The 230,686-nt window shown below is 34.0% G+C and carries 202 protein-coding genes, 8 pseudogenes and 4 other annotated features (2 of these 214 cut by a window edge); of the genes and pseudogenes, 165 read left to right on the top strand and 45 right to left on the bottom strand.

The annotated features are described in order from the left end of the window. Both ACUXVC_RS10395 and ACUXVC_RS10400 read right to left on the bottom strand, forming a co-directional pair. On the bottom strand, positions 1-66 hold the start of the coding sequence (locus tag ACUXVC_RS10395; RefSeq protein WP_144465438.1) for a DUF58 domain-containing protein. The gene continues 1,149 nt to the left of window position 1, outside the view; only the first 66 of its 1,215 coding nucleotides appear in the window; it begins with the start codon at positions 64-66; the stop codon falls past the left edge of the window. Beyond that, a complete protein-coding gene (locus ACUXVC_RS10400) occupies positions 66-1,028 on the bottom strand; it encodes an AAA family ATPase (RefSeq protein WP_144465439.1) in 963 nt (320 codons plus the stop codon). The genes ACUXVC_RS10395 and ACUXVC_RS10400 overlap by 1 nt, the downstream gene beginning before the upstream one ends. 226 nt (positions 1,029-1,254) lie before the next feature. Between ACUXVC_RS10400 and ACUXVC_RS10405 the strand changes: the two genes are divergently transcribed. Then, a complete protein-coding gene (locus tag ACUXVC_RS10405; RefSeq protein WP_144465440.1) occupies positions 1,255-1,677 on the top strand; it encodes an STAS/SEC14 domain-containing protein in 423 nt (140 codons plus the stop codon). Between the two features lie 218 nt (positions 1,678-1,895). Here the strand turns inward: ACUXVC_RS10405 and ACUXVC_RS10410 are convergent, their stop codons facing one another. Then, entirely contained in the window at positions 1,896-2,801 is a 906-nt protein-coding gene (locus tag ACUXVC_RS10410) for an excalibur calcium-binding domain-containing protein (protein WP_144465441.1), read from the bottom strand. A gap of 208 nt (positions 2,802-3,009) precedes the next feature. Here ACUXVC_RS10410 and exsG point away from each other — a divergent pair, with 208 nt between their 5' ends. Both exsG and ACUXVC_RS10420 read left to right on the top strand, forming a co-directional pair. Then, positions 3,010-3,162 carry an exosporium protein ExsG gene (gene exsG / locus ACUXVC_RS10415; protein ID WP_000395679.1) on the top strand — a complete coding sequence of 51 codons (153 nt, stop codon included), beginning with the start codon at positions 3,010-3,012 and terminating at the stop codon, positions 3,160-3,162. A 218-nt stretch (positions 3,163-3,380) separates the two neighbouring features. Continuing rightward, the gene (locus ACUXVC_RS10420; RefSeq protein WP_000824206.1) at positions 3,381-3,590 is read left to right on the top strand and encodes a hypothetical protein; all 210 of its coding nucleotides are present in this window, start codon (positions 3,381-3,383) and stop codon (positions 3,588-3,590) included. A gap of 96 nt (positions 3,591-3,686) precedes the next feature. On the opposite strand, the gene ACUXVC_RS10425 is transcribed toward ACUXVC_RS10420, so the two are convergent. Then, on the bottom strand, positions 3,687-4,526 hold the full coding sequence (locus ACUXVC_RS10425) for an arylamine N-acetyltransferase family protein (protein WP_053564650.1): 840 nt from the start codon (positions 4,524-4,526) through the stop codon (positions 3,687-3,689). 553 nt (positions 4,527-5,079) lie between these two features. Between ACUXVC_RS10425 and ACUXVC_RS10430 the strand changes: the two genes are divergently transcribed. Next, positions 5,080-6,681, top strand: coding sequence for an esterase/lipase family protein (locus tag ACUXVC_RS10430; RefSeq protein WP_144465442.1), 1,602 nt, complete (start codon positions 5,080-5,082; stop codon positions 6,679-6,681). A 155-nt stretch (positions 6,682-6,836) separates the two neighbouring features. Here ACUXVC_RS10430 and ACUXVC_RS10435 read toward each other — a convergent pair whose 3' ends face one another. Further along, positions 6,837-7,385, bottom strand: coding sequence for a hypothetical protein (locus ACUXVC_RS10435; RefSeq protein ID WP_053564648.1), 549 nt, complete (start codon positions 7,383-7,385; stop codon positions 6,837-6,839). Positions 7,386-8,000: 615 nt separating this feature from the next. Between ACUXVC_RS10435 and ACUXVC_RS10440 the strand changes: the two genes are divergently transcribed. Then, positions 8,001-8,276, top strand: a complete 276-nt coding sequence (locus ACUXVC_RS10440; RefSeq protein ID WP_000427801.1) for a stage V sporulation protein S — start codon at positions 8,001-8,003, stop codon at positions 8,274-8,276. 266 nt (positions 8,277-8,542) lie between these two features. On the opposite strand, the gene ACUXVC_RS10445 is transcribed toward ACUXVC_RS10440, so the two are convergent. The 3 genes from ACUXVC_RS10445 to ACUXVC_RS10455 form a co-directional block, all read right to left on the bottom strand. Then, positions 8,543-8,827, bottom strand: a complete 285-nt coding sequence (locus ACUXVC_RS10445; RefSeq protein ID WP_023521790.1) for a hypothetical protein — start codon at positions 8,825-8,827, stop codon at positions 8,543-8,545. A 15-nt stretch (positions 8,828-8,842) separates the two neighbouring features. Next, a complete protein-coding gene (locus ACUXVC_RS10450; RefSeq protein WP_095691020.1) occupies positions 8,843-9,847 on the bottom strand; it encodes a WXG100 family type VII secretion target in 1,005 nt (334 codons plus the stop codon). Positions 9,848-10,450: 603 nt separating this feature from the next. Continuing rightward, on the bottom strand, positions 10,451-11,233 hold the full coding sequence (locus ACUXVC_RS10455; protein WP_065228748.1) for a hypothetical protein: 783 nt from the start codon (positions 11,231-11,233) through the stop codon (positions 10,451-10,453). 109 nt (positions 11,234-11,342) lie between these two features. On the opposite strand from ACUXVC_RS10455, the gene ACUXVC_RS10460 reads away from it, so the two are divergent. The 14 genes from ACUXVC_RS10460 to ileS all read left to right on the top strand — a co-directional run bounded on the left by ACUXVC_RS10460 (position 11,343) and on the right by ileS (position 30,545). After that, positions 11,343-11,990 carry an HD domain-containing protein gene (locus ACUXVC_RS10460; RefSeq protein WP_069355499.1) on the top strand — a complete coding sequence of 216 codons (648 nt, stop codon included), beginning with the start codon at positions 11,343-11,345 and terminating at the stop codon, positions 11,988-11,990. Next, positions 11,987-13,882 (top strand): ABC-F family ATP-binding cassette domain-containing protein, encoded by a 1,896-nt coding sequence (locus tag ACUXVC_RS10465; RefSeq protein WP_000783191.1) that lies wholly within the window; start codon positions 11,987-11,989, stop codon positions 13,880-13,882. The genes ACUXVC_RS10460 and ACUXVC_RS10465 overlap by 4 nt, the downstream gene beginning before the upstream one ends. A 75-nt stretch (positions 13,883-13,957) precedes the next feature. Next, positions 13,958-14,689 carry a Bax inhibitor-1/YccA family protein gene (locus ACUXVC_RS10470; protein ID WP_001260655.1) on the top strand — a complete coding sequence of 244 codons (732 nt, stop codon included), beginning with the start codon at positions 13,958-13,960 and terminating at the stop codon, positions 14,687-14,689. A 105-nt stretch (positions 14,690-14,794) separates the two neighbouring features. After that, positions 14,795-15,049: a DUF4318 domain-containing protein gene (locus tag ACUXVC_RS10475; protein WP_053564643.1), complete on the top strand. Its 255-nt coding sequence runs from the start codon at positions 14,795-14,797 to the stop codon at positions 15,047-15,049. 161 nt (positions 15,050-15,210) lie between these two features. Beyond that, complete coding sequence (locus tag ACUXVC_RS10480) at positions 15,211-15,546, top strand: single-stranded DNA-binding protein (protein ID WP_000982013.1); 336 nt, start codon at positions 15,211-15,213, stop codon at positions 15,544-15,546. 331 nt (positions 15,547-15,877) lie between these two features. After that, the gene (locus tag ACUXVC_RS10485) at positions 15,878-16,351 is read left to right on the top strand and encodes an Imm26 family immunity protein (protein ID WP_000026686.1); all 474 of its coding nucleotides are present in this window, start codon (positions 15,878-15,880) and stop codon (positions 16,349-16,351) included. 294 nt (positions 16,352-16,645) lie between these two features. Beyond that, positions 16,646-17,773: a conserved virulence factor C family protein gene (locus tag ACUXVC_RS10490; RefSeq protein ID WP_069355503.1), complete on the top strand. Its 1,128-nt coding sequence runs from the start codon at positions 16,646-16,648 to the stop codon at positions 17,771-17,773. A 3-nt stretch (positions 17,774-17,776) separates the two neighbouring features. Continuing rightward, complete coding sequence (locus tag ACUXVC_RS10495) at positions 17,777-18,160, top strand: thiol-disulfide oxidoreductase DCC family protein (protein ID WP_000634891.1); 384 nt, start codon at positions 17,777-17,779, stop codon at positions 18,158-18,160. Between the two features lie 83 nt (positions 18,161-18,243). Beyond that, positions 18,244-18,678, top strand: a complete 435-nt coding sequence (locus ACUXVC_RS10500) for a BrxA/BrxB family bacilliredoxin (protein ID WP_000063706.1) — start codon at positions 18,244-18,246, stop codon at positions 18,676-18,678. A 49-nt stretch (positions 18,679-18,727) separates the two neighbouring features. Beyond that, complete coding sequence (locus ACUXVC_RS10505) at positions 18,728-19,504, top strand: class I SAM-dependent methyltransferase (protein WP_053564641.1); 777 nt, start codon at positions 18,728-18,730, stop codon at positions 19,502-19,504. 40 nt (positions 19,505-19,544) lie between these two features. Further along, positions 19,545-19,759 (top strand) — a binding site (T-box leader). Positions 19,760-19,804: 45 nt separating this feature from the next. After that, positions 19,805-21,493, top strand: a complete 1,689-nt coding sequence (gene argS / locus ACUXVC_RS10510; RefSeq protein ID WP_095691019.1) for an arginine--tRNA ligase — start codon at positions 19,805-19,807, stop codon at positions 21,491-21,493. 175 nt (positions 21,494-21,668) lie between these two features. Beyond that, complete coding sequence (locus ACUXVC_RS10515) at positions 21,669-22,547, top strand: class I SAM-dependent methyltransferase (RefSeq protein WP_095691018.1); 879 nt, start codon at positions 21,669-21,671, stop codon at positions 22,545-22,547. A gap of 307 nt (positions 22,548-22,854) precedes the next feature. Further along, a complete protein-coding gene (locus tag ACUXVC_RS10520) occupies positions 22,855-27,057 on the top strand; it encodes a bacteriocin-processing peptidase family protein (protein ID WP_095691017.1) in 4,203 nt (1,400 codons plus the stop codon). Between the two features lie 91 nt (positions 27,058-27,148). Continuing rightward, positions 27,149-27,389, top strand: a binding site (T-box leader). A gap of 54 nt (positions 27,390-27,443) precedes the next feature. Next, on the top strand, positions 27,444-30,545 hold the full coding sequence (ileS, locus tag ACUXVC_RS10525; RefSeq protein ID WP_095691016.1) for an isoleucine--tRNA ligase: 3,102 nt from the start codon (positions 27,444-27,446) through the stop codon (positions 30,543-30,545). Positions 30,546-30,597: 52 nt separating this feature from the next. On the opposite strand, the gene ACUXVC_RS10530 is transcribed toward ileS, so the two are convergent. Then, positions 30,598-31,683, bottom strand: a complete 1,086-nt coding sequence (locus ACUXVC_RS10530; protein WP_141241078.1) for a DUF418 domain-containing protein — start codon at positions 31,681-31,683, stop codon at positions 30,598-30,600. Position 31,684: 1 nt separating this feature from the next. Continuing rightward, a complete protein-coding gene (locus ACUXVC_RS10535) occupies positions 31,685-32,269 on the bottom strand; it encodes a TetR/AcrR family transcriptional regulator (RefSeq protein ID WP_095691014.1) in 585 nt (194 codons plus the stop codon). Between the two features lie 330 nt (positions 32,270-32,599). On the opposite strand from ACUXVC_RS10535, the gene ACUXVC_RS10540 reads away from it, so the two are divergent. Further along, positions 32,600-34,111 carry a M36 family metallopeptidase gene (locus ACUXVC_RS10540; RefSeq protein WP_000482274.1) on the top strand — a complete coding sequence of 504 codons (1,512 nt, stop codon included), beginning with the start codon at positions 32,600-32,602 and terminating at the stop codon, positions 34,109-34,111. A 107-nt stretch (positions 34,112-34,218) separates the two neighbouring features. On the opposite strand, the gene ACUXVC_RS10545 is transcribed toward ACUXVC_RS10540, so the two are convergent. Next, complete coding sequence (locus ACUXVC_RS10545; RefSeq protein WP_088023232.1) at positions 34,219-34,698, bottom strand: hypothetical protein; 480 nt, start codon at positions 34,696-34,698, stop codon at positions 34,219-34,221. Positions 34,699-34,761: 63 nt separating this feature from the next. On the opposite strand from ACUXVC_RS10545, the gene ACUXVC_RS10550 reads away from it, so the two are divergent. The 17 genes and pseudogenes from ACUXVC_RS10550 to ACUXVC_RS10630 all read left to right on the top strand — a co-directional run bounded on the left by ACUXVC_RS10550 (position 34,762) and on the right by ACUXVC_RS10630 (position 57,965). Beyond that, positions 34,762-36,144: a UDP-N-acetylmuramoyl-tripeptide--D-alanyl-D-alanine ligase gene (locus tag ACUXVC_RS10550; RefSeq protein WP_141241077.1), complete on the top strand. Its 1,383-nt coding sequence runs from the start codon at positions 34,762-34,764 to the stop codon at positions 36,142-36,144. A 66-nt stretch (positions 36,145-36,210) separates the two neighbouring features. Next, positions 36,211-36,424 (top strand) — a binding site (T-box leader). A gap of 117 nt (positions 36,425-36,541) precedes the next feature. Continuing rightward, positions 36,542-37,828 (top strand): aspartate--tRNA(Asn) ligase, encoded by a 1,287-nt coding sequence (gene aspS / locus ACUXVC_RS10555; protein ID WP_446026028.1) that lies wholly within the window; start codon positions 36,542-36,544, stop codon positions 37,826-37,828. Positions 37,829-38,030: 202 nt separating this feature from the next. After that, positions 38,031-38,795 (top strand): vWA domain-containing protein, encoded by a 765-nt coding sequence (locus ACUXVC_RS10560; RefSeq protein ID WP_000966848.1) that lies wholly within the window; start codon positions 38,031-38,033, stop codon positions 38,793-38,795. A gap of 11 nt (positions 38,796-38,806) precedes the next feature. Then, complete coding sequence (locus ACUXVC_RS10565) at positions 38,807-39,580, top strand: hypothetical protein (protein ID WP_095691011.1); 774 nt, start codon at positions 38,807-38,809, stop codon at positions 39,578-39,580. A gap of 30 nt (positions 39,581-39,610) precedes the next feature. Continuing rightward, positions 39,611-39,973 carry an EsaB/YukD family protein gene (locus tag ACUXVC_RS10570; protein WP_000391139.1) on the top strand — a complete coding sequence of 121 codons (363 nt, stop codon included), beginning with the start codon at positions 39,611-39,613 and terminating at the stop codon, positions 39,971-39,973. Positions 39,974-40,004: 31 nt separating this feature from the next. Further along, on the top strand, positions 40,005-44,012 hold the full coding sequence (essC, locus tag ACUXVC_RS10575; RefSeq protein WP_141241076.1) for a type VII secretion protein EssC: 4,008 nt from the start codon (positions 40,005-40,007) through the stop codon (positions 44,010-44,012). A 127-nt stretch (positions 44,013-44,139) separates the two neighbouring features. Further along, positions 44,140-44,412, top strand: a complete 273-nt coding sequence (locus ACUXVC_RS10580) for a WXG100 family type VII secretion target (protein WP_053564631.1) — start codon at positions 44,140-44,142, stop codon at positions 44,410-44,412. 82 nt (positions 44,413-44,494) lie between these two features. Further along, on the top strand, positions 44,495-47,167 hold the full coding sequence (locus ACUXVC_RS10585; RefSeq protein ID WP_098976051.1) for a tetratricopeptide repeat protein: 2,673 nt from the start codon (positions 44,495-44,497) through the stop codon (positions 47,165-47,167). Between the two features lie 22 nt (positions 47,168-47,189). Next, positions 47,190-50,144, top strand: coding sequence for a hypothetical protein (locus ACUXVC_RS10590; protein ID WP_446026029.1), 2,955 nt, complete (start codon positions 47,190-47,192; stop codon positions 50,142-50,144). Between the two features lie 69 nt (positions 50,145-50,213). Then, positions 50,214-50,651, top strand: a complete 438-nt coding sequence (locus ACUXVC_RS10595; protein WP_053564628.1) for an SseB family protein — start codon at positions 50,214-50,216, stop codon at positions 50,649-50,651. A 56-nt stretch (positions 50,652-50,707) separates the two neighbouring features. Further along, the gene (locus ACUXVC_RS10600; RefSeq protein ID WP_446026030.1) at positions 50,708-52,102 is read left to right on the top strand and encodes a WXG100 family type VII secretion target; all 1,395 of its coding nucleotides are present in this window, start codon (positions 50,708-50,710) and stop codon (positions 52,100-52,102) included. A gap of 3 nt (positions 52,103-52,105) precedes the next feature. Beyond that, positions 52,106-52,489 carry an immunity 22 family protein gene (locus ACUXVC_RS10605; protein WP_012094444.1) on the top strand — a complete coding sequence of 128 codons (384 nt, stop codon included), beginning with the start codon at positions 52,106-52,108 and terminating at the stop codon, positions 52,487-52,489. A gap of 404 nt (positions 52,490-52,893) precedes the next feature. Further along, positions 52,894-54,012, top strand: a pseudogene (locus tag ACUXVC_RS10610) (pre-toxin TG domain-containing protein); the annotation flags it as partial. A gap of 18 nt (positions 54,013-54,030) precedes the next feature. Beyond that, a complete protein-coding gene (locus tag ACUXVC_RS10615) occupies positions 54,031-54,387 on the top strand; it encodes a hypothetical protein (protein WP_088023256.1) in 357 nt (118 codons plus the stop codon). A 649-nt stretch (positions 54,388-55,036) separates the two neighbouring features. Continuing rightward, a pseudogene (locus ACUXVC_RS10620) lies at positions 55,037-55,213 on the top strand (recombinase family protein); the annotation flags it as partial. A gap of 97 nt (positions 55,214-55,310) precedes the next feature. Beyond that, positions 55,311-55,559 (top strand) — a binding site (T-box leader). 116 nt (positions 55,560-55,675) lie between these two features. Continuing rightward, entirely contained in the window at positions 55,676-57,016 is a 1,341-nt protein-coding gene (locus ACUXVC_RS10625) for a sodium-dependent transporter (RefSeq protein ID WP_098976049.1), read from the top strand. Between the two features lie 76 nt (positions 57,017-57,092). Continuing rightward, positions 57,093-57,965, top strand: a complete 873-nt coding sequence (locus ACUXVC_RS10630; protein ID WP_446026031.1) for an alpha/beta fold hydrolase — start codon at positions 57,093-57,095, stop codon at positions 57,963-57,965. 36 nt (positions 57,966-58,001) lie between these two features. On the opposite strand, the gene ACUXVC_RS10635 is transcribed toward ACUXVC_RS10630, so the two are convergent. Together ACUXVC_RS10635 and ACUXVC_RS10640 are read right to left on the bottom strand one after the other, a co-directional pair. Continuing rightward, positions 58,002-58,577 (bottom strand): nucleotidyltransferase family protein, encoded by a 576-nt coding sequence (locus ACUXVC_RS10635; RefSeq protein WP_087980963.1) that lies wholly within the window; start codon positions 58,575-58,577, stop codon positions 58,002-58,004. Positions 58,578-58,612: 35 nt separating this feature from the next. Further along, entirely contained in the window at positions 58,613-59,410 is a 798-nt protein-coding gene (locus ACUXVC_RS10640) for a lipid II flippase Amj family protein (protein WP_000028911.1), read from the bottom strand. Between the two features lie 190 nt (positions 59,411-59,600). On the opposite strand from ACUXVC_RS10640, the pseudogene ACUXVC_RS10645 reads away from it, so the two are divergent. From ACUXVC_RS10645 to ACUXVC_RS10680, 8 genes and pseudogenes are all read left to right on the top strand, one after another. Further along, positions 59,601-60,263: pseudogene (locus ACUXVC_RS10645) on the top strand (HAD family hydrolase). Positions 60,264-60,471: 208 nt separating this feature from the next. After that, entirely contained in the window at positions 60,472-61,911 is a 1,440-nt protein-coding gene (locus ACUXVC_RS10650; RefSeq protein WP_000424326.1) for a GntP family permease, read from the top strand. A 78-nt stretch (positions 61,912-61,989) separates the two neighbouring features. Further along, entirely contained in the window at positions 61,990-63,192 is a 1,203-nt protein-coding gene (locus ACUXVC_RS10655; protein ID WP_095691001.1) for an iron-containing alcohol dehydrogenase, read from the top strand. A 181-nt stretch (positions 63,193-63,373) separates the two neighbouring features. Next, entirely contained in the window at positions 63,374-64,066 is a 693-nt protein-coding gene (locus tag ACUXVC_RS10660) for an aspartate/glutamate racemase family protein (RefSeq protein WP_088023266.1), read from the top strand. A gap of 95 nt (positions 64,067-64,161) precedes the next feature. Continuing rightward, positions 64,162-64,635 carry an SAM-dependent methyltransferase gene (locus ACUXVC_RS10665; protein ID WP_000493251.1) on the top strand — a complete coding sequence of 158 codons (474 nt, stop codon included), beginning with the start codon at positions 64,162-64,164 and terminating at the stop codon, positions 64,633-64,635. Beyond that, a complete protein-coding gene (locus tag ACUXVC_RS10670; protein WP_095691000.1) occupies positions 64,632-65,072 on the top strand; it encodes a GNAT family N-acetyltransferase in 441 nt (146 codons plus the stop codon). Before ACUXVC_RS10665 ends, ACUXVC_RS10670 begins: the two co-directional genes overlap by 4 nt. Before the next feature lie 168 nt (positions 65,073-65,240). After that, positions 65,241-65,726: a DUF2975 domain-containing protein gene (locus tag ACUXVC_RS10675; protein ID WP_001050152.1), complete on the top strand. Its 486-nt coding sequence runs from the start codon at positions 65,241-65,243 to the stop codon at positions 65,724-65,726. Positions 65,727-65,736: 10 nt separating this feature from the next. Continuing rightward, on the top strand, positions 65,737-65,955 hold the full coding sequence (locus ACUXVC_RS10680; RefSeq protein WP_000152534.1) for a helix-turn-helix domain-containing protein: 219 nt from the start codon (positions 65,737-65,739) through the stop codon (positions 65,953-65,955). A 241-nt stretch (positions 65,956-66,196) separates the two neighbouring features. Here the strand turns inward: ACUXVC_RS10680 and ACUXVC_RS10685 are convergent, their stop codons facing one another. Then, entirely contained in the window at positions 66,197-66,724 is a 528-nt protein-coding gene (locus ACUXVC_RS10685) for an HAD-IIIA family hydrolase (protein WP_095690999.1), read from the bottom strand. 28 nt (positions 66,725-66,752) lie between these two features. Further along, entirely contained in the window at positions 66,753-67,184 is a 432-nt protein-coding gene (locus ACUXVC_RS10690) for a GNAT family N-acetyltransferase (RefSeq protein ID WP_000009776.1), read from the bottom strand. A 153-nt stretch (positions 67,185-67,337) separates the two neighbouring features. On the opposite strand from ACUXVC_RS10690, the gene ACUXVC_RS10695 reads away from it, so the two are divergent. The 6 genes and pseudogenes from ACUXVC_RS10695 to ACUXVC_RS10720 all read left to right on the top strand — a co-directional run bounded on the left by ACUXVC_RS10695 (position 67,338) and on the right by ACUXVC_RS10720 (position 72,156). Next, the gene (locus ACUXVC_RS10695; RefSeq protein WP_095690998.1) at positions 67,338-68,048 is read left to right on the top strand and encodes an ABC transporter ATP-binding protein; all 711 of its coding nucleotides are present in this window, start codon (positions 67,338-67,340) and stop codon (positions 68,046-68,048) included. Beyond that, entirely contained in the window at positions 68,041-69,255 is a 1,215-nt protein-coding gene (locus tag ACUXVC_RS10700) for an ABC transporter permease (RefSeq protein WP_095690997.1), read from the top strand. Before ACUXVC_RS10695 ends, ACUXVC_RS10700 begins: the two co-directional genes overlap by 8 nt. Positions 69,256-69,522: 267 nt before the next feature. Beyond that, entirely contained in the window at positions 69,523-70,110 is a 588-nt protein-coding gene (locus ACUXVC_RS10705) for a YpjP family protein (protein ID WP_095690996.1), read from the top strand. A gap of 108 nt (positions 70,111-70,218) precedes the next feature. Then, positions 70,219-70,860 carry an HAD family hydrolase gene (locus ACUXVC_RS10710; RefSeq protein ID WP_141241074.1) on the top strand — a complete coding sequence of 214 codons (642 nt, stop codon included), beginning with the start codon at positions 70,219-70,221 and terminating at the stop codon, positions 70,858-70,860. Next, a pseudogene (locus ACUXVC_RS10715) lies at positions 70,847-71,212 on the top strand (VOC family protein). Before ACUXVC_RS10710 ends, ACUXVC_RS10715 begins: the two are co-directional and overlap by 14 nt. A gap of 11 nt (positions 71,213-71,223) precedes the next feature. Then, a complete protein-coding gene (locus tag ACUXVC_RS10720) occupies positions 71,224-72,156 on the top strand; it encodes an aminoglycoside phosphotransferase family protein (protein WP_098976045.1) in 933 nt (310 codons plus the stop codon). Positions 72,157-72,191: 35 nt separating this feature from the next. On the opposite strand, the gene ACUXVC_RS10725 is transcribed toward ACUXVC_RS10720, so the two are convergent. Together ACUXVC_RS10725 and ACUXVC_RS10730 are read right to left on the bottom strand one after the other, a co-directional pair. After that, complete coding sequence (locus tag ACUXVC_RS10725) at positions 72,192-73,475, bottom strand: S41 family peptidase (protein WP_095690993.1); 1,284 nt, start codon at positions 73,473-73,475, stop codon at positions 72,192-72,194. A gap of 128 nt (positions 73,476-73,603) precedes the next feature. Next, the gene (locus ACUXVC_RS10730) at positions 73,604-75,061 is read right to left on the bottom strand and encodes a serine hydrolase (protein ID WP_095690992.1); all 1,458 of its coding nucleotides are present in this window, start codon (positions 75,059-75,061) and stop codon (positions 73,604-73,606) included. 180 nt (positions 75,062-75,241) lie between these two features. Between ACUXVC_RS10730 and ACUXVC_RS10735 the strand changes: the two genes are divergently transcribed. The 6 genes from ACUXVC_RS10735 to ACUXVC_RS10760 all read left to right on the top strand — a co-directional run bounded on the left by ACUXVC_RS10735 (position 75,242) and on the right by ACUXVC_RS10760 (position 83,240). Beyond that, positions 75,242-77,818: an alpha-L-rhamnosidase gene (locus tag ACUXVC_RS10735; RefSeq protein ID WP_095690991.1), complete on the top strand. Its 2,577-nt coding sequence runs from the start codon at positions 75,242-75,244 to the stop codon at positions 77,816-77,818. A gap of 111 nt (positions 77,819-77,929) precedes the next feature. Further along, complete coding sequence (locus tag ACUXVC_RS10740; RefSeq protein ID WP_000679600.1) at positions 77,930-78,886, top strand: thymidylate synthase; 957 nt, start codon at positions 77,930-77,932, stop codon at positions 78,884-78,886. Between the two features lie 19 nt (positions 78,887-78,905). Next, complete coding sequence (locus tag ACUXVC_RS10745; protein WP_000637207.1) at positions 78,906-79,394, top strand: dihydrofolate reductase; 489 nt, start codon at positions 78,906-78,908, stop codon at positions 79,392-79,394. A 155-nt stretch (positions 79,395-79,549) separates the two neighbouring features. Continuing rightward, on the top strand, positions 79,550-81,535 hold the full coding sequence (pbpC, locus tag ACUXVC_RS10750; RefSeq protein ID WP_016098466.1) for a penicillin-binding protein 3: 1,986 nt from the start codon (positions 79,550-79,552) through the stop codon (positions 81,533-81,535). A 239-nt stretch (positions 81,536-81,774) separates the two neighbouring features. Next, positions 81,775-82,410 (top strand): FMN-dependent NADH-azoreductase, encoded by a 636-nt coding sequence (locus tag ACUXVC_RS10755; protein WP_000170028.1) that lies wholly within the window; start codon positions 81,775-81,777, stop codon positions 82,408-82,410. A 110-nt stretch (positions 82,411-82,520) separates the two neighbouring features. Next, positions 82,521-83,240 carry a lysophospholipid acyltransferase family protein gene (locus ACUXVC_RS10760; RefSeq protein ID WP_000616582.1) on the top strand — a complete coding sequence of 240 codons (720 nt, stop codon included), beginning with the start codon at positions 82,521-82,523 and terminating at the stop codon, positions 83,238-83,240. Positions 83,241-83,281: 41 nt separating this feature from the next. Here the strand turns inward: ACUXVC_RS10760 and trhA are convergent, their stop codons facing one another. Beyond that, positions 83,282-83,938 carry a PAQR family membrane homeostasis protein TrhA gene (gene trhA / locus ACUXVC_RS10765; protein ID WP_000136889.1) on the bottom strand — a complete coding sequence of 219 codons (657 nt, stop codon included), beginning with the start codon at positions 83,936-83,938 and terminating at the stop codon, positions 83,282-83,284. A gap of 213 nt (positions 83,939-84,151) precedes the next feature. Here trhA and ACUXVC_RS10770 point away from each other — a divergent pair, with 213 nt between their 5' ends. The 4 genes from ACUXVC_RS10770 to ACUXVC_RS10785 all read left to right on the top strand — a co-directional run bounded on the left by ACUXVC_RS10770 (position 84,152) and on the right by ACUXVC_RS10785 (position 86,696). Beyond that, on the top strand, positions 84,152-84,337 hold the full coding sequence (locus ACUXVC_RS10770; RefSeq protein WP_000492442.1) for a twin-arginine translocase TatA/TatE family subunit: 186 nt from the start codon (positions 84,152-84,154) through the stop codon (positions 84,335-84,337). 42 nt (positions 84,338-84,379) lie between these two features. Beyond that, the gene (gene tatC / locus ACUXVC_RS10775; RefSeq protein WP_000390119.1) at positions 84,380-85,120 is read left to right on the top strand and encodes a twin-arginine translocase subunit TatC; all 741 of its coding nucleotides are present in this window, start codon (positions 84,380-84,382) and stop codon (positions 85,118-85,120) included. A gap of 329 nt (positions 85,121-85,449) precedes the next feature. Next, positions 85,450-85,701 carry a DUF2535 family protein gene (locus tag ACUXVC_RS10780; RefSeq protein ID WP_000629012.1) on the top strand — a complete coding sequence of 84 codons (252 nt, stop codon included), beginning with the start codon at positions 85,450-85,452 and terminating at the stop codon, positions 85,699-85,701. 152 nt (positions 85,702-85,853) lie between these two features. Then, the gene (locus tag ACUXVC_RS10785) at positions 85,854-86,696 is read left to right on the top strand and encodes a DegV family protein (RefSeq protein ID WP_069356630.1); all 843 of its coding nucleotides are present in this window, start codon (positions 85,854-85,856) and stop codon (positions 86,694-86,696) included. A gap of 330 nt (positions 86,697-87,026) precedes the next feature. Here the strand turns inward: ACUXVC_RS10785 and ACUXVC_RS10790 are convergent, their stop codons facing one another. Next, positions 87,027-88,001 carry an MBL fold metallo-hydrolase gene (locus ACUXVC_RS10790; protein ID WP_098976042.1) on the bottom strand — a complete coding sequence of 325 codons (975 nt, stop codon included), beginning with the start codon at positions 87,999-88,001 and terminating at the stop codon, positions 87,027-87,029. 335 nt (positions 88,002-88,336) lie between these two features. Between ACUXVC_RS10790 and ACUXVC_RS10795 the strand changes: the two genes are divergently transcribed. Next, positions 88,337-88,924, top strand: a complete 588-nt coding sequence (locus ACUXVC_RS10795; RefSeq protein ID WP_000833332.1) for an SCO family protein — start codon at positions 88,337-88,339, stop codon at positions 88,922-88,924. 34 nt (positions 88,925-88,958) lie between these two features. On the opposite strand, the gene ACUXVC_RS10800 is transcribed toward ACUXVC_RS10795, so the two are convergent. Further along, a complete protein-coding gene (locus ACUXVC_RS10800; RefSeq protein ID WP_001288086.1) occupies positions 88,959-89,420 on the bottom strand; it encodes an Hsp20/alpha crystallin family protein in 462 nt (153 codons plus the stop codon). Between the two features lie 217 nt (positions 89,421-89,637). Between ACUXVC_RS10800 and asnB the strand changes: the two genes are divergently transcribed. The 13 genes and pseudogenes from asnB to ACUXVC_RS10865 all read left to right on the top strand — a co-directional run bounded on the left by asnB (position 89,638) and on the right by ACUXVC_RS10865 (position 101,901). Beyond that, entirely contained in the window at positions 89,638-91,539 is a 1,902-nt protein-coding gene (gene asnB / locus ACUXVC_RS10805) for an asparagine synthase (glutamine-hydrolyzing) (protein ID WP_000333826.1), read from the top strand. A gap of 93 nt (positions 91,540-91,632) precedes the next feature. Beyond that, the gene (locus ACUXVC_RS10810; protein WP_089170912.1) at positions 91,633-91,992 is read left to right on the top strand and encodes a GNAT family N-acetyltransferase; all 360 of its coding nucleotides are present in this window, start codon (positions 91,633-91,635) and stop codon (positions 91,990-91,992) included. A 51-nt stretch (positions 91,993-92,043) separates the two neighbouring features. Beyond that, complete coding sequence (locus tag ACUXVC_RS10815) at positions 92,044-92,373, top strand: hypothetical protein (RefSeq protein WP_000200465.1); 330 nt, start codon at positions 92,044-92,046, stop codon at positions 92,371-92,373. Between the two features lie 102 nt (positions 92,374-92,475). Beyond that, entirely contained in the window at positions 92,476-93,462 is a 987-nt protein-coding gene (locus ACUXVC_RS10820) for an N-acetylmuramoyl-L-alanine amidase (protein ID WP_095690989.1), read from the top strand. Positions 93,463-93,701: 239 nt separating this feature from the next. Then, entirely contained in the window at positions 93,702-94,664 is a 963-nt protein-coding gene (locus ACUXVC_RS10825; RefSeq protein WP_053564604.1) for an ABC transporter substrate-binding protein, read from the top strand. A gap of 126 nt (positions 94,665-94,790) precedes the next feature. Continuing rightward, a complete protein-coding gene (gene dat, locus ACUXVC_RS10830; RefSeq protein ID WP_144465454.1) occupies positions 94,791-95,666 on the top strand; it encodes a D-amino-acid transaminase in 876 nt (291 codons plus the stop codon). A 98-nt stretch (positions 95,667-95,764) separates the two neighbouring features. Beyond that, positions 95,765-96,412 (top strand): nitroreductase family protein, encoded by a 648-nt coding sequence (locus ACUXVC_RS10835; RefSeq protein ID WP_053564602.1) that lies wholly within the window; start codon positions 95,765-95,767, stop codon positions 96,410-96,412. A 261-nt stretch (positions 96,413-96,673) separates the two neighbouring features. Beyond that, on the top strand, positions 96,674-97,162 hold the full coding sequence (locus ACUXVC_RS10840; protein ID WP_000713495.1) for a hypothetical protein: 489 nt from the start codon (positions 96,674-96,676) through the stop codon (positions 97,160-97,162). A 66-nt stretch (positions 97,163-97,228) separates the two neighbouring features. Further along, the gene (locus ACUXVC_RS10845; RefSeq protein ID WP_095690985.1) at positions 97,229-97,483 is read left to right on the top strand and encodes a hypothetical protein; all 255 of its coding nucleotides are present in this window, start codon (positions 97,229-97,231) and stop codon (positions 97,481-97,483) included. A 114-nt stretch (positions 97,484-97,597) separates the two neighbouring features. Beyond that, a pseudogene (locus ACUXVC_RS10850) lies at positions 97,598-98,008 on the top strand (cysteine hydrolase family protein); the annotation flags it as partial. 401 nt (positions 98,009-98,409) lie between these two features. After that, positions 98,410-99,315 carry a hypothetical protein gene (locus ACUXVC_RS10855; protein ID WP_446026032.1) on the top strand — a complete coding sequence of 302 codons (906 nt, stop codon included), beginning with the start codon at positions 98,410-98,412 and terminating at the stop codon, positions 99,313-99,315. Between the two features lie 772 nt (positions 99,316-100,087). Continuing rightward, entirely contained in the window at positions 100,088-101,599 is a 1,512-nt protein-coding gene (locus ACUXVC_RS10860) for a protein kinase domain-containing protein (protein ID WP_446026033.1), read from the top strand. A 107-nt stretch (positions 101,600-101,706) separates the two neighbouring features. Next, positions 101,707-101,901, top strand: coding sequence for a hypothetical protein (locus ACUXVC_RS10865; RefSeq protein ID WP_446026034.1), 195 nt, complete (start codon positions 101,707-101,709; stop codon positions 101,899-101,901). A gap of 28 nt (positions 101,902-101,929) precedes the next feature. On the opposite strand, the gene ACUXVC_RS10870 is transcribed toward ACUXVC_RS10865, so the two are convergent. After that, positions 101,930-103,287, bottom strand: a protein-coding gene (locus tag ACUXVC_RS10870; protein ID WP_097856517.1) for an IS3-like element ISBce18 family transposase whose coding sequence is annotated in 2 segments (ribosomal slippage) — positions 101,930-102,831 and positions 102,831-103,287 — 1,359 coding nt in all. Because the reading frame shifts where the segments join, the coding sequence is not laid out codon by codon here. Positions 103,288-103,485: 198 nt separating this feature from the next. Next, positions 103,486-106,395, bottom strand: a complete 2,910-nt coding sequence (locus tag ACUXVC_RS10875; protein WP_446026035.1) for a protein NO VEIN domain-containing protein — start codon at positions 106,393-106,395, stop codon at positions 103,486-103,488. A 799-nt stretch (positions 106,396-107,194) separates the two neighbouring features. Between ACUXVC_RS10875 and ACUXVC_RS10880 the strand changes: the two genes are divergently transcribed. Together ACUXVC_RS10880 and ACUXVC_RS10885 are read left to right on the top strand one after the other, a co-directional pair. Beyond that, positions 107,195-108,898 carry a DUF4209 domain-containing protein gene (locus ACUXVC_RS10880; protein WP_446026036.1) on the top strand — a complete coding sequence of 568 codons (1,704 nt, stop codon included), beginning with the start codon at positions 107,195-107,197 and terminating at the stop codon, positions 108,896-108,898. Between the two features lie 358 nt (positions 108,899-109,256). Further along, positions 109,257-113,162, top strand: coding sequence for a KAP family P-loop NTPase fold protein (locus ACUXVC_RS10885; protein ID WP_446026037.1), 3,906 nt, complete (start codon positions 109,257-109,259; stop codon positions 113,160-113,162). Positions 113,163-113,384: 222 nt separating this feature from the next. On the opposite strand, the gene ACUXVC_RS10890 is transcribed toward ACUXVC_RS10885, so the two are convergent. Next, positions 113,385-113,945, bottom strand: coding sequence for a helix-turn-helix domain-containing protein (locus ACUXVC_RS10890; protein WP_446026038.1), 561 nt, complete (start codon positions 113,943-113,945; stop codon positions 113,385-113,387). A 465-nt stretch (positions 113,946-114,410) separates the two neighbouring features. Here ACUXVC_RS10890 and ACUXVC_RS10895 point away from each other — a divergent pair, with 465 nt between their 5' ends. The 6 genes from ACUXVC_RS10895 to ACUXVC_RS10920 all read left to right on the top strand — a co-directional run bounded on the left by ACUXVC_RS10895 (position 114,411) and on the right by ACUXVC_RS10920 (position 122,476). Continuing rightward, the gene (locus ACUXVC_RS10895; protein WP_446026039.1) at positions 114,411-115,928 is read left to right on the top strand and encodes a tyrosine-type recombinase/integrase; all 1,518 of its coding nucleotides are present in this window, start codon (positions 114,411-114,413) and stop codon (positions 115,926-115,928) included. After that, a complete protein-coding gene (locus ACUXVC_RS10900; protein ID WP_446026040.1) occupies positions 115,925-118,030 on the top strand; it encodes a hypothetical protein in 2,106 nt (701 codons plus the stop codon). Before ACUXVC_RS10895 ends, ACUXVC_RS10900 begins: the two co-directional genes overlap by 4 nt. Next, on the top strand, positions 118,002-120,416 hold the full coding sequence (locus ACUXVC_RS10905; RefSeq protein ID WP_446026041.1) for a site-specific integrase: 2,415 nt from the start codon (positions 118,002-118,004) through the stop codon (positions 120,414-120,416). The genes ACUXVC_RS10900 and ACUXVC_RS10905 overlap by 29 nt, the downstream gene beginning before the upstream one ends. Continuing rightward, positions 120,409-120,846, top strand: a complete 438-nt coding sequence (locus ACUXVC_RS10910) for a hypothetical protein (protein ID WP_446026042.1) — start codon at positions 120,409-120,411, stop codon at positions 120,844-120,846. Before ACUXVC_RS10905 ends, ACUXVC_RS10910 begins: the two co-directional genes overlap by 8 nt. Positions 120,847-121,113: 267 nt before the next feature. Continuing rightward, on the top strand, positions 121,114-121,512 hold the full coding sequence (locus tag ACUXVC_RS10915; protein ID WP_446026043.1) for a hypothetical protein: 399 nt from the start codon (positions 121,114-121,116) through the stop codon (positions 121,510-121,512). A gap of 331 nt (positions 121,513-121,843) precedes the next feature. Continuing rightward, the gene (locus tag ACUXVC_RS10920; RefSeq protein WP_446026044.1) at positions 121,844-122,476 is read left to right on the top strand and encodes a helix-turn-helix domain-containing protein; all 633 of its coding nucleotides are present in this window, start codon (positions 121,844-121,846) and stop codon (positions 122,474-122,476) included. A 623-nt stretch (positions 122,477-123,099) separates the two neighbouring features. Here the strand turns inward: ACUXVC_RS10920 and ACUXVC_RS10925 are convergent. Further along, positions 123,100-123,993 carry a hypothetical protein gene (locus ACUXVC_RS10925; RefSeq protein ID WP_446026045.1) on the bottom strand — a complete coding sequence of 298 codons (894 nt, stop codon included), beginning with the start codon at positions 123,991-123,993 and terminating at the stop codon, positions 123,100-123,102. A gap of 869 nt (positions 123,994-124,862) precedes the next feature. Between ACUXVC_RS10925 and ACUXVC_RS10930 the strand changes: the two genes are divergently transcribed. Continuing rightward, a complete protein-coding gene (locus tag ACUXVC_RS10930; RefSeq protein ID WP_446026046.1) occupies positions 124,863-126,011 on the top strand; it encodes a DUF3800 domain-containing protein in 1,149 nt (382 codons plus the stop codon). Between the two features lie 224 nt (positions 126,012-126,235). Then, positions 126,236-126,382, top strand: a pseudogene (locus tag ACUXVC_RS10935) (isochorismatase family protein); the annotation flags it as partial. A 34-nt stretch (positions 126,383-126,416) separates the two neighbouring features. Here ACUXVC_RS10935 and ACUXVC_RS10940 read toward each other — a convergent pair. After that, positions 126,417-126,865 (bottom strand): annotated as a pseudogene (locus ACUXVC_RS10940) (NUDIX hydrolase). 231 nt (positions 126,866-127,096) lie between these two features. Between ACUXVC_RS10940 and ACUXVC_RS10945 the strand changes: the two are divergent. From ACUXVC_RS10945 to adhP, 6 genes are all read left to right on the top strand, one after another. Beyond that, positions 127,097-127,990 carry a mechanosensitive ion channel family protein gene (locus tag ACUXVC_RS10945; protein WP_095690984.1) on the top strand — a complete coding sequence of 298 codons (894 nt, stop codon included), beginning with the start codon at positions 127,097-127,099 and terminating at the stop codon, positions 127,988-127,990. 179 nt (positions 127,991-128,169) lie between these two features. Then, positions 128,170-129,267, top strand: coding sequence for a two-component system sensor histidine kinase CasK (gene casK, locus ACUXVC_RS10950; protein WP_170925745.1), 1,098 nt, complete (start codon positions 128,170-128,172; stop codon positions 129,265-129,267). A 14-nt stretch (positions 129,268-129,281) separates the two neighbouring features. Then, complete coding sequence (casR, locus tag ACUXVC_RS10955) at positions 129,282-129,923, top strand: two-component system response regulator CasR (RefSeq protein ID WP_088362949.1); 642 nt, start codon at positions 129,282-129,284, stop codon at positions 129,921-129,923. A 162-nt stretch (positions 129,924-130,085) separates the two neighbouring features. Continuing rightward, a complete protein-coding gene (locus ACUXVC_RS10960; protein ID WP_095690983.1) occupies positions 130,086-130,940 on the top strand; it encodes a MurR/RpiR family transcriptional regulator in 855 nt (284 codons plus the stop codon). Between the two features lie 162 nt (positions 130,941-131,102). Next, a complete protein-coding gene (locus tag ACUXVC_RS10965; RefSeq protein ID WP_095690982.1) occupies positions 131,103-131,966 on the top strand; it encodes a PhzF family phenazine biosynthesis protein in 864 nt (287 codons plus the stop codon). Positions 131,967-132,259: 293 nt separating this feature from the next. After that, a complete protein-coding gene (gene adhP, locus ACUXVC_RS10970) occupies positions 132,260-133,297 on the top strand; it encodes an alcohol dehydrogenase AdhP (protein ID WP_098976041.1) in 1,038 nt (345 codons plus the stop codon). 147 nt (positions 133,298-133,444) lie between these two features. Here adhP and ACUXVC_RS10975 read toward each other — a convergent pair whose 3' ends face one another. After that, entirely contained in the window at positions 133,445-134,464 is a 1,020-nt protein-coding gene (locus tag ACUXVC_RS10975) for an ABC transporter permease (protein ID WP_000836567.1), read from the bottom strand. Next, on the bottom strand, positions 134,461-135,363 hold the full coding sequence (locus ACUXVC_RS10980; RefSeq protein ID WP_095690980.1) for an ABC transporter permease subunit: 903 nt from the start codon (positions 135,361-135,363) through the stop codon (positions 134,461-134,463). Before ACUXVC_RS10980 ends, ACUXVC_RS10975 begins: the two co-directional genes overlap by 4 nt. A gap of 561 nt (positions 135,364-135,924) precedes the next feature. Here ACUXVC_RS10980 and gntK point away from each other — a divergent pair. From gntK to gnd, 3 genes are read left to right on the top strand one after another with little or no spacing between them, the layout of a single operon-like run. Beyond that, positions 135,925-137,463 carry a gluconokinase gene (gntK, locus tag ACUXVC_RS10985; RefSeq protein WP_144465456.1) on the top strand — a complete coding sequence of 513 codons (1,539 nt, stop codon included), beginning with the start codon at positions 135,925-135,927 and terminating at the stop codon, positions 137,461-137,463. A gap of 14 nt (positions 137,464-137,477) precedes the next feature. Next, entirely contained in the window at positions 137,478-138,827 is a 1,350-nt protein-coding gene (locus ACUXVC_RS10990) for a GntP family permease (RefSeq protein ID WP_000260205.1), read from the top strand. An 18-nt stretch (positions 138,828-138,845) separates the two neighbouring features. Then, positions 138,846-139,742, top strand: a complete 897-nt coding sequence (gene gnd / locus ACUXVC_RS10995; RefSeq protein ID WP_144465457.1) for a phosphogluconate dehydrogenase (NAD(+)-dependent, decarboxylating) — start codon at positions 138,846-138,848, stop codon at positions 139,740-139,742. Between the two features lie 68 nt (positions 139,743-139,810). On the opposite strand, the gene ACUXVC_RS11000 is transcribed toward gnd, so the two are convergent. Further along, positions 139,811-140,575 (bottom strand): DUF2711 domain-containing protein, encoded by a 765-nt coding sequence (locus ACUXVC_RS11000; protein WP_144465458.1) that lies wholly within the window; start codon positions 140,573-140,575, stop codon positions 139,811-139,813. Positions 140,576-140,714: 139 nt separating this feature from the next. On the opposite strand from ACUXVC_RS11000, the gene ACUXVC_RS11005 reads away from it, so the two are divergent. The 12 genes from ACUXVC_RS11005 (at position 140,715) to ACUXVC_RS11060 (ending at position 154,837) form a co-directional block, all read left to right on the top strand. Then, positions 140,715-141,935 (top strand): tetratricopeptide repeat-containing glycosyltransferase, encoded by a 1,221-nt coding sequence (locus ACUXVC_RS11005; protein WP_144465459.1) that lies wholly within the window; start codon positions 140,715-140,717, stop codon positions 141,933-141,935. Positions 141,936-141,969: 34 nt separating this feature from the next. Beyond that, positions 141,970-143,124 (top strand): hypothetical protein, encoded by a 1,155-nt coding sequence (locus tag ACUXVC_RS11010; protein ID WP_000422334.1) that lies wholly within the window; start codon positions 141,970-141,972, stop codon positions 143,122-143,124. Between the two features lie 144 nt (positions 143,125-143,268). After that, a complete protein-coding gene (locus ACUXVC_RS11015) occupies positions 143,269-143,805 on the top strand; it encodes an NADPH-dependent FMN reductase (protein ID WP_144465460.1) in 537 nt (178 codons plus the stop codon). A 1-nt stretch (position 143,806) separates the two neighbouring features. Beyond that, positions 143,807-145,036 carry an MFS transporter gene (locus tag ACUXVC_RS11020; protein WP_053564593.1) on the top strand — a complete coding sequence of 410 codons (1,230 nt, stop codon included), beginning with the start codon at positions 143,807-143,809 and terminating at the stop codon, positions 145,034-145,036. Positions 145,037-145,100: 64 nt separating this feature from the next. Then, positions 145,101-145,658, top strand: a complete 558-nt coding sequence (locus ACUXVC_RS11025) for a YdcF family protein (protein ID WP_001045718.1) — start codon at positions 145,101-145,103, stop codon at positions 145,656-145,658. A gap of 100 nt (positions 145,659-145,758) precedes the next feature. Next, the gene (locus ACUXVC_RS11030) at positions 145,759-146,706 is read left to right on the top strand and encodes an ABC transporter ATP-binding protein (RefSeq protein ID WP_095690976.1); all 948 of its coding nucleotides are present in this window, start codon (positions 145,759-145,761) and stop codon (positions 146,704-146,706) included. Positions 146,707-146,709: 3 nt separating this feature from the next. Beyond that, complete coding sequence (locus ACUXVC_RS11035) at positions 146,710-148,221, top strand: ABC transporter permease/substrate-binding protein (protein ID WP_095690975.1); 1,512 nt, start codon at positions 146,710-146,712, stop codon at positions 148,219-148,221. A gap of 213 nt (positions 148,222-148,434) precedes the next feature. After that, positions 148,435-149,862 carry a basic amino acid/polyamine antiporter gene (locus ACUXVC_RS11040; protein WP_144465461.1) on the top strand — a complete coding sequence of 476 codons (1,428 nt, stop codon included), beginning with the start codon at positions 148,435-148,437 and terminating at the stop codon, positions 149,860-149,862. A 77-nt stretch (positions 149,863-149,939) separates the two neighbouring features. Next, positions 149,940-150,200, top strand: a complete 261-nt coding sequence (locus tag ACUXVC_RS11045; protein ID WP_000391447.1) for a hypothetical protein — start codon at positions 149,940-149,942, stop codon at positions 150,198-150,200. Positions 150,201-150,305: 105 nt separating this feature from the next. After that, complete coding sequence (locus ACUXVC_RS11050; RefSeq protein ID WP_000766193.1) at positions 150,306-152,123, top strand: AAA family ATPase; 1,818 nt, start codon at positions 150,306-150,308, stop codon at positions 152,121-152,123. Then, the gene (locus ACUXVC_RS11055) at positions 152,113-153,963 is read left to right on the top strand and encodes a hypothetical protein (protein ID WP_001178725.1); all 1,851 of its coding nucleotides are present in this window, start codon (positions 152,113-152,115) and stop codon (positions 153,961-153,963) included. The genes ACUXVC_RS11050 and ACUXVC_RS11055 overlap by 11 nt, the downstream gene beginning before the upstream one ends. Before the next feature lie 277 nt (positions 153,964-154,240). After that, a complete protein-coding gene (locus ACUXVC_RS11060; protein ID WP_000487795.1) occupies positions 154,241-154,837 on the top strand; it encodes a hypothetical protein in 597 nt (198 codons plus the stop codon). A 96-nt stretch (positions 154,838-154,933) separates the two neighbouring features. Here ACUXVC_RS11060 and racA read toward each other — a convergent pair whose 3' ends face one another. After that, entirely contained in the window at positions 154,934-155,476 is a 543-nt protein-coding gene (gene racA / locus ACUXVC_RS11065) for a chromosome-anchoring protein RacA (protein WP_000456013.1), read from the bottom strand. 354 nt (positions 155,477-155,830) lie between these two features. Between racA and ACUXVC_RS11070 the strand changes: the two genes are divergently transcribed. After that, positions 155,831-157,186, top strand: a complete 1,356-nt coding sequence (locus tag ACUXVC_RS11070) for a hemolysin family protein (protein WP_095690973.1) — start codon at positions 155,831-155,833, stop codon at positions 157,184-157,186. A gap of 132 nt (positions 157,187-157,318) precedes the next feature. Continuing rightward, complete coding sequence (locus ACUXVC_RS11075; protein WP_095690972.1) at positions 157,319-158,743, top strand: aldehyde dehydrogenase family protein; 1,425 nt, start codon at positions 157,319-157,321, stop codon at positions 158,741-158,743. 102 nt (positions 158,744-158,845) lie between these two features. Here the strand turns inward: ACUXVC_RS11075 and ACUXVC_RS11080 are convergent, their stop codons facing one another. Then, on the bottom strand, positions 158,846-159,238 hold the full coding sequence (locus tag ACUXVC_RS11080) for a YueI family protein (RefSeq protein WP_000247562.1): 393 nt from the start codon (positions 159,236-159,238) through the stop codon (positions 158,846-158,848). 236 nt (positions 159,239-159,474) lie between these two features. On the opposite strand from ACUXVC_RS11080, the gene ACUXVC_RS11085 reads away from it, so the two are divergent. After that, positions 159,475-160,608 carry a BA2291 family sporulation histidine kinase gene (locus ACUXVC_RS11085; protein ID WP_089170929.1) on the top strand — a complete coding sequence of 378 codons (1,134 nt, stop codon included), beginning with the start codon at positions 159,475-159,477 and terminating at the stop codon, positions 160,606-160,608. Between the two features lie 33 nt (positions 160,609-160,641). Here ACUXVC_RS11085 and ACUXVC_RS11090 read toward each other — a convergent pair whose 3' ends face one another. Further along, positions 160,642-161,391, bottom strand: coding sequence for a DUF4397 domain-containing protein (locus ACUXVC_RS11090; RefSeq protein WP_095690971.1), 750 nt, complete (start codon positions 161,389-161,391; stop codon positions 160,642-160,644). Positions 161,392-162,339: 948 nt separating this feature from the next. Between ACUXVC_RS11090 and ACUXVC_RS11095 the strand changes: the two genes are divergently transcribed. The 10 genes from ACUXVC_RS11095 to ACUXVC_RS11140 all read left to right on the top strand — a co-directional run bounded on the left by ACUXVC_RS11095 (position 162,340) and on the right by ACUXVC_RS11140 (position 171,822). After that, positions 162,340-163,650 carry an aspartate aminotransferase family protein gene (locus ACUXVC_RS11095; protein ID WP_001205877.1) on the top strand — a complete coding sequence of 437 codons (1,311 nt, stop codon included), beginning with the start codon at positions 162,340-162,342 and terminating at the stop codon, positions 163,648-163,650. Continuing rightward, positions 163,647-164,345 carry an acetate CoA-transferase subunit alpha gene (atoD, locus tag ACUXVC_RS11100; RefSeq protein ID WP_144465462.1) on the top strand — a complete coding sequence of 233 codons (699 nt, stop codon included), beginning with the start codon at positions 163,647-163,649 and terminating at the stop codon, positions 164,343-164,345. The genes ACUXVC_RS11095 and atoD overlap by 4 nt, the downstream gene beginning before the upstream one ends. Further along, the gene (locus ACUXVC_RS11105; protein WP_053564592.1) at positions 164,330-164,992 is read left to right on the top strand and encodes a CoA transferase subunit B; all 663 of its coding nucleotides are present in this window, start codon (positions 164,330-164,332) and stop codon (positions 164,990-164,992) included. Before atoD ends, ACUXVC_RS11105 begins: the two co-directional genes overlap by 16 nt. Positions 164,993-165,007: 15 nt before the next feature. Beyond that, a complete protein-coding gene (locus ACUXVC_RS11110; RefSeq protein ID WP_000436691.1) occupies positions 165,008-166,276 on the top strand; it encodes a peptidase in 1,269 nt (422 codons plus the stop codon). After that, positions 166,273-167,172 (top strand): putative beta-lysine N-acetyltransferase, encoded by a 900-nt coding sequence (gene ablB / locus ACUXVC_RS11115; RefSeq protein WP_446026047.1) that lies wholly within the window; start codon positions 166,273-166,275, stop codon positions 167,170-167,172. Before ACUXVC_RS11110 ends, ablB begins: the two co-directional genes overlap by 4 nt. A 163-nt stretch (positions 167,173-167,335) precedes the next feature. Beyond that, complete coding sequence (rocR, locus tag ACUXVC_RS11120) at positions 167,336-168,721, top strand: arginine utilization transcriptional regulator RocR (RefSeq protein ID WP_023521852.1); 1,386 nt, start codon at positions 167,336-167,338, stop codon at positions 168,719-168,721. Between the two features lie 210 nt (positions 168,722-168,931). Beyond that, positions 168,932-170,353: a lysine 2,3-aminomutase gene (kamA, locus tag ACUXVC_RS11125; protein WP_000902145.1), complete on the top strand. Its 1,422-nt coding sequence runs from the start codon at positions 168,932-168,934 to the stop codon at positions 170,351-170,353. Continuing rightward, the gene (locus ACUXVC_RS11130; protein ID WP_000995766.1) at positions 170,350-170,622 is read left to right on the top strand and encodes a YokU family protein; all 273 of its coding nucleotides are present in this window, start codon (positions 170,350-170,352) and stop codon (positions 170,620-170,622) included. Before kamA ends, ACUXVC_RS11130 begins: the two co-directional genes overlap by 4 nt. Before the next feature lie 72 nt (positions 170,623-170,694). After that, positions 170,695-170,910, top strand: a complete 216-nt coding sequence (locus ACUXVC_RS11135) for a YozE family protein (RefSeq protein ID WP_000750717.1) — start codon at positions 170,695-170,697, stop codon at positions 170,908-170,910. A gap of 249 nt (positions 170,911-171,159) precedes the next feature. Further along, complete coding sequence (locus tag ACUXVC_RS11140; RefSeq protein WP_000101498.1) at positions 171,160-171,822, top strand: hypothetical protein; 663 nt, start codon at positions 171,160-171,162, stop codon at positions 171,820-171,822. 4 nt (positions 171,823-171,826) lie between these two features. Here ACUXVC_RS11140 and ACUXVC_RS11145 read toward each other — a convergent pair whose 3' ends face one another. Beyond that, complete coding sequence (locus ACUXVC_RS11145) at positions 171,827-171,982, bottom strand: DUF3930 family protein (RefSeq protein ID WP_000431486.1); 156 nt, start codon at positions 171,980-171,982, stop codon at positions 171,827-171,829. A 149-nt stretch (positions 171,983-172,131) separates the two neighbouring features. Here ACUXVC_RS11145 and ACUXVC_RS11150 point away from each other — a divergent pair, with 149 nt between their 5' ends. The 5 genes from ACUXVC_RS11150 (at position 172,132) to ACUXVC_RS11170 (ending at position 174,875) form a co-directional block, all read left to right on the top strand. Further along, a complete protein-coding gene (locus tag ACUXVC_RS11150) occupies positions 172,132-172,311 on the top strand; it encodes a YozD family protein (protein WP_000658451.1) in 180 nt (59 codons plus the stop codon). Positions 172,312-172,421: 110 nt separating this feature from the next. Next, positions 172,422-172,604 carry a hypothetical protein gene (locus ACUXVC_RS11155; RefSeq protein ID WP_000473371.1) on the top strand — a complete coding sequence of 61 codons (183 nt, stop codon included), beginning with the start codon at positions 172,422-172,424 and terminating at the stop codon, positions 172,602-172,604. Continuing rightward, positions 172,604-173,425, top strand: a complete 822-nt coding sequence (locus tag ACUXVC_RS11160; RefSeq protein ID WP_098976035.1) for a serine/threonine protein kinase — start codon at positions 172,604-172,606, stop codon at positions 173,423-173,425. Before ACUXVC_RS11155 ends, ACUXVC_RS11160 begins: the two co-directional genes overlap by 1 nt. Beyond that, positions 173,407-174,162 carry a sporulation protein gene (locus tag ACUXVC_RS11165; RefSeq protein ID WP_000486630.1) on the top strand — a complete coding sequence of 252 codons (756 nt, stop codon included), beginning with the start codon at positions 173,407-173,409 and terminating at the stop codon, positions 174,160-174,162. The genes ACUXVC_RS11160 and ACUXVC_RS11165 overlap by 19 nt, the downstream gene beginning before the upstream one ends. Before the next feature lie 77 nt (positions 174,163-174,239). Beyond that, positions 174,240-174,875, top strand: a complete 636-nt coding sequence (locus ACUXVC_RS11170) for a phosphatase PAP2 family protein (RefSeq protein WP_000833369.1) — start codon at positions 174,240-174,242, stop codon at positions 174,873-174,875. On the opposite strand, the gene ACUXVC_RS11175 is transcribed toward ACUXVC_RS11170, so the two are convergent. The 3 genes and pseudogenes from ACUXVC_RS11175 to ACUXVC_RS11185 all read right to left on the bottom strand — a co-directional run. Beyond that, positions 174,865-175,746: a cation diffusion facilitator family transporter gene (locus ACUXVC_RS11175; RefSeq protein ID WP_000380385.1), complete on the bottom strand. Its 882-nt coding sequence runs from the start codon at positions 175,744-175,746 to the stop codon at positions 174,865-174,867. The genes ACUXVC_RS11170 and ACUXVC_RS11175 overlap by 11 nt on opposite strands. A gap of 352 nt (positions 175,747-176,098) precedes the next feature. Continuing rightward, the gene (locus ACUXVC_RS11180; RefSeq protein WP_000658787.1) at positions 176,099-176,413 is read right to left on the bottom strand and encodes a thioredoxin family protein; all 315 of its coding nucleotides are present in this window, start codon (positions 176,411-176,413) and stop codon (positions 176,099-176,101) included. Between the two features lie 265 nt (positions 176,414-176,678). Continuing rightward, positions 176,679-176,891, bottom strand: a pseudogene (locus tag ACUXVC_RS11185) (GNAT family N-acetyltransferase); the annotation flags it as partial. A gap of 367 nt (positions 176,892-177,258) precedes the next feature. Between ACUXVC_RS11185 and ACUXVC_RS11190 the strand changes: the two are divergent. The 4 genes from ACUXVC_RS11190 to ACUXVC_RS11205 all read left to right on the top strand — a co-directional run bounded on the left by ACUXVC_RS11190 (position 177,259) and on the right by ACUXVC_RS11205 (position 179,332). Next, positions 177,259-177,534, top strand: a complete 276-nt coding sequence (locus ACUXVC_RS11190; RefSeq protein ID WP_141558529.1) for a hypothetical protein — start codon at positions 177,259-177,261, stop codon at positions 177,532-177,534. A gap of 143 nt (positions 177,535-177,677) precedes the next feature. Beyond that, a complete protein-coding gene (locus ACUXVC_RS11195; protein WP_000500098.1) occupies positions 177,678-177,929 on the top strand; it encodes a DUF3947 family protein in 252 nt (83 codons plus the stop codon). 137 nt (positions 177,930-178,066) lie between these two features. Continuing rightward, a complete protein-coding gene (locus tag ACUXVC_RS11200) occupies positions 178,067-178,603 on the top strand; it encodes a C1q-like domain-containing protein (RefSeq protein ID WP_095690969.1) in 537 nt (178 codons plus the stop codon). A gap of 153 nt (positions 178,604-178,756) precedes the next feature. Beyond that, a complete protein-coding gene (locus ACUXVC_RS11205; RefSeq protein WP_053564576.1) occupies positions 178,757-179,332 on the top strand; it encodes a hypothetical protein in 576 nt (191 codons plus the stop codon). 693 nt (positions 179,333-180,025) lie between these two features. Here the strand turns inward: ACUXVC_RS11205 and ACUXVC_RS11210 are convergent. After that, entirely contained in the window at positions 180,026-180,220 is a 195-nt protein-coding gene (locus ACUXVC_RS11210) for a hypothetical protein (RefSeq protein WP_089170935.1), read from the bottom strand. Between the two features lie 265 nt (positions 180,221-180,485). Here ACUXVC_RS11210 and ACUXVC_RS11215 point away from each other — a divergent pair, with 265 nt between their 5' ends. From ACUXVC_RS11215 to ACUXVC_RS11240, 6 genes are all read left to right on the top strand, one after another. Then, positions 180,486-181,076: a hypothetical protein gene (locus ACUXVC_RS11215; RefSeq protein ID WP_000392281.1), complete on the top strand. Its 591-nt coding sequence runs from the start codon at positions 180,486-180,488 to the stop codon at positions 181,074-181,076. Between the two features lie 500 nt (positions 181,077-181,576). Further along, positions 181,577-182,575 carry a glycoside hydrolase family 25 protein gene (locus ACUXVC_RS11220; RefSeq protein ID WP_095690968.1) on the top strand — a complete coding sequence of 333 codons (999 nt, stop codon included), beginning with the start codon at positions 181,577-181,579 and terminating at the stop codon, positions 182,573-182,575. Positions 182,576-182,777: 202 nt separating this feature from the next. Next, on the top strand, positions 182,778-183,629 hold the full coding sequence (locus tag ACUXVC_RS11225; RefSeq protein WP_000727352.1) for a peptidylprolyl isomerase PrsA: 852 nt from the start codon (positions 182,778-182,780) through the stop codon (positions 183,627-183,629). 417 nt (positions 183,630-184,046) lie between these two features. Beyond that, positions 184,047-184,265, top strand: a complete 219-nt coding sequence (locus ACUXVC_RS11230) for a hypothetical protein (protein WP_000864277.1) — start codon at positions 184,047-184,049, stop codon at positions 184,263-184,265. Between the two features lie 248 nt (positions 184,266-184,513). Further along, positions 184,514-184,921, top strand: a complete 408-nt coding sequence (locus ACUXVC_RS11235) for a hypothetical protein (RefSeq protein WP_069355546.1) — start codon at positions 184,514-184,516, stop codon at positions 184,919-184,921. Between the two features lie 321 nt (positions 184,922-185,242). After that, the gene (locus tag ACUXVC_RS11240; RefSeq protein WP_069355547.1) at positions 185,243-185,578 is read left to right on the top strand and encodes a YolD-like family protein; all 336 of its coding nucleotides are present in this window, start codon (positions 185,243-185,245) and stop codon (positions 185,576-185,578) included. 208 nt (positions 185,579-185,786) lie between these two features. On the opposite strand, the gene gerPF is transcribed toward ACUXVC_RS11240, so the two are convergent. After that, on the bottom strand, positions 185,787-186,002 hold the full coding sequence (gene gerPF, locus ACUXVC_RS11245; protein WP_001141569.1) for a spore germination protein GerPF: 216 nt from the start codon (positions 186,000-186,002) through the stop codon (positions 185,787-185,789). Positions 186,003-186,209: 207 nt separating this feature from the next. On the opposite strand from gerPF, the gene ACUXVC_RS11250 reads away from it, so the two are divergent. The 5 genes from ACUXVC_RS11250 (at position 186,210) to ACUXVC_RS11270 (ending at position 188,968) form a co-directional block, all read left to right on the top strand. Beyond that, positions 186,210-186,545, top strand: coding sequence for a hypothetical protein (locus tag ACUXVC_RS11250; RefSeq protein WP_000651909.1), 336 nt, complete (start codon positions 186,210-186,212; stop codon positions 186,543-186,545). A 44-nt stretch (positions 186,546-186,589) separates the two neighbouring features. Then, complete coding sequence (locus ACUXVC_RS11255; protein ID WP_095690965.1) at positions 186,590-186,790, top strand: hypothetical protein; 201 nt, start codon at positions 186,590-186,592, stop codon at positions 186,788-186,790. Positions 186,791-186,931: 141 nt separating this feature from the next. After that, a complete protein-coding gene (locus ACUXVC_RS11260) occupies positions 186,932-187,639 on the top strand; it encodes an SDR family oxidoreductase (RefSeq protein ID WP_095690964.1) in 708 nt (235 codons plus the stop codon). Positions 187,640-187,882: 243 nt separating this feature from the next. Beyond that, positions 187,883-188,557: a DUF6944 family repetitive protein gene (locus tag ACUXVC_RS11265; RefSeq protein ID WP_069355549.1), complete on the top strand. Its 675-nt coding sequence runs from the start codon at positions 187,883-187,885 to the stop codon at positions 188,555-188,557. A gap of 198 nt (positions 188,558-188,755) precedes the next feature. Next, entirely contained in the window at positions 188,756-188,968 is a 213-nt protein-coding gene (locus ACUXVC_RS11270) for a YqaE/Pmp3 family membrane protein (protein ID WP_000990219.1), read from the top strand. Positions 188,969-189,032: 64 nt separating this feature from the next. Here the strand turns inward: ACUXVC_RS11270 and ACUXVC_RS11275 are convergent, their stop codons facing one another. Beyond that, positions 189,033-189,242: a KTSC domain-containing protein gene (locus tag ACUXVC_RS11275; protein ID WP_000977079.1), complete on the bottom strand. Its 210-nt coding sequence runs from the start codon at positions 189,240-189,242 to the stop codon at positions 189,033-189,035. Between the two features lie 466 nt (positions 189,243-189,708). Between ACUXVC_RS11275 and ACUXVC_RS11280 the strand changes: the two genes are divergently transcribed. Next, complete coding sequence (locus ACUXVC_RS11280) at positions 189,709-192,189, top strand: PBP1A family penicillin-binding protein (RefSeq protein WP_446026048.1); 2,481 nt, start codon at positions 189,709-189,711, stop codon at positions 192,187-192,189. A gap of 380 nt (positions 192,190-192,569) precedes the next feature. Here ACUXVC_RS11280 and ACUXVC_RS11285 read toward each other — a convergent pair whose 3' ends face one another. Next, positions 192,570-192,854, bottom strand: coding sequence for a hypothetical protein (locus ACUXVC_RS11285; protein WP_063547175.1), 285 nt, complete (start codon positions 192,852-192,854; stop codon positions 192,570-192,572). A 235-nt stretch (positions 192,855-193,089) separates the two neighbouring features. Between ACUXVC_RS11285 and ACUXVC_RS11290 the strand changes: the two genes are divergently transcribed. The 8 genes from ACUXVC_RS11290 (at position 193,090) to ACUXVC_RS11325 (ending at position 202,772) form a co-directional block, all read left to right on the top strand. Further along, positions 193,090-194,235, top strand: a complete 1,146-nt coding sequence (locus tag ACUXVC_RS11290; RefSeq protein WP_095691566.1) for an MFS transporter — start codon at positions 193,090-193,092, stop codon at positions 194,233-194,235. A gap of 15 nt (positions 194,236-194,250) precedes the next feature. Next, entirely contained in the window at positions 194,251-194,541 is a 291-nt protein-coding gene (locus tag ACUXVC_RS11295; protein ID WP_001222842.1) for a HesB/YadR/YfhF family protein, read from the top strand. 395 nt (positions 194,542-194,936) lie between these two features. Next, positions 194,937-196,058, top strand: coding sequence for a citrate synthase (gene mmgD / locus ACUXVC_RS11300; RefSeq protein ID WP_141241071.1), 1,122 nt, complete (start codon positions 194,937-194,939; stop codon positions 196,056-196,058). 98 nt (positions 196,059-196,156) lie between these two features. Beyond that, positions 196,157-197,593 (top strand): 2-methylcitrate dehydratase, encoded by a 1,437-nt coding sequence (gene prpD, locus ACUXVC_RS11305; protein ID WP_000598139.1) that lies wholly within the window; start codon positions 196,157-196,159, stop codon positions 197,591-197,593. A gap of 18 nt (positions 197,594-197,611) precedes the next feature. Continuing rightward, entirely contained in the window at positions 197,612-198,520 is a 909-nt protein-coding gene (gene prpB, locus ACUXVC_RS11310; RefSeq protein ID WP_000312640.1) for a methylisocitrate lyase, read from the top strand. A 152-nt stretch (positions 198,521-198,672) separates the two neighbouring features. Then, the gene (locus ACUXVC_RS11315) at positions 198,673-200,382 is read left to right on the top strand and encodes an acyl-CoA dehydrogenase family protein (protein ID WP_095690961.1); all 1,710 of its coding nucleotides are present in this window, start codon (positions 198,673-198,675) and stop codon (positions 200,380-200,382) included. A 16-nt stretch (positions 200,383-200,398) separates the two neighbouring features. After that, a complete protein-coding gene (locus ACUXVC_RS11320) occupies positions 200,399-201,289 on the top strand; it encodes an NAD(P)-dependent oxidoreductase (RefSeq protein WP_016081726.1) in 891 nt (296 codons plus the stop codon). A 22-nt stretch (positions 201,290-201,311) separates the two neighbouring features. Next, the gene (locus ACUXVC_RS11325; protein WP_000633339.1) at positions 201,312-202,772 is read left to right on the top strand and encodes a CoA-acylating methylmalonate-semialdehyde dehydrogenase; all 1,461 of its coding nucleotides are present in this window, start codon (positions 201,312-201,314) and stop codon (positions 202,770-202,772) included. 76 nt (positions 202,773-202,848) lie between these two features. Here the strand turns inward: ACUXVC_RS11325 and ACUXVC_RS11330 are convergent, their stop codons facing one another. Continuing rightward, positions 202,849-203,481, bottom strand: a complete 633-nt coding sequence (locus ACUXVC_RS11330) for a LysE family translocator (protein ID WP_000572360.1) — start codon at positions 203,479-203,481, stop codon at positions 202,849-202,851. A 253-nt stretch (positions 203,482-203,734) separates the two neighbouring features. Further along, entirely contained in the window at positions 203,735-204,790 is a 1,056-nt protein-coding gene (locus ACUXVC_RS11335; RefSeq protein ID WP_074047299.1) for an enoyl-CoA hydratase/isomerase family protein, read from the bottom strand. A 330-nt stretch (positions 204,791-205,120) separates the two neighbouring features. Between ACUXVC_RS11335 and ACUXVC_RS11340 the strand changes: the two genes are divergently transcribed. The 4 genes from ACUXVC_RS11340 to ACUXVC_RS11355 all read left to right on the top strand — a co-directional run bounded on the left by ACUXVC_RS11340 (position 205,121) and on the right by ACUXVC_RS11355 (position 210,061). Beyond that, positions 205,121-205,378 (top strand): hypothetical protein, encoded by a 258-nt coding sequence (locus ACUXVC_RS11340; protein WP_001119409.1) that lies wholly within the window; start codon positions 205,121-205,123, stop codon positions 205,376-205,378. Positions 205,379-205,562: 184 nt separating this feature from the next. Beyond that, positions 205,563-205,802: a DUF2584 family protein gene (locus ACUXVC_RS11345; RefSeq protein ID WP_000667344.1), complete on the top strand. Its 240-nt coding sequence runs from the start codon at positions 205,563-205,565 to the stop codon at positions 205,800-205,802. Positions 205,803-205,817: 15 nt separating this feature from the next. Next, positions 205,818-206,975 carry an exonuclease SbcCD subunit D gene (locus tag ACUXVC_RS11350; RefSeq protein ID WP_089170944.1) on the top strand — a complete coding sequence of 386 codons (1,158 nt, stop codon included), beginning with the start codon at positions 205,818-205,820 and terminating at the stop codon, positions 206,973-206,975. Then, entirely contained in the window at positions 206,972-210,061 is a 3,090-nt protein-coding gene (locus tag ACUXVC_RS11355) for an AAA family ATPase (RefSeq protein ID WP_098126131.1), read from the top strand. The genes ACUXVC_RS11350 and ACUXVC_RS11355 overlap by 4 nt, the downstream gene beginning before the upstream one ends. A gap of 107 nt (positions 210,062-210,168) precedes the next feature. Here the strand turns inward: ACUXVC_RS11355 and ACUXVC_RS11360 are convergent, their stop codons facing one another. After that, on the bottom strand, positions 210,169-210,342 hold the full coding sequence (locus ACUXVC_RS11360; protein ID WP_016081721.1) for a hypothetical protein: 174 nt from the start codon (positions 210,340-210,342) through the stop codon (positions 210,169-210,171). 331 nt (positions 210,343-210,673) lie between these two features. Here ACUXVC_RS11360 and ACUXVC_RS11365 point away from each other — a divergent pair, with 331 nt between their 5' ends. Beyond that, positions 210,674-210,973, top strand: a complete 300-nt coding sequence (locus ACUXVC_RS11365; protein ID WP_000214794.1) for an ArsR/SmtB family transcription factor — start codon at positions 210,674-210,676, stop codon at positions 210,971-210,973. Positions 210,974-211,031: 58 nt separating this feature from the next. Here the strand turns inward: ACUXVC_RS11365 and ACUXVC_RS11370 are convergent, their stop codons facing one another. After that, a complete protein-coding gene (locus ACUXVC_RS11370) occupies positions 211,032-211,217 on the bottom strand; it encodes a YkvS family protein (protein ID WP_000646793.1) in 186 nt (61 codons plus the stop codon). A 355-nt stretch (positions 211,218-211,572) separates the two neighbouring features. Between ACUXVC_RS11370 and ACUXVC_RS11375 the strand changes: the two genes are divergently transcribed. The 10 genes from ACUXVC_RS11375 to ACUXVC_RS11420 all read left to right on the top strand — a co-directional run bounded on the left by ACUXVC_RS11375 (position 211,573) and on the right by ACUXVC_RS11420 (position 228,187). Next, positions 211,573-212,775: an L-lactate MFS transporter gene (locus ACUXVC_RS11375; protein WP_157418121.1), complete on the top strand. Its 1,203-nt coding sequence runs from the start codon at positions 211,573-211,575 to the stop codon at positions 212,773-212,775. 638 nt (positions 212,776-213,413) lie between these two features. Further along, positions 213,414-214,199 (top strand): 2,3-dihydro-2,3-dihydroxybenzoate dehydrogenase, encoded by a 786-nt coding sequence (dhbA, locus tag ACUXVC_RS11380; protein ID WP_098127559.1) that lies wholly within the window; start codon positions 213,414-213,416, stop codon positions 214,197-214,199. Positions 214,200-214,224: 25 nt separating this feature from the next. Continuing rightward, complete coding sequence (gene dhbC, locus ACUXVC_RS11385) at positions 214,225-215,442, top strand: isochorismate synthase DhbC (RefSeq protein ID WP_446026049.1); 1,218 nt, start codon at positions 214,225-214,227, stop codon at positions 215,440-215,442. Further along, entirely contained in the window at positions 215,436-217,052 is a 1,617-nt protein-coding gene (locus ACUXVC_RS11390; protein ID WP_098127557.1) for a (2,3-dihydroxybenzoyl)adenylate synthase, read from the top strand. Before dhbC ends, ACUXVC_RS11390 begins: the two co-directional genes overlap by 7 nt. 24 nt (positions 217,053-217,076) lie before the next feature. Beyond that, the gene (locus ACUXVC_RS11395; protein ID WP_016512869.1) at positions 217,077-217,970 is read left to right on the top strand and encodes an isochorismatase family protein; all 894 of its coding nucleotides are present in this window, start codon (positions 217,077-217,079) and stop codon (positions 217,968-217,970) included. Between the two features lie 33 nt (positions 217,971-218,003). Continuing rightward, complete coding sequence (locus ACUXVC_RS11400) at positions 218,004-225,161, top strand: amino acid adenylation domain-containing protein (RefSeq protein WP_144465468.1); 7,158 nt, start codon at positions 218,004-218,006, stop codon at positions 225,159-225,161. Then, the gene (locus tag ACUXVC_RS11405; protein ID WP_000184057.1) at positions 225,158-225,382 is read left to right on the top strand and encodes an MbtH family protein; all 225 of its coding nucleotides are present in this window, start codon (positions 225,158-225,160) and stop codon (positions 225,380-225,382) included. The genes ACUXVC_RS11400 and ACUXVC_RS11405 overlap by 4 nt, the downstream gene beginning before the upstream one ends. Next, positions 225,382-226,812 carry an MDR family MFS transporter gene (locus ACUXVC_RS11410; protein ID WP_144465469.1) on the top strand — a complete coding sequence of 477 codons (1,431 nt, stop codon included), beginning with the start codon at positions 225,382-225,384 and terminating at the stop codon, positions 226,810-226,812. The genes ACUXVC_RS11405 and ACUXVC_RS11410 overlap by 1 nt, the downstream gene beginning before the upstream one ends. A gap of 57 nt (positions 226,813-226,869) precedes the next feature. Beyond that, entirely contained in the window at positions 226,870-227,619 is a 750-nt protein-coding gene (sfp, locus tag ACUXVC_RS11415) for a 4'-phosphopantetheinyl transferase Sfp (RefSeq protein WP_144465470.1), read from the top strand. 25 nt (positions 227,620-227,644) lie between these two features. Next, on the top strand, positions 227,645-228,187 hold the full coding sequence (locus tag ACUXVC_RS11420; protein ID WP_053564558.1) for a hypothetical protein: 543 nt from the start codon (positions 227,645-227,647) through the stop codon (positions 228,185-228,187). Positions 228,188-228,225: 38 nt separating this feature from the next. Here the strand turns inward: ACUXVC_RS11420 and ACUXVC_RS11425 are convergent, their stop codons facing one another. Further along, positions 228,226-228,498 carry an HU family DNA-binding protein gene (locus ACUXVC_RS11425; RefSeq protein ID WP_001043905.1) on the bottom strand — a complete coding sequence of 91 codons (273 nt, stop codon included), beginning with the start codon at positions 228,496-228,498 and terminating at the stop codon, positions 228,226-228,228. A gap of 204 nt (positions 228,499-228,702) precedes the next feature. Here ACUXVC_RS11425 and ACUXVC_RS11430 point away from each other — a divergent pair, with 204 nt between their 5' ends. Both ACUXVC_RS11430 and ACUXVC_RS11435 read left to right on the top strand, forming a co-directional pair. Further along, on the top strand, positions 228,703-229,470 hold the full coding sequence (locus ACUXVC_RS11430; protein WP_078400259.1) for a DUF3891 family protein: 768 nt from the start codon (positions 228,703-228,705) through the stop codon (positions 229,468-229,470). A 14-nt stretch (positions 229,471-229,484) separates the two neighbouring features. Beyond that, the gene (locus ACUXVC_RS11435; protein ID WP_078400260.1) at positions 229,485-230,009 is read left to right on the top strand and encodes a DinB family protein; all 525 of its coding nucleotides are present in this window, start codon (positions 229,485-229,487) and stop codon (positions 230,007-230,009) included. 91 nt (positions 230,010-230,100) lie between these two features. On the opposite strand, the gene ACUXVC_RS11440 is transcribed toward ACUXVC_RS11435, so the two are convergent. Further along, a protein-coding gene (locus tag ACUXVC_RS11440; protein ID WP_065223657.1) for a S8 family peptidase crosses the window boundary here: on the bottom strand, positions 230,101-230,686 show its end. Its footprint extends 608 nt past the window's final position; the window shows 586 of its 1,194 coding nt (coding positions 609-1,194); its start codon lies off the right edge, out of view; its stop codon occupies positions 230,101-230,103.

Genomic DNA, 230,686 nt, shown 5'->3' on the forward strand with positions numbered 1-230,686 from the left:
GACTAGACATAAAGGGAGTAGCAATAACTTCATAACGTGATATAGCGCTCGCAGCATTCGTTTCATCAAGGGTTCATCGTCCTTTGAGTAGGCACGGTAGTTCGTGCAACGATTTTTCCGATAACTTGTTCTCCTGTTATTCCTTCAAATTTTGCTTCCATTTTTAAAATGAGTCTATGTGCTAAAACGTAAGGAGCTAAAAATTTAACATCGTCTGGAATAACATAATTCCTGCCATGGATAAATGCATAAGCTTGTGAAGCTTTCATTAAAGCAATCGAGCCACGTGGACTTGCACCTAACTGTATAGAACTGTACGTACGAGTCTGATTAACAAGCTTTACAATGTAATGCTTAATTGCTTTGTCCATACTTACTACCCGTACGCTTTGTTGTAAATAAATTAATTCTTCTATTGTAGTAATGGTCTGTAATTGAGAGAGTGGATTTGTTTTTTCCATCCGGTTTAAAATTTCAAATTCTTCCTCTGGTGTAGGATATCCCATTTTTAGTTTCAATAAGAAACGATCGAGCTGAGCTTCTGGTAGAGAATATGTTCCTTCATATTCGACCGGATTTTGTGTAGCCATGACAAAGAACGGTTTTGGTAAAGGTCTTGTAATGCCATCTATTGTAATATTGCCTTCTTCCATACATTCAAGTAAAGCAGATTGTGTCTTTGGAGATGTACGATTAATTTCATCAGCAAGTACAAAATTCCCCATAATTGGTCCAGGCTTGAACTCAAATTGGAGCTCTTTCGGATTATAAATAGAAACTCCTGTTACATCTGACGGCAATAAATCAGGTGTAAATTGAATTCGCTTATAATCAGCATCAATGGATTTAGAAAGAGCACGTACTAGCATTGTTTTCCCGACACCAGGAACATCTTCTAATAGCACATGACCGTCAGCTAAGAGAGCTGTCAAAGCTAAGATCGTTTCTTTTCGTTTTCCGACCATTATTTTTTCAATATTATTGATTATTTTTTCTACAGTGGGATGTAATGAATCAAGCTGGGGCATCGTAATCCTCCTAATGTTATTATCGTTTTCTAATCTATTTAGTGGACATATTTCTAATTCTATTTGTAGATAGTAAAACTTCTACCTTAAATTCTGAGAATATTCAGATTATTTATTTCGATTACATCTAGTATAATTGTTTCCGTAACTAAGGGCAATACAGTAAATAATGATTTGTAGTTTTATTCCTAGCTAGTAAAACCCCCACTGATTAAAGTTTTACTTTATGAGATTTTTACGCATAATTGTAACTAAGGGAGATGATTCCAAATTGAATAAACAGAATATCAGCACAACAGTTTCAGGAGATTTAATTATTACCCATTTAATTGGAAAGATAAGAACAGATGATGTGTATGAATGGTTTAATGGTTTTGAGCAAGTTTGTCAGCAATTCATTTCCGAGGGACGGAAATACAAATTGTTGGTGGATAGAAAAGGATACGCGCCAAATCATTTTTCTGTTCAAAAAGCATGGAAAGATAAGTTCTTCAATGAAACTATTTTGAATCACAGTAAGGCAATTGCGTTTCTCCTTGAAGAGGGGGAGATAATGAATTATTTACAGCAAGCCAATATAAAAGAATCTGTGAAGTTTTTTGATGATTATGAACAAGCGCTAAGTTGGTTGAATGAATATCCCATATAGAAACTTTATTAAACTAGTTTCTCTCAATCAACTTGTTTTTATATGTCCATAATGTTGCGGTTATCGTAAAATTCATTAGCTTATCAGTTTCCAACACAATTGTTTTCTTCGCAGCTTCTTGTCTAATTGCTTGTACGATTCTAAAAAGTGAAGAATAATTAGTCGAAATACTTTAAGATAATAAAAAAGAAGCTTAGTAGAAGCTTCTTTTTTTATTGCTATTTTTCACATGCAATTCCATCACCATCACGATCAAGATGAGAGCTATAACCTGGTTGCCCTTTATGTAAAGGGGCTTTCCCAGCTGCTCTAACTGCAGCACAATTTTTGTAGTATGCACTACTAGTATTTCCTGAAGCGGGTTGTGTTTGAGTTTGTTGTGCTTTTTGCTCTTCTTGTTGTTTACGAGCCTGTTCGTCAGCCTGACGTTTTTGTTCTTCTTGTTGTTTACGAGCTTGTTCATCAGCTTGTCGTTTTTGTTCTTCTTGTTGCTTACGAGCCTGTTCCTCAGCTAGACGTTTCTGTTCTTCTTGTTGTTTACGAGCTTGTTCCTCAGCCTGACGTTTTTCATCTTCTTGCTTACGAGCTTGTTCCTCGGCTTGACGTTTTTCATCTTCTTGTTTACGAGCTTGTTCCTCGGCTTGACGCTTCTCATCTTCTTGCTTTTGAGTTTTTTCGTCCGCCTCTTTCTTTTCTAGCTCTTTTTTCTGTTCACTATCTTTTTGTTCTTCATTGTTTGATGCCACTTTTGTACTAGTTGCTGTCGTTTTTTCAGAAGAAGGAGCTGAAATACCTGATAGCGCAACAAAAATGACAAATAATACGGCTGTAATAATAAATTGTTTTTTCGCTACACCTGTCTTCTTAATAACAGATAATATTGCAAGTACAAGGAAGAATATAAATAGAATGAAACTTAAAATAGCAAAAAATTCGATGACCGGGTGTTCAGATGTTGTTGTACCGGTCACTATTAATATAATTGAAATCATAAAAAGAATAACGGTAGGACGACCATATTGTTTTGCTTTTCCATTTTTCTTAAAGAATGAAATGATACATAAGATTAAAAGAATAAAAGCAATAAAAAATAAAGCTGCACCAATATTACTCAAAACCTCCATTTTCATACCTCCATTTGTAAGATTTTCTTTATTGATTATATAGGAACTTATTGGATATTACACGTATTATATAAATTTAGAAAATTAATATTTTTACTAGACCTACAAACATTTATTTTGTATATAAGGAAAAATAGATATATTTCCTATTACTTTTTGAAAGAGATTTCATAAATTATAGTATATCGATTGAAAGGAGGAGATTTGAATGGAATTTCAATTGTTGGTAACTTGTATATTACAAGAAGGTAATGCTTACTTTTTAGTAACGAAGGTAGACGATGTTATTACGTTAAAAGTACCGATTACTGCGGGAGTAGCAGGTTTATTTTTAGCTTTAGGTGTACCAAGATGTTCTTAATTTAAATCTCTATAGTAGAAGAGGAAGGGACATGCCTTTCTTTTCTACTATTACATAATGTAATTATGTAAACTTAAATATCATATTTGTGATAGCACGTTTGAAATGGACATGCATATACTATAATGTTTCATTGGATGTTAGCGGTGAAAGGTAGTCTTAATAAGTGCATCCAGTGATGTTTTTAAGTTATGAAAATAAAAGAGGTGCTATTATATATGAAAAGAAAAACATTGGATATTCCAGTTACATTGCGAAGAGAGTGGTTTTTAATAGAGTTAGCTCATTTAACGAAAAAATATGGAATTGAAATTGCAACTAGCAAAATGGATGCTGCACCGTTTTTAAGAGATCAAGTTACGGAGTCAAAGATAGGGGAAGGGCTACAATACGATAAATATGATGATGAGTATATAATTGAAAATTAAAGGGTAACAACAAAATTAAATTAATTTATAACAAAATATAAAATAAAGCAGATTCTAAATATAGAATCTGCTTTATTATGAAATACTTGTAGTCAACTAGCCTCTTTCTAGTGTTTTTCCTACATATTTCTCTTGCGTTATTCCAAAAGAGTCACGAAGAATGCGAGCATAATCTTTAGATTCTATTGGTTGTTTATTTTTGGTGCCTTTAAAGGTTTCTGTATAATTTTTATTTGTTAATGATATGTGACCATAAGTAGTTAATTTACAAGTGATAGCTCCTTTATTAAAAGGAGATTCTTTATGCTCTACAATCACTTTTTGAATATTATTCACTTTTTTCTCATCTATTGGATCTACAGTGAAAGCATAGCCTATTTTCCATTCGTTTGAAGGTTCAGATTGTAAGAAACTTGTAGATTCTCCGTTAGCTCCTTTTCTCATTTCTAAAATATGCGTACCTTTTCGAGTATTTCGCTTACGAATTCGATATTCTCCTGTTTGAGAGGAGATGGCTTCTCCGTTAAAAGGTACTGGATGTAAAGGGAGATGAGATGCAAAACCTGCATCCACAACATAATCTTTATCCTCATGACTTAATATGATAATGACATGACCATCATCGGGTTTCCATTTATTATCGTACAGATCATAAACAGTACCGGCTACTTTGTATACTTGAAACCCACAATCAATTAAGAAATAATACAATAAGGAGTTTAATTCATAACAAAGTCCACCTCGTTTTTGAATAAGTAACTTTTCTATTAAGTTATCTTTTGAGATATTTTTAATAGTACCAGCCATAATATCAAGATTTTCATAGGGGAGAATCATTCCCATTTTTAAGAGAATTTCATCTAAATCATCAAATGTTATTTCTTTTGCAGGAATTTTTAAGCGTTTAAAAAACTCTTTTTGTAATTTGGTCATCATAAAGTATTCTCCTTTCTTTTTACAGAATTTTCTTCTGCTCACCGATAGGTTAGTACTTCTAAAAAGTTAATTCAAGTGCACGAAAATTATCATAATATATGTTTCTGGAAATATAACTATCTATTCGGAAATTTCAGTTTAAATTTTAATCGTAGGAAAGTCTTATAATATAAGCTCCTTTGAAATTAGTTTGTATTTAATGAAAAGAAAGTACATATCTTTATTATATTTTTAAATAACTAACTAGTAATAAAATGTTTTTTCACTAAAATTTTTTCAAGATTTGTATGCTTTATATAAACAATAATAATTTAAAAAATATCTGGATGTAGCGAAGTTAACAATTATTGAGAAACTTTTTTGTCGTATTCTATCAAAAGGAAGAGGTAGAAACAAAGAGAATAACGAGAGTTAAGGAAGAGGGTATACAACTAGTAACCTTCTAAAAATAGGGCTAACATCTTTTTAAAATAAAAGATTAGCTATTATTAAGGAAGGGAAAATATAAAATATTATAAAGAACACCTTCTTTCAAAAAAATAGGGGGAGTAATATGCGACTGATGAGAAGATTTGTGGTCTTACTAATTGTATTTTTTATCATGGCTCCAACGATTAGCACAAATGTACAGGCAGAAGTTGTAAAAGAGCTTGGAAAGGGGTTTCCTGATACAGAAGTATTCACACCTGGAGAATGGTTTTTAGGCCAAAAACCTGCTAATTATGATGAGAATAAACCACCAATTCTCTTTGTACAAGGAAGAAATGGTAATGCAGATAGTTGGTATGGAAAGACAGTATATCATGATATAAATGATATGTATGATTATGCTTTGAAAGCAGGCTATCAAACAGTGTTTATACAATTATATGATGCTGCTGGGAAAGGTTCGGCTAGTCAGTGGGATAACGGAAAATTGTTAGCACAAAAACTTGAAGAAATATATAATCATTTCGGTAAAAAAGTTAATATTGTAGCACATAGTAAAGGTGGTATTGATACACAAGCTGCATTAGTTGAATATGGTGCGAATCGATTTGTTGGAAATGTTATTACACTTGCTACACCGCATCACGGCTCAAATTTGGCAGATTTATCATATAGTTGGTGGGCAGGGTGGCTTGCTTCTATATTAGGTCAAAAAGATGATGGTACGTATTCGTTACAAATAGGTGAAATGGCAAAGTTTCGTTCAACAATAGATAACAACCCAGCAGCTAAATTAAACCGTTACTATACGGCTACTGGGACTAGCTGGGGGCCAACATTTTCTGCATTATCTATGGGCGGGTTATATTTATCGTCGTACGGTTCAAATGATGGACTAGTAAATGAATGGAGTGCGAAGCTATCGTACGGTACACATTTATTTACAGATTCAAGATTTGATCATGACAATATAAGAAAAGGATCAGCTGTTTTTGCACGAATTGAACCATATTTACGTACGACAAATGTGGGGTTACCAGCTTTAGTAGCATCCAGCACTAGTTCAAATGAAAATCTAGAACAATTAAATACAACTTCAAATCAAAATATTTTAGGAGGCGAATTACCACAAAATCAGTGGATACAGCAAAGTATTTCTGTTGATAAAAAGGCTGAAGGAATAGTTTCTGTACTAACTGCTTCTTCTGATGTAGAAGTACAAATGGTATCTCCAAAAGGAAAAATCTATGCAAACAAAGATAGTGCTATAACTACTGGTGAAGGCGAATCTTTCTTTAATGGGGCGACAATTAGAACATTCAAGTTTGATAAATTGGAAGTAGGCGAATGGAAAATCAAAATGATGGCGAAGCAGTCGAAAGATGCATATTTAGTTGTAAGCGATTACAAGAATGACGCGCCATTTGTTCTTCAAATGCCTACAAAGGTTAAAGTAAATAAACCTGAGTATAAACTGAAAAAATCACCAGTGGCACCTGAAATGAAAGGGGATCTTTCCATAACAGTAAGAGTCGTTAATAAAGAAGGTAAGTTAGTCTCTGAATTTAATGAATTACAAAATGTTAATACGAATACATTTACAGGTGCTTTGAAAGATATAAAACAACCGGGAGTATATAACGTTACGATGGATATAAAAGGGATGAATAAAGAAGGAAAACCATATAATCGTACGATTGTTAAGTCGGTTTATGTAGAGAAATAAGAAAGAATAAATAAGCATAATATAAAAGTGCAGAAATCTTGTGTTAGAAAGAATTCTGCACTTTTTTTGCGTGATGAGAGATAATAAAAGTCGAAGAAAACTGTTATTCAATAAAAAAAGATGCTGAAATAGCATCTGAATGTGAAGAAATAATATTAACTTAGTTTTGTAACTGTTAATTCAACTGAATTTATACCATTGTCACAAGTTACAATACTTTGACGATTAAAGCCACTATTATTTCTAAGTTGAAGAGTTGAATTAGCTGGCACTGTAACAATCGTTTCGCCAACGAGTTGAAGACATTCGTTATTTGATGAAGTATTCATTTGAATAGCGAAGTCACCTTGACTATTAGCAAGTGGATTGTTATTTAAAAATATAGTTATGACTGGGATATGTGGAAATACAGGATTTAAAGTAGTATTAATACTGGAAATGAACGAAACTCTATAATCACCAGCTTGTCTAAATTGTATAGTAGTAGAGTTTAGTAAGGAAACGCCTCCTGCTAAAGGTCCAACGTGATTAAATGGAAAAGGGTTTCCAAAAGGAACAGTTATAAATTCAGTTTGCCAAAAAGTTCCGTATGCAGGACAGCTTCGTTTATGTGAATGGTCACATGAACATTTTTTATTTGAACTGGAAGAAGATTTACATGAGCATTTTTTATACGAGTTTGAAGAATGATAGTATGAACCCAATATATTACCTCCTATTCTTAATAAATGTAAAACACATAATAGTTTATGAAAATGAATCACAATTGGCGTGTATGCTTGTACTATAAAAGGAGATAGATTTGGAATATAAAGTGCTCAAATGATGAAATATAGTATTGGGGTATTACCTGTAACACTTTTTGAAGATGATAAGGTTCATAATTTGATAGAAAAATGAATGGGATTTCTAAATGGATTAAAGTAACGAGGAAACGTTTATCCCGCTATTTTCCGAGCGGTAAGACCCCACCTCAAAATTCAGTGAAAGCAAAGAAGTTAGTTGGGGGATGAACAAAACCCCCACTGAGTAAAGTTTCATTTTACTATATTAATTTCGTCTGACAAACAGCAATATTATCTTTTGCTGTATGGATGTTATCGTTTGGTGAAGTTATGATATTTAATCGTATGTATATTAGATTATTTAGTTTATTTTTTTATTTTATTTGTGTAGCTGGGCAGGAAGAAGTCAGAAAATATAGAATAAATGTACATATGAAGCATCGTTTGTTTTTGGTGTGAATAGTAATTAAAGATACGCTAAAATATTTAAAATTGTAACGAAAGAGAGATTAAATAATAGAAGGAGCAACTTACATGGAAAATATATTAAAGGTATCTTCAAAATCAAGCCCAAATTCAGTCGCGGGTGCAATAGCGGGTGTACTAAGAACAAGTGGTAATGTGGAAATTCAAGCGATTGGGGCTGGAGCTATAAATCAAGCGATTAAAGCAATTGCGATTGCGAGAGGGTTCGTCGCTCCAAGTGGTATTGACTTAGCTTTTGTTCCAGCGTTTCAAGAGATTTCTATCAATAATGAAGAAAGAACAGCGATTAAATTAATTGTAGGCCCTAGAAAGAAAAGGTCTTAGTAGAAGAGAGTGTTACTATAAGGGGAAAAGACCAATAGACTTCCGATGTTAGATACGTTATTTTATGTAACCGATCCTTGGGTGTGGACATGGCATTATGCCGGACGCATGTCTGTTAAGTTCTCCTTAAACTTAGCGAGTGTTCTAGATACTTAAAAATAAACACCCTTAAAACTGCTCATTCTTTTCCCAAGATTCTAATAGACCACCTGTAATAGGTGGTCTATTTTTATTTATTTACAATTAATATACTTTGAAAGGAATTGTTAATTTTCATTTAGCATAGTCTCTAATTTATCTAATTCAATAAGTAGAGGGTCGTCAAAGCTTTTTACGAGACCGGTATCAGTATAGGCTCTCACTGCGCCTTTAATTCGACGAGATTCTAATCCGTCATTAGTATAATCGTTACTTTGCAGATAATTAGCTAAACGATTTAATCGTTTTAGTAAATCTTCATAGAATGGATCTTCTTTTTCTTTTTGTTTATTTTTTGTAATTTCAATTACTATCTTGATTTGACTTAATAGTACATTTGCATTTTTAGACATATATATATTTTCCTCCTATTTACCTGGAATTTCTCTAACTTCTTTGATCCATTCTGATGGATATCCGAATGGTAATAATACTTGGTCTTCATCACCTTTAAATATTGTTCCAGACCTAGTTGTTTGTTTTTCAGCTCGTCCTATTTGTAATATTGTACCTTCCGGGGCTTGTATTACCGCTTCATATTGTCGAGTGTTTTTCCATTCAGGTAATAACGCTAAATCTATTTTTGCTTGAATTTTGTTCGGCGCAGGAACTGTAGTAACAAATGTTCCGTTTGGTTTAGCTTGTCCACCATATGCTCGGTAAAAATTGATATCTTCTGTTGTTTTTACTGTTCTATAATTACCATCTTTAAATGTTGCACCAAGAGTTCCAGGTAGGTTTTGTTTTTCAACCGCTATTACTTTATCTTCAATACGAGTGGAGTATTGTGTAGCATTTCTTAGCTTTTCAGCTTTTTTAACAGTATTAGCAGCTTCAACTGCATTTGCAGTCATTTTTACCCCTTTTCCAACTTTGGCAATTTTTCCAACTGGTGTAAGACCAGCTACAGCCATTCCTCCAGCGAAAATTCTTTCCCAAGTGGAAAGTTCTTCTCCAGTTGATGGATCAACACCATCCCAAGCACGACGCACATCATATTCGCCACTTATTTCACCAGCTAAATCTCTGGCTAATTTTTTACCATCAAATCCTTTTTCCTCTGAAGAAGGTCTGCCACACATTGCACCTTCTTCCATTGTAACATCTTGATCATCCGCATTACGGAATTTTTCAGCAATTCTTTTCAAATCCTCTTCCACTTGTATAATTGAATTGATAGATGTAAAAGCTTTTGGTCTCGCATCATTGAACATTTGAATGAACTGTTGATTAGAGGCACCAATCCATTGAAAACACAAATGATCAATTTCATTACATAAATTATTATGTATAGATTCTAATGCGATTCGGGTATTACTTGCACGATGTGCAACTTCTTCTAGCATTTCAGGTGTCACTTTGATTTGAACCATTTTTTTCCTCCCTCTCCCAATTAAGATTATAAGATAAATAGAAGAAAAGTAAATATATAAAATTTAGATTATATTAAGGGGCATTTATTTATAGAAGAAATATAAAAAAGTGCTAACAAGTTTGCAAACGAACTTGCTAACACCTATAAGAAATAGACATAAAGTATCGCCGATATGTCGTCTTTGAAAATAGCTTTAATCAGTTACATCATACTTATACGAAATGCTCATAAAAACAGTCTTAATATCAAGAATAAAAACAGCCACGAATTAATAATAAGTAGTGATATCGTAGAAAAACCTTATCAAATAAAGACGTATTTAATAAGACCTATGAAACGAAATGAAACTATATAATATGAAAGTATATTTTTAGAACATAAGTTCAACAAATGGAAGGGGAATGTTTATTTATCAAGGGGATCTAATACAGTTTAATTAAAAGGTTATTATTTGCTCACAAATAATATAAAAACATGTGAAAAAATATGAAATACCCTTTTGAAGTAGAATATAATATAACAAATAAAAAGCGTCGCAAATGCTTGTATAACAGGCATTTGCGACGCTTTTATAGTTTTTCTGAACATAAAATAAACAACCCTAAAACTGTTCATTCTTCTCCCAAGATTCTACGATATAATGAGCAATCGTCGGATTGAAGCCTTTACCAACTAAAAACATAATCGCAGCAACTTCTGTTAATGCGTGTTCGTGTGATGTATGTTTTGCTTCATTTAAACCGTAATCTACCCATGGTTTTACGAAATCTAGTACGGGTTTCTTGAAAGGTAAAAACTGTGTACCGACAACTTGTTGAATTTGTTGTTGTGTTGGTTCAGTAATTGGTCCAGGTGGTAAGATTTGTGGTTGTGTAATGTCTAATGTTGGTCCTGGCGGTAAAATTTGTGGCTGCGTTGGATCTATTGTTGGTGGTTTAGGTGGTGAGACACGTGCGTCGTAGTTTGGTTGATACATTTGTTGTTGGTATTGCGGTTGTTGTGGTTGAGTTGTGTATGGGTTTTGTGGTGCTGCATATGGATTTTGTTGATATGGTTGTTCTTGGTTTTGTGGTGCTGCATATGGATTTTGTTGATATGGTTGTTCTTGGTTTTGTGGTGCTGCATATGGATTTTGCTGATATGGTTGTTCTTGGTTTTGTGGTACCGCATATGGATTTTGAGGATATTCATAATTTGGACGTGTTTCATATGGATTTTGTTGAAATTCAGTTTCTTGATTTTGCGTTGTTGCATATGGGTTTTCGTCATATTGTTGTTCTTGCTGTTGTAACTCTTGTTCTTCGTATTGTTCTGTGTATCTTTGTTCTTGTTGTTGAGGGTAAAATGGTTGCCTTGGATAAGGCGGTTGATTATTATAGAACATATTTATTCCTCCTTCATGATGATGCTTACCACTCAGTGTATGGGCGGACAAGAAAATATGTGATGAAAAAATGCGGGCGTGTTACAATAAGTAACTGGGTGAAGATAAAATGACAAAACAAGAAAAGATTCAAAAAACAATTACTTTTGTAAAACATATTTTAGAAAAAGATGCGAGTGGGCATGATTGGTATCATATTGAACGCGTACATAAACTGGCGATTTCTTTATCCGAGCAAGAAGGGGGAAATCGTTTTATAATTGAAATGGCAGCATTACTTCACGATGTGGCAGATGAGAAGTTAAATGAAAGTGAAGAAGAAGGAATGAAAAAAGTTTCTGATTGGTTAGAAGAGTTACATGTGGAAGAAGAGGAAAGTAAACATGTTCTTCATATCATCGCCAATATGTCTTATAAAGGTGGTCATGGCGGCACACTTGAGTCGCTTGAAGGGGAAATTGTTCAAGATGCGGATCGTTTAGATGCTCTTGGTGCAATTGGAATTGCACGTACATTTGCATATGGCGGGGCAAAAGGGAGATTAATGTATGACCCAACTATTCCGCCGCGTGAAGAAATGACGAAAGAAGAGTATAGAAAAAATAATGATCCATCTTTAAATCATTTTTATGAAAAACTTTTGAAATTAAAAGATTTAATGAACACGAACGCAGCAAAACAAGAGGCGGAAGTTCGTCATCGTTATATGGAACAGTTTATTGAACAATTTATGAAAGAGTGGAATGCACAAATATGAAAATGTTAACTGTGGAAAACTTATCAAAATCATATGGAGAAAAACCGTTATTTGATGGATTATCATTTAGTATTGCAGAAGGACACCGTGCCGGAATTATCGGTGTAAACGGAACTGGTAAATCGACGTTATTAAAAATTATTGCAGGGGCAGAAATTCCTGATACAGGTGATATGACTCATTCTCGTGGGTATACAATTAGTTATTTATCACAGCAACCAGAGTTTGATGAACAACTAACAGTGCTAGAGCAAGTCTTCCATGGTGATACTCCTTTAATTCGTCTTCTTCGTGAGTATGAAAAGGCGCTATTACATATCGAAAAAGATCCAAGTAATGAAAAAGTACAGGAACAATTATTTGCAGTGCAGCAACGTATGGATGCAATGAGTGCATGGGAAGCAAATGCAAATGCGAAATCTCTTTTAACGAAATTAGGAATTACGGACTTCACTGCAACTGTTGGAAATTTATCTGGTGGACAGAAAAAACGTATTGCGATGGCGCAATGTTTTATTGAAACACCGGATCTATTAATTTTAGATGAGCCTACGAACCATCTTGATCATGAGACAGTGGAATGGTTAGAGGAATATTTAGCTCGATATAATGGCGCAGTATTACTTGTAACCCATGATCGTTATTTCTTAGATCGTGTGACGAATCGTATTTTCGAATTAGATAATGGAAAACTGTATAGTTATGAAGGGAATTACAGTACGTTTTTAGAAGCGAAAGCACTTCGTGAAGAACAAGAAATTGCGCAAGAATCAAAACGTCAAAACTTATATCGCCGCGAACTAGCATGGATCCGCCGCGGTGCAAAAGCCCGTTCAACAAAGCAAAAGGCACGTATTCAACGATTTGATGAGCTAAAGGGCCAAGAAGGGCCAGCTGCAAAACAGTCAGTTGATATTGCACTTAGCGGTAGCCGTCTTGGGAAAAAAGTACTTGAGTTAAAAGATGTGACGAAAAAATTTGGTGATAAAACGGTATTAAACAACTTTAATCATATCGTGAAACCAGGCGATCGCATCGGAATTATTGGAGCGAATGGAAGCGGGAAATCTTCGCTATTAAATATGCTTGCAGGTAAGTTATCTCCTGATAGTGGTGAAATTGAAGTTGGGCAAACTGTAAAAGTTGCTTATTATACGCAAGAAAATGAAGAAATGAATTTAAATCAGCGTATGATTGAATACATTAAAGAGATTGCAGAAGTTATTCATACAACAGATGGAAAAGTAATTGGTGCATCTCAAATGTTAGAACGTTTCTTATTCCCGACTCATTCACATGGTACACCGCTTGGTAAACTATCTGGTGGTGAAAGAAGACGTTTATATTTATTACGTATTTTAATGGGAGAACCAAACGTACTTTTACTTGATGAACCTACGAATGATCTAGATACACAAACATTAACAGTACTAGAAGATTATTTAGAAGATTTCCCAGGTGTCGTTTTAACTGTATCGCATGACCGTTACTTCTTAGATAAAGTAGTAGATGAACTGTTCATCTTTACTGGCGGAGGCGAAGTGCGTGAGTTCCTAGGTAGTTATACAGATTATTTAGAAATGGAAAAAACGAGAGAACTTATGGAGAAAGCGGAAGTTCAAAAAGAGAAAAAAGTAGTAGAAGAAGCTCCAAAACAACAACGTAAACGTAAACTTTCATACAATGAGCAGCGTGAATGGGAAACGATTGAAGATACAATTGCCGAACTTGAAGAAAAAATTGAGTCAATTGGAGAAGAACTTGCGAAAGTTGGATCTGACTTCACAAAGGCACAAGAATTATCTGAAGCACAGCAGAAAACAGAAGAAGAGCTAGAAAAAAAGATGGAAAGATGGAGTGAACTATCAGACATCGTTGAAGGATTAAAATAAAAACAAGCTGCATATATTGAAAAGTAAAGAGAAAAACTTTACACTATTGGTAGAACCTATTTTAGGAGGGAAAAAATGAGAACATCTAATCCAATGTTGAAAAAAGAGGCATTCCGTAAAGAGGGAGCAAGCGCTTCTGCGATGACGATTGGCGGAACAGTAGGCAAAACGTTCATTATGCTTATCTTGCTACTTGCAACGTCTGTCTATTCATACATACAGATGATGCAGGGGACGATGAAGATGCCAGTATTAATTGGTGCTTTAATCGTTGCGGCAATCATCGCATTTGCGTCTATGTTCTTCCCGCGTATTTCACCTTTTGGTGCACCAATCTATGCGGCGGTAGAAGGGGTTGTGTTAGGAAGTATTTCAGCAGTTTATACAATGAAATTTGGCGATTCTATCGTTTTAAATGCTGTATTACTAACAATCTCAATTCTATTTGCAATGTTAGTGTTATATGCAACACGCGTAGTAAAAGTAACGGATAAATTCCGTACAGGCGTTATGGCAGCAACACTTGGAATTATGGTTATGTATTTAGTCGTATTCCTACTAAATATGTTTGGTGTAACTGTTCCATACATTCACCAAGGTGGTACAATCGGTATTATTATTAGTGCAGTTGTTATTGTAGTTGCTGCATTAAACTTATTACTAGATTTCGATTTAATCGAAAATGGTGTACGTAGTCAAGCTCCGAAATATATGGAGTGGTACACTGCAATGGGACTAATGCTTACATTAGTTTGGTTATACTTAGAAATTCTTCGTTTCGTTTCTTACTTTACGAAAAATGACTAATAAAAAAAACCTGCATGAAAAATGCAGGTTTTTTTTATTTTCAAAGATATATTGAACGTATGGTATAATATGGATGTTATCAACTTGAATTGAAGGAGATGGAATATGATGAAAGGGAAGAAGGGGATTATGAAAAAACTATTTTCTAAAAGTTTTTTCATAGAACTAGATGAAGCTTTAACGTATCCATCATCTGAAGTTATTACTTCAGCGATTGAAGGATATGCAACTGAATGCAATGAAAGACTAAAATTTGAGAGTAAAGTTAAACCGATTACTTTTTACTTAGAAAATGTAATGTACCGTGCTGAAATAAAGATGGCTCGCGGAGGATATTACATATCTTGTACTGAAGTGTAATAAATTTTGAAACCATACATGTTTGAACTATGTATGGTTTCTTTTTTTGTTTTGTAAGGTCTAAATTAATACTTTTTACTTACGGATACATCATTTTGTGCTTTTTACCATTCATCCATTTCTCCTTACAATGGAGAAAAATATGTGAGGTGGTATAACTTATGATGAATAGAGTTGTATTAATCGGTAGATTGACAAAGGAGCCAGAATTATACTACACAAAACAAGGCGTTGCTTATGCAAGAATATGTATTGCGGTGAATAGAGGATTTCGAAATAGTTTAGGTGAACAACAAGTCGATTTTATTAATTGTGTCGTTTGGCGAAAATCGGCTGAGAATGTAACTGAATATTGTAAGAAGGGATCACTTGTTGGGATTACAGGGCGTATTCAGACGAGTAATTACGATGATGAACAAGGCAAGAGAATATATAGAACTGAAGTTGTGATTGAGAGTATTACCTTTTTGGAGAGAAGGCGGGAGGGGGCATCGTAATAAAAGGTGATTTTAAGTAATAGCTACGGAAAAAATTGTGGAAAGTATTTTAATAAACTTAAAGAAGGAGTACCGCCAGATTTTTTTGGAAAACAAGTAAAGAGTATACAAAATTTTATTACGTTTTTCGGCTAATCCAGTAACAATCGAGAACCGTAAAACCCATGCCAGGATAGGAATGTATAAAAAGAAGAATCGAGTGATAGAAAATAAAAAAGGGGATCCTTCTGAGAGTAAGGAATCCTCCTTTTTGTTGCTACCGATAATAGGACGTTATGTTAACTTTACATGAATATGTTATACAATAGATAAAAAAGAGATGGGGAGAACAATGAGTATAAACTATCCATTTAAACCAAAATCAAATCGTTATTTAGTACCAGGGCAATTTTGGACTATTCCTTTAGATAACAGTAAATTTGCATGTGGTAGAGTAATTGAAACAGATCCAAATAGTAGAAGGGGATTTTTAGCAGGTTTGATGGATTGGATCGGAGATAGCCCACCTATGGCTGAAAATTTAAAAGGTTGTAAAACGTTAATACAAATAGATGTTCATATTAAAACCATTCATGAAACAGCATTGGATGGTTTTATAAGTGGCTATCGTTCATTAGAATTAGATGGAATTGAAACAGAGTATTTCACTTCACAAATGGTTCATGATGAGAATTGTATGTTAATGAAAGGATATTCAGTACTTAGACAGGCGACCAAAGAAGAAGCAGATACGTATGATCAGTTCGGTTACGCAGGCTACATGATGATTAAATGTTACGCAGAAGATTTATTAGCAAATAAATAACTTCCAATAACGAAAAATATGTAAATAAGCTATCCATATGGATAGCTTATTTACATATTTTTTTGTTTAGCGTGTTTTTTTCAAAAATAATGGCGATGCCTCAAGAAATGGATAAAAAATAAAAATCATCGGAAACGAAAGCTTTTAAAATCCCATCCCTAATTTGAAATGTAAAAAGAATGAAATAGTATGGTAGCGGGAAGAAAGTAGTAAAATTAAGCACCTGAGTAGGAGTATCGAGTGATAACATGTTACAATACAGCTAAGAACACGCAATAAAGGAGAGTTTTTTACGTGAAGATTAAAGCAATTGAACCGACGCCAAGTCCAAATACAATGAAAGTTATTTTGAATGAAGTATTACCATCAGGAGCGCGTAATAATTATACAAATGAAAATAAAGAACAAGCACCAATGCAAGTGCAAGAAATTTTGAAAATTGAAGGCATTAAAGGTGTGTATCATGTAGCTGACTTTTTAGCAGTCGAGCGAAATGCAAAGTATGACTGGAAAGTATTATTACAACAAGTTCGTGCTGTTTTTGGCGAAGAAGTAGTGGAAGAAAGTGAAGAACAACAACTGTCTCATTTTGGAGAAGTGAAAGTGTTTGTTCAAATGTTCTTTACAATTCCAATGCAAGTAAAGTTAACAGATGGAACATCGGAAGAACGCGTTGGCTTACCAGATCGTTTCAAAGAATCAATTATGAAAGTACAAATGTCTGCACCAAACGTTGTAAAAGAGCGTAAATGGGTAGAACAAAGTACACGTTACGGTAATTTTGAAGAAATCGGGAAAGAAGTAGTAGAAGAGATTGTTGCTGCTTATTCAGAAGAACGTGTAAATGAAACGGTTAAAGAATTATTAAATCAAGCAGGTGCTGTTGAAGTAACGATTCAAAAGCGTGAGCCATATAAAGTAACAGAAGAGATGATGAAAGATTCTGACTGGAAAAACCGTTTTGCAGCATTAGAACAAATGGATCCTACTGAAGAAGATATTCCAGTGTTGAAGATGGCGTTAGATGATGAAAAAGTTTCAATACGCCGTTTAGCAACAGCGTATTTAGGTATGGTAAAAGGTGATGAAGTATTACCGTTATTATATAAAGCGTTGTTAGATCGCTCTGTAAGTGTTCGTCGTACTGCAGGAGATTGTTTATCAGATGTAGGTGATCCGGCAGCGATGTTCGTTATGATTAAATCTCTGAAAGATCCAAGTAAATTAGTACGCTGGCGTGCAGCGATGTTCTTATTTGAACTTGGAGATGAAAGTGCGATTCCAGCATTAAAAGCAGCGCAAGATGATCCAGAGTTTGAAGTAGCGATGCAAGCACGTCTAGCATTAGAGCGTATTGAAGGCGGAGAAGAAGCAAAAGGTTCTGTATGGAAACAAATGACGGAGTCTCGTAAAGGGGAATAATGTATGATTGTTTTCTATGATAGTTGGTGTCCGATGTGTACGGCCGTTGCAGAACGTACGAAAAAATTAGATAAAAAGGGTAAGATGAAATTTGTTTCATTTCGAAATGAAGATGTAGTTGAGAAATATAAGCTTTCTCAAGAACTACAAAGTAAGATGGAACAAAGACTGTATATTTTTAAAAATAATAAGTGGTATGACGGCATTCAGAGCATAGATGTATTAGCAAAGGCCGTTCCATCTTATTGGTTTGCCGTTCCTTTTATAAAGCTATCCATCGTACTTGGTTTTGGAAGTAAAGTATACGATTATATCGCTAATAATAGAAAACTTGTTCCAGTGGGACATTGCCGCGGTGGGGTTTGTGAAATCCCTACAAAAAAATGAAATCATCGTTATCTTTCTTTTGCACCTATTAATAGAGCGTGATATGATGAATTTGGAATGAAAGTTGAAGGAGAGATTACAAGATGTCAAATGCTTATGAAGAATACATGCGCCAAATGGTAATCCCAATGCGCCAAGAGTTAGTGCGTTCTGGGTTTGAAGAGTTAACTACAGAAGAAGCTGTAACAGAATTTATGGAAAATACATCAGGTACAACTTTAGTAGTTGTAAACTCTGTTTGTGGTTGTGCAGCTGGTTTAGCACGTCCATCAGCAGGTCAAGCGGTTGTTCGTGCTGAAAAACAACCTGATCATCTTGTAACTGTATTCGCAGGTCAAGATAAAGATGCTACTGCAAAAATGCGTGAATACTTCGGAGAAATTCCTCCATCTTCACCATCTATGGCATTATTAAAAGGAAAAGAAGTTGTTCACTTCATTCACCGTCATGAAATTGAAGGTGCAACTATGGACGAAATTATTACGAACTTAGAGCAAGCTTTCGAAAAGAATTGTTAAAGAAGGGGGAGAGTAAATCTCCCTCTTTTCTTTATATAGAGGTGAAACAATGATCGTAACAACAGCAGGAAGAACAAACAAAGAAATGACAGCATATGCAAAAAAGGTAGCAGAAGAATTAAATCGTTCTTTCATTTTACGTAATGATATACCAGTGCATAAATTACATGAGCAGTATGAACAAGATATACTTGTCGTAGGAAAGAACCGATTAGCTATTTATCCGAAAGGTACGGAAGAATCATTTTTCTTTCATCCGAACTCAGCGATGTTTCGTGTGAAAAGGTTAATGCGTGGAGAACACGATCCGTTTGTACAAGCTGCTAAATTAGAGAGCGGAATGACAGTGTTAGATTGTACGCTCGGTATGGCATCAGATAGTATTGTAGCTAGTTATGTTGTTGGTGAAAGTGGAACAGTAACAGGACTTGAAGGCAATGAATATATGGCTTATATCATGAGAAATGGTTTGAAAACATGGTCTTCATCTGTTTCTGAAATCGATGAAGCAATGCAAAGAATCCAAGTAACGCAAACGGAGCATTTTTCATTTTTAGCGCAATGTGAAGACAATAGTTATGATGTCGTTTACCTTGATCCGATGTTTGAAGAAACTGTCATAGAATCTGACGGAATTAAAGGATTAAAACACTTCGCTTTGTATCATGATATTACTGATGAAACAATTGCGGAGGCGAAGCGAGTGGCGAGAAAGCGTGTTGTATTAAAAGATCATTTCCGTAGTTCTAGATTTGAAAAACACAATTTTCACGTATACAAAAGAAAAAGTGCTAAGTTTCACTTTGGTGTAATTGACCCTTGCTAATTGTTTGAAAAGATGTATAATAAGCAATAATTAATTAAATATACTGTCTGTGATGAAGAGAGTAGTCTTTTTTAGAAGGAAAGCGAGCTAGGGATGGTGTGAGCCTAGTACGGAAGAAAAAGATGAAGCGCACTTCGGAGATGCTTCTTGAACGAATAGTAGAGAAAGCCGAGGCCCCCTGTCCTCGTTATAAACGGGAAAGTGGTTCGTAACGAACAACAAGGGTGGTACCACGGGTTAAAACTCGTCTCTTTTTTAGAGACGAGTTTTTTGTGTTTTAAAAAATAAGGAGGTTGTATCATGGATTATAAAATGCAGTTTGCGGAAAGTTTATCTAATATTTTCACGAATGAATTAACGCAAAAACAAATTTTAGATTTAATTGAAACACCGAAACAAGATGAATTTGGAGATGCAGCGTTCCCATGTTTTTCATTAGCGAAGCAATATAAAAAAGCACCAGCTCTTATCGCAAAGGAAGTTGCTGAGAAATTAAATGATCCGTTTTTTACGAAAGTAGAAGCCGTTGGTCCGTATGTAAATGTATTTTTCAATCGTGAAACTGTAAGTGATGCAGTATTAAAAACAGTTTTAGCGGAGAAAGAAGAGTTCGGTCAAAACCACTTTGGCTGTGAAAAAACAGTAGTAATTGATTATTCCTCTCCTAATATCGCGAAACCTTTTTCGATGGGGCATTTACGTTCTACAATGATAGGAAATTCGCTGAAACATATCGCTGAAAAATGTGGCTATGAAGTTGTAGGGATTAATTATATAGGAGATTGGGGAACACAGTTTGGAAAGTTAATTACGGCTTATAAAAAATGGGGAAATGAAGAAGTAGTTAAAGAAGATCCAATACGTGAGCTATTTAAGTTATATGTCCAATTCCATGAAGAGGTAAAAGACGACGAAGAACTAGAAGAAGAAGGACGTGCTTGGTTTAAGAAATTAGAAGAAGGTGATGAAGAAGCGGTAGAGCTTTGGAATTGGTTCCGTCATGAGTCCCTTAAAGAATTTTCGCGCATTTATGAACTTCTCGGTGTAGAATTTACTAATTTTCAGGGAGAAGCATTTTATAATAATTTAATGGAAGATTTTATTGGGATTTTAGAAGAACATGAGTTGCTTGAAGAATCAGAAGGTGCATTAGTCGTTAATTTAGAAGAAGAAGGAATGCCGCCTTGCTTAATTAGAAAATCAGATGGTGCGACGATTTATGCAACGCGTGACTTAACGGCAGCTTTATATCGTCAAAACACTTATGGGTTTGATAAAGCGCTATATGTTGTTGGTCCAGAACAAAGCTTACATTTCAATCAATTTTTCACTGTATTAAAAAAACTTGGCTATACTTGGGTTGATGGTATGGAACACGTACCGTTTGGCTTCATTTTAAAAGATGGTAAGAAAATGTCGACACGTAAAGGAAGAGTTATTTTACTTGAAGAAGTACTTGAGGAAGCAATCGACCTTGCAAAACAAAATATTGAAGAGAAAAATCCAAACTTAAAACAAAAAGAAGTAGTAGCAAAGCAAGTCGGTGTAGGTGCAGTTATTTTCCACGATTTAAAAAATGAGCGTATGCACAATATTGAATTCTCATTAGAAAACATGCTGAAATTTGAAGGAGAAACAGGCCCGTACGTACAGTACACACATGCACGTGCTTGCTCTATTTTAAGAAAAGAAAGTGTAGAATTTGAAACATGTACGTTTGCTTTAAAAGACGATCATAGCTGGAGTGTCGTAAAATTACTAAACAAATTCCCACAAGTAATTGAAGCAGCTTTCAATAAAAATGAGCCATCGATTATTTCGAAATATGTATTAGATGTAGCACAATCGTTCAATAAATATTACGGTAATGTTCGTATATTAGAAGAGAGTGAAGAAAAAGACAACAGACTCGCATTGGTTTATGCTGTGACGGTTGTATTAAAAGAAGGATTACGTTTACTTGGGGTGGAGGCTCCTGAGGAGATGTAGCATAAAAGGTGTATGTATCATTACAGATATGTATGCCTTTTTATTTGGTATAGGAGTCATGTAAGCAGTAATCTCACCTTATTAAAACCAATTTCTTGGGTAATTGTTAAAAATGTAGGAATGTTTTGTTAAATGGAGAATTGTAAGGGGTGTATATAAAAGGAGGCGTTAGAGGTTGGAAACATACGATTGGAACAGTAAACTAGCGTATTTAAAAAATACGAGAGATTTATATTACAATAGCGATTATGTAAGTTTTCTAGTGAATTCAGTTTGGAAGATTTCTGAGCCAGTCCATGTTGTTGATTATGGTTGTGGATATGGTTATTTAGGCTTATTATTAATGCCTTTACTTCCAGAAGGATCAAAGTATACAGGCATTGATAGTGGAGAAACATTATTAGCTGAAGCGAGAGAGTTGTTTCGTTCACTTCCGTACGAGTCAGAATTTCTGGAGGGAGATGCTATAGAAATTGAATTGAACGATACATACGATATAGCAATTTGTCATGCCTTCTTATTACATATGAGTTCACCAAAAACGATGCTACAAAAAATGATTCATTCAGTTAAAAGTGGCGGGAAAATAATCTGTTTTGAACCACATTGGATATCAAATATGTCTTCATACACTTTGGATGGAGAGAACCAATCGGAAATTATCCAGCTAGGCATTTTGCAGAATTTATTTGAAAGTGACACGCAGAGGAGTGGAAAAGATGGAAATATTGGTATGAAAATACCGATATATTTAAGTGAATTAGGTGTGAAAAATATTGAATGTAGAGTAAGCGATAAAGTGAACTTTTTAGATTCAAATATGCATCACAATGATAAAAACGATTTGTATCAATCATTAAAAGAAGAGGGGATTGCAGGTGATCCGGGTGATAAGCAACAATTTGTAGAACGTTTAATGGCTAAAGGATTAACATATGATGATGCGCTAGCTCAATATGAAGCTGAACTACGATTTTTTAAAATATTTCATGTGCATTCTTCTTTAGTATACGCTCCGAATATGAAAATTACATTTGGTGACATAGTATGTTAAAAGTCATGATATATAAGGATTGTCGTTTAATGTCGATATAATTTGAAAATCGCCGATATATTTGAATTATCGCTGATATAATTTTATGTACTAATTTCAGCTTCTACAAGATTAAAACCGCATGTTACGTTATTCCATATAATTAAACAAAATACGGAGAAAAACAATCATTTTCACTATATTTTGTTATAAATTTGAATAATATTAATTAATACCATCCATTATAAGAGATTTTAGTTGAATACATACTATATGGTGTGTAAAATCTAAGCAAGTGGCAGTATAAATATAAATTCGAGGTGAATGCATGCTAGATTTTAAGCAGTTAGAAACTTGTTTAAAAGACAAGAGATTTGTAGATGGATTACAGGAAATAAATAATGAAATTGCATATATAAAAGAAACGAATACTTTATCCTATGTGAAGAATTGGCTTGCCAATATTACTTCGCATAAGGAGTTCGATATATTAATTCGCCTTACTGATGAAGGGCTTATGCACCAATACAGTTCATTCCTCATTCGTTACGCTTATAAAAAATTCCCAAATATGAGAACGCTCTCTTTATATTGTGATGAGTTAATTGATGAGCGGAAAATTCTTGAAGCAGAGCAGTTGTTAAAATCTTCTTTAGAAGAGTTAAGTAAAGAAGAAATAGATGCAGATTTTTTAGCGAAAACATATTTTACATTAGTACGATGTCTTTTAGAAATGAAAAGAAATGAAGAAGCGCTAATGTATATGCAAAAAGCAGAGGAGTACAGTACGCGCGTAGTGTTTGATAAATGGGGCTACGTTTATATGCATACAGGCGAATGGGAGAAAGCGGAAGAACAATTTATTGCTGGCATACAGCATGAAGATTGTGAAGAGTTATCTACCTATTTATTATCACAATTGTATGCAAATAAAGGAGAACAAAAACGTGCGATACAGTTAATTAATGATGCGATTGTAAAGTTCCCACAAGTACCATATTTTCATTTTGAGAAGGTAAAGTATTTATTAGATTTAGAGCAATATGAAGAGATGTTAGCGGTAATAGATAACATAAATACTCAGCTGCCATATCATGCTTATAACACTTACTTTGTACATTTACGTGCAGAAGCGCTGTACAAAATGAATAAATTTGCAGATTTACAAAAGCTATTAAAAGAAGAAAAGAGTTTAAAAGAATCGTTATATCATAATTTAGAAAAAAATCCGGATGGAAAAAAGGTTCACTTGCCGATAGTTCCTATTGTACAAAAGGATAATTATTGTGTTCCGACAAGTTTAGAGATGATGTTGCGTATATGGGGAGAGACACGTACACAAGATGAAATAGCAGAGTTTATTTTTGATATGACAGGATCGAAGTTTTCAGATACTGTTTCTTATTTAGAAGAATTAGGTTATGAATATCGTTATTTTAAAGGGAATGAAGAGAATTATAAGAGACTGATTGATGAAGGAATTCCTGTTTTATTAAGTATAGATATTGAGCATGCTTCACACGTACAAGTTCTATCTGGATATGATGATACATTGCAAGCTTTCTATGTTCAAGATCCAAACTTTATAGAACCAGTTCTTGTAGAATATAGTAAATTACAAGAAAAATATCGTTATACAGGCTGTTTAGCAATCACGTTTGTTCCGAAAGAAAAGAAGGCGCAACTAGCGTTTCTAAGTGAGGAAGAAAATCGTTATTTTAAATCTATTTTTTCTCTTACGGATCATTTAGATGAACATGACAAAGAGGGAATTAGTAACTTAGTACAATTTTTAAAAGAAACGAGCGATAATCCAAATACGTGGCTATATACGATAAAGCACTTAGATGTTGAAGTAGATAAAGAATTTATTTTATATTGTATCGATAAGTTAATGGAAAAGTTTCCGAACTCGGACTTTGTTAAATTGCATGGTGCACAGTGTTTTATTCGTCTTCAGGAAGTAGAGAAAGCGGAGCAAATGCTGACAAGCGTTGAGAAGAAAAATAATCGTGCATTATATCATTTGATAAATGGAAGATATGCTTTTGAGCAGGAAAGTTATATAGAAGCGATTTCAAGCTTTCGTTCATCGTTACAATTAGACGCAGATCAGCCTATTGCTTGGAGTTTTCTCGCTTTATCCTATATGTATATTGATCAATCTGAAAAAGCATTGCAATACTCTCAAGTTGCGTTAGAGCGCAGTCCTGAAAGGTTCACTTTAACGAATCACGGTTTAATATTAATAGATTTAGAAAGATATGAAGAAGCATATGAAATCTTTAATGACTTGTTAAAAGAGTATAAATATGAAGCACATGTATGGTATGAACGAGCGAGATGTGCACATCAACTAGGAAAATTATATTTAGCAATAAAAGGGCTTAAAGTAGCGATTCATTTGGATAGTAATGCATCTTACATTTATACGAAACTTTCAGAAATATACGAATCTGATTTGAAGGATGAGGAAAGTACGAAAGAAATTTTATTAAACGGTATTGAGAATTGTGATGATAAAGCACCTCTTTACGTAAAATTAGGGGACTATCATTTTCAAAATGATAGCTTGGAAGAAGCAGAAGTATTGTATAAGCGTGCTTTAGAAGAAAACGATGAGGATGTTTATTCTCACTTCGGACTTACACAAGTGTATATGGCAAGAGAACAATACAAGGAAGCAAAAGAATACATTCTTGGTCTTGAGAAGCAAATTGAAAAGAGCCAAGATTTCCTCATGAATGCAGGAATGGTTTTATGGGATGCTGAACTTGAACTTGGTGGAAATGAAGAAGGGTTTAAAGTAGCGCTATCTAAGTTAGAAAATGGTATAAAGAAAAGCGATTATAATGTAGCAAGTGCGTTAGATGAATATGTGAATCGAATTAAAGGAACGGAATTTGTACAACGAGGTATAGCGTTTTTAAGAACGTTACACAAAGAAAGTAATGAAGTAAGTGAGTACGGTTGTTATGCAGGTATTTTATATGAATCTATTGGACAGTACGGCCAAGCGATGAAAAGATATAATAAGGCGATAGAACAAAAGGAAACGGCATTACCGTATTACCGAATTGGTGAAACACTTATGGCATTAGGGCAATTGACGGAAGCAAAACAAGCGTATGAAACATGTTTAGAGCTTGATGGGAATTTCGTAGGTGTACATTTACAGCTTGCGGAAATATACGAAAAAGAAGAAAACCGTTCTAAAGAACAAAGTCATATGGTTCAGGCGATGAAGGAAGAGCCGTTGCATATTAATATGGAATATTTGGCACAGCTTTCAGTAGATATGAATCTTCAGGAAGAATTGCTGACTGAACTAGAACAATTAGAGGAAGAAGTACCTGAAATATGGCGTTTAGATGCGATTGCATATGTGTACGGAGCGATGAATGAAATAGATAAAGAACAAGCACAGATTGAATACGCGCTACAATTAGATGGTGAGCATATAGAAGTTCTATATCATTATGCAAAAGTATTAGTGAAAAAAAGAAATGTAAAAGCAATTGAAATTGCAATGAAAGTAATACAAAAAGATTTTGATAATGAACGTATATTTGATGTTTATGTAAAAGCAGTAGAGCAGCATAAAAAATTGTCTAACATACGAGATTTTCTTCATACGTTAAAGGTGAAAAAAGCAGAAAGAAGTGCAGCATTCATGTATGCTGCAGCTGCGGTTACGGAAATATGGATTGAACGCCAGCTGCATGAACAACCAAAACGATCTATCATTACGAGAGCTTTTTATCGTATGAAAAATCGTGCCAAAGAAATTTCAATGGTTACTATGATAATTGATTTATATGAAATCTCTTTAAAGTTAAATCCGAAAAATAGTATGGCAGCACAGCGATTTGCGCTATTTTATGAGAATGTAGAGATGAATAAAGAAGCAATAGAGATTCTGCACACGTCACTAGAAAATAGATGGGATTATGAAGTAGCGAAGCAACTTGTAAATCTTTTCGTTGAGTGCGGGGAAGAAGATATGTTAAGAGATGCTTTGGAATTAACGAAGCAAATGGTTCGAGAACTACCAGATGATTATGATACTCTTCTTCTGCAAGCACAAGTATTCTTTAAAGCAGGAGAAGAAAGAAAAGCAGAAAAGATTACCTTACAATTAACGGAGCAAACACCGTTCGTAAGTAGAGCATTTCTTGCTTTAGGAGAAATGTATCAAAGTCAAGAAAGGTTTGAAGAGGCAATTCATGTATTAGAAAATGCTTCTATACATCATCCAAATGAAACAGCAATTCTCCTTTCTTTAGCGTCTTCATATCATGGTGCCGGCCAAACACTAAAGGCAGAAAAAATAGCAAATGAAGTATTAACAATGGATGCAAATGATTTGTTAGCAAGATATGATCGTGCTTGTTATTTAGCACAGTTAAATAGAAATGAAGAGGCGAAGGAAGAGCTTGAAATTGTCCTTCGTGAGGATGAATCGGGATTCTTTGCTGAACTTATTGAGGATGATGAAAATTTAGCAGCATTGCGAGAATTTGAAAAGTAATTGTATAAGAATAGGGGAAAAGATAAGGATATATTTTGAATTAGTTGACAATTAGTTGTCAAATGGCATAAAATAACTTTTAACAAAGTATACAAATCTGAAGACGAGAAAGAGTAAAATAGTGAACTGTTCTCCAGAGAGCCGGTATATTGCTGAAAGCCGGTGGGCAGACGTTATTTGAAAATCATCTCCGAGGAGCCGAGGCTGAAAGTGAGTAAGCCCGGACGGATGTCTACCGTTACAAAGAACACGTATGATAGTACGTTGCTAAGCGCTATTAGTGAAAAAGCTAATAGAATTAGGGTGGTAACGCGGGTAAACCCGTCCCTACTTCATAGGGACGGGTTTTTTGTGTGCTTTTAAAACATTCAAAGGAGTGATTGTAGATGAAGAAAGTAGATGTAAAAGAGTCAGCTGTAGGGAGAGAAATACGTATTCGTAAGCAGTGGAACGAACAAAGCATTTTTGAACAATCAATTCAGAATCGAGAAGGCGCGCAATCGTTTGTGTTTTATGAAGGACCACCAACGGCGAACGGTTTACCACACGTCGGCCATGCACTTGGTCGGGCAATTAAAGATTTAGTAGCAAGATATAAAACGATGGCTGGTTATAAAGTAGTAAGAAAAGCAGGATGGGATACACATGGTTTACCTGTAGAACTAGGTGTTGAGAAGCAACTTGGTATTTCTGGTAAACATGAGATCGAAGAATATGGCATTGAACCATTTATTCAAAAGTGTAAAGAGAGTGTTTTCACATATGAAAAGCAGTGGCGTGAATTCACTGAAAGTATTGGTTATTGGGTAGATATGGATGATCCATATGTAACTTTAAAGAATTCATATATCGAAAGTGTATGGCATATTTTGGGGACAATCCATGAAAAAGGATTGTTATATAAAGGACATAGAGTTTCACCATACTGTCCAAGCTGCCAAACCTCATTGAGCTCACATGAGGTTGCACAAGGGTATAAAACAGTAAAAGATTTAAGTGCAACTGTGAAGTTTAAAGTGAAAGATAGTGAAAATGAGTATTTCTTAGGTTGGACAACAACGCCTTGGACACTTCCAGCAAACGTAGCGCTTGCTGTACATCCAAATATGGAATATGTTAAAGCAAAACAAGAAGGTCATGTATACATTGTTGCGAAAGAACGTGTACAAGAAGTATTAAAAGAAAACTATGAAGTATTATCTGTTCATAAAGGCGAAGAATTATTAAACACATCTTATACAGCGCCATTTCCGATGAAAGAAGTCACAAATGGTTACCGCGTTATCGCAGCAGAGTTTGTAACGGCAGATAGTGGTACAGGACTTGTTCATATTGCTCCAGCATATGGAGAGGACGATTATAGAGTTGTTCAAAGTGAAGGATTGTCATTCTTGCACGTTGTAGATGAAAAAGGTGAGTATACAGAAGCGGTACCATTTTTGAAAGGTAAATTTGTAAAAGATTGTGATGTGGATATCGTTCGTTATTTAGCGAAGGAAGGTTTACTGTATCATAAAGAAAAATATGAACATAGCTATCCGCATTGCTGGCGTTGTGATTCACCACTACTTTATTATGCAGGAGAAAGTTGGTTAATCCGAACAACTGCAATTAAAGATACATTTTTACAAAATAATGATTCAGTTACTTGGTATCCGGATCATATGAAACATGGACGATTTGGTAAGTTTTTAGAAAATATGGTGGACTGGAATATTAGCCGAAATAGATATTGGGGAACGCCATTAAACGTATGGGAATGTGAAAGTTGTGATCATCAGTTTGCGCCGAAAAGCATTGCCGAATTAAGAAAGCATAGTACGAAAGAAACACCGGAAGATTTAGAATTGCATAAGCCTTATGTAGATGAAGTGCAAGTCCGCTGCGAAAAATGCGAAGGCACAATGAATCGTACACCAGAAGTGATTGATGTTTGGTTTGATAGTGGTTCTATGCCATTTGCACAATATCATTACCCATTTGAAAATAAAGAGTTATTTGAAGAGCAGTTTCCAGCGGATGTTATTGCAGAAGGAATTGATCAAACACGCGGCTGGTTTTATAGTTTATTAGCAGTATCAGCACTATATACAGGAAAAGTACCGTATAAACGAGTGTTATCACTAGGGCATGTTTTAGATGAAGAAGGGCAGAAAATGTCTAAAAGCAAAGGAAATGCACTAGATCCAGTTGATTTAGTAGATAAGTTTGGTGCAGATGCGCTAAGATGGGCTTTACTTGTTGATAGTGCCCCGTGGAATGCGAAGCGTTTTTCTGAAAGAACAGTACTGGAAGCGAAATCTAAATTTGTAGATACATTAGTCAATGTGTATAGCTTCTACGTTTTATATGCAAATTTAGATGAGTATAACCCGAAAGAAACGTATGATGTAAAGCGTACGAAATTAGACGAATGGGTATTATCAAGATTGCATAGTACAACGAAAAAAGTGAGAACAGCACTTGATGATTATCAATTTACGAATGCAGCTCGTGAAATTGCAGTACTTGTAGATGAAGTGAGTAACTGGTATGTAAGACGCTCACGTAATCGTTTCTGGGAATCTGGTATGAGCGCTGAAAAAGCTGCTGCGTATGAGACACTTCATGAAGTACTTGTAACAATTAGTAAATTAATTGCACCATTCACACCGTTTGTCGCGGAAGACATTCATCTTAATTTAGAAGGAAGTAGCGTTCATTTAGCTGATTATCCAGTTGTAAATGAATCACTACTTCAGCCGAAATTAGAAACGGAAATGGATGCTGTTTTACAAGTTGTTGAACTTGGAAGAAGTAACCGTAATCAGCATTCTTTAAAAGTAAAACAGCCGCTAGCAGAACTTGTATTACTTGAGCATAACGAGAATGATATGGATTGGGAATCTTATCGTGATATCGTTATGGATGAGTTAAATGTAAAAGCGTTCCATGTTGAACTCGATGAAACAAAATACACATCATATCAATTGAAGCTCAATTTTAAAACAGCGGGGCCGAAATTCGGTAAAAATGTGAATGCAGTGAATGGTTGGCTAAAACAATTATCACAAGAAGAAGTACAAAACTTTGTATCAACAGAAAGAGCAGTTTACGAAGCAACACCAGGAGAAAAAGTAGTTGTAACTGCTGAAGATGTGTTAGTTGAGAAAGTTGCAAAATCAGGATTCTCTAATACGACTAACGGACAATATACGGTTATGTTAGATACGAATGTAACGGAAGAATTGTTACAAGAAGGAGTAGCGCGTGAATTCATTCGTGCGGTTCAAGAATATCGTAAACAGTTGAATTTACCAGTTAATTTACGAGTCGATGTTATTCTCGATACAGAAGAAGAACTACAACGAACGTTAACGAACCATAAAGATTTATTGGAAGAAAACTTACTCGTAAAACAATTTACATTTGGTCACTTAACGAACGAAGACGATGAACTTTCTTTAGGTGAAACAAAACTTAGAATTAAATTAAGTGCAGCTAATTAAAGAAAAAAGGAAGTTGGAATGATTCCAACTTCCTTTTTCGTATGGAGGTAAATTAACTAGCTAATTTCCTCATAATCCATTCGATAGGTCCTCTAGAAAATTTCTTTCTCCATAATACGCTAAACAAAATACTGAAAATGAAAAATACAGTAGCAAATAATAAAACGAAAAGTAGTGTTTGATGTTCCATTCTATTGAATAGAATTAATGCTCCAATACCGATAAATACATGACTTACATAATGAGTTAATGTTAATTGACCTGTTTGTATAATGGAAGTAACAAACCAATTATTTTCATATTTTTCAGTGATATAGAGGCAAAGTATTAATATAGCAATAGCGGATCCTGTAGCAGATAAAATATATAATATATTTGGTAAAATGGGTCCTGTATTAAACAAAAATGTAGCAGCTTCTTTGCCAATGTGTGGAATGAAGTAATGCGTGAGCCCCTTTGATAAAAGTTCTATCAGTATGGTGAATGTAATACCGAGCAAGAGCAACCTATCTCTAATCTTTTTATTATGAAGATCTAATCTGCCAATTATCATACCGATTAAGAAGAACGAAAACCAAGGGAAAAAAGGGTGATAACCATTAAAGAATAAATTGCGAAGAAAACCGTTAACTGTCCAGAAGTCTACATAGTTTATAAATGGAGTAGGGCCTCCCCAACCTTCGAAAGCATTGAAAATAAGCTGAAGAGATTGTGCCAAGAGTAGGATAATAATAGATAAGAAGAGTAATGCTTTTTTTCGGACTGTAATGAGTAAGGCAGCAACGAAAAGGTAAACACCATAGTAGTGTAATATATCCCCAGTCCACTCCATTACGTATAAAAGTAATCCTAAAATAAATAAGAATAGTGCACGTTTCCATATGATCTTTCGGCTATTAGAAATTTTTATTTTTTCATTTCTAGCAACAGAGGATCTAGTCATTAAAGATATGCCAATTCCAGCAAGTATAACAAACAAGGCAGAAGCTCTACCTTCAAAAAGTGACATGAAGGTTATTAAAAATGGGGGACCATTTCCTTCTGCACCTGTTATCACCATAAAATTAACAAGCAGCATACCAAACATCGCCAAGGCCCTAGCAAAGTCTAAGCCGATAATTCGTTTTTTAGTATTCAATTCAATCCCTTCTTTCAAAAATACTGTTTACAGCTTCCATCCATATTTGTCTATAATCTATATCCACATGTAACATCATAAAATTCCCGACATTATCAAGCACTAATGCTAACATATGAGCTTTTGAAACTAGATTTTTATTTTCAATCAATTGCAGCTCATTTGCTTTTGTAAGGAGTGATTCAAACCCTTGTAAATATTCTGTTTGCACAGTTAGTAATCGATCTTTGTACATATCATTTCTTGAAGATAGTAATACATATTCTTGCAACACACGATTAAAATAAGGATCGTTCTGCTGTTCATCAATTATTTTGAATCCAATTTCAATGCATTTCTCAATAAAATTTCCTTTCGTAAACTCTTCTGTATGGAAGAAGGAAGAAAACTGCATCGCAGCACATAATTCTGTGAAAATACATTCGATTAATGCATCTTTAGATTTAAAGTAATAATAAATGGACGGTTTAGCTATTCCGACTTCTTCAGCAATCATTGAATAAGTCGTTTTGGTAATACCATGTCCGGCAAACAGTCGATAGCTTGCTTCCATAATTGAAGAGAGTGTTTCTTCACTTTTGCTCATAATAAAGCCTCCTAAAAAAAGGTTATATAAATCGTATCATTCATTAATATTTTTTTCAACCTATCGTTAGGTAAAAAGTAGCCTATTTTTTACAAAGTCATTTAAAAAGTTTAAGAGTTAAGGAATTGCTTTAGAAATATATTTCTAAAGTATTGTGTTCACTTTACACATAAATATTGAGAAAATTTCACTTACCCTAAATGAAAAGGTAATAGAAGTGTTTATAGAGAATTACTCGTAGATTCAATTTTTATCCCCCCATTTTGTGGGGAATGATTGCCTAGTGGTAATGGGATAAGGTTGAGCTACTTTATTAGGGGGAGTGGTTCTATGTTTAATAAAAAAATGGTGGCAATGGCAATGACTGTACCGTTAGTAATGGGGACGATTTCTACGGTTTCGGCATTGGAAAAACAACAGCAAGTAAAGTTAGAAGCTTATTCGCCACAGAAAAAAGCAACTGAATATTTAAAAGAAAATGCTGCGCAGTATGGATTGAAAACAGACCTTTCAGACTTGCAATATATTTCTACAACAGAAACGTCAGTAGCTTCATATGTTAGGTTCCAACAAGTTGTTAATGGTGCACCTGTATTTTCAAAACAAATTACAGTTACGCTTAACGGAGAGGGAAAGGGAGTACTCGCTGTTTCTGATTATCAGCCTGTTACAGGTGTGAAGGAAGTAACGACAAAAATTAGTGAAAAAGATGCAATACAAAAATCAATGGCGTATGTTGGAGAAGCAAGTGAGCAAAATTTATGGGCTCCTACAGATAAAGAGTTTGGATATATTGTTGAAGAAGGAATTGCTCGTCCAGTATATAAAGTTGTAGTCCATTCTAATAATCCATTTGGTGCATGGGAAACATTTATTGATGCAGAAAATGGAAAGTTAATTAAAAAGGTTGATATAAACCGAAAAGCTGAAGGGTCAGGAAAAGTATTTTTACCTAACCCAGTCGTATCTAGCGGTAGTAAAGTAGGCTTAAAAGATAATAACGATGCAGATTCAACAGCTCTAACGAATCAACTGAAAACTGTTACGTTAAAAGGTTTAGATGGAACAGGATTTTTAATTGGAGAATATGTAACGATTTCTTCAAAAGCGAAAACAAAATCTACGAATTTACAATTTAACTATACACGCGCAAATGATAGCTTTGAAGATGTTATGTCGTACTATCATATCGACACATTGCAACGGTACATTCAAAGTCTAGGTTTTAAAAATATTAATAACCGTTCGATAAAAGTGAATGTTAATGGTACGACTGATGATAACTCATTCTATTCTCCATCAACAAAAGCTTTAACTTTCGGTACTGGTGGTGTTGATGATGCAGAAGATGCTGGAATTATCGCACATGAATATGGGCATTCGATTCAAGATAACCAAGTTCCTGGCTTTGGTAGTTCAGCAGAAGGTGGAGCGATGGGAGAAGGATTTGGCGACTTCTTAGGTGCTACATATGAAGATGCAGTATCGACTACTGGATATGGTAAAGCATGTGTTGGAGAATGGGATGCGACAGCTTATTCTAGTTCAGATCCAACATGCTTACGCCGATTAGATACGAATAAAGTATATCCGAAAGATATAACGAATGAAGTGCATGATGATGGTGAAATTTGGGCTCAAGGTCAATACGAAATGGCACAAGCTTTTGGCCGTGATGTAGCAACAAAAATCATTTTACAATCACACTGGTCATTAACACCAAACTCTAAATTCAGTGATGGAGCGAAAGCGATTAAGCAAGCGGATGCTCTTTTATATGGCGGACAACATGCTGCTGATATCGATCGCATTTGGGCAGCGAGAGGCATTAGTACGAATTAATATAAAAAGTCGTGGCATTTATAAGCCACGACTTTTTAATTTGCTTACGAACTGGTACTAGTAAATAAAGCTATATCAATGATAGTGTGAATATATCCGTATCCCATTTACTTTTTAGCTTCTTTAAAAACAAAATGCTCTTTAAATTTTCTAGATTCAACTTTTTGACCATTTCGCATCGATCGGAATGGGTGCTCTTGCCATGTAATAATAACATCAACTTCATCTGCTTTTGTAGCAACAGGTAAATTAGCGTGTTCAAATCCAGTTTTTCCACTTGCTAAACGACTTTCCTTTAGGGAAAAGAGTTCATATTTCGTTTTCTTATTTGGTTCGTTGCGGAATACTTCGACGTTTACGTTATATACCTCACTATTCCCAACATTCTTTACTGAAAAATGATATGTTTGAAATTCAGCTTTTTTAGCTTGAAGCATATTCTTGTTTGTTTTTTTCGGTTTATCAATATTCACTTGCCATTGATCAGAGTTTTGGGAGATTGGTAAAGATTTTGGTGAATAGGCGTATGTTTCGTTTACTACAATTAGGCAAAACAATAGGAGAAAGAAACTAATTGCTTTTTGCATATACACACCTCGCTATAAAATTTTTTATTAATATGCGTAAATGAATTGGGTTTTATGTAAAAAATGGAAAAGGGTGACGATTTGATTCAACTACAATTAAATAAATTGGAAGAGATAGTAAATGGTGAAGGATTACAAGAATCATTTCATTATATAGAGATGCAAGGCGTCTGTATTGACTCTAAAAAAATTACGAAAGGGAATTTGTTTGTTCCGATTATTAGGGTGAAAGATGGACACGATTATGTAAAAGAAGCGATGGAAAAAGGTGCGGCTGCTTCTTTATGGAAAAAGTCTTACGGTGATCCTCCAAAAGGAATCGCGATTATTTTTGTAGATGACACATTACTTGCACTGCAAAAAATAGCGCGATATTACCGAAAGACAAGTAATGTGAAAGTTATCGGAATTACTGGTAGTAATGGAAAGACAATGGTAAAAGATATAATAAGCACGATATTAAGTACAACTTATCGTGTGCATAAAACGAAGGGAAATTTAAATAGTCAAATTGGTTTACCACTAACGATTTTAGAAATGAAACAGGATACAGAGTTGTTAATACTTGAAATGGGAATGAGCGAAACGGGACAAATTCGAAACTTAGCACAAATAGCACAGCCAGATGTAGCGATCATTACAATGATTGGACAGTCACACTTAGAAACGCTTGGATCAAGAGAAGAGATTGCGAAGGCTAAATTTGAAATTGTAGACGGATTAAATGACGGTGGACTGTTCTTATATAATGGTGATGAGCCATTACTTTCTCAAAATATTAATATGCTAGGTATAGAAAGTAAGTCGTTTGGTGGAAAGTATACAAATGATTTGTTTCCAACGAACGTACAATTAGATGAATATGGTGTTCATTTTAAATTAAATCATTCAAAAATACAGTACGATGTTCCCTTACATGGAAAACATAATATTTTTAATACGATTGTCGGAATCGCTGTAGGTCAATTTTACAAAGTCCCTATAGAAAAAATACAAGAAGCATTGCAGCAAATAAACATTACACAAATGCGCTTTCAGTTTTTAACCGCTAAAACAGGTTTTACAATTATTAACGATGCATGGAATGCCAGTCCTTCCTCCATGAAGGCTGCAATTGAAACGTTGCAGAAATTAAATGCCTATAAGAAAAAATTTATAGTGATTGGGGATATGTTGGAGTTAGGCAAGAAAGCTGAAACATATCATAGAGAAATTGGTAAAATGTTAAATGAGGAGAGCATTCAATATGTATTTACGTATGGAGAGTTAGCCAAAATTGTAGCGGAAGAAGCAAGAAAGAACTATCATACAGGAAAAATAAAGTCATTTGATAATAAAGCCAAAATAGCAGAGGAAGTATTGAAAGTTATAACGAAAAAAGATGTTGTTTTACTGAAAGGTTCACGTGGAATGGCTTTAGAGGAGATTGTACAAAACTGGATGTGAAAAATCAAAATATATTTAAAAGTGCTTGCATTTTATAGGATAAAGAGTTAGAATACTCTGTAAATATAAAAAGTGATGATTAGGAAAAGTACATGGTGCAAAGGTCTACAGAGAGCAGCCGGTTGCTGGGAAGGTTGCGATACCGCATGATGGAAAGACACCTGTGAGCGTTGCTTTGAACGTGATTGTTAGTAAAAGCAAACGGTACCTACCGTTATCAGGGCTAAGATGGTCAGTATGACAATTTGGGTGGTACCGCGGAAAAAAATCCGTCCCTATTTATAGGGGCGGATTTTTGTATTCTTTGAAAGGGGGTGAGTGACCGTGGATGATGACGATGACAACAATAACGTAAATAAATATAAAATTACTGGAGGGAAAAATAATGGATTGAATAATGAAGCGTTCACTCACAAAAGAATGTACAAAGCAAAGTGGAAAGGTTGTATTACTTCAAGGATGGGTAAAAAAAATTCGGCACCTTGGAAATGTTAGTTTTTTATTATTACGGGACAGAACAGGAGTAATTCAATGTGTATTAGAAAATGAATTGGCCGGATATAAAGTTGATGTAGAAAGTGTTGTCCATGTAATCGGTGAGATAGTCGAGACGTCGAAAACGGAATTGGGTGTTGAAGTACTTGCTCATGAAGTGAAAGTAATAAACGGTGCAGAGCCACTTCCATTTGAAATAAATAAAAAGAAGTTACAAGTTGGCTTAGATCAACTACTTAATGAGCGGGTAATATCATTAAGGCATGAGCGAACTGCAGCGATTTTTAAAGTGAAATCTACACTCGTTCAGAGCTTTAGTGAATTTCTAATAGAGAACGATTTCACACGTATATTTACTCCGAAAATTGTTTCACAAGGGGCAGAAGGAGGAGCAAATGTTTTTAAGCTTCCATACTTCCAAAAAGAAGCTTATTTAGCACAATCACCACAGTTCTACAAACAAATGATGGTAGCGGGTGGACTAGAACGAGTTTTTGAAATTGCACCTGTATATAGAGCGGAACATCATAACTCTTCCCGTCATTTGAATGAATATATCTCGTTAGACGTAGAACTTGGATTTATTCATGATTTTTATGAAGTGATGCAACTAGAAACGGATGTTTTACGATATATATTTCAACAAGTAGCGAAAAAATGTGAAATAGAACTACAACTATTACAAATAGAAGTACCTGTTATTACTGAAATACCTAAAATTACATTGTTAGAAGCACAAGAAATTTTGAAAAGTAAGTATCGTAAAGAATCTCCTGTAGGGGATTTAGATACAGAAGGTGAAAAGTTACTAGGGAAATATGTAAAGGAAACATATAATAGTGAATTTGTTTTCATTACACATTATCCGAAAGAAGCGAGACCGATGTATACGATGCAAAATAAAGAGAATCCAGCTATTACTGATTCATTCGACTTATTATATAAAGGGTTAGAAATAACGTCAGGGGCACAGCGAATTCATAATTATGAAATGTTACTCGCTTCGTTTAAAGAAAAAGGATTGCACCCAGAGAAATTTCAATCTTATTTAAATACATTCCGATACGGTTGTCCCCCGCATGGAGGTTTCGGAATTGGGTTAGAAAGGATTGTATATAAACTATTAGAATTAACAAATGTACGAGAGGCGAGTGCTTTTCCGAGAGATTGTACTCGTCTTATACCATAATATCAAAACCCTTCTATGAATATAGAAGGGTTTTGTATATTTAAACATAAGTTAAAGAGAAGAAAAATGTCTTTTTGTGTGAAAATATGTAAATTATATCGAGAACATTTTATAATAAATTGAGAAAAAGAAAATTCATAAGTTATAATGAAATGTGAATATAAAAAAAGTTCATATAATAATGTATGGAAGGGTATGAAACATGTTATATCAAACTCAAGCAACACAACAAACACCAGCTTATATAATCTATCTTCTTGATGTAAGCGCATCAATGAATCAAATGATGGATGTAGAGGGAGAAGAAAAAAGGAGAATTGACATTGTAACAGATGCTCTTTCTTTAGCGATTCGCCAAATGGTATTTCGTTCGACAAAAGGTAGTCGATTGCTTCCAAGATATAAGTTATCTATTTTAGCTTATAGCGATCAAGTTTTTGATCTTTTGGGTGGGGTGAAAACAATAGATGAAGTAGCAAGACTACGTCCACTAGAAAAAATTCAAACGCATCGCTTAACTGATACAGCAAAGGCTTTCTCTGTAGTGGAGAAGTTATTGCAAAAGGAATTACCGAATTTACAAGATGGGCCAGCTCCTGTTGTTTGTCATATGACAGATGGTGCTTCAACTGGCGAAGATCCAGAATTAATTGTGCGAAGAATTATGAATATGTCTGTACCTGATGGAAATGTACTAATTGAAAATATCTTTATTTCGGATGAAATTATGCAAGAACAAATTACTAGTATAAAGAAGTGGGAAGGGATTATGCCACATACAGAAATTACGGATGAATATGGTGCAAAGTTGCAACGACTTTCCTCTCCTATCCCTCAAAGTTATCGTGAGATGATGACTGAGTATGGTTTTCATATTGGGGATGGTGCAGTGATGATGTTTCCAGGTACAAATGCAGATTTAGTATCACTTGGATTTCAAATGTCTGCTGCAACGCCGGTTCGATAGGAGGGAGAAAAATAGTGAAGTATATCCTGTCGCAAGAAAAAGAAACAGTATTACAAGAGAAGAAAGGTGAAAATTTTACATATCGATATAGTTACGTAAGAGCTAAAGAAACGCAAGACTTAAATGAGAGTGGACAAGATTTTCTTATATTTCAAGATAATGGGACTAGTATTACCTTTGCATTATGTGATGGTGTAGGAATGTCTTTTCATGGTGAAATCGCTGCGAAATTTCTTGGTATGAAGTTAGTAAACTTGTTTGATACATGTCAAGAAAGTGGACTGGATATTGCTACATTATTAAATGAACAGTTAAATAATTTGATAGAAGAAGCTTCAGAGGAAGTGAGTGCATTTCGCTTGCCAGAAGAAACACCGTGGTTACTACTTGATGTTTTGGAAGAAAAGCGAACAAAAGGTAGTGAAACGATGTTTATTGGCGGGAAAATAGAACTCATTCCAAATCAAGATAAAGTACAAATAACGATAGTTACACATGGTGATTCATTTGTACAATTGTTTCAAGATAAGGAGAATTGTTCGAATATAATGAAGTTTAATAGAAATATAGAGAAAAGATGGTCTACACAGCGAGGCATTATTGGTGGGGAATTGGCGGTTTTTTCAAAGGCATTATCTAGGCAAGAAGCTAATCGGATAGTTATTCACTCAGACGGACTTGTGCCGCTTATGCAGTATAATTTTGAGGAAGTGTTAAAAGAAATTGAGAGGGCACAGAACTCTCCGACAAGCGATGATATTTCATTTTTAGATGTTTCTTGGTAACAAACATGATGGAGAAAAAGGTGAATAAATGTGGAAGAGATTATTGTGACATACATAAAACAGTCAAATGAAGAAATTGATATTGCAATTCCAAATGACGTAAAAGTGGTGCAAATTATTGAAGCGATTTTACATCATGAAAAAATAGATGAAGCATTAAGCGAGATCTATGAAATTAGAGTGGCAAAAGATAAAGAAGAGTGGCATTCTATTCGAAATGATGAAACGTTACGCGATAATGATGTGTGGGACGGACAATATGTAATGCTACATAAAAAAGGAGCAATTATCCCTTCTTTTGAAATGATGCCAGCAGAAGAAGTTTATAATGAACCTGTTAAACAAGATATGTCTTCTAGTGAAGAAGATTATGTATGGAAAATCATTGAGTAATAGTTTTTGGATGGGGAAGGAGAAATGTTTTGTGCAAAAATCACCGTATTTTCAACGCTCTCCGCGTGTGAAAGTAGATATACCAACAGGGGATGTTATTATTCATGATCCGCCAAATATACCAGAAGAACCTAAATTTTCTATTGAAACAATGTTATTACCAGCGATGATGACAATTTTAACATTGATATTGTATTTTGTGATGATGAAATTTATGAAGATGAATGCAAGTTATATGCCACTTATGATGGTTTCGAGTATCCCAATGTTAGGATCGTATGCAATTACAACGATGGGGCATTTCCGTAAAAAGAAAGAACATAGGCAAATGGTGGAGCAGTTACAACAAAGATATTTGGAGCAAATTCAAAAGCATCGAGTGGAGTTAGATACGTTAAAGGTTGAACAAGCGAAATATTTAATAACACAAAATCCAAGTCCACTAAAGAGTGTACAAAGAATTGAAAATCGAGAAAGTAATTTATGGGAGCGAACACCTGAAAGCCCAGACTTTTTAGATATCCGTATTGGAACAGGTGAGAGACCATTTTATGTTGAATTGAAAGTGCCTGAACAGCAAGGTTATGAGGAAAATCCATTAATCACAGAAGCACAAAATGTGAAAAGAGATTTTAATACAATCCCTAATGGGCATATTTCAATATCATTGAAAAAAAATGATGTAATTGGTGTGGTTGGCAATAAAGAAGATCGATTGAACTTCACTCGAATTGTAACGACGCAAATTATGACACATCACGCTCCAAATGAAGTGAAAATAGCAGCCTTCTATCATGAGAAGGAGAAGAAAGAATGGGATTGGATGAGGTGGATTCCTCATGTGTGGGATGAGCAGAGAAGCATGCGTTTTTTATCTGAGAATCAACAAGAAGCGCAGAAATTAGCTGAAGCGTTGTTCACACCACTTAATATGCGTAGAATTTATAATTCCTCTGCACAGGTAGATGCGAAAATACCTTTAATCCCAATGTATGTTTTTTTCTTATCCGCGAGAGAATTTTTAGAAGATGATCCTATACTTCCAATGTTACTTAGAGAAGGGGAAAGTGTCGGAGCATCTACATTTATATTTGCAGAACAGAGAGAACGATTGCCGATGGAATGTGATCTTGTTATTAGCTTAAACGGAGAAAATGGTGAGTTAGTAGAAACATTTTCAAGCTCAGCTGAAAATAGCGGGACAACGCGTGCTAGTTTTAAAGTAGACCGACTTTCATTTGAACGATGCGAATCAGGTGCGCGAAGTATTGCTCCTATTCGAATGAAAAGTTCTACAGCGGCTAACATACCGAAAGTATTAACTTTTTTAGATTTGTTCCAAGTGAAAAAAATGGAAGAGTTACAGGTGCTAGAGAGATGGAATAAAAATCGATATCCGACTTCATTGCCGGTTCCAATAGGTGTAAGAGAAGGAAGTAAACCTGTGTTTCTAAATATTCACGATAAAATTGAGAAGAAAGGACATGGTCCGCATGGTTTAATGGCTGGTACAACAGGTTCAGGGAAAAGTGAAGTGATCCAGTCTATTATAGCAGCGTTAGCGGCTACCTATCATCCTCATGAGATGGCATTTATGCTTATCGATTATAAGGGTGGCGGAATGTCAAACACGTTTGCAGGATTACCACATATTATCGCATCTATTACAAACTTAGAAGATCCGAACTTAATTGAGCGTGCAAGAATATCATTAAAGGCGGAATTAGAGAGAAGACAAAAATTGTTTATTCAGGCTGGAAATGTTCAACATTTAGATGAATATTATGAAACAAGCTGGCGTGAAAAAGAACCTTTGCCACATTTATTTATTGTCATTGATGAGTTTGCTCAAATGAAAAAGGAACAACCAGAATTTATGGACGAACTAATTAGTGTTGCTGCAATAGGAAGGACATTAGGAGTTCACTTATTATTAGCTACACAAAAACCTTCAGGGGTTGTAAATGATAAGATTTGGAGTAACTCACGTTTTCGAATTTGTTTACGTGTACAAGATGACGCCGATAGTCGTGAAATGTTAAAAATTCCAGATGCCTCTAAAATTAATGTACCGGGAAGAGGTTATTTACAGGTTGGAAGTAATGAAATATTGGAATTGTTCCAATCTGCATGGAGTGGAGCACCTTATAATCCAGATGAAGAGAAAGTTCTTGCTGTTGTTGATTTTACAGAAGTTAAGCTTTCGGGTGAAAGAATAAAAGTGAAAAAGCGCCCAAAACCAATGACAAATAGTCCAAAGCAATTACAAGCGTTTATTCACTATATACAGAACGTATCGGAGAAAGAAAATATTAAAGCATTGCCAGGGCCGTGGTTGGCACCTTTACCAGAAAAATTATTATTAAAAGAGTTTTATGAAATGGAAAATTGGACTGCTGATGTATGGAATAAGGAGAAAGAAAATTTACAAATTACGGTTGGATTAATTGATGATGTCGGAAATCAAGCGCAGTATCCTTTAAAGCTCGATTTACAAGAAGGCCATTTAAATATATATGGTATGCCAGGAACAGGAAAAACAACGATGTTACAAACGATCATTATGTCTCTAGCAGTATCTCATACACCAGCTGAAGTGAATTTTTATATTATTGATTTTGGACGTATGTTTTTAGATTTTAGAGATTTACCTCATGTAGGCGGGATTGTACAAGAGGACGAATATGAAAAAATGAAACGTTTATTTGGTTTTTTGAAGAAAGAAATTACAGAAAGAAAAGAGAGTTTTTCTAACATCGGTGCAAAGTCATTTTCTATGTATAATCGAATGGTCGGAAAGAAAGTTCCTGCTATTGTTGTAATGGTAGATGGTTATATAAGATTTAAAAATGAATTCGAAAAAGAGAATGAAATATTAGAAATGTTATTACGAGAATCAAGCACATACGGCGTGTACTTCTATTTCTCGCTTAATCAAACTATTGATATGTTTGATCGTGTTCGTAATAATATACCGATGGCAATTACATTTGAATTGCAAGATAGAACTGAATATCATAGTTTAGTTGGTAGACCTAATTTCCCATTAATCGAAGTTCCTGCTGGTCGTGGGTTAATGAAAGGACAACCACCTGAATTGTTCCAAGCAGCATTGCCGTTTATTGGTGAAAGTGAATTAGAATATTCACAGCAGTTAAAAACGATTATTCAAACAATGAGCAGTGAATGGAATGGTGAAAAAGCAAGAGAGATTCCAATGATTCCTAAAGAAATATTTGTAGAAGATTTAGTTGAGCGATTAAAACCAGCTCAAATTTCTGCAGGAGTTGAAACAGACGATATTCGTTTACAAAGTTTTTCATTGGACGAAATGAATCATATATTTATCGGTGGAAGAATAGAAGGTGGGAAAACATCATTATTACAAACACTTCTGTTCTCTACTGCTTATCAATATTCTCCGGATGAAGTCGAATTATACTTAGTAGATTTTGGTGAAAGACCTACAGGTATCTTAGCTCTTGGAGATTTGCCTCATGTAGAGAAGAGGTTTACAGATGGTATACAATTAAAAGAAATGTTAGATGATCTGCTAGAAGTAATAAATAATAGAAAAGTAGTTATGCCATCTTTAGATTCAAAAGAAGAAGTGGAAATGCCATATAAGAAAATAATTATTGCAATTGATGATATTGATCAAATGTTAGCGATATTATCTAACGACTTTGATTCGAAAAATAAAATGGAACAAATAGTTCAAAATTGTAAAAATAAAGGGATTCATTTTGTTGTGGCCGCTACAACGTCTAGTGTAAATAGCTATTCTCATGAAAAATGGTTTACAGAAATTAGAAAGAGAAGTTTTGGTTATTTATTAGGTACGACTCAAAATAGTGATGTCTATTTCTTTAATATAAAGCTTCCACATACTGAGATGGATCGAGAATTATCAAGTGGGGATGGATATTGTATACGTAGAAAGCCAATGAAAATAAAATGTGCATATACACCACCACATTTACTTTACAAAATGACAAATAAAATTATTGTGAAATGGTCAGAATTAAAGGTTAAATAATATTAAAAAAGGGTTAAATTACAAGAAAATAGAATTTTTTTGTAATTTAACCCTTTTAAAATTGTTTGAATATAGTTTATAATCTAATTGTTGTATCATTTAAGAATTGAAAGGGGAAATATATACAATGGCAGAAATTAAAATTACACCAGAAGAACTTGAGCGAATTGCTAGTAACTTTACAAACGCAGCTGGGGAAGCTCAAAACCAAATTAATAGACTTGAAGGCGACATTAATAGTTTAGAAGGACAATGGGCTGGGGCAACACAAGCGAAGTTCCGAGGCGAATTTGCTCAATCTAAACAAGCGATGCAACAATACATTCCAATTTTAGAAGGTATTTCATCAGAATTAAAACGTATTTCTGATAAATTCCGTAACACAGATAACGCATATTAATAATAGAACAATTGCAAAAGACCAGGAGCTATTGTTCCTGGTCTTTTCTTTAAAAATTGTCATATGAGAGTAAGGGGATAAAATGGGATTCCGACCAGAAGTAGGAGAAAAAATTATTTTTAATAAAGATGTTTATCGTTTTGAGAAACATCCAGCAGTTATTGGGATTGAAATGCCATATGGGCAAGAGGGAAGACAAGGAACAGTTTATCAATTACAACATGAAAATGGTGTGGAACGAATTGCGTTAAAAGTTTTTAAAGAGCGCTATCGTGATGAAAAACATCAACTAGCATTTTTAAAGCCACTTTCCTCCTTAGCTGGTCTTAAAGTATGCTCACGCTATATCGTTACTACAGAAGAACATACATCTGCTATCGAAAAATCAGAAGATCTTGTTAATAGTATTGTAATGCCTTGGATTGAAGGTCCAACTTGGGCTGATATTTTACAAGAACAACGAGTGTTATCAAAAGAACAATGTTTCTTTATTGCAGAAGCATTTCTTACAACACTTAAAATGATGGAGGAAAATGAGGTTGCTCATAATGATCTATCATCCAGTAATGTACTCATACCTTTTTTAAGTGAAAATCCAATTGAAGGCCAACATTATATTGAACTTGTTGATGTTGAGCAAATGTATGGACCAAAAAGTAAAAGACCTTCATTATTGCCAGCAGGTTCAGCGGGTTATGCACCAGTGTATTTGGAAAATGGGATATGGCAAAAAGAAGCCGACCGTTTTGCTGGCGCCATTTTATTAAGTGAAGTATTAAGTTGGTGTAGTGAGGAAATTCGAAATAACAAATGGACGGATGCAAGTTACTTTAAAACGGAAGAAATGCAGACGGAATGTGAAAGATATACGTTACTTCAGCAAGTATTACATAATCAATGGAATGGGGAAATTGCACAGTTATTTAAGCAGGCATGGAATAGTAAAACTTTTGCAGAATGTCCAAGCTTTGTACAATGGCACGATGCATTTAATAGTGCAAGAGAGATAATAAAAATTGATACAGAAAAGCAGTCAGAACAAGAACAGTCTCTTTTTGTATCGAAATGTTTGGAAATTGCAAGATTATTAGAAGAGAGAGGATTTAAGCAAGCGGCATTATATGAATATAAAACAATTTTCAATTCACTTAATCCATCAACTGCTCTAAAACAAGAACTCGCATATATCATTCAAACAATAGAGAGTCAAGAGCCTGGAATAAACTCAAAAAAGGTGCTACAAAGTTATTTGGAACTAGCTACTGAATTGGAGAGAGAAAACAATGCAGAATTTGCTTGTTTCGTCTATTCACGAATCGTACAATTTCCAAACATTGATCATGCGTTAAAAAAGGAAATTGAAAGCATTATTGAGGAGATAAAAGAAGAACAAGAAACATCATTTACAGAAGCAGCAGCTACAATTACAGTTCCAAATAGCATTCTACAGAGCCGAAAACAAACAAAAAAACAAGTTGAATATGATATAGATGATGAAATTTTAAATGCAAAAGCATCGAATCAACCTCTTACATTAACGCATGAACAAAAAGAACCGTCTGCCTTTTCAAAATGGTGGAGCAAAAATAAAAAACGTATTTTGATCATTGGTTCAATTACAATTGTCGTTATAGGTGGTGCTACGGCGTATTACTTCTATACAACGAATGCTAAATATCAACACTTTATGGAACAAGCAAGGCAAGCCTATCATGATAAAAAATATAAACTTGCAGAAGAGGCTGTTGGTCATGCAATTGCAGTGAAAGGAAAAGACGAAGCGCATCTTCAATTAGCAACAATTTACGTTGCTGAAGGAAAGAATAAAATTGCAATCGACTATATTACCAAATTAATAAAGGATAGAGAAATTGATAAAGAAAATAATGAAGCTGCCTATTTATTAGCTTCAGCAAATTTCCGCATTGGAAAATATCAAGAAGCAGTTCCGAATTTCGAACAAGCATTAGCGAATAATGCAAAAGGAATTGAACCGTATAAAAAAGATGCAATGAGAGATTTAGCTGTAAGTCATATGAAGATGAAAGAATTTGAAAAGGCGGAAGACGTTATCGTCAAAATGAGCACGAAAACAAATGAAGATAAGGCGATTGTTTCGTATTTAAAAGGACAACTAGCTACGGCAACTGTGCAGTTAGACAAAGCTGAATCGTTCTTTAAAGAAGCTATTACACAAGATTCAAAGAACGCTATATATACAATTGAACTTTCAAACTTATATGTGCTTTGGAATAAAACAAATTTAATTGATAGTGCGAAAAAAGAGGCGAATTATCAACAAGCATCTCAAGTATTACAAGCTGCAATCCAAAAGGATATGAAAAATATAGAGTTACTAAATCAACTAGGAATTGTATATTATGAAGCTGGTCAATTTTACGAATCGCGAGATGGTGGAAAAAGTAATGCTGCGTATCAACAAGCATTAGAAGCTTATAATCGAGTTGTCAACAGTGGGACCCGAGATACAAATACACTTGTGAATATAGGGATTTTATACGATAAAGTGGGACAAGGAAATGAAGCCGAGAAATTTTTCGCAGAAGCATATTCGCAAAATGATGAAGATCCACATGTGAATTTTGCATTTGGGATGTTCAAAATTAAACAAAAAAAATATGAAGAAGCGAACCGCTTCTTAAGAAAAACAGTACAAGCAAATGAAAATGAAGCTGAAGTAAGAGCAGCACAAGAAAAATTAACAGAGATGAAAACAAACGGCTGGATTCAATAAAGATGTGAAAAGGGGAAGAAACATGGAAGAAAACAACAACAATCTAGGAAAAAAAGTTGCTATATCAGTAATGTCGGTGGCTTTATTTGGAACGTCAGGATATCTTGTTTATGACAAAGGCTTTAGTACAGCAGGAAGAGAAACGGTAAAACTAGCAAGTAATACAGAAGAGAAAAAAGATGACCGTATTACAGGAAGTAATTTACAGTCTATGTTCCCAAATTTAGTTGCTGATCCTGCAAAAAAAGATGACAAACCTGGAGAAAAACCAAACATTAATTTAGCAGATTTAATCGGAAATAATAAATCACCGATTACACCAGTGACGTATAAGCCAGATGATGTGTCGGTAGAAAAGAAAGATCCACAAATCAAATTATCAGATGCACCAGCGCCACAAAAGCCGGAACTGCCAACTAATATGGGGGGGCCTGTGGTGGAGCCGAGTAAAAATTTACCGGATAGTTTGGTGGATACGGGGAAAACACCGGGTGGTGATAAGGAACTAGAAAAACCAAAACCGGATGGTGATAAAGAGCCGGAAAAACCAAAACCAGATGGTGATAAAGAACCAGAAAAACCAAAACCGGATGGTGATAAAGAACCAGAAAAACCAAAACCGGATGGTGATAAAGAACCAGAAAAACCAAAACCGGATGGTGATAAAGAGCCGGAAAAACCAAAACCAGATGGTGATAAAGAGCCGGAAAAACCAAAACCAGATGGTAATAAAGAACCAGAAAAACCAAAACCGGATGGTGATAAAGAGCCAGAAAAACCAAAACCGGATGGTGATAAAGAGCCAGAAAAACCAAAACCAGATGGTGATAAAGAACCAGAAAAACCAAAACCACCAGTGCCACACGATCAAATTACAGTATCACCAATAACGGGAGATATTTTAGTTGAGTGGTATGCTGGGAATGGAGAGAGGTATTCATCTGTATTCTTTAATGAGTATTATGGAAAAGGGCAAAATTCTGACACGTTAAATAGTAGGGCTAAATATTCGGAGGAAAATAAAGAGTTAACACTGATATCTCAATTGAATGCATCTTCAAATGCACAGACAGTTGCTGATCATAGATTAACATTGGACAATTTGGGAGAAATTTTAGCTAATAAGGAGAATTATTCGAATCAAAGTGAATTATTTTATTTACGTAACCAAATGAATACACTTAAGGAAAAAGTTACAACCCAACAAGAATTACAAGAGTATTTAAAAGAAAATAAGAAAGAGTATATTCAATCAGTTGCAAAGTTAGTATACGATAAGGCTGTACAAGAGGAGAATGTTTGGTTAAATAACCAAACAGATATAGCTTCTCTAGAACAATCTTTAAGTAAATATTACTTAGTTACTTCGGTGCTTGAAAGCGTGGATCCTAAATTAGTAGAGGCTGCAAATCAACGTGTAGAAAAGATTTTCTATAAACTATTACAAGAAGAATTAAAAAATATTAACATCGAAGCACCAGTAGTGACATCTAAAAATGATACAAAAGAAAACGTAAGTCCAGAAAAAGAAACTGTAACTAGCAGTAATGGAGGACAAGTGGTTGTTAAAGAAGATAATACGAATAAAACTGGGGCGTCAGAAATAGCTAGTGAGAAAGAGCAAAAAGATCAATTAATTGAAGCTAATAAAAACAACAAAGAAAATACGAAAGAAGTAAATCATAAAGAAACAAATAGCAATGATACAGATGGTCAAATGAAACCAGAAAAACCAGAAAAACCAGAAAAACCGGAAAAACCGGAAAAACCGGAAAAACCGGAAAAACCAAATCCGATTAATCAAGCGATTGAGAAAATTGAAACATATTTAACCCCTGAAAGTCTAAACTATGAAAATGCTTTACTATTAGCAAATCAATGGATTGATGTCGCAAAAGACCAACAAAAAGAAAAATTAAATCAGCAATTTAGTATAGCGGTAGATGGGCTTAGGGGACAGATGAAAGACCCAAAATTTTCAGTGGAAGATGCTTTAAAGAAAGCAAACCTATTAGCAAGTACGGCAAGGATAGAACAATCTGTTCAAGATGAAGCAAATAAAATGTTAATGCCACTTATGTTTGAAAGAAAAGCGACTGAGGCTGCAAATAAAGGAGAATATTATACAGCTGTATTGAATATTGCTAATGCAATTCGTACAAAGCATCCATTAGAGCGTTCAAGAGAAGAAATGGTGAATTATGCAAATAAACTATGGGAAAAAACAGAAGTTGAATGGGAGCAAATCAATGGAACACCAGATTGGCAAGAAAAGGCTGAGAAATCTGTACTTCCATCGTATACATTATTGGCACAGTTGAAAGATATCGATAAAACAATTGAAAAAATCGTTGGTATGAGTGTTATTGACAATGCGTCGAAAAAGATGGAGGGAATCCAACTAATAGAAGTAGCAAATACAAAAGCGAATCAGAACGGAAAGCTTTACGAAGCTTTACACTATTATGGACAAGCTTCCTATCGTGGGGTTAATGATAAAAAAGGATTTTCGGATGTCGCAAATCGCGTATTAAAAGAAGGGGAAAAAATTGAAAAGAGTAATTACCTATCAGCTTTAGAAATCTATCAAATTCTTTATAAAACACCGGGGATTGAAATGACTGGAGTGAAAGATAAAGCAAAAGTTGCCATTGAATATTTAAGTACATTTGATGCTGCTAATAAAAAGGCTACTAGTATAAACACTATTGAAGATTTAGCGTCAGTAGTTGAGCTAACTCATCAAGCCATGAACTTAGGATATCAGCAGGCACCTGCAAAAGAATTTATGAAAGTTGTCTCTGAAAAAATGTTACAAACAGGTAAAGGGTATTTAGACAAAAATGAAAACAATAATGCATATAAATGTTTTGAGTTTTTAACTCGACCACAATATGCAACAACGATTGTTGGAGAAGTGCGCCAAAAAGCAATGGAGAACTTAGACAAAATAAAAGCAATGGATACAAAAAAATAAATAGATAATGAATTCGCCATCTTATTCCAAGTAAGATGGCGAAATTATTCCAAATAGGAGTGAAAGTTAATGAGTTTACTAGAAATTAGTCCGTTAGATGAGGCGTTAGTGGAAGCGTTACAAAACGAAGAGAAAAGAGGCTATTTTTATGAGATATTACAGAAATCAAATTTATTCGTTGTTGCTTCTGTCGAAGGGGATACAAGTGTAGATGAAGAAGGAAATTTGATTTCTACTAATAATACACAATTGCAAATTCATTATTTTGAAATGGAAGAAGGATTAATGTTACCACTGTATTCGGATTTAAAGCATCTAGAAATGGTTATTCCAGAAGAATGTCCATATGTTTCTATGAATGCAGTTGAATTATTAAAAACAATAGATTTAGAGGCAAATGTCATATTGAACCCAGGAACAAAATTTCAAAAATTATTTGTAAAGGAAGAAATTGAAGCGATTTGTGATAACAGTATTTTTGATGTTTTCTCTAAAGAGAATAAGTAAAAATTAATGCAGTTCTATTTCTTTTTGGTATAAAATAGAGGAAGGTGGGAGAAGGTTTGGAGATTAAAGTCAAACCTGAACAACTCGAACAAATTGCCAAAAACATATCAGAGATGCAAACACACAGCCAGAATATACAACAAAATCTCAATCAATCTATGTTTAGTATTCAAATGCAATGGCAAGGAGCAACGAGTCAGCATTTTTATGGGGAATATATGAGATCAATGAGACTCATGGAATCTTACATACGTAACTTACAAGTTACAGAAAAAGAATTACGGCGCATTGCTCAAAAGTTTCGTCAAGCAGATGAAGAATATCAAAAGAAACAAAATGAAAAATTGAAAGAAACCCATAAAACAGAAAAGAAACATGAAAAATCATGGTGGGAAAAGGGAGTAGAAGGAGCAGCTGAATTCATTGGAGTAAATGATGCAATTCGTGCAGTTACCGGTAAAGACCCTATTACAGGGAAAGAATTATCATCAAAAGAAAGACTCATCGCCGCAGGATGGACACTCCTAAACTTTGTTCCTGTTGGAAAAGTGGCAAGTCTTGCTGGAAAAGGAATAAAGTATGTCGCTTCTAGCTTTGGGAAGACGATTGTAAAAGCAGGAAAAAGACTAGGCGAAGGCGTAACAATGGTAGCCGGAAAAGTTGGAAAAGCAGCTGTTGATGGCATAAAAACAGCCAGCCACAAAGTAACAGAAGGTGTAAACTTTGTAGCCTCGACAGCAAAAGGATTTGCCGACAAAATCGGAAGTCTATGGAACAAAGGTGCTACAACTGTAAAAACAACCTTCTTGCAGGGGAATGAAAAAATCCAGCACGCAGTAAAAACATTACTGGAATACAAATGGATCCCAGGTTTGGGAAAAGCCTACGTAATGCCTGGAGTAGGAATGGTCCGAGAGATGGGACAGCATTCTCTGAAAGATGCTTATCAGTATATGAAAAGTGTTGGAGAAAAGGGTGTTAAGGGTACGGGTGAAGGTAGTAAGAGTACTAGTGGGAATAGTAAGCATTTAAGTGATGTGAAAATTCCATCAGTAAGAAACAATGAGTTTAATAAATGGTTTGATAATCTATCAGCAAAAGAATTTGAGGAAATGTGGAATAATCCTCAGTTGAGAAGTAAAATAGAAGATAGGATTAGACGCCCAGGAGGATACCATGAGTGGCATCTTGTAGCGAGAACTCCTAAATTTAAGCAGTGGGGAATTAGTATGGATGATATTAAAGAAATGAGGTCTCTGACTAAAGATGTTGAATTTGTAAATCCACCTGGTCGTCATGGAAGAAGAGGCTCGACAAAAGCACATAATGAAATGTTAAAGATTATTGATTCTGCTTCTGACTATGAAAGTTTTGTTAAAGGGCTTAATGAATGGGCTGAAAATAGAATGAAAAATGGCATTATGGATTTACCAGAAGGTTTGAGGAGGTAAAAAATGAAAAACGATGTTTCTTTATGGTTAGGATGCTTTAGTGATTTTGATGAACTCGAAACGTACACTGAAATAAAATATAATGAAGATGGAGATAGTATTCCCTCTATTTTTGAGAAAGATTTTAAATTAGGTTATTATGATAGGGACTTAGTTGAAAAAGATTGGATTCCTGATGCTGAAGATGACATAGAAAAGCTGTTAGTGGATTTTTCATATGATAATCAATTAATACAACAGTACAATAACATTAAGTTAAAGTCTAAATACAATACCATCATTTTAATTTATAATTATGATTATAATAAAGAAGGTAAAATTGTTAACTTCGTAGATAAGACTACCTACAAGTTGGATTTCATTGGTACGGCAGAATATATAGATTAGTGCGAATAAAGTATATTTACAGTGAAAAGAAAAAGAATAGGCTGTTAGAAAGTACGTACTCCATGATGGTTGTACCATCATGGAGTACTGTGTGCAATGAGAGAATATAAAACGAAGTACGAGCTTAGGTGAGATGACATTTTACTAGGCGATGAATATAAACACATGGATTGTATATGAAACTAATGAACTCGTATAAATTCGTAAGTTTTAAAGTAGTAGTTTTTATGACATACAAAAGGTATCACATTTTTTACTGCAAAACTTACAAATTCATGCTACTTAAAAACATATGAACTTAAAGCACTTGATTGTCTATGAGAGGCAACAAGTGCTTTTTGCATTTTAAGATAGAAGAGAGGATAGTATAATAAGTACATATGTTGTTTCAGCAAATAGTATAAGAAAATAGATTAGAAGGAGCAGCTGAATTCATCGGAATTAATGATGCAATTCGAGCGGTTACTGGTAAAGACCCTATCACAGGCGAAGAATTATCAACAAAAGAAAGACTCATCGCCGCAGGGTGGACCCTTTTAAACTTTATTCCCGTCGGGAAAGTTGCGAGCCTTGCTGGAAAAGGAATAAAGTATGTCGCTTCTAGCTTCGGAAAGACAATTGTAAAAGCAGGAAAAGGGCTAGGCGAAGGAATATCAATGGTGGCTGGAAAAGCTGGAAAAGTAGCTGTTGATGGTATAAAAACAGCCAGCCACAAAGTAAAAGAAGGCGTAAACTTTGTAGCCTCCACAGCAAAAGGACTTGCAAACAAAATCGGAAACCTATGGAACAAAGGTACCACAACCGTAAAAACAACCTTCTTGCAGGGGAATGAAAAGATCCAGCACGCAGTAAAAACATTACTGGAGTACAAATGGATCCCAGGTTTTGGAAAAGCCTATGTCATGCCTGGAGTAGGAATGGTCCGAGAGATGGGACAGCATTCTCTGAAAGATGCTTATCAGTATATGAAAAGTGTTGGAGAGAAGGGTGTTAAGGGTACGGGTGAAGCTCTGGGTAATAAAGAAGTAGCAGTAGGAGAAGAGATTATTGCCCAAAGGGTACTGAAAGCAGAACTTGATTTAACACCAAAACTTACACCATACAAATCTTTAAGTAGGGGTCAGCAGAAAAAAATAAAAGAAAAGATTGAAAATCGTACAGTAACAAAAGAAGAATATAAAAGATATCAATGGGATAAAAGATTTTCAAAAAGAAGAGCTGCAGGGGTTAATGAATTTTGGAAGCAAGAAAAGAAAAGGATTTTAGATGGAGAACCTACAACAAGGGATTGGACTAATGAACAGATACAAGAGATTTTAAGAGGAAAAAAACCTCAATATAATGGGCAATCAATAATTGGACATCATACTTACAATGCTATGAATTACCCACATATATGTAATAGAGGAGAATTAATTTATCCTGTAACTAGCAGGGAACATTTAAGGGGTTGGCATGGCGGAAGCTATAGTAAAAATGCACCTGGTAGACCTGTTAATCCAAATTATTTAGAAGAATTTTAATGGAAAGGAGAATAATAGATGAGTAAAATGGCAATTACAATAAGCTCTAATGGTCCATTTAGTAAATGTGTAGTACCATTAAGAAAGTACACTGGTTTAGGAATTACAGAGATAAAAAATAAAATTGAAAACAAAGATTTTTTTGCCGAAACAGATGCAAATGATATTGATGATATGGAAAATTTAAAGGGATTAGTTGATAACTTGTTGAAGTTAGATGCGGAAGTGAAAATATTTGATAGTGATGAATACGGTGAAGGGATTTTCGATTACCAAGAAATTTCTTACGGCGAATTTATAAATAATATTGACCGGTTAAAAGAAATTATGGAAGAATTACAGGATTACGATGATGCTTTGTCTGACGAAGTTTAATTGGTCTTAATAATTATTATTTTAAAAATATATGTTAAGAGTTTGTGTTAGTAAAGCAACATAAGCGAGTGATAAAGCTCATGGTTCTAAAACGATAAATACAAAAGCACATAAGAAAAATTGATGAAAAAGAATGTATTTTTGAAGTGGATAGAAAAATATATGGTGTTTGAAAATAGATACTCCATGATGGTTGTACCATCATAGAGTGTTATGTGCAATGATAGAATAGAAAATAAAGTACGAGCTTAGGCGAGATGACATTTTACCGGGCGATAAATATAAACACATGGAATGTATATTAAACTAACAAGCTCGTACAAACTCGTAAGTTTTAATATAGTATTTGTCATGATGTACAAAAGGCGTCATACTGTTACTACAAAACTTACAAATTTACGCTACTTAAAAACATATGAACTTAAAGCACTTGATTGTTAATTAAAGGCAACAAGTGCTTTTTTGCGTTTTAGCGTAGAAATTTAAAAGAGCATTATAATTTTATTAGTGCATTAAGTGTTAAATTTTTATTGTTGTTTTATAGATTGTAATGGCTATGTACAGTGTACGACGATAGTAGAGGGAAAACTAAAGGGGTGTATTATTTTTTGAAGTCATCGTAAAGTACGTTTTAACGGAAGGACAAGTACGTGATGGACTACAAGCGCTATTGTCCGATATGGCGAAAGTATTAATACAACGAGAACTAAAGAAATATGAAGTAGATGTGAAGGCGATTGAACAATCTATAGTATTTACACATGATCCAAATGACTTTTTGGTGAATGGCATGTTAGAGCTATTAGACCAATATTACCGTCTTGAGAAATCTTTTTCGACAAAAAAATAATATATCCCTTGACAGTTACAAATATAACAGATATACTTCATATTAATTTCAAAAGAAAATATATTCTGAATATTACAATGTGTTGAATAGGAGTAGTAAGGTCATGTATTTGTACAGAGAGCTATGGGTTGGTGTGACATAGTCAAATGACATCCTGAACTCGCCTAGGAGCAGTAAGGTGGAACAGAATTACATTCTTAGTAAATCTTAACGGTTAACCTTCGATATTAGGTTTGTAATCAAACGATTACTACTAAGGTGGATTCATAATGGAATCAATAAGGGTGGTACCGCGTTAAGTAAATGGCTTAGCGTCTCTTTATATAGAGATGCTAGGCCATTTTTTTATTATATGGAAGAAGAAATGGAGGGTTTATTTGGATAGGTCTATAAAATTTATTTATTTATATAAAAAGATTTAATTAGGAGGAAAATGAGATGAAACAGACGGAGCAATGGACTTCGAAATTAGGTTTTATAATGGCAGCAGCCGGATCAGCAATTGGACTTGGTGCGATATGGAAGTTTCCTTATATCGCTGGGAAGAGCGGGGGAGGAGCGTTCTTTTTAATCTTTATATTATTTACTGTTTTAATTGGACTACCGCTACTTATAGCTGAATTTATGATTGGACGCAGTACGCAGAAACAAGCAGTTGGAGCATTTAAAAGCATCGCACCAAATACAGGATGGCACTGGATCGGACGCCTTGGCGTTGGAACGTGTTTTATATTACTTTCGTTTTATAGTGTTGTAGGTGGATGGGTATTAATTTATTTATTCAGAGGAATAACAGGACAACTGATTATTCCAGGACAAAATTACGGTGCGTTATTTACTGAAACAATTGGGAATCCCACTTGGGCTATTATGGGACATTTCGCTTTTATGTTCATTACGATATGGGTTGTATCAAAGGGTGTACAAAACGGAATTGAAAAAGCAAGTAAATATATGTTGCCAGCATTGTTCGTTTTATTTGTCGCTCTTATTATTCGTTCGTTAACACTTGATGATGCAATGAAAGGTGTGAAGTTTTTCTTACAACCAGATTTCTCAAAGATTACTTCGGAAAGTATTTTGTTCGCAATGGGGCAATCATTCTTTGCAATTAGTATCGGGATTTCAATTATGGTTACGTATAGTTCCTATTTAAATAAAAAAGAAAGTTTACCAAAATCAGCAATAACAATTGTTGGATTGAATTTATTTGTTTCTTTATTTGCGGGTCTTGCCATTTTTCCGGCCGTATTTTCATTAGGAATGGAGCCGACAGAAGGACCTGGATTACTATTTATCGTATTACCATCTGTATTTAGTCAAATTCCATTCGGTGGATTTTTCTTAACAGTATTTCTTGCACTATTTACATTTGCGACATTAACATCGGCATTTTCTCTGTTAGAGACAGTTGTTTCAGCATTAGCAAATGGTGAACAAGAAAGAAGAACGAAATTATCATGGATGATCGGTTTCTGTATTTTCTTAGTAGGTATACCATCTGCGTTATCATTTGGAGTATGGAGTGATATTACGATTTTTGGAAAGAATATTTTTGATGCAGTAGACTTTTTATCTAGTAATATATTAATGCCGCTTGGTGCACTATTTATTAGTATTTTCGTTTCATTCAAAATGGAGAAGAAGGTACTAGAAGCAGAGTTTTTTGTAGGTGGAAATTATGGAAAGAAAGTATTTACTTGTTGGGCATTTTTACTTCGATTTGTAGCACCACTTGCAATAATTATCGTCTTCTTAAATGTAATAGGGATTATTTAACATTAAATGTTATAATATTCAGTAAAAAGAGAGGGTGATGATCATAAAGGCAAATTTGATAGAAGCAGGGAAATACATGAATATTAGAGGGAAAAAGCTATACGTTGAAACGCATGGAAATCCTAAAAATAAGCCAGTCTTATACTTGCATGGTGGTCCAGGAGAGAGTTGCTATGATTTTTCATTTCATCAAGCGGAACGTTTAAAAGATTCTCTATATGTAATTATGATAGATCAAAGAGGTGTTTGTCGTTCAGAAGTAATTTCAGAAGAACCTTTTGGACTAATTGATTTAGTTGAAGACGCTGAGGAACTAAGAAAAGCATTACAAATTGAAAAGTGGTCTGTAATTGGACATTCTTTCGGTGGATATGTAGCGTTGTTATATGCTTCGGCATATCCAAGTTCAATAGAGAAAATAATATTTGAAGGGCCAACTTTCGACTTTGCATTAACAAGTAGAGCTTTGTTGCAAAAGACAGGGCATTTATTAAAAAAGCATGGAAAAGAAGAAGTAGCAAAAGAGTGCTTTGCTTATTCATCTAGCAATGCTAGTTCAAAAGAGTTGTTAGAAGCTTATATAAGACTAAGCAATGAATTAGAAGAAAAAAGAATGGAGATTTACAATAATAAGGAAGATAGGACAGATGAGAGTTTATACAGTGATGAAGAGTGGGAAGTATTTTCAAATCGCTCTCAAATTCATTTTGATAGATTAAAATTAGAGGGCTCATGTCATACGTCATTATTATATAAAATAAAAGAAGTACAGAATCAAATGTTATTAATTGTAGGAAAACATGATGTAGTAACGTGTGAAGAACAAATTAAAACATTTAATAAAGATGCCCGAAACGGCAAGTATATCGTATTTGAAGAGAGCGGTCATTCACCTCATTATGAGGAAGCAGATAGGTTTGCAGAAACAGTCATATATTTTTTGAAATGAAGAAAAGGGTGCTTCTATAAATGAGGGGCACCCTTTCTATATTTCTGGATATGTGATTGTGATGTTAGGCCACTTACTTTGCCAATTCTTTTTTATAACTCTGTTTTTGTACATATGTAATCGTTCTTTCGATTCAAGAAAATGAGCTGTTGGTCTCACTTGTAAGGAAAGGACATCTTCAATACCACATGGGGCTGTTAATATGACGTTGTTTAGTTCATCAAGTGTAACTCCTAAAGCTGTTGCTGTTTCAGGAAATTTAGAAATAGCATCAACAGAAGAAGAATATGGTGGCATATTATTCACTACATGCATACGAGCTTGATTTTTTACAGACCAAGGGATAGTAGCATCAATATTCATTAATTTCGTTTCTAATGATTGTTCGTATATCTCATCTTGATGTAGACTATCATAATAAATTACATCAACATCAGGCATAGCCGTTTTAGCTTCATAGTCATGTAAAGTATCCCAAATTTTAGAACGAACAAAGCCGGCACAAACCCACCAATCAGGTAACTCTAGTGATTTTGCCATTTGTAATACATTCATCATCCATTCGTCGTTTTCTATTAAGCGAATGATATCTTGTTCTGTTTGTATAGTCATTTGTTATCTCAACTGCTTTTTTTTAGAGAGTAAATTTAATTCATAAGCTTTATAATCCATGTAATCCAGTAAGCACCTGGTATGAATAACAGTTGAGCAAGTAATGTACCAAAAAGTCTAGAAATCATTAGCCAAGCATACATTTTACTCATTGCTTCAGCACCTTCTTCTGATTGAAGAGCTCGCTCTGTTAAAAGAGCAATACGTGGATCTAGTAGCACTGTTAATAAAATAGTAGCAAAACCATTAATAAGACCAGAAGCTGTAGTGGCTTTTGTTGCGAAAGCTGGAATTAAAAAAGAAGCATATAGTGCGGAAAGAACTCCCGCTGTATAAATTGCAGTAGCGAACATGTTAATAAGCATTATACGCTTTGGAATACCGCCGATACGCAGTCTATGAATCATTTCTAACTTTGGAAAGCGGACATATTTTTTTGTGTACTTTAATTTTTGAATGTTATTCGTTTTCATCATTCGAATGAAAGAACCGTCTGTTTCAAAGTTTTGAATGACATATCCAAATAGTTTTGTCAAAGTTGGATACAGTATAATCGCAAGCAATGTACCGATAGAAGCAGATAATAGTACAAGACGTATAATATGCTCTAAATCAATAGAAGGATCTAGTTTTGCTTCGTCCACAATCCCGCCAAGTAAAAAGGCTTGTAGTAAGTTTGACGTTCTTGAAATGAGTAATACGATTCCTACGACGGATAATGCGACAGCAATCTTCTTTAAACGAACCCCCGCTAATCGAATACTATAAGAGCTTGTTTCAACTGCGTGGATTACAATTGTGAAAGCCATTATAAAAATTAACGTAATTGACATTTGTTTCACCAGTTTCTATTAAAATAATTGTAACTTTTTTACTTTATCATATCTATCGTATTTTGTAACTGAAAGTATGTGACATATGGAAATTGATTTTTCGAAAAAATAGATAATGATAGTATAATAGGGAGAAGTGGAAGAGATGTTAGCAGTTATTTATACAGCAAATTAAGTGGAGGAATGAAACATGTATAAAACATTTCTATTTGATTTAGATGGAACTTTAACGGATCCGAAAGAAGGGATTGTAAATTCGGTTTTGTATGCGTTAAAAAAAGTAGGAATTGAAGAAGTACATATAAGTGAGTTAGATTCATTTATAGGTCCTCCTATTCAGTAATCATTCGTAGAGAGATATAATATGAGTGAAGGAGAGGTTGAACGTGCAGTTTTTTACTTCCGTGAGTATTTAAAGCAGCGTGGATTGTTTGAAAATAATGTATACGAGGGGATTCTGAAGCTCTTGCAACAATTAAAAAGTTCAGGAAATCGCATATTCGTAGCTACTTCAAAGCCCACTGTATTTGCGAAACAAGTTATAGAGCATTTTCAATTAACGAATTATTTCGAAGATATCATTGGAAGTAATTTAGATGGTACGAGAATAAAAAAAGAAGAAATAATTGCTCATATTTTACAAACAAATGAAGAACTAAATAAAGAAGAAATGATAATGATTGGTGATAGAAAGCACGATATAATAGGTGCGAATCAGAATGGAATTGCTTCAATTGGTGTTTTATATGGCTATGGCTGTGAGAAAGAACTGACTGAAGTTAGTGCGACTTACATAGTGAAAGATGTTGAAGAACTGTATCATTTTTGTGCAGAAAAAAGTTTAATAAATTAGTAAATATAGATGCTAGCAATCCCTTTATAACGTATGATGAGGAATTCGTTTCTGTTTAAAGGGATTTTTCATATGTAATCGAATATTTATAATTAGACATTTTTAGCATGAAAAAATTGTATGAATAAGAGGAGGGATGTCAGAATTAAAAGATTAGTAGAAGTTTATCGATAAAATTTAGAATATTCTGTTTAATGGAGGGGTAAAATTGGAGTTAGTTATTATATTATTAGCACTAAGTTTACTTATGTTCGTAGCATACAGAGGCTTTTCTGTTATTCTATTCGCACCAATATTTGCATTATTTGCAGTATTTTTGACAGAACCTAGTTATGTATTACCTTTCTTTTCTAATATCTTTATGGAGAAAATGGTTGGATTTATAAAGTTATATTTTCCTGTGTTTTTATTAGGAGCAATATTTGGAAAAGTAGTGGAAATGTCAGGGATTGCAGATTCTATCGCAAAAACGATTATTGAGTTAGTTGGTGAAAAACGTACTATATTAGCGATTGTATTAATGGGGGCTATTTTAACGTATAGTGGTGTTAGTGTGTATGTAGTAGTGTTTGCTGTTTATCCGTTCGCAGCTAAGTTGTTTCGACAAGCTAATATTCCAAAACGTTTAATCCCTGGAACGATTGTTCTTGGGGCAGTAACGTTTACAATGGATGCACTACCTGGATCACCACAAATTCAAAATGTAATACCTACAACATTTTTTAAAACGGATATTTATGCTGCACCGATACTTGGGATTGTAGGAGCAATTTTTGTTCTTACATTAGGTTTACTATATTTAGAGAGTAGACGTAAGAAGGCAAAAGCAGCAGGTGAAGGATATTTTGGTTTTAATGATGGAAATACTGAAATGGCAGCATCTTTGCAATTAGAACAAAAAAATATGCCATTAATTAATAACATTGAAATCACAAGAGCACAACAACTTATTGCATTTATACCACTTATTTTAGTAGGTGTAATGAATAAAGTGTTTACTATTATGATCCCGAAGTGGTATCCAAGCGGTTTTGATTTTTCTGCAATTGGTATGAAAGCATTTGGAAAAGTAGAATTAAGTGCAGTAGTAGGAATTTGGTCTGTAGAATTGGCACTTATTATAGGGATCTTAACAACGTTATTATTATATTGGAAGCGAGTAGTAACAGGTTTCCAAGCTGGATTGAATACAAGTATTGGTGGAGCGCTACTTGCAACGATGAATACAGGAGCTGAGTTTGGATTCGGTGGTGTCATTGCAGCACTTCCAGGCTTCGCAATTATGAGAGATGGTATCTCTGCTACTTTCACAAATCCATTAGTGAATGGTGCAGTAACGACGAATATTTTAGCTGGAATTACAGGCTCTGCATCAGGAGGTATGGGAATAGTATTAAGTGCAATGGGAGATAAATTTATTGCAGCGGCCAATCAATTTGATATTCCATTAGAAGTTATGCACCGTATCGTATCAATGGCATCAGGAGGAATGGATACACTACCGCATAACGGGGCTATTATTACTATTCTTACAGTAACAGGATTAACACATAAACAGTCCTATAAAGATATATTTGCTATTACAATTTTGAAAACGGTTGCTGTATTTTTAGTTATCGCGTTCTATACTTTAACAGGACTCTATTAAACATTCGAATCGTAAAGATTCATCAAATCGATAATTTATATCATAAAATATTAATTAGGATAAGAAGGGGTGGAGTACTTGCAAGAAGTTTCTGAGTTTCGTATGCCAAAGTCGGTATTATATGGAAGGAATTCGCTTGAAAAACTGGGGGAACAATCAAAAAAGTTAGGGAAAAGAGCTTTTATAGTTACTGATACAATTATGGAGAAATTAGGATATGTTGAAAAGTGTATACAACAACTAAATAAGAAAAGTATTACTGTTAGTACATATAATAAAGTAGATGCTGAGCCTACAAATATACACGTGTTAGAAGCGTTATCTCTTTGTAAAGAGGAAAAGTGTGATTTTATTATCGGTATTGGTGGTGGAAGTTGTATTGATGCTGCGAAAGCAGTAGCGGTTTTATATACAAATGGTGGAGAAGTTGAGGATTATGTCCAAAAGGATATTGAAATAGAAAACAACCCACTACCACTTATTGCAATTCCAACAACTTCTGGTACTGGATCGGAAGTTACAAGTGTAGCAGTAATTACGAATAAAAAAACAGATGTAAAAATGATGATGAAGCATCCTAGTTTTATACCGAAAGTAGCAATTATAGATCCAGTTTTGACAAGTTCATTACCACCACAAATTACGGCAGCAACAGGAATAGATGCGTTATGTCATGCAATTGAAGCGTATATTTCTAAAGTTTCACAACCACTTACAGATGTACTAGCTCTTTCAGCTATTGAAAGTATTATGAAATATTTATGTATAGCATATGAAGATGGACGTAATATGGAGGCAAGAGAAGCGATGATGATTGCTTCCTTACAAGCTGGAATTGCATTTTCTAATGCATCAGTTACATTAGTTCATGGAATGTCAAGGCCAGTGGGAGCATTATTTCATGTACCGCATGGAATATCAAATGCCATACTATTACCTACAGTGTTAGAGTTTACAAAAACAAGTGCAATGAAAAGGTTAGCAAAAATTGGACGTAGTTTAAATAAGGATTTGTATTCGAATTCTGATGAGGAAGTAGCAGACTACACGCTTGGTGAAATAAAAAAACTTTGCTTTGATCTTCGTATTCCAAATTTAAAAGAATACGGAATCGATGAAATTGAATTTGAAAATGCTATTTCTAAAATGGCATCAGATGCAATTGAAAGTGGTAGCCCAGCTAATAACCCACGTGTTCCATCATATGATGAAATCAAAGAGCTGTATCGAGAGTGTTTTAATTATAAGTATAAAGAATTCATAAAAAAATCAGATTATTAATTTCAGAATATTCTATAAAAATTTCCTTGGAAATGAAAGTAGAATTATTCTTTATTATTTCCGTATTTTCCGTTAAAACAAGACTTTATATTCAAAACTTAAAGTCTTGTTTTATTATGTATAATATACATAATAAAACATTGTTATTAGTTTTATAAAAATAGTTTAGGTAGGTGTTTGTATGAAAACGATAGGTCTTATAGGTGGTATGAGTTGGGAATCAACTTCTGAATATTATCGAATTATTAATGAAGAAATAAAAAAGAGATTAGGAGGGCTACATTCAGCAAAATGTTTGATTAATAGTGTGGACTTTGAAGAGATTGAAAGATTCCAGTCTAGAGGAGATTGGAATGGAGCAGGTGAAGTTTTAGCGAATGCGGCGTATTCATTACAGAAGGGAGGAGCAGACTTTATAATCATTTGTACAAATACAATGCATAAGGTAGTTGGAAAAATAAAGGAGAAAATTGATATTCCAGTCTTACATATTGCCGATGCAACTGCAAAAGCAATTAAAAGAAAAGACATTCAAAAGGTTGGTCTGCTTGGAACTAAATATACAATGGAGCAAGATTTCTATAAGTCACGTATTGAAGAGCATGATATAAAAGTAATAGTACCATCAGAAAAAAATAGAAAAGAAATAAATAAAGTAATATATACAGAATTATGTTTAGGAAAAATAGTATCTCAATCTAGAGAATATTATAAAAGAGTCATTGAAGAGTTAGTGCAAAAAGGAGCACAGGGAATCATATTAGGTTGTACAGAAATAGGGTTATTAATAAAGCAAGAAAACGTATCTGTCCCGATATTTGATACGACTCATATACATGCAATTGAAGCAGTCAAGGTAGCTCTAGATAAATAGATTATAATTATATTATGTAAACTTAATTCATATATCTGGAAAACATTCAGAAAATATTTTATAATGTAAGTGGTTACATTTAAGGGGGAATGCGTATGTTTTCAGTTCAACCAATCGCATTTGTACATAATGAAAGAAAGGAAATAAAAGATGATGAGTGGGGAGAAGTAAGATCCCGTATAACTTTAACTGAAATGTATGCAGAAGAAAGTATACAAGGGATTGAAGATTTTTCCCATATTGAAGTTGTTTTTTATTTTCATAAAGTAACTGACGAGCAAATTCAGTATTTTGCTAGACATCCTAGAAATAATAAAGATTATCCTGAAGTAGGTATTTTTGCACAGCGCGGAAAAAATCGCCCGAATCGCATAGGTGTAACAATTGTAAAGGTGATCAAAAGAGAAGGTAAATCAATTATTGTTGAGGGATTAGATGCTATTAATGGTACTCCTATATTGGATATAAAACCAATAATGAAAGAGTTTATACCGAAAGAAGAAATACACCAGCCTAAATGGGCAACGGATATTATGAGACAGTATTGGAAGGGGAATGGAGTAAAATGAGAATATATGAGGCAACAATTGCAGATTTAGATGGACTAGCATCAGTTTTTAATAACTATCGCATGTTTTATAGGCAGGATTCTGATTTAGAAGGTGCAAAAGTATTTTTACAAAATCGAATTGAGAAAAAAGAGTCCGTTATTTTCGTAGCAGTTGAAGACGGCGAATATATTGGGTTCACACAACTATATCCATCATTTTCTTCCATTTCAATGAAAGAATTATGGATTTTAAATGATTTATTTGTACAAGCGGCGAAGCGTGGAGCCGGAACAGGTAAAAAATTATTAGAAGCTGCTAAAGAATACGCATTAGAGAATGGAGCAAAAGGTGTAAAATTGCAAACAGAGATTGATAATTTATCAGCACAACGATTATATGCTGAAAATGGTTATTTGAGAGATAATCGTTATTTCCATTACGAATTAACGTTTTAAAAAATTAAGTTGAAAGAGACATTTTCAAGAAAAAGAATTTCTTTGTAATGAGAAATTCTTTTTTATTTTTGCCTAAATTAAACATGAAGAAAACGATATTTATTTATTGTTAAACGATAAATAAATATGATAAAATTATGTTATCATTAAATAAATGAGGTATTGTAAATGAATCTTAAACGAAGTTCAACAACGTTCTTAAAAGTAATTATTTTTCTTGTTGGAATTGCAGTACTTGCTTTATGCATATTTTTAGTGCCGGAAATGGCGAATTTCGCAGCGAATTTGTATCCTAATATTACTCTGATAAAATATCTTGTTTTCATTGTGATGTATGGAGCAGCTGTGCCTTTTTACGTTGCTCTTTATCAGGCTTTCAATCTTTTACAGTACATTGATGAGAACACAGCGTTCTCGGAATTATCTGTAAAGGCGTTAAAGAATATAAAGCGCTGTGCAGTTACAATCAGTGGTTTGTATGTATTAGGTTTACCACTTTTTCATTTTATAGCGAAAAAAATGGACCCTCCTATTGGGTTAGTGGGACTTATTATCGTTTTTGCTTCTCTCGTTATCGCTGTTTTTGCTGCTATCCTCCAACGACTTCTACAAGAGGCAATTAACATAAAATCAGAAAATGATTTGACGGTCTGAGGTGGCGGATATGACAATCATTATTAATATTGACGTCATGTTAGCAAAACGAAAAATGAGTGTAACGGAGCTTTCGGAGAAGGTTGGAATTACGATGGCGAATCTTTCTATTTTGAAAAATGGGAAAGCAAAAGCGGTTCGTTTTTCAACATTAGAAGCGATATGTAAAGCTTTGGAGTGTCAGCCAGGGGATATTTTGGAGTATAAAAACGATGAGAATACTCAATAAAAAAAGATAACAAATGTAAATAATAGAAGTCAATAAAGAAGGGATAGCCACTAAGCTATTCCTTCTTTACGTTAATTGCTGTTACTAATAAAAAATAAAATTTGAATTGCAATGTTTGCGTATCAAAAGGGAACTTGCTACCTTTTGAGGTAATCCGTTTTGTGGAAGACAATTATTTGCCAAAAAGGCTATTTTAACTATGTTTTAAATTATTTTGAGTGCATCAAAATCTTCATTTGTATTATAGTTGATTTAAAACCCAGTTTGTTGCATCTTCAAAGTTATCTGCAATGTAGTTTGGTTCAATATGTGCCCATTTGTCTCGGTACGTATGCAAAGCATCATACCCAGCGCCTGTTCGGACTAGAATTGTTGTCGCATTTACTTTTGCTCCTGCAACAATATCAGTCCAGCGATCACCAACTACAGCACATTGTGTTAAATCAAGCCCATGTTTTTTTGCTGCTTTAAGCAGCATGCCTGTACTTGGTTTACGGCATTCACAACCATCACCGTGTTTATGAGGACATACATAAATATCATCAAAACCGAAGCCTTCTAATTCTTGTACAAAATCGGCTACAGTTGCTATTCCATTTGCGATACCAGGTTGATTTGTGAAAGAGAAAATTTTTATATTTTTAGCTTTTAGTTTTTGCAAGGATGTTTTTGTGAATGGAAATAATGTAAAAGATCCTGGATAATGTATTGTAGTGTCACCACCAATTGTACCGTCACGATCAATGAAAATTGCTTTAATGTTTGTCATAGTTATATTCCCTTCAATTATAAGTAGTTTAAAAATGTTTTACAAATCGGTAGCCATTTACTTCATATCCTAATTTTTTGTAAAAAGGATGAGCTTCTACTCTTTTTGTTCCACTAACTAGCCATGTGCCAATGCAATTATGTTTCTTTGCTAATTGCTCTGCATAATCCATCAACACTTGTCCAATGCCTTTCCGTCGTATGTTAGAATCGACGCTAATAATTGAAATCTCTCCATAACGTGTTACATCTTCTAAATTTTCACGTATACGAAATCCAAGTAATCCAAATATAGCTTCTTCTTCCTCGTAAACATATAAAAAATCAAACGGACTCATTTGTACGAATTGTAATCGGTTGTTCATATCTTCATAGGAAATAGAGGAACCTTTTAATTCTTTCGTTAAAGAACAAAGTGCGTCTATATCATCTATCGTTGCTTCACGAATTTGAAAAGACATATTATCCACTCCAATAAAATGTAATCAAACATTTAATATTCTGTTAAAAAATGTTTTTTCCTGCTATGAAAATAAATATTTTATAATGATATATAGATAGTTATATGTTATTCTTTTCCTTGATTGTATTGGAAATGGAAAGAGGGGAAATGCATGTTAGAAGTAAATATCCGCTCAGCCGGATATGAAATAGGCGAAAAAACAATTCATGATATAGCTTTTTCTATTGAAAAAGGTGAACTAGTTGCTCTTATTGGAGCAAATGGTGCTGGGAAGAGTACGACGATAAAAACGATGCTCGGATTACTTGTAAATATGGACGGTGAAATATCATTCGGTAAAAAGAAAAATCCGTATGCATACGTGCCAGAACATCCAACATACTATGATTACTTGACGCTCTGGGAACATATTGAATTATTAATGGCTGCTCGTGGAAGTGAAATGGGAAGCTGGGAAGAACGAGCGGAACAATTATTACATACTTTTCGAATGGATAAGCATAAACATGAGTATTTATCAAAGTTTTCAAAAGGTATGAAACAAAAATCGATGCTAATATTGGCGTTTTTAACTGAGCCAGATTTTTATATCATTGATGAACCTTTTATCGGTTTAGATCCAGTAGCTACGAAAGAGTTTTTAAGTTATTTATATAAAGAAAAAGAGCGCGGAGCAGGAATTTTACTTTGTACGCACGTATTGGATACTGCTGAAAAAATTTGTGAAAGATTTTTACTCATTTCACAAGGTACATTAGTCGCAGATGGACATTTAGAATCTATTCAAATGTTAGCGGAAATGCCGGGTAGCTCATTACTAGACTGCTTTGATGTAATCGTAAGGCGTGAACAACATGATTAAACAACAATTTTATAAAAGATTACGCCATGAGCTTCAGCGGAAGTGGAAGTCTATACGTTCGGTAACAGATTGGACAGTCGCATTATATATTATTATACCAGCACTTATATTTATGGGAATCTATTATAGGTCACTATGGATAAATGAATTATCAACGGAAGAGACGATTTATTTCGGATTAGGATTACTCGCATTTTATCTAGTAACATATCCGAGAGGAGTTCGTTCATTTTTTGAGCAAGCGGATAGTTTATTTTTAATTTCGTATGCAACACATATGCAAAAATTAGTCCAGTATGGCATGATGTACACATTTGTTCGAATAGCGATAACGAATATAATATTAGTCGTTATTATGTTACCGGTGTTGATGAAAAGTATCGGAGTAACAGAGATACAAGTCCTATTATTTTGGGTATTCTTTACTATATTTCGATTTATGATGTCGTTGTTAACGAGATTTATTCATGTACATGCGGAGAAACGATGGGTTTTATGGATTGTAAAAAATGTAGTATTTTCTATGAGCGTGTCCTTTTTGGGAATTAGTTTATTTTTTATTTATAAAAATCCATTTTATTCAATTCTATTTATCGGTTTAGTAATTTTCTTAAGTAGTGTATTAGTAAAAGCGAAAATGAATTATAAAAAGTTCTTTTTTAAAGAAATTGAGAAAGAAAAGGAGGAAAGCATGCGCTGGACGAGCGGAATTATGCAAGTTGGTGGTCATGCGGCTAAACCGAGTAGTTCGAATAAAAAACCGTGGATGTTTCCGTACTCTAAAAGACTATTAGGAAAAAAAGCTGATTCTCGTATTGTCGAATCTTTTTTGAAAGAATTTTTCCGTACAAGTACTGCACGAATATTTTATATTCAAATTGTATGTATCAGTACTGCAAGTATAATTATGACTCCTAGGTGGATTGCAGCTATTGTTCTCGTATTTGCTGTAGTTGCAATTTCTCGCTATGCACGTGATTATTGGAATGAATTTACGAATAAGATGTTTCTTCATTTATATTGTGATGAAGGGAACTTACTTTTGTTAAGATGGAAGGCAAATCGTTATTTACTACTACCAGCAATACTTTTGTATGGAATAGTTATACTTGCCCAGTTTTATTTATTGCCAGCTGTGATTGGTGGCATTATTTTTATTTTATTAATTGTATGGATTGTATTTTTACCATTAAAAAAGAGCCATTGACGGCTCTTTTTCTAGTCTGTAACACATTGATAAATAAAATATACTAAAACGAGTATGCTTGCGGCGGAATACATGACATCTAAAGTCATTCAAGTGCCTCCTCAATATTGTGGTATTAATATTGTATGAAATCTTACAATTTCATATTCAAGTGAAAAATATGTGAACGTTAACAAAATTGTAAAGTGCAAAAATTATAATCATTTTGTATAATAGAAGAAACCACCGTTATATAAAAAATAATGAGTGAAAGGGGAGGGAACATAAATGCCAAATTGGTTTAGAAAAACCTTAGTCGCATTAATTACCGTATTTACATTTGGTTTAGTGACGCCTCCTTCCATATTGCTTGATAATGCCAAAGCTGCGGACAAGCCTACGAGCACAGCTGGGCAACAAAATTTGGAGAGTACGTCCTATACATATGAAGAAACGAATGACAGGTTAACGACCGATACTTTTATTACTTATGCGATGCAAGAAGCAGAAAAACAGTCGATGCAAAAGTTTGGTACTAAAATTGGCCCAGTAATTGAAGATGAATTTAAAGATGTAATATTACCAAAGATTGAAGAGGCAATTGCTGAACTTGCCAATGATGTACCAGAGGAGTCATTGCAATCATTAGCGATTTCTCAAAGACCAGCTGGTGGAAATAATGAAAAGATTTTTCACGTCTACGATACGCAAACAGGAAATGACTTATTGCGTTTCCATGTAAGAAGAGATCATCCACCGCAAGATGGTTATTATTTTAATTTCCACTATCATCGTTTTGATGATGGATACTCTGGACATCATGAGTTAGGGAATATTTATTGGAATACGAATGTACCGCCAAAATGGCTTTCTTAAAAAGAACAAGAGAAAATCTTGTTCTTTTTTTATGTTTATAGAAGGGTAAGACAACTATGGTGTTGAATATGATAGGTTTAGAAAAAAAGCAGCAAAGGGAGTATGGGAATGCAAAAATATATTGTTTTTGACTTTGATGGCACATTAGTAGATTCACAAAATATATTTGTACCAATTTATAATCAACTTGCTGAAAAACACGGGTATAAAACGGTAAGGGAAGAAGAAATTGAGTATTTACGTAAATTAACGATGTCAGAGAGATGTAAACAACTCGATGTACCACTGTACAAACTACCGATATTAGCGTTAGAGTTTTATAAATTATATCAGCCTGCTATAAAAGATCTCGTTTTATTCCATGGAATGAAGGATGTATTAGATGAACTACATAAAAAAGGATACGGTATTGCGGTTATATCATCTAATTCAGAAGAGCATATTCGAGCATTTTTACAAAAGAATGATATAGAAAATATACAAGAAGTGTATTGTTCTAAAAATTTGTTCGGTAAAGACAAGATGATAAAAAGATTTTTAAAATCGAAAAAAATAACTGAGAAAGATATGTTATACATTGGTGATGAACAGCGAGATGTAGCAGCTTGTAAAAAGGCTGGGGTGAATGTAATTTGGGTATCTTGGGGATATGATGTTATTGAAACAGTGAAAAAAGACGCACCCGATTATATGGTTCATAAGCCGATGGAAATTGTGCAAGTAGTACAAGGAGTGTATTCATCATATTGAATTTTGAGTAGCAAATTTAGAGGAATCCATTTCTTATTATGATAAGTTGTTTCCGATAATTGGATGGAGAAAGTTAAATGAAGTAGCATATAGCACGGGAGAAAGTGAAATATACTTTAAAGAAGTAGATGAGGAAATCGTAAGGACGTTAGGTCCTAGACATATTTGTTATCAAGCTATTCATAGAGAAGTAGTTGATGAAGTAGCAGATTTTCTTTCTAGTACGAAAGTGAAGGTAATACGTGGTCCAATTGAAATGAATCATTATTCAGAAGGGTACTATACGATTGATTTTTACGATCCGAATGGATTTATTGTAGAAGTAGCCTATACACCAAATGCAGAAATGTAAGGGGAATAGATATGAAGATAATTACAGCACGGCAAAACAATATACAAATTGTAAAAGATGCAGCGAATATTGAAGAAATTTCTAAAGGTTTCTCTCCAGATAAGAAATATGTAATTACGAATGCAAATAATGAAAAATATTTATTTCGGACAGGAGATATAAAAGAGTATGAAAGAAAGAAAATAGAGTTTCAAATTTTAAATGAAATGGTAAAACGTAACATACAGGCACAAAGGCCAATTGAAATAGGTATATTGGAAGAAGAAGGTGTATGCTATAGTATTTTTTCATATTTAGAAGGGGAAGATGCGAAGAAGCTATTGCCTACGTATTCACCAAAAGAACAATATGATATTGGCATAGAGGCAGGAAAAGATTTAGCAAAAATGCATACATATGAAGCTCCTAATGATATACTTCCATGGCATGAAAGAGCAATGAAAAAACATAGTAAATATTTAGAAGCATACAAAACATGCGGAATAAAAATAAAAAATGATGATAAGATTATTAAGTTTATAGATGAAAATGAAATGTATGTAAAGGATCGTCCAAATCGATTTCAGCACGATGATTTTCATTTAGAAAATATAATTGTACGGGATGGGAAATATGTAGGTGTAGTTGATTTTAATGGTTATGACTGGGGCGATCCACTGCATGATTTTGTGAAAATTGCACTATTTGCAAGGGACATTAGTATTCCGTATTCAATAGGACAAATAGAAGGATACTTTAATAGGAGAATACCAGAGGAGTTCTGGAAATTATATGCGGTCTACGTTGGCATGACAGTTTTCTCATCAGTTGTCTGGACATTAAGAGTAGCACCACATATGTTGGATGATATGTTAGAGCGTCTTCATATTGTATTGGAAGATCATAAAAACTTTGAGTTATCGAAGCCAAGTTGGTTTCAACTAGATAAGATTGATATGGAATAGAAAAGGTAGGTGTAATTCGCACCTACCTTTATTTTTTACCATTCTTCATTTTGAAGTAGTTGTAATGCTAACTTTAAATCCACATCTTCTTGTATATGTTCCGGAGTCCATGGGATATGTATATGTGGTTGTATCCCAATTCCGGACATTCCTTTGCCTTTATCTATAATAGAAAGCCGTGAAGTAGGATAGTAAAGAGCGAATGTATCAGCCCATTCCATTACTGCTAAATTAGAATAATCATTTAAACCAGCAGTAGGACGACCTATTACTTTTACTTTCGGTGATTTTTTTGTTGCTTCTACAAAAGAATCACCAGAGCTTCCACATGTAACATCTGTTAATACGGCTACTCTACTTGGTGTTGTTCGTCCGTGTATTTTCAAAGTTTGAAGTTCTTTTGGTAGTCCAGATGTATCAAATGTAACAAGGCCCTTTTTATAATTCTCTTTTAAATCGTGAATAAACATATCAGTAAATAATTTTGAAAGTTCATCTAATGAATCATAATCTTCTGTTTCGAAGTCTTTCATTCTTAAATGAAAGTTTCGTTCTGTATGATTTAATTGCATGGTATCTGAAGAATCGAAAAGAGAAATCTCTTTGTCTTCAAATAAGTAAGGAAGTAGTGTGAAAAATGCATCATCACTTCCACCACGATTCAATCGCACATCTATAATTAAGTTTGGAAAAGAATCCAGCTCGTTTTTGTATGAGTTGATTAATTGATTAATAGCTGCAGCATTTGCAAAGTCAGTTAAAGTAAGTAAGAGTGTATCTTTATTGTACTTTTTTAATGAATAGATAGGTGTGTATTCGCTTTGTTTATATTTTTGTAAAGAAATGGTTTCGGTTACTCCATCTTTATCTATAAGTGTACAATTTGATGATTTTAATAAAACATAGTCCCATTTTTCACGCTCATATGTATTCTCATTTACATACTTTTTATACTTTATTAATAGTTCAGGAATTTTCATGTTATCTAATGCGACGATAGCTTGTCCTTTGTTTACTCTTTTTTCTTGTGAAGTAGATGTAATATATAGGTGATCTTCGTATCTTTTCACTTGGAAGCCAACACTGTTAAGAGGTTGATTGTTAGAGCACATTTTGAAAAACATATGATTGTCTTTGAAGTCTAATAAGTAATCGTTTACAATTTCAGTGAATTGTACTGGTGTTAAATCTCTTTGCTTCTCTAGTTGCTCAATTGTTTGTAAATATGTAGTAGGATCATCCCATCCTTTTTTATCAATACAACCGGAATAATCGCGATGAGTAATCGAAACAACTTCTTTGAAGATTTCTGTGTACAATGCTTTTCCTCCTTATAGTTTAAATAACTAAATAAAAGGATTCCTTGTTCTATACGTAAAATCCTTTATTTGGATGAGAATATTAATATAAAAATAGAGGGAAGTGTATCTTCCCTCTATTAAAATACTTATTTAATTTTCTTAAATGTAAGCGGCTGAGTACTTAATGTAGCTGGTACATGTAACTGAAGGGATGGGAATTCGCCACTTACATTCATTTCATAAGCGAATAATAAGCTCATTTTCATTTGGAATAAGTCAACTTTTGCAGAGAAGATGTCGTAATGATGATGCCCTAATTGAATATCCATTTCCATAAATTGTACATATAACGAATCATCTCGTTTGTATACTTGTAATGTTCCGTATGCAGGATGTTCAAAAGCACCAGTATAGTCCTCTAACTTGTGCGAAGGTGTAGTCCCTTTAATTTGTTCAGGGAGGGATTCAGTTGCTTCTTTCATCATTTCCTTCATTTTTTCAGTATCTTCTACAGCACGTTTATGCCAATCAATGGATTCAAATTCAAGTAATTCGTCATAAATTTGATTAGCCAGATAAGTAGGAAGTAATGTTCCTCCAGCATTCGTTAAAATGACAAGGCCTATGTTTTCTGTTGGTATGAATGAAACAAGCGCTGAAAATCCATCGATATTACCGCCATGATGAATCACTTTTTTACCACGATAAGCGCTAATAAACCAACCAAGACCGTAACTATTTAATGGAGATTCAGGGAGTGATAAAACCGGTTGGTCTGGAATTGAATTGTGTGGTGTATACATTTGTTGTAATAATTCAGAGGAGATTAATTCATGATCTCCAAATTTTCCTTCATTTAAGTGGAGAAGTACCCAATTTGCCATATCTTCAATTGTAGAATTAATACACCCAGCAGCGCCAACTGTATCGATGTTACGGAATGGAACTGCTTTTATTTCACCGTCATTTTCAATGTAAGGTAAAGCGTAATCATCTGTAGTTTGTGAATCGTTAACAGAGAAGTTTGTATGTCTCATATTTAAAGGTTCTAAAATATGTTCTGTAGCGTATTGCTCCCACGTTTGATTTGTAATGTTTTCAACAATGTAGCTAATTGTCGTATACATTAAGTTGTTATATAGAAACGATGTGCGGAACGGTGCATCAAGTGGTAAATATTTTATTTTTTCAACGAGATCTTTTCGAGATAAGGAAGAACTGTACCAAAGAGCCTCATGACGACTCACTCCAGTTCGATGAGAAGCTAAATCCCGTCCTGTAGCTTGTGAGCTAGCAAGTAGTTCAGATAAAGTAAAGTTAGGTATATAAGACTGGATAGGGGTATCCCAATTAAACTTTTTTTGCTGTGCTAACAAGCTTAATGAAAGTGTGCCAAATGCTTTCGTTGAGGAACCGATTGCGAACCGGGTATTCGGTGTAACAGCCTCTTTTGTTTCTATATTACGATAGCCGAAACCTTCTGAAATAATAACTTCACCGTCTTTTATAACAGCGACAGCAGCACCAGGAACATTTAAATCCTTCATCATTTTTTCAACCGTTGTTTGTAAAGAAGTCATAACAGGTGTTTCAATTTTAGACATACTTCTAACCTCCAAATATAAATTTTTTCCCTACCGCACTATACTTTCGGTGATAGAAAATGAAAACCTTTTAAAATATGGAAAGTTAATAATTTTGTAAGGATGAATAAAATTATTATTTATTTAGAATTTTATTTTTATTATAATTAATCTAAATGAAAAAAGAGATGGTGATAAAGTGTGCTGACAATAAAGAAATTGCTTTGTGATAATAAAAATAATCCGATAGGTATAGATTCAAAAGTTGTTAAAATTAGCTGGCAACTTGAGTCAAATAACAAAAATGTAAAACAACATGCTTATCACTTACAAGTTGCAACTGATAAAGATTTCGAAACGATAGTATTTAATTCGCAGAAAGTAGAAACAGATCAAAGTTTGCATATACCGATTGATTTATTTCCATATAGAGCGGAGACACGTTATTTTTACAGGGTAAAGGTGTGGGATAACCATGAAGAAGAAACACCTTGGTCAAACGTCGCATTTTGGGAAACTGGATTACAAGGATATGACAATTGGAGAGGAAACTGGATTGCTGCGAAAAAAGAGCGAACGCAAGTTATGTCTTTTCATAAAAGTTTTTCTACTAAAAAAGTAGTTAAAAAAGCACGCTTATATATCACTAGTTTAGGACTATATGAGGCTTCTATTAATGGAGAGCGTATTGGAGATTGTTACTTTACTCCTGGATGGACAAGTTATGATAAGAGAGTATTGTATCAAACGTATGATATAACGCATTTATTAAAGGTTGGGCAAAATGATATTTCTACTCTGGTAGGTAACGGCTGGTATACGGGGCCGATTACTATGCATCATGTACGTAATTATTACGGGGAAAGACGTGCGATAATTGCTCAATTACATATAACGTATGAAGATGGAACAGAAGAAAAAATTGTAACTGACGAAACATGGAAGGTAACTCCAAGCCCTATTTTATATTCGGAAATTTATGAAGGTGAGGTTTACGATGCTAGGTTAGAAGAAAGTGGTCAAGAGGTAGATCACGTTGAAGTAATTGAGCATTCTAAACAAATAATTGTTGCACAAGAAAATGAATCAATTCGTAAAATGAAAATGATAAAACCGATTTCTATTTCAAAACTACCGGATCACGAATGGCTCATTGATATGGGGCAAAATATGGTAGGCTGGGTGCGCTTTACAGTCCATCATGTTTATAGTGGCCAAAAGATAGAATTGAATCATGCTGAAATGTTAAATAAAGACGGTAGTTTGTATACTGGAAATCTCCGAAAAGCAAAACAAAAAGTAGTGTATATAGCAAAAGGAGAGGCGGAGGAAAAATTTGAGCCTCATTTTACATATCAAGGCTTCAGGTATGTGAAAATAAGTGGATTAACGCAGCCACCTCAAATAGCAGATTTTGAAGGGATTGTATTACATACGGATATGGAAAAAGCGACCGAATTTGAAACGTCTAATCCATTAATCAATCAACTTCATCATAATGTAGAGCGGTCTCAAAGAGGGAACTTCTTTGATGTGCCAACAGATTGTCCGCAGCGAGACGATCGACTTGGATGGACAGGAGATGCACAAATGTTCATTGGGACGGCTACACAAATTATGAATGTTCAATCGTTCTTTAAAAAGTGGCTCCAAGATTTATCATTAGACCAAAATGTTAACGGAGCTGTGCCTTTAGTTATTCCAGATGCGTTTGGGAAAAGAGCGGATTTTGATTTAGATACTTCTGGCGGCTGGGGCGATGCAGCAATTATTTGTCCATGGGTCCACTATTTACATTACGGAGATGTATCGATTCTAAAAGAGCAATATGACAGTATGAAGAAGTATATAGATTACATACGTTCACAAGGTGAGAACGAGTATTTATGGGATACAGGCTATCATTTAGGGGATTGGCTTGCATTAGATACGAAACCCAATGTATATGAAGGTGGAACAGATAAGCATTTTATTGCAACGGCTTTTTATGCATATTCAACATCGCTTGTACAAAAAATTGCTGAGATTTTAGGTGAAAAAACAGATGCTAAGTTTTATAAAAAGTTACATGGAAATATTGTTCAAGCTTTTCAAAATGAATTCGTTACACCAAATGGTAGGTTAATTTCAAATACCCAAACAGCCCACATATTAGTACTTCTTTTTGAACTAGTGAATGATAATAGGAAGGAGAAAGTATTCAATCGCTTAATTGAGCTTTTAAAAGAAAATAAAAATCATTTAACTACGGGTTTTATAGGAACACCGTACTTAAATTTAATTTTAAGTAAGTTTAAACGTCATGACCTTGCTTGTAAGCTTCTATTTCATGAAGATTATCCATCCTGGTTATATCAAGTGAAGAAAGGGGCTACAACAATTTGGGAACATTGGGATGGCGTAAAAGAAGATGGAACACTTTGGAATGATAATATGAATTCTTATAATCATTACGCATATGGTTCTATCGTTGAATGGGTATATCGATATATTATTGGATTAGAAGTGGATGAAACAAATCCTGCATATAAACATTTTTATGTACAACCACATTTTGATTCGAATTTAGAATGGATTAAAGTGAAGCGGGAAACAGCTTATGGAGAAATTAAGATTGAGTGGCGTGTAGAAAAAGAACAAGCATTTTTACACGTTTCCGTACCACCTAATGCGAATGCTACATTACGAATAGACGACACGAATTGGAAAGCAGAACATAACCTTGAAAAGGATTTTGGATCAGGCGATTATAAATTTACATTTTGTAAAATATATTGAAATAGAATTCTGTTTATATAGAAATATTTTTTATTCATTAGGATTATTAAATTCACTGTTTTTCATGTTATGATAAATTTCATATAAGATTGAAAGAAGGTTTTTCTACATATGAAACATGCTGAAAATGAATACTTAAATTTATGCCGCCATGTAATGGAACATGGTACGAAGAAAGAAGATCGTACAGGGACAGGAACGGTATCTGTATTTGGATATCAAATGCGTTTTGATCTGAGTAAAGGATTTCCTTTATTAACGACAAAAAGAGTACCATTTCGCCTTGTAGCAAGTGAATTGCTTTGGTTTATGAAAGGTGATACAAATATTCGCTATTTATTGCAGCATAATAATAATATTTGGAATGAATGGGCGTTTAAGAGCTGGGTAGAAAGTGATGAGTATACTGGTCCTGACATGACTGATTTTGGTCTTCGCTCACAACAAGATGAAGAATTTAAAGTACAGTACGATGAGCAAATGGAATTGTTTAAAAAGAACGTTTTAGAAGATGATGATTTCTCAAATAAATATGGTTATTTAGGAGACGTATACGGAAAGCAATGGCGTGCTTGGAAAACGACAGCTGGTGAGACACTTGATCAATTAAAAGATGTAATTGAAATGATTAAAAAAACACCAGACTCACGCCGCTTAATCGTTTCTGCTTGGAATCCTGAAGACGTACCGAGTATGGCATTACCGCCTTGTCATACGTTATTCCAATTTTATGTAGCGGATGGGAAACTTTCTTGTCAGCTATATCAAAGAAGTGGTGACATATTCCTTGGAATTCCATTTAACATTGCAAGCTATTCACTGCTAACACATTTAATTGCACATGAATGTGGTCTTGAAGTAGGAGAATTTGTTCATACAATTGGTGATGCACATATTTATACAAATCATTTTGAACAAGTAGAAAAGCAATTGGCACGTGAACCACGTCCATTCCCGAAACTTACATTAAATCCAGATGTGAAATCTGTTTTCGATTTTGAAATGGAAGATTTAACGATTGAAGGATATGATCCACATCCAGCAATTAAAGCACCGGTTGCAGTATAATTGTAGAGGAGATGAAAAAATGATTGTTTCATTTATGGTCGCAATGGACGAAAATAGAGTAATTGGTAAAGATAATAATTTACCTTGGCGTTTACCGAGTGAATTACAATACGTGAAGAAAACAACGATGGGTCACCCGCTTATTATGGGAAGAAAGAACTATGAAGCGATTGGTAGACCGCTGCCTGGAAGACGTAATATTATTGTAACTCGTAATGAAGGATATCACGTTGAAGGATGTGAAGTTGTTCATTCTGTAGAAGAAGTATTCGAACTATGTAAAAATGAAGAAGAGATTTTTATTTTTGGCGGAGCGCAAATTTACGATCTCTTTTTACCATACGTAGACAAGTTGTATATAACAAAAATTCATTATGCATTTGAAGGAGATACATTCTTCCCAGAAATGGATATGACAAATTGGAAAGAGATTTTTGTAGAAAAAGGTTTAACAGATGAAAAAAACCCGTATACGTATTATTACCACGTATATGAGAAACAACAATAATAAAGAAGATTGATGTGAGAATTCGCATCAATCTTTTTATTTATATTCACCAATATAAGTTTATAGATGAGATTCGATAGTGCTATAATGATAGGTAGCATGTAAAAATGCTAAAATTTTCAAAAGTACTAATATAGAAAGAGGAGGAGAATCGATTGAGAAAGATATGGGGGATTCTTTTTCTTTGCTTAACATTCATGTTAGTTGGATGTGGTAAAGAAGAAAAACCACAAGAAGCGTTTGATACATATGTAAAAGCGTGGAATAAACAAAAATTTGCAGATATGTATGATCAACTATCAAAAAATGCAAAAAAAGATATTTCAAAGAAAGAATTTACTGAGAAATATGAAAAAATTTATTCTGGTATCGAAGTGAAAGACTTAAAGGTGGAAACAGGGGAAGTAAAAGAAGATAAAAAAGATGAAGGCCCTGTTCCTTTTAAAGTAAGCATGGATACAGTTGGTGGTAAAATTACTTTTGGCCATGAAGCAAAAATGGTTAAAGAAAAAGATGGAGATAAAGAATCTTGGAAAATAGATTGGACTCCTGATTTTATTTTCCCTGGCATGACGAAAGATAGTAAAGTGCGTATGCAGACAACACAGCCAAAACGTGGTGAAATATACGATCGTAATGGAAAAGGTCTTGCAACAAATGGGAAAGCTTCTGAAATCGGATTGATTCCTGAAAAGTTAGGCGATACTGCTCCGCAAACGAAAGAAACAGTAGCGAAGTTATTAAATATGTCTGTAGAAGAAATTGATCAAAAATTAGCTGCTAAATGGGTAAAACCAGGGTATCTCGTACCAATTGGAATTTTGCCTGAAGGGGCAACGCAAAATACGTACATTGATTTACCAGGTGTTTCAACAAAACCTGTAAATGTTCGTACATATCCGTTAGGGGAAGCGGCAGCTCATCTGACTGGTTATATTGGAAAGGTAAATGCTGAAGATTTAAAAACGCTACAAAAGAAAGGCTATCAAGCTGATGACCCAGTTGGTAAAGCTGGTTTAGAGCAAGTATTAGAGGAAAAGCTACGCGGTAAAAAAGGTGGCCGTGTCTTTGTAGAAGATGCGCAAGGAAAAGAAATTAAAAACTTGGCAAAAACAGATGCTGTTGATGGAGAAAATGTAACTTTAACTATTGATAGTGCTGTTCAAGAAAAAACGTATAATGAAATGAAGGGCGAAGCTGGTTCAAGTGCAGCAATCAATCCGAAAAGTGGAGAAACAATTGCACTAGTAAGTAGTCCAGCATATGATCCTAATTTAATTGCACGAGGAACATCGAAAGCGCAACGCGAAGCTTGGAATAATGATCCGAAAAAACCGATGACGAATCGCTTTACACAATTATCGGTACCAGGTTCTGTATTTAAACCAATTACAGCTGCAATTGGTCTTGAAACGAAAACAATCGATCCAAAAGAAGAGTTGAAAATTGAAGGATTAAAATGGACAAAAGATTCTTCTTGGGGTAATTATTATGTAACGCGTGTGAAAGATGCAAATCCGATTGATTTTGATAAGGCGATGAAATACTCGGATAATATTTACTTCGCACAAGAAGCGTTGAAAATCGGAAAAGACAAGTTTATGAGTGAAGCGAAAAAATTCGGATTTGATGAGAAACTACCAATTGAATATGGATTCCCTGCTTCTAAAATTGCAAATGACGGTATTAAAAATGATATTCAAATGGCAGATACAGGATATGGACAAGGACAAGTATTAATGACTCCTCTTCATTTAGCTTTAACGTATGCGCCAATTGTAAATGATGGAACGATTCCATCACCGTATATTATTAAAACAGATAAACAACCAAAAGCTTGGAAAGAAAATGTAATTTCTAAAGGAAATCAGGATATATTAAAAACTGCTATGACGAAAGTAATTAATGATCCGGATGGTACAGGGAAAATTGCTAAGATTGATGGAATGACTCTTGCTGGAAAAACAGGTACAGCGGAATTAAAAGTATCTAAAGAAGCCGAAGGAAAAGAACTAGGCTGGTTCGCTGCATTTGATTTGAATTCGCCAGATATGGTCATTACAATGATGATTGAAGATGTAAAAGGTAGAGGTGGAAGTAACATTCCAGCTGAAAAAGTAAAACATGTTTTTCAAAAATAATATGTAATAAAAGGCTATCTCTATAATTTATAGAGGTAGCCTTTTTGTATGAGAAGTCTTAATATCTGTATACTAAATTTTAGAGAAACAAAATAAATCATTAACTTACGAAAAAAAAGTAGCTATTTTTTATTGACATTGAATAAAACTTTTTGTATTATACTTACATAAGGTAAGTTATTAACTTTTAAAAAACAAATCTTGAATTGAAGATAAAGAGAAAAAAGGGAGAGAATACAATGACAAAAGTATTATTTATCACAGCAAATCCAAATTCAGCAGAAGGTTCTTTCGGAATGGCAGTAGGGGAAGCTTTCATCGAGGCTTATAAAAACGAGCATCCACAAGACGAAGTTGTAACAATTGATCTATTCAATACTACTGTACCAGCAATCGATGCAGATGTATTTGCTGCTTGGGGTAAATTTGCAGCAGGTGAAGGCTTTGAAACTTTAACGGAAGCTCAACAACAAAAAGTAGCAGCAATGAACACAAACTTAGAAACATTTATGCATGCAGATCGTTATGTATTCGTAACTCCAATGTGGAACTTTAGCTATCCACCAGTAGTAAAAGCATACTTAGATAACGTAGCAATCGCAGGTAAAACATTCAAATATACTGAAAATGGTCCAGTCGGCTTATTAGAAGGTAAAAAAGCACTTCACATTCAAGCAACAGGTGGCGTATATTCTGAAGGAGCATACGCAGCTGTAGACTTCGGACGCAATCATTTAAAAACTGTATTAGGATTTGTCGGTGTAAATGATACTGATTATATTGCAGTTGAGGGTATGAATGCAAACCCTGAAAAAGCACAAGAAATTAAAGAAGCGGCAATTGCTAATGCTCGTGAATTAGCAAAACGTTTCTAATATAGAATGCTTAAAAAGTCCAAACACTTGCTGTTTGGACTTTTTTTCTTCTTTTTCCTTCGTTTGTCTAGTATAATGAAGGTCGGAATGATAATAGGTGGGGGTTCTGTATGATTCAAACGTTTTTTAAAATCTTTTATTTAATTTTAATTGTAATTGCGATTACACCGAGAATGTGGCGTCTTAAAAGACAAGTAAATACGATGGCGCCAAAAGAAAAAGATAATGCTGTGTACAAAACGACAAATTGGTTTGGTAAGAAAATGGTACGTGTAGCTGGAGGGACAGTAGAAGTGAAAGGGCTTGAAAATGTTCCGAAAGACAAGCCGGTACTAGTTGTAAGTAATCACCAAAGTAATATGGATATCCCTGTTTTACTAGGTTACTTAAATAAACCAATTGGATTCGTGTCAAAAGCAGAGATTAAAAAGTTCCCAGTTGTACCAACTTGGATGGAACTTATGAATTGTGTATTTATGGATCGTAGCGATCGTCGTCAATCTCTTAAAGCAATTAAAGATGGAATCGAACTATTAAAGAATGGACATTCTATCGTAATTTTCCCAGAAGGAACGAGAAGTAAAGGTGGCGAAGTTGGAGAGTTTAAGGCTGGTAGTTTCCATCTTGCAGTAAAATCAGGTGTAGCAATTTTACCTGTAACGTTAGATGGTACATATAAGATGTTTGAAGCGAATGGAAATCGTATGAAGTCAGCTCATGCAACAGTAACAATTTCTAAGCCGATTACACCTGAAGAGTATGCGAATATGGATATTAAAGAATTAACGAAGCATACACAGGAAGTTATCGCATCACAATTACATAAGTAATAAAAAAGGTTTCAGCTTATAGTAAGCTGAAACCTTTTTTATTATGCTGTAGGTAAGACGTAAAAGAGTACACAGAAGAACATCATCGCACTACCACCTAAAACGAACAGGTGCCATATGGCATGGTTGAAAGGTAGCTTTTCCCAAAGGAAGAATATAGCTCCGACAGAATATAAAATTCCACCTGCTAAAAGTAGTGAAAAACCATGTCCAGTTAGATTTTCATAAAGTGGTTTAATGGCAACGATTATGAGCCAGCCCATAATGATGTAACATAAAGTTGATGCCTTTATAAAGCGACGTACAAAGAAGATTTTGAAGACGATACCTCCGATTGCAAGTGTCCAAATTATAGCAAGCAACGTCCATCCTAATGGGCCACGAAGTGTAATAAGTAGAAAAGGAGTATACGTGCCAGCAATCAATAAGTAAATGGCTGAATGATCTAAAATAGTAAATATTTTTTCTACTTTAGGATGATGAATGCTATGTAGCAATGTTGAAAACAAGTACAGTAAGAACATGCTTACACCATAAACAGTAAATGCGACTACAGCTGATGCGGTACCGTGCTTAGAAGCATGAATAATCAATATGATTAAGGCAGGGATGCTTAAAATGGCACCGATACCATGTGTAATTGCATTTGCAATTTCTTCTTTTACAAATTGGGTCATTCGTGTCATTTTTTCAGTCATAATGCAAATCCTTTCTACTATCATAAAATAATATGTCATTTCCCTTACCATATCATACACAAGAGCAATAGAAAATGAAATTTGTATAATTGATTATATTTTTGAATTTTTTTGACAAAAGGCAATGGATTTGTTGACGTTTTCAAACTTTTTTGACAAAATAAAATTATGTAATAGTAGGACAAGGAAACTACTAATAAAGGGGATGGGGAAATGTTTTCAAATATTGGCTTTCCAGGGTTAATTTTAATTTTAGTAGCAGTACTCATTTTATTTGGACCTAAAAAATTGCCGGAAATCGGGAAGGCTTTAGGGGAAACGTTAAAAGAGTTTAAAAAATCAACGAAAGAATTGACAGATGACGCATTTCAAGAAAAGGAAAAGAAAGAAAAACTGTAATGTATTTTCCTTGTAATGGAAAAATAAAGTGTGGTGAACGAGATGGAAGATCGGGAAATGAGCGTAGTAGAACATATTGTTGAACTTCGAAAAAGAGTAATATATACAGTGTTATCCTTTGTACTATTTTTAATTATTGGATTTACTTTTACAAAGGATATTTATTTTTGGCTTGTAAAAGATTTACCAATGAAATTAACTGTTCTCGGTCCAAGTGATGTATTGTGGATTTTTTTCTCGATTGCTACAGTATTTGCTATCGTTTGTACAATTCCTTTTGCTGCTATACAAATTTGGTTATTTGTAAAACCGGGTTTACATCCAAATGAACAAAAGATGACAATAATGTATATACCGGTATTGTCTATATTATTTATCGCAGGTTTATGTTTTGGATACTTTATTGTAATGCCGTTTCTATTTCACTTTTTAACTACGATAGGTAATGAAATGTTTAATACGATGTTTACGACAGAAAAGTATTTTCATTTTGTACTTAATTTAACAGTTCCATTTGCTGTGATTTTTGAATTGCCAGTCGTTGTAATGTTTTTAACTAGTATTGGAATACTTACGGCGGAATTTTTAATAAAAATAAGAAGGTATGCTTACGTAGCATTAATTATCATTGCATCTTGTATATCACCGCCTGACTTTTTATCTCATAGTTTAGTTGCGGTGCCGCTTATTTGTATTTATGAAGTAAGTATTGCTTTATCAAAGGTTGTAAGTAAGAGGAAAAAGAAAAGAGAAGAAATGCAGTCGAAAAGTGCCTCGTTATAAAGGCACTTTTTTATTTATTTGTTATACTATAGCTATAAACGTATACAATATATAGAAGAAAAAAATTATAGAATCTCCAAAATTTAGACAAACTTTGCGCTTTTATAAGCTTATACTAAATGTATTAAACAATTGATGGATAATGAGATTCCCGTCTCAGAGATATTTAGGACGGGAAGATGGATTAGGTGGAGATGAATAGAGTATAAATCTTCTAGCCATAAGGACTACAGAAATCATATAAGTCTGATTTTACTCCACTTTAAACAACGTCTTACAGCGCAAAGTAGAGGAAGTTCAAAAATCCAATGAAAAAGAGGATTGATATTGTGATTACGAAAAGTTTTTATTTCACTCATTCAACAGGGGATTGTATTAAAATATTCGAAATCCCTGTCCTACAGGCACAGCATCCATTATCGTTTCTAATTCAGTCTCGTCTTCAATTATTTATTGCAAAAATTCAAAAACAAAAACATCCAAGATTTTCATATTCTTTCCGTGAATATTTACAAAATTGTTTGAAGTGGAATGATTATTTAAATGTATATAAAACAAATACTCTTGAAAAAAATGCATGATATAGAGTAGAGACAGGGTTAGGAGCTCTGTCTTTTTCATTTTAGATATAAAAATATAATTAATTTGATGAAATTTCGTTCCAAATTGTTGAAAGCAGTGGGAATACTAGTATAATAACAAGGAGAGCGTATTGGAAAGGGAAGAATATAATATGCAAAAAATTAAAATTGTAACAGATTCAACGGCAGATTTATCACAAGAGGTAATCGAGAAGTATGACATTCATGTTCTACCATTATCAATCTCTGTAAATGGACAAACATATTTAGATCGCGTTGATCTACAACCAGATGAATTTATTGAAGAAATGATTAAATCAGAGGAACTACCAAAAACATCACAACCTGCAATGGGTACATTTGTAGAAATGTACGACAAGTTAGGTGAAGATGGAAGTGAAGTACTTTCCATTCATATGACAAGTGGAATGAGTGGTACTGTAGCAACTGCAAATAGTGCTGCATCAATGACCGATACAAAAGTAACAGTTGTTGATTCTCAATTTATTACACATGCTTTAGCATATCAAGTGATTGAAGCTGCAAAAATGGCAAATGAAGGACGCTCACTAGAAGAAATTTTAAAACGTGTAGATGAAGTAAGAAAGAATACTCGTTTATATGTAGTAGTAGATACATTAGAAAACTTAGTGAAGGGTGGACGTATCGGTAAAGGAAAGGCGTTTATCGGTTCGCTGCTTAATATAAAGCCAATTGCTAGTCTTGAAGATGGTGTTTATAATCCTGTAACGAAAGTTCGTAGCCAAGGCCAAATTGTAAAAACATTAGCTAAGTTATTTGAGCAAGATACAGCTGGAAAAGTTGTAAAGGCTGTTGCAATTCCGCATGCGAAAGCAATTCCTTTAGCTGAAAGTATGAAAGTGGCGGTTGAAAAAGTGAGTGGGTTTGCTCAATCAGAAATTTTCTATACAACGCCTATAATTAGTACTCATACAGGTCCAGGTGCAATCGGATTTATGTATTTAGCAGAGTAATAAAAAAGCTACTTGAAAATATATTTCAAGTAGCTTTTTTATGTAAATAGAAAGTAAGAAATAAGCAGAGCTATACAGGCACTACCGCTAATGATATAGCGAGTCTGTAAATATTCATTCATAGATAACACCCTTTATCCTGCTATTTGCGGACAGTAAAACTCCCACCTCAAAATTTAGCTGGAGCAAAGAGGTTAGGTGGCGGGCTGTCCGTAAAAGCCCGATTGGTGAAGGTTAATAATCAGTGGGGATAAAGAAACTCCCACTGATTAAAGTTTCATTATAGGATTTTCTATATTATATGTTGGATATAGAAAATCAGTCGTTACGTTACACATGTAAAGTTTCAATTTTTTCATTTACTTGCTTATCATTTGTTGCGTTACTATAAATAAAAGTTTGGCCTAAAAAGAGTACATGCAGTTGTTCCCATGGTAACATGCGCAAATTCCAATTATTTCGAAGTCTAGTTATTGCTTCACGAGGTGTTTCATCGGCGAGTGCAAAAGCTCCGTAATGCATCGGTATAAAATGCATAGCGTTTAAATCTAAATAAGCTTGCACAGCTTCTTCAGGTGAAACATGAGATACTTTCATAAACCATTCTGGTTCATAAGCGCCAATGGGCATAAGAGCAATATCAATTAAAAAGCGTTCACCAATTTCTTTGAAACCTTGGAAATAGCCACTGTCGCCACAAAAATATATGGTTTCCATAGTCGTTTCATTATCAATAATCCATCCGCCCCAGTGAGACGTATTCATATCAAATAAGAATCTTCTCGTCCAGTGCTGAGCAGGTACGAAGTGAAAAGAAACTTCATTAATTATCGTACTTTCCCACCATTTATACTCTTCTACATGTTTAAATTTCTTACGAGTAAATAATTTTTTTAATCCAATAGGTACAAGATATAGAACATCATCATTCAACTGACGAAGAGTTGAAAAATCTAAATGATCATAATGACCATGTGAAATAAGGACAATATCAATTTTAGGTAGTGCTTCTATAGAAAGTCCAGGTTCTGTAAGTCTTGGAACTAGCTTTAATTTATTGGCCCATACTGGATCTGTTAATATATTAAGTCCATTCGTTTGGATAAGAAAAGTAGAATGCCCAATCCACGTGATAGTCGTTTTTTCAACATTACTTTGCAAAAATGCACTTTGTTTAACGGGTGATTGTTCTACTAAGAAAGAAAAATCCTTTTTGTTTTGCTTTCGTTCTTTACGCCAGCGTAAAAAAGAGCGAATTGATTTGTTTGTACTAACATTATCCATATTTTCATAGCGCTTTGCCATGAACATCACCTCATTTACAATCGTTGTATTTGTATTGTACCGAAATGTTGTTAAGGAATACAGTGTAAAACATGGATTAATGTTTAAGGAATTGTTAAAAAATAGGGAGAGATATTTACAAAAGTAACAATAAAATTAGTTTTATCAATTCTATTTATAGAAATAATAGTAAAAAAATATATTTTGTCTAGTAATTCGCTTGAAATAAAGAAGTAACATACGTAAATTCGTACGATTTCGTGAACAAATGTAGTAAACAATTTTCTCGTAGTGTTAACTTTTGTTATTATAAACATAACCTATTTAAATTTAGGATAGAGAAAAGAGGTTTATAAATGAAGCGTTATCAAAAAATAATTGGTCTTATGGTTGTATTTTGTCTCTTTGTACTTGCTGGATGTAGTGAATCAGGTTCAAAGCTTCGTAAACCATTAAATTGGGATTTAGAAACTTTCCAATTTACAAATCAAGATGGAAAGCAATTTGGTACAAAAGATTTAAAAGGGAAAGTTTGGGTTGCAGATTTTATGTTCACAAATTGTCAAACAGTTTGTCCACCAATGACTGCAAATATGGCCAAGCTGCAAAAGATGGCAAAAGAAGAGAAGATAGATGTTCAGTTTGTTTCATTTAGTGTAGATCCAGACCTTGATAAACCAGAAAATCTGAAAGCTTTTATTCAAAAGTTTACAGAGGATACTAGTAACTGGAATTTATTAACGGGATATTCGTTAGAAGATATCACGAAGTTTTCAAAAGATAATTTCCAATCACTTGTAGATAAGCCGGAGAATGGTCAGGTCATGCATGGTACATCATTTTATTTAATTGATCAAAACGGAAAAGTAATGAAAAAGTATAGTGGTATTAGTAATACGCCATACGAAGACATTATACGTGATATGAAGCGATTAGTGGATTAAAAATAAGGGTGCATAGCACCCTTATTTTTTTGCATTAGTCTATGGATAAAATGTCATGTTGTTGGGGAAGTTTCGGCGCCCGAATTTCTAATACGCCGTTTTGATAAGAAGCTTTTGCTGCTTTTTTATTAATTGAATACGGCAACTTAATCAATCTTGATGCTTCTGAAATGGAACGTTCCCGGCGATAATAGTTATGGGATGTTTCTTCTTCTTCTTCGAGTATCTCTTCTTTTACAGAGACTTTTAAGTATTCACTTTGTATTTCAATTTGAATTTGCTCTTTTTGTATACCTGGTAGTTCAGCTGTAACAACGAGTTCTTCACCAACTTCATATAAATCTACAGGGAATGTTAATAAACGGTTTCCTTTTTGGAAAAAATGATTTAAATCAGCGATTACATTGCGAAGAGGTGTTTGCTCGAAGAAATCATCAATTTGCTTTAAGTAATTACGAACCGGTGGGCGAGAAGAATCTTTTTTTTCTTCACTCATGGTATTCCCTCCTAGAAATCAATTTGCAATATCATATGACAAAAGCGGAGAAAGGTGAGTGCCTAGTTTTCATGTTTTCATAAAAAATTGTTAAAAATGTGAAATGGAGTGATTTTTTTATAGTTTTTGGTCGCCATATTCAGTTGATTATGCTAGTATAAATAGGGTTGATATAGTAGTATAGAAACAGAATGAAAACCGAAAGAGGGTAAGAAGTATGTGTGGTTTTGTAGGATGTTTATGTGAAAACCCTAGAGAGTTTTCAGAAACAGAAAAACATCAATTTGAAAATATGAACACGATGATTTTCCACCGTGGTCCAGATGACGAAGGATATTTTCGTGATGAACATGTACAATTTGGCTTCCGCCGTTTAAGTATCATTGACTTAGAGGCAGGACATCAGCCGCTAACTTATGAAAATGATCGATATGTAATTATTTTTAATGGTGAAATTTACAACTATGTAGAATTACGTGAAATGTTACTTGAAAAAGGTGCAACGTTTGCAACACAATCTGATACAGAAGTTATCATTGCATTGTATGCACATATGAAAGAAAAATGTGTAGACTATCTTCGTGGTATGTTTGCATTTATGATTTGGGATCGTGAAGAGAAGAAACTTTTCGGTGCACGTGACCACTTCGGTATTAAACCTTTATACGTCGCACAACAAGGTGATACTACATTCTTCGCATCTGAGAAGAAAAGTATTATGCATGTGATGGAAGATAAAGGAGTTAATCCAACGTCACTACAACATTACTTTACGTACCAATATGGTCCAGAGCCAGAAACATTAACAATTGATGTTAATAAAATCGAGCCTGGTCATTATTTCGTAAAAGAAATCGGTAAAGAGATGGAGATCCATCGCTACTGGAAACCTTATTTCAATGCTTCAAGCGCAACGAAAGAGGAGCATATCCAAGCAATTCGTGATGTGTTATACGATTCAGTAAAAGTGCATATGCGCAGTGATGTACCAGTAGGTTCATTCTTATCTGGTGGTATCGATTCATCTATTATCGCTTCTATCGCAAGAGAAATGAATCCAAATCTTTTAACATTCTCTATTGGTTTTGAACAACGTGGTTTCAGTGAAGTTGATGTTGCCAAAGAAACTGCTGAGAAATTAGGCGTTAAAAACCATAACGTATTCATTTCAGCGAAAGAGTTTATGGATGAGTTCCCAAAAATCATTTGGCATATGGATGATCCTTTAGCAGATCCAGCAGCTGTACCATTGTACTTCGTTGCAAAAGAAGCACGTAAGCATGTAACAGTTGTTCTTTCAGGTGAAGGTGCAGACGAGCTATTTGGTGGTTATAACATTTATCGTGAGCCAAACTCACTAAAAATGTTCTCTTACATTCCTAGCCCAGGTAAGAGCGTTCTAAAAGCATTAAGTGGTGCTCTTAAAGAAGGATTTAAAGGTAAGAGCTTCCTAGAGCGTGGATGTACGCCAATTGAAGAGCGTTACTATGGAAACGCGAAAATCTTCCGTGAAGAAGAGAAAGTTGAATTAATGAAGTATTACAATGAAAGTGTTAACTATATGGATATCACGAAACCATTGTATAACGAGATTAAAGATTATGATGATGTAAGCAAAATGCAGTACATTGACATGTTCACATGGTTACGTGGTGACATTTTATTAAAAGCTGATAAAATGACAATGGCAAACTCATTAGAACTTCGTGTACCGTTCTTAGATAAAGAAGTATTCGATGTTGCATCTAAAATTCCAACTGAATTTAAGATTGCTAACGGAACTACGAAAGCTATTTTACGTGAAGCAGCACGCGGAATCGTTCCAGATCACGTATTAGATCGTAAAAAACTTGGATTCCCAGTACCAATTCGTCACTGGTTAAAAGACGAAATGCATGATTGGGCTATCAATATTATAAACGAGAGTAAAACAGAGCATTTAATCGACAAACAGTATGTATTAAACTTACTGGAAGCACATTGTGCAGATAAAGGCGATTATAGCCGTAAAATTTGGACTGTCCTTGCGTTTATGGTATGGCACCAAATTTATGTTGAGCATAAATACGATACGAATAAGTTCCATGAAGAAACAAAACGTGCGTATAGCTTAGTTTAATTAAAAAAACCTTAAGATCGCATACGGTCTTAAGGTTTTTTTCATAAATAGGAAGTATTATTGATACAATAATAGTAAAAGGATGGACAACATATGATTACGTTTGAGAAAGTTAATGTAGAAAATGAAAGCGTTGTTAAAGAAATGTTTAAATCGCATAGTTTAGGTGAGAAAAAGGTACAGTACTGTGTGAAAGTTGATGATACATATATTGGTGTAATAGATTATAGTGTTCAAGAGGAACGAGCTGTTTTATCACAGCTAATTATTCATTTTGATTACCAAGGTTACGGTTATGGTGCAAATACGTATTTTACATTTGAAGAAATGATGAAACAAAGAAATGTGAAAGAAATAAAAGTGCTACAAGAGGAATTAACAGAAAAGGCGAAGTCTTTCATAGAGAGTTTTGGTTTTACTTTAGAAGATGAAGAGTATGTAAAGAAAATATAACGATGATTACTTATGCGATAAAATAAATATAAGGCAGGTGGATGTATGACGATGACTTCTGGTCTTGTATTAATTGGAGGGTGCTTTATAGTAGCAGAATTATGTCATATACTCATTCGGAAAAGAATGAGTAAGAAAAAAAAGCCGTATGAATTACAATATGTCCCTGTCTTTTTCATTATGTTTTGTATGCTTAGTACATTACAAAATCTAATGAACTTTCCACCACTTGTGAATGTTTTTTTAAAGTTCGGTTTACTTTATAGTGGTGCTGGAATAACACTTTTATTTATTTTATTTTGCATACGTTATGTTCACTATCAATCGTATATATTTATTTTAAATTGGTTAAAGCAAGATGATAGAAAACGCCTTACATAAGGCGTTTTTTTTATTTGTAATTGTAACAGAACTTGTACATTTCACATAAAATAGGACGAGTAGCAATGCAAACATATTACAAGAAAGGGGCGGGGCAATAAAATGAAACTTGTTATAGACGCAGGGCACGGTGGATATGATTCTGGTGCTGTTGGTAATGGTTTAGTAGAAAAAAACTTAACACTTCAAATTGCTAGACGCGTTCGAGACATTTTAACGGTAAATTACCCAATTACAATTAAAATGACACGTGATAGTGATGTGTTTATTTCTTTATCGGAACGTGCTAATATTGCCAATGCTTTTGGTGCGGATTATTTTATTTCATTTCATATTAATAGCGGCGGGGGTACAGGTTTTGAAAGCTATATTTATAATGCGTTATCCAACAGCAGCACTGCATATGCAAAGCAACAAAAGATGCATACAGCAGTAAATCCTGTATTAACAAAATACGGTCTTCGTGATCGAGGAGCAAAAAAAGAAAATTATGCGGTATTAAGAGAAACCGCAATGGATGCAATTTTAACTGAGACTGCCTTTATTGATACAACGTTTGATGCAAATTTATTAAAAAATCCACAATTTATTGAAGATCTAAGTCAAGCGTATGCGAATGGAATAGCGGCTATTTTTGGAGTAGCTCCAAATCCACAACCTCCTAACCCACAACCGACACCTCAAACGAAGGGAATCGCTTATATCCTTGGGAAAAATGTAAATTTAAGAAATGGTCCATCAACTTCTTCCTCAGTTATTCGTCAATTAAATTCTCCAGAATCTTACGTTGTTTATCAGGAAAGTAACGGATGGTTAGATTTGGGGAATGGACAATGGGTGTATAATGATCCTTCTTACATTAATTTTGTAAAGACAAGTAATAGTGATGGAAGTCCGATTGGGGTTGCATATATACAAGGGATGAATGTAAATTTAAGAAGTGGTCCATCAACTACATCTGCAGTTATCCGCCAATTAAATTCTCCAGAATCTTATTTAGTATATATAAATGAAAATGGTTGGTTAAACCTTGGTGGAAAGCAGTGGGTATATAATGATCCATCGTATATTAAGTATACTCAATATTAGCAATTAAAATGATAATGCAATATGGATGCGTATCTTTGTTATGTATAACAAGGGTACGCATTTTAATAACAACATTTATTTTCATACTTATGCACTATGTTTTAAAAAGAAACATTAGAAAAGCGGATAGAATCTAAATAGTATATATTAAAAAAGTTTTCTGATATACATTGACAATGTATGTAGGATACATTAATCTTTAATTGTTAATGATAATCGATTTCATCTAGGGAGGACATATGATACATACTAAAAAACTAATTATGTTCTGCATTATGATACTCATGGTTGTAATTGCAGGATGTAGTAAAGAAGAGAAAAAGGAAAATGATATATCAGCGAAAGCAAAAGATTCATATACGGTAAAGCATGCAATGGGCGAAACGACAGTAAATGGTACACCTAAAAAAGTTGTTGTTTTAACAAATGAAGGTGCAGAGGCTCTTCTAGCTGTGGGCGTAACGCCAGTGGGGACTACAAAACCACGTGCTGGTGATGAATGGTATCCTCATGTAGCGAAAGAGTTAAAAAATACGGAAGTTGTAGGAACTGAACGTGATATTAATTTAGAGGCTGTAATGAAGCTTAAGCCAGATTTAATTATCGGAAATAAAATGCGTCACGAAAAAATATATGATCAGCTAAAAGAAATCGCACCAACTGTTTATGCAGAAACATTACGCGGTGATTGGAAAGAAAACTTTACGCTTTATACAAAAGCTGTAAATAGAGAAAAAGAAGGGCAAAAAGCTCTTGATGATTATAAAAAACGTATTGAAGGAATGAAAGAGAAGTTAGGAGATAAATTAAATTCTAAAGTTTCTATTATTCGTTTCGTGCCAGGTGATGTTCGTATTTATCAAAAAAACTCATTCTCGGGAGTTGTTTTAAATGATATTGGATTTAAACGACCACCATTACAAGATAAAGATGATTTTGCGATAAAAGGAATTACAAAAGAGCAAATTCCAAATATGGACGGAGACTACTTATTCTATTTCACGTCTGATAAAGATGCAGATAAGAATAATGAAGGAAATTCGTTAGCAAAGGAATGGACAGAAGATCCACTCTTTAAGCAACTACAGGCTTCTAAAAATAATAAAGTATTCCAAGTAGATGAGGTAATCTGGAATACAGCAGGCGGTATTAAAGCTGCGAACCTTATGTTAGATGATATTGAAAAATATTTCCTTAAATAAATGATAAAATACATCACTTTTACGAAGTGATGTATTTTTTATTTGTGAAAATACAGAAAATTCCTTCTTTCGGGGTGACATAAGTTGTACAATAAAATCAATCATGTGATAAAGGAGTGGGGAAGAATGAAAGCTACTCATAAAGATTGGATCTTGTTTAATGGGAGAATGATTAATACGAAGGAAGAACAGCCGATGGTCGCATTAGAAGAGCGCGGTTTCCAATTTGGTGATGGTATTTATGAAGTATTTAGACTATACGATGGCAAGCCTCATTTATTAGATTTACATTTAGAACGATTCTTTAACTCTATGGCAGAAATAAAAATAATTCCACCATTTACGAAGGAAGAATTAGTAGAAGAGTTATATCAAATGATTGAAAAAAATCAATTTCAAGAAGATGGAAATGTATATTTACAAATATCAAGAGGTGCACAACCGCGCAATCATGTATATGAATCAGATTTACAACCGACATATTTTGCAAATCTTGTTTCGTTCCCAAGACCAGTTGCTTCAATGGAAGCAGGGATTAAGGTAACAGTAGAAGAGGACATCAGGTGGAAGTTTTGCCATATAAAATCTTTAAATTTGCTTCCTAATATCATGATCAAAAACAAAATAAATGAACAAGGGTATCAAGAAGCAATATTAGTACGAGGTGGTATTGTGACTGAAGGATGTCATTCCAATTTCTTTATTGTGAAAAATAATAAGTTAATTACACATCCAGCGGATCATTTCATTTTACATGGTATTACACGTCACTACGTGATTACATTAGCGACAGAGTTACATATCGAAGTAGAAGAACGAGAGTTTTCATTACAAGAAGTATATGAAGCTGATGAGTGCTTCTTTACAGCGACGCCACTTGAAATATTCCCAGTCGTTCAAATTGGTGATGAACAGTTTGGAGCTGGTGAAAGAGGACCAATTACGAAAAAATTACAAGCTGCATATGAAGAGAGTATTCGTTTGTTTAAAGTGACAAATTAATCATGAAGAAAAAAGCTGGTATTCTTCCGGCTTTTTTTCATGATATAATTCAAGCATAGGACAAGTTTTGAAAACGCTGTAAAAAGGGGATTTAATATATGAATTATGAAGATTTTAAAGAAGTAATTCACGGAAGACGAAGTGTTAGAAAGTTTACAGATCAAGAAGTATCTACTAATGATATAAAAGAAATAATTGATTGTGCGCGTTACGCACCGAGTGATACGAATTCGCAAACGTGGGAATTCTTAGTTATCATGAATCGAGAGAAGATCAAAGAAATTGAACAAATGACATGGGATGCATTACATAAACTTGCGGCAAAAGCAGCAGAAAATGGAGAAGAGAAAGCAGGGAAATTACTTACACGTTCTTTCGGACCATATGCAACAGCTTTCTCTGAGGCACCAGTATTAATCGTATGTTTGGCAACACCATATGAATCAAAGTTCCGTGAAAAGATATTTGATCCAATTGCTTTTGTTCCAGATTCAGTTTGGGAAGAAGAAGGGATTAAGAGTAGCTGTTTAGCGGCACAAAACTTAATGTTAGCTGCACATGCAAAGGGACTTGGTACTTGTCCAATGACAGGGCCAGTATTGCTAGCTCAAGATGAACTGCGCCAATATTTACAAATTGAGCCTGAAAAACAAATAAATATGGTTATTTCACTCGGATTTCCGAAAGATAAGCCAAAAAAACTTCCAAGAAAAGAAGTAGAAGAAATCACAACATTTGTTTTTTAAAGTGCTACATAGAAAAGACATTGGACATATCAATGTCTTTTTATTTTTGAGCGGGTATTATATCGATTTGTTGGGCTAAAATGATAAATAAGAAGGAATTACTATTTATTTCATAAAAAAATTAATGTTCTATTAAGGAAAGTATGATACATTAATCGTGAGCAAGCTTCTATATGTTCATAAAAGTTTTAAAAGTTGTCTTAAAATTTAAAAGTTATTTTTGTATAATAAATTATAATCAAATGACAGGGGGGATGAATTTTGAAAAAATTCATAATCACTGGATTGTCTGTATTGTTATTAGTAGGTTGCGGTGCTCCACAGGAAAAAGAGGACGCGCAATCAAAACAGGAAGAACAAGTTGTAAACGCAAGTGATGAGAATATGGTTGTATTTCCTGAAGGTGCAATGTCAATTGGAGAAGGGAAAGTAAAAGTTATTACTCCAGATGGTACTTCTGAAAATGGCAATATACCGACTGTATTCATTAAAAAGGATACTTTAATTCAGCAAGTTGAATTAGAACTTTCTAATTTTCAAAGTGATAAAGAAACCTTCATATTTGTAGATCAAATGTATACAGATAGACATCAAGTAACTAGTACAACGCAGACAACAGTACAATTAAAAGAAAAGACGCTTGAAACAGGTAGTCATACGATTACTGCAGTTCAGTATGAAAACAATGACCCGAAAGGAAAGGTTATTAGTTTTAATCAAGCAACATTTGAGACAAAGCCTGCGTCTTAATAAGAATAAAAAGTACATTACTCAAAAAAGTAGTGTGCTTTTTTATTTGGACTAGAGTGTGCAAGAGTGAATAACTTGTTTCGTTTTCTAATACGATTAAATAGGAAGAAATCACTTGTTACTACTATGACAGAGAAAGAGGTTGAAGATGTGAATCGGTGTATTCGTATCGTCTTAATTAGTATGATGATGGCAGTATTTTGGTTTACGATACAAGAGGTGATTCAAGTTACGCTCAATTATCAAATTCATGACTTATTAATAGGACCTATTTGTGTTACCATTGTTTATCTATTATATGATAAACTCGGACTAAGGTAAGTTTCAGAAGAAAAATGTAGGTATTTCATTTGAAATGTCGAATAGTACATACGATGTCGTAATAACAAATTTTCTATTGTTTACTGTGAAACAGGAGAAGGAGAGATAGTAGTTATGAAACGAGCTCTTATTAATATTGATTATACATATGATTTTGTAGCGGAAAAAGGTGCTTTAACTTGCGGAAAACCAGGTCAAGAAATTGAGAAGGAAATTGTACATATAACGACGCAATATATTGAAAATGGAGATTACGTTGTCTTTGCGATTGATAAACATGAAAAAAATGATGTATATCATCCAGAATCAAAATTATTCCCACCCCATAATATAGCTGGTACAAGTGGAAGAGATTTGTTTGGGGAATTACAAGATGTATACGAAACATATAAAAATGCTGAAAATGTATATTACATGGATAAAACACGATATAGTGCATTTGCAGGAACCGACTTAGAAATGAAGTTAAGAGAAAGAGGAATAGAAGAAGTTCATCTTGTAGGTGTTTGTACTGATATTTGTTTATGAATATTAGGAATCCATTTTCCTTTTAAAGCTTATTATTACAGTAATATCTCATAATAATCCTTCAATTAATTATCTGTTTGCAATTGAAGGATATGGTTAGCTTTTATTAATCACTAATGTTAAAATATGTATGTGAAAGTAAAGGAATTATTTAGCTAAAAACAGAATCTGAAAAGACTCTTTAGAATAACTAATTAGTGTTTTGTATCTTGTTGTTGTAGTTTAATGGGGTGTGACTAAACCTTGATATTATATGCATAAAAACAGACTCTAGAATGAGCTATTTTTTTCGCAGTTAGACAGAACGTATGTTTCTGTTGTGGGACCGTTTACTTTTTACACAGTAGTAGTATCCTAAAATGCAAATCAAAAAACATTGAGATAGGAGATGAATTAAGTTGAAGACAAGATTTGAAGACATTGTTAGGATTGATGAAATTGGTAGAACAAACAGAATGAAACTAAATGAATTACTTGTTTTGGCAAAGGCAGAGGAATTAATTCCTGCGAGGGAAGATAAGGAACGAGTAATGGTTATTGGGATTGACTTTCAAAATGATTTTATGGAGAACGGAGAATTAGGGGTTCCAAATTCTCACCGGGATATTCGAAATATCACAAATTTTATCTATAAGAACTTAAATAAAATTACAACCATCGCAGTGTCATTAGATACCCATGACTTACATCAAATTTTTCACCCTAGTTGGTGGGTGGATAGAGAAGGCAATCACCCAGCCCCATTTACTATTATTACAGCAGATGATGTAGAGGAGGGGATTTGGATAGCGGTGGAAAAACAAAAAGAAAGCTTAGACTATCTGCGTAATCTCGAAAAAAAAGGTAAGAAGCAACTGTGTATTTGGACGTATCACTGCATTGAAGGAACTAATGGGGCGGCATTAGAAGGTCAATTTTCTAATATGATTCATTTCCACTCTATTGCTCGAAACACTAAAATAGAAAAAATTGTAAAGGGGCAAAATCCGTTAAGTGAAATGTATGGGATGATTAAGCCTGAATATGCAGTGGATGATGAAGGGAATTATGAATTTTTAAGTTCATTAAAATCTTACAAAAAAATTATTATTGCGGGAGAGGCCAAATCTCACTGTGTCTTAGAATCAGTAAAGCAAATTGTTGAACATTATACAGATGACCGCTCTGTAACAACCAATATTTATCTATTAAATGATTGTATGAGCCCTATTCCTAGTTATGAAGAGGAAACGGAAAAAGCATTTGAGCAATTAAAACTAACATATGGAATTCATATTGTTAACTCAACGGATTTGCTGCTATAACAGCTATCAAAGAATGATTAGAACTGGTTTTTATAAAGTGAAAAATTTTTATACTGAAGGTACTCTGTCATCCTTCACCAAGTTTGAGATGAGTGTGGGCTGAATCCCTTGGTATAATAACACCCAATTTTATGAAGTTTAAGACAACGTTTTTTTGTAAAAATGCAATGTATCAAAGATTCAAGATTGTCCTATCTCAAACTTTATGGTTCAGAAAATTTTCATGAAATTTGAGATAAGAAACTAACCTTGTTTATCTAAATTTAAGTAAATTATAAATAGAAATAAAAAAAGCTGTTGTCAGCGTTAAACAATACTTTAATTTTTAATGTCATACTATAAAAGTATTTTTATAAAAGAATACCGCATAAATTTATAAAGTTTCTTGGGTAATAGTATTACATGCGAAGTTTAAGAAAAACAGGTGAAATGAAGAGAATGTAATTTGGATAAAGCTCAGCCTGAATTTTTGTGTTAATTAAAATGCTTTTATTATTAAAAATAAAAAGTGTGATGGATTCACTTTTTTTCGACAAAAAAGACATTGTTTTTTGTTAATATGGAGCAATAAACCAAACTATAAAAGGTTATTTTATAATGGATAATATTAAAATGGGGGATATGGTTTTTTTGCTAGATAAAGGGAACTCATTTTGTTAAGAATAGAATTTTTTAAGAAGAAAAGAACTGTTGATGAGCATAAGAAAATAGCAGATTTAAAACAATAATATATATCTAAGAATTTATAGACAAATGGAGTAGGGGATAAAATATGATTGATAACAATAAGAAAGTAATTAGAAGTTTTTTGAAGACTGAGGGGAAACTTGAGACTCCTATGGGAGATATAAATGTAAAGGGAGAAATTGGTGAAGGAGGAAACGCAATTGTTTTTACTGCCGACTTCGGAAAAAATGAAGTCGCTATAAAAATATTGGCAGAAGAAGTGGGACAAAACTCTACAAAATATAGGCGTTTTTTAACGGAATTTAAAGAAATCGTACAGTTAGCTGAAACTAGAGCGGTAGTCCCAATATATTATTATGGTCATTTGACAATTGAGGGAAAACAATTTCCGTACATATTGATGAAAAAGTATCCTTATACATTAAAATCATGGCTAAACACCGTGGAAATTAATAATTTCGATACTTTACGCCCTATTTTATATAACCTTTTTAAAATTGTATCAGTTATCCATAAGAAAAACATAGTGCACAGGGATTTGAAACCAGAAAATATTTTGGTTGCTACTGATGGGAAGATGGTTTTAGCGGATTTTGGCATTTCGTGGTTTGACCCTGAATTTTATGAAAGACACGCCCAAACAAAAAAAGGTGACAGAATGGCTAATTTTGATTTTTCAGCACCAGAACAGTTTCAAAAAGCAAATACTCCGCATTGTACAATGGATATATTTGCTTTAGGACAAATTATTACATGGATTATTATAGGAAGTGCTACTAGAGGAGATAGGGCTCCTCTTACGGCTGAGGATTTATCCTATGAAGTTATTGAACCAATAGTAAAGAAAATGTTAAGTAATTCTCCTAAAGAGCGTTTTCAAACAATCGAAGAAATAGAGAGGGCGTTGATTGAAGGTTTGCAGGAACCGGATTGTGTTGAGGATGAAATAGATAGATTAAATAATAATTTAAGTGTATTTGATAAATTATTAAGACTCTCTTTCCCTGGAAAGAATGGTTTAGTAGAAGCAGGGAATCAAAAACGAATTGATTTTGTTATGAATCAGTTAATTGATGTAAGGGATAATATAAATCTTTGGTGGACGCAAGGTTTTAGCAGTTCACAAATTCATTCTAATTTATTTAAACTGGATGATGAAACGTGGATAATGGATGGAATTGAAATTCAGATTGATAAATTATGGGCATTAAAATATCCTGGCTCACTTGATAAACAGTGTTTATTGATAAAGACGAAGCCAATGCTGCGCTTTGGAATTTATGAAGAAAGGGAAGATGATACTATGGAAGAAGCAGCATGGTTTAGGGATAGATACATCACAGACGCTGAGTACGACGATGGGGTTGCTGATATTGATGAGGAAAGCGTGTTATTAGAGGGAGCGGCAGAACATCGAATTAGAAACCTTATACCTCAATATTATTTTATTGGGACTGAATATCATCCAATTATATCATTGGTAAATGAGCCAGAAGTGTTTCGTATTCATCAGAAATTACTTGAGTACGGTGAGTTAAAAGAAGAAGATATTAATACTCTTTTTAGACTAAAAAAGCGCAGAATCTTACGATTTTAATTTGAATTTGTCGGTGAGAAAATGGAGAAAAGAATTATTTATGTGATGTATATTAATATTGGGTGTTAATATAACAAGGAGTTTAGGTGACGCTTTTCTTAAAATTTATGAAGGATTACACGATGAAAGGTCCTTCTGTTGTATCTCTTAGGGTGGAAGTGATTTATTTAGGTTGGGAATTGTTTAAGAAGAAGAGCATTGTTGATGAACATAATGAAAATAAAGAAGCTGTAAAGAAAAATGAAAATGGAAAAGAAATAATTGCAATAAATATTCTAAAAAGCCACTTTCAGTTGAAGTGACCCCTAAAAGTTAGACACGGTTATTTCATTAGGCAGCTTGATAAAAATGAGTCCGGTATTGCACCGGGCTCATTTTTAATTTTGCTTTTATCCGTTTTGTATTGTAATAATCTATATATTTTTCTAATTCTATTTTGAAGTGCTCTACACTTTCAAACTCTTTTATGTAGAGAAACTCAGACTTCATGATTCCAAAGAAATTCTCCATTACTGCGTTGTCATAACAGTTGCCTTTACGAGACATACTTTGTACGATACCTCTTTTTTGTAATGCGTGACGGTACTGTTTCATTTGATAATGCCACCCTTGATCTGAATGCATCATTAGTTGGTGATTTTCAGGTAAACCTTCTAATGCTGTCTCTAACATTTCTGAAACAAGTGAATACGTCGGTCTAGAGCCAATTGTATAGGTAATGATTTCACCATTATACAAGTCTAATACAGGTGATAAATAAAGTTTCTCACCGAATAATTTAAATTCTGTAATATCGGTTACCCATTTTTCATTTGGCGTATCTGCCGTAAATTTACGCTCTAAAATATGAGGTGCGATTTTACCAACTGTTCCTTTATAAGATTTATATTTTTTCATACGTACAAGACATTTTAAACCTAACTCTTTCATAATTCGTTGCACTTTTTTATGATTCACTATTTGATTACGATTGGCTAACTCATCACGAATACGACGATATCCATAACGACCTTCGTGTTCATCATAAATCGCTTTAATTTCTACTTTTAAATCGGCATCTGGATCGATTCTATCCATTTGTTTTACATAAAAATAATAGGTGCTTCGAGGGATATCCGCTAACTTTACTAATTCTTTCACTTGAAACTCATGCCTTAATTCATAGACTACTTGTGCCTTGTCTTGTTTGGTGATTTTTCCTTGTTTTGAACTAAGGCATTCAACTTTTTTAAATACGCATTTTCCATACGTAAGCGTTCTAATTCAGCTTGTAACGCTTCAACTGAACCTTCTGCCGGAATCTTTTTAGTATCATGTTTTGTGTTTTTATTTTTCATGGATGGACGCCCCTTTTTCTTTGGTTCAAGGGCATCTAAGCCACCTACTTCAAATTGCTTCTTCCATTGATAAACCGTTGTAAAAGAAGGAATCATGAAGATAGCCGCTGTATCCATTAACGATATACCCGATTGAGCCATAAAATTTAGTACGTCTAGTTTAAACTCTGCGGTGTAATTTGTATAGACCTCGTGTAAACCTTCTTCTCCATGGAGTTCGTATAAGCGTAACCAGTATTGAAATTGTGCCTTTGTAATATGCATCTGTTTTGCATATTCTGCTTGAGAAATTATTTTCGGATTAAATCCTTGAACGAGCGTTAACTTTAAATCCTTCGTAAATTTTGTCATACAAAAAACTGCACCTCCAATTGTTAGACTGTGTCTAACAATTGGGGTGCAGTTCAAGTTTGAGTGGCTTTTTAATAGTGTTTAAAAAAGATAAGGTTTTCTCAAGCGTATTTTTGAAAAATTTGCTTTCGGATACTTTCAGCTGATTTATAAGTTCCTTTTCTATTTTTATATTGTTATGAATATCTCTAGGGTACTCTATTTTACTGTTACCATATATTGTGTTGGTTTTAATTCTAGCTTGTTTTGTGAGATTAAATTATATGGATTTTGAATCTTATTGATTTGAGGGATACTTCTTAAATTACTTACACGGTATATAAAGTAATTATCCCCTAACAATTTAGCTACTTCTAATTCGTTATTCGTTAAATAAAAGTGTATATTTCTAGCAGTTGTACTTTTTACTTCGATGTATTTGTAAGAACCATCTTCGAAAAACGATTGGATATCATAACCGGCATTGCAATTTTCATTAGCAACCCATGTTACTTTTTCCGCTAAATCCATTCTACCTATGCCTTTTAGATGCTCTTGTTCCGCAAGAAACACGTAAGATTCTCCCTCTAATCCTATTATTTTCTTGATTTCTAACTGTTTTTCCAACTCTTCTGGTGTTACTGTGTTTGAGCGTGTTTTTTTCCTTTGTTTGTTTTGTTCAATTACATAAGTCACCACATTACGTTTCTCAATAATAGTAGATGCATAGTAAGAAGGTGAACCTCCGTATATTTCTACTGAAAAATCATGTTTCTCTAACTCATTCATAACTTTCCTTGATGCGCCTTTTATACTACATATAGAACAGCTCAATACACTATGTTCAATAATAATTCGATTCTTTTTATATACAGCCTGAATATAATTATCTGTTTTGTTTAATGAGCTTCCGCAAAACGGACAATTATTTGTTTGGAATTCATACATCTTTGTAAAAATAATTGTTTTCTTTTGTTGCTTCGATATATATCCAGGCACATCAACGTTAACAAGTTGGCGAGATTCGTTCAATTTGGTGTTGATTTTATCTACTTTTGACTTTCCTTTTTTCTCAACGGTTTTTATTGGAACGTTAACTAAATCTCCGATATGATTCACAACTTTTGGTTGTTGCAATGACTTCGGAGACTTAATGTCAGGACTTATTTCCTCTCTATTTTTTACGTCTGATACCATTTTTTCCGTTTGAATGATTGGTTTCTCAATTGAATTTGTTTGTTCTTGTGTTTTATCTTGAGCATCTGTAAAATCGATAGAATTATCGTCCGTAGATTCAGAAGTTTTAATTTCATCCGAGTCGTTATCTTCGTCATATAATAAGAAGTTCAATTCTTTTACATATTTACTTTTTTCAATTGCTTCTTTCACATCTATTTCTGTATGTACTTGTTTCCAAATATTATAAATCTCAAGAATTTCTTGGTACAGCATTCTTTCATACAAATGACCCAAAATAGAAATTGCATGTTGTAAGTTCCAATCTGTGAAGCACACTCCACCTATGACAGCGCTAAAGTTATCATGTCTTTTACGGGTTTGAATTGCTGATTCAATGATTTCCCTTACAATTAGGTTCCAAGATTCCGTATTTGGAACTTTAAGTTGTGTTTGATTTAAATTAAACTTATCTTCACAAGATAAAAACATAAGTTTAGCTAATTCTTCTCGAAGGCGTTTTTTACTTGTAGAAGATGTTGTAAACACCTGTTTTGGTAGGGCGAAATTTGAATAGGATACAGTTAAATCTCCTAAAAACGTCCTTTGATGAGCCATTCCTTCTTCTGCATCTCTAAATACATATTCGATTCCCAATTGAGCACAGAACTCTTGTATCCAGTTCGCATATATCCTACTACTTTCCTGCCCTAATGAAAATTTGGATATTATAGAAAAGATTTTATTTTGGGTACCTGCTATACTGTTGTTTTTGTAAATATATGAATGAATAAACAATGAGCCGATGATAGATTTAAAAATGGTTGGAGCAAGAGACTTCTCAGTTACATCGTTAACAAGACCCCTGGAACCTTTTAGGTAAGGCAACCAACTACCTTTATTGAAATAATGTAAATTAGAATACAAAAATTCATTATTTATAATTGCTGCTCGTCTTTTCGCTAAATTTTTAGAGCTATCTTGGCAAAAAGCTGTGAAATTTTCAAAGAGGTATTCATCCATATAAAAATTTAATACATGTGAACCAAAAAAAGATAACATTTCATTTGTATCTAAGTTTTTATTTTTTACTTCATTTCGGTATGATTTATGAATCAAACATGTATCTAATAAATAATCTGATATTTCTTTACTAGAAAGAGTAAATGAATTTTTCAATACATTTATTTCCTTTACCCTTGAAGGATGCACATGCTGCTGCCTTCCTCTCCTTACAAGTGATTCTTCTTTCTTTTCTTGTGTTCCAGTTTTTATATTTTGTTCTTGTATATATTTCTGTGCTGCTAGTTTTTCTGCCTTTTTCTTAGATTTTTCGATAGCAATTGCGTATTTATTATCACATTCTACTTTAACTGTAAATGTTCTATCATGGCGTTCTCCTTCTTCTTTTATTAATTTGTACGTAACATTTGTTTTTTTGATTTGTGCATATTCTTGTAGCTTTGTTTTGTAGTCTACATTATTTATAAGATTCAGTGAAAGAAGAACAGGTTTCACAATACGATAGACTTCTTCGTATCCGCAATGACGATAAATTTCATAAATAACTTTTGTTGATATGTCCATATAAAAGCTTTTTTTTTCTTTTTGTTCTCCTTTACCCAGGTAAATAAGGTCATTTATTTTGTAATATGAATAAATATCATCAGCTAATTGTTCAATATTCTCCAATTTATTTATGTCTTGTATAGTCATTTGAGAATGTTGTAAAAAATGAGCATTAAATAATAATTGTAGTAACGAATATCCCAAAATTGATTTCGCTTTTTCCTTTTCAATTTGTTCGGTCGCTAATCTATTTTCGTTTTGATAACTGGTATGGTGTAATGCGCTATCCAATATCTCTGCTTTCATATTTACATGTAGCAGTTGTTTTAATTTATTTCCATTTACTTCTTGGTTGTCTTGAATACAATCATTTTTATATGTCATAATCGACTATCTCCAATCTTCATTTTTATTATTTTATCATTATTTTCCAACTTTAGATAATTGTTTAGAAACAGAGGATTTATTCAAAATTTCATTTGAAACAACTACCGATTTTCAAAAAAACGTAATCAAAACGCAACTAAATATTCTACGTTTTATCATAATCAAGGATTCATTTCTGATATACGATTATTCTTTAAACTTATGAAAAAATAAAAATATCTAAATAGAGGTTTATTTATATTGAATCCCTTCAGATGTGACAAAAATATTACTGTAGTGATATCTAAATAACTTTCTGTTACAGAAATAATAATTCTGTCGATTGTTATTTCTAAAAATCATATCTAAACTTATTTATTTGTTTTGTGAAAAGTGTGGAATTTTATTTTATTGTCTTAAATTTAAAGTTCACCTATATGAAATTCAGATTTAGAAGTTGTAAAAACTAATGATGTATTGAGAGACATGAAAATTTAGAAAAAATGGGATGAATATGGGTTTAAAATAAAAATTGCTAACAGATAGAAAGTTAGATTTTTAAAATTAAGCAAACTACTTTTTGTTAATAATATGCTGGTGTAAAATGGAATGAGAGAATATTTTTACTCAATCAAAAGAAAGGAATATTTTGATAAAAGCGCGAAGAATGTTCCTAAAAAAGTATTTAAAATCGGTTTCTTGAATATAGAGAGTAAATACAATTTGCCATAGGAAGTTAAAAAATGGGAGTAATTTGTATAAATTTCGTACTGTCTAAACGCAAACAAATATTTAAAGTGGGAGAAGGGGATATAAAATGTCTTTTAGCGATTATGAAAATAATTTTTCTAAGGTAATCAAAACGAAACAAATTTCTGCTGTTTTTGTGTCTGACTTGGGAAAGATGATACCAAAAGAGAATGAAGAAATAGATTTTATATGTGAGTCTATTGTTCAACGCACATTAGTTGGTGCTGCGTTTGAATTATATAATAGTGAAGAAATTAATAATTCTATTCCTTACTCTGTTGAAAAAGCAGAAATGGCTAAGGAACCGTTTATGAAATTTAGGTATTATTGGCACTTATTAAATTATGAAAAGAAAAAAATGGTTTTAATGCAGCGGATTTTAGAATTAATCGAAGAAGATGAACTATTGCGTGAAATGTTTTATGATGACCCTTGTCTAAAAATGAATGTAATAAAATATTTTTTAAAGTACGGGAAGAAAATAAAACCTATTAGGCAAAATATTTGGGATTTAGTAGTAGGGCTTATAATGAAAGATAAATCTGATTTAATTTTATTTATGTCTGATGTAGTTCCTTTTATCGAAAGTGAGGGAGATTCAGAAATAAAAAATCGTTATTATGAGTATATCGCACTTGTGGTGAACGAACTTGAAGTACAATTGAAGAAAGAGGGAAACGGTAATTTCTTGGATAGACTGTATGAAGAAGTCACAACAGTATCTATACAAACTGTAGACAGAAATGAATTTAAAGAGCGGCGAGCTAATCTTGCTTTAAGTATTGCTGAAGCTAATAAAGACCAAATGGCAAAGATGCATTATGCACATAAGGCTTCTGTTATTTTTTCAGATATAAATAATCAAGAAGGAGCTAGAAAGGCTTTAGCCGTCCTTAGTGAATCTATTAATAAATTTGGGACAGCCCCACAACAAAGAATACCGCTGAAATTAGGAAAAAAAATTATTAATGATTTTGAAGAAAATTACAAAAAGGTTTTTGGAATTTTTTCAGACCATAATGTATCACTAGAAAATCGTGTTTCTGATTTAGCGTTTCTAGTTATAAGGGATTCTGAGATAGATGGACAAAAAGTACAGGTTCTATTTTATAGACCATTTCCTGAATTGAAAACAATTGAAAGCTCTGAAAAAAATTTGAGTAGCTCTATCACTAGCCAAATTCTTCCTTCTGTACATTTAGGTAGTAATAAGGTAATTGGAATTGATAAAAGGGATATAGAAGCGAAATCACTTTGTTATTCGACTCATTTTCAATTTACTACAATTCCTGCAATGTTAGGTTTAAAGAAAGATAAAGATTTCAACTTGAAGTTTTTATTGAATTATATACAACGTTCTGAAATTGTATCGGATAATGACATTATTTTTATTGAAGAGGCATTAGAGCACTTTTATAATAATAAATTTATTTCATTTTTAAGTGTACTTGTACCAACAATTGAATGCTTACTACGGAGAGTTTATGAACTATATAACGGTACGGATATTGCTACTCAACGAAAAGATAGCAATTTACAAACTACCGTGAATTTATCCGATATCCTTAAGGATGATAAAGTGAAGGAGAATTTATCTGAAGACTTCATTAGTTACTTACAGTATTTGTTAAATGATGATACTTCTTCAGAAAATATTAGAAATAATATTGCACATCGTTTAACAGATGCAGAGTTTTATAATGAAGGTCGCTCATTAATTGTTTTGCACCTGCTTTTAGTATTAACTAGCTACTTTAGCCGTAAAGGCTGAATCATTATTATTAGATTTAAGAACTAATTAAATGAGTGAACTTAAAGGAGTAGAAGAGTAAACCCGTTCCTTTTATATTGAAATTAAAATTTTCAATAATATAGAATGAAAAAAATTTAGAGAATAATATTTTTGAAGATGAATTTGACAATAGTTTTTTATTAAATATAAAAAGTGAAAGGGAGTCTTAATGTTTCTTAAAAGACTAGGTATACAACAAGATGAAAGTTTAGGGTCATATATAACTAACAGCATAAAATCAGCAAGATTTTGATATGATATTATTTGTTAAACTATATATATTATTAATTATGTTTGAACTAAATAATTTCAATGTAGTAATTGGGGAGGTCATGTATTGGACAAAACGTATTTCTTAAAAGATACTGCACTAGAAAATAAAGGGGAGGATTCTTTTCACCATCACGATTATGTGGAAAATATTAAGCAAATTATTATGGAACATAATCCTCCTTTTAATATCGCTTTGATTGGTAAGTGGGGTGTGGGTAAATCATCCATCATAAATCTATTAAAGAAAGAATTGCATGGTAAAGATGAGTATAAAGTTTTTGAAATTAATGCATGGAAATATGAAAATGATTCTCTAAAAAAAGCCTTTCTGAAGAGCCTTTGGAGAAAGTTAAATGAAGATAAAAATGCCACTGTTCTTAAACAATATCAAGAGATGTTTCGGGAATTCAGAGCAGGTGCTACTGTTGAGGATAAAACACATACTGTCGGGGGACTAATTAAGGAATTAAAACCTCTGTTCATGTTATTAGGTTTTCTTTTCTTAACTTCATCAGCAACATTTGCTGGAGTTCTTTTGATTGCGGATATTATTAATGCTGTTTTTACAGAAAACACTCTTCATGAAAACATGGTAGATTCATTTAAGGATTTTAAGAAAAACATATGGCTACCTATTATCATGACACCTCTAGGTGCAATGTTACAGGAGTTTGTGAAATCTTCTATGCAACGGAAAACAGCAAATGTACAGTTAGTTAAACCAGTAGAAACCGCTGATGAATATGAAGAATTGTTTAAAGAAGAGATTGAGAAATACAAAAAGAAAAATTCGAGGTTTCAAAAGCTTATTGTTATAGTAGATGATTTAGACCGTTTGAGTCCGAGAAAGGTAGTAGACGCTTTGGATGCTATTAAAGCTTTTGTGGATGTAGATGAGTGTATCTTTATTGTAGCTTGCGATGAAAATATTTTAATTCAGGCTCTGGAGAAGGAGAAATTGAATAAGTCTGCCGAACACATCGATGGGGAACTATTTTTGGACAAATTGTTCCATTTTAGGATTCCTTTACCACCAATTATTGAAAGTGATATGGCACAATATACTTTAGACTTGGCAAGGCAAGAAGCCGAGGGATTAGTTGAATTATGTGGAAGTAGATTTGAAGAGATTGTAACGGATATTCTTATCCATACCGAAGTAACCACTCCAAGACAGGTAAAGAAGTTGCTCAATACGTTTGCTAATAATCTTCTCATAGCAAAGGCAAGGGAGACTGAAGGAAGAAAATTAGAAGAAAAACTTCTAACGAATGAGCGGGGATTAAGATTTTTAGCCAAGTTATCGGTTATCCAATCGGATTATAATGAGGTCTATATGAATGTTTCTAAAGATTTTAATTTCCTAGAAGACCTCCTTGCGTTTTACTACAGCGAAGAGAAGGGAAAGATGAAGGTAAAACCAACGGTTAAAAAGCTCTTTGAAAAGAAAGATTCGACGTATAAGTTAAAGCCTGATTATGAAGGTTTGATGAACTTTTTAATTGCACAGCAACATATTACAGTCGACAATATGGCACCGTTTATCTATTTGGCGCAAGATGCAGTTGGACTAATGGCTGGTGATGAGAAGCAACGTAACATTCAAAAAAGTCTCGTAAGCGGAAATGATAAAGGTGTGCTCGCTATATTAGAACAAGAAATACATACAGAACACGTTGCAATAGTTGTTATCGATGCTGTGAAAAATTGTAAAACAAAGGATTTACCAACTGTATTAAAAGCAGCATATCAGCTTATTGAGCATATGCCTATTGGACGAAGAACGGAGCTTGCAAATGCTATTGTTCAGCGGTTAATGGTAATAGGCATCCCTAGTATGCGACTTTGGCAAATCGAATTGGGAAATTTGTTTAATGTCTATATATTGGCAGAAAGCAAGGGTATTGCAGAGGAGCCTATACTATATACGATGGACCAACTTTTTAGTCAGAGTAGTGATTGGAAAACAACATTAGGAAAAGATATGACCAATAAGGACTATATTCAACAGATTACAAATGCTGTAGACTATTTTCTCAATCATGAGACGGAACTATCAGAAGCCTTACGTAACAAGATAAAAACATTTATTGCAGTACGAGATGAGGAATATAGTTTTTATCCGTTTACTGAATTGTTAAATCTTTATCGCCGACATCCAATTATGTTTGCTGATTATTTTGACCTTAATTTTTATCAGCAACTCCTTGCGCATATGGAAGCTGATGAGGGGCAATCGGAGGAGGAGGTGCAATGGGAAGAATGTGTTGAGGTATTTTTAGAAATTGCTCCTTTCATAAGAGAAAAACATAAGACGAAATTTGTGAAAACAATACACCGCATTAGCAGTATTGCCGATAAGCCGTTCTTGTTTAAGATTTTTGACTTAATAGAACCAGTTATTTCTGAAATAGACGAGAAAGTAGGGGCTAAGATTATATATGGAATAGCTGATAACAAATTCAAAGAACCGAAAGATGTAATACAATTGTGTCAATTTATGAGGATGATTTCATTCGATTTAGATGCCGTCAACGGATTAGCTAAAAGATTAGACAAATTTATTGTAAATGGGCTAGGAAAAGATAATGAGCAGATTACAGAGGAGATGTCACTGCTTATTGAACATATTGCTTCATTAAAAGAGGATAACTTTGAGAAATTAAGCGAAACATCCGATTTATTGATTAGTCATGCAGCTAATTCTTCTCTATATGATAGACCGTTGGAAGCAGCAAACAAATATTTTACTAGTACACAGAGGGAAACACTCTTCAGTAATTTGCTACATCCGATTGACTATAATAGTGCTAGCACTCAGCAATTTGACAGAATAAACACTGCATATGCTATGTTAGGGCGAGAAGAAAAGAATCAATCTTACATTAAAAGAAACATTGAACAGGGAATTGAATATTTTACTAATAGTTCATGGTTCCAATTCCCTAGTTGGGCAAGTGGGTTTTTAAAATTATTGAAGGTCAATGCAACGCTTATTGATAAGACATATTTAGAGCGCCTCGTGAATATGCTTCTTAATATTATTCCAAATTACACAGATGTAGCACTGAAAGGCCTGATGTGTATGGGAACGAATTTACCAGAGGTAAGAGCTGAGGAAGTAATTAATGTAGTGATGCAAAGAGTTGATACAGATGCTGATAAGATTGATGCATTGTATTTCTTAAAATCTGTTATAAATCATTTTACTCAGGAGAACCTAAATGCATATGCTGAATTCCTTATTGATAATATTCAAGTAGAAATAAATGAATTCTTAAACGAATTGTATTCTAGATTTTCTACAATTGGTGGTGTGAGGAGTTTTGTGAATTTAGTTCAAAACGTTTCAGATTTAGATGAAAGCGTCTTTCAGGAAAATATAGATGTTATTCGAAGAACTGTAGGGAAATTCTTCATAGCATATAAGAATGAAGGTATTGAAGAACAATATGGAGCACTAGACGAACTGTTGCAAAGTGAAGTGAGCGCAAATCTAATAGAAGAAATTGTTTTAAAATCAGTAGATAAAAATACCGTTGCTGTAATATTAAACTATGCAATCAATCCTGCTTTGGGTTATGGACAAAGAAGTCATCAAATGAAATTATTAAATTTATGTGCAGGTTATCATCCAGCACTCAATAGAACTCATTTAACAAATTTAATCATTGATATGATGAGGGAAAGTAAAGATGATTATATACAAGACCTTTGCGATGTCCTTGTCACAAAACTAAAGGATTTCAAATTTGGACATAATAAACGTCATGTGTCCTCACAAATCGTTCCGATGTTTCGAAGTGTGAATATGTCTGTAAAGGAATCGGTATTAAAGGTAGCCAAGCTATATGGAATGACGAAAGAATTTGAACAGGCAATGGATAAAGATGGAGTTAATGAAGAAGAGAAGGATTTGATTAATGATAAGTTGTTTTCAAAGAAGAAGCGGAGAGCAACTGTAAATTAAGAAAAGACTATAGCATTTAATCAATAAGAAAAGGACCTTTCGATAACGAGAAAGGTCCTTTTTGTATCGTAACATAAATTAAAAGATACTATTTATTATGGACTGACTAATTTAATAACAATGGGAGCGTAAAGTTGTATAAAAGAGAAATTAAAAAGAGAAAAAGAACTGCTGAAAGATTGTATCAGCAGTTCTTTTTAAAATAGTAAATATCATTAGGAGTCAGTTATCTGTTATTAGAAGTCCTAAATTATTAATAATTTCTTTAAATGTATTCCATTCAATTCCTTCATTTACAACTTCTAAATAGGGTTTATCAATTGCAATACATTTCCACATTACTATTCTTAATCTTTGTTGAATTAAATAAGGATTAAGTGTCTTTTCAAAGAAAGTGTTAAAGTTAAAATCCTTTTCACTTTGTTTCACATATAAAGTATCAACTAACATTCCATCACCAGAAAGGTTAAAAACTGCCCCCCAGTGTATTTCATGATGTAAGGGATTTACGGATTTACCGATGATTAAATCGTTGTCGGAAAATTTTATTACAGATTGAATATCATGTTTGTAGTTATCCTCGTTAGAAGGAGTTACTAGTGTAGCTACTTCAACATTCAGTGCTTGTGCAATGCTAAGAATGAGTTTAAATGTTGCATCTCTTTTTCCATTCTCTATTTGGCTAATGCTTGCCGGACTTGCTTTGCTTAACTTAGCTAATTCTGAAATGGATAAGTCGTTTGATTTTCTTAATATTCGAATGTTTTTGCCAAGATAGCTCATAACAGTCCACCTCTATTAGTTAGTATTTCCATATTAATATAAATATCCTAATAAGGAAAGAGAGTATCTAAATCGAATTTCACTAATTGGTATATTTTTTTTATTGAATAGTAAACGAATTTAACTTATTATGATTGTAAATGCTAATCCAGCTTGGTGGACTCTAATGTATCATTAGTTGATGTTCTAAGGTGGTATTTATTTAGAAATCTCTCTTTCATTAGGATTTCCTTAAACTTTAGTAATGATATTGATGAATTAACGGGAAAGGTTATTAAGAAAAAGGTCAGTAATACCATTACTCTTAATATGGGATTATTTAGGATTAGCAGCCGAATGCTGTTTTTGTAAAAAAACGCAAACAAGAAAATGACCGAATCAAGTTAATATCAAATCTTAAAAATCTCCCTTTACAACTAGTTGGAAGATAAATATGATAGTTTACTTTAGAGAGTTGGTGACAAGATGGACTATGCTACATTAAAAGATATTTCCAATATTTTAGACAAGGTTGTCCAGTTAAAGGAGTACGCCAATATCTACTCTTTTACCGAGATAAATGGCTTACATTATGTAGACTTCATAGGAAGAGCCGAGGGCAAAGAAAATACAACGCACAATGTAATCCATATTTATACTGCTTCTCATAAATTGCATTACTATGGCACTTGCTTTTTATTAAAGCAAAAGTACAATGACACTCCTATAAATACTATTTCAAGACAAGCGCATCAATTGAGAAGATTTTTGGACTTCCTAGATTTTTGGAATATTGATTTGTTAGAAGTGGATACCTTTACAGTTGTTGTATCCTTTGTTAGTTACTTGCGTTTATTAAAGAGTTTAAGAGCCACACCTAATCAGGCAATTAAATGGTCATTACTGAAAAAAGTGCCTTTGCATGAACGAGCAAAGCATTTCGGTAAAGTGTCCTCTATTGGTTTAAATTTTGAAGGAATAATGGTCCAAGATAGATTCGAAGATTTGTCCCATGATACTATAAGTGGCATTGTTGAAACGGCATGTAAGTATCTAAACTTTTTAAAAAAAGAAACCCATGAATTCGAAGATATAGACATTACATCTATTCCGGTAAAGCAAAGAGCATTCACAACTGCCATAACGGGTACAACAGGGAGAAAAACGTATGTAATAGTAGCGGATGTACACGCCATACTAAGTCAGGCTAGTTTTAGTAATCCGAACGCTTCAGCAGACCGCATTCAGTCATTATCGGAAGAAGTGATGACCGAAGAAGAGGTAAACAATTTCATGTCCTTGATTCTTTCAGGCGATATTCAAACAAGACTTTTGTTTTACATCTTGAAGTCTTTTGGACTTAGAAGGTCTGAGGCTCGAAACCTTCTATTTGTTTCTAAAAAAGTACCTAAAGACTTTTATCTTTGGGATATTAACAAGGCAGAGGAATGGTTAAAGAATGAGATGCATGGCGATTTATCGTATGATACCACGCTAAAAGCATGGGTTTGTAATGTAGTAAAAAGAGAGGTTGAAAATTTTCAATCTCAAAATAAAACTGTCAAACCACGATTAATTCCTAACTTCTTCTCGCAGCAGGAGCTCACAAACTTATTACTTGAACATATCAAGGAAAGGCAGTTGGTAATGGAAGAGACAGGACAAGAACATGATTATTTATTTTACTCAACTTCAAATAATTCAAAGGGAGAGGCAATTACTGGGGGGACGGTTTATTCTAAGTACCGCAGCGTTATTTCTGGTTCTAAAAAAGAAGATTTTTATCTCAACTTTTCTCCACATTCATTCCGGCATTTTTTTGCAACTCACTTAATCCGAATTAAACGCAAACCCATTTACGATGTATCTAGATGGTTAGGTCATAGAGATGAAAAAACAACTAGAACAATCTACCTTCATTACTTACCTGGACAGGACGATTTGCATACAGACGACAGGGTAGGAGACATTGCTTCTACTTTCAAAAATGGTGGGAAGGTATGAATTTGATGAATACAGAATGGATTGAAATTGAAGATTTACCTAGAAGCGAAGCAAACGAGAGCAGAAAGAAAGCGTTGAAAGGCATATTAAACAAGTTAAAAACCAAATATTCAACAGGGGATATTTGGCTGAAGGCGCCTTTAGAAGAAAAAGAACCTTTCAAATGGGGTAGGATGAAGGACTCTGGATATATTTTACCTTGGGCTTTAGAAAGAGGTTTAATGCATTATCCTGAATATAGAAAAGCAATTATAGATTACTATAGTAAGTTCTTTAATAGAGTGAGTGGTTTATGTAAGGAGTTAGCTGAGCATTACCAGTTTGTCACTGAAGAGGAAGTCGAAGCATTAAAAGCGTTGCGAAAAGACTCCGAGAAAGAGTATTTTGTTAGAAGTTTTTATAAGTTGTGCGTTGTATTTGGAAAGAAATTGAAGGATGTTACAGACAAAGATGTACTAGAGAACTGTGTAGACTGGTCGTTCAACTCGGTAGTTACTTCAAGAAATATCATACAAAAAGCAAGGTTCGCTCTTGGTTATACAACAAAAAAGCAACTCATCCATTGGTACAAAAAACCCCCGGTTGATAAACTGATGGCTGAACACCCATATCTTGAAACGCCTATTCGGGATTATCAAAAATACATGATAGCTGGGAGATACTCAAAAACAACTATAACGAAGAAATATACTACTTTATCAAATTTTCTATCATTTCTAAAAGAACATAGTGAAACTGTACAGCTGTCAAACTTCCAAAGAACAGAATTCTGGGCTTATTATAAATGGTTAAGCCTCAAGTTCGGTACATCATATACTTATGCACATGTTATTGATGCTAAGTTGTTTATTGAATGGGGGTTAAATGAGTACCCTGATTTCCCAAAGACTATTGATTTCCCTGAAGGGCTATCGTCAAAGCTAAATCGCGCTGTTACAGCAGAGCAAGAAAACAGTGATGGTCGTGCCTTCCCTATAGAAGGACTAGCTGAAAGGATAATTCAGGAATGTTATGCGTATGTTCCCGATACTGAAAGGGAAGCGTTATGTAAGGACTTCTGGCTGATTGTCGGGTCTTGTCCTGTTCGATTTGATTTTATTCATAACCTTGCAATAGACTGCCTAAAGCCTATGTTAAATAGTGATAGTTTTCTAGGGATAACTTCCGTATACAGGGATAAAAGTGGTAATGTTAATGCACAGTTCCCTCTGTTTGATAATGTTGGAATTGAAGCGATACAACGTCTTCAGAAACGTTGTCATGCAAGAGGGTTTAAAGCAATAACTAATCCTAATAACAATCTGAGGTATGTTCACCTTTTCCATGAAGATAACGTCAACGGTCTTCTAACAAGAACGGCAATTAGAGATTTTTTGAAATGTGAAATTCTCCCACGGATAAAAGAGATTGAAGATTATAAGATTGAAAATGATGGTAAAATGTTTGAGATTGGTGCTCATGGATTTCGACATTTTATAGCTACCTTGGTACAAGCTAAAACAAGAAATATTAAGGCGACACAGTTTGTACTCGGTCATCATGATGAAAAAATGTCTATGCGTTACCTTAGAAGTAAAATCTCGCGTAACACCCTTCTCTACTCCATCGTCGATGGTTACGAAAAACAAGAGATTTCAGGGAAATATTATCTAAAAATCATTGAAATGTGGACTGATGAATCCATTGACAACAGTAGAATATTTGATGATTTAAATTCGGAAATGGAACTATCAAGCTTCTTAAAAAAGTATGGTCGAAAAAGAGATATGGGCTGGTGTATGTCTGAAGATAACTGTGAAACGTACTATCGATGCTGGGGTTGTCAACATTTCTTGTTACGAAAAGAAGAAATAGAGGAAGCTATCGGACTATTAGCACAACTTTTTCTGGAACACAGAAGTTTAGTACAGAACAGTAAACATTATACAGATGATAACCCTTTCGCAGCTTCTTCTATAAAGACACAAGCTCTAATCCAAAAAAGACTTACTGATTTGAGTTTAAGTCCAGAAATGATATGGGAGATGGTCCAATTAAAACTGTTGGGGAAAGATATTAAGGAGGCATTGCCAAATGGAAGTTTTGCACTTGCTTCAAAATAATGATGAATATGTTGTCACACTGAACGGAATTCCAATGAAAATGTATGAGCAAGTACACTTTACTCCAGAAGAGTGGGATGCTCTTGCACCTTCTGGATACAAGAGGTGTAGTTTTATGTTTACAATTCCGTTTCATGAGTGCATTCAAACTGACATTATAAGTTTCCTAGGAAGAGGAAAAGAATATAGAGAGCTTGTAATGCAAAACTATTTGTTAAGTCTAGCTTTTTTACAAAGATTTCGATTGCCTTTAGAATACACTATGAATTTTTGGACCTTGCATCAATTCCCTTTGGAGGCTGTGCCTAATTTTACAATCCTTTCGGATTTGTTTGATGAGCATTATAAAAAATGGGACCCTCTGAACGAAAATGACACAGAAAAAATAGTCAGGGACAAAGAGGAAATTCAAAAACTTGCTTTGAGATTATGGTTTTCTGGTTACGGAATAATTGAAGGGATTGGGTGCGAACCAATAACTGACGATTTGTTAAAAGAGGTCGCAGATAAGTTTTCTGGGGTAAATAATGGAAGAAGAAAAAGGATTTTTACATTACTTAGTTATCTTCTTTCTAAGGAAAAAAGGTCTTTAGTTCAAAAAATTATGGTTTTTTCGGAAAGGAAGGATGTTTTCAAGTTAGAATTGGAACTCTGGTTGGAAGAATCTCCTGCCTTTGAAACGGAACTAGCACTCCATATAAAAGAGTATGTTTTTGGGGACCTAAAAGATAGAGTGAAAAAAGTGAAGCTTCAAACATATACGAATGTTGACGGTGATTCAGAGACCATCGCTATTAAGGAGATAGGACCTAGAACTTGGAAAATCTATTCTAAAATTTTACGTTTATTGTGTCAGAATTACCTATATCTTGGTGAGGTGCACACCATTGAAGATGTACTACAAGGTAGATTGATAGATATATTCGTTGATATGGCTGAGGATGACAGTATAAAGAGCTTCTTTAGATATGTCCATGTTATTGATAATTGGTTTGATTTCTATACATATCAAAACCAATTAAATGTTAATAAAAAACGAATCATTCCAAATGCAGGATTAGGGACACGTGATAAAAGGTTTGGGAAACACATTGATTTTAAGCAGGCAGTTAAGCTAATAGAGACTTTGCAAGATGACCAATCACCTTATCATCAAGATAATGCACTGTTTGATTTCAGACTTAGAAGATTATCACTGCTGATGCTAGAGACTGGGAAAAGGGCGCATGAGGTATGTTACTTAATGCAAAATTGTTTAAAACAAAATAAGTATGGTGACAGTTTCTTGCATTTCCATAAAACAAAAACGGGGAAAAAGCATGATGTTAAAATCTCTAGAAACGCTGTTGAATGGGTTAAGCAATTACAGAGTGTAGCTCCTACGGAGCCTATAGAAATCAAATCAGAGCTATATCCTGGAGGGGACGATTTAAGAGCTAAAAGATTGGTTGCAGGTACGCAACTTAGAGTAGCCCCTTTACTCCCAATTTATGTTACTACATATCTCAAAGACTTACAAAAGAAGATATGGAAAGATACGCCTCCACCAAGTGGCAGGTATTTCACAGCGCATGATTTAAGGAGAATGTGCGGAACTTATTTGAAATTCAAAGGACTCTCCAATGAAGAAATCGCGAATAGTCTTGGACATGAAAATTTGGAATCTCAATATGTTTACACCCTCACAGCGGGAAATGATATATTGGATGCACTTCAGGATATATCAAAACAAGGTTTGTATGGGATACAAGGGACTATTAATGAGAACACCACTGATTCTGTTACAGAAGACGTAAAGGTTCTAAGTGAAGAGAGCATTTTTAAAAAGTCTTCTATGATTATTGATGTAGTGGAAGAAGAGGAAACAGCAAAAAAATTTATAGAAGAACTGTTGAAGAAAACAGAAGGTCTTGATTTTCCCTCAGAACAATCTCAACCGGATGGAGAAATTCCGAAGGGATTTCCCATGAGAACACATAACTGCAACGCTCATGCGAAGGTAACTTGTTTTCACCACACATTGAAGTGTTACAAGTGTAATAAATATAGCCCTGATGAAGATATGTTACTGGAGCATAAAGCGGAGCTTGTTAGATGGGGTGTCTTTGTTCATCACCAAGAAACTTTATTAAAGAAGACCAAAGATAAAGTAGAGAAAAGGACGCTTCCGTTAAGGATAGACGATATAAAAAAAGACTTACAACCAGAGACATTTAAGGAGCTATTCCGAAAGTTTAAACATCTTTCAGAAAAGGAAGCTGAAGCTGTTCAAAAAGAGGTATATCAAACTGTGAAAAAATACATTGCAAAGTATTATAGGAAGTTTCCAAGTCCGACAGTAAAGCAAATGGATGAATTTCTGAGGAGTGGTGTTATCAATGGCTAAGAAACAAATTTCCCATGCAGATTTAACTCGAGGCGCTGCCAGTGCAAAAAGAACGTTTATCAGGAGAGCCCAGAAGGGGATATATCTCACTCAAAGGTTGAGCAAGGAAGAAGTTTTGCAGAAGGTAGCCTCGACGCTACAATTGACAACAAGAAGTTTATATACTGGTGACAGAAAAATATATTTAGAGGAATGGTATCAAACTCTGCTTAAAGAAATCGAAGAAATTCATGAGGATTTCAGGATTGAAAAAAAACTTTCTTCGGTAGAAGAGCTTAAAAGCCTAACTGTAGCACGACTAATGGAAGAAATTTTGAACTTGAAACAGATGTTGATGGCTTACAAAACGAAGTGCGATGAACAGGCATCAGTTATTGAAAGATTGATGAAACAAGTAGTGAAGAGACACGAAAAAGTTGAAAAAGTATAGCTGACTTCCCCAATAACACTATCTTAAATTAACCAATACACAAAAAAGACTGGGAATTCCTTATATGTAACCCCATCTTTTACCCGGTAATCCAGAAGGCATTTCATATGATGTTGAACATTTATTATGTATGCTGACTATTAAAGGGTATTACTTTGTTTTCTTTGCTTGATAACCAGGTGCTGTGGCACCTTTTTTATTGCACTAATCGGTCAGCCTGACACAAATAATCTATGATGAATGAAATTTAAATAGAGAAAAAGGGAAATGAAAATGAAGCTATTTAACTTTGGAGACAAGGAAAAGTCTATCGTTTGTTATTACCAAGATGGGAAGTTTTTTACACCTTTAGGAAGTTTACTGATTCAATTTAAATTTAAAGTAAACTTTTATCCTATTTGTGGGGTTTTTAGGATGGGAATTTTACTTGAGGACAGCAATATTCAAGAAGAGAACATTTCGTTGGAAATGGAGAGTTATTTTATAACGGATAAATCCTACGCTATCGCAGCCTTACCGGTTGTGGACCATCTAGAAGAAATTATAATGAAGCACGATAAGATGAAACTATTGAACCTTTTTAAAGAGGAACTGTTTCAGATGTTAGAAACGCAACTCGATGATGTTGAATATGCACAATATCGTTTTGTTTTTTTGCCACTATAAAGGAGGTGGAATACATTTAGTAACGTAAACACTTGTATTTTCATTTCCTTTTGTTAGTTGGTTTAATACCATGAAGAACTTCCAGTGAATTACGGAAACTCAGCCATTCCCTAGGATGGTGGGATTGCGTTTAATAATTTAGCACTCATTCAGCTTAATATATCTTTGTAAGTAGAAAAAAATAAAAAACAAAACCGGAATTACCCGTGTTATCCCCTTCGATTTAGGCAGAAAATGAAATTTAAATTATTTAAACTTCTTGCAGAATAGCCTATATAAAAATTTTTCTCGTTCATAATTATACCTGTAATGTAAAATAGGAGGAACATATATGAAGTGTAAAGTTAATCTATTAGGAACAAAGGATGAACTACTGTATTATCGGTTCATAACAACTGAAAAAATAAAAAAAGTGGAAAGGATTAAAAATGGGAAGTTTGAATCCTTTAACAAAAAATCTTTGGAAAGACAGTATATAGCTGAACATGAAGTAGCTGCTTTTATGTTTGAAACGATAACTGATGAATTAATTCTTCCTTTCACAGATTCCGTTCAAAAAGACAAAGTAGGATTAAATCAATACTTTGTTACCTGTTGGCTACCTATAATAGGATGGAGGGCTTTTAGGCTCTTTATAGCTCTTGTACAACGCCGTCAGGAAGCAGATGATTTCTGTTTTACTACCGTTAATGCTTTAGCAGAGGAACTAAACTCTAGTGTAAATACTATACAAGCGCAATTAGAAACTTTAGAGAAAAATGGATTTATTTATCGATTTTGGGTATCTAACAAAACTCAGAACTGGAAAAATGAAGGTGTACTAATTAAGGTACGGAAGACCTTACATTACCTTTCTGAAGAGCAGGTTAATCAGCTACCAAAATCCCGTCGTAAAAAACATGATGAATATATCAATAGGATAAAATTTGATATTAGAGACCTTTTTAAATTGTTTCAATGTTAGAAAATTGGTTACCCATCCTATTATTTTCATCCCTTCAATCTATGAGTTTTTGAATGAGGGAATTATCTTGATTCTATAAAAAAATTACTCGTTTAAAGTAACGGGTTCTTCTTTCGGAAGGAAAGCTATTTAATTGAGGCTAAATATCATTACAAATAGCATTAGATTAACACAGTAAGGCGCAGTAAAAAGAGCATTGAATCGACATCAATGCTCTTTTTCTTGTTCAACATTATTAACACAAAGCTGTTCAGTTATTTTTTGCACCCGTTCATGGGTTACTCCTGCTCTGAATTCGACCTGTTCTAGGATGAACCATTGTTTTGCATTAGGATAACAAGGTAAATCAGTAGATAGCCCTCCATACAGTGATTGCAACAGCCCTTATTTATCCCAGTGTTTTTTTATTTTAGGCTCTGTTAAATTCCATTATTGAACGCAGCTTGGTTAAATGGAGAACTGCAAGAAGCGGAACAATGAAAGTCTAATATTGATACGTTTTTAAAGAGTAATATGTTGTATATTTCAGATATGGATTACCAATTGTTAAATAAGAACCGAGAAAGAAAAGTACAGTGTTAAAAAGTTTCTCTGCTTATAAGAGAAGCTTTCGATTTGTACTTTTACATAAATCTCCATGACCATTTTACTTTGAATCCTTTTTTGAGTGCATGTTGGATTCTTCCTATGTGTTTTCTTTGGGAATTTTCATATGCTTGTAACAAGCAAAAACCCAGAGAATTTAAAAATAGAAATCCCCCAATTTCGATGAATGTATCATTGGGATAACCGTAATATATAACTATTAAACTAATAATAGAAGTGAAAAGGACGGTTAAATGTGAAAAATTATAATTGTAATTTAATACTTTACCTCCAAATGGTTTAACCATAGCAATAAGAACGGACATAAACAAAACATCAAAAAATGGTTTACTTAAAAAACCAAAAGTTTTTTTGTCCAATCCACTCAATACTAAACCATATATACTTTCAAAGAAAATAACCCCTAATAAAGCTACAATCAAAAATAAAAAATTTGTGATTTTTATATATCTACGATGACCCGCATCTTTTAAATAATTGCTTAACATATTAAGGAAAATACCAAACATTAGGGCTGTCCCAGTCTCTTTGGATAGTTCATCCTTCATGGAAAAACAATATACTACACCTATTATGGATAAAATGAAGGCAGAGATATATTTCAAATTTCTATACCAATCTGGAATGATTCGGAATTTATGATTTTTATCAATTATTTTTTGTGCTGCTTCTCTTTCTTTATAGAAAATATCTAGCTTGTCATAAACTAAGCCAATGATTGCCGTCCATACACCTACGTTAAGAACAATCCAAGCTTTATCTTTAATTGCTGGATTACTTTGAAAAGAAACGAAAAATGTACCAGTAAAGACGATTATAAATAATAGTGGACCTAAAGCAAGTAAGAAAAACCTCCCAATTTTTGAGCCGTATTTCATAGAATAAAACTTAAGTGATTGTAACTTTAGCAACACTGCACCTCCGTATAATTACATCGCATTTTTAAGATTTCAAACTGCCCTCCTTTTGATGTGACGATTTTATTATAATAGATAAATCAATTAAATTTAATAAAATATTATAATGATTTTTAAATCAAAAATTTATATGCTAGAGCAAAGGCTTGGGCTTAAGGACGTTATTTATTTACGGTAACTTATCTTATAAACAGATTAGTTACTTCTTTTTTAAGGACATTTGTCATTTTATGCTAAAATAAATTTAGAACATTATTAGGATGTGTTTTCTTTTAGAAAATTACATTGAAGACGTCTTTGGATATCCTGCAATAACCGTTGATAGGCTATTCAGGGCTTAAAGGTATATTGATTTAAATTGGAGTGTGACATGGGATGAGTGTTCTTCAGGAGAGTGGAAGATACTTATGAAAAGAGTATTTGCAGCTTTATTTGAATTAAGCGAAGCTGGAAGAATGGTACCGAGAAAGGGAAGCGATATGGCTCAAGTGATACAACCAAATTAAATGAGCTAACAGATTTAATGATAGTATTTACATTATAAAATGGGAGAATAAAATGATTGTGAAGTTAAGAGATATATTTCTAGATTATGTTGCGTATTCTAAAGAAGGTTATTTAATGAATAAAGTAACTGATAGTTTGCTAGGGAGATAGCTCAAACACTACCTAGAGTATTAAGAGCAAGAAATTAAGAAATAAAGAGCCTTAATATAGACGGTATATTAAAAAATATGTGTGACGTTGTTTCATTATATTTGAAAGCGTAGAATTTAATTGTACTTAATAAAAAAGCCAATTATATTCATACGGAAAACTTAATAACATGAGATAAAGAATTAAAAATGTAGGGAGAACGTTTTATGGATATCTATTTTGATGAATCTGGGAATACAGGCTCAGTTAAGAGTAATAGCAATAGATTAAATTATGATAATCAAAGACACTTCGCCTTATGCGGAGTTATTATGGAAAATGATGATGAAAAAGAAAAACTGAAAGAAAAATACAAAGCATTAAAAGAAGAGTTTAATATCCTTGGCGAGTTAAAAGGGAATTCCTTATTGACTAGAGATAACAATGAATTACTAAATGTTTTTATCGATGAGATATTGGATGATACTCATTTCCAAATTAATATTTATGATAAAAATTTTTATTTATTGACTAAAATGTTAGGTGGTCTATTGGGAGTTGAATTTAAAGAAGAATTTCCTTTGCAATTTTACCAGTTAGCAAGCAGCTTGATATCAGAGAATGACAATATTTTATTAAAATATTGTCAACTTGAGGAAAACTTAACATTGGAAAATCTCAAAGTATTCTTAGGGTTTTTGGCTAATTACTCTTATAGTAATCAAGAAAACTTATATTTGCCCCAAATGGTCCGATTAATTTTAGAGAATGAGCTTGAAGAGGATGTATTAGATAACCTAATTGGAGTTAGTAAATATATTGGAACTGCCTCTAAAAATATAGTGAATTTATCTACCCTGTCCGAATTTATATTTATGTTAAAGCATGAGGCTGGACCCACATTACGAAATGAGTGTTTAAATATAAATCATGATAAAATTGATGGGTTTTCAAAAGTGTTTCAGAAAGAGTTAGCTCCTTTCGGAATTAATCTGAATTTTATTGATAGTACAGATAGCATATTTATTCAGATAGCAGATAACGCTGCGAGTATTTATTGTAAAGTTATTAATCAAATGGTAAGCATTTTTGAAAATAATAAACAATGGGATAAAGATAGTGAGTGGATGCTAGAGCTCACTTCCAAACTATTTAATAAAATTAATACGGATAATATAAAATTTACTTTGCCAATACAAAATTGGGCTGTTGCTTTATGTGTAAAAGACATGTATAGCCTCTCATATCCAAAAGTTAATAGAACTAACTTACATTTTAACAACCTTTATTTATCTAACATTTCAAGAATATTTTATGAAACAGATAAAAATATGGGTCAGAATGTAGATGACTTGTTAGAAATACTTCAAAGGTAAGGTGTTTTTCTTAATTTCAATAAAGACCGTTAGTCAATTAAAAAAAGAGCTACAGGCCGCAGAAGGAGGGAGATTGTAAAACTAATTCATGGTCGCATTGTATTGAAAGGCGTTCGATTTATATACCATTTCGTCCTTTTGAAATAAATTTGCATTATAAGTTGTAAAAAGACTTGTTCTCACAGGCTCGAAGGCATTTTTTTAGATATACCATGTATTCATACATTTGTGTTCTTCACACAGCAGTAGACGCTTATAATAAAGGATTTAAAATTGTTGTTTATGAAAAGGCAGTTGCATCTTTTAATGCGCAAGGACATGAATTTGCACTTGGACATTTTAAATCTTGTTTACATGCAGAAGTGAAATGAAAAGGAGGCCTTTAAAAAGGTCTCTTTTTTGCGTTTAAACTGAGACGACATTTTGCTCAATTAATTTTTTTATGAATGGGCTAATATTTTGTGGTAGCTCATTTAAATTAAAAAATTGTACATGTAATGATTCGACTTCATCAGCTTTTAGCAAGCCACCTGTAATATCTTTGCAAAGGTAAGCGATTGTTATAGGGAAAATTCATCTCCGTTCGGTAATTTCACAAAACATTCTTTACCTGAAAACACAGTTGCTAGCTGAAGTGTACCAATTTCGATTCCGGTTTCTTCAAGTACTTCTCGTCTTCCAGCTGCTTCTATAGATTCACCAAGTTCTACAAAACCTCCTGGAACGCCCCACATGCCATTTCACCTTTGTTGTAGTAGTATTTGTCCTTGTTCATTGAAAACAGCTACCGCAACGCCTGCTAAATTAAGCGGTCTTGATCCAACAACTTCTCTTAGTTCTTCGATATATCCCATTGCTTGTAACCCTCGTGAGTAATAATATTTTCAAATGAACTATTCGATATTATGTAAATATTTTCCTTTTATTAGGATGGGTTGTGTAGTCTTAAAGTGAAGTCATAAAAAAATTCAATTGCTAGCTCCCTTTAGGTTATGAAAAAGGGTATATTTATAGAAGAATGTCTAATGAATTTTAAAAATATAGCAGCTTTGTATAGAATTTTTATTAGTTAAGGAAGTGGATGGATGAGTTTATTAACGTATACTGAAGAATTTTTTAATTATGTAAGGGAGTTTTTACTTTTAAGATTTTTACTATTTGCTTTAGTTTTAATCATTATTTCGTTTGTAATAAACCGTATTATTGATTGGTTTTTTAGGAAATCAAGTTTTTTTGATGAAGAGGTAGAGCAGACGATTCAAAGTGTAATTCGATCTATTTTTAGATATATCATTATCATCAGTCTTATCATATATTTAATTAGCCAATTTGTAGATATAAAAAGTATTATTGCAGGTGCAGGGATAGCTGGAGTTGTCATCGGTTTTGCAGCACAACAGATGCTAAAAGATGTTATATTAGGCTTTGCAAGATTAGCGGACAAAGAGTTTCGAGTTGGTGATTTTGTAACTTTTAACGGAACAAATTCAGGAACTATTGAAGAGATTAGTATTCGTTTTATGCAAATACGTGAATGGTCAGGAAAACTACTTACCATCCCGCACGGAGAGATTAGAACGATACAAAATTTTAATAAAGGATGGATGCGTGTAATTGAACGCATCACGGTAAGTTATCAGGAAGATCCAACAAGAGTGAAGGAATTGTTAGAAGAAGTATGTGTTATATGCAATGAAAAATTGGATCAAACTCTTTATAGAGTAGAGGATGACGCTGTTGAACCATTTAAATACGTCGGTGTTACAGACTTAAATCCTAACTTGAAATATGTTGGCTATGAATTTTGTATTACAGGTTTAATAAAGCCAGAAGATTATTTTGAAACTTCTAGACAAGTAAGATTTGAATTAATGTCTATGTTTCATAAGAATCAAGTGCAAATGCCAGCAGCGAATATGGTTGTTACTACTGAAATTTTACAGCATATCCATGGTGGAAAATCTTTATCGGACAGCTAAAGTAGAATCGTTTGTTAACAAAAATTCTGATTCCAACATTGGATAGAATAACAATAATAAAATGATTGATATAAAGAAAGGGCTGAAGGGATTCGGTTCTTTTTTTATTTATAGAATTTAGAAATTTCTTAATGTTATAATTGTAGTTGGTGATGAGAATGAACTTTGAAGAAAAAGAGATGCATCGTTTAGAGGCATTAAAAGAAATTGCTGAATTATTAAATGAAGCAACAAACTTACAGGATATGTTAGAAAAAGTGTTGCATACATTGTTACAAGTAATGAATTTACAAACAGGGTGGATATTCTTTATTGATGAAAGTGGAAAGCATAGCATGCTTGTAGACGAAAATTTACCAGAGGCTCTTACGTGGCAAGAGAAGAAGCCGATGTGTGAAGGAAACTGTTGGTGTGTAGAACGGTTTGTGAATGGGAGATTAGAAAAAGCGACTAATATTATTGAATGTAAGCGAATAGAAGATGCAATTGAATGTAATTGGGGAGAGACAGAAGATGTTACACATCATGCGACAATTCCGCTTAGGTCTGGATCAGAAAAATTTGGTCTACTAAATGTGGCTGCGCCTCATAAGACTCATTTTTCAGAGGAAGAGTTAGCATTATTAGAATCAATTGCATTTCAAATTGGAACGACAATACAACGTATTCAGTTAGTTGAGAAAGAACGTAAATATGTAGTGGTAGCGGAAAGAAATCGACTTGCACGTGATTTACATGATTCAGTAAAACAATTGTTATTTTCTATTATGCTAACAGCGAAAGGTACTCTGAATATGACGCAAGATAGAGAATTGCAAGAGATGTTAAGTTATATTGGAGAATTATCACAAGAAGCATTACAAGAGATGACTCTATTAATTTGGCAATTAAGACCGGAAGGATTAGAGAAAGGGTTAGCAGAAGCAATTCAAAATTACGGGAAGTTATTAGGAGTTCAAGTGGAAGTTCGAATTGATGGGATGGTTTCAATTGGGGATGAAATAGAAGAAGTTTTATGGCGTATTAGCCAAGAGGCGCTACATAATTGTAAAAAGCATGCTTCGTGTGAAAAGGTACATGTTCTTTTGAAAATAGAAAATAACCAGTTACATTTTTACATAGAAGATAATGGAATAGGATTTATACAAGAGCAAGTAAGGGAGTCAGCACTTGGCCTGAAAAGTATGAAGGAACGTATTCAGTTAATGAAGGGGTCGTTTCAAATTATAACAGAGCTGAGAAAGGGTACAAAAATAGAAATTCAATTGCCGATTTGAAGGGGAGAATAAGATTGAAGATTAAATTGCTACTAGTTGAGGATCATCATATCGTTCGAAGAGGACTTGTATTCTTTTTGAAAACGAGAGAAGAATTTGAAATTATTGGGGAAGCGGAAAATGGCGAAGAGGCATTACATTTCGTGCAAAAAGAAAGACCGGATGTCGTACTAATGGATGTATCGATGCCGAAAATGGATGGAATTGAGGCAACAAAACGTCTAAAGCAATACGATGAGACGATAAAGGTACTTATATTAAGTAGTTTTTCAGAGCAAGATTATGTTATACCAGCACTTGAAGCTGGAGCAGATGGTTATCAATTAAAAGAAGTACAACCTGAGCAACTTGTCGCTTCTATTATTGCAGTACATCAAGGAAATGCGAATTTTCACCCGAAAGTAACACCTGCATTAATGGGGCGTACCGCAGTAAAGAAGGAAATAGAAAATCCTTTTTCAATGTTAACGAAAAGAGAGCAAGAGGTACTTCGCGAAATTGCGAAAGGAAGAAGCAACAAGGAGATTGCAGCAGAACTTCATATTACAGAACAAACTGTGAAAACACATGTTTCAAACGTTTTAGCTAAATTGGAAGTGGATGATCGTACGCAAGCCGCATTATACGCAGTGAAACATGGGGAGAATTATTCATAAGCATGAATAATTCTGTTATATCGTATGACAGAATACATAGGAGCAATTAAAATTTATAGTAATCCCTAATATAGGTTTTTCTTCTTTCAATAATTAGGTACAATAAAGTTAAACTAATCGGTTTTTACAGGATAAAGCTACGATGGAAGAGGAGGATATGCTATGCCTGGTACAAGGAGTGGGATTGGAAAGATTCAGGCTTCGTTGAATGGTTTATCACCGAAATTGCGAAGTATTGCCGAACATATTTTGAAACATCCACAAGATGTTGTACATAAATCTATTACAGAATTAGCTGAAGTTACGAGTAGTTCCGAAGCGACGATATTCCGCTTATGTAAACACCTTGGTTTGCAAGGTTTTCAAGATTTAAAGATTACATTAGCTCGTGAAATTGTACATACACCGATGCAAAATATTCATGAAGAGGTATCAGCAGAAGATAGTATGGTAACTGTTGCTAAAAAAGTTTTTCATTCGCATATTACAGGACTGCAAGATACTTTACATTTGCTAAATGAAACAGCACTTGAGCAGGCTGTACGAGCCTTGCAAGAAGCAAGTCGAATTGAGTTTTATGGAAATGGTGGCTCTGGTATTATTGCGATGGATGCGTATCATAAGTTTATGAGAACGGGTATTTCTTGTATCGCTCATACTGATTCGCATTTTCAAATTATGGGAGCAGGTTTACTCTCGGAAAATTCAGTTGTTATTGGCATTTCTCATTCTGGTAGCAATAAAGGGTTACTTGAAGCGTTAGAAGTAGCGAAAGTAAGAGGGGCCAAAATTATTGCGATTACGAGCTATAAGAAATCAGCATTAAGTCAGCTTGCTGATATAACGTTATATACATCAACACGTGAGACTGAATTCCGTACAGAAGCAAGTTCATCACGATTAGCACAGTTAAGCTTATTAGATACTTTGTATGTAGGGTTGTCGTTGCAGCGACAAGAAGAAACACTAAAAAATTTACAAAGTATACGTGAAACGATTTCGATGAAGCGAATATAAAAAAGCTCTTCAAATGAAGAGCTTTCAGATTGTAGACAAACTATTTTTGGAGAGTTCAAATGCTAAAAATAGTTTGTCTCGTATTTTATAGATAATTTATCCAATTGCATTTATATGTAGTGCTTTCTATATATAATTTACTATAAGTGAGGAAGGTGTCTTATGAAAATATCCGTTTATGTTGCAAGTGCATTTAGCAAGGATCATAAAGGCGGAAATAAAGCAGGAGTGGTATTTATTGAGAATACAAATACATTGACCACTACTCAAAAAATGACAATAGCGAAACAACTGGGTTATGCGGAAACCGCATTTATATCAGAATCTGAAATTGCTGATTATAAATTTGAGTATTTTACTCCAAAAGAAGAAGTTGATTTATGTGGTCATGCCACAATTGGCTCTTTCGTGATACTGATGCATTTAAATAAAATTTTCAAGAATCGCTATACGATTGAAACGAACAGCGGTGTTCTTACTATTACCATAACAGATGACATCATATTCATGGAACAAAATAAACCGATATTCTATGATGTTGTATCTCCAAATGAGTTCACCGACTGTTTTGACATTAAAGATATAGACAATAAATACCCAATCCAAATTGTCTCCACGGGCTTAAAAGATATTTTAATTCCTATAAAAAGCGAAACACAATTACATGCACTGCAACCTAATTTTGAAAAAATTAAAGAAATCAGCAAGTATTATAATGTTGTTGGGATGCATCTATATACTTTTAATGACAATCGAATTATATGCAGAAATTTTGCTCCACTATACGACATTAATGAAGAAGCAGCGACTGGAACTTCAAACGGTGCATTAGCTTGCTACCTTTATGAACAGCACTATTTGCAAAAAGAAGTCTATGTATTTGAACAAGGTTATTCTTTACACTCGCCTTCTGAAATATTAGTTAAATTAGCAACCAATAGCAAAAATAAAATAGAAAAAGTTTATGTTGGCGGTAAAGGCTATTACTGTGAAACTAAGTGTTTAAATGTAGAAAATATTGAGTAAAGAGCTTTTTTATCGATGAGAAGTTTGTTACTTTATTTTCTTTTAGAAATGTATGACTTACTTATAGTCAGTGATAAACTCTCATTTTTAAAAATCTAAAATAAAGACCGATTTATGTAATAATTCAAATATTGTTCATAATTTCACAATTTGTTTATGAAGTGTCATGTTATGATGAACATGTAATGATGATTGAACACTTAAATTTGGTACGGTAACTAGCCAAAGTAGTGAAGAAAGTAGTTGTGAGATAAACTCATTAAAACGCTAAAACACTAAAGGGGAGATCACATATGAAAGCAGTAGTGGTTAATAAAAACAGCAAAGCAAACATCGAAGTGGTTGAAAAAGAATTACGTCCGTTACGCTCAGGTGAAGCGTTAGTAGATGTAGAGTATTGTGGAGTTTGCCACACTGATTTACACGTTGCGAATCATGATTTTGGTAACACTGATGGCCGTATTCTTGGTCATGAGGGTGTAGGTATTGTTACGAAAATAGCTGATGATGTTAATTCACTAAAGGTAGGTGACCGTGTAAGTATTGCATGGATGTTCCAATCTTGTGGACGTTGTGAATATTGCGTAACTGGTAGAGAAACATTTTGCCGTGAAGTTAAAAACGCAGGTTATTCAGTAGATGGTGGTATGGCTGAACAATGTATCGTTACAGCTGATTATGCGGTAAAGGTACCAGAAGGATTAGATCCTGCTCAAGCATCATCAATTACATGTGCTGGTGTAACTACATATAAAGCTATTAAAGTATCAGATATTAAACCTGGTCAACCTATTGTAATCTATGGCTGCGGTGGATTAGGTAACTTAGCTATCCAATATGCTAAAAATGTATTTGGTGCAAAAGTAATCGCAGTAGACATTAATGACGACAAATTAGCCTTAGCGAAAGAAGTTGGTGCTGATATGACTATCAACTCAATTTCTCAAGGTCCTGCTGATAAAATTGTGCAAGAGGAATTTGGTGGCGCTTATGCTGCGGTAGTAACAGCAGTCTCTAAAGTAGCCTTTAACTCAGCAGTTGATGCAGTACGTGCTTGCGGTAAAGTAGTTGCAGTAGGGCTACCAGTAGAAACAATGGACTTAAACATCCCGCGACTTGTACTAGATGGAATTGAAGTAGTTGGTTCACTAGTTGGTACTCGTAAAGATTTGGAAGAGGCGTTTATGTTCGGGGCAGAAGGAAAAGTAGTGCCAGTTGTTCAAACTTGTTCTCTAGATAAAGTACAAAATGTATTCGAAGAAATGGAACAAGGTAGAATTCAAGGGCGTATGGTAATTGATTTTAAAATACATAATTGTAATTGCAAATAATTCACTTTAAATATAAAAATTGTGAGTCTAAAGGACATGTAAAAAAGTTAGACAGCATAAGAAGATGATCCCTGTATTTAATAGGGTTCATCTTCTTTATTTTCTACTAATATCGATGCCAATTAATACTTGATTAATGAGAAATGATTAAAGGTTTACTTTATTTGCAAACGAAAAAGAATCTTTATGTTTAACAAATTTTTTATGATCTGGAACGTTTTGAATTGCTACAATTTGCGAATCTCTTGCTTTCAGTGCATCTTGAATCCCGATGGTCATAAGCTTAATAAATAGAATCGTAATAAAGAATGAAGCGAGAGTATAAAAAATAATCCACCATGAAAGATTCATTTCATTACGATTTAATCCAATAAGGCCTGCCCAATCATTAGATAGAGAAACAGGTTTGAGCACTCCGTCATAGAGTTCACGCATTTGTATGCCGCCAATTACAATGTTAAGCAACGCTAAATGGATAACGAGTATGAGTGTTTGGACAATATGTTCCATAAATAATACAAATAAGCGGTCAAGTAATAAGACTCGTAAGTGTTTTTTAATAATATGAAAACGACTAGCCCCCAGTAATTGTGAACTTAAGATGTAATCTTGTTTCATAAATTCATCAACCTCTGAGGATATGTATAAAGAAAGTGTAGGCAGAGCGACGAAAATAAGTACGAGTACTTGATAAAACGTAAATGAAATATTTGGATCTACCCCATCAGCATTTGATGTGATTATAATATTAACGGGCGTGATGAGTATGAATGCGATAAATAGAGTTGGAATATAATAAAAAACTTCTGAGCATGACTGGAAAAATCTCTTGAGTTTTGGAGCAAATAAACTTAAGAGGATTCCTATACATGTTCCGCATAAAATTCGAAAGAAGCTAATTGCCACGGCTAATAAAATAGTGAATTTTGCTCCTTCTACAATTTGTAAGAAAACAGACTCTCCAAAACGATCAGATCCAAAAGGTGGAATTAACGAAGGCGGAAAGGGGGCCTTTCCAAGTAATTCGTTATTGTCATTGTAAAGTAACTGAGGAGGTTTTGGGATGTTATCTTTAAAGAACCAACTATAAATAAAACTAGCTGAAATAAGTATGAATAGATAAGTAAAGCCGATTAAAAAGCGTTTTGATTTCCAAATAGATTTCATAATGATACTCCTTTCAATTGCTTTTTCCATCTATTCATCATGAATGAGACTATGTGGAAAAGGGCATAAAACGGTAAAATAATCATAACAAGTATGATAAATGCAGCGGGAGGTGAAACAAACGCCTTATTAAATAGAAATTGAATAATGCCTTCCATATTAAAAACAAATTCTAAAATGAATAAATTAGAAAGTAAGAAAACAAAAATCGTTTTTAAATGGTGAAAGAAGTGGATAGATATATTTTTGAATAAATGAATGCAGAGTATATAACTTGATGAAAGGCCTTTTCCATATGCAACCTCTACGTAATGTTTTCCTTGTTCTTCTTTTATGTATAACACCATCATCCGAAACATTTGTAATGTAGGTAAGACAGCTAATGATAAAATAGGGAGTAAATAAGCTCGATTTTCATTAAAAGAAATAATAGTGACAGGAGATTCCCCAAATTTCTGAAGTACCCATATGAAAAATATTTGTAAACAAATCATCATCATCATATCAGGGACAGCTTCTAATATGAACACAATTCGGTTTATCCATTTTTTTATATAATCTTTTGCTAAAAAATAAAAAAATGCCGTGCTAGATGATAAAAAGAGAGCAAGAAAAAAGGCTAAAAATAATATAGTAAATGAATATAGGTAAGGCTCTAAAACAGTTGGAAATAATGGTGTTTTTTTGAAATGGCCAAACTTCGGGTCGGATCCTATAATCACTAATGATTCAGGGGAGAAGACCTGTTTTAACATGATAACGATCTGATTAAAAAAATAAATTGGTTGAAAGGTAAATCCTTGTTGAGTGATAAATAAATAAGGTAAATTTAATAATAGTAAGAGTGATAAAAGAATTGATGAAAGCTTAATTGTGAATTGAGATATTTTATTTAACATTAAATCCCTCCGACATCTTTTTACAACATTATACAATAAATTCTGTATTATTGTTTTATTTTTCTGAAAAATAAAAATACTTTCGGTTTTATAGTATGCAAGATATATTTACAAGATAAAAAATTGATAGTAGGGGGGCCGCGCTCTATGTTTATCAAGATAAAAGACTAGTGAACCTAAAACAATAAATAAGAGTAAAATGCACAGAATTCTCATTCTGCGTTTAGTTACTTTTCTTGGCTTGATGGTGATGTTACGTGACCGCTAAAAATGAATATTGCTTTGCAACTCTTTCTTCATGCAAATAAGTAGAACGTATGGAGGGACTATGTATGTGTTGTGAATGAGAGGAAAGAGTGTATTGCGTAACGAATTTAACGTAATTTTACCGCATGGAAAAGCTAAATTTAGTATATAAGTGAAATGGAATGAGGGGATTTATTTTTTGATATGAAAAAAATTTTCTTTTTATAACTTGATAAATGAAAAAATATTTTATATACTAATTCATGTAAACGGTTTACTAAATCGTATTTTGCTAGAAATGAAGGGAAGATTCGCATGGAAACAAGGGGGAGAGTAATCGGGATTGATATCGGTACCACAAGTACAAAAACGGTTGTGTTCACAGAAAAAGGAAAAGTCATTGCATCACATGCAATCGATTACCCAATTATTCAACCGAATGTAGGATGGGCTGAGCAAGATCCTGATGTAATATGTGCCGCTGTATACAAAAGTGTAAGCGTTGCCATTGAAAAAGGTAATGTATTACCAGAAGATATTTCTTCAATCGGTATTAGTACAGCTATGCACGCATTAATTGCAGTAGATGAAAATGGTGCGCCATTAACGCGTTCTATCATTTGGGCAGATAATCGAAGTACGAAGCAATCAGAAAAATTATTACAACAAATGAATGGGCATGAAATTTATAGACGTACAGGTACACCGATTCATCCGATGTCACCACTTTCTAAATTGTTATGGATGAAAGAAGAGGAACCAGAGTTATATACAAGTGCCTATAAATTCATTTCCATTAAAGAGTATGTGATTTACCAATTATTTTCACGCTACGTAGTTGATTATTCGATTGCTTCTGCTACAGGGTTATTTAATTTAGAAACATTAAACTGGGATGAAGATGTTTTGACTATGTTACAAATGTCACCAGAACAATTATCAACCCCTGTACCCACTACATATATTTTATCAGGTATGAAGCCAGAATTAGCACAGAAGATGGGGATAAGTGCAGAGACACCAATTGTCATCGGAGCAAGTGATGGGGTTCTTGCAAATGTAGGAGTTGGGGCGATATCACCGGGTGCGGCTGCAATTACGATTGGAACGAGTGGTGCGGTTCGAACAATCTCATCAAATATAAATACAGATGAGAAAGGGAGAACGTTTTGTTACGCATTAACAGATGAGCACTGGGTAATCGGTGGTCCAACGAATAACGGCGGAATATTACTGAGATGGTTACGTGATGAATTTGGTAGTCCAGAGCAAGAAGTAGCAAGAAAGCTCGGCATTGATCCTTATGATTTATTAATTAAATATGCAGAAAGCGTACCAGCTGGAGCGGATGGGCTATTGTTCTTACCTTTCTTATCTGGAGAACGCGCACCTTACTGGAATGCAAACGCTCGTGGTACATTCTTTGGAATCAATCTTCAACATAAACGAGAACATTTTATACGTGCAGTGATGGAAGGTGTTTGTATGAGTGTATATTCAGTAGCACTCGCAATCAGGGATTGTACAGGGCCACTTACTGAAATACGAGTTTCAGGAGGGTTTGCAAAATCTGCATTTTGGAGACAAATGTTGTCCGATATGATGGGAAAAGAATTGCTTGTACCTGAAAGTCATGAAGCATCTGCGCTTGGGGCAGCGGCAGTTGCTTTATATGCTGTAGGAAAAATTGATTCTCTTGAAGAGGTAAAGGATTGGATTGATATTGTCCATCATCATGTACCGAATAAAGAAAATACGGCTATATATTTAGAAATGTTTTATATGTATGAACGACTTTACAATCGCTTGAAAGAAGAATTTGATTGTATAGCTGCTTTCCAACGTAAACAATAGGGGGATTGGGAGAAATGGTAGTTGGGATCGTACTAGCGGCAGTTGTCATACTACTTTTACTTATTACGGTAGTAAAATGGCATCCATTTGTCGCATTAATTTTAACAGCAATTGGTGTAGGTTTAGCAATGGGAATGCCTTTAATTGGAACTTCACCAAAAGATCCAGGGATTATTGATTCTATTAAACTAGGGCTTGGTAATACGTTAGGCTTTTTAGCGATAGTTTTAGCACTAGGAACGATGCTTGGAAAAATGATGGCCGAATCTGGCGGTGCTGAACGTATCGCTAACACATTAATTAATCGTTTTGGGAAGAAACGAGTTCACTGGGCGATGATGTTCGTTGCATTTTTAGTAGGGATTCCGGTATTTTTCCAAGTTGGATTTGTCCTATTAATTCCGTTAGTATTTACAATTGCGTTAGAAACTGGGGTATCACTTATTACAATCGGTATTCCGCTAGTAGCAGGACTGTCAGTCGTACACGGACTTGTTCCACCGCATCCAGCGGCAATGGCGGCAGTGGGTATTTTTAAAGCAGATGTAGGGAAGACAATTTTATATGCGTTAATTGTCGGACTTCCAACTGCAATTATTTCAGGTCCACTTTACGGGAAATGGATTGGTGCTCGTATACATAAGGAAGTACCATTAGATATAGCGGAGCAATTTATTGAAAGAGATAAGAAGAAAGAACTTCCTAGCTTCGGAAATACATTGTTTACTATTTTACTTCCAGTATTTCTTATGCTTGGTGCATCCATTGCTGAAGTAGCGTTACATAAAACGAGTCAACTTGCACAAGTGTTACACTTTATTGGAGATCCAATAGTCGCTTTATTAATTGCAACGATTTATTCTTTCTTTAGCCTTGGTTATGCAAAAGGATTTTCTAAAGATAAAGTATTACAATTTACAAATGATTGCCTTGGGCCAATTGCAAACATACTGTTAGTAATTGGTGCTGGTGGTGCGTTTAATAAGGTGTTATTAGATTCTGGAATTGGTACTACAATTGCTGAAATGGCGAAAGAATCACATATTTCACCAATATTACTTGGATGGGGAATTGCTGCACTTATCCGAGTTGCAACAGGATCGGCAACTGTTTCTATGATGACAGCAGCTGGTATTGTTGCGCCGATTGCAGCAAGTACACCTGGTGTAAATGTTGAATTACTAGCACTTGCAACAGGCGCAGGGTCATTAATTTTATCACACGTGAATGATTCGGGATTTTGGATGATTAAAGAATATTTCGGAATGACTGTGAAAGAAACATTATTAACATGGACCGCAATGGAGACGATACTATCAGTTGTAGCACTTGGATTAATTTCGATATTAAATATATTTGTATAGAATGGGAGATTGATTATTATGAAACTAGGTTTAATTGGATTAGGAAAAATGGGATTCCCATTAGCTGAACACTTACATGAAGACAAGCATGAAGTAGTTGTATACGATGTAAATAAAGAGCTTGTAGAAAAGGCAGGAAAACTAGGAATTACTGCACGTCATACATTAAAAGAAATGATCGCTGAATTAGAAGCTCCTCGTACGATCTGGGTAATGGTGCCTGCAGGAGAAGTTGTAGAGTCAGTATTAAAAGATGTGTATCCGTTATTAGATGAAGGTGATATCGTTATTGAAGGTGGAAATTCATTCTATAAAGATACGTTACGCCGTGCTGAAGAAGCAAAAAGCTTCGGATTACATTATGTAGATATCGGTACATCTGGCGGTGTAGAAGGAGCTAGATACGGTGCTTGTTTAATGGTTGGTGGAGAAAAAGAAATTTATGACCAATTAGAACCTTTATTTAAAGATTTAGCAGTAGAAAATGGCTATACTTATGCTGGCCGCGTTGGTAGTGGTCATTTCTTAAAAATGGTTCATAACGGTATTGAGTACGGCATGATGCAAGCAATCGCTGAAGGATTTGAAGTACTAGATAAGAGTGACTTTGATTTCAATTATGAAGATGTTGCAAAAGTATGGGCGAACGGATCAGTAATCCGCGGTTGGTTAATGGACTTAACTGAAAAAGCATTTGCAGATGATCCTAAACTTGATGGCATTAAAGGTGTAATGAACTCTTCAGGAGAAGGGAAATGGACTGTTGAAACTGCGCTTGAGTTACAAGCAGCGGCACCAGTAATCGCGATGTCATTATTTATGCGCTATCGTTCTCAGGAAGATGATACATTCCATGGAAAAGTAGTTTCAGCACTACGTAATCAGTTCGGTGGACATGAAGTTGTAAAAAATTAAGGATGTTTTTGAAAAGAAACTTGTGCATAAGCGCAAGTTTCTTTTTTATAGTTTAAGAAATTACTAATTTAAAAATACCAATCAATCATCGTTTTTTTGTCACAAATGACAGCTTCAACATTCATTGATTGAACAATATATTCTATATTTTCTTCTTTAGCTAATAATAAGGTTGTAAAGGAATCGTATATACTCATAAACGCATACTCATTGTCTTCTCCAGTAATAATTAACTCATTATTGCTAATGTCCCAAATATCTAATGGAGTAGTATTATTTACCTGTAATAATCCGTTTGTATCAAGAATTGGTTCAGAGAAATATAGATTTTTTGCACCTTTAGAACCGAGGAGTTTAAGTAATTTGTGTAATAAAAATATAGACGTATAATTTTCTGTTGGATAATAAAGATCTTTTTTTAAGTTTGAATGTAGCTTTTCAGCTAAATCCTCTCTTTTATATTCTTCTGAAAAGGCACTAATGGAAGTCAACATGGCCATTGCTAGGTCTGCGTATGAATGTAATCCACTACAAGACATCATTTCCTTCCAAGAAACGGATTTCCCATTGTGAATGATTTCTTCAGAGCTAGGATAGATGTGCTCATATGGTCTTTTTCTCACAGACTTTTCCCATCCTAAAGGCATTTGGACAAATGGATGTAGCAATATAGCTGCAGATTTAAAATTACTTGGTAGTTGTTCTAAAATTGGTGATTTGTCATCTAGCCAAATGTAATCCAACAAAATATAACCTCCTCTTAGACTTTGAAATGTACGGATTCCCGTATTATGTTTTTTTGTATTGATTGTATCAAATATAAAGCGAAGCATGAAATATGTCCCAACATAAAAGTAAGAATAAATAAAATGAAGTTTTCATAAATAGTAAAAGGGTGCTTATGTCATCAGTATAGCTAAAAAATGTTGTTACATATGAGAAGAGCGTGTTAATAAAATATGAGGTGGTTAAATGGGAAATGAGCAAGTGAAGTCTGTAAAGGAAGAAAAAAAATTATGTCTTTGTATGATTGTCAAAAATGAGTCTAGAATTATGGAAAGATGTTTAAATGCAACAAAATCAATTGTAGATTATGTTTCTATTTGTGATACTGGATCGACGGATAATACGCCTGAAATTATTGAAAATTGGTGTAAGGAAAATGAGATACCTGGGACGGTTCATCATGAGCCGTTTAAAAACTTTGGTTATAACAGAAGTTTAGCTGTTTCATTAGCGCAAAAAACATATCCAGAAGCAGATTATTTATTAATATTAGATGCGGATATGATTTTAGAGGTTAATCCGAATTTCGATAAAACGAGCTTAACGGAAGATCATTATCTTACATTGCAATATGATGTTCATATTAAATATTGGCTTACACGTCTTTTAAAAGCTTCTTTACCATGGAAATCTGTCGGTGTTACTCATGAGTATTGGGATATAGATCGCTCAAAAGTTGGAGCGAATTACAATACGAGGGTAGATCGGTTAGAGACTCTTGTCGTGAATGATCCCGGAGATGGCGGGAGTAAAGCTGATAAATTTGAAAGAGATGAGAGGTTGTTGTTACAAGGAATAAACGACCCAGAAACAACGCCAGATTTGCATATAAGATATTTATTTTATTTAGCCCAAACTTATTTTCATTTAAGTCAATTTGAAGATTCGATTAAATGGTATAAAAAACGAGTGGAAGCAGGGGGTTGGGTTGAAGAGGTATTCTATTCGTTATTGCGAATAGGGTTTTGTTATGAGCAGTTAGCAAATCGTTCAGCAAATAAACAAAATGAAGTGACAGATGCTGATGAAAAAGAAACTGTTAAAGGGCAAGAAGAGAAATATTTAGCATTAGCTGTTTTTTATTTTCAAAAAGCGTGGGAATATAGACCAACTCGGGCTGAACCATTATACCAACTTGCAAGGTTGTATCGATTACGATCTCAAAACAATATTGCTTTGATGTATGCTCTGCAAGGGAAGGAAATTCCTTTTCCAAAGGATGATCTTTTATTTGTAGATTATCATGTGTATGATTACTTATTTGACTATGAAATTTCTATTAGTGCTTTCTATATACCTCATAAAAAACATTTAGGGGCCGTGTCGCAAAAGTATTTGGAATCGATTAAAGAAGAGATTCCATTTCATATAGCAAATGTAGTAGAGAATAATGCGAAATTTTATTAAATACATTTTCGGTTAAAGGAGTAGTGGAGTAATCATGGAATTAATGCGATGGGCGATTGAACTAGGAGAATCGGTGCATGGAAATACGTATGAAGAATTGATGCCACTACTAGACTATTATTATGATCGTGATCATTTAAAAGCGTATTGTATCGCAAATCTTCTTTTAAACATGGATGTATTAGATGAACATCGTGAAAGAATCGAATTAAGAAGATGCATCGCTGCTTATTATGCTGGATTATATAAAGTAGCAAGAAAACATGCAAATGAGTTAGTACTTAAACATCCGGATGTAGATTTATATAAAAATAATTTAAAATTAATGGAAGCTTATTTGAATAAAGAATATGATTATTGTCTTTTTATATGCCCAAAGACATACGGTAGTTTCATAGATGTTGCGCGAGCGTTAAAGTGGCGGTTGGAGCAGGAGGGAAATACAGTAATTATATCAGAAACAATACTGGAAAATGTAAAGAATACAGTTGTTTTTGGAGCACATACATACGCATATAACCCGAATCTTCTTCCGAAAGATGCAATTATTTATAATTTAGAACAGCTATACGAAGGAAGTCCATATGCGCACCCCCTTTATTTAATATTATTAAAAGATAGAGTGATTTGGGATTATAGTAAACAAAATATAGAATGGCTAAAACAAAAAGGGGTAGGAAAAGAAATAAAACATGTAAAAATGAACTATGCTCCAACTTTGGAAATAAAAAAAGATGCATTTGAAGATGACATTACTGAAGATATTGATATTCTGTTTATAGGTGCTCTTAATCCGAGGCGGCAAGCTATTTTTGATCATCTAAAAGCGATTGCCCCAAATTTAAATATAGTTTTTAAAAATAATGCGTGGGGAATTGTTAGAAATGAATTGATTGCTAGAGCTAAAATTATATTAAATATTCATTTTTACTTATCAGGAATTCTTGAAACACCTCGCGTGTCTTATGCAGTCGCAAATAAGAAATTTATTATTTCCGAAAATAGTAATCCAGAAGATGAGGTAGAGTGGCCGGGAATTGTATTTACTCCGTACGAAAAAATAATTGAAAACGTAATGAAATATATAGAATTACCAGAAGAACGGAAAAAATTAGCGGGAAAAGCATATAATCATTTTGAAGCAAATGAAAGTTTAGGTACATTGAGTCTGAGAGATGAAACGAAGTAATTGTGCGAAACTCATACGAAAGTATGAGTTCTTTTTTGTTTATCATACTATTTTATGAAACAAGTTAACTCTTTATATTGTGTTTTGTATAGAAATTTCTGATAATATATAAGTAGAACTTGAAAACAAAGGGGAGAAATAATCATGAAACTAGTCGTTATTAACGGTACACCAAGAAAATTTGGTAGAACTCGCGTGGTGGCAAAATATATTGCGGATCAATTTGAAGGGGAATTATATGATTTAGCAATTGAGGAGTTACCTTTATACAATGGAGAAGAGTCACAACGTGATTTAGAGGCAGTAAAAAAATTGAAAACGTTAGTGAAAGCTGCGGATGGGCTTGTATTATGTACACCAGAATATCATAATGCGATGAGCGGTGCGCTGAAAAACTCTTTAGATTACTTAAGTAGTAGTGAATTTATTCATAAACCAGTTGCGTTGTTAGCGGTTGCTGGTGGAGGTAAAGGTGGAATAAATGCATTAAACAGCATGCGAACGGTCGCTAGAGGTGTTTATGCAAATGCCATTCCAAAACAAGTTGTGCTTGATGGATTACATGTGCAAGATGGTGAACTTGGGGAAGATGCCAAACCATTAATTCATGATGTAGTTAAAGAATTAAAAGCATATATGAGCGTATATAAAGAGGTGAAAAAGCAACTAGGAGTGGAGTGATATGTCCTCACTTTATCATGATTCTCGCTTGTATTACATTCTAGGGGCCAATAGTCTATCTGCTATTGGTTCCGGAATTGTTATGATAACGATTCCGTGGCTGTTAATTAAAGAGAGTGGAGGAGAGACAACGTTTGGTTATGTTTCTATCATTGCAACCCTCATTATGTTTTTATTAACACCATTCATTGGGCAAAGTATTGATCGTTTTTCAAGAAAATCTTTATTGCTATGTAACGAAGGAATCGGAATTGCCGTAATTGGAATAATGGTTATATGGGGATTTGCGGGGCAACCTTATCATTCTATTCACTATATTCTTATTTATATAGCCGGATCATTCTACTATTTATTATTTTATCCTACAATATTTGCGTTCAACCAAGAGATATTTCAAGCGGAACATTATAAAAGTTTAAGTGGAACGATGGAAATACAAGGACAGTTAACACAAGTTATTTCTGGAGCGGCCGCGAGCTTCTTAATTGAAATTGTATCTTTGAAGTGGATTTTGTTAGTAGACATGTTAACTTTTGCTGGAGCATTTTTTCTTTTCTTATGTATACCGTACGTAAAGAAAAAAGAAGTGAAAAGAAAAATAACATTTAAGAAGCAATTGTTTGAAGGAATTCACTTTATGAAAAAACGTCCTAAGCTCTTTTGGTTCTTACTGGCTACTTATATGCCGTTTATAGGTGTCATGATGGCAAATTATTTAATACCCGTGTATATTTCGGATATACTCAAAGCCAATGCCTCTGTATACGCAATAGAGGGCACGATGTACGGTGTCGGAGCGGTTGTTGCAGGAATCTGTATTCCACTCATAATGAAATATGTCAAAACAGAAGTTTCAATCGTTATGACGATGTTCATTTATGTAATTTCAATTACCGCAATGAGTATTGAACCTTCCGTAATTTTCTTATATGGACTTGCAATTTTTCATGCAGTTGGAAATGCGGGTACAAGAGTGGCGAGAAATGTATTGATGATGGAGGAAATTCCAAATGAAGTAATGGGACGTGTAGACAGCTTATTTCGCCTAATTGGTACTGGAATACGAATTTTATTATTAATGTTGTTTACAGCGGGTGTATCTAAAGTCGGAGTCATGCTGCCGTTTTACGTATTAAGCTGCATATTGATCTTCTCATTAGGAATCGCTATTTATTATGTACTATCACAACGTAAAGTAGCGGCGCATGTTTCTAATAAATCAATCGTTTGAAAAAACACTTCTGCCTCCCTTTCTTTTTCTATATAATAACAAGAAAGGGAGTGAATACTTATTTATGAACAAATGGATCTTTCTTATGATTTTATTATTACCGCCACTATACATCATTTATATGACGTTTCGAATGAACAAAGTTGCTCGTGAAAAGTTGAGCTATCACTCTCCGTACGTTCTTATACTGGGTGCAAAGTTATTTGGGGATAGACCGTCTTTATCTCTTCAAAATCGTTTGGATGTAGCGTTGGAGTATTTATTTTCCCATCCTGAAGCGAAAGTAATTGTTTCAGGTGGTCAAGGAGAAGATGAAGATATACCGGAAGCTCATAGCATGAGAAATTATTTAATGGTACACGGTATAGATGAGAGTCGTATTTTAATAGAAGATCAATCTACAAATACGTATGAAAACTTAAAATTTAGTATGGATTTATATAATGTGAAACATGCGGTAGTTGTAAGTAATACATATCATTTATATCGAACGAAAATAATTGCAAAGCGTTTAGGTATGAAGATGGAGGCGCTAGCTGCTGAAACACCAATTCGTTCTAAGAGAAAAATGTATGTTCGCGAATATGCTGCTATTATGAAAACAATATTGTTCGACCGTTAGAGCTCAAATGCGAGCTCTTTTTTAATTTAAAAGCGTATCATTTGAAATGAATGCCATCTTCCATCAAAATAAAGGAAACAACAGTAAAGGAGTTGTGTTTGTGATTCAATTTAATCATGTGTCAAAATCGTATGAAGATGGCACGAAAGCAGTGGATTCATTGCATTTAGAAATTAAAAAGGGAGAATTTTTCGTTCTCATCGGTCCGAGTGGTTGCGGGAAAACAACGACAATGAAGATGATTAATCGTTTAATCGAAACGACTGAAGGATCGATTTTAATCGATGGAAAAGATATTCAACAATATAATATAAACGAATTACGTTGGGATATAGGATACGTGTTGCAGCAAATCGCTTTGTTTCCTCATATGACAATCGCTGAAAATATTGCAGTTGTTCCAGAAATGAGGCAATGGAGCAAAAAGGAAATAAAAGCACGCGTCGATGACTTGTTACATATGGTTGGATTAAATCCGGATATATATCGAGATCGTATGCCTGATGAATTGTCAGGAGGACAAAAACAACGTGTCGGTGTCGTGCGAGCATTAGCCGCAAACCCGAAAATCGTTCTTATGGATGAACCATTTAGTGCGTTAGATCCATTAAGTAGGGAACAGCTTCAGAAGGATATTGTACAGTTGCAAAAAAAGATTCAAAAAACAATCGTGTTCGTAACACATGATATGCAAGAAGCATTATCACTTGGAGATCGAATTTGTATTATGAAAGAAGGAAAAGTTGTTCAACTAGATACACCAGAAGGAATTATACATAATCCGAAAAATGAATTTGTAGAGGAGTTCATTGGAAATCGTGGACGAACTTGGTATGAGGAGAAAAGTGTAGCAGATGTATTGCCGCTTGATCAAAGTGTGCAATTAGAAGGGCAGGCACTATCATTACATTCTTCTTTACAAGAAGCGTTAGTTCGTGTGCGTGATGAGGAAATCGTTCCAGTTGAAGAAAACGGTCAATATATTGGAGCGTTAACAAGTCGTCATATCGTCAATTACATTGTTGAACAAATGAAGGAAAGAGGCTAAACAGTGACTAATTTTATACAAACGTTCCAAGAACGAAAAATAGAATTACTAACTGCATTAAGTGAGCATTTACAAATATCGCTTATTTCATTATTTTTTGCAGTAATTATAGCGGTGCCACTTGGCATTTTATTAACAAGAAAAGAACGAATGGCTGAATTTATAATAGGAACTTCTGCAGTAATGCAGACAGTGCCATCACTTGCATTACTCGGACTATTAATTCCGTTAGTAGGAATCGGAAAACTTCCAGCGATTATTGCATTAGTTGTGTATGCACTATTACCTATTTTACGAAATACATATACAGGAATAAGGGAATTAGATGAATCACTAATAGAAGCCGCGAGAGCTATGGGGATGAATAGTTGGAGAAGGCTGTGGAAGGTAGAGCTTCCTCTTGCATTGCCTATCATTATGGCCGGTATTCGTACAGCGATGGTATTAATTGTTGGAACGGCTACATTAGCAGCTCTCATTGGTGCTGGTGGGCTTGGTAAGCTTATATTATTAGGCATAGATCGAAATGATCATGCACTTATCATTTTAGGGGCCGTACCAGCCGCGTTACTCGCTTTATTCTTTGATATAGTACTTCGCATACTTGAACGACCGAAACGCTCTTCTAAGCGTGTTATATTGACGATATGTATAGTTGTAGTAATGATTGCTTCTCCATTTCTTTGGAGTACAGAAAAGAAAGATATTGTTATTGCGGGCAAACTTGGATCAGAACCTGAAATTTTAATTCAAATGTATAAGCAACTTATTGAACAAGATACCGATTTACACGTACAATTAAAACCAGGTCTTGGAAAAACAGCATTTGTATTTGAAGCGTTGAAATCCGGGGAAGTAGATATATACCCAGAATTTTCAGGAACAGCTTTATCTACTTTCGTGAAAGAAGAACCAAAGAGCACAAATCGTGATGAAGTATATGATCAGGCTCGCATTGGGATGGAAAAGAAATATAATATGGTTATGTTGAAGCCAATGGAGTATAACAATACATATGCACTAGCCATGCCGAAAAAAATAGCAGATCAAAAGAATATAAATACAATTTCTGATTTAGGGAATGTTGCGCAGGAAGCCAAAGTAGGGTTTACATTGGAATTTGCTGATCGTGAAGATGGTTATAAAGGAATGCAAAAATTATATAACTATAAGTTCTCGAATGTTAAAACGATGGAGCCGAAGCTGCGTTATAGCGCAATTCAATCTGGAGATGTTAACGTAATTGATGCATATTCAACAGATAGTGAATTGGAGCAATATGGACTGAAAGTGCTAAAAGATGATAAAGGGTTATTCCCACCTTATCAAGGAGCGCCATTATTAAGAAAAGAAACGTTACAGAAATATCCTGAACTTGAAAAGGTATTAAATAAATTATCTGGAAAGATTACAGATGAAGAAATGCGAAAAATGAATTATGAAGTTAACGTAAATGGTAAAAGTAGTGAAGAAGTCGCAAAACAATTTTTAGAAAAAGAGAATTTACTTCGTTAAATTTACAAGAAATATACAAATTTATATGTTTGAAATGACCGTTCATTACAAAATGAGCGGTTTTTTTGTGCATACTTATACATTTTTTCAAAAAAGTATTCCATTTTTGTTCATTTTCTTTTAGAATAAGTAATGTTTTCCTGAAAAAATATAAGAGAAACGTCTATTAGAGAAAAAGGTGACTTTAATAGTTGAACGAACATAACACCTAGAATGACAGATGGGGTGGTACAAATAGAAAAGAAGTTAGGGTTTTTTCCGTTAATCGCATTAGTAGTTGGAACAATGGTTGGTGGCGGTGTTTTTAGTTTACCGCATGATTTAGCAGTAGGAGCAAACAGTGGTGCAATAATAATTGGCTGGTGTATTACAGCGATGGGAATGATTCCACTTGCGCTCGTATATCAAACGTTAGCAAGACAAAAACCGGAACTTGAAGGTGGAATTTATAGTTATGCACGTGCTGGTTTCGGTGAATATATTGGATTTAATAGTGCTTGGGGATATTGGCTAGCAGGAATCTTAGGTAATGTCGCAACAATTATGTTACTGTTTAGTACATTAGGTTATTTCTTTCCAATTTTCAAAGGAGGAAATAATGTTGCATCTATCGTTGGGGCATCACTTTTATTATGGACACTTCATTTTCTAATTTTATTTGGAATCCGTGAAGCTTCTATTATGAATGTTATCGCAACAATAGGGAAGTTAGTTCCAATCGTTTTATTTATTGTTGTAATGGTAACAGTCTTTCGCTGGGACACATTTACACATGATTTTTGGGGAGAAGGAACCTTCTCAATTTCCGCTATACTTGGTCAAGTGAAAAATACAATGCTTGTAACACTTTGGGTTTTCATTGGAGTTGAAGGAGCGGTTGTATTATCCGGAAGAGCGAAGAATAGCCGAGATGTTGGTAAGGCAACAGTAATGGGACTTATTTTAGTAATGTCCATATATATTTTAATTTCTGTTCTGTCAATGGGAGCGATGACAAGAAGCGAACTTTCTGTGCTAGAAACTCCGTCAATGGGACATGTATTAGAGCATGTTGTTGGTCCATGGGGTGCAGTTGCGATTAACATTGGGTTAGTTGCTTCACTTGTCGGTACATTAATTGGCTGGTTTTTACTTGTTTCTGAAATTTCTCATGTAGCCGGAAAAGATGGCGTATTTCCGAAAGTCTTTACGAAAACAAATAAAAAGCAAACACCGCACATGGCATTATGGATTTCAAATGGTGTTGCCCAAATTATATTTATCATCGTTCTGTTTTCAGAATCAACATATCAAATTATGTATTTCATTGCATCAACATCAATTTTATTACCATATTTATTATCAGCGTTATTCCAATTTAAATTAGTCATTACAAACGAGCTAAAAGACGCTAAATTAAAAAATGGAGCGTTAGCTTTAATTGCTTCTATTTACTCTGTATGGCTTCTTTATGCAGCTGGTTTAAAGAATTTACTACTAGTTTCAATTGTGTATGGAATTGGAATTATTGTTTACACGTTTGCAAGAAAAGAACAAGGGAACCGTTGCTTTGCAGGTGCAGAGAAATATGTGATGTGGGCAATTATTATTGCGGCTATCACATCACTGTATATGTTATTAACTGGAAATATAAAAATGTAAAAAGTCCTTTTCATTTAAAGGGCTTTTTTCTTTGTTTAGAGAATATTTACTACATAAGATATTCAGGAGGGATGAGAATGGAAGAAAAAGAACAGTTGTCTAGAATAATTGATTTAGCTAGTGAGTTAAGGAAAGTATTAGTGCAAGAATCTTTTTTTAATCATCATCCTGAGCTGAGAGGAGTCATTGAGAATTTAGCAAGTTCTGTTGAAAATTTGGCGGAATTGCAAAAAAGTAAAGATGAAAATGCTGAAGATCGATTACGTTACGTACTTGCTAAAATGAAAATTGCTCATAATGCAATTTTACAAGAGAAAAAAGCATTTCCTTCTCATTAATATACGTTTTAATTTTGAACCTGGCGGATAACGTCAGGTTTTTTATTTCTAGTTTTTCGTTTCTTTCATACACTAAGAATAGTATGAAAAAAGAAGGTGACTAAGGTGAAATTACATAAAGCTCTTCAGCCAAGTTTTATAAAACGAATGTACTATATGAGATTTTTAGGGAAATTTACAAAAGCTGAAAAAGAGAAGAGTGGAGAGAATTTCTTTGTACAATGCTTATCGCCAATACCATTCACTTTACAGGAACAATTTGCAAATGAACCCTATGTATTTGAAGGATTATGTAGTAATAAAAAGAATGAAAAAATCTTTTTGGAATTAAAGAAGAGGAAATTAGAAAAGCAATTAGTGATGTTTCGTCTTTATTATGAAAGAGGAAATGTATACGTGGAGTTAATATGTACAGAAGAACCGAAAGAAATAGCAAGCAGCTATAAAATGATTCCGGCACCTAAAGTTACAAATAATAAAAAAAGAGAATCTTTAGAACGAAAACTTAGCAACGGTTATTTATCATTTCTTATGCCTAAATTTCCGAAGGACTTTGAGCCTCCCGAATTATTGTGGCACGATGGAAGACTGTATGGAAACATATCCTTAAAGTCATCAATTAGCTCAATCGCATATTTTGAACAGAAACGTGAATGTAAATATATAAACTGCAGTGACTGGACGAAGTATGTAGAAATAGCGGTAGAAGATCAATTATATTTTGTAAGTGATCATGTGTATGAGCAATTAAAAAAACGAATGCATGAAGAAGGTAAGCTAGTTGAAGTAGAGGATATAAAAGTGCAAAAAGATGAATGGGAATGGGATGAGCGTGAATCGTCCTTTTTACAGTATGTACAAAGTATGGTGCATAATAAAGGGCTATATTTGGATGCAACGGATATTTATAATTTCCATATAAGTGTAAAAACAAATATGTTAACGATTCTTGGTGGTATACCGGGCGTTGGGAAATCACGTTTTGTGCAAACTTATGCAGAAGCATTAGGATTACAGTATGGGGAAGAATTGGTTTGGATTCCAATTTCACCATCGTATCAAGAACCACATGATTTACTTGGTTACCTTCATCCAAATGGTACTTTTATTGAAAGTGAAACGAAGTTAGTTAGGACGTTAATGAAGGCGAAAGAAAATCCCAATCAACTGTATATTATCGTTTTTGATGAAATGAACATGTCACATATTGAGCATTGGTTTACTCCATTTTTATCTGTTCTTCAACTTGAAACAAAAAATCGTATTTTAAACTTGTATGAGGGTGTTCAGGACATTGAGAATTCAATTCCATCAACAATTGAAATTGGAGAAAATATTATATTTGTAGGTACTGTGAATTTTGATGAAACAACGAAAGAGCTCTCCGATCGATTATTAGACCGAACGAACTTAATAACGTTACAAAAAATTCCGTTTTGTGAGATGGGCATGGAACTGGGGAAAGTCGTATTACACCCACCTTTGAAAGTAACAGCGGGAGAATTTCGGATAAATTGGATGAGAAATAAAGCGATGATTGAAGTGTTTTCTGAAGAAGAATTAGAGCTATTAGATAAGTTGCATGTCGTATTGTCATCACATGATGCGTCTAAGGGAATTTCTTTCCGATGTGCAAACGCAATTGCGACTTATTTGCAAAATATACCGTTCCAAAATAACCATACCTATATGATCAGTAGAGAAGAAGGGTTTGATTTACAAATAAAGCAGCGTGTATTGACGAAAATCAGAGGGACCGAAATGATGGTTGGTTCTTTACTTTCTGAAGAAGCAAAAAGGGGAGCGACCTTAGTACCTCTTTTGCAATCTGCACTTGCAAACAGAGTATCTACATTTGAACACTCTTTAGCATATATACGAGAAAAACGTAGGGAACTGGAGCTGTATGGATATGCAAAATGAAGGGCGTTACGAAACAAAAATCGTTGATACGAATGAAACGCTCCCTTTTGTATTAAAGTTAATCATTGGAAATGAGGGGAAAGGAGATTATATTTTATTAAATCGTCTTTGTACATCTACTACAGCATTAGTTCAATGCATTTATAAAGTACAAGAATTAAAACCGATTAGATTGCAGTACAATTATGAAATCCCAATGAATATTACTTTTATATGGAATAAAGTATATGAGGGACAGAAAAATATAAAAGAGGCTCAATATGAAATAAATGAAAAAAAACAAAGAGTATTAATATATGAACATGGGAAAACAGAATTCTTTTATCCATGGCGCTGTGGTTTATACCATTTTGAAGTTCGTATAGAAGATACAACGTATTATGGTGCTTTTCAAATCGTACCGAAAAACTTTTTTGATGATCAATTTGAAATGATTCAAGACTATGTGAAGTCAATTTTAAATGAGTTGATTTTGGATAGAGGTTATTATAAAAAGACTTTCTCTGCACTTAGCGATATTGAGGATTCTTCTTATTTAGTGTTGCTTAGAAAGTTACCCCAAAAAATGAAGATGATAAAGCAAATCTTTAAGAAAATAGAATCAAGCTCAAAATTTATAAATGCATATAAATGGGAAGGAAAAGAGAGAAAGCCAACAAGAAAAGGAACCATAGTGGCAGAAAGAAAACCTTATGCAAAACATTATAATCGTAAGTTTATGGAACAAAAAAATAGTAAGGAAAATGCATTTCTTAAATATAAATCGATGCAATTTTATCATTATTTAATTGAAGCTAAAAGTTTTTTACGTCAAACAATTGAAATATTAGAAAGAGAAAAAAAGAAAAAATCAGAAGAGTTTCAAGCCGTAAAAACAATTATACAAACAATTGAGCGTAATGGATCAGTAACCGATAGAGAGAAGCAAAAATATAAAAATATACATTTACTAAAAGAAGCCGATTTACGAAAGAGCTCAATGAAAATACAAGAATATAAAATATTGGCGCACATTGTGCATGAAAATGTACAATATTTTCAAATGTTAATGCACTCCTCGTTTTGGAGGGAAGTTACTGAAACAAGTAATATGAACTTACATGATTTACCGATACCACATCAACAATTACTACATCATTTAGAAGTACTCCCGCAATATACGGATCAATCTCCATCGTTATTATTTGTTTATAAGCCAACGTTTTTAGTGTATGAATATTACGCTTTTTTTATCGTTATTTCAATTTTAGAGCAAATTGGTTTTGAGGCTAGAAATTCCATTCGTGAACAAATACAAGAACATTTTTATGTAGATGGATTACAAGATGGAACGACAGTAGTTTTACAACGAGATGATTTAAAGGTGCATGTCGCATTTAATGACTTAATTGAAACACATCCTCTTATTGCATTAAGTAAAGGGAGTAATTTTTACAATGGTGAGGATACGAAGAAGCCAGATATTCGCTTAGACTGTTATGTAAAAGAAGATGGGAAATACGTATATAAATCTTCTATTATTATTGAAGTGAAGTATAGTCCAATGTACAATATTTTTCAGCACGTCGGAAATACGAAAGCAACTGAGCAAATGTATAAGTATTGGTCTATAAAGTATGTAGAAGAACAGGATGGAAAGCGAGTCTATTATCGAAGGTCAATTTATGAAGTCATTTGTGTATATCCAGGAAGCCATATGCATAGTAAAAAAATTGAGTCTGGATGTGGTGTTTTCTTGCAGTTATATCCATATAAGACGAAACAAGGGGAAGAGAAATTAGCTGGAAAACACGGGATGGTACAAATTTTTGAAAAGTGGTTAAAAAGCATTGAGAAGTAAAAGAAATCCTTTTTCATAAAGGATTTTTTTAGATTAAGAAGAATTATATGCTGTATGGAAAGAAACATATTGTAAGTTAGATTTGAAAAATGATATAAATATGTTATTAAAAGGAATGTGAGCGCGGGATAAAAGTCGATTAAATTGGAATCTAATTCATTTTGCAGAATATAATAAGTAATAAATATTTTTAGTTGCATACGAAGATTTGTTCTTATATGATAGATAGTGAAAGCGTTATCAAAAAACAGAGCGACGATGGGAAAGGCGGTTAAATATGTTCCAGCGTGTTCAAACAAAGGAAGAACATTTTGGGTTCGAGCAACTATGGGGAGATTTTTGTGAAGAAAGAAACTTAATGTTCGTAGAACGTAATTTAAATCCATCACGATTTTTATTAATAGAAGATGAACATCCTATTGGTACAGTAGAATGTATTAAGTATACGGTACCTGAACAATCAAATTCTGAGTTTTTCTATCCGTTTTCTAAAAATGATTTAGTAAAAGATTTGAAGAATGTGTATGAAATAGGCAAGTTAAGTATTTCGAAAACGTCTCGTGGGAGAGGACATTTTAAAAGGTTAACAGCTATTTTATTTATACATGCGTTAGAAACAAAAGCTGAATGGTACATTGCAGCAGTAACAAAAAGAATGTATATGTATTTACTTACACTCGGTTTTCCAATTGAACCGATAGATAATCCATTTCAGTTTCATGATACTTTACAAGGTGTACCAGTAAGAATTCATGCTCGAAAAGGGGTTACGCATTTGTATTCTTTAAAAGAATTTCGTGATGTGATTCAAGGGAATGCTCATGCACAGGCATTAATTGCAGAATACAGTAAAAATATTATGTTAACGAAATAAAACGAAGTGAATATGTATAATAAAGAGAATAATATTTTTATAAGATATAACTCTTCATTAAAAAAGACCCTTATTATTTTAATAAGGGTCTAAAAATTATAATCCAAATATACTAAAAATCATTTTGCGGCGCTTCGGTTTCTTTTCTCGTTCGTATGTTGGTTTTGAATCAGGAGTAATATAAATGGGTTCTTCTTTCGTTAGGGCAGCTTCTAACTTTTGAATTCGTTCTAACATTTCCTCCATTTCACGACGGTGTTGTAAAAGTTGGTACGTGACGACATCATTTGCCTTATCTTGCATTTGTTCTTCCATTCGATCGAGTCTTCTCGTAATAGTGTTTAATTGATCAGCTAATTGTTCAAAATCATTCGATGATATGTTTTGAACAATTGTATTGACTTGAGTTTTTAATTCTTCAACCTCATTTGAGGAAGTCTTTTGAGTAGGTTGAGGATTTTGAGACTGCTCTATTTGAAATAGATGGTGTTCTAACATTTGATCGACATCATCTTGTGTAAAAATAAAGTGGCCATATTTGTTTTTTTCTATCGTAAGATTTAATTGTTGCGCGATCCGGACAACAGCCTTTGGGCTAACACCTAATTTTTTTGCGATAAATGGTGTTTTATATTCCAAAATAATCCCTCCTATATATATCCTGTTGAATGATTTCGAGCTATGAAGTAAGTTCCCTTCTAGTGCGACAAAAGAAGTGTGGAATCGGCAAAGAAAGTGTTTTTTCACGAAATTGAGTTGAGAAGAATAGTTCGTTTAAATAAAAATGTTTTATCGCAACATTTAGAATAATTTGACGAGTGTAAATGAATTAGATTATCATAATGATAAATATCTTTTTTATGTATGCATATAATATATAAAAAGGTGGTTGCTAATGTAGAATTTTGTTAGAGTATTAGAATGCTTACTTCACTTGAATAAAATTAAGTAGGAGGTGGCTTCCTTGCTTACAATGTAAGTAAGGAAAAGTATTTGGACATATATAGTATAAGTATAGTGATTGTTTTAATTGCCTTAACGGCATTTTTCGTTGCAGCAGAATTTGCAATTGTTAAAGTGAGAAGTTCACGAATTGACTATTTAATTGCAGAAGGAAATAATCGTGCAACATCGGTCAAAACAGTCATTACAAACTTAGACGAATATTTATCTGCTTGTCAGTTAGGAATTACTGTTACAGCTTTAGGAATTGGGTGGTTTGGTAAACCTGCGTTAAAGCAAATGTTTGATAAGCTTTTTGCAAATTGGAATATCTCTACTCAACTAGCAGACATTTTTGCTGTAACTTTAGTATTTTTGTTAATTACTTTTTTACATGTTGTAATAGGGGAATTGGCCCCAAAAACATTTGCAATTCAAAAATCTGAACAAGTGAGTTTGCTTGTTTCTAAGCCGTTAATTTTCTTTTATCGTATTGCATTCCCATTCATTTGGCTATTAAATGGTTCAGCTCGAATCATTACGAAGCTGCTAGGGCTGAAACCGCCGAAGGGGCATGATGAGGTTCATTCAGAAGAAGAATTACGGTTGTTAGTTTCAGAAAGTTATAAAAATGGTGAGATTAATCAATCTGAATATAAATATGTAAATAAAATTTTTGAATTTGATGATCGGATTGCAAAAGAAATAATGGTACCTCGAACTGAAATGAATATTATAAGTAAAGAAATGCCCGCTGAAGAAGCTTTGCAAAAAATGTCTCGCGAAAAATATACAAGGTATCCAGTTGTTGATGGCGACAAAGACCACGTAATAGGTTTTGTGAATTTTAAAGATATTTTTACTGAGTTTGTACAACATAAAGCTGTTAATAAGAAGACAGTAGAGCAATATATGAGACCAATTATTTTAGTTATCGATTCTATTCCAATTCATGATTTGTTTTTAAAAATGCAAAAAGAAAGAACACATATTGCTATATTGATAGATGAATATGGTGGGACATCTGGACTTGTTACTGTTGAAGATATTTTGGAAGAAATTGTTGGAGATATTCAGGATGAGTTTGATACGGATGAGCAGCCAGAAATTCAAAAGGTTAGTGAAACGAAGACGATACTAGAGGGAAAAGTACTTGTTAGTGAAGTGAATACGTTATTTGGTTTAGGGATTGATGATGATGGTGTTGATACAATCGGTGGTTGGATTTTAACAAAGAATATAGAGATTGCTGAAGAGGATTCCATTGAAATTGAAAATTATAAGTTTTGTGTGAAAGAATTAGATGGACATTATATAAAAAGATTAGAAGTTACAAAGATAGTAGAATCGATTGTTATTTTAGAAGATGAAAAACAAATTTCGTTACAAGAGCAAATTAGCTCGTAAACTCTGCTATATAGCAGAGTTTTTTTGAGCATAATGTTTTTTGAGGGATAAGGGCTATGATACAATGACATAAGTTGAACCTTTCACTAGGTGAAGTATTGTTGTATACATATATTTGGAAGGAGAAGAAGTATGAAAAAGCATTTATATATAAACGGAAATTGGAAATCTGTAAACACGTATAAACCATTATACGCACCATATTCTGAAGAAACATTAGCGGAAATTGCACAAGGAACGGAAGAAGATGTAAAAGAGGCTGTTACTGCTGCAAAAAATGCAATGATAAAAATGAATAAATTATCTGCATATGATCGTGCGACTATTTTAGAGAAAGTTGCACAAAAAATGGATGAAAGAAGAGAAGAATTTGCAGAGATTATTGCAAAAGAAGCTGCAAAACCAATACGTGCTGCAAGGGGAGAAGTAGATCGTACTGTTCAAACGTACAAATTTGCAGCTGAAGAAGCGAAGCGTATATATGGTGAGACATTGCCATTAGACGCCGCACCTGGTGCGGATGGGCGTATTGCATATACAATCCGAAAGCCGATTGGGGTTATAGGGGCTATTACACCATTTAATTTCCCGTTAAATTTAGTAGCGCATAAAGTTGGACCAGCAATTGCTGCTGGAAATACAGTTGTATTAAAGCCAGCTGATCAAACGCCATTATCATCTTATGCATTAGTTGAGTTATTTGAAGAGGCAGGATTGCCAAATGGAGCTTTAAATATCATTTCTGGCCCTGGCGCCACGGTTGGTGAGGAAATCGTCAAAAATGATTACGTTGCTTCTATTACTTTTACCGGAAGTCCAAAAGTTGGAATCGGAATAAAACAAAAGGCTGGGCTAAAACGAGTTACGTTAGAACTAGGCTCAAATGCTGCTGTTATTATTGATGAAGATGTAGAGTTAACAGATGAAATAATTGAACGTGTAAAATGGGGAGCATTTGTTAATAATGGGCAAGTTTGTATTTCCGTACAACGTGTTTTTGTACATGAAACGAAAATGCATGAATTTCTCTCGAAGCTAAAGAAAGCGATGGAATCAGTTGTTGTTGGTGATCCACTGCTTGAGGAAACGGATGTATCAGCTTTAATTTCAAAAAAAGATGTAGAGCGAATTGATATGTGGGTTCAAGAAGCAATCAAGGAAGGAGCAACTGTTTTATGCGGTGGTAAGAAGCGGGATGCAAGAATTTTTGAACCGACTGTATTAACAAATGTTCCAGATCATGTATCTGTGCAGTGCCAAGAAGTATTTGGTCCACTCATGACAGTAAATACATTTAAAGAATTTGATGAAGCGATTGAGCAAGTAAATAATTCGCGTTACGGCTTACAGGCAGGAGTATTTACAAATAATTTATTTAAAGCAATGCGTGCAATTGATGAGCTAGAGGTTGGTGGTGTCATGATTAATGATATTCCAACGTTCAGAGTAGATCATATGCCTTATGGTGGTGTAAAAGAAAGTGGCACGGGGCGCGAAGGAATTAAATATGCAATAGAAGAAATGACAGAAATGAAATTAGTATGTATTAAAAAATAAAATAGAAAACTTAAAATTTGCGCTAAAAAACGAGTAGGGAATGTTTACGATTCCATACTCGTTTTTTTACGCTTTTAGTAACTATTTAATTAAGTGTAACTTTTACTTCATTTCTTGTTTGAAAATAGTATCTTCTACATAAATTTGTTCTTTATCTACAGCAGTAGCATGAGTTAATACTAAACCGATTGGTGTTTCTGTATCTTTATTTTGAACAATTGTAAAAGGAACATTTTTTTCGTTTGCTAATTTAATGTATTTTGATAAATGTGGGTAAGCAATGCTACCATTTAGGAGGAGTTGTAATGATTGAGAAGAGCGCATGCTACCTGCCACTTCAGAGTATACATTACTTTGCATTACTTGACCGATCGTTAAAGCGATTTCTACACGCTCACGTAATGTAGTTAAATACATATTACGTTCTTCTGGTTTGTTTTGCTTTTGGCCGTAAATGCCTTCTTGGAGATAATCTTCCACATTTTTATTTACCATATTTTTCACACCTTTCATTTTCTATTGTACGCAAGAATTAAAAATGATGCAAAAAAAAGTCGTTTTGACTACGGAAATAATGAAAATATGTGAAGGAAAAAGGGAATTTGCATACAATTAGTTAAATAAGAAAGAAAAAATAATTTTATCAACAGAAATTAACAAAATGTGACAAAAATCTATTAACGAATCGTATTTTTTGTGTTAATATTCAAAATATAAAGGGTATTCGTCGTATGGAAATGGAGGGAATGGAGGTTTTTCCAATCGATAAGGATATTAAAGAAATATTTTGTTCACACTTGAAAAACAATAGGCACCAATTCGTAGAGAACTGGAAAAACAAAATGATAATTTCCGAAAAAGATCCATTTAAACTAGAAGTAGTTCAAAATGGAGAGGATTTACTAGAGTTAATTATCGAACTTACTATGGAAGAGAAAGATATAAATTATCTTCAACCGTTATGCGAGAAAATTGCTATTGAACGTGCTGGAGCAGATGCGAATATTGGAGATTTTGTTTATAACGCAAACGTGGGAAGAAATGAACTTTTCGAAGCGATGTGTGAATTAGATGTTAGCGCTCGTGAATTGAAACCAATTATGGCAAAAATACATACTTGTTTTGACAAATTAATTTATTATACTGTTTTAAAATACTCGGAAATTATATCGAAGAATTTAGAGGAAAAACAGCAATATATTAACGAAACACATAAAGAAAGGCTGACGATTTTAGGACAAATGTCAGCTAGTTTTGTACATGAATTTCGTAATCCGCTTACTTCCATTATGGGGTTTGTCAAATTATTAAAGGCAGATCATCCGAGTTTATCGTATTTAGATATTATTTCGCATGAATTAGATCAATTAAATTTTCGTATTTCACAATTTTTACTCGTATCGAAAAAAGAAATGTGGAATGAATCGGAACGTTTTTGGCTTAATGACTTGTTTCAAGACATTATACAATTCTTATATCCGAGTTTGGTCAATGCGAATGTTTCGATTGAAAAGAACTTACCGTATCCAATTCCGCTTGTTGGCTATCGAAGTGAAGTGAGACAAGTATTTTTAAACATATTAATGAATTCAATTGATGCTCTTGAATCGATGAAAGAAGAACGGAAAATTATCATTGATGTATTTGAAGAAGATCAAGCTATTCGAATTGTGATAAAAAATAATGGGCCAATGATTCCAGCTGAAAATGTAGAAACGATTTTTGAACCATTTGTAACTACTAAAAAGTTAGGAACTGGTATTGGATTATTTGTATGTAAACAAATTGTGGAAAAACATAATGGGTCCATTATGTGTCGATCAGATAACGATTGGACGGAATTTCAAATTGCATTTCAAAAATAAACAGTCTACACCAAATGAATGGTGTAGACTGTTTTAATTTGTAAGTATAACAGCTTCTAATTTAGGGTCTTTATTTGAATAACCTACTATTGAAATTGTATAAATAACATTTGGTTCAACATTGAATTTTGGAATAGTCAATAAAACGTTTTTATTATCTGCGAGTGAAATTTCAATATCTGCTGTACCAGGGCTAACTTGTAAAAAATCTGTTATTTGTTTAAAGAGTACATTTTCAAATAAATGATCTCCATCTTTTAAATCTACATTTACAACAGGGGTATCTGGAGAGAAATGTGCAAAGCGAATTTTAGCTTGACCAGCTGGTAAATGTGTATTATCAAGTATAGGTTGTAATTGTAGGTGATTATCACTATTTATTGCAGCAAGAGTATAAGTATGATTTCCCATTATTGGTACCAATGCTGAAAAGATTGGAGTTTCATTTCCGACAGGGACAATATCTATACGGTATTTACCTTGCACTAATGATAAATAAGGGCTGAATTGCTTAAATGAAATACTTTTAATAACCTTTTGTCCGTTTACTAAAATATCAACCGCTGATATATTTGGATCGGCATGAAAAATTCTTATATGTGACGGTAAAGCAGCTTCTTGTGAATCCCTTTTCTCATGCGCCTGTACAAGTTTTGAAAGTGCATCGCAATATTTCATATATAATTCTATATATTTTTTAGGATTACGAAACTGATAGTAACGTGCGAGCTGTTCGTATTGCGTAACTTCTTGTCCATATTTTTCAATTTCAGATTGAGACATGAACATTCCTCCTTTGTCATCATTAAAACTATATGCGAAGCAAGAAAGCGGTTATGCGAAAAAAATAATTTTATAAAGGGAATATTAAAAATTGACAACTAATATGTCGTCATAAAGAGCTGCTGGTGCTTACGAGTATTTGGCAGAGTAAAGCAGTACATATGACTGCACGAAAGTAAAATAAATGCCAAATTGAAACTGCATTTCAATTAACATATTGAATACATGTCCAGCAATCGCTAGAAAACTAGAGTTTTTTTTAATTATAGGCAAATACACATACAAAGTGATAATTGTCCTACATAAATTATAAAGGAAAGGTAGTTTGAATCTGAGGAAAGGGGTGCCACTTCGGGATAGGGATATCCCGATAGTAATTGTGAATGAAGTTATGAAAAGGTTTTGTCTTATAGGCTGTAGGATGAATTTGTAAACATGATTTTTCTATTTATTTTAGCAATTGACAGTATTAACCCATAAGAGAGCGTCATGACGAACTGATTAGTGTGGTTAATCGGTTCTTTTTTTATAGTTTAAAAATGAAAAGTTTACATATTAAATATGAATCTGAATTGGTTAGTAAGGTGGGGTGTCGAAATTTGTTTTAAAATATGCAATTTAAAGTAGGATATTAGGAAGGAGTTTAACGGGAGTTCCGTCGAAGTGTACAGAATGTCGGCATTTAAGGGCAGCTGGCATTATGCTATAAAAACATTTGGTGATGTAGTCATTTCATATAAAAGGGAGGGTTATTTGGGCGTATAGAAAAGGATTGGTCTTCACTTTTAGTTCTGAATTTTCTGTTTTATAAATATTTTTAAGCACTCATTTGTATATTTTATAATAGTTTTTTGATAAATTCACTGCTTTTGCAGAGGATTCTTTTTTATGAAAGAAACGTCAATTTTCTTCATATATATATACAAATTGGAGAAATGGGGGAGCGCTATGCGCGATTACTTAATTAAACCACTTGTTGGTCAGCCGTATCCAATGATTTCACATGGAAAAGGTGTTTATTTGTATGATCAAAATGGTAATAAATATTTTGATGGTTCGTCAGGAGCAATTACGGCAGGTATTGGGCATGGCGTAAAGGAGATTGCAGACGTTATTAAAAAACAAGCTGAGGAGATTGCTTTTGTTTATAGATCACAGTTTACGAGTGAACCGGCTGAAAAATTAGCAAAGAAGTTAAGTGATTTAAGTGTAGGAGATTTGAACTGGAGTTTCTTTGTAAATAGTGGTACGGAAGCAAATGAAACAGCTATGAAAATTGCAATTCAGCATTTTCAAGAGCGAGGTATTCAAGGGAAACATAAAATATTATCAAGATGGATGAGTTATCACGGTATTACGATGGGTGCGTTATCGATGTCTGGTCACCCACTACGTAGACAACGTTTCGTATCTATTTTGGAAGATTATCCGACTATACCAGCTCCATATTGTTTCAGATGCCCTGTTCAAAAGGTATATCCAACTTGTCAGCTGGCATGTGCGACTGAACTAGAAAGATCAATTGAAAGAATTGGTGCAGAGCATATTGCTGCTTTTATTGCTGAGCCGATTATCGGAGCAGCTGGAGGCGCGGTTGTTCCGCCGAAAGACTATTATAAAGTCATTAAAGATATTTGCGACCATTACGATATTTTATTTATTGCGGATGAAGTGATGACTGGGCTTGGTCGTACTGGAGCATGGTTTGCAATGGAGCATTGGGGTGTAGAACCGGATATCATGACACTTGGTAAAGGGTTAGGAGCGGGATATACACCGATGGCAGCGACAGTTGTAAGTGATCGTGTTATGGAACCAATATTACGTGGGTCACGTTCAGTAATGAGCGGTCATACGTTAAGTGCCAATCCATTGTCTGCAGCAACGGCTTTAGCTGTTATTGAATATATGGAGAAACATAATCTCCCTGAAAAAACAGCAGAAAAGGGAGAGTATTTAATAAAAGGCTTACAGAAAGTTCAGCAACAATCGACAATCATTGCTGATGTGCGCGGAAAAGGGTTGCTAATCGGAGTAGAATTGCAACCGTTTACAAAAGCGTCGGAGCTTATTTCAGTTGCAGCTAAAAATGGCCTACTTTTATACCAAGCAGTTTCAGGGCAAGCAGGAAAAGAAGATAGTGCACTGCTTGTAGCACCGCCAATGACAACTACATATTCCGAGTTAGATGAATTACTTTCAATTTTCTCTAAAAGTGTGGAAGAGATGATGCAAAAAGGAGGGCATAGTATCGCATGACAACTATTACAAATACATTCGGTAAATTAAAAGAAATTGAGGAAGTAATTTCTTTGTTCCATGATGATATGACATTAATGTTTGGGGGATTTGGAGGGATTGGATCCCCTCCATCTTTAATACAGGCAATTTTAGAAAAAGGCGTTACAAATTTAAATTTGATTGGAAATGACACTGGATTCCCTGATGTAGGTATCGGTCGTCTTGTTACAAATGAAAGAGTTAAATCACTAATTACTTCTCATATTGGCTCCAACCCAAATGCAGGAAGGCAACTAAACGAGGGAAGATTACAAATTGAGTTTTCTCCGCAGGGAACATTAGCAGAGCGCATTCGCGCTGGTGGCGTTGGTCTTGGTGGTGTTTTAGTTGATGTTGGTGTTGATACGATTGTGGAAGAGGGAAAACGAACAGTTGAAATGAATGGTAAGACCTACTTAGTTGAAACAGCATTAACTGCTGAAGTTTCAATTGTATTTGCGAAAAAGGCAGATCCGTTTGGTAACCTTGTATTTGACAAAAGTGCACGAAATATGAATCCTCACGTAGCGATGGCTGGGGATATAACAATTGTAGAAGCAGAAGAAATAGTCCCGCTTGGAAGTTTAGATCCAGAGGAAATTGTCGTTCCAGGTGTTTTCGTAAATTATATTGTACCGTCGGAAGGAGTGAACTGGAAATGGGTATGGGCGTAGAAGTGAGGGATAAGATTGCTAGGCGAGCGGCGAAAGAAATACAAAATGGCATGATTGTAAATTTAGGTATTGGCATACCATCGCTTGTACCAAATCATTTGCCTAACGATATAAATGTTATGTTTCATGCGGAAAATGGAATCGTCGGTATGGGACCAACGCCAAGTAAAGGGAATGAAGACGAAAATTTGTGTAACGCGGCAGGTTTACCAACTTCTCTTATAACAGGAGCGAGTTATTTCGATAGTTGTACAGCGTTTGGTATGATTCGAAAAGGTTTGCTAGACATAACGATTCTTGGTTCATTACAAGTAAGTGAAAACGGTGATTTAGCAAACTGGATTGTACCTGGAAAACGTGTTCCAGGTATTGGTGGAGCAATGGATTTAGCACAAAAAGCGAAGCGGGTCGTTGTTGTGATGAATCATGTTGATAAGTACGGAAATGCAAAAATTATTTCAGAGTGTACATTGCCATTAACTTCAAAGAAATGTGTAGATTTAATTATTACTGATATGGCGGTCATGGAGGTAACTCCGAGTGGACTTATATTACAAGAATTAATGAGCCCATACACAGTAGAAGATATAAAACGACATACAGAAGCTGATTTTCAAATTAGTTCTAACTTACTAGTAATTGAATGAAGGGAGATGTAATATATGGAGCAATTAAAAAAGCAAGTTTGTGATTATATTGAGAGCCATGAAGAGGAAAGTGTGAAATTTTTAAAACGATTAATTCAAGAAAAGAGCGTATCTGGTGATGAAAGCGGTGCGCAGGCGATTGTGATTGAAAAATTACGTGAATTAGGTTTAGACCTCGATATATGGGAGCCTTCTTTTTCTAAAATGAAAGATCATCCTTATTTTGTATCACCCCGTACAAGTTTTTCAGATAGCCCAAATATTGTAGCAACTTTAAAAGGAAGTGGCGACGGGAAATCTATGATATTAAATGGGCATATTGATGTAGTTCCAGAAGGGGATGTGAATCAGTGGGAACATCATCCTTATAGCGGTGAGAAGATAGGAAATCGTATATATGGCCGTGGAACGACGGATATGAAAGGTGGAAATGTCGCACTCATGCTTGCGATGGAAGCGATTATTGAATCTAGCATTGAATTAAAAGGAGACATCTATTTTCAAAGTGTAATAGAAGAGGAAAGTGGCGGAGCAGGGACATTAGCAACTATATTACGAGGATATAAGGCAGATGGTGTCATTATTCCAGAGCCTACTAATATGAAGTTTTTCCCGAAACAACAAGGTTCCATGTGGTTTCGTTTACGTGTAAAAGGGAAAGCTGCACACGGTGGAACGCGTTATGAAGGGGTTAGTGCAATTGAAAAAAGTATGTTTGTTATAGAACATGTAAGAAAGCTAGAGGAGAAAAGAAATAGTCGAATTACAGATCCGTTATTTAAAGGGATTCCGATTCCAATTCCAATTAACATTGGGAAAATTGAAGGAGGGAGTTGGCCAAGTTCTGTTCCAGATGAATTAATTTTAGAAGGAAGATGCGGTGTTGCGCCGAATGAGACTATAGAGGCGGCAAAAGAAGAGTTTGAGAATTGGATTGTTGAATTAAATGATGTGGACAATTGGTTTGTTGAAAATCCAGTAGAAGTAGAGTGGTTTGGAGCGAGATGGGTTCCTGGTGAATTAGAAGAGAATCATGAACTCATTACAACACTTCATCACAACTTTGTTGAAATCGAAGGGAACGAACCAATTATTGAAGCATCTCCGTGGGGGACTGATGGAGGTTTATTTACACAAATTGCAAACGTACCAACAATAGTATTTGGTCCAGGAGAGACGAAAGTAGCACACTATCCAAACGAATATATAGAAGTTGATAAAATGATAGCTGCCGCAAAAATTATTGCATGTACATTACTAGATTGGTGTGAGGTGAAAAAATGAAATACTATGAATCTTTTAGAGAACAGACGAATTGTTATACAGTAGAAGGCGTTTTAGATTATTTTAATAAGCGTATTCGGGTAGATCACTATACAGGAAATGTTGAAAGTATTATGCAGACAATTGACGAACTAGCAGAGGAACATTCTTTCACTAAATGTATTATTAAAGGAAAGGGAGAGCATGTTTCAACATGGCTCTCTTTCGGTTTTTTGTTGGAAGCAACGATACCTCATTATTTTCAAGGACACGATGCATACTTTTTTGTGAAATATAATAATGATGAAAGACGAAATAGTATGCATTGGACTGAGGAAGATACTATATTAAGCGGTGTAAAAGGAAAAGAAATAAAAGAAAAAGTAGTTCCAGAGAAATTTTTGCTGAGAAAAGCGACTGAAGAAGATGCAGAAGAATTAGCAACTGTATTCGGAAAAGTATTTGAAGTGTATCCGACACCTTTAAATGAAGCGAGTTATGTATTACAGACGATGAAAGAAGACGATACAATTTACTACGTATATGAATATGAGGGGAAAATTATTAGTACAGCATCTGCAGAAATGAATATAAAAGAAGGGAATGCAGAATTAACGAATTGTGCTACTTTACCTGAATATCGTAAACATGGATTTATGAAAAGTTTACTAATTAAATTAGAGGAAGAGCTTCGAGAAAGATCTATTTTCTGCTCCTATACAATTGCTCGATCGCTTTCTTTCGGAATGAATGCTGCCTTTCATCAATTAGGTTATACGTATACAGGAAGACTGGCGAATAATTGCTACATTTTCGATAAGTTGGAAGATATGAATATATGGGTGAAAGATCTTTCTAGCTATTCGAAAGCAGTAAAACTTCCGCCTCAAAATTCGGCTGTAAAGCAAAACAGTTAGGTGGAGCTGGGTGTTTGAAAAGCTGTACTAATTAGAGTTTCGAGTTATCTAATGAAAATATAAAATTGGTCAAAATTATAGAACGGAATCGTCATGCTTACAATCGCACATAGGTGTGCCGAAAATTCGGCATGTAATTGCTGGATTTTCGGCAAGAGGGGGGATGACATTGCTAGCAGTTTCGACACAAGAAGTCATTGAAGCGATTTTGGGCAGTATTGATGAGGCTATACACGCTGTAGATGAGAATGGAATTACAATATTTTATAATTCTGTAGCTGCAAAACACGATGGATCGAAGATTGAAAAAGTGTTAGGGAAACATCTGTTAGAAGCGTTCCCGTCTTTATCAAGGGAAACGAGTACATTGATGAAAGTACTAGATACAAAAAAACCTATCGTACATCAAGCACAGCATTATCAAAATTTAAATGGTGAAGATGTTTGTACAGTAAATACGACGTTACCTATTTTTATAGATGGGAATATTGCTGGGGCTGTTGAAATTGCAAAGGATTACTCTACAATTCAAAAACTTACTGACACAATTGTTGACTTACAGTCGAAAATAAAGCGATCATCTAGAAAAAAAGTGATTAAAAAGCATGCTGCATTTGAGACGATAGTGACAAATGATACGCGGTTTAAACAGACGAAAGAGTTAGCGCAAAAAGTAGCACCAACAGACGCAAATGTTTTAATATATGGTGAAACAGGAACAGGAAAAGAACTGTTCGTACAAGCAATTCATGAAGCTTCTAAAAGAAAAAACAAGCCATTTATTGCACAAAACTGTGCAGCTTTACCAGAGTCGCTATTAGAAAGTTTATTGTTTGGAACGACAAAAGGAAGCTATACAGGAGCGATTGAAAGAGCTGGGCTATTTGAACTTGTTGATGGTGGGACATTATTTTTAGATGAACTGAATTCAATGCCTCTTGATTTGCAGGCAAAAATGTTACGAGTGTTAGAAGATGGAGTCATTAGAAGAATTGGTGATAATAAGACGAGAAAAGTAGATGTTCGTGTTATTACCGCAATGAACCAGCCTCCAGAAATATGTTTACGAGAGAATAAAATTCGCACTGATTTATATTATCGCTTAAACGTATTTTCATTATATATCCCACCGCTTCGTGAAAGAACTGAGGATGTACTATTATTAGCATCTTATTTTTTGAAAGAATATAATAAAAGTTATAAAAAAGGTGTACTTCAAATTGATGAGGAAGCGAAAGATAGACTGCAAGCTTATCAGTGGCCTGGAAATGTCCGAGAGTTAAAACATACGATTGAACATGCTGTTATTATTGCAGAAGGGAATACATTAACAGCCAATTGTTTACCACGTACATTTCGGAAAGAGAATTTTTCGAAGAAGAAGGGTATAATGCCACTTAGAGAAGCACTTCATCAAACAGAAAAAGAATTAATAGATCAAGCGTTGATTGAAACGGAAGGGAATATATTACAAGCCGCAAAAATGTTAGGTATCCCTCGTCAAACGCTTCAATATAAACTGAGCAAGTACGACAAAACCGCCGAATAATCGGCGGTTTTTGTGTGTTTGCACGAATAAAAGAGCGTTTACATATATAAAAAGTAATGAATATGATGTTAAGTATTGATTTCATACAACGCTTAAAAATATTTTTTCGCTTATGTAATAGGGTTCTCCGCACATTTACTTATCAACAATGTAAAGTTGGCATAACTATTGCTTATATAAAGGATGAGCGTATAAAAAGGGGGAATAGCAATGTTACATGATGTATACAAACCAAATCGTCACTGGAAGGATATCGAGTTATGGAAAGATGTTACTGAAGAGCAATGGAATGATTGGGTTTGGCAATTAACGAATACGATCAAAACGTTAGATGACTTAAGAAAAGTAATTAACTTAACACCTGAAGAAGAAGAGGGCGTTAAAATTTCAACGAAAACGATCCCGTTAAACATTACACCGTACTATGCTTGGCTAATGAATCCTGATGATCCACGCTGTCCGATTCGGATGCAATCAGTACCGATTTCGGAAGAGTTATATAAAACAAAATATGATTTAGAAGATCCGCTTCACGAAGATGAAGATTCACCAGTTCCAGGGCTAACACATCGTTATCCGGACCGTGTACTATTCTTAGTAACAAATCAATGTTCTATGTATTGTCGTTACTGTACACGCCGTCGTTTTAGTGGACAAATTGGAATGGGTGTACCGAAGAAACAATTAGATGATGCGATTGCTTATATTAGTGAAACACCACAAGTACGGGATGTATTAATCTCCGGTGGTGATGGACTTCTAATAAACGATAAAATTTTAGAATATGTATTAAAAAATTTACGAGAGATTCCGCATGTTGAGATTATTCGTATCGGAACGAGAGCACCAGTAGTATTCCCACAACGTATTACAGAAAATTTATGTAACATTATTAAAAAATACCATCCAGTATGGTTAAATACACATTTCAATACATCTATTGAAATTACTGAAGAATCGAAAAAGGCATGTGAAATGTTAGCGAATGCTGGTGTTCCAGTCGGAAACCAAGCAGTAATTTTAGCTGGTATTAACGACAGCGTTCCAATTATGAAAAAACTTATGCATGACTTAGTAAAAATCCGTGTACGTCCATATTACATTTATCAATGTGATTTATCTGAAGGTATCGGTCACTTCCGTGCACCAGTATCTAAAGGTCTTGAAATTATTGAAGGTTTACGTGGACACACATCTGGTTATGCTGTTCCGACATTCGTTGTTGATGCTCCAGGTGGAGGCGGTAAAATTGCACTTCAACCAAACTATTTAATCTCACAAAGTGCAGATAAAGTTGTACTTCGTAACTTTGAAGGTGTTATTACGACGTATCCAGAGCCAGAGAGCTATATTCCAGGAAGAGCGGAAGGATACTTTAAAGAGATTTATCCGAACTACGAAGAAAAACGTTCAGATGTTGGTATCGCAGGTCTTATGAGCGATAAGAAATTTAACCTCGTTCCAGACGACTTACAGCGTATGAACCGTCGTAAAGACTATGAAGATAATGATACGCATGCATCTTTAAAAGATAAACGTGATAAGCGTGATCAATTAAAAGATAAAAAATATCAAGCGCAAATGGCTAAATTAGAAGAAAACGACAAAAAAACTGAGGGTGATGCAGTATGAATTGTATGTGGTGTGACAGTACAGAAGCGAAAGAAAGCTTGAATACTGTATATTGGGAATTACCAGATGGTACGAAAGCCATTGAAATCCAAAAGACACCATGTATTTCTTGTTCCTCGTGCGGGATGGACTATCAATCAGATCATACAGTAAAAGAAATTGAAGATCAATTATTTTTAATTTACACGAAAGATTTACCAAAACAACTAACGTATGAAGAATTAATGGGAAGACCGCGTCTATTAAAAAGAAATTATTTCGACTTTTAACCAGCTTTTATGCTGGTTTTTTTCTTTTTTGCCTTGTATAATGTACCCAAGTTAGAAAGGTAGGGAATATTTTTGAAAAAGACATTTTACCATTATATGATGAAGCATCGTGCAGCTTTATTTAGAAATGAAATTTCAGATTTAGCAGAGGCGATGTATGATGATTTAAGTTTTCCGAAGCAATCTGAAGACTATGATGAAATTAGTTCATACTTAGAGTTGAGCGGAATGCTAGAAAGTATGTCTATATTTGATGAAGCCTGGGATTTATACATACAAGATAGATAAAAACTATTTGAAAACATACAGAATACATTACTTTGTGTAAAGTGAAGTATTCTGTATGTTTTTTTATACGAAATTTGTTGATTTAAAGCTAGTCTAGTTACTAGCTTTTTTTTGAGTGTAACGTAAATTTTATAAGATTATAATTTTTATTGAAAAAATTTATGAATATAAGCTTCTGTGATAAGCGTTTTTATGTAGGTTGCATATACTGATATCAAAATCACGACGTCAAAAAAAGGAGAGATAGAGATGGCAAGAAAAAAACAACCTAAATACAACGTAGGGGACATAGTCGTGATTACGCTATATGGAACCGTTGGGAAAATCACAAATATGAAGGTTTTAGATGGAGTTTATGTATACGAAGTCAATAATCACGATGGATTTTACGTAGAGCAAACATTGCAGCACGTTACAGAGCAAGATATGAAAAAGGGCGATACGGAGTGGATTGAATTAAATTATAATTTCACGTTTGGTGATCTTGTGCAAGTAACTGGATATGATAAAGATGTTTTCCGTATTGTTGGTTTTCGTACAGAAGTATGGAGATATAAGAATGACGCATGGGAAGATACAATTTATGAATTGTCACGGATTACGGATGGTGAATGGTTAGAAGCGGATGAGTCAGATTTAACGTTACTTGCGAATGCTCAAACGGCAAATGCAATTTTGAAGAAACTGAAACAAGATAAAGCAGGTATGAATAAATTAGATTTAGGTAAGTTAAAGTCAATTAACAACTCGAAAAAAGTGAGTGTTAAGACGAATCGTCAAGAAATCATTGATGGGTTACTTGATATTTATAACGATTATCAATTATTGTTCGATACATTTAAAGATGAAGAATATAAAATTGTAATGGATGTTGTTCATAATTATTTAGTTAAATTGACAGAGAAAAAATAGTTAACTAGAAAGAGAGAATAAATTGAACAACAACATATGCAGTATAAGGTATGCCTACAACTATTAAAAAAATAAAAAGCCACTTTATAAGAGAGTCTGCCCATTGATCTTCATGCATGAACTCTTCTTTTGTTTGTCCTACTTCATATTGATTTTCCATTATTATTTCCCCCTTTGAATAGCTTGTACTACAATCGTATGCATCTCGTCCAAAGCTTATGACCTATAAAAAAATAAAATCTATTTTTCTAATCTCATATACATAATTTTGAGATTTTTTCATAAAACAGAAATAAAGGAGTGATGCTCATGAAGGAAATTGAAGTCGTGATTGATACGGAAGAGATTGCGGAGTTTTTTTATGAGCAACTAATTGAAAGAGGGTACGTCCCAAAACGAGAAGAGATTGAAGATCTCGCAGATATTACATTTGAGTATTTATTAGAGAAATGCATGATTGATGAAGTTTTTGATGAAGAGGATGAATGAAAGTAACGACGGGCATAACTCGTCGTTTTTTACTCTTTACAAACCTGTCACAAATATAGTCAATAATTATTGGTATAATGAAAAGGAAATTTTACTCAAGAGGTGAAGGAATGTTCAAAAAAATTATTGATTCTTTATTAGGAAAGAAAAAATATCGTTCGTATTCAAGTAGTGATTATCGTCGTAGAGGGCGCTCTTATTCAAGTAGCGATTATAAACGACGTTCATCTGGTTATGGACATCAACATTATAAAAGAAAACGTAAAAGCCGTAGCTTCTTTTCAAGTAGCTGATGAAATGGCGTCGTGTACTAGCTTTATTTGATAGACCACTGCGAAAAAATACAATTGTTGCAGAACGTTATAAAATTGAATCAGTAATTGGAATGGGCAGTTATGGGGTTACATATGTCGTTAATGATTTACAAATAAATAGATATAAAGTCTTAAAACAATTAAGACAAAGTAAACAAAGATATGAGTCTGGTAGAAAATCATTTGAACAAGAGAAAATGATTTTACAAACATTGAATCATTATGCAATTCCTAGTCTATATGATCATTTCATATGGGAGAAAAAGAGCTTCTTTGTAATGGAGTACATGCCTGGTAAAAATTTTGAAGATTATATTTTTATAGATGGGTATGTATATACAGAACGTGAAGTTTTTGAGATTTTATATGAAATATTAGAAATTGTATCGGTGTTTCATAGTGAAGGCATTATTCATCGAGATTTACGCATTCCAAACATACTAATGAAAGAAAATCAAATTAGTATTATTGATTTTGGATTGGCTAAATGGAAAGGTGAGGATGATGAGCGAGCTACAACTTACGAAGGTGAACAAGCTTTGATGCGAGAAATTCACTTTCGTAGTGACTTTTATGCGCTCGGTCATTTCTTATTATTTTTATTATATGCAGGATATGAATCTAATGAAAAAAAGGAAAAACCATGGTACGAGGAATTAACTTTGGAAAATTATAATCGCGAAATGCTTATGCGAATGTTACAAATAAATACGCCGTACTATGAGAATGTACAAGATTTAAAACAAGATGTAGCTTCTGCTTTAGAGAGGATGGAGACTCCATGTTTCAAAAGTTTTTAGCAAGCGTTGGTATTGGAAGTGCAAAGGTAGATACTGTTCTTGAAAAAGATGAGTATATTGTTGGGGAAGAAATAGTTGGAAAGGTTCATATAACTGGAGGTTCAGTTAGCCAACAAATTGAAAGCATTTACTTAACATTATCGACGTCGTATGTACGAGAAGTGGATGATAAAAAAGTAACAGCAACATATGATTTAGAGCGAGTACGCTTAACAGAACCTTTTTCTGTAGAACCGAATGAAAAAGTTGAAATTCCATTTTCTTTTCCAATGCCAATTGAAGCACCACTTACACTTGGTATGAAAACGGTTTGGATTCATACAGGTCTTGATATTAAACGTAGTATAGACCCAAGTGACCGCGACTACGTTCAAGTGTTACCCAATGCATTATTAAGTAGTGTTTTAAATAGTGTAAATGAATTAGGGTTTAAAGCACGTCATATAGAATGTGAAGAATTACCGCATCGATTACGTAAGCAAGTTCCATTCGCACAAGAATTTGAGTTTATTCCGGTTTCTGGAGAGCATTATGGGAAATTAGATGAATTAGAATTATTAATCTTGCCACGTGCATACGACCGACTAGAAATTATTATGGAAGTAGATAGAAAATCCCGTGGTTTAGCTGGATTATTCGCTGAGGCGCTTGATCTTGATGAGAAGGTGATTCGTTTTACCGTAACAAGAGAAGATATCCCTGAGATGAAGCAAAAAATTAATAATTATATTTTTTAATAAACTATGCATAAAAAAGAAATGGAGAGGAAAACTAAAACAACCGCTCCATTTTTTTGCATAGTGAGGTTATGTATGTGAAACGATATCGACATTTATACTTGCTAAGTTTTACGTTACTCATTTGTTTTGTCGTATTATCACTTTCGTATCATACCGCTTGTATTGAGAATTTTGACAATATAGTCGCACATTTTATTCAAAGCTTTCGAAACGATTATTTGACGACCTATTTTACTTGGGTGTCTTTTATCGGTTCCAAAAGAATATATTTTCCATTACTCATTATTCTTGTAATGTATTTTCTCGTTAGAAAAAAGTTGCTTAGTGCGTTACTTCTAACAATTAATTACTACGGATCTCGTTATTTAAACAGTATGCTTAAACTATGGTACGAACGAGCAAGACCTGATGTCACGCAGCTTGTTACTGCAACTGGATATAGTTTTCCGAGCGGTCATACGATGAATGCTACTGCTTTTTTAGGATTTATTGCATACGTCACAATTACTGAAGATCGTATTTCATTGCATAAAAAATTATTAATTATTCTTATAGCAAGCTTTGTTGTATTATCTATTTCAGTTAGCCGAATATATCTTGGCGTGCACTATCCATCTGACGTATTAGCAGGATGGGCAGCTGGCGGTAGCTGGCTCGTTTTATGTGTTATATTTCATAAAACGTTCATAAAAAAAGAACCTATGTCATAATAGGTTCTTTTTTCATTGGCTCAACATGAATGTGTGCATGGTAAATTCCAAACTTTTTGCGAAGCATAGCCTCGATATTGTCAGTAATACAGTGACTTTCTCCAACATCCATACGAGCATCTACTTCAATTGTAATATCAACGTACGTTTGATTCCCGTACATACGAGCTCGAATATCTACAATGTTTTCCACACCGCCAATATGCTCAATAGCATCAGCGTATTCCTCCATTTTATCAGGATCAATTCCATCTGTTAGCATATGAGAAGATTCTACGAAAATCTCCCATGCAGTTTTACAAATAATAAGACCTACAATTAAAGCGGCAATAGGGTCTAAAATAGGCATTTGGAACTGAGAACCGACAATACCTACTACAGTACCAATACTTACGAGTGCATCTGATAAATTATCCTTTGCAGCGGCTTCTAATGATTTACTTTTTGTTCGTGCTGCAATTTTTTTCGTATACAAATACACGCAGTACATAACGACAGCAGAAAATAAAGCAACCCATGCAGCGAGTACATTAGGTGCTGCTTGTTTCGGATTTAAGAAAGATTGAATGGCACTAATAACAACTTCTAATCCAACTGTTGCCATAATGAAGGACGCAACAAGTGATGCGATTTGTTCGGCCCGCGAATGCCCATACGGATGATCTGGGTCACGAGGTTTACGAGATATTTTTAGACCAATTAATATCGCTAAAGAAGCACCGATATCCGTTAAGTTATTTAAACCGTCAGCACGTAATGCACTAGAGAGGGTAATATAACTGATGATGATTTTCATAGAGGATAAAAATATGTAGGCCATAATGCTGACAATAGCACCTTTATCAGCTTCTTTATGAGAAAGAGTATCCATTTTAATCACTCACCTTTCTTTAAAGGAATTCTTTCTATAAATAGAGTATCAAACGAAAGTCGTGTGGGTCTATACAAACATTGTTGACGTTTTATAGCTTTTTAAGAAGGGGATAACAAAGTTTCGTGAAGGAAAAATATGTTGAAAAGTACAAAGTCAGGGTGTAAACCGAATTGGAGTTTATTTACTAAAGAGATAGGAGGGGAGATGGATGAGGAAACGAATACTTTTCTTACTATGTATTATTCTTATAATGACAAGGTGTAATTCATTAAACGATGAAAAACGTCAAAAGGTAAGTGTGAAAATAGATGAAAGCCCTCTGAAAAATATTTTCCAGAGGGCTTTTATTTTAGTATGCTTCTAAAAACTCAGTAACTTGCTCTTCAGTTTTTGCGTTAGCACTATGTAAGTGGCCTAACTTCTCACCATTTTGGTATACAAGTAAACTTGGAATACCCATTACTTGATACTCTTCAGCGATACTTGGAAACTCATCTTTATTAATAGAATACCATTCAAATTTATTGAACTCTTCCATTACATCTCCGATAAAGTTGTCCATACGTACGCAATCTGGGCACCATGTAGTAAAGAACTTAACAACTACAGGCTCCTCGCTTGCGATGATGTCTTTGAATTCTTGTTCTGTTTTAATTTCTTTCATAAGTAAAACTCCTTTCAATATCACACGAATTTATATGCAAAATTCGTATTTGCAAACATGTTGCAAACTTATTATTTGTTTTTTAGTTTTGTAGTTCGTTCACACTTATAAAATTGTATGTAACATGACTGCGCTACTAAGTGTGAAAATAACGAAACCTCACTTTTCTTTATAAGCTTTTTCCAGGATTGTGTCAAACTTTTGAATTTTATACAGAAATTAAAGAAGCCCACACTTTGATTGAGTATGGGCAGAGGGACTAAAATTAATCGCTTATTAATTTCGAATAGATATTTAAATCCATAAGCTTTCTAGCTGATTTTTCGCTCTTTCTCAGAGTACCTTCAAAAGTAAAGTTTAATTTTTCTAATACTTTTATGGAATTTACATTTGCAGGTTCAACTTTTGCTTCAACACGATTTAGTTTTAGATGTGTAAAAGCATAATCTAATAAAGAGGATATTGCTTCAGGTGCATATTATAGAAATAATCAGTGATTTATGGGGATTCCGATTGCTATTCATATTGATAGGATTGGTTTGCATCGGATTTGGCGTTGCTATTTTAATAGTAGAATTGTAGTGGAAGATAAGTAAAGGGCATCTAATTAAGATGCCTTTTTATATTAATTACCAAAATTGAATAGGGTTAGAAATTATATGGTTGTAATGGGAATTGAGGGATATGAATAAAAAATTTTATCCCGCATTAACGGGCAGTAAGCCCCCACTGATTAAAGTTTCACTTTATTAGGGATTTGCCTTAAACATTTATTACAGTCAAGAATATTTATAATAATATGAACTAAAAAAGGTCCAATTTTTGTAATGTTGGAGGGGATTATTGTGGACATAACTCAAAGCGTATCAAGAATAGTGGTTAATGGGAAAGACCTTTCTTTCATTTCAGTTCAAACCTCTGCATGGAATCATGGACCTGTAAATGATTTAATCGTTACGACGAATCAGAGAGTGAATGAGCTTTATCAATTCATGTGGTCACAAGTACCGGTTACGATTTCGGTATATTTCCTTCAAGGAGCGGATTTACTTAGGTTCGTTAGGGTTGCGGGAATTAATGAGCGTGTAACAGGAGAATATGTATATCATTTCATTTGGTGATAAGAAGGAGTCAAAGTAGTCTAGCAGCTACTATTTTATTTTGTCATTTGAATATAAGCGAGCGGACTAGCTTTATAGTACCCACTGAAATAAAGAATCATAATATAATTTGTAATAACTTATATGGAAGTGAGTTGAAAATCATGTTTTATTCATATTTTAATTCTGAAACTGGTATGCGACCAGCGTATGGTACATCTATAACGTATAGTGGAGCACAAAGTACAGTCCAAGCTATTCAACAAGCATTGCAAATGCAACAACAATTGCAAATGCAGCAGCAAGGTGTACAACCGTATTATTCATCCGTAGAGTATTTTTACCCAGTACATCAAGTTACACCGTACGGAAGTTCTTTTCTGACTATTCCATATGGGACTGTATACAACTTATAACTAGTAAGGAATGAAGTGGTGTATATAAATAAGGGTGCAGGTTAATAGCGCCCTTATGAATAATAAAAATAGCTAGTCCAAACCTTATAAATCAATCTTACATAATATGTAGTAATAAGTTTGAAAGGGGAATTAGTATGTCTTGTTATTACTACTGTAAGTATTGTAAGGAGTATAAAAAGAAGTATCATGATTGTTGTAAGAACACTTGTAAGTGCCATGATAACAAGGACAATCTTGTTAGAGCATCCGCATTTAGAGCTAGAAATACAGTAAATCAAAATGTTCCTGCTAATACTTTTGTGAAAGTGTTATTTCAAAATGAACAATTTGATTTAGCGAATGAGTATAATCCAGCAACATCTATTTTTATGCCGAAGACTAAAGGAGTATATTCTATTATTGGAACGATTGGTTTCTTTCCAAACGATCCAACTTTAAATTATAGAGCGCGTGTAGAAATTCGTGTGAATGGAAACGCAGCGATAGCTATAGATAATGACTTTTTTGGTCCAATAAGTTTTGGAAATGTAGTAAGTGTTTCGACGATTGTTCAATTGAATGCAGGGGATGAAGTTGAGATTTATGCACAAAGTAGTATAGATGGAGTTTTAAGTCCTTTAGAAGATGGTGCACATTTTGAAGCAGCAAGATTTCCTTCTCCAATTAAATAAAGTCATGAAACAATGAGTTTACAGAAGCTTAAAGGTAAACCCTCACCGAAATGGTGAGGGTTTTTTACTCTATTAAAAATAGTAACAGGTCGTCCAAGCTATTCTAATCTATATAGCATACTATGTAAAAATAAGTGTAAAGGGGGACTAACTATGTCTTATTATTACTGTAAGTATTGTAAAGATTACAAAAAGGAAAGTCATGATTGTTATAGGAAAAGTAGTAAATGTGATAGGAAGTATGTAAAGGTGAAGTGTTGTGATGATAAGAAAGAGGAGCTTGTAAGGGCATCGGCATTTAGAGCTGTGAATACAGTTAATCAACCTGTTCTAGCAAATACCCCTGTTAAAGTATTATTTCAAAATGAACAATTCGATCTAGCGAATGAATATAATCCAGTAACATCCATTTTCACTCCGAAAACTAGAGGGGTATATAATGTATTAGGAAATATAACATTTTCTCCAAATGATTTTAATGTGAATTACAGAGCTAGAGTAGAAATTCGTGTAAATGGAAATCCAGCAATAGCGATAGATAATGATTTCTTTGGAACAGGAGTATTTTTTAATAATGATGTTTCCGTAACTACTATTCTTCAATTAGAAGCAGGAGATTTAGTTGAAGTTTTTGCAGAAAGTAGTATTGCGGGCGTAATTATACAAAATGTTAATGGTTTAAATACGGTTCACTTTGAAGCAGCAAGATTTCCTTCTCCAATTAAATAAAACAGATCATTAAATATTTTTTAGTAGGTTTAGTTAATCCCCTTACCAAATGGTGGGGGATTATTATTGTTTTTCTAAAATATATAAGTAAATAGGTAAAGTATAGTTTAATTTTTAGAGGCTTCACCCTTCTTCAGGTAATGAACAAAATAATATGTAAATAAGTAACATGCTTCTGAAAACTCATTGTTAGTAAGTTTACTAGTTTTCTTATAGAACAAGAAAGACGGAATACATAAAAAATCGTATCATTACGTTTTTTTTACTATATAGAAATTACATATTGAACATAGATTTGTGTAGGCAATGCTAATACACTGAAAAGAATAACATAAAGGCGAGTGCACTATATAAAAACAAAATCAATCCTAAGATGAGTAGTATTGGATGCAGCTTGAACATATTTGACCTCCTTGTGTATATAAAGAATTTTAATATATTGTTGGTCAATTTAGAAGGGGGACGGTTACATAAAAAAAGAGCATACATAAAAAGTACGCTCTAAAGAAAGATAGGTTTTATGAGTGGATAATCTCCATACGATAATATATGTTCTTTTAATAAAAACGTGTAAAAAATCAATGAATTATCAATGGAATATCATAAAATGAGTAATTTTAGTTTAGGAATGCAGTTATTTTCTTTCTCAGTTATTTTAGGTAACAAAGTTGTGAAAATCGTACATTATGCGGACTAACAACGGGATAGCGATCGTACTTCAGTTACATATTTCTTAAAGTCTGGATATTGCGTGATAGTTTGACATCTAGGGGTGCATAGTTGATTAATTATAGACACATTTGTAATTACTTCGTTACAAGGACCGAAAAATGTAACTTTTAGCTTTGAATTTGGTGGGATTTTGAACAAGATAGGTTTTTTTTCCATGAAATCAGCTCCTAATATTGAGTATTATAAGTTAAAGGATATAGAGTCGTATTAGTATAATATGAAATTTCAGTGGATTTGCTTATAATAAAGAATTTCATAGTAGTAAAAGTGCTTAAAGATGTAAAGGGGAAATTGAAAATACGAAATAAAATGTTTAATTAATATAATCAATAAATACGCAAATGGTTAATATAACTAATGCATTTTTTAATTTGCTACATATTATGTTAGTAAGAATTGTATAAGGAGGTAGTATAAAATAGTGGAAGAAAATGTACAAGCTCAGCTTTCGCCACCATGGATCACATATTTTAATGAATTAAAAAATTCAATAGGTGCTGATCCAACTGTTACAGTTGGGCCGCTTATTCCTGTTGGTGGTAATTATATTATTTTAGTGCATGCGTTAAGTAATGAAAAAGCGAGAGCATTAGCAACGCTTTTAAAATCTTTTGTACAATTTGGGAATGTAAGTGTGACAGTTATTGTAACGAATAATGAGAATGAAATTGTAAATCCATTTCCTTGTCCACTAGATGCATTTGAAATAGCTCATTTATTTCAAGTAGCACTAGAAAATAATCCTTATTTTGAACAAGTTGTGGTACAGCCTCAGTTCCCTGGCGGACCGAATGTTGTCTTTCCGGTTTTCGCTGCGGAAGTCATTCAGTTTTTCAATGACGATATTTCTAACTTATGTCAAACGTTTACAGGTGTTGCTGCCAATGTATTTCGTGATGTAATGAATGATGAGGTTTGTGGTATCCCAATTCTATTTTCCACAAGTTGTGTTATGAGCAGTGAAAACTCACAATTACAAAATACAGATTTAGCACCAAAGTTGTTTTATTAAACTGTAAAAAGACATTTTCATGAATAGAAAATGTCTTTTTTATGCACCAATAGTGTGCAGATTGGACAATTGTAGGTTAGTAGGAATAATCTTCAATAAATTAAAAAAATTTCTGAATCTCAAATTTCATGGAAAGATAGTAATTTTGACTTAAGAATATATAGAAAATGAGGAATGATTTATATTAGCTGAAAGGGAATTGATATTGGAAGTTTTAATTTAATAATGTAGGGGGATGTTTTCTAATATCCGTAAAAATAATTGATACCTGGATTGATAGGACGAGATTACATAACAAATGAATAGTAGGGTATATTTCAAATATGAGAATGTTTTATATGGTATATATGTTAAAGTTAATAGAAATATTTCTGAAAGAGAATATATTTTTTAAAACAGTAACGATTCTTTTTATTTATATTATAGATAGCTAGTTTTAGAGAGATAAGGCTTACAATAAAACAAGCTATGAATAAGACATTAAAAAGGAGCTGGAATGTATGGGTTATATTGTAGATATTTCAAAATGGAATGGAACTATCAATTGGGATATTGCAGCATCTCAGCTAGATTTAGTGATTGCTAGAGTTCAAGATGGCTCTAATACGGTGGATTTTATGTATCAAAATTATGTTAGTGAAATGAAAAAGTATAGTATCCCATTCGGTAATTATGCTTTTTGCCGTTTTATATCTATTGCTGATGCAAAGAAAGAGGCACAAGATTTTTGGAATCGTGGTGATAAATCAGCTAAGTTTTGGGTGGCGGACGTAGAAGTTCAAACGATGGCAGATATGCAAGGCGGGACACAGGCATTTATTGATGAATTACGCCGTTTAGGTGCGGAAAAAGTAGGATTATATGTAGGGCATCACATGTATTTATCATTTGGAGCACGTAATATTGAAGCTGATTTCGTATGGATCCCTCGTTATGGAGGGAATAAGCCAGCATATCCATGTGATATTTGGCAATATACGGATTCAGGGAATGTTCCTGGGATTGGGAAATGTGATCTGAATCGATTAGTAGGAAATAAGTCACTTTCTTGGTTTATAGATTCGAACAAAGCAAATCAATCTAACATAGTGTATAAACAGCAACCGAATGGCATTGGTATTGCAGTTTCGAAATATCCTGATGGATACGGAATAAATTTATATGAGAACCCCATGAATCCTCAATTTACAGGTGCACTCACTCAGAAAATTCCATATTTAATCTTAACAGGCTATTGGGGAGGCGGTGAGCAAGATATGATTTGTTTAGGGAACGATAAGCAGTGGGCATATTTAAAACATTTTAAGGTGAAATGGTTTTATGCAACTTCGAAATATCCTGTCGGCTACAGAGTAAATTATTATGAAGAGCCTGAATGTATGAATTATAAAGGAAATATAGATGGATCGACATCTTTTCGAGTGTGGGGTAGAGTGGGAAATGCGGTAGATATCGGGCAGAATAGTTGGATACCTGAAGAACATGTAGGTATTAAGTAACTATAGCAGCCGTATTGTTTTTGAGGTGTATGTAAAGAGTCTTCTTACTATACATAATAGTAAGAAGACTCTTTATGTTTAAAAATGGAAATGCATGATACATAGTCAACTCATATGAAATGAATTACATGCAGAAAACACACTGTTTTCACAATGCCTGTGTATAGTTAATTTGCATAATGATAAAAGTGAGGTATTTGAATTGAAAAAGAAAAAAATATTTATTGGAACAATTATTTCATGCGTGATGCTAGCATTATCTGCATGTGGTTCTTCAGACAACGTAGTAACATCAAAAGTAGGAAATGTTACAGAGAAAGAATTAAGTAAAGAATTAAGACAACAATATGGAGAAAGTACTTTATATCAAATGATGTTAAGTAAGGCATTGTTAGATAAATATAAAGTTTCGGATGAGGAAGCAAAAAAGAAAGTAGAAGAAGCAAAAGATAAAATGGGTGAGAACTTTAAATCAACTTTAGAACAACTTGGATTGAAAAATGAAGATGAATTAAAAGAAAAAATGAAGCCAGAAATTGCATTTGAGAAAGCGATTAAAGCAACAGTCACAGAAAAAGATGTGAAAGATAACTATAAACCAGAAATGAAAGTAAGTCACATTTTAGTGAAAGATGAAAAGACAGCTAAAGAAGTAAAGGAGAAAGTAAATAATGGTGAAGATTTTGCTGCCTTAGCAAAACAGTATTCAGAAGATACTGGTTCAAAGGAACAGGGCGGGGAAATATCTGGTTTTGCTCCTGGACAAACAGTGAAAGAATTTGAGGAAGCTGCGTATAAATTAGATGCAGGCCAAGTAAGTGATCCAGTTAAAACAACTTACGGTTACCATATTATTAAAGTGACGGATAAAAAAGAATTGAAGCCATTTGATGAAGTAAAGGAAAAAATTCGTAAAGATTTAGAACAACAAAGACTACAAGATACGACAGGTAAATGGAAACAACAAGTAGTCAATGATTTATTGAAAGATGCTGATATTAAAGTGAATAATAAAGAATTTAAAGATACATTTAAATTTCTAGAAAAGAAATAATGATTGTAATCATAATTAGAAAAGGGAACTCATATAGAGTTCCCTTTTCTAATTAGTGTGTGAGTTATAAATAGATAGTAAGACAATACAATATTACATTTAAATATTAAGAATTACAATGGAAAATAATGGAATATAATTAAAGGTGCTATAACTATTTCAACGAAAGTGGATATTATACGGTTTTCATTATGCAAGTTTGTTACATATATTTATTCTTTAATAATGGATATCGAACATAATTTAAAAAATAATACATATAATGTTTTTGAATAAATATTTAATATGGATAATTAGTAAAAAGCTGAGCATTCGAATGGAAAGGATGTTCTTTTTGGTGTGAAAATTTTAGGATAAATAATGAATCGTATTAAACGCGTCATTTACCACATCAATAAATTAAGGTGGGGAGAATATATGAAAGTAATCTTTCAAGGAGAGGGCGGCGCGAAAATTTTTGAGTCATATGATGAAAATGTAAGTGATTTATTAGCTATATTAAAAGAAACGAAAGGGATTAAAATCGGAATTGTTGAGTATAAAGTGTTAAAGTACGAACTTAATTATTTTCGTCATCCGAAAAAAGCGGATACAGAGAGAGAGTTACATATAATAGTACAACCTAAGTATATGTAATGAAATATAATAATAAAAATCACTGATTCAGTTTTGTAAAGTTTCATAGAGTATGTAAGAAAAGAGAGTGTTGTAAATGCTCTCTTTTCTTATGCTTTGTGAGTTCGTTCATCATAGTATATGTGTTCAGTTATAGATGGTTAATAAACGAAAAAATTTAAAACTTTTTTGTTTAGGCAGGGATTTTATATTTGAGTAAATAAATATACTATGAAGTATTTTTTATACGAATATTGGAGGAGTATAAAATGAGTTTAGCAAGTTACATAGGCTGTAATGTAGAAATTCCGTTAACGGAGCCCGATTCTAATGATATAATTGTTTTTGGATCATGTTTTGCAGATGAAAGTATGCTTGAAATGGTACAAGAGTATCAATTCCAAACAAATTACATATATGAGGTTTCAACTAGTTGGGGAATTGAACTTGTCGAGTGGCAAAACGTAAAGGAAAAAAAAGAAGCGAAAGAAAAACTTTTAACTTTATGCAAGATTATGGAAGGTTATTTGGAAGATGGAGACTATATCGAATTATTCAGTTGTTGGGTTGGTGATGAAGATAAGGAACGAGTAGGGGAATTGAAATTAAAAATAAATCATTTTAATATAGATGAATTATGTATTCCAGAAAGAACATTAGTTAGGATAGAAAAATAAACATTGAAATATTTTTTAAGAAAAGGCGATTTCACTTTGTGTGAAGTCGCCTTTTAGTTGTTATATGTATTTTACATAAGAAATGAGAAGCTTATTTGATAAAGGAAAAAGTATGGAGATAAATAAAATTATGTTTTTTGTTAAAAAATAATAAGTATGGCTCTTCTCAAAAGAACGTAAGTTCGTGTATAATAAGAACTAATGTTCTTTTGAGAGGTAACCTAATTATAGTTTAGAAGTAAATCCGAGTTTAGTGCGTATTAAAAATAACTAAGGGATAGTATGGCTAAATAAATGTATAAATGATCAAGGAGATAAAAAATGAACGATGTAAAGATACAAAAAGAAGAAAGAGAGTGGGTTCCGTTTACAGTAATATCCGAACAACTTTTAAATATGAGAAAGATTATTGGAGAGAAATTAAAAGTACAAAAACCGCTTTTAACAAACGAAGCAAAAGAGAGAATTTCTGATAAATTATTAACGTCATTACTGTCTGAGAAAGAAATATTGGTAACATATTTTGAAGATGGTTACATACTAACAAGCTACATGACTGTTGTACATATCAATCCGGTAAAACAAATTGTAATTTGTACAGACGCCTTTTATAAAACTTACGTATTTAACGCTATGGATATTATTGAAATAACGTAAAAGAAGCTGAATATTAAATGGCAGCTTCTTTTATTTCTGATTTATGAGACAAATAATACAAGAAAAAGCAGCTAGCTTCGTGCTAGCTGCTGAGCCCCAGGGAAAGGGAGAAAAAGATAGGGTACTCCAAAATCAACAAGAGCTGTCAAACAGCCTGATTATAGTATAGACAAATTAAAATTTTCTATACAAAAAGTTGAACATAAGATTAGGCTGTACCCACTTGGTTTTGATCTGCAAGATCAGAATCAAATGTATTGGTCGCGCTAACACCGCTAAAAGTATTAACAACAAAACCAACGTTTGATGCGCCAGAACCATTATAAGCTTTCGTATTTTCTTTTGGAGAAACGTTGTAGAAATCACCTAAGTTAAATGAACCATTACTATTTTGTACAACTAAATTCCCTACAACTGATGGCATAATTTTCACCTGCTTTATAATAAGTTGTTAACATTACTATATGGAGTTATAGTCCAGATGGTTCATATAATAAAAATTGTGGAATAGTAAAACGTTTGGAGCATGGATTTCAATAAAAGTGTGTTAAAATTAATATAATAAAGTTGAGTAATTTTTTAAAAAAATTTGTATAATTGATATATACGAAAATAAAGGAGGCAAAATGTAATGAAAGATATTATGAAAAAAGTTGATTTAACAGATGCCAAATCAAGTAATCTTGTTGCACTAATTTATAGTAATGAAGTTATATTAGTTGAAGACGCATTTTGTCCAAATGAAATAAAATTAAAGTTTAATGAAATTGCAATTTTATCTGCAATTAAAACAGCTCATATTGCGAAAGTGTCTATTAGGAAAGAACTTGAAGCGCTTTTTCATGATACGGGTGTTATATTAGTGAAACAAAATGTTGATTATGGTAGTAGCCAATCTATTACCATGCATTTTGAGCAATTTAAAAAATTGCAATATGAGATTGAATATTTAAATAAAAGTATGTAATAAGGCAGCTAAATAAAGGTTCTATCATAAAGGTGGAATGTGTTGTGTTGAAAAAGTGGTTTGAAAATTATTTGGGTGAATCGCATTGTAAACATAAATATATTTTTATTAAGATGCAGGATAATGAGGATTTAAAAAAAGGTACATTAGGTGTAGTTTATATTTACCAGTGTGAGAAATGTGGAAAAGAGAAGTTGAAATGTAAAAACGATAATGAAATAAACAATGAATTTTTAGATATATAGCAAAAAGTAACCATGATGGTTACTTTTTTATTTATGTATGCAATATCAAAACCATTACTAAAGTATGAGTTGAGTTGATACTATAGTAAATGGCTGAATAAAAATGAAGAGAGTAAAATATAGGGAAGGAGGATGAGAGAAATGCAGAGAAAAGAAATTGGTAAATCTGTAATTATTACAGGTGTGACACAAGGGTTAGGACGTGCGATGGTTGATCGATTTCATGAATTAGGGTGGAACATATATGGTTGTGGACGTTCAAAAGATAAAATTGAGGAACTAAAAAAACAGTACAGTAAAATACATGATTTTCAAGTAATTGATGTTTCAGATTCTCAGCAAGTTAACAACTGGGCAAATTATATACTTAATAGACATACGGCTCCCGATATGATAATAAACAATGCATCGATTGTAAATCAAAATGCACAACTTTGGAAAATTACGGCTCAAGAATTCGAAAATGTAATGAATGTAAACGTGAATGGTGTAGTGAATGTAATAAGAGCGTTTGTTCCCGCAATGGTAGCTAGGAAAGAAGGAATTATCATTAATATGAGTTCTAGTTGGGGGAGAGAAGGTGAAGCTGAGCTTGCGCCATATTGTGCCTCGAAATTTGCAATTGAAGGTATCACTAAATCTATGGCACTGGAATTACCTCATGGCATGGCTGTAGTTGCTTTAGATCCTGGAGGGAGTATTAGTACTCCAATGCTGAAGTCATGTGCGCCACAATATATAAATGAATCACCTACACCTGAAACTTGGTCACATAAAGCAACTCAATATATATTGAATATAACAATAGATGAAAATGGAGATTCATTGACATGCCCAGCATGCATATAAAAAGCACCTTTAATGTGCTTTTTATATTAGTAGCACATTATATCATTCACAAAATTACATTTGAAAAATAAAATAAAAGATTAAGGGTGGAATTTATTTATTCCGCTATTTGCCAATCAGTAAGACCCCCACCTCAAAATTCAGCGAAAGTAAAGAATTTAGGCGGGGGATGAAGAACACCCCATTGATTAAAGTTTCACTTTATTTTGAAGGGTTTAGAAAATATTTAAATAGGTGATAAAAATGAATCCAAGCGGTTTAAAAGTTACAGGGGCATGGTTTCAAGTAGGAGGGAACCTTACAGCTGCAATTGGAACGACAAGAGGATTTATTGGAGAAGAGAAAGTTGAATCGGATCTTGTTATTGTAGGAAGCTCATTACAAGCCCTCGGGTATATATTACAAATCATTGCGAGCAATTATGATGATGGGGAAGAAAAAAGAGAAAATCAAAATATAGGCTTAGAGAATCAAAGTAAATTACTTGATCAAATAGGAATTGAGCTATTAGCATTAGGGAATATATCAAATGTAATAGGAACATATTTTAATATAAATGAACAATCGAAAGAAAATGATTATCTTATTATTACAGGGAACAGTTTACAATCGATCGGTGCTTTTTTCGGAGTAGAAGCAGCTTTGATGGATATAAATGTGCTACAGAAAATAATTATATTAGGTAACTCCATGCAAAGTTTAGGTGCTGGATTACAAGCGTATCAAGGTGTTTCAAATGTATTGAAAGATGAGAGAGAAAATGAAGATAGTATTTTTGATAAGAAGGATGAGAGAATAATTGCACTCATTGGTATTTGGATACAAGCGATAGGAACGTTAATTTCTGCAATTGGAGTAACTGCAATAGAGGAAGAAAATAGGCTAGAAAACAATGAAAAGGTTGAAATACTTATATAAATAGAAGGAGATACATGAATTTTATAGGTACGTTAAGATTAAAATAGTAGTAGGTTTTTTTGCCTATAGATAGAATATATAAAGTAAGAGATGTTATATATACTTAATGAAAATTTATGTAACAACAACATCATAAGGTTTCTTTACGTATGTTTTGAAAAGGGATATATAAAATACAAAATAAGGAGTTTTCAAGGGATGATGTATTTATTAGCAATTTTTCTTCCACCTGTTGCTGTACTATTTTGTGGAAAACCAATTCAGGCAATAATAAATTTCATATTAACATTAATATTTTGGGTTCCAGGAGTTATACATGCAATTCTTGTAGTGCATGATAAAAAAGCTGATCGGCGTTTGAAAAAACAAATTCAAGCATATGATGAAATTAATAAGAGGAATCGAAGATAATTCATCTGTGAAATGTTTTTAAAAGAAAGGAGGATTAACCTCCTTTTTTTAGTGGGTGTTAAGTTTAAATTTTTGTGTGGCGGAAAGAATTTTTAATATAAGTTTTATGATAATAACTTTTAGATTGTGCATGTAATAGGCCAATATAAATACTTTCTGGTACATTAAAGAAATCGTACATACCGTTCTTTAATTGGATTCGCAAAATCATAGAAAAAGGATTATAGCCAACAGCAACTATATTTTTTGAAATCACGGGAGATAGCTTCATCATTACGCAACTCCTCACTTTTCATTTTTAATAATTTCTTGTATATGTTGAGGTTGTGATGTTGAAATCCTTATAATTTAAGAGGTATTATACTTATATGCAACATATTAAATGTTTGTTATACGTAATTATAAGGAAGTTCACACGAAGTACATATCGTTGTGCTATTTTTATTTCACCTTTGATTTATAAATAAGAAAATATTGACCATTTGAAAAAAAGGTATATTATTTATACGAGGTATTAAAAATTCACTTTTTACATTCTATGCTTAAAGGGGCAGCGTTATTAGGAAAAATAGAAGTGAAAATAGTTTGTATAAGAAGTATTCTAAAATTTATAATCTGTGAATTAGGAAAATATTGAATGCTCCAGGTCAATATACTTTCTTAATCAAATGCATTTTAGAAAGTGACCTCAATATTTTTAAGTAAATCAACGGGAGAATTGAAAGGCAGGAGAAAGTAACATGTCAGAAAATTATCGTTCTCGAGAGGAACGACGACAAGTTAAAAAGAAAAAACAACCAGCTTCTAAAACACAAAAACCAAAAGGTAAAACATCATTCTTTCGCAAGTTTTTAATTACTTGTTTATTACTTGGTATTGTTGGTTTAGTGGCGGGGGTTGCTACCTTTTTCGTAATGATTAAGGATGCACCAAAACTTGAGAAAGCAAAACTTGTTAATCCGTTATCCTCAAAAATTTATGATAAAAACGGGGATTTGGTATATGAATATGGAAAAGAAAAAAGGACGAATGTTACGTATGAGCAAATACCTAAATTAGTAGAAAATGCATTTTTAGCAACAGAAGATTCACGTTTTTATGAGCATAGCGGAGTAGATTTTAAAGGCACTGCGCGTGCTGTTCTAGTAAGTCTTAAGGGAGATTACGGTTCTCAAGGTGGAAGTACGATAACACAGCAAGTTATTAAAAACTACTTCTTATCAATGGACAAAACACCAAAGCGTAAGGCGCAAGAAATATATTTAGCTTATAAGCTAGAACAACAGTATTCAAAACATGAAATATTAGAGATGTACTTAAATAAAATTAACTTAGGAAACCGTTCATATGGGATCGCAACAGCAGCACAAAACTACTATGGTAAAGAATTGAAGGACTTAACATTACCAGAAGTTGCGATGCTGGCAGGTTTACCGAAAGCACCGAATAACTATGATCCAACGAAAAAAGAAAATGTTCAAAAAGCAACAGAAAGAAGAAATGTTGTTCTAAACTTAATGAATCGACATGGATATATAACAAAACAGGAAATGGAAGAAGCATCAAAAGTTGACGTAGAAAAGGGACTCAAGCCTGCAACTCAACTACAAACAATGCCATACCCTGCATTTATGGATGCAGTTGTGAAAGAAGTAGAAAAAGAATTGCCAGATGCTAATATTGGTTCTGATGGTTTAGAAATTTATACAACGTTAGATCCGAAAGCACAGAAACTTGCTGATAATATTTTAAATAATAATATCATTGATTATCCGAACGATAAATTCCAAGGTGCATTTACATTTATGGATACGAAAACAGGAGAAGTTCGTGCTATAGGTAGTGGCCGTGGAGAAAATAAAGCTGTATTTAAAGGGCATAATATGGCAATTGAATTAGATCGTGCAGCTGGTTCAACGATGAAGCCGATTTTCGACTACGCTCCTGCAATTGAATATTTAAAATGGGCTACGTACCATCAAATTGATGACTCTCCATTTAAGTATTCAACGGGACAAGAAGTACGAAATTCAGATAGAAGTCATATGGGCCCTATTACAATGCGTGTAGCATTAGAAAAGTCACGAAATATCCCAGCAATTAAGACTGCGAAAGAAGTTGGAATTAATAAATCAAAAGACTTCTCTGAGAAATTAGGCATTACATTTAATACGGCACCGACTGAATCAACAGCGATTGGTACAAATGAAGTATCACCAACTGAAATAGCGGGCGCTTATGCGGCATTTGGTAATGATGGTAAATATACGAAACCGCATTTTGTTAAGAGAGTCGTTTATCCAGATGGTAAGTCACAAAGTTTTGGACAAAAACCAAAACAAGTTATGACAGACTCTACTGCATATATGATTACAGATATGCTTCGTTCTGTAGTTACATCGGGTACTGGTACATCTGCAAATATAGCATCTTTAGATGTAGCTGGTAAAACGGGTACGACAAACTACTCATCAAAACAATTAGCTCAATATAAAATTCCAGAAAGTGCAACTCGTGATAGTTGGTTTGCTGGATATACACCGCAATATACGATGGCAGTATGGACGGGGTATATGAAAGATGGTAAAGACGAGTATATTAGTAGTAAAAATACGAAAATTGCACAGTTGATCTTTAAAGAAATGATGAGTGAAATGGCTACAGATAAATCACGCTTTAAAATGCCAAGTAGCGTTATTCAAGAAGGTAGTGAGCTACGTATAAAAGGTGAAAAACGTGATTCATCGCCAAATACTAGCGTACCGGATACAACGGAGCAACCAAAACAAGATCAACAGCAAAAAACTGAAGAAGAGAAAAAGCAAGAAGAATTAAAGAAACAAGAAGAACTGAAAAAACAAGAAGAGCAAAAGAAACAAGAGGAACTTAAGAAGCAAGAAGAACAAAAGAAACAAGAAGAAGAAAAGAAACAAAATGAACAAAATAACGGAAATGGTCAAGGAACGACACCTCCAGCGAATAACGGAGGAGGCCAAGGAACGACACCTCCAGCAAATAACGGAGGAGGTCAAGGAACGACACCTCCAGCGAATAACGGAAATGGTCAAGGAACGACACCTCCAGCAAATAACGGAGGAGGCCAAGGAACGACACCTCCAGCGAATAATAATGGAGGTCAAGGAACTCCAACCCCACCTGCAACAGTACAACCAAATAATGGTGGAAATGCAGGAGAGGTTCCTGCCAATAATGGACAATAAGAAAAATTTATAGAAAAGTTTTCAAAAGAGCACTTAAGATTTGTAGGAATTTACAATCTTAAGTGCTTTTTTCATTTTGCTACAGAAAATGTAATGTTAAGGGCTGGATAGAAGAAAAAGAGTGAATTAACGTAAAGAGAGGAAAGTCTATTTGCAAAAGATGGTATGTGTTGGTTATCCCGCAAAGTGACTAACTGTGATGAATCATATAAAGTATTAAATAAGTAAAAATTATATTCAAATCTTTAATAAATATCTTTCTTTAGTTGGGAAAATAATTTAAAAAGTCGAATTTCTTATTTAGGAAATTCGACTTTTTATGTTGAAACTGGAGTGAAGTTAATCTTTATTGCAATGTAGGGGGAATACAGTGATGGCTATTAAATGTTAAACGTGCCATAAAAATTTTGAAAATAAATTGATGGGAAATGATAAAAGACTTGAGCCTGAGGTGGTGGAGCGTAGCTAGGGTGATAAAAGGTAGTGCTACTTGGATGGGCACCATGATGCCAAAATGAAGGGGTAGCTTGACCTGGTGATTGGTATTGTTGCCAAATTGCTGGAAGTTCAATGCCGACATCGGAACTTGCTGTATGAACGGCGGGGGCATGTATTTCGGGTATAGAAGGAACCGCGACAGTTACTCTTGATGATAATACCCACATAAAATAATCACTCCTAAGTTGTGATAATAAATTAGTATATTCTTTTCACACGTATAAAGGTACATATATAGGACTTTCGTTTAAAACATGCGTACAAAGTCTTAAGACTAATGTAAGCTGATGGTGGACTATTTAATATGAAAAGATACGTCTATTTACGGAGGGAAAAGAGATAAAAAAAATGTACAATGAGGGTGTTAATCGTAATATTTTACGAGTGTATGGAGGTATTTTTATGGAACGATTATGGACGAAATCATTTATTCAAATGACTTTCGCAATGTTATTTTTATTTACAGGATTTTATTTACTTGTTCCAACGCTCCCGCTCTTTATTAAAGAGATAGGTGGCAATGAATCGCAAGTTGGACTCATGATGGGAATGTTTACAATAGCTGCTGTTGTAATACGACCGATTATTGGAGGAATGTTAGATCAATATGGTAGAAGATCATTTATTATTTTTGGACTCATCTTTTTTGGCTTAACGATGTACTCCTATAATATAGCATCGACTATTATTCTTTTAGCTGTTTTACGTGTTATTCACGGAGTAACATGGGCTGTTTCTACAACAGCTGTTGGAACAGCAATAACGGATATTATTCCAGATTCACGCCGCGGTGAAGGTATGGGTTGGTACGGGATGGCGATGACAATTGCAATGGCGATCGGACCTATGATTGGATTATGGGTTGTGCAAAATTATTCATTTGATGGTCTATTTTTATTAGCGACGTTGTTATCTTTTATGGCAGTCGTATTATCATTAATAACGAAGATGCCATTTACGCCACAAAAAGAAAAAGGGAAAATTCAGCTATTTGAGAAATCCGTATTAACAATCACGATTGTAGTATTCTTTTTATCGTTTGCATATGGAGGAATAACAACCTTTTTACCGTTATTTGCATCATCAATTCATGTAAACCCGGGAACTTTCTTTCTTGTATATGCAATTGCATTAACAATTGTAAGACCAATTTCAGGGAAACTATTAGATAAGTATGGAGAAGTATTCATCATACTTCCAGCATTATGTATTACTATTTTAGCTATAGTTGTTTTAACTATTTCAAATGGTTTGATAGGTGTAATTATCGCAGCAACATTATACGGTATTGGATTTGGTTCAGCGCAGCCAGCTTTGCAAGCGGCAATGCTTACAATTGTCGACCCGAGTAAAAGAGGAGTTGCAAATGCTTCATTTTTTACAGCGTTTGATTTAGGAATCGGGTTAGGTGCTATTTTACTTGGAGTTGTTTCACAAATGTTTGGTTATCGTATTTTATTTTCAGGGAGTGCAATTTCAGCATTGATAGCTTTAATTATTTTCGTCTTCTTTGTAAAACAACGATTAGGAAAAAAAGAGTTTGCGTAAACTGGAGGAATAAAGATGAGAATTTCAATTGATCGTAAAGCTCTGCAATGGTTCCAGGAAGAATTACGTATAAAGCACGGTGAATCTGTACGTTTTACTGTAAGGTACGGAGGGGATAGTTCAATTCAGCCCGGATATTCTTTAGGGGTTGTTGCTGAGAAACCAGATGGGGAAATAGTGTCAGTTGAGAAGGAAGGTATTATATTTTTTGTAGATTCTGATGATCTTTGGTATTTTCAAAACTATGATTTATTTGTAAGTTATCATGAGGAAATGGAAGAAATTCAATTTAATTATGTAAAATAATAACTTTATTAAAAATGAATAAGTTTTATATAAAAATTATATTTAAGAGATAGTGAAATAAATATCATATAGTAACGAGCTGTATTTATGTACAGCTCGTTTTTTTTATTTCTCAAATAAAATTAGAATAATTGTATATTTGGCGGTGTTATATGAAAAATCTTTATATCTTGTTTTTGAAAATACGCAAAGAAGTCTATTCTTTCTTTATAAAATATAAGAATTATTTTCAAAAAATTGTATTGTTACAGTAAGAAAAGTGTAGGAAACTTATCATTATAAAATAAATTGAAATCTTCTAAAAACTCTGATACATTGAAATAGAAATGTAGTTTCACAATATTGTAAAGGCTTACAGTTATGTGCACGAAGATCTATTAGGATTGGAGGAAATAATGATGAAAGCTGAAGAAAAATTTTCCCCGGGATTAGATGGTATAGTGGCAGCGGAGACGAAAATCTCGTTTCTTGACACAGTAAAAGGTGAAATTGTAATTCAAGGGTATGACTTAATCGAACTCTCAAAAACAAAAGAGTATTTAGACATTGTGCACCTTTTATTGGAGGAACACCTACCGAATGAAGATGAAAAAGCAACACTTGAAAAGAAATTAAAAGAAGAATATGCAGTACCAGAAGGTGTATTCAACGTACTAAAGGCATTGCCTAAAGAGACGCATCCCATGGATGGATTACGTACAGGTGTGTCAGCGTTAGCTGGTTACGATAATGATATCGAAAACCGCTCGTTAGAAGTGAATAAAAGCCGAGGGTACAAGCTGTTAAGTAAAGTGCCAAACATTGTAGCGAATAGCTATCATATTTTAAATAATGAGGAGCCAATTGAACCTCTTAAAGAATTATCTTATAGTGCGAATTTCTTCTATATGTTAACTGGTAAAAAACCAACTGAACTTGAGGAAAAGATCTTTGATCGTTCCCTTGTTTTATATAGTGAGCATGAAATGCCAAACTCTACATTTACAGCTCGCGTTATTGCATCAACACAATCAGATTTATACGGTGCTTTAACAGGTGCAGTTGCATCTTTAAAAGGAAGTTTACATGGCGGTGCAAATGAAGCGGTTATGTACATGCTTTTAGAAGCTGGTAATGTTGAGAAATTTGAAGAGTTATTACAGAAGAAATTATATAACAAAGAAAAAATTATGGGCTTTGGACACCGTGTTTATATGAAGAAGATGGATCCAAGAGCACTTATGATGAAGGAAGCTTTAAAACAGTTATGTGATGTAAAAGGTGATTATACACTATATGAAATGTGTGAAGCTGGAGAAAAGATTATGGAAAAAGAAAAAGGAATTTATCCAAATCTTGATTATTATGCAGCTCCAGTATATTGGATGCTAGGTATTCCAATTCAACTTTACACACCTATCTTCTTTAGCTCTAGAACAGTGGGATTATGTGCGCACGTTATTGAGCAACATGAAAATAATCGTTTGTTCCGTCCGCGTGTAAATTATATTGGCGAGCGACATGTACTTAGTAAATAAGAACAACTGGGGAGTTGTTAGCACCGCCCGCCAGATGGGTGTTTGACCGACACCCATCATTAATAATAACGAATTTTCGACAGAAAGGGAAGGATAGCATGATTAAAACAAATGAAATTAAGCAAAAAGATGCATTATTAGAAGAGATTACGGATTATGTATTAAATAAAGAGGTTACTAGTGCAGAAGCATTCAGTACAGCTCGTTACGTATTACTTGATACACTTGGATGTGGAATTTTAGCATTACAATATCCAGAATGTACGAAATTACTAGGACCAGTTGTGCCAGGAACAGTCGTGCCAAATGGTACACGTGTACCAGGTACGTCTTATGTACTAGATCCAGTAAAAGGTGCATTTAATATCGGATGTATGATCCGTTGGTTAGACTATAACGATACTTGGCTTGCAGCAGAGTGGGGACATCCATCTGATAACCTAGGCGGAATTTTAGCGGTCGCAGATTATATTAGCCGTGTTCGTATTTCAGAAGGAAAAGAAGCTTTAAAAGTACGTGAAGTATTAGAAATGATGATTAAAGCACATGAAATTCAAGGCGTGCTGGCTTTAGAAAACAGCTTAAACAGAGTTGGTCTTGACCATGTATTATATGTAAAAGTAGCAACAACTGCAGTAGTTGCGAAAATGCTTGGCGGAACACGTGAAGAAATCTTTAATGCATTATCACATGCGTGGATTGATAATTCTAGTCTTCGTACATATCGTCATGCTCCAAATACGGGCTCACGTAAATCATGGGCTGCAGGTGACGCAACGAGCCGCGGTGTTCATCTTGCAATGACTGCTCTAAAAGGTGAAATGGGTTATCCAACAGCATTATCTGCGCCAGGATGGGGATTCCAAGATGTATTATTCAATAAACAAGAATTAAAATTAGCAAGACCACTAGAGTCATATGTAATGGAAAATGTATTATTTAAAGTGTCATATCCAGCAGAATTCCATGCACAAACAGCTGCAGAATGTGCAGTGAAGTTGCATCCGGAAATTAAAGAGAGATTGGATGAAATTGACCGCATTACAATTACAACTCATGAATCAGCAATTCGTATTATTGATAAAGAAGGTCCATTAAATAACCCAGCTGATCGTGATCATTGCTTACAATACATTACGGCAATTGGTTTATTAAAAGGAGATATCGTTGCAGATGATTATGAAGATGCAGTAGCAAACGATCCACGTGTAGACGAATTACGTAATAAGATGGTTGTTGTTGAAAACAAACAGTACAGTTTAGATTACCTTGACCCGAACAAGCGCTCAATCGCCAACGCTGTTCAAGTTCACTTTAAAGATGGCACAGTAACAGAAAATGTGGAATGTGAATATCCACTTGGTCACCGTTTCCGTAGAGACGAAGCAATTCCAAAAGTTGTTCAAAAATTCACTGCAAATATGGCAGGTCATTATTCTAGTAAGCAACAAGAACAAATTCATGAAGTTTGTTTAAATGAAGAAAAGCTAGAAAATATGAATGTAAATGAATTTGTAGATCTATTCTTAATTTAATAATAGGGGGAATTTAGAATGGCTTGGGTTGTGAAAAAGCAGTCAACACAAGAGGAGCTTGCGAATCGATTCCGAGCTTTAGTAGAAGCAAATGAAATTTTGCAAATTCCAGGTGCTCATGATGCAATGGCGGCTTTAGTTGCAAAAAATACAGGTTTTTCAGCTCTTTATTTATCAGGAGCTGCTTATACTGCAAGTAAAGGCTTACCAGATTTAGGTATCGTGACGTCTACTGAAGTGGCTGAGAGAGCAAGAGATTTAGTAAGAGCTACAGACTTACCTGTTCTTGTTGACATTGATACAGGATTTGGTGGTGTACTAAATGTAGCGAGAACAGCTGTAGAAATGGTGGAAGCGAAAGTAGCAGCTGTCCAAATTGAAGATCAGCAATTACCAAAAAAATGTGGACATTTAAATGGTAAGAAACTTGTTACTACAGAAGAATTGGTTCAAAAAATTAAAGCGATTAAAGAAGTTGCACCGAGCTTATACATTGTAGCACGTACTGATGCTCGCGGCGTTGAAGGATTAGATGAAGCAATTGAAAGAGCAAATGCATATGTAAAAGCAGGTGCAGATGCAATTTTCCCTGAAGCGCTTCAATCAGAGGAAGAATTCCGTCTATTTAATAGTAAGGTAAATGCACCTTTACTTGCGAATATGACTGAATTCGGAAAAACTCCATATTATAGTGCAGAGGAATTTGCAAATATGGGCTTCCAAATGGTTATTTATCCTGTAACTTCACTTCGCGTTGCAGCGAAAGCGTATGAAAATGTGTTTACTTTAATTAAAGAAACAGGTTCTCAAAAAGATGCACTTTCTAATATGCAAACGAGAAGTGAATTATACGAAACAATTTCATATCATGACTTTGAAGAGTTAGATACTGGTATTGCAAAAACAGTATTATCAGAAGATCAATAGATAAAGCAGCGAAGGCGATGAAAATACATCTTTGGCAAAATAAAATGCTTGATGTGAAAAATCATCGCCTTCTATTTTCAAAAAAGATATTCCACTCATCGTAGACGAGCATAAGCAAAAAGCTATGAAAGCCGAATGATAGGGGGATACATATGGAGAAAACGAAGTTACCATGGGATGAATTTTTTTCACTCAATAAAGATATAAATCATACTTACTTTACACCAGAAGATTTTTCAGGTGATGAAGATTTAATCGCAAAAACGACAGAACAATTCGTTAAACAAGAAATTGTTCCACAAATGGAGAATATTGAACAACATAACTATAAAGTTTCTCGTCAATTATTTGAGAAAGCTGGGGAACTTGGATTATTAGGCATTGAGGTACCAGAAGATTATGGCGGGTTCGAGTTAGGAAAGGCTGTCTCAGGTCTTGTAGCAGAGAAAATGGGTTACGCTGGTGCGTTTAGCGTTTCTTTTAATATACACGCTGGTGTCGGTACATTGCCTTACATATATTATGGAACGAAAGAACAGAAAGAAAAATATTTACCGAAAATCGCATCGGGAGAATGGATTGGTGCTTATGCTTTAACTGAGCCAAATGCTGGTTCGGATGCATTAAGTGCAAAAACAAGCGCCGTATTGAATGAAGAGGGAACAGGTTGGAAGTTAAATGGTGAGAAGCAATGGATTACAAATGCTCATATGGCAGATGTATATGTTGTTTTTGCGAAGACAAATAAAGGAATGACAGCGTTTATTGTCGAAAGAACATGTGAAGGTGTATCTATTGGATTAGAAGAAAAGAAAATGGGGATTAAAGGTTCTTCAACAGCGACTCTTATTTTAGAAGATGTTGTCATCCCTGCTGAAAATGTTTTAGGGGAAGTTGGGAAAGGGCATCACGTAGCCCTTAATATTCTTAACTTTGCTAGACTTAAACTTGCTTTTGGAAATATTGGAACAGCAAAACAAGCAATTGGTTTGTCGGTTCAATATGGAAAAGAGCGAAAACAGTTCCAAACGGAATTAGTAGACTTTACGATGATTCAAGAGAAAATTGCAAATATGATCATTGCTACATATGGAGCAGAAAGTGCAGCTTATCGTACAGCAGGTGTAATCGATGAAGCAATTCATGAGAGCGATGAAGATCTTATGAAGAAAATGTCCCAATTTGCAATTGAATGTGCACTAAATAAAGTAAATGCTTCTGAAACACTTGGTCACATCGTAGATGAAGCTGTACAAATTCATGGTGGTTACGGTTATATGCAAGAATACGAAGTAGAACGTTTATATCGTGATGCTAGAATTAGTCGTATTTTTGAAGGGACGAATGAAATTAATAGATTAACAGTTGCTAAAATGTTAATGAAGCAAGTGGAACAAATTGAAGATACTGAAGTAGAGATTGATGTAGAAAATGTCGAAAGAAACCATCGTTACATTTTATTAGCGAAAAAATTGTTGAAACAATCTTTGAAAACGCTCTCTAAAACTCCAGGTTTAAAAATTGATCAAGAGCAAGAATATTCACGTGTATTATCAAATATGTTAACGGATGTGTACGTCATGGAATCAGCATTTTTACGTACGAGTAAAGCAATTAGTAAAAATGGTGAAGGGAAAGAACGTACGAAACAAATGATAACTGACGTTATTTGTGAAGAAGGATATCGTAAAGTAGAAGAAGCGGCGATTTCTATACTTTCAGCGGCTGTTACAGAAGAACAAGATAGACACGTAATTTTAGCTGGAATTCGTCAATTATCAGTACCTTTATACACGAACGTATTTACAAAAAAGAGAGAAATTGCGAAAGCTATTATAAATCGCGGAAAGTATATTGTGTAAATAGGAGGAAAGCGATATGAAAAAGATTGGTTTTATCGGTTTAGGTAACATGGGTCTTCCGATGTCAAAAAATCTAGTTAAATCAGGTTACACAGTATATGGCGTGGACTTAAATAAAGAGGCAGAAGCGTCCTTTGAAAAAGAAGGCGGAATTATCGGTCTATCAATCTCAAAACTAGCAGAAACATGTGATGTAGTTTTTACAAGTTTACCTTCACCTCGCGCTGTTGAAGCGGTATATTTTGGAGCAGAAGGATTATTTGAAAATGGTCACTCGAATGTAGTTTTCATTGATACAAGTACGGTATCGCCGCAGTTAAACAAACAATTAGAGGAAGCTGCAAAGGAAAAGAAAGTAAACTTTTTAGCAGCACCTGTGAGCGGCGGTGTAATTGGAGCCGAAAATCGTACATTAACGTTTATGGTTGGTGGATCAAAAGAGGTATATGAGAAAACGGAATCTATCATGGGCGTTCTAGGCGCGAACATTTTCCATGTTAGTGAGCAGATTGATAGTGGTACAACTGTTAAGTTAATTAATAACTTATTAATTGGTTTTTATACAGCTGGTGTAAGTGAAGCTTTAACATTAGCGAAAAAGAACAATATGGATTTAGATAAAATGTTTGATATTTTAAATGTAAGTTACGGCCAAAGCAGAATTTATGAACGTAATTTTAAAAGTTTTATAGCACCTGAAAACTACGAGCCAGGATTTACTGTGAACTTATTGAAGAAAGATTTAGGGTTTGCAGTTGACTTAGCTAAGGAAAGCGAACTCCATTTACCGGTAAGCGAAATGTTATTAAATGTATATGACGAAGCGAGTCAAGCTGGATATGGTGAAAACGATATGGCTGCTTTATATAAGAAAGTTAGCGAGCAATTAATTTCTAATCAAAAATAAATTATACAAAGGAGAGAATACAATGATTACAACTGAAATTAAAAGAGTGAAAAATCACATTAACGGTGAGTGGGTTGAATCGACAGGTACGGAAGTAGAAGCAGTTCCAAATCCAGCGACTGGAAAAATTATCGCTTACGTTCCACTATCTCCAAAAGAGGATGTTGAAAAAGCTGTTGAAGCGGCAAAAGCAGCATTCGAAACATGGTCTAAAGTACCAGTTCCGAATCGTTCAAGAAATTTATATAAATATTTACAGCTATTACAAGAAAACAAAGATGAGCTTGCAAAAATCATTACGCTAGAAAATGGTAAGACGCTAACGGATGCAACAGGTGAAGTACAGCGTGGTATTGAAGCGGTAGAACTTGCAACATCGGCACCTAATTTAATGATGGGACAAGCGCTTCCGAATATTGCTAGCGGAATTGATGGATCAATTTGGCGCTACCCAATCGGAGTTGTTGCTGGTATTACACCGTTCAACTTCCCAATGATGATTCCATTATGGATGTTCCCACTTGCAATTGCTTGCGGTAATACATTCGTATTAAAAACATCGGAAAGAACGCCACTTTTAGCGGAGCGACTTGTAGAATTATTCTATGAAGCAGGTTTCCCAAAAGGCGTATTAAATTTAGTACAAGGCGGAAAAGATGTTGTAAATAGCATTTTAGAAAATAAAGATATTCAAGCTGTTTCGTTCGTTGGCTCTGAGCCGGTAGCTCGTTACGTATATGAAACAGGTACGAAACACGGAAAACGTGTACAAGCGTTAGCAGGTGCGAAAAACCATGCAATTGTAATGCCAGATTGCAATCTTGAGAAAACAGTACAAGGTGTAATTGGATCTGCATTTGCAAGTAGTGGAGAGCGCTGTATGGCATGCTCAGTAGTAGCAGTAGTGGATGAAATTGCTGATGAATTCATTGATGTATTAGTAGCAGAAACGAAAAAATTAAAAGTAGGCGATGGCTTTAACGAAGATAACTATGTTGGACCATTAATCCGTGAATCTCATAAAGAGCGCGTTTTAGGCTATATTAATAGCGGTGTAGCAGATGGGGCAACTTTATTAGTAGATGGCCGTAAAATTAATGAAGAAGTTGGAGAAGGTTACTTTGTAGGTGCGACAATCTTTGATGGCGTGAATCAAGAAATGAAAATTTGGCAAGATGAAATTTTTGCTCCAGTATTAAGCATTGTACGTGTTAAAGATTTAGAAGAAGGTATTAAACTAACAAATCAATCTAAATTTGCAAACGGTGCGGTTATTTATACGTCAAATGGTAAACATGCACAAACATTCCGTGATAACATCGATGCTGGTATGATCGGTGTAAATGTAAACGTTCCAGCACCAATGGCATTCTTCGCATTTGCAGGAAATAAAGCTTCATTCTTTGGTGATTTAGGTACAAATGGTACAGATGGCGTTCAATTCTATACACGTAAAAAAGTTGTAACTGAGCGCTGGTTTTAATATAGAGTAAACAGCCAAATCAACTATTAAATGAAAACCACCACCACTATTAATAGTGGTGGTGGTTTTCATCTTGTTAATTATTTTTTTCAAAAGCTAGTTTAATACCAAATCCAATTAGGACGACTCCTGTTAGCCCTTGAATATAACGTTGCGTCTTTGGTTTTTTCATAAAAGCACTAATTTTATCAATTAAAAATATATAAAATGCAAACCAAATGACTGTTAAAACGAGGTAAGTAAGGCCCATTACAAGAAGTTGAATAAATGTATTATGATTTGGATTTAAAAATTGCGGTAAAAAAGTTAAAAAGAAGACTGCAACTTTAGGATTTAATAAATTTGTAAGAAATCCTTGGCGAAAGCAAGAAGTATGTTCGTTTTCATTATTCAAAGATAGATCATTTGTATCTAAGTTTTCTTTGTTTCTTACTGCTAAAAGGGCTTTAATACCGATATATATTAAATAGAGAGCCCCAACGTACTTGAAAATAGAAAATAAAAGAGCTGACTTTACAATAAGTGCAGAAAGACCAATTACAGCAGCTAAAGTATGAATTAATAGTGCAATACATGTACCAAACACTGTTTTCACTCCACCGACTTTACCAGCAACCAATGTGTTTTTCGTAGCCATTGCTGTATCTGGACCAGGTAAAATGATAAGGCAAATAGACATAATGATGAAAAGAAGATAATTTTCTATCATAGCCGCCCCTCCTTTTTATTTTTGGAATATTCGATTAAAATCAGTGTAGCACAAAAATGGATTTAATAAAATTAAATTTTATTAAAAATTATTAAATAAAAAAAGGCTATATAGTAGCTGTAATTTCACTACTATATAGCCTCGATTTTATCCCGCTATTTGCGAGTAGTAAGATTTCCACCGCACAAGATTTAGCTGAAGCAAAGAAGTTAGGTGGGGGATGAACAAAACACCCACTCATTACAGTTTCATTTTATGCATTAAGTAAATTAAAGAAACGATTCACATCTTCTTCTGAAACGTCACTTAACTGTTTATATTTATAATTCGGATTTTGATCTTTATCAACGACAACGGAGCGTACTCCTTCGAAGAAATCTTCATGTCTCATGAAGTTTTTAGCAAGTATAAGGTCCGTAGCGAAACATTCTTCAACGGATTTATCTTGTCCATCAATAAACTGTTTTAATGTTACTTTTAGTGAAATAGGTGATTTTGATAACAGTGTTTCTTTCGTTTTTAGAGCAAAGGAGCTTTCATCTTTCTCCAATGAATGGATGATTTCTTCAATTGTATCGTAAGCAAAATGTGAATTAATTACTTCTAATGAAGGAGTCAGCTCGCTTTCTAAGTTTGGAGCAGTTGCGAATGTACGAATAACTTCTTTTAAATTAGTATGTACATCATCTTCTTTATGCCAATTTACACTTTCAAGTTCAGTAAGAAACTCTGGTAATGAATCAGATGTCATAAAGTAATCAGCAGCATTAATAAATAATACGTCAGAAGCTTTTAAAATAGATGCTGTTAAAGCAACGAAGCGTCCTGTATATCCAGGTGCTTTATTTAAGAAATATGCAGCTCCGACGTCTGGGAAGAAGCCGATATTCATCTCTGGCATTGCCCATTTCGTACGTTCAGTTACAATGCGATACTTCGCACCATTTGTAAGACCGACACCACCGCCCATTACAATTCCATCTAAACAAGCAATAATCGGTTTTGTATATTGATAAATATATGTATCAATTTCATACTCTTCTTCAAAAAAACGTTCTGCATGTTGCAATGCCACTTCATTGGAACGCGCTTCATAAAGAGTTTTAATGTCGCCACCTGCACAAAAACCTTTTGTGCCAGCTCCTTTTAACACGATAAGTGCAATACGCTCATCGTGTTCCCACTCTTTAAGTTTTTGTCCGATAGGTTGTAACATGTCATAAGATAAAGAATTAAGTGCTTTTGGACGGTTTAAAGTAATTGTTGCAACGCCGTTTTCGCTAACAGAAAATAAAACGTGTTCAGTCATAATGCATCCTCCCTTACATATCTTCTTATTCTTAATTCTTGATATGTACTGAAATGTCCTTTATAAATTTTGTCAAAAGTTGACGGTAAATATTAATTTGGTCACCGCATATTTTGACGAGTTATCTTTGCAGGATTTCAGAGACTGAGGGGGAATATTACAACATTACTGTAAGTGTAATTATTTGAAGTTATAATGATAAAAGCGCTATTATATAGGTGTGAATTGTTCATTATCAATTCTAAAAAGAGTGTTTGAAGAAAAAATGAATCGTACAATTGTAATAAGAAATTTTGCACTGAATTAGAAATAGAGAAAGGAGAAATCGGAATGCCAGGACCTTTACTATTGTCGGTTATTATTTTGTCTTCTTTAATGATAGGGATAACGCAGTATTTTCATCATACAGATACGACAGAAGAAGTGAAGGATAAAGTACGTCTCGTATTTCCGATTTTTATAATATCTATTTCATTCTGTATTTTATTAAATAAAGATGGGTACATTGTCGCAGTGTTCTCATTTTTCGTCGCAATCGTTTTAATTACCGTTTTATATTATGTAATGAAAGACTTTATACAAAAATAAAGATGTCACAATAGGCATTTTTATTTTGGAGAAAATATAAAATTTCACATACCGTACTTTATATAAAATACATAAAACATATAACAATAGAAAAGTGTGTACTTTGCTGTGTATGTACTTGTCAATCTTGCATAGCCACTATACTATTAAAATGTAGAGATTATAAAAAGGGGTTGTATCTATCATGAAATTTGAGATGCACACAAAAATTATTTCAAATGAAAAAGAAGTAAGATTACATATTGAAGAAAATATATTTCAATTAATATTGGATGGTTATCACTTATTTACAATTCAAGAAATATTGCCTTTATATAAATCAAATGAAGAAAGAATTGGAAGTGCAACGATATTGAAGCTAGAGTGGGAGAACGGAAAAACTACAATAAACTATCAACTCGTTTCACTAAAATCAGTAAATTAAAAGGAGTAGAAAAATATGAAGTTATTTCATACAGCGGATTGGCATTTAGGTAAGCTTGTTCATGGCGTGTATATGACTGAAGACCAAAAGATTGTATTAGATCAGTTTGTACAGGCTGTTGAAGAAGAAAAACCAGATGCTGTAATTATTGCAGGGGATTTATATGACCGAGCAATTCCACCTACAGAAGCAGTAGACTTATTAAATGATGTGCTGCAAAAAATAGTTATTGATTTACAAACACCAGTTATTGCAGTAGCTGGTAATCATGATAGTCCGGATCGTATCCATTTTGGGAGTAGTTTAATGAAAAAACAGGGATTACATATTGCAGGCCAATTTCAATTCCCGTATGAACCTGTTGTACTAAATGATGAATATGGAGAGGTTCACTTCCATCTAATACCGTATGCAGACCCAAGCATAGTTAGACACGTGTTGAAAAATGAAGACGTACGTTCTCATGATGATGCGATGCGCATTTTTATGAATGAGCTCTCTGAAACAATGGATAAAGAAGCTAGACATGTATTTGTTGGACATGCATTTGTAACTTCTTCAGGAGAAGCGGAGGAGAATACAAGTGATGCAGAACGACCACTTTCAATTGGTGGTGCTGAATATGTAAATAGTCATTATTTTGATAAGTTTCATTACACAGCGCTTGGACATTTACATCAAGCGCATTTCGTACGTAATGAGACCATTCGATATTCAGGTTCACCACTTGCCTATTCAATTTCTGAAGAGAAACATAAAAAAGGTTATTACATTGTAGAACTGAATGAAACTGGTGAAGTAGCAATTGAAAAAAGGTTACTTTCACCACGTCGTAAAATGCGAACAGTAGAAGCGAAAATAGATGAATTATTACAGCACCCAGTAAGTGAAGATTACGTATTTGTAAAATTATTAGATGAAAACCCTGTCTTACAGCCAATGGAGAAAATACGATCTGTATATCCAAATGCAATGCACGTTGAAAGAGCGATGCAAAGGCGAGAACTCACAGATACAAATGAAGTAACGGTTTCAAGACATAAAATGGATGATTTATCTCTTTTAAAGGCTTTCTATAAAGAAATGAAAGGGTTAGATTTATCAGAAGAGAAAGAACGCCTATTTATAGATGTATTACAAACAGTGCAAGAACGGGAAGGTGAACGAGGATGAGACCGATTCAGCTTATTATGACAGCATTCGGGCCATATAAACAGAAAGAAGTAATCGATTTTGAAGATCTTGGAGAACATCGTATTTTCGCTATTTCTGGGAATACGGGAGCTGGAAAAACAACGATTTTTGATGCGATTTGTTATGTGTTATATGGTGAGGCTAGTGGAGAAGAACGTAGTGATACGAGCATGCTTCGAAGTCAATTTGCTGATGATGATGTTTATACAAGTGTAGAACTAACCTTTCAATTAAAAGGGAAACGCTATGAAATAAAAAGACAACTTGGACATAAAAAACAAGGGAATAAGACCATTACAGGACATGCAGTAGAATTATATGAAGTTATTGATGGAGAAAACGTTCCAGCCGTCGATCGTTTTCATGTAACAGACGTAAACAAAAAAGTGGAAGATTTAATTGGGTTAAGTAAACATCAATTTAGTCAAATTGTTATGTTACCACAAGGTGAATTCCGAAAACTATTAACATCTGAGACGGAAAACAAAGAAGAGATTTTACGTCGTATTTTTAAAACGGATCGTTATAAATTAATGCGTGAGTTACTTGATCAAAAGAGAAAACAATGGAAAGATGTTTTACAAGAAAAACAAAAAGAGAGAGAGCTCTATTTCCGTAATGTTTTTAAATTACCAATCCGTGATGGAGCATTATTAGAGACATTAGCGGCACAAGAACATGTAAATACGCATCAAGTAGTAGAAGCGTTAGAACAAGAAACAACAGTGTATAAGGCAGAGGTTGAGCAATTACAAGTAGAACAAGATGTTCAAACGAAGCAATTAAAGGATGCAGAAACACGTTTTCATGCAGCAAAATCTGTAAATGAGAAATTTATAGATTTACAACAAAAGAATGAGAAATATAACACTTTACAAGAGAACCGTGCAGCAATTGAAAGGAAAGAAAAATCCTTTAAACGTGCGGAACAAGCAAAGCGCTTATTACCATTTGAACAATGGTATGAAGAAGCGATGCAAAATGAGCAGAAAGCTGAAAGTTTGTTAAAACAGATAATCGTCAAACAAGAACAGATAATGAACAGCTTTGAACTTGCTCAGGAGAAGTATGAAGTAGTAAAGAATAAAGAAGCTGAGCGAGAAGAGGCTAAAAAACTTGTTCAAAGATTAGAAGAGTTACAAGCGATTATTGAATCATTAGCTGAGAGAAAGCTGAATTTACAAAATGCCGAAATTCAAATAGGGAAATTAAAAGAAAGTATGCAAAAGTTAGATCAACAACTAGAAGAGCATACAAACCAAAAACAGAAAATGTCTGATGAATTGCAGCAATTAGAACAAGCACTTGAGCAATATGTAGCTAAAGTAGAAGAACTAACGAATATGCGAGAAGATGCAAAAGTTTTAAAGCAAGCATATGATGTTTGGCAAGAAAAACAAAAATTCGAGCAAGAAAAAGAAGCGGCAAATAATAAAATGCAAGTGGCAGTTCGTGCATATGAAAACATGGAGCGCCGCTGGTTAAGTGAACAAGCTGGTATATTAGCTCTTCATTTACATGACGGTGCATCTTGTCCGGTATGTGGTAGTACGAATCATCCGCAAAAAGCTACAGAGCAAAGTAATGCGATCGATGAAAAAGAGTTAAACGATTTAAGAGATAAGAAGAACATTGCTGAAAAATTACATGTGCAAGTAGAGGAGAAATGGAATTTTTATCGACTACAATATGAACAAGTGATAGAAGAAGTTGTGAAGCGTGGGTATAACTCCGAAAAATTAGTTGAAACATATAGTGCACTTGTTCAAAAAGGAAAACAATTAGCTGCAGACGTTAATACGTTAAAAGCAAGTGAAGAAACTCGTAAGCAGATTGCTGCGAACATGAAAAGCGTAGAAGAAAAAATAGAAGAACTTCAGAAACAAAAACGGGAAGTAGAAACAATGCAGCACCGTACAGAAATGGAGTGCATGCAACTACGTACGTCATATGAACATGATAAACGAAATATTCCAGAAAACTTGCAAACAGTACAAGCTTGGAAAGCACAGTTTGACCAAGCTATGCACGAACTTAGGTTAATGGAGGACGAATGGAAGAAAGTGCAGGAAGCGTATCAACATTGGCAAAATGAAAATATACGTATTCAAGCAGAACAGAAAGGTGCTTCTAATCAATTTGAAAGTGCAAAATTGAAGAAAGAAGAGACTTTCGCACGCTTTATGAAAGAGCTAGAACAAAGCGGATTTACAGATCAATTCACGTATAAAGAAGCCAAATTAAGCGATGCCGAGATGGAGATGTTACAGAAAGAAATTCAAGGTTATTATTCATCTCTTGAAGTGCTTGCAAAACAAATTGAAGAGCTAAACTCAGAATTAAAAGATAAAGAGTATATGGATATTACATCTTTAGGTGAACACATAAAAGAACTAGAAATTAATCTCGATATAATTAAAGAAAAACGTCAACGTGCGCAAAATGCGGTAACATATATTTCTGATTTACATGAAAACATTAAACGTATTGACGAACAAATTCACGAGGAAGAAAAAGCCTTCCAAGAACTTGTTGATTTATATGAAGTAATGAAAGGTGATAACGAAAGTCGTATATCATTTGAACGTTACATCTTAATTGAGTATTTAGAACAAATCGTTCAAATCGCAAACGAACGACTACGTAAATTATCAAATGGACAATTTTATTTAAAACGAAGTGAACGAGTTGAAAAAAGAAACCGTCAAAGTGGATTAGGCTTAGATGTGTACGATGCATACACTGGCCAAACGCGCGATGTAAAAACATTATCCGGCGGAGAGAAATTTAATGCATCACTTTGCTTAGCTCTTGGAATGGCAGACGTCATTCAAGCGTATGAAGGTGGTATTTCCATCGAAACGATGTTTATTGATGAAGGATTCGGCTCATTAGATGAGGAGTCATTAACAAAAGCTGTAGACGCCTTAATTGACTTACAAAAATCAGGACGATTTATCGGTGTCATTTCACACGTACAAGAGTTGAAAAACGCAATGCCGGCTGTATTAGAAGTAACGAAGCAGAAGGATGGGTGTAGTCAGACTAGGTTTGTGGTGAAGTAAGCTTAGAAAATGGAGTAGGGAATCTATCGATACTTTTAGTGTCATATGTATGAATCATAAAACGTCGTCTCTTCATATTGGAGGCGACGTTTTATTTTATAAAATATCTATGAATTATCTGTAGAAGGCGGCGTATTCTCCAACCGATTATAAGCTTTAAAAGCTGAAATTGCCGATATAACCCCGCCTACTAAAAATAAAGCGGATCCTCCAACTAAGATGATACGACTGACATATGTTTCCCGTGCTTCTTCGACTTCTTCTTGTAACGCTGTAGGCATATGAATCCCCCTTTATAAAAGTTGTTTTATAAATAGTATATACAAACGCCTAAAATATGTTAAAATAACTGATGATTTTATGTAGTGGATAATTAGATGAGTAGGATGCGAGTGGCTAAATAAATCTTCATCACAAATTTATGCGAACTTCACATAGAGCACATATTAACATTGTATTATGTATATGTACCAAATAAATAAAGTGAATGTAAGTTCTGTTTTCAAAAATTTAAAATCCTTTTATTTCTATATGAAATTTTTAATCGAGGGTTTTAAAAATTTTGGAAATAGATCTTATAAAAATGGAATTCATATAAAAGGGGAATGTCTTATGACAACATATACAAGTGAAATGAAAAAAACTTTAGTTTCAGAAGAAGATGTAGATATTTTAAAAATTATGGCGCATCCAATCCGACTGCAAATTGTAAATGAATTAAGTACAAGAAAAACTTGTAATGTAACACAATTAACAGAGTTACTGAACATCCCGCAATCTACTGTTTCACAACATTTATCAAAAATGAAGGGTAAAGTGTTACGAGCAGAGAGAAGAGGTTTAGAAATTTATTATCATATTAACAATTTAAAAGCGAGTAAGATTGTTAATGTTTTAGGGTATATAAACTAGTGAAATATTTTTATATAAAATAGCCCCTGCTGTTTAGCAGGGGCTATTTTGTGTTGTTTTATGTATTTGTATTTAAAACTTTATAGTTTTTATGATTTACAATTGTTCGATCAAATTCAAAAGTACCACCGCTTACATTTGTAATTTCAACTAAGACCGATTCAGTATAAAGTTTTAGTACAGATCCTGTAATCTTTAAATTGTTTCGTTGAAAAAGTATAGTATCCCCTACGTTTGCTTTCATAGTACCTCCTCATTAAAGACAGAAATATTTTTTTATTATATATATTAAACCACGGATAGATATATTAGTGAATATTTAGTTTTATTTATTGGAAAAAAATTTGTGATTTTATAAAAAATAAGGTGAATCGAAGTATAAAAAATTTTTCTATTGTATTTAATCAGTAGTTTTTTGTATTTCATCCTTCGTTTTTTGTAACTGATTCCATGTTTTTGACGCTCTATCTTGTAAGTGCTTACATAAATAGAAACATCTTATACAATGAAGGTGTCAAATCAAAAGAGGTGACCAAAATGAACATAAAAAAAGTAAATTTAGCGAATAGCATTGAAATAGAAAGAGGAGGCGGAAAGATATGAAAAAATCAACTGTTAATCCATGGTTTGTTGTCCTTGGCACAGTCATAGTACAAATGGGGCTTGGGACGATATATACATGGAGTTTATTCAATCAGCCTTTAGTTAGTAAATACGGTTGGAGCCTTAACGCTGTTGCGATAACTTTTTCAATTACTAGTCTTTCTTTAGCATTTTCAACTTTATTTGCGAGTAAATTGCAAGAAAAATGGGGACTTCGTAAACTTATTATGATAGCTGGATTAGCATTAGGACTAGGGTTAATACTTAGCTCACAAGCGTCCTCATTAATATTACTTTATGTACTAGCAGGAGTTGTTGTAGGTTATGCAGATGGTACAGCATATATCACTTCACTATCAAATTTAATAAAGTGGTTTCCAGAGCGTAAAGGTTTAATTGCTGGTATTTCTGTCTCTGCATATGGTTCAGGTAGCTTAATCTTTAAATACGTTAACGCACAGTTGATTGAATCAGTTGGTGTATCGCAAGCATTTATATACTGGGGTTTAATTGTTACAACTATGATTGTAATTGGTGCTTGTTTAATCCATCAAGCTGCAGATCAAGGAGCAGTTCATGAAACAAAAACTAAGGAATACACAACGAAAGAAATGTTAGGCACAAAACAAGTATACTTATTATTTATCATGTTATTTACATCATGTATGAGTGGCTTATACTTAATTGGTATGGTAAAAGACATTGGTGTTCAACTTGTAGGGCTTAGCGCAGCAACAGCAGCTAATGCGGTGGCTATGGTTGCAATCTTCAATACATTAGGTCGTATCATTTTAGGACCGTTATCGGATAAAATTGGGCGTTTAAAAATCGTTACTGTTACTTTTGTTGTTATGGCGAGTTCAGTCTTAGTTCTAAGTTTTGTAGATTTAAATTATGGTATTTACTTCGTATGTGTAGCAAGTGTAGCGTTTTGCTTTGGTGGAAATATCACTATTTTCCCAGCTATTGTTGGTGATTTCTTCGGTATGAAAAACCATAGTAAGAACTACGGAATTGTGTATCAAGGATTTGGATTTGGGGCGCTTGCAGGTTCCTTTATCGGTGCACTTCTAGGTGGATTCAAACCAACGTTCATGGTGATCGGTGTATTATGTGTCGTGTCATTCATTATCGCAATTTTAATTCAAGCACCTAAACAGAAAAAAGAACAAGAAGAAGAGTATCGCAGCGTAGCATAAGTATACAAATCTTCTATAACACTATGATTACGAAAAAGCATCCTATTCTATTAATTAGGATGCTTTTTTTATGAGTTATTTTAACAAGGTTAAATTACTTTTGGGATTTTTATAGATGTAAAAGTGATTGGGATACCCATTTGGAATATATTGGAATATAATGAATTGATACATCGTATTCGAAATATATATTAAATCTTAAATGATAAAGAAGACATTCATTAGTATTTGTAAGATATATTTTCAGAAAAATATTGAGAAAATATATACTTGAGTTTTTCATAAAGCATTGTAAATGAACGTATCTCTAGTTTATCTTCTTCAATTTTAAAAAGAGGAGTTTGAATTTTATTTATAATATAAGTACATTTAATGCGTTTAGGTATGATTTTATTAAGAAGCATTAAAATGCTTTATCTGAAAAATAAAAAAAGATTGACAAGTTTATTGAGAAACATTATCATTTCGGTGTAAGATAGTAAATGAAAAACATTATCAATAAAATGGATTTTAAAGTAATGCGCACTTGACCAATTAGTTTAGTAAGTGTATTATTTTTTACAACATAACTGATAATGAAAATCAATATCGTTGATGTTGCTTAATGAAATTAATGTTTATGTGAAAGGATAGAGAAAATGAACTTAGGGGAATTTGATGGGCAAACAGTTTTAGTAACAGGTGCAGCACAAGGCATAGGCAGTGTTGTTGCCAAAATGTTTTTAGAAAGAGGAGCCACAGTTATTGCGGTTGATCAAAATGAAGAGGGGTTAAATGTACTCTTAAATCAAAATGAATTAAATAAAACACGTATGAAAACGTTTAGTTTAGATGTGAGTAATAGCGCTGCTGTTGAAGATATGGTAAATCATATTGCAAATGAAATAGCGCCAATAGATATTTTAGTAAACGTTGCAGGGGTTTTACGTATGGGACCAATTCATTCGTTAAGTGATGAAGATTGGAATAAAACATTCTCTGTAAATACTACAGGGGTTTTCAATATGTCCCGAGCGGTAAGTAAAAATATGATGTTAAGAAAATCAGGGGCAATTGTTACAGTCGGTTCAAATGCGGCAAATACGCCGAGAATGGAGATGGCTGCGTATGCTGCGTCAAAAGCTGCAACGACGATGTTTATGAAATGTTTAGGACTAGAGCTTGCGGCATACAATATACGCTGCAACTTAGTTTCTCCAGGTTCTACTGAAACTGAGATGCAAAGATTACTATGGGCTGATGAGAATGGAGCTAAAAATATAATTGCTGGTTCTCAAAATACATATAGACTCGGAATTCCATTACAAAAAATTGCACAACCTTCAGAAGTTGCTGAAGCAGTGTTATTTTTAGCCTCAGATAGAGCAAGTCATATTACAATGCACAATTTATGTGTTGATGGCGGTGCTACGTTAGGAGTTTAATAAAAATTCAGGAGGTTATTATATTATGAATGAACATATAGCTGTAAAGGAATTGTCAGAAAAACTTTTAGAAGATTATAAGACTGAATCTTCATTCTTTTTCGCTTCACCAACTCGAACTATATTAGCAGAAGGAGAGTTTACTACAGTAAAGCATCGTGAAATTGAAAATTTCCCAGAGCTTGTGCAAGCGACATTAAGTAATGCGAAACAAGCTGGAAATCCAAATCCTATCGTTGTGGGTGCTTTGCCATTTGATCGTAGAAAAGAAGTCCAACTTATCGTACCAGAATATAGTAGGATTTCTGAGCGTTTACAATTGGATACAACAAATCAGCTTGAAACAAATGAGAACGTAACATTTGAAATGACGCCAGTACCAGACCCTGAAGTTTATATGAATGGTGTGAAGCAAGGAATTAAAAAAATACAGGACGGTGATTTAAAGAAAATCGTTCTATCTAGATCGTTAGATGTTAAATCTTCGGAAAAGATTGATAAGCAAAAACTTCTGCGAGAATTAGCAGAACATAATAAGCATGGTTACACATTTGCTGTGAATTTACCGAAAGATGAAAAAGAGAACAGTAAGACGCTAATTGGAGCAAGTCCTGAATTACTTGTTTCACGTAATGGTATGCAAGTTATTTCTAATCCGTTAGCTGGTTCAAGGCCACGTAGTGAGGACCCAGTAGAAGATAAAAGAAGAGCAGAGGAATTACTTTCTTCTCCAAAAGATTTACATGAACATGCGGTAGTAGTTGAAGCGGTTGCCGCTGCACTTCGTCCGTATTGTCATACATTACATGTTCCAGAAAAGCCATCAGTTATTCATAGTGAAGCGATGTGGCATTTGTCTACAGAAGTGAAAGGTGAACTGAAGGATCCAAATACTTCTTCTTTACAATTAGCAATTGCTCTTCATCCTACGCCAGCAGTTTGCGGAACTCCGATGGAAAAAGCAAGAGAGGCTATACAGCATATCGAGCCATTTGACCGCGAGTTCTTTACAGGAATGCTAGGATGGAGCGATTTAAATGGAGATGGAGAATGGATTGTTACAATTCGTTGTGCTGAAGTACAAGAAAATACACTGCGTTTATATGCAGGAGCTGGAGTTGTTGTTGAGTCAAAACCAGAAGATGAGTTAGCAGAAACATCAGCTAAGTTCCAAACAATGCTAAAAGCTTTAGGGTTAAGAGATAGTTCACTTAATGAAAATAGGGGGAAGAAAGAATGCTAGTAGGTTATACAGAATGGCCAAAAGAATTTGCCGATCATTATCGAGAAGAAGGATGTTGGCTTGGTGAAACATTTGGAGGAGTGTTAAGAGAGCGGGCTGAGAAATATGGAGATCGAATCGCGGTTGTAAGTGGTAAGAAGCATATAACATATAGTGAACTTGATAAAAATGCAGATCGTTTAGCAGCAGGTTTACTGAATTTAGGAATAAAGAAAGAGGACAGAGTTGTAATCCAGTTACCTAACATTATCGAGTTTTTCGAAATATGTTTTGCACTATTTCGAATTGGAGCGCTTCCTGTCTTTGCGCTACCTTCACATCGAAGCAGTGAAATTAGTTATTTTTGTGAGTTTGGTGAGGCGAGCGCTTACGTTATTTCAGATAAGGCTCTCGGTTTTGATTATCGAAAACTAGCAAGAGAAGTGAAAGAGAAAGTGCCAACTTTACAACGTGTAATTGTAGTGGGGGAAGAAGAAGAGTTTGTGAACATAAATGATCTGTATATGGATCCCGTCTCATTACCAGAAGTTCAGCCAAGTGATGTTGCATTTCTCCAATTATCAGGAGGGACAACAGGTCTTTCTAAATTAATTCCTAGAACACATGATGACTATATTTATAGTTTACGTGTAAGCGCTGAAATTTGTAATTTGAATGCAGAAAGCGTCTATATGGCAGTTCTTCCAGTAGCACACAATTACCCAATGAGTTCTCCAGGGACATTTGGAACTTTCTATGCGGGTGGAAAAGTGGTATTGGCAACTGGTGGTAGTCCAGATGAGGCATTTGCTCTTATTGAAAAAGAAAAAGTTACAATTACAGCGCTCGTTCCGCCATTAGCAATGATTTGGCTTGATGCTGCATCTTCTCGTAATACCGATTTATCGAGCCTAGAGGTTATTCAAGTAGGTGGTGCTAAGTTTAGCGCTGAGGTTGCAAGACGTATACGCCCTACATTTGGATGTACGTTACAGCAAGTATTCGGTATGGCGGAAGGATTAGTGAACTATACAAGATTAGACGATCCGGAAGAAATTATTATTCATACACAAGGTAGACCAATGTCTGCACTCGATGAAGTACGAGTTGTTGATGAAAATGACAACGATGTACAACCTGGCGAAGTAGGTAGTTTATTAACAAGAGGTCCATATACAATTCGTGGTTACTATAAAGCTGAAGAGCATAATGCACGATCATTTACAAAGGATGGATTTTATCGCACAGGTGATCTTGTAAAAGTAAATGAAAAAGGATACATCATTGTAGAAGGAAGAGATAAAGATCAAATTAACCGTGGTGGTGAGAAAGTTGCTGCGGAAGAAGTTGAAAATCATTTATTAGCACACGATGCGGTCCATGACGTAGCAATTGTATCTATGCCTGACGATTATTTAGGTGAACGCACCTGTGCTTTTGTTATAGCTCGCGAACAAGTTCCGGCAGTAAGTGAATTAAAAATGTTTTTAAGAGAACGTGGTATAGCGGCTTATAAAATTCCAGATCGAATTGAATTTATTGAATCATTCCCGCAAACAGGAGTCGGAAAAGTCAGCAAAAAAGAACTACGTAAAGTCATTGCTGAAAAACTTATTACAGTAAAACAATAATAAAAACCGGAAGGAAGTGATTAGATGGCTATCCCATCTATTTCAGTATATAAAATGCCAATTGAATCAGAACTACCAAAAAATAAAGTGAATTGGACACCAGACCCGAAACGTGCAGTACTTTTAATTCATGACATGCAAGAATATTTTCTTGATGCATATAGCGATAAAGAATCACCAAAAGTAGAACTTATTTCAAATATTAAAATGATAAGAGAAAAATGTAAACAACTTGGTATACCAGTTGTTTATACAGCGCAACCTGGTGGACAAACGTTAGAACAAAGAGGTTTATTACAAGACTTTTGGGGTGACGGTATTCCTGCTGGACCAGATAAAAAGAAAATTGTTGATGAACTTACTCCTGATGAGGATGATATATTCCTAACAAAATGGAGATATAGTGCATTTAAAAAGACAAATCTATTAGAAATTTTAAATGAACAAGGAAGAGATCAACTCATTATTTGCGGTATTTATGCGCATATTGGATGCCTTTTAACAGCTTGTGAAGCATTTATGGATGGTATAGAGCCGTTCTTTGTAGCAGATGCAGTTGCTGATTTTTCACTAGAGCATCATAAACAAGCATTGGAGTATGCATCTAATAGATGCGCAGTAACGACATCAACAAACCTACTGTTAAAAGATTTACAAAGTGTAAAAGGTGATGAGAGTGAAGGAATCACTATACAGCAAGTACATGAACTAGTTGCACAACTACTTCGTGAGTCAGTAGAGAGTATTGATATTGATGAGGACTTATTAAATAGAGGGCTTGATTCGGTCAGAATTATGAGTTTAGTAGAGAAGTGGCGTCGTGAAGGGAAAGAAATCACGTTTGCAGATTTAGCAGAACGTCCAACTGTTGCAGGTTGGTACAGCTTACTATCTTCACAAACAGCACAGGTGCTGTAACAAATAGACTACATAATAAAGGGGTAGTAAAGAATGCCTAACAGTCAAAAGATTCGTCATTCGTTATCATCTGCGCAATCTGGTATGTGGTTTGCGCAACAATTAGATCCGCTTAATCCGATATATAATACTGGGGAATATGTAGAAATAAACGGGAATATTCATCAAGACATTTTTGAATTAGCTGTACGTAAAGTTGTAATGGAAGCAGAAGCACTTCACGTTCGCTTCGAAGAGGATGAAATTGGCCCATGGCAAGTTATTGAAGAATCACAGTTCCATATGCATTTTATTGACGTTCGGAAAGAAGGAAACCCTGAAGAAGCTGCTAAAGTATGGATGAAAAATGATTTATCTATGCCAGTCGATTTGAAAAAAGATACTTTATTTACTGAAGCACTTATTCAAGTTGAAAATAATCGTTTCTTTTGGTATCAGCGCATCCATCACATTGTGATGGATGGCTATGGATTTTCACTTCTTAGCCAAAAGGTAGCGAATGAGTATACATCACTTATAGAAGAAACAAACAAGAATGAAAAGCCATTTGGTTCTCTTGCAAAAGTTGTGCAAGAAGATATTGAGTATCGTGAGTCTAAACAATTTCAGGAAAATCGTACTTTTTGGTTAGAAAAGTTTGCAGATGCCCCAGAAGTTGTAAGTTTGGCAGAACGAGCACCGAGAACATCAAATGGATTTTCACGAGAAACAGCTTATTTATCTAGTTCCAGCACGAAAACTTTACTAGAAGATATCAATATTTCGTTAACAAGTTGGCCGGAATTCATTGTGGCTGTAACAAGTATTTATATGCATAAATTAACAGGTGAAAATGATATTGTTTTAGGTTTACCGATGATGGGACGTCTAGGTTCTGTATCTATTCATACACCAAGTATGGTAATGAATTTAGTTCCACTTCGTATTACAGTAACTCCAAATATAACTCTTGCGGAATTATTGCAGCAAGTTTCTAAAGAAATCCGAGATGTACGTCGCCATTATAAATACCGTCATGAGGAATTAAGAAGAGACTTAAAGTTACTAGGTGAAAATCAAAGGTTGTTTGGACCGTTAGTGAATGTTATGCCTTTTGATTACGGGCTTAATTTTGCTGGAAATCGTGGTATTACGCATAACTTATCAGCAGGACCTGTAGATGATTTATCGATAAATGTATATAAACGTTTTGATCAAAATGAGCTAATGATTCATTTTGATGCGAATCCCGAAGTATATAATGGCGCAGAGCTAGCATTGCATAAAGAAAGATTTATGAATCTATTTGAATTAGTAATAAATAATTATGAGAAAAACGAGCCGATTGGAAAAATAAACATTACTCTGCCTGAAGAAAATCATAAAGTTTTATTGGAATGGAATGAAACGAAGGAAGACGATGAGTTAATCAGTTTACCTATATCATTTGAAAAACAAGTGCAAAAAAATCCAAATAAACTAGCGATTACTTGTGACGGTGTAATCCTTACGTATAAAGAGCTAAATGAACGAGCGAATGAACTAGCACATTATTTAGTAGAAGAAGGAATACGACCAAATCAGTTTGTAGCTTTAGTATTCCCTAGATCAATAGAAATGGTAGTTAGTATGCTAGCAGTCTTAAAGGCTGGTGCAGCGTATTTACCAATAGATCCAGAATACCCAGCAGAAAGAGTTAATTATATAGTAAATGATGCAAAACCAGTTTGTATCATAACACATTCATCTGTTTCCTCTAAGTTAGTTATAGAAAAGGATATGAAAAAAATTGTATTAGATGACGAAGAAACGAAACTAGCGTTACATACATATTCTCGTATGAATATAGCATGTAAGAATGATGTATCACTTTTAAACCCAGCCTATACAATATATACTTCAGGCTCAACAGGAAACCCAAAAGGTGTAATTGTTCCTATGAGAGGTTTAAGTAACTTTTTAATGGCTATGCAGCAAAAGTTTTCATTAAATGAAAATGATCATTTATTAGCAGTTACAACGTTTGCGTTTGATATTTCTGCTCTAGAAATTTATTTACCTCTTATTAGTGGTGCAAGTTTAACAATTGCGCAAAAAGAAGACATACAAGAGCCATCAGCATTAACGACACTTTTACAAGAAGAAAGAGTGACAATTATGCAGGCTACACCGACGCTTTGGCAGGCGTTAGTAACTGATTATCCAGAGAAGCTACAAGGGCTAAATATACTTGTTGGTGGTGAAGCTCTCCCAGCGCATTTAGCAAATAAATTAAAAGAATTAGGTTGTTCAATAACTAATTTATATGGACCAACTGAAACGACGATTTGGTCTACTTTCATGAACATTGATGAAGGTGAAAAGGGTATACCACCTATTGGAAAGCCAATTTGCAATACAGAAGTGTATGTATTGGATGCAGGGCTACAACCAGTTCCACCTGGAATTATTGGTGAATTATATATTGCAGGGGAAGGACTTGCAAGCGGATATTTAGGAAAACCTGAGTTAACAGCTGAACGGTTTGTTGCAAATCCTTATGGAGAATCAGGGAAGCGCATGTACCGTACAGGAGATCTTGTGAAATGGCGTAGTGATGGTGCGTTAGAGTACATTAGTCGCGCAGATCATCAAATTAAAATTCGTGGATTCCGAATTGAATTAGCTGAAATTGAAACGGTATTACAACGACATGAAAATATTCAACAAGCGGTAGTAATGGTACGAGAAGATCGTGCAAATGATAAACGCATCATTGCGTATATCGTTGCAGAAGAAAAGGAACCGATTAATCTTTCAGAAATTCGTTCTTATGTTTCAGAAAGTTTAGCGAATTATATGATACCATCGGCATTTGTTGTGCTAGAAGAATTACCATTAACGCCAAATGGTAAGGTTGACAGAAAGAAATTACCTGCTCCTGATTTTAATGGAATGAACAACGAGAGAGTTGCTAGAAATCCGAAAGAAGAAATATTATGTGATTTATTTGCAGAAGTACTTGGTGTTTCTCGAATTAGCATTGATGATAATTTCTTTGAAATGGGTGGACATTCACTTCTCGCATCTCGTTTAATGGCAAGAATTCGTGAAACGTTAAGTGTGGAATTAGGAATTGGGAAACTATTTGAATCACCAACTGTTGCCGAACTGGCGAAACAATTAAACCATGCAAAAAGCGCAAGACCAGCTATACAGAAAGCAAGTAGGCCAAATGAAGTTCCACTTTCATTTGCACAGCGCAGGTTATGGTTCTTAAATTGTTTAGAAGGTCCAAGTCCTACTTATAATATTCCGCTAGTCATTCGTATGAATGGAATATTGAATCGGGAAGCATTACAAGGTGCTTTTTATGATGTAGTTGAGAAACATGAAACACTTAGAACAATTTTCCCTAACATATTAGGTAGTTCCTATCAGAAAATTTTAGATATGGAAAACTTAAATCTAGAAATGGTTATAACTAATACATGTAAAGATGAATTAGAAAGTGTACTTTCAGAGGCGGTAAGATATAGTTTTAACCTCGATATTGAGCCGGCAGTTCGTTTGCAACTTTTTACAGTAAGTGAAAACGAACATGTATTATTAATTTTATTACATCATATTGTAGGTGATGGCTGGTCATTACAGCCGTTAACGAGAGATTTTACAGCGGCGTATAAAGCACGATGTCAAGGTGACAGAGTTCAGCTGGAGACACTACCAGTTCAATACGCAGATTATGCACTTTGGCAACAGCAATTGCTAGGTGATGAAACGACACCAGAGAGTCTTATTTCAACACAATTAGATTTTTGGAAAGAAGAACTTAAAGGTTTACCAGACCAAATGGAGTTACCTACAGATTTCCAGCGTCCAATTGAGACGAGTTACCGCGGGGAAACAATTCATTTTCATATAGATGAAGGTATGCATAGTAGGTTAGTAGAGCTTGCACGTAAAAATGGAGTTAGTTTGTTTATGGTATTGCAAGCAGGGCTTAGTGCACTATTTACAAGATTAGGTGCAGGCACTGATATACCAATTGGAAGTCCGATTGCTGGAAGAAATGATGATGTACTTTCAGATATCGTTGGTTTATTTGTAAATACATTAGTGTTACGTACAAATACGTCAGGAGATCCAAGTTTTAAAGAATTATTAAATAGAGTGAAGCAGGTAAATCTTGCAGCTTATGAAAATCAAGATGTTCCATTTGAAAGGCTTGTTGAAGTGTTAAATCCAGTACGTACTCGAAACAGCCACCCGTTGTTTCAAGTTATGTTAGCTTTTCAAAATACACCAGAAGCAACGTTTCATGCACCAGATTTAGAAGCGAGCCTTGAAATTCAAAGCGTTGGTTCTGCAAAATTTGATTTAACATTTGAAATTAGTGAGAGTAACGAGGTTGATGGTACTCCGAACGGTTTACATGGATTACTAGAGTTTAGTACCGATTTATATAAACGTGAAACGGTTCAAAAACTAATAGAACGATTCATTTTGTTATTAGATGATGCAGCTACAAATCCGGATCAATCAATTGGCAGATTAGAAATATTAACTGTAGCAGAGAAAAATACAGTGTTAGAAAAGTGGAATGGTGGTTTTCAAATTGCACCAGAAATGACATTGCCACAATTGTTTGAAAAGCAGGCTCATATAAATCCAAATTCTATAGCTGTTGTCTTTGAAAATAAGAAATTAACTTATGAAGAGTTAAATAGAAAAGCAAATAAAATAGCTCGATTCCTAATAGCAAAAGGGATTGGTCCTGATCAACTCGTTGCTTTAGCGATGCCAAGATCATTAAACATGGTTGTAAGCTTATTAGCTGTTCTTAAAGCTGGTGCTGGATACCTTCCGTTAGATCCAGATTACCCAGCAGACCGCATTTCATTTATGCTACACGATGCGAAACCATCATGTGTTTTAACGAATTCAGAAGTGGAAATTGAATGTGATGAGGCACTAAAAGTTTTAGTTGATGATGTGAAAGTAATAGCAGAAGTTGAGAAATATAGTGAAGAAAATATTGATGAAGTGGAACGAATTAAGCCATTATCTCCATCACATATTGCTTACGTTATTTATACGTCAGGCTCAACGGGTAGACCGAAAGGCGTTATGATACCTCATCAAAATGTAGTAAGACTTTTAGGAGCAACTGATCATTGGTTCCAGTTTGACGGAAACGATGTTTGGACGATGTTCCATTCATACGCTTTTGATTTCTCGGTTTGGGAAATTTGGGGACCTTTATTATACGGAGGGCGTTTAGTTGTAGTGCCACATACTGTAAGTCGCTCACCGAAAGAATTTTTACAGCTTCTTGTTAAAGAAAAGGTTACGGTTTTAAACCAAACTCCATCAGCGTTCTATCAATTGATGCAAGCAGATCGTGAAAATGAAGAGATTGGCCAAAAATTATCTTTACGATATGTTGTTTTTGGAGGAGAAGCACTTGAGCTAAGTCGCTTAGAAGATTGGTATAGTCGACATCCTCATAACGCACCAAAGCTTATTAATATGTACGGTATTACGGAGACGACAGTACATGTTAGTTATATTGAATTAGATGAAACTATCGTCTCTTTACGAGCAAATAGTTTAATTGGGTGCAGTATACCTGACCTTAAAGTGTATGTGTTAGACAACTATTTACAACCAGTGCCACCTGGAGTAGTTGGAGAAATGTATGTTGCAGGTGCAGGGCTTGCGCGTGGATATTTAGGAAGAGCAGGATTAACGGCTGAACGCTTTATCGCAGATCCATTTGGCAAGCCAGGTACAAGAATGTATCGTACAGGAGACTTAGCTCGCTGGCGTAAAGATGGGACGCTAGATTATATAGGACGTGCAGATCATCAAATAAAAATTCGTGGATTTCGAATTGAATTAGGAGAAATAGAAGCAGTCATAATGAAGCACCCTAAAGTTGAGCAAGTAGCCGTTATTGTACGGGAAGATCAACCAGGGGATAAACGGTTAGTTTCTTATATCGTTGCATCAAATAATGAAGCGATTGATACGAATGAAATGCGTCAGTTTGCTGGTGGTAGTTTACCAGATTATATGGTTCCATACGCTTTTGTAGTAGTAAATGAGTTACCTTTAACTCCAAACGGTAAATTAGATAGAAAGGCATTGCCAGCTCCAGAATTTATCGCATCATCTTCTAGTCGTGGTCCAAGAACACCGCAAGAAGAAATGTTATGTGACTTGTTTACAGAAGTGCTAAGTGTACCTCAAATTGGAATTGATGACGGATTCTTTGATCTTGGTGGCCATTCACTCCTTGCAGTACAGCTTATGAGCCGCATTAAAGAGGCGCTTGGAGTGGAACTAAACATTGGTACTTTATTTGCAGCACCGACTGTTGCAGGGTTAGCTGAAAGACTTGAGATGGGGAATGGTCAAAGTGCACTTGATGTGTTGCTTCCATTACGAGCAAGCGGGGATCAATTACCACTATTTTGTGTACATCCAGCAGGTGGATTAAGTTGGTGCTATGCAGGACTTATGAAATCTTTAGGGACAGATTATCCAATCTATGGTGTACAAGCACATGGTATCGCTAAAAATGAAGAACTTCCAAAAAGTTTAGAGGAGATGGCGGCGGATTACTTGAAACACGTTCGTGAAGTACAGCCTCATGGACCATATCGTTTATTAGGTTGGTCGCTTGGAGGAAATGTTGTGCATGCAATGGCGGCGCAATTACAAAATGAAGGGGAAGAAGTAGAATTACTCGTTATGCTTGATTCTTATCCTGGACACTTCTTACCGAATACGGAAGCGCCTACTGAAGAGGAAGCGTTAATCGCATTACTTGCTTTAGGCGGATATGACCCAGATAACATGGATGGTAAACCACTTACAATGGAAAGTGCAGTTGAAATCCTTCGTAAAGATGGAAGTGCATTAGCAAGTCTTGAAGAAGAGACTATATTGAACTTGAAAGAAACATATGTAAATTCAGTAGGGTTGTTAGGGAAATATGTACCGAAAGTTTATAATGGAGATATCTTATTCTTTAGATCTACTGTTATACCAGACTGGTTTGATCCTATTTCTCCAAATACGTGGCTAAATTATTTAGACGGGCAAATTGTGCAGCACGATATTGATTGTAGACATAAAGATCTATGTCAGCCAGGTCCGCTTACGGAAATTGGACAAGTATTAGCGAAATATTTGCAGAATAAGAAAGGGGTAAGTAGAGTATGACGAATCCATTTGAAAATGATAATTACACATATAAAGTATTAATAAATGAGGAGGGCCAATATTCTCTCTGGCCTGCTTTTCTCGATGTACCTATTGGCTGGAATGTCGTATATGAAGAAGCTAGTAGGCAGAGCTGCTTAGAATATGTTGAATATAACTGGAAAGATTTGAATCCAAAAAGTAATCAAGTTCGTGAAAAAACATTAGCAGGAAAACGATAATGAAAGCAAAACTAAATCCAAAAGTAGTCGTAAGTATCGTTTATATAACTGCGATGTTTATGGCTGCGATGGACGCAACGATTGTAAATGTAGCACTACAAACGATAAGTAAAGAACTACAAGTAACTCCATCTGCAATGGGGACGGTTAATGTTGGGTATTTAGTTAGTTTAGCTGTTTTCCTTCCGATTTCTGGTTGGTTAGGAGATCGATTTGGTACGAAAAGAGTGTTTTTAATTGCTCTTTTCGTATTTACAATTGCCTCTGCTTTATGCGGAATGGCTAACGATATTACTTCATTGAATATTTTCCGTATTATTCAAGGTGCTGGTGGAGGGCTTTTAACACCGGTTGGAATGGCAATGTTATTTCGAACATTTTCACCAGAGGAAAGACCGAAGATTTCTCGGTTCATTATACTTCCAATTGCTGTAGCACCAGCAATTGGTCCTATCATCGGTGGTTTCTTTGTAGATCAAATGTCTTGGCGTTGGGCATTTTATATTAATCTACCGTTTGGAATCGTTGCATTGCTCTTTGGACTTCTATTTTTAGCAGAGCATGTTGAAAAATCAGCTGGTCGCTTTGATTCTCTCGGCTTTATTTTATCAGCACCAGGATTTGCGATGCTCATATATGCACTCAGCCAGGGACCATCAAAAGGGTGGATTTCTCCAGAAATTATGAGTACTGGGATAGCTGGGGTTGTATTCATTACATTGTTTATAATCGTAGAACTGAAAGTAAAGCAACCGATGTTAGATTTACGCTTATTAAAAGAACCAGTCTTTAGAAAGATGAGCCTTATATCATTATTTTCATCAGCTGGTTTACTAGGAATGTTATTTGTTTTTCCACTTATGTATCAAAATGTGATAGGAGTTTCCGCGCTGGAATCAGGACTTACGACATTTCCAGAGGCGATTGGATTAATGATTTCTTCACAAATTGTGCCATGGTCATATAAGAAATTAGGAGCTCGAAAGGTAATTTCTATAGGATTAATTTGTACGGCGATTATCTTTGTTTTATTAAGTTTTATAAATCACGATACGAATCCGTGGCAAATTCGGGCATTATTGTTTGGTATCGGTATTTTCTTAGGTCAATCTGTCGGTGCGGTGCAATTTTCTGCCTTTAACAATATCACGCCGCCTTCCATGGGGAGAGCGACTACTATATTTAATGTGCAAAATCGATTAGGTTCAGCGATAGGAGTAGCTGTTTTAGCTAGTATACTAGCTGGTTTTGGAAGTAATAACGTTCAATCCAATTTTTTACCATATCAAGCAGCATTAATTGGATCAGCAATATTTTTGCTCATAGCACTACTATTTTCTTTACGTATTTCCGATAAAGAGGTAATGTCAAATAAGAAAGAAAAAACATTATCTGTATCAAAAAAAGAGAAAGCACTCGTCAATGAATAACAATATACGTATGCTTTTTTATGAAAATTGATATTCGTTGAATAAAGGAGAGTTTACATGATAGAAAGTAAAGTTGTAGATTCTGTTCCAACTTTGAATGAGAATGATTGTCAAATATGGTGGGCAAGAATTTCAGATTTACAATCATGGCATTACAATTTACTAAATGATATAGAGCGAGAGAAAGCAAATTCGTATCATCATTCGGCAGATCGAGCTCGTTTTATAATAGGTTGCGTAATTAGTAGATTAGTTCTCGGTAAGATACTTTCTATGTCACCAGTCCAAGTACCAATTGATCGAATGTGCTCAGTATGTAAATTGCAACATGGTAGACCACAATTACCAGAAGGTATGCCGCAATTATCCGTTTCACATTCAGGTGAGTGGGTTGTCGTTGCATTTACAAAATCTGCACCTGTTGGCATAGATGTAGAACAAATGAATCCTAATGTAGATGTTATGAAAATGGCAGAAGGTGTATTAACAGACATTGAAATAGCGCAAGTTATGAAACTACCAAATGAACAGAAAATAGAAGGTTTTTTAACATATTGGACTCGAAAAGAAGCGGTGCTGAAAGCGACAGGTGAAGGACTAATGATTCCGCCAGTACATATTACAGTATCAGCTCCAAATGATCCTCCAAACTTGTTGGTTTTTAAGGATAGACAAGAGTTAGCAAGTAATACAATGATGGAAGATGTAAGGTCTAGTTTAGATTATAGGGCCTCTGTTGCAATATTCAGTAAGGAAGTAACTGAAATTACGCAATTAGACGCGGCAGCACTTTTAAATCTTAAATAAAAAAATTATAGAAGAGGTGTTCCTCATGTTAGTAGCGGAAAATAGAAAGAATGAATTCACTTATAACGTACAAGCAATTAAAAATATTTTATTTTCTGGAGATACATCATCCATTCATGCTTTAGAAAAGCTTTTAAATGATACAGTTCAGTTTGATGTTCTTGAACAAGAGGCACTTGGTAGACAGAACATTCCGAAAGAAGCAAAGAATTTCTTTGATAAAGATGGAACATTTCTTTACCGTGTATCTAATGTTAGTTATAAAGGAAAGGTGTTATCTGAAAATCTAATTTTTGCAGACACTTCGTTTTTACCGGACGCAATAAAGAGTGAATTAGAGAGTGGAAATATTCCTGTTGAAAAGCTTATAGAAAAGATGGAAGTAAGAAGAAACGTATTATATGAAGGATATCAGCCATCTGGAAATATTATTGAATTGTTTGATGGATGTTCTGTTACAGCGAATGTGTATCCAACTAGAAAGTATCAAATTGTAAGTAACTGCAAATGTGTATTTTATATTTGTGAAGTGTATCATGCAGAGAATATAAAGCAATTGCTTAAATAAAAACGAGAAACCAGCCTATAAAATGGCTGGTTTCTTGTTTATTTAACAGCTTCTTTTAATTCTTTACCTGCTTTAAATGCAGGAACTTTACCAGCTGCGATTTGAATTTCTTCGCCAGTTTGCGGATTACGTCCTGTACGAGCAGATCTTTCGCGCACTTCAAAAGTTCCAAATCCGATTAATTGAACTTTATCGCCAGATTGTAATGCATTAGCAATTGTGTCAAATACGGATTGTACAGCTGCAGAAGCGTCCTTTTGAGAAATATCAGCTGATTGTGCTACGTTTTTAATTAATTCTGTTTTGTTCATGTTTTCACCTCATAAAAAAATTTTTGGAATGAATGTTTTAGTATAATAGATAGTAAAGATAAAGCTATCACTATGATTAGAAAGAATACTATATAATTATGTTAATTTCGTTGCAAGAGACTGAATCCCTTCTATTATTTAGGGATTAATTAAGAATCGATGCATATAAAAAGCTTTAATATGAGGATGAGGGGGAGTATATGAATGATTTTTCGTGAAAAAAATGAGAAGGAAAGTATATTAATTCGTCAACATGATCATGGTTTTTTAGCTGGAGAGATTGCAAAGCATATAAAAGAAGACTTTTTTGAAGGTAAAACATATTTAAAAGAAACAGTTGATGCAATATATGAGCATGACAGAGGATGGATAGAGCTAGATAAAGTACCAATTTTAAATGATGCTAAAAATATTCCATATACATTTATGGATTGTCCAAGCCCATTACGTTTTGTTTTTTATACGATTGGTTTGAATGAAATTGAAAATTATAATCCATACGGGGCATTGCTTTGCAGTAAACATTTTTTATCATTTCCACTAAACGAGGAAGATGAAGAGATGATGTCATTTTATAAACATGAATTAGAACGACAAAAAAGAATTTTGAAAACGTTAACAAAGGAACAGTTTGCGATGTTTGATAAACATTATAGATTATTAAAGTTTTGTGATGAACTTTCTTTATACGTATGTATGAATAAGCCTGGTGTAAAAAAGAAAGATGAAATTGATTTATTTAAAGATGGTTTTGAAGGAACAGAAATGTTTAATAGTAAGGATGAGAAACTTATTCAAGCTGAATGGGTGGACGAGGAAACAATTCGGATTACACCATTTCCATTTCAAACGGAATTTCATACGTATGTAAAATATAAAACGATAAATAAACATGAAATGAAAGAAAAAGGGATTGCAAAGGTTGATAGAGAATCGGAAACGAAGAAACAAATTATACGTTTCATACAATAGGGAGGTAATATAAATTGAAAGATTATATATTAAAGCAGTTTGATTACCATGCTTGGGCTAATACTAGATTATTCGATCGATTAAAAGAGTTATCAAACTATGAGACAATTTTTAATGAACAGATACAGAGTGTATTCCCATCCATTAAGGATACTTTTGTGCATATTTATATTACAGATCAAGTGTGGTTACACATATTGCATGGTAAAAGTATGAATGAAGCAATACAAGACCGAGAAGATTTACGAAAACAAATTGAAACTAAATCGTTACATGAATTAGAAAAAATGTTTGAAAACATGGCAAATCAATATAAAGACTTTTTAATTACAATACAAGATGTGAATGCTGTATTTGTTATTGAGAATCCATATGTAGGGAAATTAGAAACTTCGATTTTAGAATTAGTGCAACATGTCGTAAATCATGGTACATATCATAGAGGAAATATAACAGCGATGATCCGTCAACTTGGTCATTCGTCGACAATGATGGATTTTGTACTGTATTTACATATGGTTAAAAAGCAGGGAGAGTAATATAGTTTGTAAGAAGGAGAGGCTTTAATTATAGAAGTCTCTCCTTCTATTTTATTCCGCATTCATGGTAGATCGACTGATTAAAGTTTTCTTAAGAAGCTTTATTTTCTTGTAATTGCTTAGCGTATTGTACAGCCTTATATGCATTGACTCTACCGTTTTTCCAGTACGTACCTGTACCACTAATTTTATCAGAAGTTGACTCAATAATTTGGCGAATTTGTGTATTACTATATCCTTGATTTGCTAAAAGAGCAGCGACTCCTGCAACATGAGGTGTTGCCATAGATGTACCACTTAATGATTGATACGTGCTTCCTTTATATGTTGAATATATATTTGAACCTGGTGCTGCAACATCTACCCAGCTACCATAAGTAGAGAATGAAGATTTTCTATCTGATTGATCTGTAGAAGCAACTGCAATTACTTCGCTGTAATAAGCAGGGTAATTAGCTTTTGTATTTCCAGCATTTCCAGCAGCTGCAACTATAACAGAGCCTTTATTCCATGCATATTGAACGGCTTGTTGTAATGCAGTACCACCATTTGGAGCTCCTAAACTTAAACTAATTACTTTTGCACCCGAATCAGCAGCTTCTCGAATACCTTGCGCTACAGCATCAAGAGTACCACTTCCTTGATTATCTAATACGCGGACAGCATAAATTGAAGTT

Source organism: Bacillus sp. N6, assembly GCF_052805735.1.

Bases quoted from the DNA above. Each gene is read 5' to 3' on its own strand.
- ACUXVC_RS10615 (WP_088023256.1), top strand. From the start codon at position 54,031: ATGAGTAAAATGGCAATTACAATAAGCTCTAATGGTCCATTTAGTAAA.
- ACUXVC_RS10910 (WP_446026042.1), top strand. From the start codon at position 120,409: ATGGCTAAGAAACAAATTTCCCATGCAGATTTAACTCGAGGCGCTGCC.
- ACUXVC_RS10790 (WP_098976042.1), bottom strand. From the start codon at position 88,001: ATGGCAAAGCGCTATGAAAATATGGATAATGTTAGTACAAACAAATCA.
- ACUXVC_RS10705 (WP_095690996.1), top strand. From the start codon at position 69,523: ATGCCAAATTGGTTTAGAAAAACCTTAGTCGCATTAATTACCGTATTT.
- ACUXVC_RS11205 (WP_053564576.1), top strand. From the start codon at position 178,757: ATGTCTTATTATTACTGTAAGTATTGTAAAGATTACAAAAAGGAAAGT.
- ACUXVC_RS10545 (WP_088023232.1), bottom strand. From the start codon at position 34,698: ATGCAAAAAGCAATTAGTTTCTTTCTCCTATTGTTTTGCCTAATTGTA.
- ACUXVC_RS10660 (WP_088023266.1), top strand. From the start codon at position 63,374: ATGAAAACGATAGGTCTTATAGGTGGTATGAGTTGGGAATCAACTTCT.
- ACUXVC_RS10410 (WP_144465441.1), bottom strand. From the start codon at position 2,801: ATGGAGGTTTTGAGTAATATTGGTGCAGCTTTATTTTTTATTGCTTTT.
- ACUXVC_RS10595 (WP_053564628.1), top strand. From the start codon at position 50,214: ATGAGTTTACTAGAAATTAGTCCGTTAGATGAGGCGTTAGTGGAAGCG.
- ACUXVC_RS11320 (WP_016081726.1), top strand. From the start codon at position 200,399: ATGAAAAAGATTGGTTTTATCGGTTTAGGTAACATGGGTCTTCCGATG.
- ACUXVC_RS10760 (WP_000616582.1), top strand. From the start codon at position 82,521: ATGATTCAAACGTTTTTTAAAATCTTTTATTTAATTTTAATTGTAATT.
- ACUXVC_RS11040 (WP_144465461.1), top strand. From the start codon at position 148,435: ATGACAGATGGGGTGGTACAAATAGAAAAGAAGTTAGGGTTTTTTCCG.
- ACUXVC_RS11260 (WP_095690964.1), top strand. From the start codon at position 186,932: ATGCAGAGAAAAGAAATTGGTAAATCTGTAATTATTACAGGTGTGACA.
- ACUXVC_RS11295 (WP_001222842.1), top strand. From the start codon at position 194,251: ATGAGAATTTCAATTGATCGTAAAGCTCTGCAATGGTTCCAGGAAGAA.
- ACUXVC_RS10680 (WP_000152534.1), top strand. From the start codon at position 65,737: ATGACAATCATTATTAATATTGACGTCATGTTAGCAAAACGAAAAATG.
- ACUXVC_RS10730 (WP_095690992.1), bottom strand. From the start codon at position 75,061: ATGTCTAAAATTGAAACACCTGTTATGACTTCTTTACAAACAACGGTT.
- asnB (WP_000333826.1), top strand. From the start codon at position 89,638: ATGTGTGGTTTTGTAGGATGTTTATGTGAAAACCCTAGAGAGTTTTCA.
- gntK (WP_144465456.1), top strand. From the start codon at position 135,925: ATGGAAACAAGGGGGAGAGTAATCGGGATTGATATCGGTACCACAAGT.
- tatC (WP_000390119.1), top strand. From the start codon at position 84,380: ATGGAAGATCGGGAAATGAGCGTAGTAGAACATATTGTTGAACTTCGA.
- ACUXVC_RS10770 (WP_000492442.1), top strand. From the start codon at position 84,152: ATGTTTTCAAATATTGGCTTTCCAGGGTTAATTTTAATTTTAGTAGCA.
- ACUXVC_RS11200 (WP_095690969.1), top strand. From the start codon at position 178,067: ATGTCTTGTTATTACTACTGTAAGTATTGTAAGGAGTATAAAAAGAAG.
- ACUXVC_RS11055 (WP_001178725.1), top strand. From the start codon at position 152,113: ATGCAAAATGAAGGGCGTTACGAAACAAAAATCGTTGATACGAATGAA.
- ACUXVC_RS10965 (WP_095690982.1), top strand. From the start codon at position 131,103: ATGAAAATATCCGTTTATGTTGCAAGTGCATTTAGCAAGGATCATAAA.
- ACUXVC_RS10640 (WP_000028911.1), bottom strand. From the start codon at position 59,410: ATGTCAATTACGTTAATTTTTATAATGGCTTTCACAATTGTAATCCAC.
- rocR (WP_023521852.1), top strand. From the start codon at position 167,336: ATGACATTGCTAGCAGTTTCGACACAAGAAGTCATTGAAGCGATTTTG.
- ACUXVC_RS11020 (WP_053564593.1), top strand. From the start codon at position 143,807: ATGTCCTCACTTTATCATGATTCTCGCTTGTATTACATTCTAGGGGCC.
- ACUXVC_RS10585 (WP_098976051.1), top strand. From the start codon at position 44,495: ATGGGATTCCGACCAGAAGTAGGAGAAAAAATTATTTTTAATAAAGAT.
- ACUXVC_RS11220 (WP_095690968.1), top strand. From the start codon at position 181,577: ATGGGTTATATTGTAGATATTTCAAAATGGAATGGAACTATCAATTGG.
- ACUXVC_RS10520 (WP_095691017.1), top strand. From the start codon at position 22,855: ATGCTAGATTTTAAGCAGTTAGAAACTTGTTTAAAAGACAAGAGATTT.
- ACUXVC_RS11150 (WP_000658451.1), top strand. From the start codon at position 172,132: ATGAAGGAAATTGAAGTCGTGATTGATACGGAAGAGATTGCGGAGTTT.
- ACUXVC_RS10670 (WP_095691000.1), top strand. From the start codon at position 64,632: ATGAGAATATATGAGGCAACAATTGCAGATTTAGATGGACTAGCATCA.
- ACUXVC_RS11160 (WP_098976035.1), top strand. From the start codon at position 172,604: ATGAAATGGCGTCGTGTACTAGCTTTATTTGATAGACCACTGCGAAAA.
- ACUXVC_RS11425 (WP_001043905.1), bottom strand. From the start codon at position 228,498: ATGAACAAAACAGAATTAATTAAAAACGTAGCACAATCAGCTGATATT.
- ACUXVC_RS10980 (WP_095690980.1), bottom strand. From the start codon at position 135,363: ATGTTAAATAAAATATCTCAATTCACAATTAAGCTTTCATCAATTCTT.
- ACUXVC_RS10690 (WP_000009776.1), bottom strand. From the start codon at position 67,184: ATGTCTTTTCAAATTCGTGAAGCAACGATAGATGATATAGACGCACTT.
- ACUXVC_RS10900 (WP_446026040.1), top strand. From the start codon at position 115,925: ATGAATTTGATGAATACAGAATGGATTGAAATTGAAGATTTACCTAGA.
- ACUXVC_RS10465 (WP_000783191.1), top strand. From the start codon at position 11,987: ATGAAAATGTTAACTGTGGAAAACTTATCAAAATCATATGGAGAAAAA.
- ACUXVC_RS11085 (WP_089170929.1), top strand. From the start codon at position 159,475: ATGGAAATGGAGGGAATGGAGGTTTTTCCAATCGATAAGGATATTAAA.
- ACUXVC_RS10665 (WP_000493251.1), top strand. From the start codon at position 64,162: ATGTTTTCAGTTCAACCAATCGCATTTGTACATAATGAAAGAAAGGAA.
- ACUXVC_RS10450 (WP_095691020.1), bottom strand. From the start codon at position 9,847: ATGGTTCAAATCAAAGTGACACCTGAAATGCTAGAAGAAGTTGCACAT.
- ablB (WP_446026047.1), top strand. From the start codon at position 166,273: ATGAAATACTATGAATCTTTTAGAGAACAGACGAATTGTTATACAGTA.
- ACUXVC_RS10590 (WP_446026029.1), top strand. From the start codon at position 47,190: ATGGAAGAAAACAACAACAATCTAGGAAAAAAAGTTGCTATATCAGTA.
- ACUXVC_RS11235 (WP_069355546.1), top strand. From the start codon at position 184,514: ATGAGTTTAGCAAGTTACATAGGCTGTAATGTAGAAATTCCGTTAACG.
- ACUXVC_RS10795 (WP_000833332.1), top strand. From the start codon at position 88,337: ATGAAGCGTTATCAAAAAATAATTGGTCTTATGGTTGTATTTTGTCTC.
- ACUXVC_RS10865 (WP_446026034.1), top strand. From the start codon at position 101,707: ATGAAGGATTACACGATGAAAGGTCCTTCTGTTGTATCTCTTAGGGTG.
- ACUXVC_RS10810 (WP_089170912.1), top strand. From the start codon at position 91,633: ATGATTACGTTTGAGAAAGTTAATGTAGAAAATGAAAGCGTTGTTAAA.
- ACUXVC_RS11355 (WP_098126131.1), top strand. From the start codon at position 206,972: ATGAGACCGATTCAGCTTATTATGACAGCATTCGGGCCATATAAACAG.
- ileS (WP_095691016.1), top strand. From the start codon at position 27,444: ATGAAGAAAGTAGATGTAAAAGAGTCAGCTGTAGGGAGAGAAATACGT.
- ACUXVC_RS10745 (WP_000637207.1), top strand. From the start codon at position 78,906: ATGATTGTTTCATTTATGGTCGCAATGGACGAAAATAGAGTAATTGGT.
- ACUXVC_RS10475 (WP_053564643.1), top strand. From the start codon at position 14,795: ATGATGAAAGGGAAGAAGGGGATTATGAAAAAACTATTTTCTAAAAGT.
- adhP (WP_098976041.1), top strand. From the start codon at position 132,260: ATGAAAGCAGTAGTGGTTAATAAAAACAGCAAAGCAAACATCGAAGTG.
- ACUXVC_RS11000 (WP_144465458.1), bottom strand. From the start codon at position 140,575: ATGCTTCGCTTTATATTTGATACAATCAATACAAAAAAACATAATACG.
- ACUXVC_RS10625 (WP_098976049.1), top strand. From the start codon at position 55,676: ATGAAACAGACGGAGCAATGGACTTCGAAATTAGGTTTTATAATGGCA.
- ACUXVC_RS10785 (WP_069356630.1), top strand. From the start codon at position 85,854: ATGCAAAAAATTAAAATTGTAACAGATTCAACGGCAGATTTATCACAA.
- ACUXVC_RS10400 (WP_144465439.1), bottom strand. From the start codon at position 1,028: ATGCCCCAGCTTGATTCATTACATCCCACTGTAGAAAAAATAATCAAT.
- dhbC (WP_446026049.1), top strand. From the start codon at position 214,225: ATGAATGAACATATAGCTGTAAAGGAATTGTCAGAAAAACTTTTAGAA.
- ACUXVC_RS10500 (WP_000063706.1), top strand. From the start codon at position 18,244: ATGTCAAATGCTTATGAAGAATACATGCGCCAAATGGTAATCCCAATG.
- trhA (WP_000136889.1), bottom strand. From the start codon at position 83,938: ATGACTGAAAAAATGACACGAATGACCCAATTTGTAAAAGAAGAAATT.
- ACUXVC_RS10905 (WP_446026041.1), top strand. From the start codon at position 118,002: ATGGAAGTTTTGCACTTGCTTCAAAATAATGATGAATATGTTGTCACA.
- ACUXVC_RS10580 (WP_053564631.1), top strand. From the start codon at position 44,140: ATGGCAGAAATTAAAATTACACCAGAAGAACTTGAGCGAATTGCTAGT.
- ACUXVC_RS10535 (WP_095691014.1), bottom strand. From the start codon at position 32,269: ATGAGCAAAAGTGAAGAAACACTCTCTTCAATTATGGAAGCAAGCTAT.
- ACUXVC_RS11230 (WP_000864277.1), top strand. From the start codon at position 184,047: ATGAAAGTAATCTTTCAAGGAGAGGGCGGCGCGAAAATTTTTGAGTCA.
- ACUXVC_RS11360 (WP_016081721.1), bottom strand. From the start codon at position 210,342: ATGCCTACAGCGTTACAAGAAGAAGTCGAAGAAGCACGGGAAACATAT.
- ACUXVC_RS10890 (WP_446026038.1), bottom strand. From the start codon at position 113,945: ATGAGCTATCTTGGCAAAAACATTCGAATATTAAGAAAATCAAACGAC.
- prpB (WP_000312640.1), top strand. From the start codon at position 197,612: ATGGCTTGGGTTGTGAAAAAGCAGTCAACACAAGAGGAGCTTGCGAAT.
- ACUXVC_RS10820 (WP_095690989.1), top strand. From the start codon at position 92,476: ATGAAACTTGTTATAGACGCAGGGCACGGTGGATATGATTCTGGTGCT.
- ACUXVC_RS11400 (WP_144465468.1), top strand. From the start codon at position 218,004: ATGCCTAACAGTCAAAAGATTCGTCATTCGTTATCATCTGCGCAATCT.
- ACUXVC_RS11075 (WP_095690972.1), top strand. From the start codon at position 157,319: ATGAAAAAGCATTTATATATAAACGGAAATTGGAAATCTGTAAACACG.
- ACUXVC_RS11275 (WP_000977079.1), bottom strand. From the start codon at position 189,242: ATGATGAAGCTATCTCCCGTGATTTCAAAAAATATAGTTGCTGTTGGC.
- ACUXVC_RS11210 (WP_089170935.1), bottom strand. From the start codon at position 180,220: ATGGAAAAAAAACCTATCTTGTTCAAAATCCCACCAAATTCAAAGCTA.
- ACUXVC_RS11315 (WP_095690961.1), top strand. From the start codon at position 198,673: ATGGAGAAAACGAAGTTACCATGGGATGAATTTTTTTCACTCAATAAA.
- ACUXVC_RS10700 (WP_095690997.1), top strand. From the start codon at position 68,041: ATGATTAAACAACAATTTTATAAAAGATTACGCCATGAGCTTCAGCGG.
- ACUXVC_RS10685 (WP_095690999.1), bottom strand. From the start codon at position 66,724: ATGACAAACATTAAAGCAATTTTCATTGATCGTGACGGTACAATTGGT.
- ACUXVC_RS10920 (WP_446026044.1), top strand. From the start codon at position 121,844: ATGAAGTGTAAAGTTAATCTATTAGGAACAAAGGATGAACTACTGTAT.
- ACUXVC_RS11180 (WP_000658787.1), bottom strand. From the start codon at position 176,413: ATGAAAGAAATTAAAACAGAACAAGAATTCAAAGACATCATCGCAAGC.
- ACUXVC_RS11270 (WP_000990219.1), top strand. From the start codon at position 188,756: ATGATGTATTTATTAGCAATTTTTCTTCCACCTGTTGCTGTACTATTT.
- ACUXVC_RS11105 (WP_053564592.1), top strand. From the start codon at position 164,330: ATGGGTATGGGCGTAGAAGTGAGGGATAAGATTGCTAGGCGAGCGGCG.
- atoD (WP_144465462.1), top strand. From the start codon at position 163,647: ATGACAACTATTACAAATACATTCGGTAAATTAAAAGAAATTGAGGAA.
- ACUXVC_RS11175 (WP_000380385.1), bottom strand. From the start codon at position 175,746: ATGGATACTCTTTCTCATAAAGAAGCTGATAAAGGTGCTATTGTCAGC.
- ACUXVC_RS10710 (WP_141241074.1), top strand. From the start codon at position 70,219: ATGCAAAAATATATTGTTTTTGACTTTGATGGCACATTAGTAGATTCA.
- ACUXVC_RS10540 (WP_000482274.1), top strand. From the start codon at position 32,600: ATGTTTAATAAAAAAATGGTGGCAATGGCAATGACTGTACCGTTAGTA.
- ACUXVC_RS11155 (WP_000473371.1), top strand. From the start codon at position 172,422: ATGTTCAAAAAAATTATTGATTCTTTATTAGGAAAGAAAAAATATCGT.
- aspS (WP_446026028.1), top strand. From the start codon at position 36,542: ATGAAGCGTTCACTCACAAAAGAATGTACAAAGCAAAGTGGAAAGGTT.
- ACUXVC_RS11350 (WP_089170944.1), top strand. From the start codon at position 205,818: ATGAAGTTATTTCATACAGCGGATTGGCATTTAGGTAAGCTTGTTCAT.
- ACUXVC_RS10605 (WP_012094444.1), top strand. From the start codon at position 52,106: ATGAAAAACGATGTTTCTTTATGGTTAGGATGCTTTAGTGATTTTGAT.
- ACUXVC_RS10675 (WP_001050152.1), top strand. From the start codon at position 65,241: ATGAATCTTAAACGAAGTTCAACAACGTTCTTAAAAGTAATTATTTTT.
- ACUXVC_RS10695 (WP_095690998.1), top strand. From the start codon at position 67,338: ATGTTAGAAGTAAATATCCGCTCAGCCGGATATGAAATAGGCGAAAAA.
- ACUXVC_RS10835 (WP_053564602.1), top strand. From the start codon at position 95,765: ATGAATTATGAAGATTTTAAAGAAGTAATTCACGGAAGACGAAGTGTT.
- ACUXVC_RS11195 (WP_000500098.1), top strand. From the start codon at position 177,678: ATGTTTTATTCATATTTTAATTCTGAAACTGGTATGCGACCAGCGTAT.
- ACUXVC_RS11430 (WP_078400259.1), top strand. From the start codon at position 228,703: ATGATTTTTCGTGAAAAAAATGAGAAGGAAAGTATATTAATTCGTCAA.
- ACUXVC_RS11005 (WP_144465459.1), top strand. From the start codon at position 140,715: ATGGGAAATGAGCAAGTGAAGTCTGTAAAGGAAGAAAAAAAATTATGT.
- ACUXVC_RS10960 (WP_095690983.1), top strand. From the start codon at position 130,086: ATGCCTGGTACAAGGAGTGGGATTGGAAAGATTCAGGCTTCGTTGAAT.
- ACUXVC_RS10800 (WP_001288086.1), bottom strand. From the start codon at position 89,420: ATGAGTGAAGAAAAAAAAGATTCTTCTCGCCCACCGGTTCGTAATTAC.
- ACUXVC_RS10495 (WP_000634891.1), top strand. From the start codon at position 17,777: ATGATTGTTTTCTATGATAGTTGGTGTCCGATGTGTACGGCCGTTGCA.
- ACUXVC_RS10420 (WP_000824206.1), top strand. From the start codon at position 3,381: ATGAAAAGAAAAACATTGGATATTCCAGTTACATTGCGAAGAGAGTGG.
- ACUXVC_RS11140 (WP_000101498.1), top strand. From the start codon at position 171,160: ATGGCAAGAAAAAAACAACCTAAATACAACGTAGGGGACATAGTCGTG.
- ACUXVC_RS11045 (WP_000391447.1), top strand. From the start codon at position 149,940: ATGGAAGAAAAAGAACAGTTGTCTAGAATAATTGATTTAGCTAGTGAG.
- ACUXVC_RS10880 (WP_446026036.1), top strand. From the start codon at position 107,195: ATGTCTTTTAGCGATTATGAAAATAATTTTTCTAAGGTAATCAAAACG.
- ACUXVC_RS11420 (WP_053564558.1), top strand. From the start codon at position 227,645: ATGTTAGTAGCGGAAAATAGAAAGAATGAATTCACTTATAACGTACAA.
- ACUXVC_RS10825 (WP_053564604.1), top strand. From the start codon at position 93,702: ATGATACATACTAAAAAACTAATTATGTTCTGCATTATGATACTCATG.
- ACUXVC_RS10930 (WP_446026046.1), top strand. From the start codon at position 124,863: ATGGATATCTATTTTGATGAATCTGGGAATACAGGCTCAGTTAAGAGT.
- ACUXVC_RS11110 (WP_000436691.1), top strand. From the start codon at position 165,008: ATGGAGCAATTAAAAAAGCAAGTTTGTGATTATATTGAGAGCCATGAA.
- ACUXVC_RS10505 (WP_053564641.1), top strand. From the start codon at position 18,728: ATGATCGTAACAACAGCAGGAAGAACAAACAAAGAAATGACAGCATAT.
- prpD (WP_000598139.1), top strand. From the start codon at position 196,157: ATGATTAAAACAAATGAAATTAAGCAAAAAGATGCATTATTAGAAGAG.
- ACUXVC_RS10460 (WP_069355499.1), top strand. From the start codon at position 11,343: ATGACAAAACAAGAAAAGATTCAAAAAACAATTACTTTTGTAAAACAT.
- ACUXVC_RS10720 (WP_098976045.1), top strand. From the start codon at position 71,224: ATGAAGATAATTACAGCACGGCAAAACAATATACAAATTGTAAAAGAT.
- ACUXVC_RS10740 (WP_000679600.1), top strand. From the start codon at position 77,930: ATGAAACATGCTGAAAATGAATACTTAAATTTATGCCGCCATGTAATG.
- ACUXVC_RS11325 (WP_000633339.1), top strand. From the start codon at position 201,312: ATGATTACAACTGAAATTAAAAGAGTGAAAAATCACATTAACGGTGAG.
- ACUXVC_RS11285 (WP_063547175.1), bottom strand. From the start codon at position 192,854: ATGTGGGTATTATCATCAAGAGTAACTGTCGCGGTTCCTTCTATACCC.
- ACUXVC_RS11265 (WP_069355549.1), top strand. From the start codon at position 187,883: ATGAATCCAAGCGGTTTAAAAGTTACAGGGGCATGGTTTCAAGTAGGA.
- ACUXVC_RS11080 (WP_000247562.1), bottom strand. From the start codon at position 159,238: ATGGTAAATAAAAATGTGGAAGATTATCTCCAAGAAGGCATTTACGGC.
- ACUXVC_RS11015 (WP_144465460.1), top strand. From the start codon at position 143,269: ATGAAACTAGTCGTTATTAACGGTACACCAAGAAAATTTGGTAGAACT.
- ACUXVC_RS10630 (WP_446026031.1), top strand. From the start codon at position 57,093: ATGAATATTAGAGGGAAAAAGCTATACGTTGAAACGCATGGAAATCCT.
- ACUXVC_RS11410 (WP_144465469.1), top strand. From the start codon at position 225,382: ATGAAAGCAAAACTAAATCCAAAAGTAGTCGTAAGTATCGTTTATATA.
- exsG (WP_000395679.1), top strand. From the start codon at position 3,010: ATGGAATTTCAATTGTTGGTAACTTGTATATTACAAGAAGGTAATGCT.
- ACUXVC_RS11340 (WP_001119409.1), top strand. From the start codon at position 205,121: ATGCCAGGACCTTTACTATTGTCGGTTATTATTTTGTCTTCTTTAATG.
- ACUXVC_RS10860 (WP_446026033.1), top strand. From the start codon at position 100,088: ATGATTGATAACAATAAGAAAGTAATTAGAAGTTTTTTGAAGACTGAG.
- ACUXVC_RS11165 (WP_000486630.1), top strand. From the start codon at position 173,407: ATGTTTCAAAAGTTTTTAGCAAGCGTTGGTATTGGAAGTGCAAAGGTA.
- ACUXVC_RS11250 (WP_000651909.1), top strand. From the start codon at position 186,210: ATGAAAGATATTATGAAAAAAGTTGATTTAACAGATGCCAAATCAAGT.
- ACUXVC_RS11375 (WP_157418121.1), top strand. From the start codon at position 211,573: ATGAAAAAATCAACTGTTAATCCATGGTTTGTTGTCCTTGGCACAGTC.
- argS (WP_095691019.1), top strand. From the start codon at position 19,805: ATGGATTATAAAATGCAGTTTGCGGAAAGTTTATCTAATATTTTCACG.
- ACUXVC_RS10945 (WP_095690984.1), top strand. From the start codon at position 127,097: ATGAGTTTATTAACGTATACTGAAGAATTTTTTAATTATGTAAGGGAG.
- gerPF (WP_001141569.1), bottom strand. From the start codon at position 186,002: ATGCCATCAGTTGTAGGGAATTTAGTTGTACAAAATAGTAATGGTTCA.
- ACUXVC_RS11090 (WP_095690971.1), bottom strand. From the start codon at position 161,391: ATGTCTCAATCTGAAATTGAAAAATATGGACAAGAAGTTACGCAATAC.
- ACUXVC_RS11365 (WP_000214794.1), top strand. From the start codon at position 210,674: ATGACAACATATACAAGTGAAATGAAAAAAACTTTAGTTTCAGAAGAA.
- ACUXVC_RS11395 (WP_016512869.1), top strand. From the start codon at position 217,077: ATGGCTATCCCATCTATTTCAGTATATAAAATGCCAATTGAATCAGAA.
- ACUXVC_RS11240 (WP_069355547.1), top strand. From the start codon at position 185,243: ATGAACGATGTAAAGATACAAAAAGAAGAAAGAGAGTGGGTTCCGTTT.
- ACUXVC_RS10560 (WP_000966848.1), top strand. From the start codon at position 38,031: ATGTTATATCAAACTCAAGCAACACAACAAACACCAGCTTATATAATC.
- ACUXVC_RS10485 (WP_000026686.1), top strand. From the start codon at position 15,878: ATGAGTATAAACTATCCATTTAAACCAAAATCAAATCGTTATTTAGTA.
- ACUXVC_RS11405 (WP_000184057.1), top strand. From the start codon at position 225,158: ATGACGAATCCATTTGAAAATGATAATTACACATATAAAGTATTAATA.
- ACUXVC_RS10915 (WP_446026043.1), top strand. From the start codon at position 121,114: ATGAAAATGAAGCTATTTAACTTTGGAGACAAGGAAAAGTCTATCGTT.
- ACUXVC_RS11060 (WP_000487795.1), top strand. From the start codon at position 154,241: ATGTTCCAGCGTGTTCAAACAAAGGAAGAACATTTTGGGTTCGAGCAA.
- ACUXVC_RS11370 (WP_000646793.1), bottom strand. From the start codon at position 211,217: ATGAAAGCAAACGTAGGGGATACTATACTTTTTCAACGAAACAATTTA.
- ACUXVC_RS10895 (WP_446026039.1), top strand. From the start codon at position 114,411: ATGGACTATGCTACATTAAAAGATATTTCCAATATTTTAGACAAGGTT.
- ACUXVC_RS11145 (WP_000431486.1), bottom strand. From the start codon at position 171,982: ATGGAAAATCAATATGAAGTAGGACAAACAAAAGAAGAGTTCATGCAT.
- ACUXVC_RS10875 (WP_446026035.1), bottom strand. From the start codon at position 106,395: ATGACATATAAAAATGATTGTATTCAAGACAACCAAGAAGTAAATGGA.
- dhbA (WP_098127559.1), top strand. From the start codon at position 213,414: ATGAACTTAGGGGAATTTGATGGGCAAACAGTTTTAGTAACAGGTGCA.
- casK (WP_170925745.1), top strand. From the start codon at position 128,170: ATGCATCGTTTAGAGGCATTAAAAGAAATTGCTGAATTATTAAATGAA.
- ACUXVC_RS11095 (WP_001205877.1), top strand. From the start codon at position 162,340: ATGCGCGATTACTTAATTAAACCACTTGTTGGTCAGCCGTATCCAATG.
- ACUXVC_RS10405 (WP_144465440.1), top strand. From the start codon at position 1,255: ATGAGATTTTTACGCATAATTGTAACTAAGGGAGATGATTCCAAATTG.
- ACUXVC_RS10815 (WP_000200465.1), top strand. From the start codon at position 92,044: ATGACTTCTGGTCTTGTATTAATTGGAGGGTGCTTTATAGTAGCAGAA.
- ACUXVC_RS11280 (WP_446026048.1), top strand. From the start codon at position 189,709: ATGTCAGAAAATTATCGTTCTCGAGAGGAACGACGACAAGTTAAAAAG.
- ACUXVC_RS11345 (WP_000667344.1), top strand. From the start codon at position 205,563: ATGAAATTTGAGATGCACACAAAAATTATTTCAAATGAAAAAGAAGTA.
- gnd (WP_144465457.1), top strand. From the start codon at position 138,846: ATGAAACTAGGTTTAATTGGATTAGGAAAAATGGGATTCCCATTAGCT.
- ACUXVC_RS10635 (WP_087980963.1), bottom strand. From the start codon at position 58,577: ATGACTATACAAACAGAACAAGATATCATTCGCTTAATAGAAAACGAC.
- sfp (WP_144465470.1), top strand. From the start codon at position 226,870: ATGATAGAAAGTAAAGTTGTAGATTCTGTTCCAACTTTGAATGAGAAT.
- ACUXVC_RS11335 (WP_074047299.1), bottom strand. From the start codon at position 204,790: ATGACTGAACACGTTTTATTTTCTGTTAGCGAAAACGGCGTTGCAACA.
- ACUXVC_RS10425 (WP_053564650.1), bottom strand. From the start codon at position 4,526: ATGATGACCAAATTACAAAAAGAGTTTTTTAAACGCTTAAAAATTCCT.
- ACUXVC_RS11025 (WP_001045718.1), top strand. From the start codon at position 145,101: ATGAACAAATGGATCTTTCTTATGATTTTATTATTACCGCCACTATAC.
- ACUXVC_RS11290 (WP_095691566.1), top strand. From the start codon at position 193,090: ATGGAACGATTATGGACGAAATCATTTATTCAAATGACTTTCGCAATG.
- ACUXVC_RS10975 (WP_000836567.1), bottom strand. From the start codon at position 134,464: ATGAAATCTATTTGGAAATCAAAACGCTTTTTAATCGGCTTTACTTAT.
- ACUXVC_RS11330 (WP_000572360.1), bottom strand. From the start codon at position 203,481: ATGATAGAAAATTATCTTCTTTTCATCATTATGTCTATTTGCCTTATC.
- ACUXVC_RS10755 (WP_000170028.1), top strand. From the start codon at position 81,775: ATGACAAAAGTATTATTTATCACAGCAAATCCAAATTCAGCAGAAGGT.
- ACUXVC_RS10440 (WP_000427801.1), top strand. From the start codon at position 8,001: ATGGAAAATATATTAAAGGTATCTTCAAAATCAAGCCCAAATTCAGTC.
- ACUXVC_RS11010 (WP_000422334.1), top strand. From the start codon at position 141,970: ATGGAATTAATGCGATGGGCGATTGAACTAGGAGAATCGGTGCATGGA.
- ACUXVC_RS10990 (WP_000260205.1), top strand. From the start codon at position 137,478: ATGGTAGTTGGGATCGTACTAGCGGCAGTTGTCATACTACTTTTACTT.
- dat (WP_144465454.1), top strand. From the start codon at position 94,791: ATGAAAGCTACTCATAAAGATTGGATCTTGTTTAATGGGAGAATGATT.
- mmgD (WP_141241071.1), top strand. From the start codon at position 194,937: ATGATGAAAGCTGAAGAAAAATTTTCCCCGGGATTAGATGGTATAGTG.
- ACUXVC_RS10430 (WP_144465442.1), top strand. From the start codon at position 5,080: ATGCGACTGATGAGAAGATTTGTGGTCTTACTAATTGTATTTTTTATC.
- ACUXVC_RS10445 (WP_023521790.1), bottom strand. From the start codon at position 8,827: ATGTCTAAAAATGCAAATGTACTATTAAGTCAAATCAAGATAGTAATT.
- ACUXVC_RS10480 (WP_000982013.1), top strand. From the start codon at position 15,211: ATGATGAATAGAGTTGTATTAATCGGTAGATTGACAAAGGAGCCAGAA.
- ACUXVC_RS10455 (WP_065228748.1), bottom strand. From the start codon at position 11,233: ATGTTCTATAATAATCAACCGCCTTATCCAAGGCAACCATTTTACCCT.
- ACUXVC_RS11390 (WP_098127557.1), top strand. From the start codon at position 215,436: ATGCTAGTAGGTTATACAGAATGGCCAAAAGAATTTGCCGATCATTAT.
- ACUXVC_RS10550 (WP_141241077.1), top strand. From the start codon at position 34,762: ATGGAAAAGGGTGACGATTTGATTCAACTACAATTAAATAAATTGGAA.
- kamA (WP_000902145.1), top strand. From the start codon at position 168,932: ATGTTACATGATGTATACAAACCAAATCGTCACTGGAAGGATATCGAG.
- ACUXVC_RS11130 (WP_000995766.1), top strand. From the start codon at position 170,350: ATGAATTGTATGTGGTGTGACAGTACAGAAGCGAAAGAAAGCTTGAAT.
- ACUXVC_RS10470 (WP_001260655.1), top strand. From the start codon at position 13,958: ATGAGAACATCTAATCCAATGTTGAAAAAAGAGGCATTCCGTAAAGAG.